This window comes from Actinomycetospora rhizophila (genome assembly GCF_042657905.1).
Taxonomy (GTDB): Bacteria; Actinomycetota; Actinomycetes; order Mycobacteriales; family Pseudonocardiaceae; genus Actinomycetospora; species Actinomycetospora rhizophila.
Map to the genome: position 1 here is coordinate 168918 of NZ_JBHSKG010000001.1, position 227242 is coordinate 396159.

The window sequence follows — 227242 nt, forward strand, 5'->3', positions numbered from 1 at the left end:
GGTGGAGCGTCCTGGCAGTCGGTGGCCCTCGACGGCGAGGTCGACTTCCACGCCCTCGACCAGGGGCGCGGAGCGCTCTATGGCGTGGACTCTGAGGGCGCGCTGCGGACCAGTACGAACGGTGGGACGCGTTGGGAGTCCCTCCCGGCGCCGCCGGCGCTCGACGTGGCCGCGGAGCCGGGTGGTGCCGGGCGGGTGATCCTCGCTGTCTCGGGTGGCGTGGCAACAAGCACGGGTGCCGGCGAGCCCTCGGCCGGTCCGACCTCTTTCATCGTCTCGCCGTCCCCGCAACTCGTGTTCCTGTCTTGGGCACCGGACGGCGAGCTGTACGGCCTCACCCCGGACGCTCAGTTGCTCGCGAGCACCGACGGTGGCTCGACCTGGCTACCTCGCGGGTCTGTTCCGGGCGGTCGCCCGCAAGCGCTCACCGCTGTCGGGCAGGGGCGCGTGCTCGCCGCGACCGTAGGAGGCATCCACGACAGTCGGGACGGCGGACGATCCTTTGCCACCGCTGTCCAAGGACCGCCGTGACAGGGTGTCCCGAGCCGCTCCATTGCGATGCCCGCCCGGTGGAGGAACCGGGCGGGCACCCCGCGAGCTCAGGCCGTGTCTCGGGAGCGAAAGCGGCGCAGCCGCAGACTGTTGACCACGACGAAGACCGACGAGAAGGCCATGGCCGCACCAGCGAGCATCGGGTTGAGCAGGCCGGCCGCGGCCAGGGGCAGTGCCGCGGTGTTGTAGGCGAACGCCCAGAACAGGTTTCCCTTGATCGTCGAGAGCGTGCGGCGGGAGAGCCGGATGGCGTCGACCGCGGCCCGGAGGTCGCCTCGCACCAGGGTGAGGTCGCTCGCCTCGATGGCCACGTCGGTGCCGGTGCCCATGGCCAGCCCCAGATCTGCTCGGGCGAGCGCGGCGGCGTCGTTCACACCGTCGCCAATCATGGCCACAACCTTGCCCTGCTCCTGAAGACGGGCGATGACCTCGTCCTTGTCGGCGGGCATGACCCCGGCGATCACCCGCTCCGGGTCGATCCCCACTTCTGAAGCGACGGCGCGAGCCGCCGGCTCCGCGTCGCCGGTCAGCAGGACCGGAGTCAGGCCGAGCGCTCGGAGGTCGCGCACGGCGTCGGCGCTTCCCTCCTTGACCGTGTCGGCGACCGACAGCAGTCCGCGCGCCACTCCGTCCCACGCCACGGCCACGACGGTGTGGCCACGCGCCTCGGCCTCCGACTTCACCTCGGCGAGGTCGGCAGGCATCGCCACGGACCAGTCCTCGAGCAGGCGCGGTCGGCCGACGAGGACCGCATGGCCGTCGACGGTCCCGTGCACCCCGAGACCTTCGTCGTTGGCGAACTCCTCGATGGCCGGGAGCGGCCGATCCGAGCGGCCGCGGGCCGCCACCGATATGGCGCGAGCGATCGGGTGCTCCGAGGCGTCCTCGAGGGCACCGGCGAGCCGGAGGACCTCGACGGTGTCCTGCCCGGCGGCGGTGTGCACGTCGACCAGGGACATGCGGCCCTCGGTGATGGTGCCGGTCTTGTCCAGGACGACGGTGTCGACGCGGCGCGTCGACTCGAGCACCTCCGGGCCCTTGATGAGGATGCCCATGGCGGCACCTCGACCCGTCCCGACCATCAGCGCCATCGGTGTGGCCAGGCCCAGCGCGCAGGGACAGGCGATGATCAGGACGGCCACCGCCGCGGTGAACGCGCCAGCAGCTCCGACACCGGCGGTGAGCCAGAAGCCGAGCGTGGCGGCTGCGAGAAGGATGACGATCGGGACGAAGACACCGGAGACACGGTCGGCGAGGCGCTGGACGGCGGCCTTGCCGGTCTGGGCGTCCTCGACCAGGCGCGCCATCTGGGCCAGCTGCGTGTCCGCGCCGACCCGCGTCGCGCGGATGACGAGGCGGCCGCCGGCGTTCACGGTGGCACCGATGACGGCGTCACCGGTGCCGACCTCGACGGGCACCGACTCGCCGGTGACCATGGAGGCGTCGACCGCGGAGCTGCCGTCCTCGACCTCGCCGTCGGTGGCGATCTTCTCCCCCGGCCGCACGACGAAGCGGTCCCCGACCTCCAGCTGCTCGACCGGGATCCGATGCTCGACGCCGTCCCGCAGGACCGCGACGTCCTTGGCGCCGAGCTCCAGCAGGGCGCGCAGCGCAGCTCCGGCGCGACGCTTGGCTCTGGCCTCGAACCAGCGGCCGGCCAGGATGAACGTGGTCACCCCGGCCGCGACCTCGAGGTAGATGTTGCCGGCGCCGTCGGTCGGCGCGATGGACAGCTCGAACGGGTGGGTCATCCCGGGCACGCCCGCGGTGCCGAGGAAGAGCGCGTAGAGCGACCAGCCGAAGGCGGCGAGGGTGCCGAGCGAGATGAGCGTGTCCATGGTCGCGGTGCCGTGGCGCAGGTTGGCCCACGCGGCGCGGTGGAACGGCAGCGCACCCCACACGACCACCGGGGCGGCGAGCGCGAGCGAGGCCCACTGCCAGTAGGTGAACTGCACCGCCGACACCATGGCGAGGACCACCACGGGGACCGAGAGGACGAGCGAGACGAGCAGCCGGGTCCGCAGGCTGTCCGCCTCGCTGTCGCGGTTCTCGCCGGTCTCGCGGTCGCTGTCCTCCGTCGCCGGTGGCGTCGGGACGGACGCCGTGTAGCCGGCCGCCTCGACCGCGCCGATCAGGTCCTGTGCGGTCACGTCGGACGTGACGGCGACGCGCGCCTTCTCGGTGGCGAAGTTGACGGTGGCCTCGACCCCGTCGAGCTTGTTGAGCTTGCGCTCGATGCGGTTCGCGCACGACGCGCAGGTCATGCCGCCGAGGACGAGCTCGACCTCGTGCGTCGTCGCCGCGTCCTGCGTCATCGCGCGACCGTTCTCGGTGACGGTGCTCATCCCGCGTGTCCTTCCTGGGCGGCCTCGGAGATGTCGCCCTCGACGCTCGACGGACGGTGATCAGTGGCCATGCGGTGCGCTCGATTCGCTGTGTCCGCTCGTGGCGCTGACCGGCGTCCCCGGGTTGGACGCGGCGACGACGGTGAACTCGGCGGTGCGAACGACGCCCTGGTGGGCGAAGTCGAGGTAGAGCCTGTACGGCCCGGCCGAGGGCACCTCGGCGAGGAAGTCGATCGCCGGTCCTGCTGGGGTGCGCCCGTCGCCGGGGCTGCCGGTGGGGTGCACATGCAGGTAGGCGAGGTCGCCGGTCCGCAGTGCGACGAGGTGGCCGTACGCGGCGAGGTAGGGCTGCAGGTCGGTCACGGGCGCTCCGTTCCGCGAGACCGACAGGGTCACGGGGCTCGCGGTGCCGGGGACGAGGGCGCCCGTGAGGGTCACCGTGTAGCCGTCCGCGGTGGTGGCCGTGGTGGACGGAGGCGGCAGGGGCACCGGGCGGTAGTCGCCGGCGACCGCGATGTCGCGCCCGAGGGTCATCGCCTCGCTGCGCCCATCTGGCGCGAAGTCCGCGAAGACTCGGTGGTCTCCGGCGGCGAGAGCCGTCGTGGTGCGCCAGGTGCCGTCCGGGTCCATGACCGGGTGGAGGTGCTGGAAGCCGCTCTGGTCGCGTCGCACCAGGATCAGGTGCATTGGCTTGTCGTGGGTCGGGGTGAATGCCGTGACCGGCGTACCGCCCGGACTCAGGACGCGGAAGGCCAGCTCGCCGGGGCTCCCGGCCTGCGTCGGCGCGGCGAGGACGTCGAGCGTGTAGCCGTCCTGGGAGACGGCGAGGCCGCTGGCGCCCGTTGCCGCGGTCGGGCCGCTGGCGATGGCTGGCCCCTGTGCAGGTGCAGGGACGGGTGGCGGCGCCGCCGCGGGGACCGGCGTGGGTCCTGCGAACGCGGCGACGGTCGCACCCGCGGCGAGTGCGAGCACGAGCGCGAGCGCGAAGCCGACGAGACGGACAGCGGGGCGATCGAGCCGTGAGCGCCGCGAGGGACGCGCCGAGGTTCGCCTCTCGAGGGGATCGGCGGGGCGGTCCGCCCGGGGCTTCGTCCTCTCCGTCCTCTCCGTGCTCGTGGTGCTCACGACGTCGCTCCCGAGTCCTCGAGCTGGTACCCGGCCTCCTCCACCGCGGCCCGGACCGCGGCGTCGTCGAGGTGGCTCTCGGAGGTGACGACCACGCGACCGCCGGCGAGGTCGACGTCGACGTCCGAGACGCCCGGCACCTCGCCGACCTCCTCGCGCACGGACGCGACGCAGTGGTCGCAGCTCATGCCGGTGACGGTGTAGGTGTTCGTCTGGCTCATGGGTCGTCTCCGTTCTCGTCGGCCGTTGGGTGGCGGCCGGGTGGATCGATGTGCGCCGACGTCCAAGGGAAGCGGCCGGCGGTGCAGGGCAGCCGGGGAGGCGCGAGCAGCGCCGCGTCTCGCTGAGGCGATCAGGACTTCACGAGTCGCGCGATCGCCGCGCTGGCTTCGGAGATCTTGTCGCTCGCCACGTCGCCGCCCTGGGCTGCCGCCTCGGCCACGCAGTGAACGAGGTGGTCGTCGAGCAGGCCGAGCGCGACGTTCTCGAGCGCGCTGGTCACGGCGGAGACCTGGGTCAGGATGTCGATGCAGTACTTGTCCTCGTCGACCATCTTGGCGATCCCGCGCACCTGACCCTCGATGCGACGCAGCCGCTTCAGGTAGGCGTCCTTCTCCGCGGCGTATCCGTTCATCGCCGACTCCTCTCGACGTATCCGACGATACCCCCCGGGGGTAGCCTGTCAAGCGACGGCATCAGGAGCTGCACCTCGGGGGGCGCCTCCCGGCGCGTATCCGCAGCTCAGATGCACCTACCTCCCTTGAGAGCGCGGAGAGCTTCGCCCTCGACGAGCTCGAGACGCTTGCGTCCGATACCCCTACCCCCTATGTTCGCCGCATTGCACGTACCCCCTAGGGGTATGTACGGGACGAGAGGAGGCCGCTGTGGATGAGCTCATGCCGACCCTGGCGCTGCTGGCCGTCGGCGTCCTGCTGGTCGCCGGACTGCGCTCCCTGGCGCGCGCCGTCAGCGTCGCACCGCCGCTCACGGGCGTGATGCCGCACGCCGGTGGCCTGCCGCCGGTCGAGCACCCGCTCTCGCGGTTCCACGTGCGCTGGTACGTCGTGACGATGGTCTTCCTGGCCTTCGACATGGAAATGATCTTCATGTACCCCTGGACGCTGGTCGTCGCCCGCATGGGTCCGGCGTCCGTGGTCGAGATGTTCGGTTTCCTCACGCTCCTCATGGCCGGGGTGCTCTACGCCTGGCGCGAGGGGGCGCTCCGATGGACTTGAGACGAGCGCTCCTCCGGATCGCGGCCGGACGCCCCCACGTCCTCGTCGTCGGCGCCGTCGGCACCGACCACCTCCGAGCGCGCGTGGAGGAGGAGCTGGGCCGACGTGGCTGGCCGATCGCGATCGCACCGGCGGACGCGGACGTCCTCGTCGTCGTCGGGTCGCCCGGCACGGAGCTCGAGTCGGTCATCGACGACGTGTGGCTCGGCGTGCCCGCTCCTCGCGCCCGGGTGCGGATCACGAGGGACGAGGACGTCGTCAGCGCGTTCGACGGCGCGGTCGCGGTGTTGGGCGACCTCGCCGGGCAGCGCTCCCGAGCACCGAGGGACGGCGCGGCCGCGGAGCACTCCGGTGCAGCCCGTGCCGGGCAGGAGGACGAGGCGGGAAGCCACGCCGGACACGACGGCGACGCCGGCTCCGACCCGGGCGAGGACGACACCGGCCACGGTGAGCACGGGGAGCACGGCGGGGGGCATCACCACCACGGCGGCGGCATGGAGCTGCCCGGTGGGCTGACGATGGCCGATCTGGGCGACGACCGCGACGGTCTCGCGCTCGACCGGCTGCACGTCGCGCTGGGTCCCGTGCTGCCGGAGTGGCCGAGCGGGCTGGTTGTCGATGTGACCCTGCAGGGCGACGTCATCCAGGAGGCCGACTCGCGTTTCCTCGACGCCGACGATCACGAGGCCGACGACGTGCCCGACGCAGCTCGGGCCCTGACGTCGACGGCACGGGTCCTCGCCCTCGCCGGCTGGGCCGGCCCCGCCGCACGGGCTCGCGACCTGCGGGACGCGGTGCTCTTCGGCGAGGACGAGGACCCCGCGCAGGTGCTCGGCGAGCTGGACGCCCTGCGCAGGCGCGTCCACCGGTCGCGGCTCCTGCGCTGGATGCTCAGGTCCTCCGGCGTCGGCGAGAGCGAGGTCATGGCCTCGCTCGACGACAAGCTGCTGTCCGCTCGGGCCGCCATGTCCGGGTCCGTCGCCGAGCCGACGGCCGTCGTCGACCTCCGCGCGCTGGACGCCCGGCTCGCCGGCGCGGAGTTCGCCGCGGCCAGGCTGATCGTCGCGAGCGCGGGCCCACGTCCTCGGCCGGCCCTGACGCCACCGGCCGACCGGAAGGGCGCGTCGTGAGCGCCGCGCTGCCGACCGAGTGGGTGGTCCTGCTGCCGGTCGTCCTGCTCGCCGTCACCTACGTCGTGGTCGCGGCCGATGCGGTCGCGGCTGGGAGGGCGGCGGGACGCCCGGTGCCGTGGGCCGTCGCCATCGCGACCCCGGGACGTGAGGCCGTCCGCCTCCTCATCGGACAGCGCCGTCGCGGTGTGGCCGGCGACGAGCTGCTACGCGGCATGGGTGGCGCCGTCCTCCCGATCGCCGCACTGCTTGCTGCCGCGGTCCTCCCGCTCGGTTCCCGCCCCGTCGCCGATCTGTCCATCGGTGTCGTGTGGTTCAACGCGATGGAGGTCCTCGCGTGGGCCGCGGTCTGGCTGGTCGGGTGGGGCGCGAACAGCACCCTGTCGTTGATCGGCGGCTACCGGTTCGTGGCGCAGGGCCTGGCCTACGAGCTCCCGCACATGTTCGCGCTGATCACGGCAGCCGTCGGGGCGCAGAGCCTCCGCGTCGTCGATGTGGTCGACGCCCAGCAGGGGTTGTGGTTCGTCGTGATCATGCCGGTGGCGTTCGTGGCCTTCCTGCTGGGTGCGGCCGCGATGGCCTTCTGGGGCCCCTTTGACTCTCCGGTCGGCCGCGACGTCGCCGGCGGGGCGGCCGGAGAGCTCGCCGGGGTCGACCGCCTCGTGTTCACCGCCGGTCGGTGGCTGCTGCTGGTCGCCTCCTCGGCGATGGCGGTGCCCCTCTTCCTCGGCGGTGGGAACGGTCCCTGGCTGCCGGCCTGGGCCTGGGTGCTGGTCAAGACCCTCGCCGTGCTGGGGGCGGTCGTCGCCCTGCGACACCGGGTCCCGACGATCCGCATGGAGCGGTGGACCGAGTTCTCCTGGGTCGTCCTCGTCCCGGCGACGATCGCCCAGGCCCTCGTCGTCACCCTCATCGTCGTCGCCGAAGGGGGCATCTGACGATGACCACCACGCTGTTCGTGCTGCTCTCGGCCACGGCGGTCGTCGCGGGCGCGCTCGTCTTCCGTGTCGACTCCATGGCGCGCGCGACGTTCCTGCTGCTGGTGTCGTTCCTCGCCGTCGCCGGGCTCGTGCTGATGACCGGCCTGCACTACCTGGGCCTGGTCATCGTGCTCATGATGATCATCGAAATGGTCATCATGGCCGTCTTCATGATCATGTACATGATGAACCCGGCCGGCCTCATGCCCATGTCGATGTTCCACAACACCCGGGGGGCCGCGGCCATCTCGGCGGCCGTGTTCGTCGCCCTCACCTCCGGAGCGCTGCTGGTCGACTGGCCGCCGCGCGGCGGAGCCGCCGCCCCCGACCTGACGTTCGCGCTCGGGGAGGCCCTGATGAGCGGACAGATGCTGACGATGATGACGCTCGGGGTGACCCTGTTCGCCACGATCGTCGCCACCGTCGTGCTGGCCACCGGACGGGGCCGGTACGACCGGCTCGGCGACGACCTCGACGCGCGGGCCTCCGACGACCGCGACCGAGGCGGTGTCGGGCGATGAACCTCCAGGCGTTCCTCGTGGTGGCGTCGGCGCTGCTGGCGGTCGGGCTGTTCGGCGCCCTGACCCAGCAATCGATCGTCATGCTCATGATGGGCCTCGAGCTGATGCTCAACGGCGTCATCCTGGGCGCGGCCGCGTTCTGGTATTTCCTGGCGCCCGGCGGTACCGAGGGCCAGGTCCTCATCGTCGTCGTGGTCACGGCGATGGCCATCGAGATGGCGGCCGGGTTCGCGGTCACGACGGCGATCTACCGCGCGAAGCGCATCGACATGACCGACGACGCCGCGGAGCTGCGAGGCTGACATGAGCGCTCTCCTCTTGGCCCTCCTCGCGGTCCCCCTCGCCGGCGGTCTCGCCCTGCTGGTGGTCCGGCCACGTCGCGGCGCCGTCGCGGCGGGACTCGTCAGCGCCTCGGGGACGGTCGCGCTCGCCGTCGTGTCCGCGGTGCAGCGCCCCACCGCCCGCCTCCCCCTGTTCGACGGCATCGCCGCCGGCTTCGCCGTCGACGAGCTCGCGGCGGTCATGGTCGTGCTCGTCGCGGTCGCCCTGCTGGCGGTGCTGGCGTTCGCCGCGGGCGAGCCGTCGCTGGGGACAGGTCGCTTCGTCGGTCTCATGCTCGTCTTCGCGGGCGCCATGCTCGGCACCGTCACCGCGACGACCCTGCCAGCGCTCCTCGCGGCGTGGGAGGTGATGGGCGCGGTGAGCTGGGCGCTCATCGCGCACCACGTCCGCGACCGGGCCGCGGCCCGCGGCGCGACGACCGCGTTCCTCACCACCCGCACCGCCGATCTCGGTCTGTACCTCGCGGCCGGCGCGATGCTCGCCGGCGGAGCATCGACCCTCGCCCTCGATGCTCTGCCCACAGTGGCCGGCGGTTGGGGGGACCTCGCGGTCGCCGGCATCGTGGTCGCGGCGCTCGGCAAGTCCGCGCAGCTGCCGTTCAGCTTCTGGCTCTCGGGCGCCATGCACGGTCCGAGCCCTGTGTCGGCGCTCCTGCACTCCGCGACGATGGTCGCCGCCGGGGCCTACCTCCTCCTGCGGACGGCCCCGGCCCTCGCCGCGACCGGGTGGGCTACGACGCTGGTGGCCTGGGTCGGCGCGGGTACCGCTCTGATGCTCGGGCTCGTCGCCCTCGCGCAGGACGACCTCAAGCAGCTGCTCGCCGCCTCGACCTCGGCCCAGATCGGATTCATGGTGCTCGCCGCGGGGGTCGGAGCGGTGCCCGGCGGCGTCCTCCAGACCGTCGCCCACGCCGCGACGAAGAGCCTGCTCTTCCTCGTGGCCGGCGCCTGGCTGGTGCGGATCGGCACGCGTCGACTCGACGGTCTCCGTGGGGCGGCGCGGCGCCACCCGGTGCTCGGCGCGGCCTTCACCGTCGGGGCGCTGGCTCTCGCCGGTGTACCGCCGACCGGGCTGTGGGTCAGCAAGGACGCCGTCCTCGCAGGTGCACTCACCGGTGGTCCCGCCCTCTACCTCGTCGGCCTGGCCGCCGGTCTCGTGTCGGCGGGCTACGCGGCCAAGGCCCTGTGGTTCGTCTGGCGCCCCACCCCGCCCGCCACCGAAGACGCTGCGGTCGGTCGCGCCGGCAGCCGGGTGCAAGGCGGGGTGGCGGTCGCGCTCGCCCTCTCCGCCGCAGCTGCCGGCCTGCTCGCTCTGGGTCCGCAGGTGCTCCGGCCCGATCCCCCGCCGACCGGCCCCGAGCTGCTCGTCTCCGGTGCGGTCGCCGTCGTCGGCGTCCTCGTCACCTGGCGCGTGGCGGGCCGGCTACCGGCGCCGGCCCTTCTCCGCTCGTGGCTGTGGCTCGAGCGGGTCGCTGTCGCGATCGTGGTCCGGCCGACCCTCCGGCTCGCCGCCGCGCTCGCTCGGGTGGACGACGCCCTGCACCACCACGTCGTGCTCGGTGCCGGCCGCGCCGGGATGCGGGCCGCCGAGACTGTCGACCGTCGGGTGGAACGTGGCCTAGATCGGGGCGTCGACGACCTCGCCGCCGGCGCTCGGGCGCTCGGACGCGCCGCCCGCCGCCCGCAGACCGGCCAGCTGCACCAGTACTACGCCCAGGCCGCCGTCGGGTTCGGCGTGCTGGCCGCCCTCACCGTATTGCTGATCGGGGTGAGCTGATCGTGCTCTCGATCCTCGTCTTCCTGCCCGTCCTGGTCGCGCTCGCCCTCGCAGCGCTCCCGGCCTCCAGTGATCCACGGCGCTACACGGTTCCGTGGGTGATGACCGGCCTCGCGCAGCTCGCGCTGGTCACGGTCTTGTGGCTCCAGCTGCCCACCGTCGGCTACGGGTTCGTCGAACAGGTCGCCTGGATCCCGAGCGCGGGCATCTCGTACCACCTGGGCGTCGACGGGCTCTCGCTCCCCCTCGTGGCGATGACCGTCGTCGTGTTCACCGCCGCGGCGATCTACTCGCTCCGCGAGGGCCGACGTCCCAAGTCCTACGTGCTGCTGTTCCTCGCGCTCCAGACCGTGAGCGTCGGGGTCTTCGTCGCGCTCGACCTGATCCTGTTCTTCCTCTTCTTCGACCTCTCGATCGTGTTCATGTACTTCGTCATCGCCGGCTGGGGTCACGGCGCACGTGCGCGCTCGGCGGCGCTGACGTTCTTCCTGTACACGTTCCTGGGCTCGCTCGCGCTGCTGCTCGGCTTCATCCTTCTCTACCTCGCCGCGACGCCCCACACCTTCGACATCCCTGCGCTCGCTGCGCAGAACCCGCTGGCCGCCGGAGGCCCCATTGCCGGGGCGGCGCTGCTGGCCATCGGTCTCGGGCTCGCGGTGAAGACCCCGCTCGTGCCGTTCCACACCTGGCTGCCGCCGGCCCACACTGAGGCCCCGGCCGCAGGCTCAGCGGTGCTGGCCGGTGTGCTGCTCAAGATGGGGACCTACGGGTTCGTCCGCATCGCGATGCCCCTGCTGCCGGCCTCGTGGCGACAGTTCGCCGACGTGGTCGTGGTGCTGGGCGTGGTGTCGGTGATCTACGGCGCGGTCGTCGCGCTCGCCCAGACCGACCTCAAGCGGATGATCGCCTACACCTCGGTGAACCACATGGGCTACATCCTGCTCGGCGTCGGCGCCGCCGGTCTGGTGGCCGAGAGCGACACCCAGGCTCGACAGCTCGCCACGACCGGCGCCGTCACCCAGATGGTGTCCCACGGCTTGATCACCGGTGCGCTGTTCCTGCTGGCCGGGAGCCTGCACGACCGTGGCCGCACCTACGACATGGGTGCCTACGGCGGGCTGGCGGCTCGCACGCCGCGGTTTGCCGGACTGTTCGCGGTCGCCGCGTTCGCCTCGCTGGGCCTGCCCGGCTTCTCCGGCTTCATCGCCGAGTTCCAGATCTTCACGGGTGCGCTGGCGGCAACGCCGATCGCGACCGCCATCGCGGTCGTCGGCATCCTCGTCACCGCCGGGCTGTTCCTCCTCGCGCTCTCGCGGATGCTGCTCGGCGAGCTGCGCTACCCGGATGCTCCCGGCACACCACGTCCGTTCCCGGACCTCCGTGCTCGCGAGCTCGCCGCGGTCGTGCCGCTGCTGCTGCTCGCCACGGTGATCGGGCTGGCGCCGCGTCTCCTCCTCGACGTCGTCGAGCCGGCCTCGCGCATCGTCAACGAGCTGGTGGCCCGATGACCCCCGCACCGGCACCGTCACCGCGCCCGCGCCGGGAGCAGCCATGGTGATGATGAACGAGGACCCCACGACCCTGGTCCCCGAGCTGGCGCTGCTCTTCGGTGCCGTACTCGCCCTGCTGGTGGGGGCCTGGACGCCACGACGCCGACAGGGTCGCGTCCGCGTGCTCGCGCTGGTCGCCGTCGGTGTCGGCCTGGTCGGCACGGTCGTCGCCGCCACGAAGCCGCCGAGCAGCACGTTCGACACCTACGTCCTCGACACGACGACCCACGCCGTGCGGGCGACCATCCTCGTCGCGGTCGCCCTGATCCTCTGGTTCTCGCGCGACGCGGTGGCGGCCCACCCGCGCGAGAGCGAGTTCACCGCGCTCGTCCTGCTCGGTGGCCTCGGAGCGGCCCTCATGGCCGGGGCCAGCGATCTGCTGTTGCTGTTCGCGGCGTTCCTGCTGGCCAGCGTCCCGCTCTACGCCCTATCCGGATGGGCCAAGACGGGCGCCACCACCGAGGCCGCCCTGAAGTACTACCTCTCCGGCGCCTTCGCCGGGGTCACCATGATCAGCGGGACGACCCTGCTCTACGGAGCGACCGGCACGACCAGCTACGACATGCTGCCCGAGGGACTCATGACCGGAGCAGCAATACCGGCCGCGGTCGGCCTCGTCGCCCTGCTGGCGGGCCTGGCGTTCAAGGCCGGCGCTGTCCCCGCACACTTCTGGGTCCCCGACGTCACCGACGGCACACCGCCACCGGTCGCCGCGGTCCTGACGACGATCCCCAAGATCGGAGCGCTCGCCGCGATGTGGCGGCTGCTCGCCACGGCGGTACCGGAAGCGGTGGTGCCCTGGCCATTGATTGTCGCGGTCCTGGCCGCCCTCAGCATGACCCTGGGCAACCTCGCCGCGTTCGCCCAGACCTCCGTCCTGCGGCTGCTGGCCTACTCCACGGTCTCCCAGGTCGGGTACCTGCTGGTCATCGTCGCCGTCGGGGCTCGGACGCCGGACGCCCTGCCCGCACTGCTCTTCTACCTCGCCGCCTACGCCGTCACCAACGTCGGAGCTTTCGCCGTGGTCGCGGCACATCCCGCGCGCACCATCGAGGACTTCCGCGGGCTCGGGCGCCGCCGCCCCCTGCTCGCCATCGCGCTCGTCGTCTGCCTGCTCGGCCTGGTCGGGACCCCACCCACCGCCGTGTTCGTCGGCAAGCTCACCGCCTTCACGGCCGCCTTCGACGGTGGAATGGCCTGGCTCGCGGTCCTCGCCGCGGCCAACACCGTCGCCTCGCTCTTCTACTACCTGCGCTGGATCACCCCGCTGTTCCGGGACGAGCAGCCGTCGGAGCCCTCGGACGACAGCGACAAGGCGGGCGAGTCGCGCACCGCAGCTCGGGGTGCTGTCGTCGCCGCGGCCGTCTCGCTCGCCCTCGGGGTCGCCGCCGGCGTCGTCCTGCCGCTCGTCGCCGCGGGATGACAGCTCTCGCCGACGTGGATCAGGCGGAGGGCGGCGCCGCCGCGACCTCGGGGTGGTCGTGACCGACCACCCCGACGCGGGCCGCGCCTCCGGGAGCGCCGAGCTCGTCGAAGAACTCGACATTGATCCTGGTGAAGTGCGACCACGCGTCGGGCACGTCGTCCTCGTAGAAGATGGCCTCGACCGGGCACACCGGCTCGCAGGCACCACAGTCGACGCACTCGTCGGGCTGGATGTAGAGCATGCGGGAGCCCTCGTAGATGCAGTCGACCGGGCATTCCTCGATGCACGAGCGATCCGTGACGTCGATGCAGGGCTCAGCGATCACGTAGGTCACGAGGACCTTCTCCTTCGCGTCCGTCCCTCGACGCCGAGGCCGGCGAGGACGAGCTCGACCAGGTGACGCACCGATTGTTCCGTGGTCGCGCCCGCGGCGGCACCGAGCGCGTGACAGCAATATCTGGCGAGCTCCGAGACCGCGATGTCCGTGCGAACCTCACCGGCATCAGCCGCCGCGGACAGCACGCGACGGAACAGGTCCTGCAGTTGCCGTTGGGGGCCGTCGATCTGCTCGGGTCGGTGCAGCATCGTGGCGAGCTCGGCCTCGTGACGACGGCGCCGGTGGACGATGCTCCCGTAGGCCTCGAGCACGGCCGCGAGTCGGTCGACCGGCGCGCCCGGCCCCTCGCCGAGAGTCGCGAGCTCCTCGAGGTGCGCGGTCACGTGTTGGTCGTGCCAGGCGTTGAGGATCGACTCCACGTCGTGGAAGTACTTGTACAGCGTCGCGCGCCCGATGCCCGCGGTCTCGGCAATGCGCGCCATCGTGACCGACCGCAGCCCGTCTTCGACCGCCAGCGACCACGCCGCATCCATGATCGCCTGACGGACCGCCTGACGATGCGTCTCGATCGTCTCGTCCCACAGCCGCGGCACCGGCCAAACCTACAACTTGTGGCTACCGGTAGACAGGGCGTCGCACCGTAGACACCCTGTATTGATAAGCTTCGGCGTGGAGGTCGACATGGGCGAGGGCACCGGGCAAGGACCACGGGACGATGTTGCGGGCGTCCCTCCTGCGTCCGGGCGGCCCGGCGTACCCCGCTGGGTGAAGGTGTTCGTCGTCGTCGCAGCTGTGGTGGCGCTGCTGGTCATCGCGCTGATGCTCTTGAGCGGTGGCACCCACGGCCCTGGGCGCCACCTGTCGGGTCAGGGAGCGAGTCCCGCGAGCACGTCGATCGAGTCGGCAGTACTCGTGATGCCATGATCTCCGGTCGGGGAGCACGCAGGGCCCTGCTGACGATCCATCTGGTCTTCTCCCTCGGATGGATCGGCGCCGCCCTCGCCTACCTCGCCCTCGCGATCGCCGCGGGCACGAGCGGCGATCCCGGCTCTGTCCGAGGAGCTTGGTCGGCCATGGAGCTGACCGGCTGGGTGGTGATCGTGCCGCTGGCCCTGGGAGCTCTCGCTACTGGCCTGGCCGTCTCCCTCCTCAGCCCGTGGGGCCTTCTACGGCACTACTGGGTCCTGATCAGCCTCGTACTCACCGCGCTCTCCGCCACAGTCACGGTGCTCCACATGCCGGACGTGAGCTCCATGGCCGAGATGGCCCGGGCCGCGGACGACGACGAGCTTCTCCTGCTCGGCGGGGACGCCTTCCACCCCGCGGCCGGACTGGTCGTGCTCGTCGTCATCACGGTGCTGAACGTCTACAAGCCCCGCGGTCGAACCGGGCTCACGTGGTGAGCACGAGGACCTGGCCTCGGCCGCCGGCGACGGGTTCGTGCCGCACCGCCCGCAGCCCGGCTCGAGCGATGTCGGTCTCGAGCGCGCCGTCGAGCAGGTCCGAGACGGTGGGCGAGGGCTCGATGACGGCCAGGACCCGCCGCCACAGGGCCGCCCGTCGACGCCCGGGCGGGAGCGCCCAGTCGAGCACTCCGACCCGACCACCGACCGCGAGCGCGGACGCCGCACGTCGCAGCAGTCGGACCCGCGCCTCCGCGTCGAAGTTGTGCAGCACGAACGACAGCACGACGCGGTCGAAGTCCCCGCCGACGTCCGCATCGAGGACGTCGCCCTCGACCAACGTCGCCGCCGGCGCCCGACGACGCGCGCCCTCCAGCATGGACGGCATCCCGTCAACGGCGACGACCGAGGCCCCGGCCTCGAGGAGGAGAGCCGTCATCTGGCCGGTCCCAGCACCGAGGTCGAGGACATGGTGCCCGTGCTCGACTTCGAGGGTGTCGGGGAGCCGCTGACGCACGCGCCGGCTTCCTCCGGACGACCAGAACAGTGCGGCGTTCAGGGCGTCGTAGCGACGGGCGAGCGACATGGCGGGCATGGCTACAGAATCTGAGGATTGCTCAGATCGGGCAACTCGCCTTCTACTTGATCGGTGGCCAGCCGGCGGAGCCCTGTCCAAGCGCGGTCCAAGCGGACCGTGGAGCGGATACTCGACGCGGCTGCTCACGTCTTCGGGGAGCGCGGCTACGCAGCCACGACCAACCACATCGCCGAGCGGGCTGGCCTCTCGATCGGATCGCTCTACCAGTACTTCCCCGACAAGGACGCGATGATGGCGGCCCTCTACGACCGCCACCTCGACCGCGTGGCCAGTCACCTGGTCGGTCGCGGCCCGGACCAAGATGACGAATCGTGGGTGCGGTGGCTCGTCGCCGAGCTGATCACGGTCAACACTCAGCCCGAGGCAAGCGTCCTGTGGCAGACCTCGCGAACGGTCCCTGCCATGCGCGCCCGACTGGAGGCTCTCGTCGACGCTCTGGTCGCCGACGCCGGCACCGCGCTCGGCATCCGGAGTCCCCTGCGGTCCCGCGCCGTCATCGTCACCGCCCTCGCCACCGTGCACGAGATCGCGCTGCCGACACCCACCCCCGTTCGACGACGCGTGGCCGTGGACGCCGTCCTCGCCGTCGCCACGCATCCGTGAGAGTCGCTGCGTGGTCCGAAGTCGAGCTGCGCTTCCCGGGCGTACTCGAGACGCTGGTGCTTCCGCCTGTCGGGCCCGGATGTCACCGTGTCGAGCATGGAGGTGACCGACGCGGACGTGGCCGCCATGCCGGCGCGGAACGTTCGCGTGCCTCTCAGTGATTTCGTCGCGGTCTGGCGAGCGGCGTCTGACCGGGACCACGACGACGCGTCTCGTGGTGGCGAGGGTTGGTACGCGGCAGCCGTCGCGACGACGTGCCGATGGCTCGCGACAGCACCATCACGGCTCCAGATCGGACTCGCGGACAGCACACCAGCGCCTGCGACACGGCGGACGGCGATGGCCTACGAGGAGCTGATCGAGGCCGAGTTCCTCGCCGCTGAGCGGCTCGAGGAGCTGCGCCCAGACCTCGCGCGATCTCGTCCCGGCTGGTGCGAGGGCGTACGGGCGACGTTGCGTTGGGCGTGGCGGCGACAGGGTCCGCCCCCGCTCGACCTCGAGATCGCGGCCGAGGTGTGACGCAGCGCTTCACGCGTCGACATCGTCCAGGTCGTCGACGGTCTCGCGGCCGAGGCCGCCGAGAGGCTCGATCGCGTCATCGCGGGTCTCGACCTCCGAGTCACGGGCCTGCCAGTGCGTGAGCTGCTCTGCGCGGTGTTCGGCTTCCTCTCTGGCGTCGGCCTCTTCGCGAGCACGGATCTCAGCGAGCGCGCGATTCGCCTTCTCAACGGCTGCCGACGTCTCGTCGGCAGTGGGCACGCGCACATGGTCTTCACCGACGGGGTCCGGCTCCGCGGCCGCCACCTCTCGGATGTCGGGGCTGATCGGCTCGACCTCGACCTGAAAGCTCGCGTCACCACGGTTCTCATCCTCGTGGTCCGCATGGTGACGGCCCTCGTTGCCCGGGTCCGTGTCGTCGCGGTCCACATCCTTCAGCTCGTGCTGGTGAAGGTCGAACGGACGGTCCGTGACATCGTCCTCGGTGACGTCGCGGTGGACCTCCTCGTCAGCGACGGCCGCGCGATGCGCAGCAAGCCATTCTGTGGCGGTGGTGCGTTCCTCGGGTTCATCGTCGGCGTGACGCGCGGCGAGTTCGGCCTTGGCTCGTTCGGCGGCGGCTCGGGTGCCGGCGGTGTGGGCGAGCCAGCGGGAGCGGGCGTCGTCGAGCTCGCCTAGTTCGGCGGCGCGCCCTTCGAGGGTGTGCGCGAGTGTGGCGGTCTGTTCCGCTTCGGCGCGGAGCCGCACCTGGTCGTCGAGGTCGGTGGCGGCGTCCGTCTCGGCCCGGCGTAGCTGTGCGTCCTCTCGGGCGCGAGTCGCGGCCTGGTGGGTGCCGGACAGCTCGTTGGCGACGTAGCGGGGCGCCCAGGTGGCTTCGCGCTCGTGGGCGCGGATACGAACGCGGAGCTGGCCATCGGAGAGCTCGAGCTCCTCGCGGTCAATCTCCGGGCGGCCGAGGGCGCGCCAGGCCGCCCGGTAGGCGGCATGGGCCTCGACCTTGCCGGGCCCGGGAGCGGGGCCGAGGGCGTCCTCGTCCTCGTCGTGGCCGCTGAGCTCCCGCCAGGCGGCAACGGACCTGGCTCGGTCCTGCCACTGGTCGCGCTCGGCGAGCGACTCGGGCACCGGTCCCAGCGCTTCGGTGAGCCAGCGAGGCGGCTCAGCTGCGAGCTGGCCGCCGAGTTCGGCGCTGCGTCGGTCGGCGGCGTCGGCCAGGGAGGACAGGTAGCGGTCCCAGTCGGCACGGCCGGTGGCCGGGGTCCAGTCGGCCCAGGTCCGACCTTCGGGGTCGTAGGTGTGGGCGTCGCGCATGCGGCCGTGGATGACGTTGGTGAGGTTGCGGGCGCCGTCGAGGGGCCGGTCGGTGACCGCGTCACGCAGGACCGTCTCGGCGTCGTGGCCAGCGATCTCGGCGCGGCGCAGGATGCGGGTGAGCGAGACGGCCCCGTCCTCGGCGGCAAGCCGGGCGCGGTCGTGGGCGGAGATCGTGCCGTCCGCGGCGAGCTCGTCGAGCCAGCGCCCAGTGCGCTCGGTGGCCGCGAGGTGGGCGGCATCAGCGAAGAGCTCGCCCGCGGTGCGGCTGCTGTCGTGCTCGGTCGCGGACTCGGTGGCCGTGGCGAGGGCGGAGGCGGACTCTGCGCTGTCGTCCCGGTTGATGATCCCGGCCAGTACAGCCAGCGGGTCGCGGTGCAGGGAGTGGCTCGTGGCTGAGCCGTCGGCGGGGTCGGCCGGCCCGGTCGTGGTGGTGACGTGGAGGGTGTTGGACTCGCGCCCTCGTGTGGATCCGACGTAGGTGGCGGCGCGGCTGGTGCCGGGGGTGACCACGAGGTGTCCGGTGTCGACGTTGAGACCCTGGGTGGCGTGGACGGTGCCGGCGTAGGCGAGCGACACGTCGTTAGCGACATAGTCGCCGGGCAGGACCAGCCGGTCCCCGAGGACCTCGACGCCTTCCTCGTCCCGGCCGTTCACGGGAGCGACGGTCAGCGAGCCGTCCTCGCCGACGGTGGTGACGCGGTAGGTCTCCCGGTTGACCGGGCCGCGACGGTTGCCTTCGTGTCCGGTGAGCTCCCAGCCGTTGCGGCGCGCGGCGACGAGGTCCCCGACGCCGGCGTAATTGCCGTCCCGCCCGAGCGAGACCCCGCCCTCCTTGACGTGGCCGAGGCGTATGAGCTCGGCGCGCAGGGTCGCGGAGAGGCGGTCGGCCTGGTCGTTGGTGTCGACCACGAGCACGGACCGGCGCCCGGCGAGGGTGTCGGCCAGCCATGCCCTACTGGCGGAGGCCTCGGCGTCGTCGAGGGTGCCGGCGTCGATGAGCCGCCCGTGGCGGTGGTAGTCGCGCAGCACGGTCTCGTCACCGTCGCGCAGCCTCAGCGAGGCAGGCCCTTCCCAGTCCTCGTGGAAGCGGCGGGTCTCGGTGAGCTCGTAGCGGGCGCCTGCGTGGGCCAGCAGGTCCATCGCCCCGCCCGCGCCGACGGCAGCGAGCTGGCGGTGGTCGCCGACCAGGAGAAGCTTGGCGTCGGCGGCCTCAACGTGCTCGTAGATGGCGGCCAGTGCCGTGGTGTCTGCCATGGCGGACTCGTCGACCACGACCAGGTCGCCGGATCGCAGCCGCCACGTCGCGGCGTCGTCGATCTGGGCGCCCACGGCGAGGCGGTCCTGGGTGTCGAGCCATCGCTTCACGTTGCGGGCGTCGATGCCCTCGTCGGTGAGGACCCCGGTGGCGATCTGGCTGGTGGCCAACCCGAATACCCGCCCGGCACCGGCGCCTCGCAGCTGCGGGTCGGACCACGCCTTGGCGATGCTGCCGACGACGAAGCTCTTCCCGGTGCCGGCGGGCCCGACGAGGGTCTCGATCCTCGCTCCCGAGGTGAGGACCCCGCGGACGGCGGCGGCCTGGTCGACCCCGAGCTCGACTCCGGAGCCGCCGAGTTGAGCCAGGAATCGATCGGCGAACTGGGTCGGGGCCGCCGTGGCGTCGCCGCGGCGGGCGGCGGCGGTCAGGACGCGTTCGGTGTGGACGTGCTCGGGAGTGGCGTAGAGCTTCGCGCCGGGCGCGTCGTAGGCCGAGCGCCCGTTGGCCAGTCGTAGTTCCTCGGGCAGGGCGTCATCGCCGGGCCGGGCGGCGTCGAGCGGGGTGGCGAGGTCGACGCCTTCGTCGGTGAGCCAGTCCAGCAGGCCGGCGACGTCGTCGCCGTTGGTCAGCCCAAGGGTGTCGGGCAGGGCGTCGTTGATCGCGCGCGTGAGGTCGGCGCGGGTCCAGGCGGCCTTGCGGGTCTGCACATCGGCCAGTGCGGTCTCGAGGACCTCCGTCGGTGACCATTCGCCGGCAGCGGGAGGGTCCTCGTCCCGGGCGGCGAGGGCGTCCTCGGCGACCGAGCGCAGGCCGCCGGCGACCTCGTCGCGCAGCTGGGCGTCGACCCGGTCGAGGAACTGGGTGCGGGTCTCGCCCTCGTGGGACTTCGCCTTGCGAGTGGCCATGGTGGCCTGACGGGAGAGACGGTCCCGCTCGAGGCCGTTGACCTCACGGTCGTGGTGGGCCTCGAACTCGGCGATGAGCTCGGCGGCCTTCTCGGTGACCGCGCGGCGCCGAGACGAGAACAGGTCGGTGACCGTGTCGTCGATGCCGACGACCTCGCGCGCCTTCCCGTCCGGGCGCATCGCCAACCGCAGCCCGAGCGCGCGGGCGAGGTGCTCCTCCGTGGTGCGCTCACCGACGGCGGCCGCGGCAGGCCGGAACTTGTGGATCGCGCGGGAGTCCAGGGTGCGCCACTCGTCGTCCTCGTCGCCCGGGGCGCGGTTGAGGATCGGGTTGTGGATGTGCAGCTGCGGATCGTGGTCACGCGAGTCGTGCTGGAAAAACGACGCCACCACCCAGCCGTGCGCGTCGACCCACCGGCCGGCGGCGCCACCGTGATGCCCGACCCGCGCGTAGCCGGCCTTGTCCTGCAGGTAGGACAGATCAGCGTTGTTGCCCGCCCAGATGGCGTACTCGACGGCTCGGCGGTACTCGCCCCACGCCGCTGCCGTGTCCTCGTCGCCGGCGTCGCGGGCTGTGACTTCCTCGGCCTCGAACGCTGTATGCAGCACGGTCACGCTCTTCTGAACGCTGAACGTGGCATCCAGGAAGGCGACGTTGTGGCGGGCCTGCTTGCCCGCCTCGACCTGTAGCTCAGCACGGCGTTCCGCCGAGGCGTCGGGCTCGCGTTCAAGCGCTGCGGCGTACAACTCGTCCTCGGACGCGTACCGGCGCCCGGTGTGGCCGAGCGTCGGGACCCCGTCCCAGCGCTTCGGGTCTGAGAACCCTTCCTGGCGGGGGTCGAGGAAGCGCTCGTAGATCCCGCGCATGTCCTGGGCGTCGACGAGCCCGCGCAGGCCGAGCTTCTCGGCGCCGGCGCCCCACCAGCGACCTGGCGGTTCGCCGTCGGTGACCGCGCCGGTGTAGTAGGACTCGCGGCCGGTCGCGACCTCGTTGAGGAGGTAGTCGGGCGAGTATCCGGAGGAGACGCTCAGCATTCGGACGACCTCGGCGAGGTCGTCAGCGGTGGCTCTGCGAGCAGGTGGGGCGCGCGCGGTCGTTCCGGCCGGCCGCAGGCCGGCCCGGACCCACGGATCGTGATGCCTAGGTGTGCGTCTTCTGATCTTTCCCTTGATCTTTTCGTTCGGGTGTCTTGTTGGTCGTGTCGTGTCGTCTGTTCGGTGTAGTGATCGGTGTCGGGAAGTGGTCCTGGTTCTTGGTCCTCGTCGTGGCTCTGGTTCGTCCTCGTGGTCGTGGTGATCGGCTGTCGGGTGGTCATGGTTGGGCCTCGTCGTCGGGGTCGGGGTCGGTGGTGGTGATCAGGTGCAGGGGCATCGGTCGGTCGCGGAGGGCTTTGAGCGCGGCGGCAGCGGTGCCGCGGGAGACCTCGGCGGCGGTCTCGAGCTCGGAGACGGTCGGCCAGGCGCCGTGCCGTTGGGCGTGGCGCGACGCGGCCGCTTCGGCCCTGTCGCGGGCCGGCGAGGCGGCCGATCGTGAGCGCGGGGGGTCGGCCGGGCCGTCCTCCGGGGCGTCGTCGCCGGCTGCTCCGGTAGCGCTGTTCGGAGACGGCTCTGTAACCGTCGGCAGGCGCTCGGGCTGAACGCGCGGGGTGGTGAACGGTTCGGTCTGAACGAACGTGGACTGAACGACCGTCGGGTCATCGCGCGCTGGCTGCGGCTGAACGACGAGCCGCCGGTCCCCCGGAGCGGCCGACGCGAGGAGATAGAGCAGGTGCGCGACCACGGCCGCCGCGACGGCCGGCCACGCGCCGACCCCGAAGCGCAACGCAGGTGCGACCTCGACGGTGGGGCCGCCGGCGAGGTAGGCGGCCTGGGCGAGCCCGGAGAGGCCCGCGGCGATCACCACCACGGCCCAGGCGTAGCGAGCTGCGCCCTCCCGCAGCCGCGCGGTGGCGCCGTAGGCGACCAGCGCCAGGCCGTCGGTGATCAGCGGGTAGAGCCACGCGATCCCGGTCGGCACCCGAGCTGCGACGGCGACCTCGAACAGACCGTGGGCAGTGGCGATGGCGGCGCCGAGCGCGACCGCCAGTCCCGGTAGCCAGAGCAGCGCGCCCTTTCCGCTCCCACCTCCTCGGCCTGCTCCGGTCGGTGCGCTCGGTGCGGTCTCGGCCATGGCGCCTCACCCCGCGTCGGCGTCGATCGAGCTGAACTCGGCTCGATCGACACTCCGCGTGGGGGAGGACGGGCGATGCGGGCCCGCGGTCTCGCCGTCGTCCGAGAGACGCCCGGCAGCTCGAGCGACGGCGAGCTTGGCGCTCGTGGTCGGGTCGGCACCGCGCGCTACCGCGCCCTCGCTCGCGCTGTGGCGGGGAGGACAGACACGAGCCTGGCGACGCTCGAGGTCGGCGACAGTCCGCCGGAGGTCGTCGAGGGTGCCGCAGAAGCAGTCGTAGTTGGGCCACAGGATGCCGAGCCGGCTGGTGAGGTAGTCCCATTCGGCCCGTTCGGCGCGCTCACGCTCCTTGCGCTGCGTCCTGGTCTCGCCCGGCTCCACCGTCATCGCGACCACCCGGCTCCGCCGCCTGTGCCGTCGACGGCGGCGCTGATGCCCGACCCGTTGCCCCCGGTGCTCTCGGATGCCGGCTCCGGGGGCGCGTCGTCGCGGGCTGCGGCCCACCACCAGGCGATCGAGGTCGCGGCGTCAGCGCCGGGTACTGGCGTGGCGCCGACGGGAGCGCTGTTCCAGCCGGGGCGGGTCTGGTGGCGTTCCCGAGAGCAGGAGCCGACCGCACCCCACAGCCGGCGCACGACCCCGGGTCGTTGGCGGTCATGCCAGTCACCGGCCAGCTGGACCGACGCGCCGCGGGCTTCGTAGGCGGCGCGCCAGGCGTGCATGAGCCAGAGCAGCTCCTCGACGACGTCCGGGTGCCAGAGCCAGCACTCGGGCAGCACGGCAGCGCCGTCGGGATAGCGCAGGAAGATCGCGTGCAGCCATCGGCACAGTTCGTCGAGCAGGGCGGCGAGGGCTTCGGAGTCGGTCGGGGCGGCCAGCCACGACGGCGCCACAGTGGGGCCGGGCCGCGTGGGTGTCGCGGCGATGGCGTCGGCGAGCTGGGCAACGGTACGGGCAAGGTCGTCGACGCGGGTCGGGGTGCCGACCAGCGCGTCCATGCCGCGGCGGAGGCCGTCGACCTCGCGGGCCAGCCCGGCGAGCGCCTCGACGCGGGCGAACTCCTCGCCGTCGCCCCCAAGCCCGGGCGCTCGGGGTGGGCGCCGGGTCATCGCCCCCACCCGCTCTCGTCGGCTCCGTTGTCGACGATCTCGACGCCCTGAACCTCGGCCGCATCGGGAGTGCGGTGGTCGTTCTCGTGCCAGCGGGCCAGCTGCTCGCGGCGCTGCTCACCCTCGCCCTCGGCATTCGTGTCGCGGGCGGCGAGCGTGGCGCGCAGGTCGTGCATGCGCCGGTTCAGCCGTTGTGGGTCGTCGGGGGCTTCGAGCTGGTCGTCGTCGTGATCTCTGGCCGGGTCGCACGTGCCGGCGGCCCACGCGCCGGTGGACTGCCACCACCGGCCCTGCGTGTCGGTGAACGGCGCATCGCTGTTGTCGGCTCCGCCGTTGCCCGCGGCGTCGTCGTTCCACTCCCGCCTCGCGAGGGTGTCCGGCTGGCCCTGCTCGTCGCGGGGCAGGTCGTCCAGGGCGTCGCGGGCAGGGAGGGGCGCGAGGTCGGTGAGGGCTTCGAGCCGTCGAGCCTCGGCCCAGGCGTAGGGGTCGGAGTCGTGCGCACGGTCGGAGAGCACCGCGCGCTCCTGCGCGTCCTGCCATGCGGTTTCGACCTCGGTGAGCGGCCGCGGCCGCCACCCCGGGGTCGGTGCAGTGTGCTCGTCGAGCCACGCCGTGCGGGCCGCCGCTTCGGCGTCGGAGGCGGGTTCGCGCCAGTCGGGCTCGCCGTAGTCGGCGGCGGGGTTGTAGGCCGTGGTCTCGTCGGGTCGGCTGTCGAGGTAGGCCTCGTGCTGGGCCGCCGCCCAGGTAGCCGGCTGGGTCGCGCTGACCTGGTCGGTCAGCGCTCGACGCTCGTCGGCGGTCAGCGCGCGGAAGCCGCCCGGCTCCGCCGGGTCGAAGGCGACGTGCCCGTCGCGCTCGGCGATCGCGGACGCCGCGTCCCAGTCCCCCGTCGCCTCAACTCCCCGAGCCGCGTCGCCATCGACGAATGCCGGCGGAGCTGCCTCGCTGGCCCGGCCGTCGAGGCGGACCACCTGCCCGGTGTCGGGGTCGGTGTAGACGTCGGTGTTCGGGTCGAAGCCCGCGACGTCCACCCCAGCGCCCTGGGCGAGGCTCTGCGCCCGGTCGGCCCGCTCCTCGAGAGTCAGGTCCCAGCCGCCGGAGCGCTGCCAGGCCCCCTCGGGGTCGGCTGACGCCTCGTTGGCGGTGAGGACGTGCGCGGTCGGGATGTCCTCGCGGGGTCCCAGGTCCTCGATCTCCAGCGGCCGGAGCGCGTGGTCGAGCTCCCGGCGCCACGTCGTGGTCTCGGCGGCGAGGGCGTGGTCGTAGTCCTCGCGGACCAGCCCGATGTAGCCGGCGACCTGCGCCGGGATGCTGACCGCGGGGTGGCCATCGGCGCGGCGTTCCGCCTCGGTCCAGGCGGCGTCGAGGTCGCGCCGCGCGGCGGCCTGATCGGAAGGGCTCCCGGTGTGGGCGATCTCGTCGTAGTGCTCGGCCCGGGCGATGAGCTCCCGGTCCGTGAGCTGGCCGACCGGCAGGGCGAGGTCCGGGGTCGGCAAGCGATAAGCCTCGGTCGAGGCGTTCTCGCCGTGGGTGTTGCTGTCGTCATGGGCACGGTCGGTCATCGGGGGCTCCTCGGTGGAGGCGATGGCTCGGTCGAGTTCGTCATCGGGTTCGTCGGTGAGGGGGCCGCGGTAGCGGTCGTGGTCGAAGGCGATCCCGGCGGCGGTGGCGGCCTGTTCAGCGCACTCGAGGTCCATCGCGTACTCGGTGCGGGCGTGCTCGGCTGTGGCTCCGGTGGCCGCGGCGATGTCACGCCAGGTGGCGCCCTCGGCGCGGGCGGCGGCCACGGTCTGCCAGCGCCATCCGGCCAGCCGGGTAGCGAGCTCGTGCTGCGCAGCGAGCGCCTCGGTCGCGGACGGCCCGGCCGGCTGTCCGTCGGCGTCGAGCAGGAAGTGGAGGGCGGCGGCGCGTTCGGTGTCGCCGGCGGTGTGGGCGCGGTGCGCGGCCTGGGCGAGAACGTCCCGGCTGTTCCAGGCCTGCCAGGTCGCCAGCAGACGCTGCAGGCTCGGCACCGGTGTCGGCAGGTTGTCCGATTCAGGGCTGGTCATCGCCGCCACCCCCGCTCAGCGGCGGGGCCGCGCTCGCCGATCACTGGCTCGACGGTCGGGTCGACGTCGATCACCAGCGGCGCGCCGCCGCTCGGCGTCCTGGTGGAGGACGGGTCTGCTCGATGCACCGTCATCCGTCGCCGCAGCGCCGGCAGGCCAACACGGATCCACGCGCGGGCCTGCCGCCAGTGGCGGTGGGCCGACGTGCGCCACCGGGTGGCCTTGGAGGGCCGACCCTGGTGAGCGCGGACGTCCGGCCGGGTCCAGGCCATGCGGGCCTGCCCGATCACCGGTGCGATCCCGCGCCGGTAGACCACGACCTTGCCGGCGGGAAGGTTCGCGAGCTGTGCCGGCGCCAGCACCGCCACCTTGCGCAAGGTGCGGCTGGCGACGCGCCCGTGCAGATCGGTAGTGGTGATCCGCTCATCGCGCTCCCCGGCCAGGGTCGACCAGAACTGCAGGTCCGCCTGATCCCGGGTGCCACCGAACAGCAGCACCGAGCCGGTGTTGTTCAGGATGGTGGCGGTCTTGTGCTCCCCGTAGCGCGCGAGCAGCTGAGCCCTGGATTGGAACGGGGCGATGATCGTGACCCCGCGCCCGCCCATGTCCGCGGTCCAGTTCTCCAACGGCACCGGACAGATCAGCGCCGCCTCATCCAGCGCCAGCAGCAGCGGCGGATCGAGCCGGCCGGCCGGCCTCGCCGTGGCGAGGCGGCGGGCCTCACGGGCGATGTGCCCGGTCAGCGCGCACACCAGCGGCCCGGTGTCGGCTTCCTCGGCGCCGAGCAGGAACACCGTCGCCCGCGCGGCGAGCAGGGCTTCGACGTCGAAGGGCTGATCCGTGGGCGCCGCGGCCGCGGCGGCGTCGGGATGGTTGAGCCACCCCAGCGCCGGCATGATCGAGTTGGTGATGCTGGTGCGGGTGCGGTCGTTGGTGGTGACGAACTGCTCGGCGGCCTTGTCGAAGGTCTCCACCTGACTGCGGCGCAGCAGGGCGGGGACTTCGCGGGCGGCGCGGTCGTTGTCGGCGACCCAGCCGAGCACGTCGCGCATCGACCCACCGCCGAGCGCGGCGGCGTGCAACAGGGCGGCGAGCACTCGGCGGGCTTGGGCGTCCCACCGCTCCGCGTCCCCGTGCGAGGCGCGGGAGGTGGCGGCGACCATGTCGGTGGCGCGCTCCATCGCGGTGACCGGGTCGGTGCAGCCGGTCAGCGGGTCGAAGCTGATCGTGGAGCGGATACCGCCCAGCCCGACCGGGTTGAACACGAACACCGGCCCCCGGGACTTCTGCCGGATCGGGGCGCACAGCTCCAGCAGGTCGGTCCGGGTGGAGGTGACGACCGCCGCGCCCGGGGCGTCGAGTACCCGGCCGGCGAGCCAGCCGGTCTTGCCGGTACGCGGCCCACCGAACACGAGGGTCACGTCCTCGACCGAGGACCACACCCGCTGCACGCCGACCCTGCACAGCTCCACCCCGACCGCCGAGGTCGGCAGCCCCAGGCGCTCCCGGCGCGACAGCCCCGCCAGCGTGGGGCGCACCGTCCCGGCGCGGCGGCGGGTCGCCGTCGTGCCCGCGTGGCGGGCGATGTCGAGGGTCGACGCGACCCCGGCGCGGCGCCGCGAGCGCGCCGACCAGCGGGTGATCGTGGCCCGCGACCGCGACCAGCGATGCCACCCCACCAGCGCCAACAGCCCGCCGGCGACCAGCAGCCCGGGCCACGACAGGGCCTGCAGCAGCGTCACCGCCGGCAGGAGCGCCAGCAGCCCCGGCACGCACGCCCACAGCCGCGCGCCCCGCGCGACCAGCAGCACCGTCACCCCGGCCAGTAGGACCAAGATCAGCAGCGTGGTCATCACCGCGACCACTCGCCCTCACCCGGATGGCCCGCGGCGGCGGCGAGACCAGTGGTGTCGGCGAGCCAGTAGCCGCCGGCGCGGCGGGCGAGCTGGAAGTGCACCCCGTCACCGGTGATGCGGCGCGCCCATGCCTGCGCGGCGTCGTCGGTCATCGGCTCGTCGGTACGACCGACCAGCGCGCCGTCGATGAACAGCGCCCATGTGATCGGCCCGCCGCACGGGGCCTCGCCGAGCTCCAGACCGAGTGCGCTCCGGGCGAGGTCGGCGCGAATGAGCTCCACCCCGAGCAGGAGGGGCGCCGCACGATCCTGGGTGGAGAACGAGACTCGCGGGTTCGCTGTCGGGCGGCTAGACATCCTCGTCTCCTTCTGTGTCCTCGTCGGTCCCGCGTCGCCACGCCTCGAGCGCCGTATTGCGGCGGGCGCAGTCAGGGACATGGCCGACCTCGCGGTCGTCGGGGTGCGAGGCGAATGGGCCGCTGTCGCGCACCCGGCCCCGGCACGTCGTGCACGTCCACACGGCCGAAGCCGGCAGGGTGCTGGGCGCGGGAGGCGGTCGGTGCTCGATGAGCCACTCCCACGCCGCCTGGTCGCGCGTCGTCAGGTCGGGTTCAGCGGGAAGGCCGAGCGCCTCGCCAACGGCGTCCCAGGTGTGGCCTGCGCCTCGAGCTCGCAGTGCCCACTCCCGCAGCGCGCCCGCCGCGACGTCGGCGACCAGCCGGCCTGCTTTCACCCCGGCGAGCGGGTCGTCGAGGCCGGGGCGGGACAGCCCGTGGATGCCCTCGATGGGCTCCCTCTGCTCGACGGTGCCGAAGGCGACGACGGCCACTCGGCGCACGTGCTCGCGTGTCGACCACGCCGCCTGCTCACGCCGACTCGTCTCGATGGCGCTCACTGGGAACCACCTCGAGGGCAGGACGCCGCGTGCTCGGCGGGCAGGCAGGAAGCCCATCGCGCGATGGTGCGAGCGCTCACGCCGTATTCGGCGGCGACCTCGGGCTGGGACGAGCCGCCCTCGAGGAGACGGACCCATCGCGGCTTCCGCTCGACAGGGCGCTCGCGCTGTGCTCGAGCCCGTCGACGCTCGTGTTCAGTCATCCCACCCGCGACGCCGTGCGGGAGACGCTCGAACGCGTCGGTGAGGCACTGCTCGCGTACCGGGCAGCTGCGACACACCGCCTTCGCGGCCGCGACCTGCTGACGCACCCGAGGCTCGTCCGACGGTTCCGGAAAGAACAGCTCCGGGTCCACACCTCGGCACGCGGCCTGTACCCGCCAGTTCGTGTCAGCCATGGCCGCCCACCAGGTCCTCCGCCTGGTCGTCGACGTCCTGGGCCGTGCCCGCGACGTCCCCTCGTGTGGATGCCGTGCTGCGCTGAGGGCGGGCCGTGGCGTATCGCAGCGACACCCCGAGCTCGTCGACCTCGAGCTCGATCACCTGTCGGCGCTGGCCCTCCGCAGTCTCGAACGACCGCTGCCGCAGCCGGCCGGTCACGACCACTCGGTCGCCCTTGCTCAGCGACTCTGCGGCGTGCTCGGCGAGCGGGCCCCATGCGACAGAGCGCAGGAAGAGCGCATCCCCGTCCACCCACTCACCGCTCGACCGATCGAAGCGACGCGGTGTCGAGGCCACCGTGAGCCCCACACGTGCCGCTCCACTTGGCACGTATCGCAGGTCCGGGGCGTCGGTCAGGTTGCCGACGATGGTCAGCGTCGTCTCGTTCATCTCGATCTCCTCAGGTCTGATCAGCTGCGGCAGCTGCACAGCTGGGTGGTGAGTCCCGCCGGTGGCGGGTGGAGGCGTCCTGGCTGCCTCCACCTCGCGTGCGGGCGCCGCGGGCCGTCGAGGTCTCCCGGGTCAAGGGCCGGACTCGTCCGGCCGCGCAGCGGCGCCGCAGGCGCCCTTGAAGCGGGAGGAACGGCCCGCTCAAGCTCGGCGGGACATATCGGGTGGGCGCCGCTCCAGCGGCTCCGCCAACTCCTCGGCCACGCGGCCTTGAGCGCTCGGCGGGCGCCGGCTACGTCACGCTCTAGCGGTCTGTCGCCGCGCTCGAGGCGCCCGAGAGGGCCGGCGTGGTGGCGTCGTCCACGGCTGACATCAGCCCGCCGATCGCGCCCGGCAGGCCCTGCCCGACCGGGGTGCCGATGAACAGCACCAGCGCGACGAGGGAGAACACGACGGCGCCCGCGGCGGACCGCGTCTTCGCGCAGATGAAAGCACCCAGAATCGCGAAGAGAATCAGCAGACCGACGCTCATGACCGGCCTCCTCGGAGAACGTCGAGCATGGCGGAGTCGCCGTCGGATCGCTCGGCGGTCGCCTCCTCGACGAGTCCATCGATGACCGCGGCGGGGATCAGAAGGCGACCACGAATGCGGATCGCCCGCAGCTCGCCAGAATTGATCGCGCGGTACACCGTCATGCGCGACATCTTGAACATTGCGGCGACCTCGGCCACGTCGTAGAACGTCGGCGCTGTCGCAGTCCTCTCGTTGAGCGTCACATTGTCCTCCGAAGCTCCTCCGTCCTCACCGAGTGGCGGCGAGGCAACGCAAGAGTGCGGAAAAAGCAGGGGACGCCTACACCATCAGACGGGACAACTAGGGACGTCTTCGCTAGACTAAAGTCGTCCCTAGGCACGCCCTGGAGGTCAGAGTGGCCAACGAACGTCTCCGTGACGCGCTGATGCACGCCGGGCACTCGACGGCCACAGCCGCCGACCAGGTCGGGGTCGACGCGAAGACAGTCGAACGCTGGCTCACGCAGGACCGGGTGCCGTACCCCCGTCATCGCGGTGCTCTGGCGGCTCTCGTCGACCGCAGCGAGTCGTACCTGTGGCCGGACGCCGTACCGGCTCAGCGACAGAAGAAGGCCGCTAACTCAGAGATCGTCGAAACGTTTCCGCACCGCAGCGACGTGCCGCTCCGCCTGTGGGACGACCTGCTCCAACGGTCCTCAGCGCGGATCGACGTGCTCGTGCACGCCGGGCAGTTCCTCCACGAGCGCGCAGGCTTCATCTCCACGGTGAAGGCCAAGGCGGAAGCCGGCGTCGACGTCCGGATCGCGTTCGGTGCACCCGAGAGCGCGGCCACCGAGCTCCGCAGCACCGAGGAGAAGCTCGGTCCTGGTGTCCTGGGGGCCCGTATCCGTTACGGCCTCGCGAGCTACCGACCGCTCCTCCACACCGCTGGTGTCGAGTTCCGCTTCCACGAGACGACGCTGTACAACTCCATCTTTCGGTTCGACGATGAGATGATCGTCAACATGCACGTCTTCGGCGTTCCGGGTCCGCACGCTCCCGCCATGCATCTCCGCAGGCTGGCGGCGGGCGATGTCTTCGACACCTACGAGCGCAGCTTCGTCGACGTGTGGGAACAGTCGAAGCCGGCCGAGTGGTAGCGGCGTGGCCAGAACCGACCACTTCGAAGACCCGAACGCGCCGCGCCCGAACAGCATCGTCATCGCAGTCAGTACCTTCGTCCTCGACGACGACGCACGACTGTTGATGATCCGTCGTACGGACAATGGCTTCTACGCATTACCGGGCGGCCGCCACGAGCTCGGAGAGACGATGACTCAGACGGCGATCCGGGAGACCGAGGAAGAGACCGGGATTTCTGTCGAGGTGACGAGCCTCGTGGGCATCTACTCGAACCCGGATCATGTCCTTGCCTACGACGACGGCGAGGTCCGCCAGGAGTTCTCGATCTGCTTCCGGGCCCGGGCGGTCGCCGGCGCGCCCCGAACTAGCGATGAGTCGAGCGAGGTCGTGTGGGTGCCTCGAGGCGAGCTGGCCGGCATCGACGTCCACCCATCGATCCGGCTCAGGATCGAGCACGGCTTCAGATCCGACGCGCCGCCGTACTACACCTGATCCGCGAGCCCGACCGACGTCAGCCACTCACGGGACCGCCGGACGGCGGCCCGCCGCTCATCCATGCCGGCGTCGAGCGCCCGGGTCACGTAGTGCTCCGGGCCGTAGCGCTCCCGCACCTCGGCCATGCGGTCTTCGAACTCGAGGTCCGAGCCGTCCGGTCCGGTTGTCATGTCGCAGTACCAGAGCAAGTCGCGAGTCAGCGTCCGCTCGTCCTGGAACCGGGCGAGCTCATCGACCACTCCGAACTCCTGGGCCTCCGCCCACGCTGACGAGTGGAAGGCAACGAGGTCGACGATGCGCCGGGGCGCGTCGAGACCGTCGAGGTAGCGGGCCCCATCGAGGGGATGGAAGCCGACAACCGCGAGGTCGGGGGCATAGCCCACGTCGTGCACCCAGGCCGTCGCCTCGAGGAGGGCTCCGTCCTCGCCGAGCTCTCGGCCGATGATCTGCGCCTTCTGAGCCACAGCCATGACGTGGGCCCAGCGGCGCGGAAGGTCTTCGGCGAGGAGACGCCGTGCTTGTTCCTCGGCAACGGAAGGCGCAAGCGGCATCCGCGCCACCCTAGGGCGGCGCCGCGTCACCTGCTGGTGCAGAGGGTGCTGCGTCCCTTCAACGCCCGCGTCGTCTGTGGGACTGTCCATCTCTATCCCGCACCCACGTGGGGGTTGGCGTGACCGCATCAACGCACCAGTCCGTAGCCGGTCCGGACAGCCGGACGAGCGAGGACGTCTGGCGGGAGTTCGGCTCCCAGCTGCGCGCTTTCGTGCACCGGCGGGTCGCGGATCCGCAGCGTGCCGAGGACGTTCTCGGCGAGATCGTGCTGCGCATCCATCGCGGACTCGGCCGGGTCGAGGACGACGAGCACCTGACGCGATGGGTGTACCGGATCACGCGCAACGCGATCATCGACGAGTACCGGAGGGCCGAGCGTGAGCAGGCCCGGGAGCGGGCCCTGCCCGACGACGCCGCCAAGCTCGCCGGCGAGACCGGGTCCGAGGACGACCCGTCGGTGCTCCGGGAACTCGCAGCGTGCATGCGGCCGCTGCTCGAGGGACTGCCGCCGGAGCAGCGCCGCGCGTTGGAGCTGACCGACCTGGAAGGGCTGACCCAGGTGGACGCCGCGAGCCGCGAGGGCGTCTCGGTCTCGGGGATGAAGTCGCGGGTGCAGCGTGGACGACGCCGGCTCGCGGAGTTGCTCGGTCAATGCTGCGAGCTGACCCTCGACGCCCAGGGCACACCGATGGACTACGCACGGCCGACCGGTTGCCAGTGTGGCTGAGCCCCAGGTCGGGTCCCGCTCACGCGGGACCCGGACCTGGCGCCGTCAGTTGCAGCACGTCCCGCCGGCAGCAGCGGCCTTCGCCTCGCACGCGACCGCGCAGACCGAGGTCGACTCCCCTTCGGGGTTGACCGCCGAGTCGTCGGTGACGGCGTAATACTCCCACCAGCCGGTGGGCGTGTCCGGGGCGGTGACGAACACCTTGTCCTGTGCCGCGTGGCAGCACACGTCGTGCTCGGCCAGCGTCGCCTCGAGGCCGGCGCCGCGGAAGCGCGTCAGCGCGGCGGTCACCTCCTCGGGGGTGTCGGCCTCGACCCCGAGGTGGTTGAGGTGCTCACCCTCCCCCGGCTTCTCGATCAGCACCAGCTTGAGCGGCGGGTCCTCGACGACGAAGTTCGCGTAGCCATCGCGCTGCTTGTGCGGCGGCACGCCGAACATCGCCTCATAGAAGGTGGTCGCGGCCTCGATGTCGGTGACGTTGAGCGCGAGCTGGACGCGGGTGGTGGGCATGGTCGGTCCTCCTGGCGATCTCGCGGCACCCGGCCGGTCGCCCTCATGGCTCCTGTCGCCGTGGTGTCACCGCTACTGACGGCAGGACCGGGCGAGGGACGCAGCTGCATCCTTCATAGCGGTTCGTCGTCTGTACCGGCGTCACACGACGTTCGGAGGTGCCGCGATGAACGGACAGCTGCAGGTCATGCCGGAGGACTGGAGTCGGGCGATGGCTGTCGTCGCCCATCCCGATGACCTGGAGTACGGCGCGGCCAGCGCGATCGCGCGCTGGACCGGGGCCGGCCGGTCGGTCGCCTACGTGATGGTCACCGATGGCGAGGCGGGGATCGACGGGCTCGACCCGACCGAAGCCGGGCCAGTACGGCAGAAGGAGCAGGTCGCAAGCGCCGCGCTCGTCGGGGTCGACGACGTGGCCTTCCTGGGACACCGCGATGGCGTCGTCGAGGGTGGCTTGGACCTGCGTCGCGACATCGCCCGTGAGATTCGTCGGTTCCGCCCGGACGTGCTGGTCACCGCGACGTTTGAGCTGACCTACGGCATGGGCCCGGGGCAGCAGATCCTGAACCAGGCAGATCATCGGGCCGTCGGCGTCGCGGTACTCGATGCCGCCCGTGACGCGGGCAACCGCTGGATTTTCCGGAGTTGCTCGACGAGGGCTACGCGCCGTGGGACGGGGTGCGCGACGTCTACGTGATGGGCTCCAGCAAGCCCACCCATGGTGTCGACGTCACCGACGCCCTCGAGCCCGGGGTCGCCTCACTCCGGGCGCACGAGGCCTACCTGGGCGGGCTGGGCCGCGACTTCGACCCCGAGACGTTCGTGCATGACATGACGGCGATGGCCGGCCCGGCTCTCGGCGTCCCCCACGCCGTCGCGTTCGGCCAGATACAGCTCCAAGGCGTGTGACGACGGCTCGCGCTCGTCCACGCCTCCACCGAATCGCAGTCCAATCACACCTCTGAGAGGAACGACCATGAGCACTACCGCCCACCAGACCACCGACCAGCAGCTGAAGGCCAAGCACCGGGCTCTCTGGGCTTCCGGCGACTACCCGTCCGTGGCCAACGAACTCATCCCGACACTCGGTGCGACGCTCGTCGAAGCCACCGGCGTCCACGCCGGCCAACGGGTGCTCGACGTCGGCGCGGGAACCGGAAACGCCGCGATCCCGGCCGCCGCCACCGGCGCTTCGGTCGTCGCGTCCGACCTCACCCCCGAGCTGTTCGACGCCGGCCGAGGGATCGCCGCGCAGCGGGGCGTCGAGCTGGAATGGGTCGAGGCCGATGCCGAGGCCCTGCCGTTCCCGGACGCCGGCTTCGACGTGGTGCTGTCCTGTGTCGGGGCGATGTTCGCGCCGCACCACCAGGCCGTCGCCGACGAGCTCATCCGCGTGACGCGCCCGGGCGGCACCATCGGAATGATCAACTGGACACCGCCGGGCTTCATCGGGCAGCTGTTCGCGACGATGAAGCCCTACACGCCACCGCCGCCGCCGGGCGCGAGCCCCGCACCGCTGTGGGGCGACGAGGAGCACGTCCGCGCCTTGTTCGGCGACCGCATCACCGACATCGACGTGCAGCGACGCACCGTCGTCATGGAGCACCCCGGCGATCCGGCCAGCTTCCGGGAGTACTGGAAGCGCACCTACGGCCCGACGATCGCGGTCTACAAGCACAACGCCTCCGACCCCGACCAGGTCGCCGCCCTCGATCGCGACTTCCTCGAGCTGCTGACCACCCGGAACGAGGCGGACACGCCCGGACGCGCCAGCTACCACGCGGAATACCTCCTGGTGACCGCGCGGCACAGCCACACCTAGCCGAGGACGTCTGCAGTCGTCGCTCCCTCCGCCGCACGTGCCTGTTCCTCTTAGCGCTTGGCTTCGCGGAGGGAGCGATCAGCAGCCCCGGCCCCGCCACGTGCGGGTGCCGGTGTGGACCGCGACGGCGGCGAGGATCAGCGCGGCGAGGGGGTCGGCCCACCAGATGCCGAAGGCGACGTTCAGGAACAACCCGATAAGGATGGTGGCGGAGAGCGCAGCGCAGATCAGGTGCTGCGCTCCTTCCCCGGCGGTCGCCGCCGAGCCGGCCAGAATGCCGAGCCGTCGCTTGGCCCGCCCGAACAGCGGCATCAGCACGATCCCGACCACCGCGAGCCCCACGCCGACCCAGCTGCCGTCGGGAGGTGTACCGGAGATCAGCTGGGCGAGCGCGGCGACGACGAGGTAGGGCGCGAGCAGGAAGAAGCTCGTCGCCACGATCGTCTGGGCTCTTTCCTCGGCTGCGGTCGAGCCGATCCGTCGGCCGGTGAAGCGCCAGACGATGACGCCGCTGCCCAGGCTCTGCACGGCACTGTCCAGTCCGTAGCCGAGCAGGGCGACCGAGCCGGTGGACAGGCCCGCGAGGATCGCGACGACGCCCTCGACCGCCAGCCACACGAGGCTCGCCCACGACGCGCGCCGGATGCGGGGCGCCAGTGCCGCCAGGGGCGGGTCCGGCGCTGCGGGGAGGGCCACCCAACGGACAGTAGCGGGCTTCTCCGCTGGCATCCATAAATCCCGTTGCCACTACGCTAGGAGCCATGGTCGAGCTGGACCTCGCCGAAGTCGAGCGGTGCCGCGCCTTGGCGGTGCAGTGGGCACCGGTGCTGCAGGCGCTGGGCAATCCGGACCGCCTGTTGATCGTGTTGTGGCTGACCGACGGACCACAGTCGGTGCGCGAGCTGCAGGCTGTGACAGGCCTGCCGCAGTCGACGGTCTCCTACCACCTCGGACACCTGCGCGACGCGGGCCTGGTGAGCGCGGAGGCCGAGGGGCGCAGCAATCGCTACCGGCTGCGCAGTCCCGATCTCGACCGCGTGGCGACCATGCTCGGATCGCTGGCACCAACCGCCGCGGAGGACTGACCGGCGTTCGATCGTGGGGGGAGCAGGACCGAGATCAGCGCGGGGACCTCCGCTCGAGAGCGGCGAGGACCTGGGCGCGACTGGGTAGGTCGACGCGGCAGGCCTGCACGCCGGACGCCGGTGGCGGCCCGCCGGTGACGTCATCGCCGTCCACGACGACGGTCGGCGATGAGTAGGCACCGACTCGGTCCTCGATCGTGACGTCGAGGCCGGCGCTCGCCAGGCACTCGTTCAGCAACTCGCGCGCCTGCTCGATCTTGGGGCAGCCCACGTGGCTGTACAGCTCTACTCGGGGCTTCGGGGACGCCACGGCCGAGCCCGTCACTTCGAGGACGTGGACGGGACGAGCTCGGCGAGCAGGGACCGCACACGCCGGTCGATGTCGTCGCGGATGGGGCGAACGGCGTCAACGCCCTGGCCTGCGGGGTCGGTGAGCTCCCAGTCGAGGTAGCGCTTGCCGGGAAAGACCGGGCACGCGTCGCCACAGCCCATGGTGATGACGACGTCGGCGGCGTCGACGTCGTCGGTCGTGAGCTTCGTCGGCACCTCACGGGAGAGGTCGATGCCGAGCTCGTCCATCACCCGGCACACCGCCGGGTTGATCTCGTCGGCGGGCGCGGAGCCCGCAGAGCGCACGCGGACGGCGCCGGCCGCGTGGTGGTCGAGCAGGGCGGCGGCCATCTGCGAGCGGCCGGCGTTGTGGACGCAAACGAACAGGACCTCGGGGGCGTCGGACACGAGTGCTCCTCGGGCTGGCGGTGGCGTCGCTCAGGACGAGCGTCAGCAGCCATCTCTAGATGTTCATCTAATCAGGGATTGCCGACTGCTTCGATCACTGTAAAGGTAGATGCATGTCGAAGCACGAGGTGCGAGGTCCGGACGGGCTCGCCGACCAGCTGGGGTGCTACTCGCCGCTGGTCCGCGAGCCGCTGTCGGGCGAGCAGGCGGGGGAACTGTCGCGGCTGTTCAAGGCCATGGGTGATCCGGTACGGCTACGCCTGCTGTCGCTCATCGCCTCCCACGCCGGCGGTGAGGCCTGCGTCTGCGACGTCACCGAGGTGTTCGACCTCTCCGGCCCGACGATCTCCCATCACCTCAAAGTGCTGCGCGAAGCCGGATTGATCACTGGCGAGCGCCGGGGGACGTGGGTGTACTACCGCGTCCAGCCCGCCGTCCTCGAGGCCGTGGCCGCCGTGCTGGTGCCGGCAGCGCCTGACAGCCCCGGGGACCTGGCCGACGACGTGCTTCCGGAGGGGCGACGCGAGCTCCCGGTGGTGGAGGCGTGAGCACCGAGAACGTGACCTCGCGCGATCCGGCCGAGGCCGGGGTCGTCGCGAAGCTCTCCACCCTCGACCGCTTCCTGCCGGTCTGGATTCTCGCGGCGATGATCGTCGGACTGCTGGCCGGCCGGATGATCCCCGGCCTCGGCGAGGCCCTCGGGGCGGTCGCCATCGACGGCGTCTCGCTCCCGATCGCGCTCGGGCTGCTGGTCATGATGTACCCGGTGCTGGCGAAGGTCCGCTACGACCGCCTCGACACCGTCACCGGCGACCGCCGCCTGCTGGTGTCGTCGCTGGTCCTGAACTGGCTGATCGGGCCGGCGCTGATGTTCGCGCTCGCGTGGCTGCTGCTCCCGGACCTGCCCGAGTACCGCACCGGGCTGATCATCGTCGGGCTCGCCCGCTGCATCGCCATGGTCATCATCTGGAACGACCTCGCCTGCGGGGACCGCGAAGCCGCCGCCGTGCTCGTCGCGCTCAACAGCGTGTTCCAGGTGATCGCGTTCGGCGCCCTCGGGTGGTTCTACCTCGCGGTCCTGCCCGGCTGGCTCGGTCTCCCAACTGCCGGGCTGGATGTCTCCGCCTGGGCGATCGTCCGCTCGGTGCTGATCTTCCTGGGCATCCCGCTGCTGGCCGGCTACCTCACCCGCCGGCTCGGGGAACGCGCCCGTGGCCGCGACTGGTACGAGACCCGCTTCCTGCCGAAGATCGGGCCGTTTGCGCTCTACGGGCTGCTGTTCACCATCGTCGTGCTGTTCGCCCTGCAGGGCGACGCCATCACCAGCCGCCCGTTCGACGTCGTCCGGATCGCGCTGCCACTGCTCATCTACTTCGCCCTGATGTGGGCCGGCTCCTACGCCCTCGGTCGTGCGGTCGGGCTCGGGTACGAGCGCACCACCACGCTCGCGTTCACCGCCGCCGGCAACAACTTCGAACTCGCCATCGCCGTCGCCATCGCGACCTTCGGCGCTACCTCCGGACAGGCCCTCGCCGGGGTCGTCGGTCCCCTCATCGAGGTCCCGGTCCTGGTCGCGCTGGTCTACGTGTCGCTCTGGCTGCGCCGCCGGCTCTTCCCCGGGCCCGGCACCCCTCCTTCGGTGGGAGCAACCGGCTCCCACAGCACGTCCACCTGACGGTCCTTCCGCACCGGAGCCGATGATGACCAAGACCCACCACCGCAGCGACCTGTCGATCGACCAGCGCCTGGCGCTCAAGACCGCCGCGACCAACCTGCAGCGCGAGTTCGCCGACACCTTCGGGGTGGAGACGATCGAGCGCTTCCTGCACTCGTCCTACGACGAGTTCGCCGGCCGCGCCACGATCATCAAGTTCCTGCCGTTGCTGGCCGAGCGCTTCGCCCGCCAGCGGCTGCGCGCGCTGGCCAAGGTCGAGGGGCTCTCGCACGACGAGCGACCCACGGTGCTGTTCCTGTGCACCCACAACGCGGGCCGCTCCCAGATGGCCATGGGCTTCTTCACCCACTTCGCGGGCGAGCAGGCGGTGGCCTGGTCGGGCGGCTCCGAGCCGGCCGGCGAGGTCAACCCGGCCGCGGTGGCGGCGATGGCCGAGGTCGGCATCGACATCTCCACCGAGTTCCCCAAGCCCTGGACCGACGAGATCGTCCAGGCCGCCGACGTCGTCATCACCATGGGCTGCGGCGACGCCTGCCCCGTCTTCCCCGGGCGCCGCTACGAGGAATGGGTCCTCGAGGACCCCGCCGGCCTCGACGTCGCGGCCACCCGCCCCATCCGTGACGACATCGAGCGTCGCGTCCGCGAGTTGCTCGGCGACATCGGCGCCACCCCGCTGCGGTCCGTCGCCCACTAGACGCCCCGCCTCGGCGTGGCTCCGTCTCCGCGAACCGACGGAGCCACACCGAGGGCATCCCCCGTCGAGAAGGACCTGTTCTCGTGCACCTCGTCGCCATCGGCGGCAGCGACGCGGGCATCTCCGCCGCGCTGCGCGCCCGCGAGCTCGACCCCACGGCCGACGTCACCGTCGTGGTGGCCGACGCCTACCCGAACTTCTCCATCTGCGGCATCCCGTACTACGTGTCCGGCGAGGTCACGCACTGGCGCAATCTCGCCCACCGCAGCCACGCCGACCTCGAAGCCGCCGGCATGGCTCTGCGTCTGGACACGACGGCCACCGGGATCGACGTCGCCGATCGTCGCCTCGCTCTACGCGATGCGGAGGGTCGTGAGCACTCCCTCTCCTACGACGAGCTGGTGGTGGGCACGGGCGCCATGTCGGCCCGCCCACCGATCGGTGGTCTGTCCGGGCCGGACGCGCTCGGCGAGGGCGACGGGGTGCACCTGCTGCACTCCATGGGCGACACCTTCGCGGTGATGCGCACCCTCGAGGAGCAGCAGCCGGCCTCGGCGCTCATCGTCGGCGCGGGCTACATCGGGCTGGAGATGGCCGAGGGGCTGCGTGCCCGGGGCCTCACGGTCACCCAGGTCGAGGCCCTGCCTGAGGTGCTCCCGACCGTCGATCCCGCGCTCGGCGCCCTCGTGCACACCGAGCTCGAGCAGCACGGCGTCGAGGTGGTCACCTCCACCACCATCGACACCATCAGTCGCGGACAGAACGGCTCAGGTCGTCTGCACGTCGACGGCCACCACGGCGACACCGGTGCCCCGTTCGCTCGCGACGTCGACCTGGTGCTGGTGGTCGTCGGCGTCCGTCCGGACGTCGAGCTCGCCCCTCCGCCGGCGCCAAGACCGGCCACAAGGGCGCGCTGGTCGTCGACGAGCAGATGCGCACGAACCTGCCGCACGTCTTCGCCGCGGGCGACTGCGTCGTCACCCACCACCGCCAGCTCGGCGTGACCTACCTGCCGCTGGGCACTACCGCGCACAAGCAGGGACGCGTCGCCGGCGAGAACGCCCTGGGCGGAAGCCGGATGTTCTCGGGCAGCCTCGGCACCCAGGTGGTCAAGGTCTTCGACCTCGTCGCCGCCCGCACCGGGCTACGTGACCACGAGTCCGTCGCCATCGGCGCCCGCCCGGTGACCACCACGGCCACCCCGGACGACCACAAGGCGTACTACCCGGGCGCCACCCCGATCCACATCGCGGTCACCGGCGATACCGGCACCGGCGCGCTGCTCGGGGCCCAGCTCGTCGGCCGCAAGGGCGCCGAGGTCGCAAAGCGGGTCGACACGTACGCCACGGCGCTGTTCCACGGCATGACCGTGGACGGGGTCAGCGAGCTCGACCTGTCCTACACCCCGCCGCTCGGCTCGCCCTGGGACGCCGTCCAGATGGCGGCCCAAGCCTGGGTCAGGCAGCAGACCTCAAGCCGCGACACGAGTCCGCTCCTGACCGAGCCGGTCCCGACGGGTCGCCAATAGAAGACGCCTCACCACCGTCGCTACCGTTTGTTCCGTCTGAGAAGGTCGACGACCCAAGTCGATAGACCGAAGGAATGACAGGCCTCTCGCATCGACTACGAACTGTGATCTCCGCGACTATCGTCGTCGCGCTGGCTACGGTCCGGCCGATCGAGGGGGAACCATGCGTCCGGAAATCCCAGCTCAGGAACTGAGCGAGGAGCAGCGGTCGAATCTGAGAGGTCTGGACGGCGTTGGCGCCGAGATCAATGCGATCTTGCGGGCTCGCGGTCTGGACCTCCGGGTCTACCAGATGCGACTCGGACCGCTCGACGCTGGCGAGCAGCCAGGCACTTCTGAGTGGATCGGCGAGATCGGCTTCTCCGAACCCATCGAGCCGGAGCCGCCGACGTTGCCTCCGCCGGGCGGCTGCTACTGCACAGACTGCGACGACCAGGGCCGGTGCTGGTCCTACTGCTGCTGACGTCGACTGTCGGACGTCGAGGACGTGGGCACCGACCCGAGCGCCAGACCGGCCGCCAGCAACCCGGCCGCGGCCAACGCGGCGAACACTGGCGGATAGCCGCCGAACACCTCCGCCATCGCACTGCCGGCCCACGGTGAGATCGCGACCGCGATCATCGTGGGCGCGGAGAGCAGGCCATTGAGTCGGCCGTAGAACCGCGGATGCCAGCGATCGGACAACGCGGTCGCCTGAAGCAGGGTGAATACGCCGCGGGCGGCCCCGGCCGCCATCGCCGCGGCCACCAGCAAGCCGGGCGGCCCGGGCAGGATGGCGAGCACGGCGCTGGTCACGGCAAGCAATCCGAGGATGGTCGTCGCGCGAGCGCGGACACCCAGGCGCCGTATCAAGGTCGAGTAGCCGAGGCGGCCCAGGACCTGTCCCACACCCCCGAGCCCGAGCGCCCAGGCGGCGAGGCTCACCGACATGCCTCGCTCGATGAGAAGAGGCACCTGGTTGACAGTGACCGCGAACGAGCAGAACGCGCCGAGGAAGACGGAGGCACCCAGCATCACGAACGCGCGGCTACGCACGATCTTCGCGGGGTCCTCGTCGACGCCGGTCCTCGACGGCTCGTCGGTCGCCACCTCCTCGGTCGCCTCAGGCCACGGTCCGCGCAGGCCGAACAGGTGCGCGGGGATCGTGACGGCGCCGAGCACCACGGCGAGCACGAGGTAGGTCCCGCGCCAGCCGAACGGCTCGAGAAGGGCGGCGGTCAGCGGTGCGAACACGGTGCTGGCCAGCCCGGCGATCAGCGTGAGCCCGGTCAGCGCTCGGACACGATCGCGTCCCCACCACCGCGTCAATGCGGCGAACGCCGGCGGGTAGAACGTGGCGGCCTGGGCGACGCCGGCGAGCAGCCACGCGGCGAAGAACCAAGGCAACGACCCGGCCGCGGCGATGGCCACGGTCGCGGGGACGGCGACGACCGAGCCGGCGGTCATGATCCAGCGCGGACCGTGGCGGTCGAGCAGTCGGCCGACCGGGATACCGACCAGCGCCGAGACGACGAGCCCGCCGGAGAAGGCAGCGGTGACGGTGCTGACGGACCACCCGGTGTCGCGGGCCAGCGTGGGCGCGAGCACCGGGAACGCGTAGTAGAGGACGCCCCAGCTGGTGATCTCGGTGACGCAGAGGACCACCAGGACCCGCCATCGACCAGTTGACGTCAGCTGCCCCGGCCGGTCCGGCCGCTCCTCCCGCTCGTCGGCGAGGGAAGCGGCCGGACCGTGCTCAGGCGCGGGCACCCGCAGCGCCGACCGGCTCCTCGGAGGGAGCGCCGCAGCAGCCGCTGGCGGCACCGGTCTCGGCGACCTCGGCGGCGGGGGTGTCGGCGTCGAACAGTCCTGCGCCGCCGCACACCCCGGTCTCGTTGAGGATCAGCTCGACGCGGGCGGCGGCCTCGTGGTCGCCGGCGAGTTCGGCAGCGATCGAGCGGACCTGCTCGTAGCCGGTGCGCGCGAGGAAGGTCGGCGCGCGTCCGTAGGACTTCATGCCGGCCAGGTACAGCCCGGGCTCGGGCTGGGCGAGCTCCGCGGCGCCGTGCGGGTAGACCGTGCCGCACGAGTGGACGTTGGGGTCGACCAGGGGCGCCAGGCGCGCCGGGGCCTGCAGCGTCGGATCGAGGTCGAGGCGGACCTCCGAGAGCCACGACAGGTCGGGGCGGAAGCCGGTCACGACGACGACCTCGTCGACGTCCTCGACCCGGGCGTCGTCGTCGGAGACCAGCTTGAGCCGGCCGTCGCTGCCCTGCTCGACGTGCTCGGTACGGAACCCGAACACCGCGGACACGACGCCGGCCTGCACTGCTTCCTGAGCACGCAGGCCCAGCGCGCCGCGGGCCGGGAGCTGGTCGGTGTCGCCGCCGCCGAACACCTGCCCGAAGCCTGGGCGCCGCAGCAGCCACGACACCCGCGTGCCCGGCTCGCGGCGCACTAGCTCGGCGAGCCCGGCCAACGCGGTCAGCGCCGAGTGCCCGGAGCCGGCCACCACCACGTGCTTGCCCGCGTAGCGCTTCCGCTGCGCGGGGTCGGTCAGTTCGGGCACCACGGACCTGATGTGCTCGGCCGCGGCGCGCTCCCCGATCGCGGGCAGCCCGTCGCCACCGAGCGGATTGGCCGACGTCCACGTGCCGGACGCGTCGATCACCGCGCGCGCCGGCAGGCGCTGCTCCCCGGACCCGGTGCCGACGTGCACGACCAGCGGCTCGGTGTCACGCCCGGCGTCGACCACGCGGTCGCGACCGCGCCGGGTCACCCCGACCACGCGTGTATCGGTCCGGACCCGCGAGCCCAAGGCGTCCGCGAGCGGCGCGAGGTACCGGTCGACCCACTCGTCGCCCGTGGGGTACTGCTCCGGGTCCGGCGACGTCCAGCCGGTCTGCTCGAGGAGACGCTGGGCGGCCGGGTCGACCACCCACTCCCACGGCGAGAACAGGCGCACGTGGCCCCACTCCCGAACCGACGCGCCCACCTGCTCCCCCGCCTCGAGCACCAGCGGCTCCAGGCCCTGCTCGAAAAGCTCCGCAGCGGCGGCCAGTCCCACCGGGCCCGCGCCGATCACCACGACCGGCAGTGTCGTCCCGTCCATCCCGCGTCCTCCATCGACGTGCTTCGATCGAACGGCGGGAACAGTATCGACGCACATCAATGGATGCAACCATCGATGCGGATCGATAGACTCCACCATGTGAGCGCGAGCCTGCCCCTGATCGCTCCGGCTGCCGGGGAGCCGACGCAGCTGCCGGCTGCCGACGCAGCGACCTATGCGAGCTGGTTCGCCTGCCTCGCCGAGCCGGTCCGGGTCCGGCTCTTGCATGCCGTCGCCACCGCGACCGGCCCGGTCACCGTCGGGCGACTGGCGGAGCTGACCGGTATCAGCCAGGGCACGTGCTCGCACCACCTGCGCAAGCTCGCCGACACCGGCTTCGTGGTCCTGCGCCGGGAGGGCACCGCGACGCACGTCGCGGTCAACGCGGCCTGCTGTGTCGGGCTGCCGCACGCCGCCGACGCGGTCATGGGCCTGCTCGCGCCGCGTCCGTGCTGCCCCGAGGACCTGCCCGAGGAAGTCGACGTCCGCGCACTTGAGGACCGTGACTGGGACGCCGTGCGCCGGATCTACGGCGAGGGCATCGCTACCGGGAACGCCACCTTCGAGATCGAGGTCCCCGACAACGACGCCCTCGACGAGAAGTGGCTGCCGGATCACCGCTGGGTCGCGGAGATCGATGGCCTCGTCGTGGGGTGGGCTGCGGCCAACCCCACCTCGGCCCGCACCGTCTACGCCGGCGTCGCCGAGACCTCGGTGTACGTCGCCGAGGGCTACCGGGGCCGTGGCGTCGGCCGAGCCCTGATTCACCGCCAGGTCACCGCCGCCGACACCGCGGGCCTCTGGACCCTGCAGACCTCGGTCTTCCCCGAGAACCGCGCGAGCATCGCCCTGCACCACTCGGCCGGCTTCCGCACGCTCGGCGTGCGCGAGCGCATTGGTCGCCACCACGGTGTCTGGCGCGACACCGTGTTCCTCGAGCGACGGCGAGCCGACGACGGTCAGAGGTAGGCGCGGCGCTACGCGCGTTCGCGCAGGCGTGATCCGGTCATCGTGGTGAAGGCGCCGACGCACGCCCAAGCGACGAGTGCGACCACGACGAAGCCGAGGTAGACGCCCTCGAAGCCGACGGCAGGAGCCAGCGCGGCGGCACTCACCGGAGCGAGCAGTCCCGCGAGACCCCAGCCGGTGAAGACCAGCCCGAAGGTGGTGCCGAAGCGCTCGGGAGAGACCACGTCGGCGGTGGCGGCCGGGGTGAGGGTGGAGAGGGCGCCGTACTGCAGTCCGAGGACGAGCAGCGCCGCTAGGACGACTGGGCCGCCGGCACCGAAGGCGAGCGGGAGGCAGGCCAACACCAACAGGGCGGCATTTCCGTGGAGTGTCGCCGGTCGCCCGATGCGGTCGGAGAGCGGTCCGGCGATCAGGCGCCCGGCAAAGTTGCCGACGTTGAGGAGCGTCACCGCGAGCGCCACCGCCGCGGCGGCACCGGCGAGCTGCCCGGCCTGCGCGAACGCAGCGAGCGCTGGCGCGCTACCCAGGCCGAAGGCCAACCAGAGCGCGACGACGGGTGCCCGAAGACGGCGGCCTCCGTCGCTTGCTCCGGCCCGTGTCCTGCGCTCCGGAGCATCACCAGGGACGAGGACGGCAGCAACCAGTAGGAGGCCCCCGAGCACGGCCGCTAGCAACGCGAACGTCGCACCGCGACCGACAGACGCCAACAGCGCCGAAGCGACGGGCGCGAGGACCGCCGTACCGACCGCGTAGGCGCTGACCACGAGGCCGAGTGCAAGGCCGCGCCCGGTCGTGACGGTGCCGGCCACCCGGACCGCGGTGGCGTAGCCGAGTCCTGACGAGGCACCGACCAGGACGCCGAAGGCGAGCATCATCAGCACCACGGAGGTCGCCACGGCACTTCCGAGCAGGCCCACGACCGCACCCACGGCAGCAACCGCAGCGAGCCGGCGGGGAGGCACGCGATCGGCGAACCGGCCGCCGATGACGACGGCACCCATGAACGCGACCAGGCCGACCGAGAAGACCCCGGCCAGGGCGGTGTCGCTCGCCCGGAGCTCCTGGCGCAAGGCGCCGGTGAAGATGTCCCATCCGAACAGCGGGCTCACTCCGAGGTCGAGCAGGACCGCGCCGGTCAGCGCACGTCTCTTGCTCACGATCGCTCCGCCCGCGCCGACTACCGGTACACCCGGTCTTAGCGGGGCCCGCACGCGTCGGCAAGACCGATGTCGGGCTCTCCTCTCGGTCTACGTTCTTGCCTTGACGTCCGTCGAAGCAGCGCGCATCGTGGCTGCCTCGACCGGTGTCGAAACAAGAACCGCGACCAGAGGGAGACCACCATGTCCCGTGTGCAACTCGCCCTGCGGGTCTCTGACCTGGAGGGCTCGATCCGCTTCTACTCGCAGCTCTTCGGGGTGGAGCCGAGCAAGCGCCGGGCCGGGTATGCCAACTTCGCGGTCGCCGAGCCTCCGCTGAAGCTGGTGCTGCTCGAGGGCGACGCCGACCGCCCGACGGTGATGGACCACCTCGGGGTCGAGGTCGAGTCCACCGTCGAGGTCGACGAGGCGACCGCGAGACTGTCGACCCTGGGTCTGTTCACGCAGGTCGAGGAGGACACCACCTGCTGCTACGCCCGCCAGGACAAGGTGTGGGTGCAGGGCCCGGGCCACGAGCCGTGGGAGGTCTACACCGTCAAGGAGGACTCCGAGGACTACGGCCACGACGGGATCATCACGACGATGCCCGACGCCCCGTCCTCCAAGACCGCCGACGGTGGTGGGTGCGTCGCATGACGACCGACGAATCGACCGGAGCGCGTGAACGGGTTCGTGCCCGCTACGTCGCCGCGGCGGGTCAAGTCCGAGCCGGACAGGCTCCGCGCTGCTCGGAATCCGACCTCGTCGGGACGTGCGGGCAGGCGTACGACCCGACCGAGCTCGCCGAAGCCGCAGGCGCGGGGGCAGCCAGTCTCGGCTGCGGGAACCCGCTCGCCGTCGCCGAGCTCGTCGCCGGGGAGACGGTCCTGGACCTCGGGTCCGGCGCCGGGCTGGACGTGCTGCTCTCTGCCCGCCGAGTCGGGCCCACCGGCTTCGCCTACGGCCTGGACATGACCGACGAGATGCTCGACCTCGCCCGCGGTCACGCCGCCGAGGTCGGGGCGACCAACGTCGAGTTCCTCCGCGGACACATCGAGGCCATCCCCCTGCCCGACGCCTCGGTCGACGTCGTCATCTCCAACTGCGTGATCAACCTGTCCGCGGACAAGCCGGCGGTGTTCGCCGAGATCGCCCGCGTGCTGCGGTCCGGCGGGCGTATGGGGGTCTCGGACCTGGTCGCCGAGGACGACGTCGATCCTGCCGTGGTCACGGCGGCCGCTGCGTCGGTGGGAGCGATCTCCGGGGTCCTGAGTCGCCGCAACTATCACGCCCAGCTCGAGGACGCAGGACTCTCCGCGGTGTCGGTAACCGCCACCCAGGAGGTCGCGAGCGGAGTCTCGTCGGCCATCGTTCGGGCCTCGCGCCCCTGACCCGGCTCGGCACACACTGCGCGAATGGACCGAGACGCGGTTCACCAGGACCTCGAACGCGCGCGCTCGACGTTCCACGACCTCCATGCGCGCGCGACGCCCGCGGGCTTGAAGCGTCCCTCGTGCGGCACGCGGTGGAACAACCAGCAACTGTTGTTCCACATGCTGCTCGGCTATCTGATCATCCGCGCGCTCGGGAACCTCGTCCGCCTCGTCGGACGGCTTCCTCCTGGCGTGGGCAGAGCCTGGGCGAGGATCCTGAACGCCGGAACTTTTCCGTTCGACGTCGCCAACTTCCTTGGCTCCTGGGCCGGCGGCAGCACTCTGGGTCGGCGCGGACAGACCGTGCTCTTCGACCGGGTTGTCGCCGCGCTACACCGCCGGCTGGACCGCGAGACCGACGACGACCTCGCCCGCGGGATGTTCTACCCCACGCGATGGGACCCGTACTTCAAGCCGTACATGACCCTCGCCGACGTCTACGCCTTCCCCACCCAGCACTTCGACCACCACCGCCGACAACTCACTCTGGAGGGAACCGGACCACGGTGACGCGATGCTCATGGCTCCGGCGTCGACGGACGACTCGAGCTCCGCGTTGATGGGGTCTCGACCGTGACCATGGTCGACTTGATCACCGCGACCGCCAGGTCCCCGACCTTGAGGTCCAGTTCCTCCACCGCCTCGGTGCTCATCAGGGACACGATGCGCGCCGGACCGCACTGCATCTCGACCTGGGCCATCACCTTGTCCGAGACGACCTCGGTCACGAGACCGACGAGGCGGTTGCGCGCCGAGCGACGCACATCCGAAGGATCGTCGATCTGGTGCGCACGCCGCTGAGCGAGCTTGGCCAGGACCTCGCCATCGATGACTCGCCGACCCGACCCGTCGGTGGTCGAAATGCCTTCGGTCTCGACCAGCCGACGCATCGTGTCGTCGCTGCCACCGAGCAGCTTCGCCGCCTCAGAGATCCGGTACGTCGACACGTCGGAGAGGCTAGTCCCGGCCCTCGCCTCCAGGGTCGCGGCAACTCCGGGCGTGGAGAGCCGCTGACATGGAGGTTCCGCAGCTCGCCAGCGTGCGCCCTCGCAGGGCTGTCGCGGTCGTCGCCGCGGTCGCTTGACCTTCGAGTCGACTTCCGGGTTTACCGTCGCCGACGTGGACGGCTTGAAGGTCTCCGAGCTCGCGGGTCGCACTGGCGTGCCGGCCAGCACCGTGCGCTACTACGACACCGAAGGGCTGCTCCCGGCCCGACGGTCGGAGTCGGGCTACCGCCTCTACGACGACACCGCCGTCGAGCGCCTCGCGTTCATCGGCACGGCCAAGAGCCTGGGCCTACCGCTGCCCGAGATCCGCCGCCTGCTCGACCCTTGGGAGCACGGCCTGTGCACCGACGTGCAGGGCGAGCTGGACCCCCTGCTCGAGCGCCACCTCGCCGACACAGAGGAGCGCATCGGTGCGCTCCGCGACTTCGCCGCTCGGCTGCAGCGGGCCCGCCACCAGCTTGCGGCCATCGACCGCGACGGACCGTGCGACCCCTCGTGCGCGTTCCTCGGCCAGGAGCGCCGGACGACCGCGCTGCGGGAGCTGCCGCTCGCCCCGTCCGACGATCAGCCCATCGCGTGCACGCTGACCGGTGCCGACCGCGCCGAGCGCTCGCAGCGGTGGCACTCCGCGCTCGAGTCGGTCACGACGAGGACGGCGATCGACGGCGGCGTGCGGCTGGGCTTCGATCCTGCGCGCGCCCGCCTCGGCGAGCTCGCCGAGCTGGCCGCTGCCGAGTCCGGTTGCTGCGCCTTCTTCGACATCACCCTCCGCTTCGCCGACCCACCCACCATGGAAGTCCGTGCACCCGCGGACGCCCTCGTCCTGGTCCACGAGCTGTTCGGGGAGCCCGACGCGTGACCCTGCGGTCCATCGCCCTGTTCGTCGTCGCCGCAGTGTTCGAGATCGGCGGCGCCTGGCTCGTGTGGCAGGCCGTCCGGGAAGGTCGGGCCTGGTGGTGGGCCGCGCTCGGCATCGTCGCGCTCGGGCTCTACGGCTTCGCCGCCGCGTTCCAGCCCGACGCGCAGTTCGGGCGCATCCTCGCCGCGTACGGCGGTGTCTTCGTTGCGGGATCGCTGGCCTGGGGCATGGCGCTCGACGGCTACCGACCCGACCGGTTCGATCTCCTCGGCGCCGCGGTCTGCCTGGTCGGGGTCGGCGTGATCATGTACGCGCCCCGATGAGGTCACCGAGGACGCGGGCAGTTATTGGCCTGGGCGGAGCAAGCTGTTCGAACGTCGAGGAGCTGACAGGGGAGCCGGTCGAACTTTGTTCGATGGACAGTCACGGGTATGCACGGCACCGTGCCGCTGCATGCGCGCTATCAGAACGTGGCGAGTTCTCCGCCAGCAGGGAAGGGGACTCAGTCTCTGGGCCGTCGCGCGCGGTTGGAGCTGAGATCACCCGCTTACTCGGCCGCGACCGCTCTCACTCTCCGCGAACCCGGCGATCACCTCGGGCCGGCGTCCACGGCTGACCTGCACGAGCCCCCACGCCTGAAGGAGTGTCACCGCGCGTTGAGCGGTCGCGGTTGACACCCCGTTCTCGGAGCCCAGTCGCTTGCCGGTCGGTAGTTGAGCGCCGATGGGCCACTCGCCAGCTCCGATGCGGTCGCGCAAGGCAACGGCCAGACGCTCGAAGGGATAGCTCGGGTCCGTCTTCGCACGCTCGACGTCGTCGACCTCGGCGATCGCTGGCCTCTCGGGCAGCCGGTCGGCCAGTCCCCGTGCAGCGCGCTGGTCGGCCTCGGCGACCCAGGCCGCGTAGACCCGGAGCGTGGTGGTGCCTCCGCCTCCGTGACCGAGACGGCCGGCGACGGTGCGGACGTCGACGCCGCCGGCGATGAGCTCGGTCGCCGAGTAGTGCCGGAGGTTGTGGAGGTGGGTGTCGATGCCGAGCCGGTCGGCCATCTTGCTGTACCGCTGGGTGACCGACGAGGGCGTCAGGTGGTGCGACCCCGTCGGTGAGGGCGAGAAGACGAAGGCGTCCGTCGACAGCTCGAGCTCGAGGGCGGAGCAGCGCTCCTCCCACCGATTGCGGTGCTCGGCGAGGGCCTCGATCGTGCTCGGGTCGATCGTCACGTGGCGGCGCTGGTGGGTCTTGGTGTCCTTCTCTTCGGTCTCGCTTGCGACCTGGGCGATCGCGCGCCGGATGGTGATCACACCTCGCTCGAGGTCGACGTGTTGCCAGCGCAGTCCACACACCTCGCCGCGGCGAGCTCCGGTCACCATCGTCAGCCAGACGAACATCCCCCAGTCGGGGTCGCGGCGCCACGCCTCGGCGACGAGCCGCGCCGCCTCCTCGGGGGTGGGCGGCTGCGGGTCCGGCGCCGGGACCGGAGGCGGCTCGGCTTGGGCCATCGGGCTGAGGGCCACCCAGCGCCAGCGCACCGCGCGCTTGTAGGCGCCGCTAAGGACGTAGTGAATCTTGCGGATGGTGGCGTCGCCGAGGGGCCGGCATCGGTGCGGTCGACATCGCGCGTCGCACTCGTGGGGAAACGAGGTCCGGTGGTCCACGCCGCGGCGTTCGCGGCAGTGCTCGCGGCACCGCCGCATCTCAGCGTAGAGCGAGTCCAGGATCTCGGCGTCGATCGCGCCGACCTTCGACGTGCCGATGAACGGACGGACGTGCTTGTCGACGTACTCCCGGTAGCCCTCGACCGTGCGACGGCCGCCGGTGTGCTGATCGAGGTAGCGGTCGAGCAGCTGGTTGACGGTGGCTGTCGTCCGCGGATTGCGCCTCTTCCGGATGTCGGCGAGGAACCTCTGCCGGACCTCCTCGGCCCGGTCCCACACCTTCGGGCCGGCCGGCACGACCTCGATCAGGTCGTGCCGACGCTTCGTGACCGGGTCCTGCCCGGCGTAGACCCGTACACGAAGTGCTCCGCTGGGGAGCTCGTCGATGGTGCCGCGATCGCGCTTGCGGGGGCTCTTGGCCTTCGCCATGACACGGAAGCTAGGGCGACTCGCGTCACGAACCGTGTCACGTCAGCCGAGGTTCGCTCAGTCGGACTAAAGTTCTAGCAGGTCACAGTGGGTGGAGACGAAGGGAATCGAACCCTCAACCCCCGCCTTGCAAAGGCGGTGCTCTGCCAATTGAGCTACGTCCCCGTGGGGGTCGTTCAGGACGTCGACGGGCTCGTCGCGTCGCGCCAGACCTCCTTGGCCGGGCGGTCCCGCTGGCGCCGCAGCAGGAGGACGGCTCCGGCTGCCGCCGCGAGCGCCACGATCGTCTTCACCGCAATCCTCCCGATCGACGACGTGACCACGGTACCGCAGGGCGAGATCGGCTCCGGCCGTCGCGCACGACCGGCTCCGGACGATAGGACTTCCCCCGGCGGACGACGGCGTCGTGGACGGGAGCTCGGATGGCCGGGGCGGGTCGTGCCTACGTGGTGGGCACGTTCGACACGAAGGGCGAGGAGCTGCGGTACGTCGCCGGGCTCCTGCGGGACGCGGGGCACGCGGTGACCACCGTGGACGTGGGCACCAGCGACCCGGACGGGAGCACCGCCGACGTCGGTCCCCGCGACGTCGCCGGTGCCGAGGCGTTCACCGGGGACCGCGGCAGCTCGGTGGGCGCCATGAGCGCGGCGCTCGAGCGCTGGCTCCCCGCGCGCGACGACCTCGCCGGCGTGCTCGCGCTCGGCGGGTCGGGCGGCACCGCGCTCGTGACGCCCGCGCTGCAGCGCCTGCCGGTGGGGGTGCCGAAGATCGTGGTGTCGACGGTGGCCTCGGGCAACGTCGCGCCGTACGTCGGCTCGGTGGACCTGACGCTCATGTACTCGGTCACCGACGTCGCCGGGCTCAACCGCATCAGCCGCCGCGTGCTCGGCAACGCCGCGCACGCCCTCGGCGGGATGATCGGCACGGCACCGCCGGCAGCGCAGGACAAGCCGGCGCTGGGGCTGACGATGTTCGGGGTCACGACGCCGTGCGTCACCTCGGTCACCGAGGCGCTCGGCGACCGGTGGGACTGCCTGGTCTTCCACGCGACCGGCACGGGCGGGCGCGCGATGGAGAAGCTCGTCGACGACCGGCTCGTCGAGGCCGTCGTCGACGTGAGCACCACCGAGATCGCCGACCTCGTCGTCGGCGGCGTCATGGCGGCCACCGAGGACCGCCTCGGCGCGGTCGCGCGCACCGGCGTCCCGTGGGTCGGATCGGTCGGGGCCCTGGACATGGTCAACTTCGGCGCACCCGACACCGTCCCGGAGCGGTTCCGCGGCCGGACCCTCTACGAGCACAACGCGCAGGTGACGCTCATGCGTACGACGCCCGAGGAGAACCGCGCGGCCGCGGCGTTCCTCGCCGACCGGCTCAACGCCTGCCCGGGCCCGGTGCGCCTCGTGCTCCCGCTCGGCGGCGTCTCGGCCCTCGACGCGCCCGGGATGCCCTTCGCCGACGCCGAGGCGGACGCCGCCCTGTTCGACACCCTGCGCGAGCGCGTGCGCACCGACGACGAGCACCGCATCGTCGAGAGCCCGCACCACGTCAACGACCCCGAGTTCGCCGCGACCCTCGTCGCCGCCCTCGAGGAGATCACCGGAGGACGCCCGTGACCCGCGCCGAGATCCTGGAGCGACTGCGCGCCAAGGTCGACCGTGGCGAGCCGATCGTCGGCGGTGGGGCCGGCACCGGCCTGTCCGCGCGCTGCGAGGAGGAGGGCGGGATCGACCTCATCGTCATCTACAATTCCGGCCGCTATCGCATGGCCGGGCGCGGGTCGCTCGCCGGATTGCTCGCCTACGGCAACGCCAACGACATCGTGGTGGAGATGGCGCGCGAGGTCATCCCGGTGGTGCGCCACACCCCGGTGCTCGCCGGCGTGAACGGCACCGATCCGTTCCTCATCCGTCCCCGCTTCCTGCGCGAGCTGCGCGAGCTCGGCTTCGCGGGCGTGCAGAACTTTCCGACCGTCGGCCTCATCGACGGCACCTTCCGGGTGAATCTCGAGGAGACCGGGATGGGGTTCGACCGTGAGGTCGAACTCATCGCCGCCGCGCACGACGAGGATCTCCTCACCACGCCCTATGTCTTCTCGGTCGACGACGCCCGGGCCATGACCCAGGCCGGCGCCGACATCGTGGTGTGCCACATGGGACTGACCACCGGCGGGACGATCGGCGCGCAGACCGCGAAATCGCTCGACGACTGCGTCGCACTCGTCGACGAATGGGCCGAGGCGGCACGCTCGGTGCGCGACGACGTCCTCGTGCTCGTGCACGGCGGACCGGTGTCGTCCCCGGACGACGCCGCCTACGTGCTCTCGCGCACGCGCGCCTGCCACGGCTTCTACGGCGCCAGCAGCATGGAGCGCCTCCCCACCGAGCAGGCCCTCACCGCCACGACCCGGGCCTTCGTCGAGCTCCGCCCGAACGACCACTGACCAGGAGGATCCCCGTGCCCGACGTTCTCGCCAGCGCCGTCGTCCCCGCCGACCCCGACACCGTGTGGCGGGTGGTCCGCGATTTCGACGGACTCCCCACCTGGCACCCCGCGATCTCGGTCAGCGAGCTCGAGGGTGACCCGCGCACCGACCAGGTGGGCGCGGTGCGCCGACTCACGCTCGGCGACGGCGGGATCGTGCGCGAGAGCCTCGTCGCCCGCGACGACCGGGAACGACGCCTGACCTACGCGATCCTCGAATGTCCGTTCCCCGTCCGCGACTACCGCTCGACCATCCGCGTCCACCCGGTGACCTCGACCGGCGAATCCTTCGTCGCCTGGTCGGTGCTCTTCGACTGCGACCTCGCGGACGCCGAACGGCTCAGCGCGTTGTTCGCCGAGGATGTGTTCGGGAGCGGGTTGAGCGGTCTGATCGCGCATTTGTCCCCCACGGCGTGACGTTCGCAGCACGGAACTCCCTCCCGTCGAACACCCCGTCCATTCTTTGCTAATCTCTCCGCGCAACGAATAGACGGCACCTCATCGGTTCGATGATGTAGTGAGGAGTCACGCCAGCCATGGCACAGAAGACCATCGTCACCCTGGTCGACGACCTGACCGGCGAGGAGGCCGAGGACATCACGACGGTCGAGTTCGCTCTCGACGGCGTGACCTACGAGATCGACCTCGACGACAAGAACAGCGCGCGACTGCGCGACGCGCTCGCCGAGTACGTCGCCGCCGCGCGCCGCACCGGCGGCCGCCGGTCGAACGGCGGCGGGCGTCGCCGCTCCGGTGCCGGCACCGGCACCCCGCGGGCGACGTCCCCCGGCGGCTACGACCGCGAGACCTCGAAGCAGATCCGCGAGTGGGCCAAGGCCCAGGGCTTCGAGGTGTCCGACCGCGGCCGCGTGCCGAACAACGTCGTGGAGGCCTGGGAGGCCCAGCGCAAGGGCTCCGAGCACGCCGCGACCTTCTCCGGCTAGCACCCCCGCACGACGACGGCCCCGGAGCACAGAGCTCCGGGGCCGTTCGTGTCGGTGGGGTTGCACCGTGAGGGTGGGCCCAGCTGGATTTGAACCAGCGACCTCGTCGTTATCAGCGACGCGCTCTAACCAACTGAGCTATGGGCCCCAGCGAGGTGCAGGCGCCACGGTACCCGACGGTCACCGGGCGCCCGACACCGGGATCCCGCGCTAGTCGCGCTCGGAGAGGGTCACCTCGATGCCGCCCGCGACGTCGGCGGAGATGTTGTAGATGAACGCCGAGACGCTCGCGAGCGCCGTGAACAGGATGATGTTCACGACCCCGATGACCGCCGCGACGCCGAACACCCCGCCGGCGGTGATGAGCTCGCCGCCGCCGCCCGCGTCGGACGTCAGGTCCTGGTAGGTGCCGTTGAGCTGCGCCCACACGCCCATGCCGTCGAGCACCGCGTAGAGCACGCCGACCGCGAACATCCACACGAAGAACAGGGCCACGCCCAGCACGAGCGCGAGCTTGAGCACCGACCACGGGTCGAACCGACGGACCTGCAGGCTCGCCCGCCGCGGTGCCTTGCCGCTGCGGGGACGCCCGGCCGAGAGCTCGGCGACGTCGTCGGGCTCGCGACGGGCGTCGTCGTCCCGGTTGCGCAGGCCGAGCTGCTCGGGCGAGAGCTGGTTGGTGGGCGCGTCGATCCCGGACGAGCTGGTGGTCGCGGAGCCCTCGGCCGGCCGCGCCGTGCCCGCCGCGGGCGCGGTGCGCGCGGCGATCGGTATGCCACCCGACGGCGTCCCGGACCCGTCACCGGGCGGGCGGCCGTAGCCGGGCCCCTGCGGACCCTGCCCGCCCGGGCGCGGGAACGGCCCGGACGGCGGGTGCGCACCACCGGGGCCGCCGGGGCCACCCTGGTTGCCCTGACCCGGGCCACCCTGACCCGGAGCACCCTGACCCGGAGCACCCTGGCCGCCGGGACCCGCCGGGCCGCCGGGACCGGGCTGTCCCGGCCGCGGCTGCCCGCCGCCCGGGGTGGGCGGGCCGGAGGGCCGGCCGGTCGGGATCGGGCCCGACGGCGGACCCGTGGCCGCCCCGCCGCGCTGCCACGGCGGCGGCGGGCCGGCCGGTCCGCCGGACGTCTCGCCCTCGGTGGACGGGGACGGCGACGACCCCGAGCCGGCCTCGCCCTTGCCCTCGGCCCCTCCGCCGGCGGCGCCGTCGGCGCCGTCCGTGCCGCCCGACGACCCCGCCGACTCCTCCTCGACGGCGTCCACACGGGTGGTGGACTCCGCGTCGCCGTTGCGCTGGCCGTTCGAGTCGGGGGCGGACTCCTGCGTGCTCGTCCGCGTCCCGCCCGCGCCCGTCTCCGACGTCGCGGGGCCCGGCTCGTCCGGCTTGCTCGGTGTGCTCACGGAAGGACTCGTCTCGTCGGTCGGTGACGGGAGATCAGGGCTGGCTCGTCACGGCTGGCTCACGGCTGGGGCGGTGTGGTGGTCCCACCGGCGTCCGGGTCGCCCGCGTTCTCGGCGTTGCGGGCGATGGCCAGCAGCGTGCCACCCTCGCCGAGGTTCATCAGACGCACACCCTTGGTCTGGCGGCCCGCCTTGCGGACCTCCTTGGCCGTCGTCCGGATCACCCCGCCGCTCGCCGTGATCGCGTACAGCTCGTCGTCGAGCTCGACGATGAGCGCGCCCACGAGGGTCCCGCGACGACGGTCGTACTGCAGCGTCAGGACGCCCTTGCCGCCCCGGTTCTGCACCGGGTACTCCTCGATCGGCGTGCGCTTGGCGTAGCCGCCGCCGGTCGCGACCAGCAGGAACGTGCCGTCGCGGACGACGCCGAGCGAGAGCAGCTCGTCGCCGGAGTTGAACCGCATCCCGGTGACGCCGGACGTCGCCCGGCCCATCGGGCGCAGCGCGTCGTCGGTGGCCGAGAACCGGATCGACTGGCCCTCCGCCGAGACGAGCAGCAGGTCGTCGTCGCCCGAGCACAGCACGGCGCCGACGAGCTCGTCGCCCTCGCGCAGGTTGATGCCGATGAGCCCGCCGGCGCGGTTGGAGTCGAAGTCGGTGAGGCGCGACTTCTTCACCAGGCCGGTGCGCGTCGCCAGGACCAGGTACGGCGCGGCGTCGTAGTCCTTGATGTGCATGACCTGCGCGATCTGCTCCTCGGGCTGGAAGGCGAGGAGGTTCGCGACGTGCTGGCCGCGCGCGTTGCGGTTGGCCTCGGGCAGCTCGTAGGCCTTCGCGCGGTAGACGCGGCCCTTGTTGGTGAAGAAGAGCAGCCAGTCGTGCGTGGAGCAGACGAAGAAGTGCGCGACGAGGTCGTCCTGCTTGAGCGTCGCGCCCTGGACGCCGCGCCCGCCGCGCTTCTGCGCGCGGTAGAGGTCGGTCTTGGTGCGCTTCGCGTAGCCGGTCCGCGTGATCGTGACGACGACGTCCTCGACGGCGATGAGGTCGGAGTCGGCGACCTCGCCGTCGTAGCCGACGAGCCGGGTCAGGCGGTCGTCGCCGTGCTTCTCGACGATCTCGGCGAGCTCGGTGCGGACGATCTCCCGCTGACGCTCCGGCCGGTCGAGGATGTCCTGGAGGTCGCGGATCGTCTCCTCGAGCTCGGCGAGCTCGTCGACGATCTTCTGGCGCTCGAGGGCGGCCAGGCGACGCAGCTGCATGTCCAGGATGGCCTGGGCCTGGATGTCGTCGATGTCGAGCAGGTCGATCAGGCCGGCCCGGGCCACGTCGACGGTCTCCGAGGCGCGGATCAGCGCGATGACCTCGTCGAGTGCGTCGAGCGCCTTGACCAGGCCGCGCAGGATGTGGGCCCGCTCCTCGGCCTTGCGCAGGCGGTAGCGGGTGCGCCGGACGATGACGTCGATCTGGTGGCGGATCCAGTGCCGGATCATCTGGTCGAGCCGCAGGGTGCGCGGCACGCCGTCGACGATCGAGAGCATGTTGACGCCGAAGCTGTACTGCAGCTGGGTGTGCTTGTAGAGGTTGTTCAGTACGACCTTCGCGACGGCGTCGCGGCGCAGCGTGATGACGATGCGGCGGCCCACGCGGTCCGACGACTCGTCGTTGATCTCGGCGATGCCCTGGATGCGCCCGTCGCGCACCAGCGTCGCGATCGACTCGATGAGCGAGTCCGGGTTGACCTGGTAGGGCAGCTCGGTGACGACGAGGATCGTGCGGCCCTTGGCGTCCTCCTCGGCCTCGACCACGGCGCGCATGCGGATCGACCCGCGCCCGGTGCGGTAGGCCGACTCGATGCCGTCGGTGCCGACGACGAGGCCCGCGGTGGGGAAGTCCGGGCCCTTGATGCGCTCCATGAGCGCCGCGAGGGTCTCCTCCTCGGAGGCCTCCGGGTTGTCGAGGGCCCAGGTGGCGCCGTCCGCGACCTCGCGCAGGTTGTGCGGCGGGATGTTGGTCGCCATGCCGACCGCGATGCCCGCCGAGCCGTTGACGAGCAGGTTCGGGATGCGGCTGGGCAGGACGGCCGGCTCCTGGGTGCGGCCGTCGTAGTTGTCGACGAAGTCGACGGTCTCCTCGTCGATGTCGGCGAGCATCGACATCGCCAGCGGGGAGAGGCGGCACTCGGTGTACCGCATGGCCGCGGCCGGGTCGTTGCCCGGCGAGCCGAAGTTGCCCTGCCCGTCGATCAGCGGGTAGCGCATCGACCACGGCTGGGCCAGGCGCACGAGCGCGTCGTAGATCGCGGAGTCGCCGTGGGGGTGGTAGTTGCCCATGACGTCGCCGACGACGCGCGCGCACTTGACGTAGCTGCGGTCGGGCCGGAAGCCCGAGTCGTACATCGAGTACAGGACGCGGCGGTGCACCGGCTTGAGGCCGTCCTCCACCAGCGGCAGCGCGCGACCCACGATGACCGACATCGCGTAGTCGATGTAGGAGCGCTGCATCTCCTGCTGGATGTCGACCGGCTCGATGCGGTCGCCGGACCCACCGGGAGGCAGGGTCGTCTCGGTCACGCGGTTCTCACCCTCCTGGCTCCCCACCCACGAGGCGCCGGACGCTGTCGATCCTATCGGGGCCGGGGGTGCTCCCCCGGCTCCCCCGGACGGCCCGTCGCGGCGTGTTCGCGCCGGTCAACGGGCCTGTCCGGGTTCGGGACGGGATGCGTGGTTCCACGGGAAACGTCCGCCACCCCCGTCCCTCGACCTCGACTAGACGTCGAGGAACCGCACGTCCTTGGCGTTGCGGGTGATGAACGAGCGGCGGGACTCGACGTCTTCGCCCATCAGCACGCTGAAGAGCTCGTCGGCGGTGGCCGCGTCGTCCAGGGTGACCTGCAGCAGCATCCGGGTCGTGGGGTCCATCGTGGTCTCCCACAGCTCCTTGGCGTTCATCTCGCCGAGGCCCTTGTAGCGCTGGATCCCCTCGTCCTTGTTGATCTTCTTGCCGGCCGCCCGGCCGGCCTCGAGCAGGCCGTCGCGCTCCCGGTCGGAGTAGGCGAAGTCCGGCTCCGCGTTCCGCCCGCTCCACTTGATCTTGTAGAGCGGCGGCTGCGCGAGGAAGACGTGCCCGTTCTCCACCAGCGGCCGCATGAACCGGAACAGCAGGGTGAGCAGCAGCGTGCGGATGTGCTGGCCGTCGACATCGGCGTCGGCCATCAGCACGATCTTGTGATAGCGCAGCTTGGTGAGGTCGAACTCGTCGTGGATGCCCGTGCCGAGCGCCGTGATGATCGACTGGACCTCGTTGTTCTTGAGGACGCGGTCGATGCGGGCCTTCTCGACGTTGATGATCTTGCCGCGGATCGGCAGGATCGCCTGGAACATCGAGTCGCGCCCCGACTTCGCCGAGCCGCCCGCCGAGTCGCCCTCGACGATGTAGACCTCGCTGCGCTCGGGGTCGTTGCTGCGGCAGTCGGCCAGCTTGCCGGGCAGGCCGCCGAGGTCGCCCGCCGTCTTGCGGCGGACGAGCTCGCGGGCCTTGCGCGCGGCCATGCGGGCCTGCGCCGAGCCGACCGCCTTGTTGATGATGGTCTTGGCCTCGGCGGGGTTGGCCTCGAACCAGTCGGCGAGATACTCGTTGCAGACCTTCTGGACGAACGAGCGGACCTCGGTGTTGCCCAGCTTCGTCTTGGTCTGGCCCTCGAACTGGGGCTCGGCCACCTTCACCGAGACGATCGCGGCGAGCCCCTCGCGGATGTCGTCGCCGGTGAGCGCCGGGTCCTTGTCCTTGATGAGCTTCTTGTCGCGCGCGTAGCGGTTGACCGTCGCGGTCAGCGCCGAGCGGAAGCCCTCCTCGTGGGTGCCGCCCTCGGTGGTGTTGATCGTGTTGCAGAACGTGTAGACGGACTCGGAGTAGCCCGAGTTCCACTGCATCGCGATCTCGACCTGGTGGCCGGTGCCCTCGGCCTGGAACCCCACCGGCTTGCGGTGGATCGGCTCCTTGGCGTGGTTGATGTGGGCGACGAAGTCCTCGAGGCCGCCCGGGTAGTGGAACGTGCGCTCCTTGACCTTCGAGACGTAGCCCTCGGCGTCCGGCGCGTCGTCGACCTCGGCGGCGTCCTCGCCGTCCGCGCCCTCGGGCTTGCGCTCGTCGCGCAGCACGATGGTGAGGCCCTTGTTGAGGAAGGCCATCTCCTGCAGGCGGCGGGAGATCGTCTCGAGGTTGTAGGTCGTGGTCTCGAAGATCGTCGGGTCGGCCCAGAACGTGATCGACGTGCCGGTCTTCTTCGTCTTGCCGGCCTGCTGCAGCGGCCCCGGCACGGAGCGCTCGTAGTGCTGCGTCCAGATCTGGCCGTCGCGGTGGATCTCGACGTCGAGCGCGGTGGAGAGCGCGTTCACGACGCTGACGCCGACGCCGTGCAGACCGCCCGACACCGCGTACGACTTGTCGTCGAACTTGCCGCCGGCGTGGAGCATGGTCAGCACCATCTCGACGGCGGGCTTCTTCTCGACCGGGTGCTCGTCCACGGGGATGCCGCGGCCGTCGTCGACCACGGCGATGCCGCCGTCGGCCTGGAGGGTGACCTCGACGCGCGAGGCGTAGCCCGCCATCGCCTCGTCGACCGAGTTGTCCACGACCTCCTGGATCAGGTGGTGCAGACCGCGCTCGCCGGTGGAGCCGATGTACATGCCGGGCCGCTTGCGGACGGCCTCGAGGCCCTCGAGGACGGTGATCGACGAGGCGCTGTAGTCCCCGTTGTTCTTCTTCTGGGCCGAGTTCTGTGCGGCTGCCACGGGCTCCGGTGTCTCCCTCGCGTGGGCGCGTGCCCGTGCGCTGGACGCGCGGGCCGGTGTTACGCACTCCAGTCTACCGGGTCGCCTCTCCAGAAACGGCCCGGGCACGCGGCTCAGCGCGTCACACGGCGCCCGAAACGGCGTCGGGAGGGTCCGACCGGCCGCGAACGGCGCTCCGAGGCTCTGACGCGCCTACGTCGGCCCCTGAGGGCGAGCGTGCGGGGCGCGGTCGGGGTCGGGCTCGTGGTCCCCCCGGGTCAGCCGTACGTGTCGCGGGGTCCGCGCCCGGACACGTGCCGGGGACCGCGCCGCCAGCTCGGGGCCGCGGGCCCGTGGATGCGCATGCTCGTCACCACGCCGTCGCCGAGGCCCGCCGCGATGCGCCCGATCAGCTGGCGCTGGAGCAGGCGCAGCTGCGTCGCCCAGGCCGTGGAGTCGGCCTGCACGGTGAGGACGCCGTCGCGCAGCGACTCGGGCCGGGCGTGCGCGGCGACCTCGTCGCCGACCAGCTCGGCCCACCGCCCGAACACCGACCCGTTCGCCAGGCGCGGCGCCCACCCGCGGTCGCCCGAGAGGCGGGAGGCCAGCCGCCCGAGGGTCTGCGGGTCGCGGTCGTCGGCGCCCGCGCCCGACCAGCCCCGCCGGCGCGGCCGCCCGAGGCCCGTCCCGGAGCGCCGGACGGGCTTGCGGACCCCGTTGCCGCCCCCGGTCGCGGCGCGGCGCTCGGCGGCGGCCGCACGGGCCGCCGCGAGGGCGTCGCGGGCCAGGTCGGCACCGCGTCGTGAGGCCTGTCGTGAGGTCTGCTGACCGTCCGTCGCGGACCCGCTCGGCGTGCCCGAATCATCACGATCAGGGGTGTGGACACCTGGGGCCCGGGACCCGCCCTGCTCGCGCCCCGGATCCGGGTCCGGACGACCGCCCGCCGCGGAGCCGTCGGCCGAGTTGTCCACAGCATCCACAGGTCTGTCCCCAGGACACCGACCGAAATCACGCGTCCGGTCCACCAGATCCACCCCCTGTCGTCCTGCTGACGGCAGTCATCTCACTGACCGTGCCCGATTCGACCACGTAGCGTGCTCCCTGCAGGTCGTCGGGCACATCGTCGTCCACCGCGGCCGTCACGAGCACCTGCTCGGCGCGGGCGGCGGTGCGGGCGAGCGCCCGGCGGCGCCGGACGTCGAGCTCGGCGAAGACGTCGTCGAGCACCAGCACCGGCTCCGAGCCCTCCCCGCGGAGCAGCTCGAACCCGCCCAGGCGCAGCGCGAGGGCGAGCGACCACGACTCCCCGTGGCTCGCGTACCCCTTGGCGGGCCCCTCGCCGAGGGTGAGCTCGAGGTCGTCGCGGTGGGGGCCGACGAGGCACACGCCGCGCTCGATCTCCTGGCCCCGCCGCCGGCGCATCTCCTCGAGCAGCATCGCCTCGACGTCCTCGGCGGCCGGGAGCACGGCCTCGGGTGCGCCCAGCGCGTCCACGCTCTCCGCGCGCGAGCGGTAGCGCGCCCCCACCGGCGCGGACTCCGGGGCGACCTCCGCGTAGGAGGCGGTGACGTGGGGCGCGAGCGCGGCGGTGAGCTCGAGGCGCCCGGTGACGAGCGCGGCGCCGGCGCGGGCGAGGTGGGCGTCCCAGACGTCGAGCGTGCTCGTGTCGCCGCGGGCGTGCCGGGCGGTCTTGAGCAGGGCGGAGCGCTGGCGCAGCACCTTGTCGTACTCGGCGCGCACGCCGGCCCACCGCGGCGCGCGGGACACCAGCAGCTCGTCGAGGAAGCGGCGGCGCTCGCCCGGATCCCCCCGGACCAGCGCGAGGTCCTCGGGGGCGAACACCACGGTGCGCACGATCCCCAGCACCTCGCGGGGGCTGCGCACCGGCGAGCGGTTGACGCGCGCCCGGTTGGCCTTCCCGCTCGCGATCTCGACCTGGACGGTCAGCTCGCGGCCCTCGTTGACCGCCACCGCGCGCACGAGCGCCGACGACGCGCCCCGCCGGATGAGCGGGGCGTCGCCCGCGACCCGGTGCGACGACAGCGTCGCCAGGTACCCGACGGCCTCGACCAGGTTGGTCTTGCCCTGGCCGTTGGCGCCCACGAGCACCGAGACCCCGGGCGCGAACTCGAGGTCGGCCTGTTCCCACGAGCGGAAGTCGGTGACCGAGAGCGCGCGCACATACACGGGAGGAGCTCAGCCCCCCGTGGGCGGCTCGTTCGCGGCCTCGCCCGCCTTGTGGGTGGCGTGCCCTCCGAACTGGGCGCGCAGCGCCGCGACGGCCTTCATCGCCGGCGAGTCGACCTGGCGGGAGGCGAACCGGGCGAACAGCGCCGCCGAGATCACCGGGGCGGGCACGGCGTGCACGATCGCCTCGTCGACCGTCCAGCGCCCCTCGCCGGAGTCCTCGGCGTAGCCGGTGATCTGGTCGAGGTGCGGGTCGGCCTCGAGGGCCCGGACCATGAGGTCGAGCAGCCAGCTGCGCACCACGGTGCCGCGGCTCCACGCCTTCATCACCGCGCCGACGTTGTCGACCGGCCCGCCGGCGGACAGCAGCTCGTAGCCCTCCGCGTAGGCCTGCATGAGGCCGTACTCGACGCCGTTGTGGACCATCTTCGCGTAGTGGCCCGCGCCGACCGGGCCGGCGTGCACGAAGCCCTCCTCGCGAGGGCCCTCGGGCCGCAGGGCGTCGAACACCGGCAGCAGCCGCTCGATGTCGGCCGCGTCGCCGCCGGCCATGAGGCCGTAGCCCTCGGTACGGCCCCAGACCCCGCCCGAGACGCCGCAGTCGACGTAGCGGACGCCCTTGCCGTCCAGGAGCTCGGCGTGCACGGCGTCGTCGGTGAACTTGCTGTTGCCGCCGTCGACGACCAGGTCACCGGCCTCGAGGAGGTCGGCCAGCGCGTTCACCGTCGAGTTCGTGGCCTCACCGGCCGGGACCATGAGCCAGACGGTGCGCGGCGCCGCGAGCGCCTTGACGAGGTCGTCGAGCGACGCCACGTCGCCGGACCCGTCGTTGGCGTAGCCGACCACCTCGTGACCGGCGGCGCGGAGCCGTTCGGCCATGTTGCCGCCCATGCGTCCGAGACCGACCATCCCCAGCTGCACGTCGCGTTCCTCTCGTCGGCCGCCCGCCGCGGGGCGTGTCCTGCGCTCGGGTCGGGATGGGGGCGGGCGGGCGTCAGCCCGGGAGCCGCACCGGCATCAGGAGGTAGAGGTACCCGGGACGGGGGTCCGGGAGATCGTCGGCGTGGTCGCCCGGACCGGGCTCGACGGCGGTGGCGCCGCCCTCGGCCGGGTCGGTCTCGGCGGCGCCGCCGTCGTCGCCGGCCGGGCTCGCCGGACGCAGCAGCGCGGGACGGCTCGGCGTGGTGAACGACAGGTGCGCGTGGTCGGCCCCGAGGGCGCCCAGGCCGTCGAGCAGGTAGCCGGGGTTGAACGCGATGGTCAGCGGCTCGCCTACGAAGCGGCAGGAGAGCTCCTCCTCGGCGCTGCCCTCGTCGTCGCCGCCCGCGGTGAGGCGCAGCGTGTCGTCGCCGAACTCGAGGCGCACCTGCGTGCCGCGCTCGGCCACCAGCGACACGCGCTTGATCGCCTCGACCAGCGGCGCGATCTCGATGACCGCGGCCGAGGTGTGCTCCTTGGGCAGCAGCTGGCGGTAGCGCGGGAACTCGGCGTCGAGCAGCCGCGTGGTGGACCGGCGCCCGCCGCCGGCGAGGCCCAGCAGGCCGTCGCCGCGGGCCAGCGCGAGCTCGATGCGCGAGCCCGACGACGTGAGCGTCTTGGCCGCCTCGGCGAGCGTCTTGGCGGGGGCGAGCAGCGCCACCTCGCCCGACTCGCCGGCGCCCGCGCTCTCGCCGGGCTCCCAGGAGAACTCGCGGACGGCGAGACGGAAGCGGTCGGTGGCGGCGAGCGTCAGCGTCGAGCCGTCGATCTCGATGCGGATGCCGGTGAGCATCGGCAGCGTGTCGTCGCGCCCGGCGGCCACCGCGACCTGGGAGACCGCCTGGGCGAACACCTCGGGCGCGAGCGCGCCGGCGACCGGCGGCATGTCGGGCAGCTGCGGGTAGTCCTCGGCCGACATGGTCGGGAGGCTGAACCGGGCGTTGCCGCACGCGATGGCGGCGCGCGGGCCGTCGACCGTGACGTCGACCGGGTGCGGCGGCAGGGCCCGGGTGATGTCGGCGAGCAGCCGTCCGGAGACCAGCGCGCGCCCGGCGTCGCCGATCATGGCCGGGACCTCGACGCGGGCGGAGACCTCGTAGTCGAACCCCGAGACCGTCAGCGTGCCGTCGCCCTCGGTGTCGAGCAGGACGCCACCGAGGACCGGGACGGGCGCGCGACTCGGCAGGCTGCGGGCGACGAAGGCGACGGCGTCGGCGAGGGCGTCTCGTTCGACGCGGAACTTCATCGCGGGTCCTCCCCCTGCTCGGCCGTGCTGTGGCGTGATCCCTGGACGCGGGGCACCCCGGCGCGGGTGCATCACGGTAGAGCGTGCAGGAGGGGTCCGACACTCCGGGCCCGATCTCGATCCCAACCGATCGGGTAGCCCTCGCCCGACGGCGGCGAGGCTCCGTCCACCCGTCCACACCACCTGTTCTTCCGTAGTTCCCTGAAGAGAGAAGAACAGTAGAAGCAGTAAGTCCTGTGCGTGGTGTGGATCGAGCCCGTCGGCGCTGGTGGGGCGCCGGATCCGGTGTGGACACCTCGGCGCGGGCGGTGCCCGGATCCGGGGACAGACCGGCGTGTCCGGTGGACGGACGGCGCCCCGTGCTGCTCGTCCCTGCCGTTTCCACCGGCGCGCGGCGGATGTCCACAGACTTGTCCCCAGCTGTGGGTCGATCGGGAGTCGAACGATCGCGGTGTGCTACCGGGCCCGATACTCGGCGACGGCCGCCGTCGTTTCGTCGCCGGCGGATGCCTCCGTTGGTCACGCTGTGTCGCTCGACATGACGCCGGTCGTCGACGGAGCGTGGTGATCATGGCGGTTCCGGGCGCTGCGGGCTGCGCGTCGCCCGGGGCGGCGGCCGGCGGGTGGGGCCGGGCGCGCGGGGTGCAGCGAACGGCGCGTTCGCTGCGCGGGACGGAGCGAACGGCGCGTTCGGTGCGGTGACGCGCGGTCCGGCGGGGTTCTCCGGGCGTGCGCGGAGATCAGGAGCGTGTGGTGTGCGCCGGGCGTGGGGCGCGGGTGGACCAGGTGCTGGTGATCTCGGGACGACGGGCAGGCCAGCTCGACGAGCGGGGCGCTCCGTTGGCGAAGGGCGCCCCTCGCCGATCTATCCGACCGAAGGTGCCCTTCGGTCGACACAGGCGGAGCGCTCGACGAGCGGGCGCTCCGTTGGCGGAGGGCGCCCCTCGCCCGTCGTTTCGACCGACGGTGCCCCTCGCTCGAAATCAGGCGCGGCAGCGCGACGCGTCAGCCGCGGGCGCGCTGCTTGATCCGCGCGGTGAGCTCCTGGACCTGCTCGTAGGTCCGGCGCCGTTCGGCCATCTCCTTGCGGATCTTCTTGTCCGCGTGCATGACCGTCGTGTGGTCGCGGTTGCCGAACGTCTGCCCGATGCGGGGCAGGGAGAGGTCGGTGAGCTCGCGGCAGAGGTACATCGCGATCTGGCGGGCCAGGGCGAGCGCCTTGGTCTTGCCCGGGCCGCAGAGGTCGTCGATCGACACCGAGTAGAACTCGGCGGTCACGGCCATGATCGTCGGCGCCGTGATCTCCGACTGCCGGGAGTCGGGGATGAGGTCGCGCAGGACGATCTCGGCGAGCTGCAGGTCGATCGGCTGCCGGTTGAGCGAGGCGAACGCCGTGACGCGGATCAGCGCGCCCTCGAGCTCGCGGATGTTGCGCTCGATGCGGTCGGCGATGAACTCGAGCACCTCGGGCGGCGCGGCCATCCGCTCGCCCGCGGCCTTCTTGCGCAGGATCGCGATGCGCGTCTCGAGCTCGGGCGGCTGGATGTCGGTGATCAGGCCCCACTCGAAGCGCGTGCGCAGGCGGTCCTCGAGCGTCTCCAGCCGCTTGGGCGGGCGGTCCGAGGACACGACGATCTGCTTGTTCGCGTTGTGGAGGGTGTTGAAGGTGTGGAAGAACTCCTCCTGCGTCCCCTCCTTGCCCTCGAGGAACTGGATGTCGTCCACGAGGAGCACGTCGACGTCGCGGTAGCGGCGCTGGAAGGCCACCTTGCGGTCGTCGCGCAGGGAGTTGATGAAGTCGTTCGTGAACTCCTCGGTCGACACGTACCGCACCCGCATCCCCGAGAACAGCCGCTGGGCGTAGTGCCCGACGGCGTGGAGCAGGTGGGTCTTGCCGAGCCCGGAGTCGCCCCAGACGAACAGCGGGTTGTAGGCGCGGGCCGGTGCCTCGGCGACGGCGACCGCGGCGGCGTGCGCGAACCGGTTCGACGCCCCGATGACGAAGGTGTCGAAGGTGTACTTCTCGTTGAGGCGGGTCTGCGAGCGCGGGGCGCCGCGCGCCGGGTCGGGCCCGGTGTCGCGCAGCTCGGCCATCGGCTCGCCGGGCGTGCGCGGCGGCCAGATCTCGTGGACGGCGGCGAGGCCGTCACGGACCTCGTCGACCTCCTCCTCGGGGTGCGCCCGGTCCGGGTTGTGGGTGACCCGCCCGACGCCGGCCGCCGCGGCGATCGCCTCGGCGCGGTGCGACGAGGTCGGCTCCGAGGGCGAGGACGTCGCCGCGAGGTAGCCGGTGTCGGGACCGGAGTGGTGCCCGTCGCCGGACGGGTCGCCGTTCGCGACGGGCAGCGTCACCCGCGGCAGCGGCGAGGTGCTGGGGCCGACCTCCGGGGTGGGGCGCGCGCTGTGGTCGACGCGGACGGCCAGCGAGACGGGGCGGCCGATGTGGCGGGAGAGCGCGGCGACGATCGGGTCGCGCAGCGCCCGCTCGATGGCCTCCTTGGCGAACTCGCTCGGGGCGGCCAGCAGTGCGGTGTCGTCGAGCAGCCCGAGCGGGCGCGTCACCCGCACCCAGGCCCGCTGCTGGGGGGAGAGCATGGCGCCGTCGCCGGAACCGGCGGTGAGCTCGGCGACGACCTGGCCCCAGGTCTCGTCGAGGTCGAAGAGCTGGTCCGACACCGCGCACCCCCTCCGTCCCTGACCCGCCGTGAGGACCGTCCGACCCGCCCGTGGGCATGCGCGTCCACAGTCTTGTCCACAACTGTGCACGACGGCTCGTTGGCGGTGACGAGCGGGTGCGACGGGCGCCCCCCAGCGCCCGGGTCCTGTTCTGTCCCCCGCTCGGGCGGCACGCGTGCCGGACCCGGGAGCCGAGGTCCGCGTCCTCGGCGAGTGGTGGACGCTAACAAGGTCCCGGCAGCGGCCACAACCTCCCCGCCCCGGGTGGCCGGACCCGGGGTGCGGCCGCCCCGGGCGGCACCGGCTACCCTGGTCGGGACCGGAGCCGACGTCCGACGGGGCGTTCGGCACCCACCGTGGCGCTGCGCTCACGCGGCGCGTTGGAGCAGGAGAACCCGAAAGTGGCCAAGGGCAAGCGCACGTTCCAGCCGAACAACCGTCGGCGCTCGAAGACCCACGGTTTCCGGCTGCGCATGCGGACGCGCGCCGGCCGTGCGGTGCTCGCCGCGCGTCGCCGCAAGGGCCGCGACACGCTCAGCGCCTGATCGGTGTGCGGGCACGGCCCGCCGGCACCACAGCTCGGACGGGACCGCTCCCTCGGGGACGCGGTCCCGTCGTCGTGTGTACCGGTCCGTGCGACCGCGCCGCCGGCGCCTCGGCATGCTCCCCCGCCCCCTCCGGATCACCCGGCCCCAGGACTTCCGTCTCGTGCTGCGCCGTGGACGGCGCGCCGGGAGGAAGCGGCTGGTGGTGCACGCGCTGGCGCCCTCGGTGGTGCCGCCGACCCCGGACCGTCCGGCCCGCGCCGGCCTCGTCGTGGGGCGCGCGGTCGGCCCCGCGGTCGTCCGGCACCGCGTCAGCCGGCGCCTGCGTCACCTGCTGCGCCCGCGGCTGGAGGCGCTGCCGCCGGGCACCGACCTCGTCGTGCGCGCGCAGCCCGCGGCCGCCGACGCGACCTCGGCGGAGCTCGGTGACGACCTCGACGCCGCGCTCGCCCGCCTGCGGCTCAGGGACTGAAGAGGTAGTTGCGCTCGGTGTCGACGATCCCCGCGACGGGCCGCCAGCCCGCCGACCACGTGTGCGCCCGGTACCCCAGCTCGCCGGTGAGCCGGGCGAAGAGGTCCGCGGCGTCCACGCCGTACTTGCGCGTGTGCCGGTCCTCGATCTCGAGCAGGAGGTGGGGCCGGTGACCGGCCAGGGTGCCGACGGCCCCGTCGAGCAGCGCGCCCTCGGCCCCCTCGACGTCGGCCTTCACGAACGACACCCGCGTCGGCACGAGGTCCGCGACGACGGCGTCCAGGGTCTCGACGGCCACCGACTCGAGGCGGTGCCCGGCGAACTCGCGGTTCGGGCCGGCGTCCCGCGCGCCCGCGGTGACATAGGCCCGTCCGTGGACGGGCAGCCCACGCCGGCGGGGGACGGACAGCTCGGCGGTGCCGGGCGCACCCCCGAGGGCGAGGCGGTGCAGGTGCACCCACGACAGGCCGGCGGCGCGGACGCCGAGCTCCAGCGCCCGGTGCGCGCCCTGCTGGGGCTCGAAGGCGTGGACGACGCCGCGCGGCCCGACCAGGTCGGCGAGGACGTGGGTGTAGAGCCCGAACTCGGCGCCGATGTCGAGGCAGACGTCGCCCGGGCCGACGAGGTCGGCGAGCCCGACGATCTCCTTCTCGACGACCGTGCCGCGGCGGGCGGCCGCGACGAGCGCCGCGGCGACCGCGCGGGACCGGCGCGTGCCGCCGATCCCGGACCCGCTGGGTCGTTCGGTGGGTGGCCCTCCGGCGATCGACACGGCGCGGATGCTCCCACGGGAGCGCGACGGGCCTGCCCGGGCGGTCGCTTCCCGGCGCGCGGACGGGCACCATGGGAACGACGACCGGGACCGGCGCGAGCACATCCGCGGCGCGCGACCGCGGCCCCGACGAGGAGGACGGCATCGGTGGGTGAGGTGGCCGCGTCCCCCGACGCCGGCGCGCGCCGCCCCTCGATCGCGGTCCGCGCGCTGGTCGCCGTGCTGCGCTTCTACCAGCGGTGGATCTCGCCGATGTTCCCGCCCTCGTGCCGCTTCCACCCCAGCTGCAGCGCCTACGCCGTCGGCGCGCTGCGCACCCACGGGGTCGTGATCGGCACGGGGTTGACCCTGGTCAGGGTGGCCAAGTGCGCACCCTGGCACCCTGGAGGCCTGGATCCGGTGCCGCCCCGCGAGCACCGGACGCGGTGCGGGTGGCCCCGCCGCGCCGCCGACACGGGGGCCGACACCCCTGACACCGAGGAGCGAGAGCAGTGCTGAACTTCATCTACTACCCGGTGTCGGGAATCATGTGGTTCTGGCACGAGGTGTTCAGTTTCGTCCTCGGGCCCGCCAGCGGCCTCGGCTGGGCGCTGTCGGTGATCTTCCTGGTCTTCACCCTGCGCGCGCTGCTGATCAAGCCCTTCATCAGCCAGGTCCGCTCGATGCGGAAGATGCAGGAGTTCCAGCCGCAGATCAAGAAGCTGCAGGAGAAGTACAAGAACGACCGCACCAAGCTCGCCGAGGAGATGCAGAAGCTCCAGAAGGAGCACGGGGTCAATCCCCTCGGCGGCTGTCTGCCCCTGCTGGTCCAGCTGCCGGTCTTCATCGGTCTGTTCCACGTGCTGCGCGGGTTCCAGCCGAACTACCCGTACAACTACGTCTTCGACCGGGCCGACATCGAGTCGTTCACCAACGCCGACATCTTCGGCGTCAAGCTGAACGAGGCCATCGCCGGCGGCATGCAGTCGCTGGGCACCTTCAGCTTCAACTTCGGCGAGTTCCAGGCGCACGTCCTGCCCGTGGCGCTCCCCCTCATGATCCTCGCGGCGGTCGCCACGCACTTCACCGCGCGCGTCTCGCAGCAGCACCAGAGCCCGGCGGCCGCGGCGAACCCGCAGGCCGCGATCATGGGCAAGATCACGATGTGGCTGTTCCCGGCCGGTCTGCTGGTCTTCGGTGCCTTCTTCCCGATCGCGATCCTCATCTACTTCCTGAGCCAGAACACGTGGACGCTCGGCCAGCAGTTCCTCATCTACCGCAAGATCGCCCGCGAGGAGGAGGAGAAGCGCGAGCAGGCGCGCGAGCAGCGTGACGCCCTCGCTCCCAAGCCGGGCCAGAAGCCCCAGGTGGGTCAGAAGCCGCAGGTCGGCCAGAAGCCCCAGGTGGGCCAGAAGCCCCAGCGCCAGGGTGCCGAGACGGTCGCCGACGACGACGTGCTCGACACGACGGGCGACGACGACGCGGGTGACGCGGACAGCGCGGCGCCGGCGACCCCGCAGCCCGCCGCGAAGAACGGCGCGGCCAAGGGCGGCGGCAAGAACGGGTCCGGGCGCCGGGCCCCCGGCAAGGTCGGGCCGGCCCGGTCCGGCGCCGCCCGCCAGAGCTCCGGCAACGCGAGCCCGGGCAAGGTCAACCGCGGCGGCGGGTCGGGCAACGGGTCCGCGAACGGCGCCGGCAACGGCAACGGGGCCGGGAACGCAGGCAAGGGCGGCGGCAAGGGCGGGCAGCTCGCGTCGTCGGGCCAGGGCAACAAGCGCGGCAAGAAGAAGAAGTAGCTCGCCGGCGGCGAGCGGTGACGGCCCGGCGCCGTCCCCTCGCCGCCGCGGGCTCCCGGCCACCGCGCGCCAGCGCGAGCCGGACCCATCGACCCGCACGCGCGCGGAGAGCGGCGCGGCGCGTGCCAGGAGAGGCCCCGGCGGGGCCCGGCGGAAGGAGACGGCGTGTCGGAGACGGTGGCGTCGCAGGAGAAGGACGAGTCCGTGGCGGAGTCCGGGCCGGACTCCGGTCCGGCGAGGTCCGGGCCGGCCGAGGACGCGACGCGCGCGGAGCGCAGTTCCGAGGACCAGCTCGTCCGTGAGGGCGACATCGCGGGCGACTACCTCGAGCGCCTGCTCGACATCCTCGACTTCGACGGGGACATCGACCTCGACGTGGAGGCCGGCCGCGCGGTGGTCAGCGTCGACGGCGGCAAGGACCTCGAGAAGCTCGTGGGGGCCCGGGGTGACGTCCTCGAGGCCCTCCAGGAGCTGACGCGTCTTGCGGTGCAGCAGTCGACGGGCTCCCGCAACCGCCTCATGCTCGACGTCGCCGGCTGGCGCTCGCAGCGTCGGTCGGAGCTGACCGACCTCGGTCGGACGGCGGCCCAGGAGGCCAAGGACACCGGGCGCGCCCAGCGGCTGCGGCCGATGACGCCGTTCGAGCGCAAGATCGTGCACGACGCCGTCGCCGCGGCCGGTGGGGTGCGCAGCGAGAGCGAGGGCGAGGAGCCCCGCCGTCGCGTCGTGGTCCACCCGGCGGGCTGAGCACGGTGCCCGGTACCTCTGTTCCACGTGGAACACGGCCGTGAGCACGACCCGCGACGGGTCACCGGACGGCACGGGGCCGATCGACACCCCGGCCGTGCCGGCCACCCCGGCCGCGGCCGCCGAGGTCTTCGGTGACCGGCTGGCGGCCGCGGAGCGCTACGTCGCCCTGCTGGCCGGCCCCGGTCACGAGCAGGGCGTGATCGGTCCCCGCGAGCTGCCGCGGCTGTGGGACCGGCACGTCCTCAACAGCGCGGCGGTCGGCGAGGTCCTGCCCGCCGACGCGTCCGTGGTCGACGTGGGGTCGGGCGCGGGTCTCCCCGGCGTCCCCCTCGCGCTGGCGCGACCCGACCTCGCCATCACGCTCCTCGAGCCGATGGCCCGCCGCGTGGCGTGGCTGGAGCGGGTGGTCGACGAGCTCGGGCTGGCGGTCACCGTCGTCCGCGGGCGCGCCGAGGAGCGGGAGGCGCGCCGGCGCTGCGGGGAGAGCGACGTGGTCACGGCACGCGCCGTGGCGCCGATCGGGCGACTCGCGACCTGGACGCTCCCGCTCGTGCGGCCGGGTGGGATCCTGGCGGCGATGAAGGGTGCGAGTGCCGCGAACGAGATCGAGCGGGACCTCAAGGAGATCCGCGCGGCGGGTGGGGACGACCCCCGGGTGGTGCGGTGCGGCGTGGGAGACGCGGCGACGACCGTCGTGCTGGTAAGCCGGAGCGAGCGCGGCCCCTCCCCCGGTTCCGGACGCCGCGCCCGCGGCAGGAAGGATCGTGCCCGTGACTGAGCGACCGACCTCCCCGTCCGGCCGCACCGTTCCACGTGAAACGCGCGGTGACCGACCGTCCGCCGAGAAGGTGCGCGAGGCCGTCAGCGACGCCGCGGCGAGTGTCGGCGCGGGCGTGGTCGGTGCCGGTGAGGTCCTCTACCCGCACGGCGAGGAAGGCCTCACGCCGATCGCGGAGGAGGCGGCGCGCGCCGCGCGGGTGCTGCACCCCGAGGACCACCGGCTGCCCCGCCCCGCGGAGCGCCGCATCATCACCGTCGCCAACCAGAAGGGCGGCGTCGGCAAGACGACCAGCACGGTAAACCTCGCCGCGGCGCTGTCGCTGCACGGGGCGCGCGTGCTCGTCGTCGACCTCGACCCGCAGGGCAACGCCAGCACCGCCCTGGGCGTCGACCACCGCAGCGGCACGCCCTCGATCTACGAGGTGCTCCTCGGGGAGATGACGATCGACGAGGCCGCCGCGGTGTGCGGCCGCGCCGACGGCCTGTTCTGCGTCCCGGCGACCATCGACCTGGCCGGCTCGGAGATCGAGCTCGTGTCGATGCTCAACCGCGAGTCGCGGCTCAAGAACGCGCTCACCGCCGACGCGCTCGACCGGCTGGACGTCGACTACGTGCTCATCGACTGCCCGCCGTCGCTGGGCCTGCTCACACTGAACGCGATGGTCGCCGCGCCCGAGGTGCTCATCCCGATCCAGTGCGAGTACTACGCGCTGGAGGGGCTCTCCCAGCTCCTCAACAACATCGCCCTCGTGCAGTCGCACCTCAACCCGGGGCTGCACGTGTCGACGATCCTGCTGACCATGTACGACGGCCGCACCAAGCTCGCCGACCAGGTGACCTCCGAGGTGCGCAACCACTTCGGCGAGGTCGTGCTCCGCACGGTCATCCCGCGCAGCGTCAAGGTCTCGGAGGCGCCCGGCTTCGGCCAGACCGTCCTCACCTACGACCCGGGTTCCCGTGGGGCGATGAGCTACCTCGACGCCGCCCGGGAGTTCGCCGCCCGCGCGATCGTGCGGCGCCAGCCCGAGGGCGAGGGAGCACGATGAGCGAAAGGGCGGACACGGAGCGGTCAAGGGAGCACGCCGATAGGGGAGCTGGACCATCGAGGGTGGAGCGTCGGGGCGGCCTGGGACGCGGGCTCGCCGCCCTCATCCCCACCGGGCCGCCCGAGACCGAGGGCACCCCCGCGCCGTCGCGCCACGGGCTGGGCAACCAGGCCGCCGACGTCGTGTTCGGGTCGCGCCGCACCGACACCGCGGCACCGGCGGCCGACGAGCCGGCGTCCACGTCGAACGGTGCCGCGTCCGCCCCGGAGGCGTCGGGCGAGGTCGCCGGTGCGGTGTACCGCGAGGTGCGCCTGTCGGGCATCCGCCCGAACCCGCGGCAGCCGCGCACGGTGTTCGACGAGGAGGCCCTCGCCGAGCTCGAGCACTCCATCCGCGAGTTCGGGCTGCTGCAGCCGATCGTCGTCCGCGAGCTGACCGAGCCGGAGCCGGGTTTCGACGGCGGCCCCGTGCTCACCCACGAGCTCGTCATGGGCGAGCGCCGCTGGCGCGCCGCCCAGAAGGTCGGCCTCGAGCACATCCCGGCGATCGTCCGGCGGACGCCCGACGACACGCTGCTGCGCGACGCGCTGCTGGAGAACATCCACCGCGTCCAGCTCAACCCGCTCGAGGAGGCGGCCGCCTACCAGCAGCTGCTCACCGAGTTCGACGTGACGCACGAGCAGCTCGCCGACCGCATCGGCCGCAGCCGGCCGGCGATCACCAACACGATCCGGCTGCTCCGGCTGCCCGTCGCGGTGCAGCGCCGCGTCGCCGCCGGGGTGCTCTCGGCCGGCCACGCCCGCGCCCTGCTGGGCCTCGACGACGCGGGCGCCCAGGAGGAGCTCGCGGCGCGCATCGTCGCCGAAGGTCTGTCGGTGCGCGCGGCGGAGGAGGCGGTGACGCTGGCGCGCGGAGGGCAGCCGCCCGCCAAGCGCGCGCCGGCCCGGCGGCCGATGCACGCGCCGGGGCTCCAGGACCTCGCGGAGCGGCTCTCGGACACGTTCGACACCCGGGTCAAGGTCGAGCTGGGCCAGCGCAAGGGCCGGATCGTCGTGGAGTTCGGCTCGGTGGACGATCTGGAGCGCATCGCGCGTCTGATGGGTCCGGACCCCTCCTCGGGCCCCCCACCCCGGGACTGATAGTCCAGGGTCTCAGCGTCGATCTGGGGGCGCCCTGAGATCGACGCAGAGCCGCGACAGGCGCCCGAGTCCGACCGCGGTGGGTGGTTCCGGAGGGCGATTGGTCCACCCGGGGGACCCGCGACCGGCACCGTCCGGAGGCGGGACCGTATCCTCACGGCGGCAACGGTCGGGCGGACGCAGCGAAGCGGCACCCGGCTCTCATGGCCGGGTCGGTCGGGGAAGGCGGAACGCGTGTCGCGCACCTGTGTCGGGGTCACCCTCGACAACATCGAGGAGCTGCCGAAGCAGTGCCGCCGCTGTGTCTACTGGGAGATCCCCCCGCACCTGAGCGACCAGGCCGAGGAGTTCGGGACCCTCGAGCTAGAGAAGGAGGCCTGGGTCTCCGGCGTGCTGCTCGAGTGGGGCAGCTGCGGGCGGGTCGCCCACGTCGACGGCGTGCCGGCCGGGTTCGCGTTCTACGCCCCGCCGACGGTGGTCCCCCGCGCGGCGGCGTTCCCGACGGCCCCCGTGTCGCCGGACGCCGTGCTGCTCTGCGGCCTCCACGTCCTGCCCGACTTCGCCGGTGAGGGCATCGGGCGCCTGCTGATCCAGGACGTCGTCCGCGACCTCACGCGCCGCGGCGTCAAGGCCGTCGAGGCGTTCGCCGACGACACCGAGCGTCCGCGCGCCGAGGGCCACGGGCGGACCGACCTGGACACCCCGACCTGCGTGCTCCCGGCAGCGTTCCTGCGCGCGGTCGGTTTCAAGACCGTCGCGCCGCACCCCCGCTGGCCCCGGATGCGCTACGAGCTGCGCACCGGCTTCAACTGGAAGGAGGACGTCGAGGCCGCCATCGCCCAGCTGCTGGGCTCGGTGACGATCTCGACGGCCCCGGCCGCCGCGCCGGCGCGCGCGAACTAGCACCCGAGGCGCGGGAACGGCAGGACAGCGCGAGGAAGGAGCGCTGTCCTGCCGTCTCCTCGTCGTCGAGGAGGGCGTGAGCTCAGACGCCGGCGGGCCGATTGCTCTCGCGCTGCAGGACCTCGGCCCAGGTGAACGTGCCGGTGGGCTTGTCGTCCTGGCCGAGCAGGTAGAGCCGCTTGACCGCGACGAGGATGCCCTCGGCGACGACGTCGCGGAACCCGGGGTCGAGCAGGGCGGCGCGGTCGCGGTCGTTGGTCAGGTAGCCGATCTCGACGCGCACCGCGGGCATGCGGGTGAGCCGCAACAGCTCCCAGGGCCGCGGGTGCACCCCGCAGTCGAGCATCCGGGTGCGGGCCAGGAGCTCGCGGTGGATGAAGCCCGCGAGGGCCTCGCCGACGGTCGAGGTGGCGCCGTTGCCGGTGCCGAAGTGGAACGCGGCCAGGCCGTTGGCGGCGGGGCTCGCGTTGGCGTCGACGTGCAGCGAGAGCACGACGTCGGCCCCCGCCGAGTTGGCGAAGCCGGCGCGCTCGGCGTCGGTGGGGCAGTCGTGCGGGCCGTGGGAGAGCAGCGCCTCCATGCCGGCCGCGGCCATCCGGCCCTCGAGGCGGCGGGCGACGTCGCCGACGATCCCGGCCTCGGTGACCGCCTCGGCGCCCTGGCCCACCGAGACACCGCGGTCGGCGCCGCCGTGGCCCGGGTCGATGACGATCCGCTTGCCCGACAGCCGGGGCCCGGCGCGGTGCAGGCGCTCCTGCTCACGCAGCAGGCCGGGACGGCCGCCGGTGACCTTGCGGCCGAGGTAGCCCAGGTGGCGCAGGGTGCGGGGCCCGCACATGCCGTCGGGGCTCATGCCGTAGTCGCGCTGGAAGCTGCGCAGGGCCTGCTCGGTCTGGCGGCCGAAGACACCGTCCGCGCGTCCCGAGTCGTACCCGAGCTCCAGGAGGCGCTCCTGCAGCGAGAACACGTCGTCGCCCGTGAGCGGCTGCTGGGTGTTGAGCAGCAGCATGCGGTCGCCGAGGGCCCACCGGGCGTCGCGCAGGGCGCGGTAGGTGGCGGGCCCGACGATGCCGTCGGTGATCAGCCCGCGGTGCTGCTGGAAGATGCGCACGGCCTGCTCGAGCTGGTCGTCGAACAGGGCCGGCCCGGGGCCGGCCGGCTCGAGGATGCCCATCTCCTCGAGTGCTGCCCGGACCTCGGCGACCGGCGGGCCGGCGTCACCGCGGCTCAGCAGCTGCATGCACTTCGCTCCCGATCGTCTGCGTCCGGGATCCGGACTCCACGTGTCGTCGCGCCTTCACTGGCGTCTCATTGTGCCCTGTCCCGGGCGTCCCACCGTGAAGCGGGGCAATGTCGTTCGGCGGCCGCAGGTCACGGTTCGGGCTCGCCGGGCGGACATGCGACGGCGCCGGGCGGCCGTCCGTGAGGACGGTCACCCGGCGCCGGGTGCGACGGACGGTCGCCGATCCTCCGTGGCGAGGAGATCAGGCGAGCACGTCGGAGAGGTCGTCGAGCAGGACCGACTTCGGCTTGGCGCCGACGATCTGCTTGACCGGCTTGCCGCCCTGGAAGACCAGGAGGGTCGGGATCGACATGACCTGGTAGTCCCGGGCGGTGGCCGGGTTCTGGTCGATGTCGAGCTTGGCCACGGTCAGCTTGTCGCCGTGCTCGGCGGCGATCTCCTCGAGGACCGGCGCGACCATCTTGCAGGGGCCGCACCAGGTCGCCCAGAAGTCGACGACGACGGGCTTGTCGCTCTGCAGGACCTCGTCGGCGAAGGTGGCATCGGTGACGTTCACGGGCGCGCTCATCGCGGCTTTCCTCTCCCAGGGGATGGTGACGGCATGTCGGGACGGATCAGGACGGGGCGGGGACGGCTGCGTCGATCGGGCCGGCGGGCTCGGGCGAGCCTTCGTCGACCGAGCCGTGGGTGCCCCCACGGGCCACCGGACCACCGTCGCGGGCGTGGATCGAGTCGAGCTCGTCCACCTCGGCACCGTCGACGCCCGGGGTGGGCGGCGGCGCGGTGTCGCGGGTGTTGTCGGGCTGCTCGGCGAGCCAGCGCTCGGCGTCGATCGAGGCCTGGCACCCGCTGCCGGCGGCCGTGATGGCCTGGCGGTAGGTGTGGTCGACGAGGTCGCCGCAGGCGAACACGCCGGGGACGTTGGTGCCGGTGCCGGGCAGCGCCACGCGGACGTAGCCCTCGTCGTCGGTGTCGACGACGTCGCGCACGAGACCCGAGCGCGGGTCGTGACCGACGGCGACGAAGAAGCCCGTCACGGGCAGCGTCTCCTCCTCGCCGCTGATCGTGTTGCGCACCCGCACGCCCTCGACGGTGGTGTCGCCGAGGACCTCCTCGACCACCGTGTCCGTCCGGATGGTGATCTTCGGGTCCTGGCGGGCGCGCTCCAGCATGATCCCGGATGCCCGGAATTCGCTGCGACGGTGCAGGATCGTCACCGACCGGGCGAAACGGGTGAGGAAGGTAGCCTCCTCCATCGCGGAGTCGCCGCCGCCGACCACGACGATGTCGTGGTCGCGGAAGAAGAAGCCGTCGCAGGTGGCGCAGGCGCTGACGCCGCGGCCGAGCAGCTTCTCCTCGCCGGGGACGCCGAGGTAGCGGGCCTGCGCGCCCATCGCGAGGATGACGGCGCGGGCGCGGTGCTCGGTGCCGTGCGCGCGGACCGACTTGACCTCGCCGTGGAGGTCGAGGGCGTCGACGTCCTCCGGGCGCAGCACCGCCCCGAACCGCTCGGCCTGGCGGCGCATGCGGTCCATCAGCTCGGGGCCCTGGATCTCGTCGGCGAACCCGGGGTAGTTCTCGACGCCCGTGGTGGTCATGAGGGCGCCGCCGAACTGGCTGCCCTCGAACACCACCACGTCGAGCTGGGCGCGCGAGGCGTAGACCGCCGCCGTGTACCCGGCCGGGCCCGAGCCCACGATGATGACGTCGTGGATGGTCTGGTCGCTCACGTGGGCGTCAACGTCCCGGGGCCCCTCAGGATTCCCCGCGCGGTGCCGCTCACCGGCCGACGAGCGTGTCGGACACGGTGAGCGGTGCCCCGGCGGCGCATCCCGGCTCGACGACGAGCAGCCGGAAGCGCGCGGCCACCCCCGTCGGCAGGACGAGCAGCACGCCGGGACGCCCGTCGACGACGACCTGGCGTGCGCCGGCCGGTCGGGTGCCCGCCGGCACCCCGTGTGCGGCGAGGCAGCCGGCGAGGCGTCCCGGGTCGGCGAGCGGTCCGTAGTCGGTGCGGCCCAGTCCGGCACGCAGGGCCGACACGCCGTCGCCACTGCTCAGCATCGGCGTGTCGGGGACGGGCGCCGCGGTCGGTGCGGGCGCCGGGGCCGCCGGCCCGGTGACGGACGCGACGACCGCCGCGATCGCGGCCGCCGCCGCGACGACGGCCAGCGCGGCGCCGGCGAGGACGCGGCGGGGCCGTCCTCGCCCGGTGCTGCTCGCGGGCGGGGTGGCCCGCTCCGCCGCGAGCGCCCGGTCGATGTCGCCCAGCAGACCGGCCGGCATCGCCGGGGCCTGCGCGCCGTGGGCCGCGAGGTCGGCCCGGGTGCGTGCCAGGGCGGCGGCCACCACGGGGTCGTCGGGATCGGGGAGGTCGTCACGGTCGGGGTCACGCTCGTCGCTCACGGTCCTCCTCCCCTCCGGGCTCGTCCGCGCGGTCCGCTCGTGGATTGGACGCCGCCGGCGCCCCCGGCGTTCCCGCCGGTCTCGTGCTCGCCCGGACCGTCCGTGGCCTCCGCGCGGGGCCGCAGGTGCCCGAGCAGCCCGGCCAGTCGGCCCCGTGCCCGCGCGCAGCGGCTCTTGATGGTGCCCTCCCGGACCCCGAGGACCGCGGCGGTCTCGGTGATCGAGAAGCCGTGCACGTCGACGAGCACCACGGCGAGGCGCTGGCCGTCCGGCAGCGTGGCGAGCGCGTCGGCGACCGTGAGCCGGGTGAGGTGGTCGTCGATCCCGTCGCGCGGCGTGGGCAGGTCGTGACCGGCGAGCGGCTCGACGGCGCGGGTGCGGCGCCGCCGGATGCGGTCGAGGCAGGCGTTGACGGTGATGCGGTGCAGCCACGTCGACACCTCGGACTCCCCGCGGTAGCGGTGTGCGCTGCGCAGGGCGGACACGAAGGTCTCCTGGACGGCGTCGGCAGCGTCCTCGCGGTGGTCGAGGGTGCGGAAGGCGAGCAGCCACAGGCGCTCGGCGTAGCGGCGCACGAGTTCGTCGAACGCCCCGGCCTGCCCCGCCACGTGCGCCGCGAGCAGCTCGCGGTCGCTGCGCGGATCGGACGGCGGGTCGGGCACGGAGCTGGACGCTAGCCAGCGGGGCCCTGCTCACGGGGCCGTTTCGGGAAAGCCGGTCAGGGGCCGGCGCGCTCGATCGTCACGTCGGCGAGCTCGCTGACGTACCGGTCGTCGTCGTCCTGGCCCAGCGCCGTGATCCAGATCAGCAGGTTGCCCGTGGGCGGCGCCGCCTGCAGGGGGATCCGCAGCTGGTCGCCCTCGACCGTCCCGGTGCCGAGGAGCTGGGTCTGGGCGACCGGCACGTCGGCGGCGGGCGCCGACCGGATCTCGATGCGCGTGCCCGGGCTGGGCGAGCGCACCGTGACCGCGGACACCGCGGACGGTGCCGTGAAGGTGGTCATCATGCCGATCCCGGGCTTGAGCGCCGGGAGCTGCTGGCGGTACTGCGAGGTCGACCAGGTGGTCGACGGGTCGTTGTCCGCGGCGCGGTTGATGCGCGTCGGGTTGTCGGGGCTGCCGGCCGGGCTGTACACGGCGACGCTCGAGAGCTGCACCGGTGTGCCCGGCGCCGGCGCCGGGGCGGGTGCCGGCGCGGGCGCCGGGGCCGGGGAGGCGGGCGGGGCCGCCGCCGTGGGCTCGGGCGGGATCACGACCACCGGCGGGGCCGACGAGCCGCCGCCCGCGACCACCGAGACGACCTGGTAGGTGACGAACCCGAGGATCGCCAGGGTGGCGATCACCAGCGCGGTGACGCCGACGCGCAGCTTGCGCTTGCGCGAGGGGTCGGGCACCGGCTCCGGGACGGCGTCGTCGTGCCAGACCTCGGTGGGGTCGTCGGCGTCGATCGTCTGGCCGTTCTCGAGCACCGGCAGCAGCACGCCGTCGTCCTCGAGGCCCTCGCGCATCTGCGTGACGAGGCGGTGCACGGCGGCCGCGGTGCGGATACCGCCGTCCTCGTCGAGGGTGCGGTCGACCAGCGCCGCGAGCTCGGTGGGCAGGTCGGGGCGCAGCTGGCGCGCCGACACCGGCGCGCCGTCGGGGCCGTGCGGCGCGGGCCGCAGGCCGGCCGGGGTCCGCGCGCCCTCGCCGCCGGGCCACCGGGCGGTGAGCAGCAGGTACAGCAGGGCACCGAGGCCGTGGACGTCGTCGGCGTTGGAGGCGTCGCCGCGCGGCATCGGGAACGCGAGCCGGGTGGCCGCCCGGGCGCTGACCCGCACGCGCTGCGGGTGGTCGAGGCCGAGGACGAGCCCCGACCGGTGCGCGGCGGCGACCGCGTCGGCGAGGGGCTCGATGACGCGCAGCGCGGCGCTGGGGCGCAGCGGCCCGTCGGCGACGAGCTCGGCGAGGTCGCGGCCCGGCGTCCACTCGGCGACCGCGGCACCCAGCACCCCGGGCGGGAGCGGGCTGCCGCCGGGCCGGACGACGTCGAGGATGCGGGCGGCGTGCGGGTGCTCGAAGTGCGCCGAGCGGGTGGCCCGCGACAGCATCGCGGAGGCGCGCGCGTCGCCCTGCCAGGAGCCGACGAGCAGCGTGATCGCCACGTCGCGCTCGAGCATCACGTCGCGCGCCTTCCACAGGGTGGCGTCGGCGCTGCGGTCGCGGCCCACCTCGGCGACCAGGCGGTAGCGCTCGGCCAGCAGCGTGCCGGGCATGAGCGCCCCGGCGTGGGGCATCGGGCCGGACGACGGGCCGGGGCGCAGCGGACCGCGTCCCGGGCGGCGGGGCGGCGCGGGGAAGGGCGCCGACGGCGGGCCCGGGGGGCGGCCGGGACCGGGACCCTGCGCGGCGGGACCGCTCGGTGCGCGCCCGGCGCCACCGGCACCGTTCGGCGTTCCGGCACCGTTCGGGGTGCCGGAGCCGTTGGGGGTGGCGGCGCCGTTCTCGGGGGCGGCGGAGGGCGCGACGTGCATCGTCGGCCCGTCGAGGCCGACACCGGTGCGGCGTGGCACGCGCGATTCGTGTCCGTTCGCGCCCTGCGCCGCGGCCTCGGTCTCCTCGGACGAGGGGCCCGCGGGCGAGCGCTCTCCCGACGGTTCGCCGGCCACCCTCCTCACCTCCCCCTCGACGTCGTGAGCCTACGGGACCGACGGTCCGCCTCGGGGGACGCCGGGCCCGCCCCGGGGGTTGCCCATCACCACCCCGGTGCCACCCGCGTGGACCAACGTCAGCTCGTGGACGCCCGCCCGCGGCCCAGCAGCCGGCGCAGCCGCGAGACCACGGGCTCCAGCTCGGGCACCCGCAGCAGCCGCATGGCCACCGCGACGACCACCAGGAAGACCGCCGACCCGCTGACGAGCACGAGCCACGACCGCAGCACCAGCGAGGTGCTCCCGCCGAGGACCCGCTCGAGCAGCGTCACGCAGAGCACGGCCACGAGCACGGCGACGATCGACGCGAGCAGCGTGAGCACGAACGTGCGCAGCACCCGGCGGGTGTCGAGGTTCCCGAGCCGGATGCGCAGCCAGATGTTGCCGACCACCAGGCCGACGACGAACCCGAACGCGTTCACCCCGGCCAGCCCCAGCACGACCTGCTCGGGCGGCAGCAGCACCGGGCACAGGTAGGCCATCGGCACCTTGATCGCCGTGATCACGACCATGATCAGTGTCGGCGTGCGGGCGTCGTTCATCGCGTAGAAGACGCGCATCTGGAGCATCACGACCGCCATCGGGAGCAGGCCGAACGCGGACGCGGCCATGGCGCCGCCCAGCGCCGCGGCGCCCTCCGGGCCCGAGCGCCCGACGCTGAACAGCGCGACGCCGAGCTGCGAGCCGAAGACGGTGAGCAGGGCGCTCATCGGCAGCAGCGTCACGGTGGACAGGCGGGTGCCCAGCGAGAGGTCGGCGACGACCTGGTCGGTGCGCCCGTTCGCGGCGGCGGCGCTCATCCGGGGCATCAGGGCGGTCAGCAGCGACACGCCGAGCACCCCGTAGGGCACCTGGATGAGCAGCCAGGCGTAGCTGTAGATGGCCGGCCCGCCCTCGTCGGAGCCGGAGGCGACCCGCAGGATCGCGGCGAGGCCGACCTGGCTGACCAGCACGTACCCCACGACCCACGCCGCGAGCCCGCCGAACGCCGAGAGGCGGCGGTCCCACCCGAAGCGCCACTTCCAGTGGAAGCCGACGCGGCGCATCGCCGGGAGCATCACGGCGGCCTGCACGACGATGCCCAGCGTGCTGCCCACGCCCAGCACCAGCAGCTGGGTGTCCGAGATGCCCTCCGGGGGCGACGGGAGCACCGCGTAGATGCCGAGCGCGACGAGCGCCACGAGGTTGTTGAGCACCGGCGCCCACGCGGCGGGACCGAAGTTGGCCCGCGAGTTGAGGATCGCGCCGAACAGGGCGCCCATGCCGTAGAAGAAGATCTGCGGCAGGAGCAGGTAGGCGAAGTCGACCGCGAGCTCGACGTCGACGCTCGGGTCCAGGTACGGCCGGATGAGCAGGGGCGCCGCGACCACCGCGAGGGTGGTCGCGATCAGCAGGCCCACGGTCGCGCCGGAGAGCAGCTTCTGGGCGAACGCGTCGCCGCGGTCGCCGTCCTCCTTCGCTGCCTGGACGAGGACGGGGATGACGACGCTGGTCAGCACCCCGCCGAGCAGGAGCTCGAAGATGATGTTCGGCAGGGTGTTCGCGACGTTGAACGAGCTGCCGACGAGGTTGAGGCCGACGATCGCGGTGAGCCCGAGGGTGCGCAGGAAGCCCGTGAGACGGCTCACGAGGGTCGCGACGGCCATGCCGCCCGACGCCTTCACGAGCGCCTTGTCGTCGCGCCCCGACTCGTCCGCCGGATCGCGGGGCTTCGGGACGGCGGGCGCGCCGTCCTCGAGGGGCGCCCGCGGGAGCAGCACGGTCTCGTCGGCGGACCCCGCGTAGCTCCACGACGCGAGCGGGGCCGGGCGGGCGGTGCGCACGGTGCGCTCGTCGCGCGGGCCGGTGCGCAGGACCTCGGTGCGGTGCGGGTCGACCGCCGGGCGCCCGGGCACCGTCGCGGTGAGGTCGCCGGCGTCGGCCGGGTCGGCGGCCGCCGTGGTGTCGACGGCCTCGACCGCGGCAGTGGGCGCGGTCAGGCCGGTGGTGGACGGCTCGTCCGCGGCGGCGCCGGGCGGCGAGCCCGGCGGGCGGACCGGGGGCACGGGAGAACCGCCGGCGGGACCGCCCGGTGCCGGGCGGCCCGGGCGGTGCACCGGTCCGGGACGTCCGGCCGGGGGTGGTCCGGCCGGCGGTGGTCCGGCCGGCGGTGGTCCGGCCGGGGGTCGGGGCGGGCCCGGAGGCGCTCCGTGGGGCGGTGCCGGCGCACCCCGGGGCGGCGCGGGCGGGGGCCGGGGCGGCGCGGCGGGCGGGCCCGGCGGGGAGCCCGGGGGCGGTCCCGGCACGGGTCCGCCCGGCGGCGGGCCGTGCGGGGCGCCCTGCGGGGGCCGGGCCTCCGGCGCCCCGGACGGCGGGGCCGGGCACGGCCCGTGCGGCCCGTGCGGCCCGGACTGTCCGGACTGTCCGGACGGCCCGGCTGTCGGCCGGCCCGGCCGGTCGGGCGGGACGTCGCCGTGGGCGGGCGGCGGAGGGACGACCTCGGGAGCCGCGTCGGCCTCGCGCCCGGCCCCGACCTCGTCGGCGGGCGCGTCGTCCGGCCGGTGGCCCGGGTCACGGGCGGTCACCGTCTCTGCAGCTCGCGTGTCGGCAGGTCCGGTCCCTCCGGGCTGGTCGGGTCGCCGCGCCGGCGCCTGCGGCGGGACCTGCGGTCGCGCCGGGCCGCCAGCACCCGGCGAGCGATCCGGACGCTCGCCAGGATCACCAGCACGACGGCTGCGGACGCGGTCAACCACACCGTGATCGTGCCGTAGGCCGTCGATCGCAGCAGCAGACGAGCCGTGGGTCCGAGAGGTTCACCCCCCGGTGTCCGGGCCTGCGCGTCCACCTGGAACTGCCCGGCCCGGGTGACCTCGACCTCCACCTGGACCTGCCTGCTCCCGAACGCGGGCACGGTGACGACGGGCAGCGGCCCGGTGCGCAGGCCGTTCGTGGGCTCGAGCACGACCTGGACCCGGACGGCCACCGGCAGCCGGTTCTCCACGGTCAGCAGCAGCGGGGCGTCGTTGGTCCCCAGCGAGTACGACCCGGAGGGCTGGACGACCCGCACCGCGGCGCGCAGCTCGGCGGCCTGCCGCTCGACGGCCCCGATCTGCGCCTCCTGGGCGACCGGATCGCCGCGCCACGCCGCGGAGAGGCTGCGCAGGATGTTGTCGGTGAGCGGTTCGACGAAGTCGGACGGCGAGGGCGCGCCGACGCCGTCGCGCTCGGTGGCGGCGAGCAGCGCGCGCTGTCCGTCCCGGACCTCGACGGCGCGGGCCACCACCGGCGCGGCCACGGCGTCGACGTCCCCGGCGCGGGGTCCCGGGGTGGCCGCGGGCAGCGGGGTGCCGGCACCGACCGGTCCGACGAGGCCGGCGAGGTCGACGGGGCGCGCGAGACCGAGGCGCGTGAGGTCCTCGATGCCCGCGAACAGGGCGCTCGCCTCGGCGCCGCTCGCGGCCCAGTCGGCGGGCGGCGCGAGCACGGTGACGGGCGGCGGCCCGCTCGTGGGCGTCTCCTGCAGGGCCCGCAGCCCCAGCACACCGAGGGCGTCCTGGGCGGCGAGCGGCGCGGCGGTGCCGGCGGGGCTGGTGGAGTCGCCGGGGTCGTCGTCGCCGGTGCGCGGGGCGAGCGCCTCGAGGGCGACCGGGTCGAGGGCGACGGCGGCCGGCCCCGGCGCGCCCGGCAACCGGGCGAGCGCGCCGGTGGGGAGGGTGCCCGCGAGGACGTCGCCGTCGAGCAGCACGGTGCGGGTGCCGCCGGCGGCGAGGTCGGCGAGGGCCCGGTCGTCGAGGACGCCGCCGGCGGGCCACACGGTGCCGGGGACCGGCGTGGTCCCCAGGATGTCGCCGACGCGCCGGGTGCCGGTGCTGATCGCCGCGGCGGACAGGTCGGTGGCCCCGCGGGCGGTGGCGACGAGGTCGGTGCCGGCGTAGGGCAGGGCGGTCACGCAGCGGCCGCGGGCCTGGGTGCGGACCGCGTCGAGCCACCGGCCCGCGGCCACGGCCCCCGCGCCGGGCACGGTGCCCCCCGCGGTGCGGACCTCGTAGCCCCCGGCCATCGCCTGCGCGGTCTCCAGCAGGTCGGCGTCGACCGCCAGGCAGGTCGACCGCGCGGCCGCCGAGCCGGGCGGCGCCGCGCGGCCGAGGGCGTCGACGAGCCCGGCGAGCCGCCCGCCGGGGGCGAACGACGTGGCCAGGTCGTCGTCGGTGAGCAGCGTGGGCGCGCCGGGCAGGACGGGGACGCGCCGGGGGCGGTCGGCGAGCGGGTAGAGCAGCGAGACCGCGGCGGCCCGGCCGACCGGGGGTGCCGCCGGCGGGCCCCCGCCCGGCACGCCGACGACCGGGAGCAGGACGCGGACCGCGCCGAGACGGGTCGCGCCCGCACCGCCGAGGGCACCGTCGACGCCGACCAGCAGGGGGTGCACGCCCGGCGCCGCGATCGCCAGCGACGCCGGCCCGGTGAGCGGCACCCGGACGAGGAACGGCGCCTCGGTGCCCGGCGCGATCGCCGCGGCGACCGCGACCGGCGGCGTCCGCACCGCGGCGCCCGCCCCGCCCCCGTCGAGCGCGCCGAGCGCGGCGCGGCTGCCCGACACGGCCGCGCCCCGCTCGAGGCGCACCGTCACGTCGCGGCCGGTGACCGCGGACCGGTTGACGACCCGCCCGCTGACGACCAGCTCCGGCGGCCCGTCGGCGGTGACCACGCGGGGCGTCATCGTGTCGAGCACGACGTCCACCGTGCGCTCCGGCGGCGCCGCCACCGCGGCGGGCGGCGCGACCAGCACCAGCAGCAGGCCCGCCAGGGCGGCCACGAGGCCCGGCGCGAGGGCCCGCAGCGGACGACGAAGGGCTCCCCGCGGGCGGCGGGGAGGGCTCACGCCGACTCCTCCAGGATCTGGGCGGCGCGGCGCACCAGGCGGCGCTCGTCGGCGTAGGCCAGGCGGGAGTCGAGCTCGCCGAGCGGCACCCAGGCCACCTCGGTGACCTCGACGTCGGCGTCGGAGAGCTCGCCGCCGTGGGCCCGCAGCAGGTAGTGGTGCACCGTCTTGTGGATGCGGCGGTCCTCGGCGACGAACCAGTAGTCGATGCTGCCGAGGAACGCCCGCACGGACGCGATGATGCCGGTCTCCTCCTCGACCTCCCGCACGGCGGCCTGCTCCGCGGTCTCGCCCTCCTCGAGGTGACCCTTCGGCAGCGACCACAGCAGGCGCCCGCGACGGTCGAGGCGGCCGATGAGGGCCGCACTCGTGCCGGCGGCGTCGACGACGAGGCCTCCCGCCGAGGTCTCGTCGACCGTGCGCATCCGCCGCCGGGAGCCACGCCGTCGCCGGTCGCCGGACCGGCGGGACGGGCTGGACACGACCGCGATCGTACGGCGCCCCCGCCGTGACGGGGATCTGTCCGCGGATCGACGCGCGGGTGTCGTGCTCGCGGATCCGCCCTCCCGGCCGCTCCGCCTGCTCGCGGTAGCCTGTCCTGTCGTGCCCGGACCCGCGCCAGCCCCTACGTCCACGACCGGCGCCGATCACGCGGCGGTGGTCGAGATGCTGAGCTACGCCCCCGTGGCCGACGAGCTCGCCCGGCGGTTCGCCGACGCCGGCCACCGCCTGTACCTCGTCGGCGGGAGCGTGCGCGACGCGCTGCTCGGTCGGTCCTCCAGCGACCTGGACTTCACCACCGACGCGCGCCCCGACGTGATCCAGCGCCTGGTGTCCGGGTGGGCCGAGGCCGTCTGGGACACGGGGATCGCCTTCGGCACCGTCGGCGCGGCCCGCCACGGCGTCACCCTCGAGATCACCACGTTCCGCGCCGACGCCTACGACGGCGTGACCCGCAACCCCGTCGTCGCGTTCGGCGACACCGTCGAGGGCGACCTCGTGCGGCGCGACTTCACCGCCAACGCGATGGCGCTCTCGCTGCCCGACCGCACGTTCGTCGACCCCTACGGCGGGCTCGCGGCGCTGGCCCGGGGCGTCCTCGACACCCCGACCGACCCGCGGACCTCCTTCGGCGACGACCCGCTGCGCCTGCTGCGCGCGGCCCGCTTCGTCTCGCAGCTGGGCTTCGAGGTCGCGCCGCGGGTCCGGCAGGCGATGACGGACATGGCGCCCGAGCTCGGCCGCATCACCGCCGAGCGCGTGCAGGCGGAGCTCTCGAAGCTGCTGCTCGGCGCCCACCCGCGGCGCGGGATCGAGCTGATGGTCGACACCGGGCTCGCCGACGTCGTGCTGCCCGAGGTGCCCGCGATGCGCCTCGAGATCGACGAGCACGCCCAGCACAAGGACGTCTACGAGCACTCGCTGACGGTCATGGAGCAGGCGATCGGGCGCGAGACCGACGGCCCCGACCTCGTGCTGCGCCTGGCCGCGCTGCTGCACGACATCGGCAAGCCGGCCACCCGCAAGGTCGAGCCGGGGAAGCGGGTGAGCTTCCACCACCACGAGGTGGTCGGCGCGAAGATGACGCGCCGGCGGCTGCGCGAGCTGCGCTACCCGAAGCAGGTCGTCGAGGACGTCGCGCAGCTCGTGTTCCTGCACCTGCGCTTCCACGGCTACGGCAAGGGCGAGTGGACCGACTCCGCCGTGCGCCGCTACGTCACCGACGCCGGGCCGCTGCTCGACCGGCTGCACAAGCTCGTCCGGTCGGACTCGACGACGCGCAACAAGCGCCGGGCCGCCGCTCTGCAGCGCTCCTACGACGACCTCGAGGAGCGGATCGGCCGGATCGCGCAGGAGGAGGACCTGGCGCGCGTGCGCCCGGACCTCGACGGCAACGCGATCATGGAGCTGCTGGGTCTCCCGCCCGGTCCGCTGGTGGGGAAGGCCTGGCGCCACCTCAAGGACGTGCGCCTCGAGCGCGGGCCGCTCGACCACGACGAGGCCCGCGAGGAGCTGCTGCGGTGGGCGGCCGATCAAGGGATCGCGGAACCGGACGGCTGACGGCTGCGTCGAACCGGGTGTGACCTCACTGGCCTATGTCTTCGGCACCGGGGAGGGCCCGGTGCACCGTCACGTCTCGCGCGCCGACCTCGACCTGGGCCCGCCCGGCGACCCCGACCGCGACCTGGACGCGGTCGCCCTCGACTTCGACGGCGACGGGCGGGTCGACGACGCGCTGTGGGACGCCGACGGCGACGGCGTCGCCGACCGCTCGGTGCTCGACCTCGACGACGACGGCCGCCCGGACCACGCCTACACCGACCCGTCCGGGCGCGGGCTGTGGGACGCGCGGGTCCCCCTCGACACCGCGCCCGCGGCGGGCGCGGTGCTGTCCTGGACCGATGTGCGCGGCCGGTCGGCGCAGGGCACGCCGGGGCTCGACACCGACGGCGACGGGGTGCTCGACGGCGTCGCGGTGGACGCCGACCACGAGCCGGGCGCGGAGGTGGTGTGCGACCTCGACGGCGACGGGCGCGCCGAGCAGCTGCTGGTCGACGCGGACGGCGACGGCCGCCACGAGCTCGCCTACCTGTCGTCGGAGCCCGGCTCGCCCTCGGCGCGCTGGGACGTGCTGCTGCTCGACACCGACGGCGACGGGGCGGTGGACGCGCTGGTCGGCGAGGGCGCGGCGGGCTGGGTGCCGCCCTGACGCTGCTGCCAGCGCAGCGCCAGCTCGTGCACCACGAGCCCGAGCAGGTAGATCGCGGCGGCCAGCACCAGCAGCAGCGGCGAGCGCCCGCTGGGTGGGCAGAGGAACGCCGCGCCGGCCACGGCCACCACGTAGGTGACGTTGAACGTGGTGTCCGAGAGCGAGAACACCCGCCCGCGCACGTCGTCGCCGACCTCGCGCTGCACCGCGGCGTCCGAGCAGAGCTTGATCGCCTGGCCCACCAGCCCGAGCACGAACGACCCGGCGAGGATCGTGGGCAGCGTCATCGGCAGCCCCAGGCCGAGCAGGGCGATCGCGGCCACCACGAGCATGATGCGCACGGTGCCGGGGCGCCCGACCCGGGCGGTGAGCCACGGCGTGAGGAACGCGGCGACGCCGAGGCCGGCGGCGACGGCGGCCACCACCTCGCCCAGCCCGGCGATCCCGGCCTTGAGCGGCCCGACGTCGGTCAGCGAGTTCCGCATCAGCAGCATCACCACGAGCGTGGTGATGCCGAACGCCAGCCGGTGCGCGGCGACGGCGCCGAACGCGGCGAGCACGCCGGGGGCGTCGCGGGCGGCCCGGGCGCCGTCGACGAGCCCGTGCGCCACGGCCTTCAGCGCGCGGGCGGCCTCGGTGCGCTCGTCGGGCCCGAGCGAGCCGCGGGCGATGGTGGCGGCCACCATCACGATGACCAGCGAGCCGACGGCGGCCACGGCCGTCGTCCACGCCGCGTCGGCGTCCGCGGGACCGATGATCCCGCGCAGTCCGATCGCGCAGCCGGCGCCGATCGCCGCGGCCACGGCGCCCGACGTCGTGACCAGCGAGTTCGCGCCGACCAGGTGCTCGTCGGCGACCACGTGGGGCAACGCCGCGGAGAGGCCGGCCTGGATGAAGCGGCTCACGCCGATCGTGGCCAGCGCGCCGAGGTAGAGCGCGGGCCCGGTGACCCCGGCGAGGACCACCCCCGCGGTGAGCAGCGTCAGCACGCCGCGCAGGGCCCCCGCGACGACCATGACGCGGCGGCGGTCCCAGCGGTCGAGCAGGGCGCCCGCGAACGGGCCGATGAGCGAGTAGGGCAGCAGGACCGTCGCCAGCCCCAGGGCGACCATGAGGGGGTCGGCCTCGCGCTCGGGGCTGAAGAGCACCAGCCCGCCGAGCGCGGCCTGGAAGACGCCGTCGCCCCACTGCGCGGCGAGCCGGACCGTCAGGAGCTTCCCGAAGCCAGGGTGGACGAGCAGCTCGCGCAGCCGCCGCACCGGGTTGCGTGCCGGGGTCGCGGCGGCCACTGGGGCGGGCGGGCCGGGAGCGACGGACACGGGCGCCCACGCTACGCGGTCGACCACGACCGCGGTCCCGCGAGCGCTCCCGGGAATCCCGCCGACCGATCGGCGCACGGCCCTCGCCCGTCTCGCCCCGCCGCCCGCGGCGGAGCGGCCCATCCGTGCCCGGACGTGTCCGCGGCCACCCCGTGATCGACCCGTGACCATGCGGACGTGCCTGCCGCCCCGCGGTCCGCCGGTGCGACGATGGGGTGCGTGGCCAGTGGTGTGGGTGAACATCAGCAGGCCGAGGTCGAGGCGGGGACGCTCCTCGTGGCCTCCCCGACCCTGACCGACCCCAACTTCGCGCGCTCGGTCGTGTTCGTCATCGACCACCGGCCCGCCGGCACCCTCGGCGTCGTGCTCAACCGGCCCAGCGAGGTCTCGGTCGCCGACGTCCTGCCCGGCTGGGACCCGCACACGACCCGCCCCAACGCGGTGTTCGTCGGCGGACCGGTCGAGCAGCGCACCGCGCTGTGCCTCGCCGCCCTGCGCACCGGCGAGGACCCGGCGAGCACCGGCGGCGTCGTCGGGGTCCGCGGGCCGCTCGCGCTCGTCGACCTCGACGGCGACCCCGACGACCTCGCCCCCCGCGTCCGGGGCCTGCGCGTGTTCGCCGGCTACTCGGGCTGGGACCGCGGCCAGCTCCAGGGTGAGATCGGGCGGGGCGACTGGTACGTCGTGCCCGCCCTGCCCGACGACGTCCTCGCCCCCGCCGGCTACGACCTCTGGGGCGGGGTGCTGCGCCGCCAGGGCGTCCCGCTGGCCCTCCTCGCCACCCACGTCGCCGAGCCGCGCCGGAACTGAGCGCCGCCTCTTCCGCAGCGAACGGGTATCTCGCTGCTTCTATGCGCGCGAAGTCCCCGTTCGCTCGCCGCGCCGGGCCGGGTGCGAGCACCTAGCGTCGGGCCCGTGCGACGTGTCGAACCCGGGCCCGGCCAGGAATCGGTGTGGGACTACCCCCGTCCGCCGCGGGCCGAGCCCTCCCGGCGGCGCGCGGTCGTGACCCACGGCGGCACGGTCGTCGCCGACTCCGACGACCTCGTCCGCGTGCTCGAGACCAGCCACCCGCCGACCTGGTACCTGCCGCGCACCGCGTTCGCCGACGGCGTCCTGCGCCCCGCGCAGCGGCGCACGGTGTGCGAGTGGAAGGGGACGGCGCGCTACGTCGACATCGTCGTGCCCGGCGCGGCCCCGCTGACCGACGTCGGCTGGTGGTACCCGGAGGGGGACACGCAGCGCAGCGGAGCTGGACCACGGGAGGGGGCCGTCTACCCCGAGCTCGCCGACCGCGTCGCGCTCTACCCCGCGCCGTTCGACGAGATCACCCTCGACGGCGAGCGCGTCGAGCCCCAGCCCGGCGGGTTCTACGGGGGCTGGATCACCGCGGACGTCGTCGGCCCGTTCAAGGGCGCCCCGGGCACCTGGGGCTGGTGACTCAGGCCTCGGCCTGGGCCCGCGGGCAGATCGCGCACGAGCCCCCGCAGAGCCCCGGCGACTCCGGCGCGCACTCCGGCTCCTCGGGCGTCACGGCCGTGCACGGCGTCGCCGGCAGCGCCATGAGGGCCTCGTGCTCGGCCTCCTCCGCATCGGCGAACCGCGACCCGACGACCCCGCCGGCGCCGAGCAGCCCGACCAGGGCCAGGGCACCGAGCACGAGCATCGTCACGCCCGCCGCGGTCGTGGCGGCGGCGAGCGCGGCCCCCGCCCCGACGAGCCCGGCCACCCCGGCGCCGACGAAGGCCGGGGCGGCGGCCCTGTTCGCGCGGCGGAACCGGTCGACGGCGCTCATGGTCCACACCGTGCGCACGCCGAGGACGCGGTTGCGGGGCAGGCGGTGGGACAACGCGAGGACGCCGGCGCCGCCCACCAGCAGGGCGGCCGCCGCCAGGACCAGGGCCGGGACGATCACACCCCCAGAGTAGGCTCGATGCGTCCTCGCAGGGATCCGCGGTGCCCCGTCGTGCGGCGCCGGACCCGACCGCGGGCTCCCCGCGAGAGGACCCCAGGTCGATGTGCAGGAGGAACCCGTGACCGCCGAGCCCGAGGTGGCGAGCCGCGCCGACGATCCCGGCAGCGGCAACGGCAGCGGTGGCGCACCGCCGTACCGCTACACCGCCGCGCTCGCGAACGAGATCGAGCGGCGCTGGCAGGACCACTGGGAGTCCGCCGACACCTTCGCCGTCGCGAACCCGTCCCCGGACGGCCCGGCGCCCGCGGGCGAGAAGTTCTACCTGATGGACATGTTCCCGTACCCCTCCGGCGCGGGGCTGCACGTCGGGCACCCGCTGGGGTTCATCGGCACCGACGTCCTGGGCCGCTTCCTGCGCATGACCGGGCGCACGGTGCTGCACACCATGGGGTTCGACGCGTTCGGGCTGCCCGCCGAGCAGTACGCGGTGCAGACCGGCACGCACCCGCGGACCACCACCGAGGCGAACATCGCGCGCTACCGCGCCCAGATCCGCCAGCTCGGCCTGGCCCACGACCAGCACCGCTCGGTGTCCACCACCGACATCGACTTCTACCGCTGGACGCAGTGGATCTTCCTGCAGATCCACGGCTCCTGGTACGACCGCGAGGCCGACCGCGCCCGCCCGATCAGCGAGCTCGAGGACGAGTTCGAGAAGGGCATCCGCGCCCTGCCCGACGGCCGCGACTGGACCGCGCTCTCGCGCCCCGAGCAGGACCGCGTCCTCGACGACCACCGCCTGGCCTACCTGGCCGACGCGCCGGTGAACTGGTGTCCCGCGCTGGGCACGGTGCTCTCCAACGAGGAGGTCACCGCCGACGGGCGCTCCGAGCGCGGCAACTTCCCGGTGTTCCGGCGCAACCTGCGCCAGTGGATGATGCGGATCACCGCCTACGCCGACCGCCTGGCCGACGACCTCGACGGCGTCGACTGGCCGGACTCGGTCAAGACGATGCAGCGCAACTGGATCGGGCGCTCGCAGGGCGCGCAGGTCCGGTTCGACTCCCCGGCCGGTCCGATCGAGGTCTTCACCACCCGCCCGGACACGCTCTTCGGCGCCACCTACCTGGTCCTGGCCCCCGAGCACCCGCTGGTCGACGCGCTGACGCCCGCCGCGTGGCCGTCGCCGCCGACCGGCGAGGAGCTCGACGGGCGCTGGACGGGCGGGGCCGACACGCCCGCGCAGGCGGTCGCGCAGTACCGCAGCGTCGTGGCGTCGCGCTCGGACCTGGAGCGCCAGGAGGCGCGCGACAAGACCGGCGTGTTCACCGGCGCGTGGGCGACCAACCCCGTCAACGGCGAGCCCCTGCCCGTCTTCGTCGCCGACTACGTCCTCATGGGCTACGGCACCGGCGCGATCATGGCGGTGCCCGGCCAGGACCAGCGCGACTGGGACTTCGCGACCGTCTTCGGGCTGCCGATCCGCCGGACGGTGCAGCCGCCCGCAGGCTTTGACGGCGAGGCGTACGTCGGCGCCGGCGCGGCGATCAACTCGGCGAACGACGAGGTCTCGCTGAACGGCCTGGGTGTCGACGAGGCGAAGGCCGCGATCATCGCGTGGCTCGCCGGGCGCGGCGACGGCGAGGCGGTCGTGCAGTACAAGCTGCGCGACTGGCTGTTCTCCCGCCAGCGCTACTGGGGCGAGCCGTTCCCCGTGGCCTACGCCGCCGGCGGCGAGAGCGACGGCGGGTCGTCGGTCCCGCGCGCGCTGCCCGACGGCGACCTGCCGGTGCTGCTGCCCGACGTCGAGGACTACTCGCCGAAGTCGTTCGCGCCCGACGACCGCGACTCCTCGCCCGAGTCGCCGCTGGCCCGCGCGACCGACTGGGTGGCGTTCTCCGAGGACCTGCCCTCGGACCCGGAGCGCGGCTTCGCCGAGTACCTGCGCGAGACCAACACGATGCCGCAGTGGGCGGGCTCGTGCTGGTACTACCTGCGCTACCTCGACCCGCACAACGAGCAGCGCTTCGTCGACCCCGACGTCGAGCGCTACTGGCTGGGCCCGCGCTCGCCCGGCGACCCCGGCGGCGTCGACCTCTACGTCGGCGGCGTCGAGCACGCCGTGCTGCACCTGCTGTACTCGCGGTTCTGGCACAAGGTGCTCTTCGACCTCGGGCACGTGTCGTCGTCGGAGCCCTTCCGCAGGCTGTTCAACCAGGGCTACGTGCAGGCCTGGGCCTACACCGACGCGCGCGGGGTCTACGTGCCGGCCGAGGAGGTCGTCGAGGACCCGTCGTCGGCCACCGGATTCACGTGGAACGGTGAGCCGGTCCGCCAGGAGTACGGGAAGATGGGCAAGTCGCTGCGCAACGTGGTGACGCCCGACGAGATGTGCGACGCCTACGGGGCCGACACCTTCCGGCTCTACGAGATGTCGACGGGGCCGATGGAGGCCTCGCGGCCGTGGTCGACGCGCGACGTCGTCGGCTCGCACCGCTTCCTGCAGCGCGTGTGGCGGCTGGTGATCGACGAGCAGACCGGCGCGCTGCGCGTCTCCGACGCCGAGCCCGACCGCGACACCCTGACCGCCCTGCACAAGGCGATCGACGGCGTGCGCACCGACCTGCCGGCGATGCACTACAACACCGCCGTCGCCAAGCTCATCGAGCTGGCCAACCACCTGACCAAGACGTACCCGAACGGCGGCGCCCCGCGCTCGGTGATCGAGCCGCTGGTGCTCCTGCTCGCGCCGCTGTGCCCGCACCTCGGCGAGGAGCTGTGGTCGCGGCTGGGCCACGCGGAGACGCTCGCCTACGCCCCGTTCCCCGAGGCCGACCCGGCCCTGCTCGTCGAGGACTCCGTCGAGTACCCGATCCAGGTCAACGGGAAGGTCCGCTCGCGCATCACGGTGCCCGCGGTCGCCGGGGAGGACGACGTCCGGACGGCGGCGCTCGGCGACGCCAAGGTCGTGGAGCTCCTCGCGGGCGCCGAACCGCGCAAGGTCATCGTCGTCCCGGGCCGCCTGGTCAACATCGTCCGCTGAGGCCGGCCGCGTCGTTCTGAGCGAAGGGCACCTTTGGTCGAATAGACGGGCGAGGGGCGCCCCTCGCCGGAACGCCGGCCGCGACCGCGAGCCCCCGCCGACTGAGCGAAGGGCACCTTCGGTCGGATAGATCGGCGAGGGCGCCCCCTCGCCAAGACGCCGGCCCAGCGCCGACCGGCATCGCGCCGAGCGCGGTTCTGAGCGAACGGTCCCTTCGCTCAGAACGGGATCCGGCGGGACCGCCGCTGCGTCGAACCCGGTATGCCTCGTCGTGCACGGGTCGACTGGGACGCGGTCAGCGCCGCGGCCCCGGACGGCCTCATCCTCGTCCGTGATCTCCGCGCGCTCGGCGTCCCGTCGAGCACCATCGTCTTCCGCTGTCGCAAGGTCGGTGGCTCGTGGTGGCGCCCGCTCCTCGGGCTCGTGGCCCTGGCCAGGGGCACGCTCACCGTCCACCAACGCCTCGTCGCCGCGCTGCTCGTGACCGGGGAGGACGCGCTCGTCACCGGGCTCGCCGCGTGCCGCCTCCACGGCCTGAAGAACGTGCCCGACCACGAGGTCGTCCACGTCCTGATCCGTCACGGGAGCCGTCACCGCTCCGAGGGCTTCCTCGTCGTCGAGCGCACGAAGCGGATGCCGGCGTCCCGCACGCTCGACGACATCCGCTGCGCGACGCTGGCCCGGACCCTGCTCGACGGTGCCCGCCGTCTCCTGCGGATCGACGAGGTGCGCGCCCTCCTGTGCGAGGCGGTACAGCGGCACATGGTGACCGTCGCCGCCCTCCGCGAGGAGATCGAGGCCGGCTCCTGCCGCGGGGCCGCCCTCGTGCGTGCCGTGATCGTCGAGCTCGAGGACGGCATCCGGTCCGCGGCCGAGGCGTGGCTGCGCGAACTGGTGCTCGGCATGGACGACTTCCCCGTCGTCCACTGGAACGCCGACCTCCGGTCCCCCGACGGCTCTCGTCTCGCGTGCGTGGACGGCCTGGTCGACGGGGTGCCCTTGGTGATCGAGCTCCACTCGTTCGAGCACCACGCCGACCTCGACACCTTCGACGCCACCATGCGCCGGCAGGGCGAGCTCGCCGCGGCCGGGTACATCGTCGTCCCGATCACGCCGCGGGAGTTGCGGGAGGACCCGGACGGCGTCCGGCGCAAGCTGCGGGCCGCCCTCGAGGAGGCCCGGGCCCTGACCGCGCCCGCCACCTGACGCCTCGCCGACCCCGTGATGAGCGAAGGGCCCCTTCGGTCGGATAGATCGACCGAAGGGGCCCCTCGCTCAGAACCAGGTCGCACCGAGCATTCCGGCGAAGGGCGCCCCTCGCCGATCTAGCCGACCGAAGGTGCCCTTCGCTCAGGACCCGAGGACCGTCAGGCCGGGCCCCGCTCGCCGCGGATGAACTCCTCGACGCGGTCGTAGGCCACCGAGTCGCGGTACTGCTCGGGCGGCGACTTCATGAAGTACGACGACGGCGCGAGCAACGGGCCGCCGATGCCGCGGTCCATCGCGATCTTCGCGGCGCGCACGGCGTCGATGATGATGCCCGCCGAGTTCGGCGAGTCCCAGACCTCGAGCTTGTACTCCAGCGAGAGCGGCACGTCGCCGAAGGCGCGGCCCTCGAGACGCACGTAGGCCCACTTGCGGTCGTCGAGCCACGGCACGTGGTCCGACGGGCCGATGTGGACGTTGCCCTTGCCCATGTCGCGGTCGATCTGCGACGTCACCGAGTTGGTCTTCGAGGTCTTCTTCGACTCGAGGCGCTCGCGCTCGAGCATGTTGCGGAAGTCCATGTTGCCGCCGACGTTGAGCTGCATCGTGCGGTCGAGGTGCACGCCGCGGTCCTCGAAGAGCTTCGCCAGCACGCGGTGGGTGATGGTGGCGCCGACCTGCGACTTGATGTCGTCGCCGACGATCGGGACGCCGGCGTCGGTGAACTTCTGCGCCCACTCGGGGTCGGACGCGATGAACACGGGCAGCGCGTTGACGAAGGCCACGCCGGCGTCGATGGCGCACTGCGCGTAGAACTTGTCGGCGTCCTCGCTGCCCACGGGCAGGTAGGACACGAGGACGTCGGCGCGCGCCTCGCGCAGCGCGGCGACCACGTCGACGGGGTCGCCGTCGGCCTCGGTGATGGTCTCGCGGTAGTAGCGGCCGAGGCCGTCGTAGGTGTGCCCGCGCTGGACGATCACGCCGGTCGGCGGCACGTCGGCGATCTTGATCGTGTTGTTCTCGGACGCGACGACGGCGTCCGCGAGGTCCTGGCCGACCTTCTTGGCGTCGACGTCGAACGCCGCCACGAACTCCAGGTCGCGGACGTGGTAACCGCCGAAGTCGACGTGCATCAGACCCGGCACCCGCGCGGCCGGGTCGGCGTCGGCGTAGTAGTGCACGCCCTGAACGAGCGACGCGGCGCAGTTGCCCACGCCCACGATCGCCACTCGGACCGAACCCATGGCTGTTCTCCTCTTTGTCTCTTTCTCGGGGTGACGGGTGACGGGACCTGCGGGAGTCAGGCGCCGTGCGGGGTCGGACGGGCTCCGGTGCCCGGCTCGTCGTCAGGACCTGTCGGTGTCTCCGGAGCGGTCTCCCCGCGCTCGGCCGCGATCAGCTCGTTGAGCCAGCGGACCTCGCGCTCGGTGGACTCCAGACCGATGCGGTGCAGCTCGCGTGTGTAGTGGTCGATCTGCTCGCCCGCGCGGGACAGCGTCGAGCGCAGCCCCTCGCGGCGCTCCTCCACCTGGCGGCGCCGTCCCTCGAGGATGCGCATCCGCACCTCGACGGGCGTGCGGGAGAAGAACGCCAGGTGGATGCCGAAGCTCTCGTCGTCCCACGCCTGGGGCCCGACCTCGGCGAGGAGCTCGTCGAAGCGGTCCTTGCCCTCGGCGGTGAGCTCGAAGACACGCCGGCCCCGACGCGTCTTCGAGCCCCAGGAGCTCCGGGACGACGACCGCGCGCGGGAGGACGCGGCGGTCTCGGCGCCCTCCTCGGGTCCGTCGCCCGGTGCGTCGGTGGTCTCCGCGATCAGGCCCGCACGTTGGAGCCTGCGCAGGGTCGGGTAGAGCGATCCCCACGAGAACGCCCGGAACGTGCCGAGCCGGGCGTGCAGCTGCTTGCGGAGCTGGTAGCCGTGCATGGGGGCCTCGTGGAGCAGGCCGAGCACGGCGAGCTCGAGCACGGCCACCTCCCCCACGATCACGACGTCGTCCTCGCCGACCATATCGGACCGATACATCAGGCGTCGCCGATGCGCGATCACGTCACAGTCCGGCGGGTCGTCTGGCGGGCCCGCGATCAGGGGACGCGGGGCGGCGCGCATGGCTAGGCTGGCGTCGTGCCGGGAGTCCGTCAGGTGGTCGACTACGCGCTGCAGCGCCGCGCGGCGCTCGCCGACGTTGCGGCGGGCCGCGTCGCCACCGCGGACGCCTGCGACGCGGGCACCTACCTGCTCCAGGCCGCCTCGTACCACGGTCGCCCGACCACCCGGACCTGCCCGCTCTGCCAGCGGGAACCCCTCGTCGAGGTTATGTGGATCTTCGGTGAACGGCTCGGTGCGGCCGCCGGATCCGCTCGTTCCGCCGACGAGATCAACCGGTTGGCGGATGCGATCAGCGAGTTCACCGTGCACGTCGTGGAGGTCTGCCGGTCGTGCCGGTGGAACCACCTCGTACAGTCATACGTCCTGGGGACCGACGATGCGTCGGGAGGGGGCCGCCGGCGGCGCCGGACCGCCTCCCCCTGACGCGGGTCGGACCCCCGGGTCCGACGGGGAACGCCCACGGGACTGACGAGGGAACCACCCGGCATCGGGAGGCGATCGGTGGACGACGAGCGGCGCACGGACCGCGGGGGCGGTCGACCCCCCGGGTCCGACCGCGGCACACCGCCCGCACCCCCGGCCCGGTCCGGCCCGCGCGGTGACCGCCCCGGCGCCCCGCAGGGACGTCCGCCCGGTCCGCCGCCCGGTCCGCCCCCCGGTCCGGCGGGACCGCCGCCGGGGCCAGGAGGCCCGCCCCGGGGACAGCGCCCGCCGGGACCCGGTGGCCCGCCGCACCCCGAGAACGGGCTCCCGCCCGGCTGGCGGGCGGTGCCGCCGTCGCAGAACCCCACCCACCACGCGCCCGTCGACGCGCCGACGGTCGCCCACGGAGCCGCGGTCGATGCGCCGGCACGCCGCAGCGCCGTGGGCACGGTGACCCCGCCCGAGGGCCGGGAGTCGGCGCGCGAGCCGCGCCTCCTCACCCACGACAGCGGCCCGCCGCGCAACGGCACCGCGACGCGCGCGATGGCCCCGACCGCCGCCGCGACCTCGCGGATGGGCGCCGGCGGGCTGTCCGGCACCGCCGTGGCCCCGGCCCGCACCCGCCCCGGCGGGGACGACGGCGGCGACGAGCCCCCGCGCGGCCGGTCGCGACCGACCGATCGGGGCCCCGACCCGCGCAAGCGACGCAACCGTCGCCTCCGGCGCATCGCCTACGTCCTGCTCGGGCTGATCCTGCTCGGGCCGGTGCTGGCCTTCGCGGTCGGCTGGATCTTCTTCCGGGTGCCGACGCCCGACGACGCGACCAACAACCAGCTCGCGACGATCTCGTACGCGAACGGCTCGTCGCTGGCCTCGCTGGTGCCCGAGCAGGGCAACCGCATCAAGGTGCCGATCACCCAGGTGCCCCTGCACGTCCAGCAGTCGGTGCTCTCGGCCGAGGACCGCTCCTTCTACTCCAACCTCGGCTTCGACCCGGTCGGCATCCTGCGCGCGGTGTGGCTCCAGGCCACCGGCGGCAGCGGCGGCGGATCGACGATCACCCAGCAGTACGTCAAGAACACGCTGGTCGGCGACGAGTACTCGATCTGGCGCAAGTACCGCGAGGTGGTGATCGCGGCGAAGATCTCCCAGGAGCAGAGCAAGGAGGAGATCCTCGGCAACTACCTCAACACGATCTACTTCGGGCGCGGCGCCTACGGCATCCAGGCCGCCTCGCAGGCCTACTTCGGCAAGGACGTCTCGCAGCTCTCGGTCTCCGAGGGCGCGATGCTCGCCGGTCTCATCCAGTCGCCGTCGCGCTGGGACCCCGCCGTCGACCGCGGGATGTCCGAGCAGCGCTGGAACTTCGTGCTCGACGGCATGGTCAGCCAGAACTGGCTGCCGGCCGCCGAACGCGCCGGGCAGGTCTTCCCGGCCGCGATCCCGCCGCAGCCACGGCGCAGCGGCATCCCGGACAACGACCGCGGACACATCGTCTCGGCGGTCCGCTCCGAGCTGAACTCCTACGGCATCACCGAGCAGCAGGTGAACCAGGAGGGCCTGCAGGTCACGACGACGATCGACCCCGACCTGCAGGACGACGCGGTGCGGTCCGTCGAGCGCCGGCTGCGCGGCCAGCCGCAGAACCTGCGCACGTCGCTCGTGTCGGTCGACCCGCGCACCGGCGCGATCGTCGCCTACTACGGCGGGGAGGACGGCTCCGGCTTCGACTACGCCCAGGCCCAGCGCCAGCCGGGCTCGTCGTTCAAGCCCTTCGTGCTGCTCGCCGGGCTGCAGCGCAGCCCCTCGCCGATCGGCCTCGGCACGACCTTCGACGGGTCGAGCCCGCAGACCATCGCGGGCACCGAGGTCGAGAACAACGAGGGCGAGAACTGCGCCAACTGCGACCTGCGCACGGCGATGACGCAGTCGATCAACACGGTCTTCTACCAGCTGGGCGTGCAGGTCGGCCCCCAGCGCGTCGCCGACGCCGCGCACCAGGCGGGCATCTCGGCCGACCTGCCCAACCCCAGCGGCGGCATCTCGCTGGGCGACCGCGAGGTCCGTCCCGGCGACATGGCCGCGGCGTACGCGACGTTCGCCGCGGACGGCGTCTACCACCGGCCGCACCTCGTCAGCCGCGTCACCACCGCCGACGGCCGGGTGCTCTTCGACGCCGGCGCGCCCGCGGGCGAGCAGCGGATGAGCCAGCAGCTCGCCCGCAACGTCACCGAGTCGATGCTGCAGGTGGCCGACCACTCCGGCATCGCGCTCGGCGGCGGGCGCCCGGTCGGCGCGAAGACCGGCACCGTGCAGTCGTCGGTCGACGGGCAGAACAACGACGCCTGGACGGTCGGGTTCACGCCGTCCATCTCGACGGCGGTGTGGGTCGGCACCGACGACAACACCCCGATCAAGACCCGCGACGGGCGTCCGATCTACGGGCGCGGCGTGCCCGGCCAGATCTGGCAGGGCTACATGAACGACGCCCTGCAGGGCGACCCCGTCGAGCAGTTCTCGGACTTCCGTCCGATCGGCGCCCCGCCGCAGACCACCCCGACCGCGCCCCCGGACCAGGCGCCGTGCGTCGAGGGTCAGCCGTGCCCGCCGGAGGACCAGCAGGGCGGCGACCAGGGCCAGGGCGGCGGTGACCAGGGCGGCGGCGACCAGGGTCAGGGTGGCGGTGGCGACCAGGGCCAGGGTGGTGGCGGCGACCAGGGCGGCGGTGGCGGCGGCGACCAGGGCCAGGGTGGCGGCGGCGACGGCGGTGCCGGTGGCGGCGGCGGTGGCGGCGGTGACGGCGGCGGTGGTGACGGCGGTGCCGGTGGCGGCGGCGGCGGTGGCGGCGGTGGAGACGGCGGTGGCGGCGGCGGTCTGTTCGGTGGTTGACCGGCCTGACCGACACGCCACCGGCGGGACCCCGTGACCGGCTCGCCGACGCGGGCCCGCACCCACGACCCGGACTCGCTCGGCCCGGACCAGCGGGTGCGTCCCACCCAGGAGGACCCGTTCGTCGCGTCGCTGTCGACCGTGGTCGGCGGCCCGCTGGGCGAGCACGCGGTCGCCGGGCGGGCGCGGTTCCTCACGCCGCTGCGGGTGGTGCTGCTGCTCGCGGTGACGGTGCTGGCGATCGCGTGGTTCGCCAAGGCGCCGTGCCTGCAGCAGTACCCGGGGGAGAACGGGCTCGAGCTCGACTGGCGTGACGGGCGCCAGTACGTGGCGATGTGCTACTCGGACACCGTCCCGCTCTACACCGCCGAGCGCCTCGACGTCGGCGGCATCCCGTACGTGACGTCGTGGGTCGACCGGCGCGAGGACGGCAGCGAGCAGGTCCGGTACATGGAGTACCCGGTGCTCACCGGGTTCTTCCAGTGGGCCAACGCCCGCCTCACCGACCTGTGGCTGGCCGGCGCCGACGCCGGGCTGCTCCCGGGCGGGCTCGCGGTGGTCGTGTACTTCGACCTCTCGGCGTTCTGGCTCGCGCTCGCGTGGCTGGTGACGATCTGGGCGGTGGTGCGGCTGCGCCCCGGCCGTCCGTGGGACGCCGCGCTCGCCGCGGTGTCACCGCTGGTCGCGGTGCACGCCTTCACCAACTTCGACACGCTCGCCGTCGCCGCGGCGACCCTCGGGATGCTCGCGTGGGCCCGTCGACGACCCGTGCTCGCGGGGCTGGTCCTGGGCGTGGGCGCCGCCGCGAAGCTCTACCCGCTGTTCCTGCTCTTCCCGCTGCTGCTGCTGTGCCTGCGCGCGGGGCGGATGCGGGCCTGGGCGCAGGCCACCTGCGCCGGGATGCTGGCGTGGTCGGCGCTGAACCTGCCGGTGGCCCTCGCCGCGCCCACGGGGTGGTGGGAGTTCTTCCGGCTCAACGGCGAGCGCGGGGCCGACCCCGACTCGCTCTACAACGTCGTCTCCGGCTTCACCGGCTGGAGCGGGTTCGACGGCCCGCTCGCCCCCGGACAGCCGCCCTCGGTGCTCAACGCGGTCAGCGCCGTCCTGTTCGGGGTGTGCTGCCTCGCGATCGCGGTGCTCGTGGTGAAGGCCCCGCGCCGGCCACGCTTCGCGTCGATCGCGTTCCTCGTGATCGTGGCCTTCCTGCTGACCAACAAGGTGTGGAGCCCGCAGTACTCGCTGTGGCTGGTGCCGCTGGCGGTCCTCGCCTACCCGCGGTGGCGCCCGCTGCTCGCGTGGATGCTGGTGGACGCGCTGGTCTGGGCGCCGCGCATGTACTACTACCTCGGCACCGACGCCAAGGGCCTGCCCGCGCCGTGGTTCCTCGGGGCGGTCGTCCTGCGGGACATCGCGGTCCTGGTCGTCGCCGGGCTCGTCGTGCGCACGGTCCTGCGTCCCGAGCACGACCCGGTCCGCACGCCGCGGGACCCGTCGTTCTCCCGGGGGCTCGACGACCCCGACGGCGGCGTGCTCGACGGGGCGCCGGACGAGACGCGGCGCCTGTCCCGCGCCGACGCCGTGATCGAGGCCGTGGCGGGTCCGCTGCGGCGGCGGGGACCTTCAGTCCCTCGATGAGGTCGACTCCCCCGGACGGGGCGTGTCGCTGGGCGACGACTCCGGCGGGCGGGTGAGGCTGGGCGTCACCACCGGGCGACCTACTCGTTGGTCACCACGTGCCGCCGGTCGGCCCGCTCCCCCGCGGGGCCCACCGGCACTCCCCGGGCAGTTGGAGAGAGGTCCCCTTCATGGCGCTGCGTGCTCCCCGCCGTCTGCTGACCGCCGCCCTCGCCGGCGGACTGGTGACGGGCTCGCTGCTGCTCGGTGCCGGCGCCGCGGTGGCGGCCCCGAGCTCCGACGACGTCGTCGAGGCGCGCTGCGGCGAGACGGTGCGCGCCGAGGAGGGCCAGACCCTCAAGGTCATCCCGAGGCTGGGTCTCCCGCTCGAGCGCGAGGTCACCCAGGGCATGAAGCCGATCCGTGAGCTCCTCGGCGGACTGCTCTGCACCGTGCAGGTGATCGTCGTCGAGCCGGTGTCCGCGGGCGTCGCGCAGGCCGCGCCGCCGCTGCGCCCGGCCGCCGAGCAGCTCAGCCGCGGCACCGGCGCCGTGCTCGACCCGACCCCGCAGCCGCGGGCGACCACCCCGCGCTCGCAGGCCGCCACGCCCGCGCCGGCCGCCGCGGCCGTCCCGACGCTCACCCCGCAGCAGGCGGCGGCCGCCGCGCCGGCGTTCGCGCCCGCCTTCGGGGCGCTCCCCTCGTCCTTCCTGCGCTCGGCGAGCGGCCCGGCGCCGGGCCTCGCGACCTACGACCCGAACATGCTGCTCGGCTCGGCGTTCCCCGGCCTGCGCGCGGGCGCGCCCGCCTACCTCGGCTACGACGTCGCGAGCGCGGTGACCACCGCCAGCCAGGTGCAGGCCCTGCCCGTCGACGGGCTGACCGACGGCGGCGTGGGCGTGCCCGCGCTCCTCGCGGTGCTCGCGCTCTCGGGTGTCGCGGCGTTCACCGTCCGGCGGATCGTGCTGGGCAAGGCCCCGGTGGCCGCGGCGGGGGCGGGCGAGACGGCGGCCGACGAGACCGCCGAGACCGCCGAGGCCGACGGTGCCGATGCCGACGCCGAGCTCGACGACGAGGCCGAGCGCGACGAGGACGTCACCACCGCGAGCCCGCGCACGCCGGTCCCCGCCTGAGCGGGAACCGGCGGGAACCGGGGGCCGCGCTGCTGCGTCGGACCTGGTAGGGCCTCGGCGGGACGTCGGTCGCCGGTTGGTAACCTGACCGGACCGAGACCCTCCTGCCACGGATCGTCCGTGGCCGCTGAGCCCACAGGAGGTGTGGTCCTCGTGCGCCATTATGAACTGGTCGTGATCCTCGACCCGAGTCTGGACGAGCGGACCGTCGCCCCGTCCCTCGAGACGTTCCTCAACGTCGTCCGCAACGACGGCGGCACCGTGGAGAACGTCGAGGTCTGGGGACGTCGCCGGCTGTCCTACGAGATCGAGAAGAACGCCGAGGGCATCTACGCCGTCCTCGACATCAACTGCGAGCCCGCGACCGTCAAGGAGATGGACCGCCAGCTCGCGCTGAACGAGTCCGTGCTCCGCACCAAGGTCATGCGCCGCGACCCCGCCTTCGCCGGGCGCCGGGGCAAGGCGAACTGATGGCCGGCGACACGGTCATCACCGTGGTCGGCAACCTCACCGCCGACCCGGAGCTGCGGTTCACGCCGTCCGGTGCCGCCGTCGCCAACTTCACGGTCGCGTCGACGCCGCGCACCTTCGACCGCCAGAGCGGCGAGTGGAAGGACGGCGAGGCCCTCTTCCTGCGCTGCAACATCTGGCGCCAGGCCGCGGAGAACGTCGCCGAGACGCTCACCCGCGGCGCGCGCGTCATCGTGCAGGGCCGGCTCAAGCAGCGCTCGTTCGAGACCCGTGAGGGCGAGAAGCGCACCGTCATCGAGCTCGAGGTCGACGAGATCGGCCCCTCGCTGCGCTACGCCACGGCGTCCGTCACCAAGGCCTCGCGAGGCGGCGGTGGGGGCGGCGGCTACGGCGGTGGCGGCGGCAACGGTGGCGGCGGCTACGGCGGCGGCCAAGGAGGCTCCGGTGGCGGTGGCTGGTCCGGCGGGTCGGACGACCCGTGGGCCTCGGCCCCGGCCGCGGGCTCCTCGGGCGGCGGCGGCGGATACGACGACGAGCCCCCGTTCTAGATCTCACTCATCCCAGTTCTGCTCAGGAGAAGAAACACCATGGCGAAGCCGCCGGTGCGCAAGCCCAAGAAGAAGGTCTGCACCTTCTGCAAGGACAAGAACCAGCTGATCGACTACAAGGACACCAACCTCCTGCGGAAGTACATCTCCGACCGCGGGAAGATCCGCGCGCGCCGGGTGTCGGGCAACTGCTCGCAGCACCAGCGCGACGTGGCCGTCGCGGTGAAGAACTCCCGCGAGATGGCGCTCCTGCCCTACACCTCGACGGCGCGCTGAGGGAGGCCGACGTGAAGCTCATCCTCACCGCCGACGTCCCCAACCTGGGCGGCCCCGGCGACACCGTCGAGGTCAAGGACGGCTACGGCCGCAACTTCCTGCTGCCCCGCGGCCTGGCCATCGTCGCCACCCGCGGCGCGCAGAAGCAGGTCGAGACGATCCGCCGCACCCAGGAGGGCAAGCGGATCCGCGACCTCGACCACGCCAAGGAGGTCGCCGGGCAGATCCAGGGCCTCGGCACCGTCACGGTCACCGGCAAGGCCGGCCAGGGCGGGCGCCTCTTCGGCTCGGTCACCCCGGCCGACGTCGTGTCCGCGGTCCGCTCGCAGGGCGGCCCGAACCTCGACAAGCGCTTCATCGACATCGCGGGGCACATCAAGTCCACGGGCGACCACGAGGTCACCGTGCGGCTGCACCCGGACGTCGCGGTCGCGCTGCCCCTGGACGTCCAGGGCGCCTAGCACCGACCTCGTCGACGGGTCGAGCTCCCGCTCCGCTCCGTCTCCCGCGCACGACCCACCTCGGGCCCGGACCGCCGCCGCGCGGTCCGGGCCCGACGTGTGTCCGGACCCCCGCGGACCGGTCCCGCCCGGCGGTCCCCGGTGATCGCCCGCGATCATCCGCCGGCCCGCCCGGCGAGCCCCGCCCGCCGCTCGGCTCGCCACGCCCCGCCACCGGACGAACACGCCGACGACACGCCCCGAGCGACGCGCCGAGGTGTTGGTCATCCACTTGTTGTCCACAGTGCGCACAGGACCGTGACCTGCGACGACGCACCCACAAGGGTGGTTGCCAACAGGTTGTCCCCAGGTGTGTGCCCACCGCGGGGGTGTGCTCGGTGGACCGATCCCGGTGTTGTCCCCAGGGCATCCCCAGGGGCCCCTGGAGCGGTGCTCGGCGGGGACCTACCGTGCCGTCCACGCGGTCGCGACGGCTGCGGTCGGGGTCCCGCCCCGGTCCGGTGCCGCCGGGCTGTCGGTGGGCGCTGCTAGAACGGGTGTTCGACGGGCACGGGTCTGCCGTGCCGGTCTCCGGGCGAGCGTGAGGGAGTGACCGCGTGGCGGTGCTGGACGATCGGGGGACGTCCGGACGAGGTCCGGAGCGTCCCGGTGCGGCGCCCCCGGAGTTCGACCGGCAGCCGCCCCAGGACCTGCCGGCCGAGCAGTCGGTGCTCGGCGCGATCCTGCTGTCCAAGGACGCCATCGCCGACGTCGTCGAGATGCTCAAGCCCGACGACTTCTACCGCCCGGCCCACCAGACGGTCTACGAGTGCGTGCTCGACCTCTACGGCCGCGGTGAGCCCGCCGACCCGGTCACGGTCTCCGCCGAGCTCGAGAAGCGCGGCGAGCTGCTGCGCATCGGCGGCGCCCCGTACCTGCACACGCTGATCGCGACGGTGCCCACGGCCGCCAACGCCGGCTACTACGCCGAGATCGTGGCCGACCGGGCGATCCTGCGGCGCCTGGTCGAGGCGGGCACGCGCATCGTGCAGCTCGGCTACCACGGCGCGGAGGGCTCCGACACCGACGACATCGTCGACCGCGCCCAGGCCGCGGTCTACGAGGTGACCGACCGCCGCGTCACCGAGGACTACGTGGCGCTCGAGGACGTCCTGCAGCCGACGATGGACGAGATCGACGCCATCGCCTCGCGCGGCGGGGTCTCGTTCGGCGTGCCCACCGGCTTCACCGACCTCGACGACGTCACCAACGGCCTGCACGCCGGCCAGATGATCATCGTCGCCGCCCGTCCCGGCATCGGGAAAAGCACCCTGGGAATGGATTTTGCCAGGTCAGCAAGCGTCAAGCACGGCCTGACCTCGGCGTTCTTCTCGCTGGAGATGAGCCGCACCGAGATCGTCATGCGCCTGCTGTCGGCCGAGGCGAAGATCCGTCTGGCCGACATGCGCGCCGGCACCATGACCGACGACGACTGGACGCGGCTGGCCAGGCGGATGAGCGAGATCAGCGAGGCGCCGCTGTTCATCGACGACTCGCCCAACATGACGATCATGGAGATCCGGGCGAAGGCGCGGCGGCTCAAGCAGCGCCACGACCTCAAGCTGATCATCCTCGACTACATGCAGCTGATGACCTCGGGCAAGAAGGTCGAGTCCCGCCAGCAGGAGGTCTCGGAGTTCTCCCGCCAGCTCAAGCTGCTGGCCAAGGAGCTCGAGGTCCCGCTGGTCGCGATCAGCCAGCTGAACCGCGGTCCCGAGCAGCGCACCGACAAGAAGCCGATGCTCTCCGACCTCCGCGAGTCGGGGTCGCTGGAGCAGGACGCCGACATGGTCATGCTCATCAGCCGGCCCGACGCGTTCGAGCGCGACGACCCCCGCGCCGGCGAGGCCGACCTCATCCTGGCCAAGCACCGCAACGGCCCCACGGCCACCATCACCGTGGCCCACCAGCTGCACTACAGCCGGTTCAGCGACATCGCGCGGGGGTGAGCGGCGCGCTCAGCCCGGGAGGACCTCGGGGAGGCCGGACATCGCGACCAGCGCGGGATCGCGGAACTCGACCACGCGGGAGATCCCGGCGGCGGTGGCGGTCAGCCCGGGCCGCGGCACCGGCACGTCGCGGACCGGCTCCAGGTCCCGGGGGCCGTGCGAGGACGCCTGTCGGAGGGCGCGCATGGTCGGCGGGATGGTCGGCGGGACGGTCACGGTGGGCTCCTCGGATCAGGGTCGACCGCCGATCCGGGCAGCGGGAGGTCAGCGGGAGGTCAGCGGGAGCGCAGCGGCCAGATCACGGCGACGGTGAGGGCCAGGAGCACGCCCATGAAGGCGACGGTGGCGGGCCAGCCGGCCAGGCCGTAGGCCACGCCGCCGAGCGTGCCGCCCACCGAGGAGCCGACGTAGAACGCGGCGAGGTAGAGCCCGGAGGCCACGGCCCGGCCCTGCTCGGCGCGCCGGCCCACCCACGCGCTCGCGACGGGGTGCGCGGCGAAGAAGCCGACGGTCAGCAGCACGAGGCCGGCGATGACCACGGCGACCCAGGACGTCAGCATCGCCAGCGCGCCGAGGGCCGCGAGCCCGGCGGCGCCGATGAGCACGGGCCGGGCGCCGACGCGGTCGGCGAGGCGGCCGGCGCGGGCGGAGGTGGCGGTGCCGACCGCGTAGAGCACGAAGACGAACCCGACGACCAGCGGCGGCAGCGCGAAGGGCGGGGCGAGCAGCAGGAACGTCACGTAGTTGTAGGCGCAGACGAACACGCCCATCACCAGCAGGCCGACCGCGAAGAGCCGGCGCATCACCGGGTCGCGCAGGTGGGCCCGCACCTCGCCCAGGAGGGCCCGGGCGCCGACCGCTCCCGGACGGAAGCGCCGCGAGGCGGGCAGCACCAGCACGAACGCCACGAGACAGGCGGCGGAGAGCAGCGCGATCCCGGCGAGCGCCCACCGCCACGAGCCGGTGAGGTCGGCCAGCGCGCTGACCACGATCCGCCCGCCGAAGCCGCCGACCGAGTTGCCGGCGACGTAGAGGCCCATGGCGCCGCCGAGGTGACGCCCGTCGATCTCGTCGGCGAGGTAGGCCATGCCGACCGCGGGCAGCCCGGCCAGCGCGAGACCCTCGAGGCCGCGCAGCACGAGCAGCAGCCCGAAACCGGGCGCGCCCGCCGCGGCGAGGCCGAGCACGACCGCGGCGACCAGCGAGCCGATCATCACCGGGCGTCGGCCCCAGCGCTCGGAGAGCGCGCTGGCCGGGATGATGCCGATCGCCACCGCGGCGGTGCTGACCGAGACCGCCAGCGATGCCGTCCCCGGCGTGATCCCGTAGGCGTCGACGAGCGCCGGGAGCAGCGGCTGCGTGGCGTAGAGCAGGGCGAACGTCGTGAAGCCCGCGAAGAACAGCCCGATCGCGATCGGCCGGAACCCTGGCTCCCCGCGACGCAGGGCCGCCGGCAGCGCGGGATCCACCGTCGTCGACATCATTGCCGAGGCTAACGGTCGGGGGCGTCTCCCCGCTCCGTCTCCTCCATCACTGGTCGAGCTCCCCTATCGGCGTGCTCCCCTCATCGCTCCGTCTCCTCCGCCACCCAGTCCAGGTACGGCCCGTGCCCCCCGACCACGGGCACGACGAGCACCTCGGGGACGTCGTAGCCGTGCTCGGCGACGAGGCGGGCGGTGAGGTCGTCGACGCGCCCGGCGTCGGTCTTGAGCCAGAGCTGCCACTCCGGTTCCACCGACACCGCGCCCTCCCAGCGGAACACGCTGCGCACCGGGCCGCTGATCTGCACGCAGGCCGCGAGGTGCGCGTCGACGAGCACGCGGGCCAGGCGCTCGGCCTCGTCGGCGGAGTCGGTGGTGGTGAGCACGACGCGGGCGGTCGGGTCGGAGGTCATCAGCTCATCTCCCGGGACGTCGGTCCGTGCCACGATGCGCCGATGCTCCTCGTCACGGGTGCCACCGGGTTCGTCGGGTCGGCGGTCGTCGCACATCTGCACGAGCAGGGGTACGCGGTGCGCGCCATGGTCCGCGACCCGTCCCGCGCCGACGTCCTGCCCGACGGCGTGGAGCGGGTGGCCGCCGACCTCGCCGACGCCGACTCGCTGGCCCGCGCGATGGACGGCTGCGAGGGCGTCTTCCACCTCGCGGCGGCGGTCGGCATGCCGGGGCCGGAGGCGCGCGAGCTCAACGTCGGCGGCACGCGCCGGGTCGTCGAGGCGGTCCGCCGGGCCGGGGTCCGGCGCCTCGTCCACACCTCGACCAGCGCGGCGATCTGCGTGCCCGATCCCGACGGGCCCGGCTGCCTCGTCGCCGAGGACGCCGCCGGCGGCACCGCGCTCACCGACACCTACTCCGCCACGAAGGCCGAGGCCGAGACCGTCGTGCTCGACGCCGTCGCCGCCGGCGGCCTGGATGCGGTCGTCGCGACCGTCGTCAACGTCTACGGACCCTCGCCGCGGGGCCCGCTGAGCTACAACCAGCTGTTCGCGGCCGCCGCGCGCGGCGAGGTCGAGGGCATCGTCGACACCCGCGTCGGCTGGACGCTGGCGCAGGACGTGGCGGCCGGCGAGCTCCTGGCGTTCACCGACGGGGAGGTCGGGCGGCGCTACGTGCTGTGCGGGCAGATCGCGTCGTTCCCGGAGGTCCTCGACACCTACTGCGAGCTCGCCGGCAGCCCCCACCGGGTGCGGGCCCTCCCGCAGGGCAGCGAGCTCCCGCCGGGCGCGCCGCCGTTCGCCGACCGGTCGGTCGTCTACGGCCACCTCGGGGGCTACCGGGTCCGCGACGACGGCGCCCGCGCGCTCGGCGCCGCACCCCGCGGGATCGCGGAGGGACTCGCCCTCACCGCGGACTTCATGCGCGCCTGACCTACCCGGACGTCAGCCGTCCGGGGCCGTGCGGGAGGGTCCGGTGGGAGATCGGACACGCCCGCCGTCGCTGGTCGGCCGGGGATGCCAGTCTGGATCCCACGGCTGCACCTGACACGGCCGGGAGAGGGTGAGCACATGACCGACGACAACGTGGTCGGAGCGGGCGTCGTGGCCGCCTCGGGACAGTTCACGCTGGGCGGGGCCCTGAAGGTCCACCGCCTGGGATACGGCGCGATGCGCCTGACCGGCGAGGGGATCTGGGGTCCGCCGAAGGACCCGGACAACGCCCTCGCCGTGCTGCGCCGCGCGGTCGAGCTCGGCGTGGACTTCATCGACACGGCCGACTCGTACGGCCCGTACGTCAGCGAGGAGCTCGTCCGCGAGGCGCTGTACCCCTACCGCGGGGTGACGGTCGCGACGAAGGCCGGGCTGCTGCGCACCGGGCCGAACAAGTGGATCCCCTGCGGGCGCCCGGACTACCTGCGCCAGGAGGCCGAGATGAGCCTGCGCCGTCTCGGCGTGGAGACGCTCGACCTCTTCCAGCTCCACCGCATCGACCCGCACGTCGCGGCCGACGAGCAGTTCGGTCTGCTCGCCGACCTGCAGCGCGAGGGCAAGGTGCGCGAGGTCGGGCTGAGCCAGGTGTCCGTGGCCGAGATCGAGGCCGCCGGGAAGATCGTCGACGTCGCCTCGGTGCAGAACCGCTACAACCTGGTGGACCGGTCGTCCGACGACGTCCTGCGCCACTGCACCGAGCACGGCATCGGGTTCATCCCCTGGGCGCCCGCCGACGCGGGCAAGCTCGCCGAGCCCGGCAACGCCGCCGAGCGCGCCGCCGAGAAGTTCGGCGCGACGCCCGCCCAGGTCGCCCTCGCCTGGCTGCTGCAGCGCAGCTCGGTGATGCTCCCGATCCCGGGCACCAGCTCGCTCGAGCACCTCGACGAGAACTGCGGCGCCGCCTCGCTCGAGCTCGACCGCGAGACCGTCGCCACCCTGGACGCCGCCGCCTGACCCCCGTGAGCGAACTTCGGGGCCATCGCCCCGGAGTTCGCTCACGTGCTCAGGACCCGGTGCGCACCGCCGGCCGCGCCCGCTCCGCGTCACGACGCGCGCGGCGGTCCTTGAGGCGCGCCACCAGGCCGGTCGGCGGGTCCGGGTCCTCGCCGCGCTCGGCCCGCTCGGCGGCCGCCACGATCCGCCGCTCCATGCCGCCGAAGACCAGGACGTGGAACGGGGCGATGACGCGCCAGTAGGCGTGCCCCGCGAGCCCGTGCGGGAAGAAGATCGCCCGCTGCCGGTACAGCGAGCCCTCCGCGGTCGGCGCGACGCGCAGCTCGAGCCACGCGAGCCCCGGCGCCTTCATCTCCGCGCGCAGGCGCAGCAGGCGCTCGCCCGGGAGCATCGCGGGCCCGTTGACCGCCTCGCGGTGCTCCGAGTGCTCGTCGAAGCACTCCTCGACGCGCCACCAGTCGAGGGCGTCGCCGACCTTGAGCGAGTCGGCGTCGCGCCGCCCGCGCCGCAGGCCGACGCCCCCGAAGAGGCGGTCGAGCACCCCGCGCGCCCACCAGCCGAGCGGGAACGAGTACCAGCCGCGCTCGCCGCCGATGCCGGTGACGATGTGCCACACGTTCTCCACCGACGCCGTCGACGGGCGCTCGCGGACGTCGGTGTAGACCGTGCCGCCCGCCCACTCGGGGTCCGAGGGCAGCGGGTCCGACGGCGCGTAGGTGGCGTTCGCGCCGCTCCAGCGCGTCTCCACCTGCCCGGAGCCGATGCGGGCCAGCGCGAGCGACACGGCGCGCCGGAAACCCGTCAGCCCGCCCTCGGGCCGCGCGATGAACGTGTCGATGTCGTGCTCGCCGGCGACGACCTCGTGCACCAGCGAGTCGATGAGCGGCACCGCGGTCGAGCGCGGCACGGGCGTCACGAGGTTGACCCAGTGCGAGGACAGCCGCGGCGTCAGCACCGGGACCGGCAGCATCGTGCGCTTCGGCAGCTCCGCGACCTCGGCGAAGCCCTCCATCATCTGCAGGTAGGTCAGCACGTCCGGGCCGCCGATGTCGAACGTGCGGTTCACCTCGGGCGGGACGTCCACGACGCGCACGAGGTAGTGCAGGACGTCGCGGATCGCGATGGGCTGGACCCGGTGGTGCACCCAGGACGGCGTGAGCATCACCGGGAGCCGCTCGGTGAGGTAGCGCAGCATCTCGAAGCTCGCCGACCCCGACCCGAGGATCACCGCGGCCTGCAGGACGACGGTGGGCACGCCGGAGCGCAGGAAGATCTCGCCGACCTCGGCGCGCGACGCGAGGTGCTCGGAGAGCTCGACACCGTCGGGGTGCATGCCGCCGAGGTAGACGATCCGGGACACGCCGGCCTCGCGGGCGGCCTGCGCGCTGATCATGGCGGCCTGCCGGTCGACGGCGGCGAAACCGCGCTCGGACAGCGAGTGCACCAGGTAGTAGAGGACGTCGGCGCCCTCGCAGGCGCGCCGCATCGACTCCTCGTCGAGCACGTCGCCGCGCACGATCTCGACCTGCTCGGCCCACGGGACGTCGCGCATCTTGTCGGGATCGCGCACGACGCACCGCACGTGGTGGCCCTCCGCCGCCAGCCGCGGGGCCAGTCGCCCGCCGATGTATCCGGTCGCCCCGGTGACCACGCATCGCACGAGGCGATCGTCGTGCCTGGCGCGCCGCGGCGCAGGTCGACGGTCGCTGCGGCCCGATGTGGCCCGCCCCGAAACGTCGATGCCGCTATCGGGGTGACACACAGACGAGGGATCCGTCGGCGTGTCGCGGGCGAAAGGCCGTGTCGCGGAAAACGAGACCGGATCCGCCCCTCAGTCCCACCGCCCCGGCTGCCGTTGGTGGGGCCAGACGCTCGATGTCGTTGCGCCGTTCGGCGGTGTGGCGAGAACGGGCTGAACGATCAGCAGTCGGGGAGGTCGAGAGATCGTGTGGGTGTGGCGAGACGAACTGGCGTCCGGGGAAGCGCGTTCCGGGGCCGGCGGGTGGCGACTGGATGCGTACGGCACGTGGGTGTGGGACGAGCCCTCGCCGCTGGAGCGCCCGGGCGCCGGCATCGGGGCGCTGCGGCGCGCCGAGCCGACGGCGCCGCGGGCGGTGCGCGGTGACCGGGCCCTGGCGACCCTCGGGGACCCCGGGGCCGAGCCGACCCCGATCTTCCACGAGCTGACCGAGGACCGGACGCGCCCCCGGCGCGCCTACCGCGACCGCGACGCGCTCGCGGTGCCCGAGCCGCACCCCGGCTCCGGCCCGCTGCCGGTGCAGGACCCCTCGGGACGTCGCCGCGGCCTCGCGGAGGTCCCGACGGTCCCCCCGCCCGCGGTGGACGGGTCGAGCGCCGCCGGCCTCGACGAGTCCCCCGAGGACGAGCTGCGCCGCCGCGCCGAGCGCCGCCGCCGTCCCCGGGCCGACGAGGCGCGCGGCGAGGGCGGGCGGCACGCCTGGCGCGAGGAGCTCCGCGGCGGACGGCACGCGCTGCGTCGCTGACGCCGCCGACGGGTACCGACTGTCGAGTCGCCCCACCGGGGCGACCGGCGCTGCGGGCGGACCGGCTCGGGCGAGGCGGTGCGGGACTATGCTGCGGCCTCTCATCGGCCCTGGGCGGCCCCGCCGGCCCCGCCGAGCCCGTCCCGGCGCCGCGCCCGAGCTGTCCGTCGCGCCCCGTGGAGGTCGCTTCCCGTGATCGTCCGTCGTCTCGCCCGGCCCATGCTGGCCGCCATCTTCATCAAGGGCGGGGTCGACACCCTGCTCAACCCCGAGCCACGCATCCAGAAGGCCACGCCGCTGCTGGAGAAGGCCGCGCCGAGCCTGCCCGATCAGGTCCCGTCGGAGCCCCACCAGCTGGTCAAGATCGACGCCGGGGTGAAGATCGCGGCCGGGTCGCTGCTGGCGATCAACAGGTTCCCCCGGCTCGCGTCGCTGGCGCTCGCCGCGACCCTCGTCCCGACCACGGTCGCCGGCCACCCGTTCTGGGAGAAGTCGGACCCGGCGGAGAAGCAGGCCGACCAGCAGCAGTTCCTCAAGAACGTCAGCATCCTCGGCGGGCTCGTCCTCGCCGCCGTGGACACCGGCGGGAAGCCGTCGCTGGGCTGGCGCGGCCGCCGGGCCGCCCGCAAGCTCGCCGAGCGCACGAGCGACCTCACCGGCTCGTCCGACGACGTCGGCGACAAGCTCCGCGAGACCGGGGACAAGGTGCGCCGGAACGTCGTCGACGGCGTCGACGTCGCGATCGGCGCGATCGCGTCCTGACCCCGCAGGGGGCCGTCGCCGCGGTGGCGGCCCCTGCACCGGTCCGGCCCGCCGCACCGCGCTCGTGCGGTGGCGTGAGCCCCTAGGGTGGCGCCCGTGTGGACGAACTGGTCCGGCGGCCAGGAGTGCCGGCCGACGGCGACGGTGCGCCCGCTCGACGACAGCGGGGTCTCCGCGGTCGTGCGCCGGGCCGCCGAGCGGGGCCAGGCCGTCCGCCCGGTCGGCGCCGGGCACTCCTTCAGCGCGCTCGCCGTCACCGACGGCGTGCACGTCGACCTCTCCGCCTTCAGCGGCGTCACCGGCATCGGCCACCGGGGCGACCGGCCCACGGTGCGCGTCCGCGCCGGCACCACGCTCGCCCGGCTGCACGACGAGCTCGCCGACCGTGGCCTCGCGCTCGCGGCGCCGCTCGAGCTCGCCGCGCCCACCGTCGGCGGGGCGCTGGCCGTCGGCATGCACGGCAGCGGGTCGGCCGTCGGGTCGCTGTCCGCCGCGGTCGTGGCCCTGCGCCTCGTGGACGGCCGGGGGCGCCTGCGTGACGTCACCGCCGCCGACCTCGACGCCGCCCGCACCTCGCTCGGCGCCCTGGGCGTGGTGCTGGAGGCCGAGCTCGCGGTGGTGCCCGCCGGCCGCGTCCGGGTCACGCGCGAGCCCCGCCCCGTCGACGAGGTGCTCGAGCCCGACTTCTGGACCGCGCACCCCGTGGTCGAGGCGGCGGTGTTCCCGTCGGCGGGCACGGCGCTGACCCGCTGGCTCGAGCCCCGTCCCGAGCACGCCGAGGACGACGAGGACGACGACGACGCCGACGGGCCCGAGCGCACCGTCGGGGTCACGGTCGCCGGGGCCACCGGACGCACCGCCCTGGGCGGCGCCACCCTCGTCGAGCGCGCCCTCCCGCGCCTCGTGCCGAGCTTCAACCGCGCGGTGTCCCGCCTCGCCCGCACCGTCACCGCGACCGGCCCCATGCACCGGGTGCTCTCCAGCCCGCCCGCGGTCCGCTTCGAGCAGACCGAGTGGGCGCTGCCCCGCGCCGCGTTGGCCGCGGGGGCGCGGGAGCTCTTCGCCGCGCTCGCCGACGACGGCCTCGAGGTCGGGCTCCCCGTGCGCCTGCGCGTCGGGCCGCCCGAGACCGGATGGCTGCACCCCGCCCACGACCGGGCCACCGGCTGGGTGGCCGTGCGCGTCCCCCGCGGCACCGACCACGGTCCCGTCCTCGAACGCGCCTGGCGCGTGCTGCGCGACCACGGCGGCCGCCCGCACTGGGCGTCGCGCTCCGACTGGACCGCCGAGGACACCGCCGCGGCCTACCCGCGCCTGCCCGACTTCCGTCGGGTCCGCGACGACTACGACCCCGACCGGGTGTTCGCCACTCCCGCGCTCGACGCGGTGCTCGGCGCCTGAGCGTCCCGGCCCGGCTCGTCGTCCGGGTCCTCCGCGGCCCCCAGGTCGACGGCGAGCCCGACCACCGCCTGGTCGATGCGGCGCAGCAGGCGGGCGGCGGTGAGCATCGCCGTGCGGCGGTGCGGGTCGTCGGTGCGCGCGGCGTGCTCCTCGGCGGCGTCGACGAGCCGCTCGGCGGAGCGCGCCCGCACCCGCCCGCCGTCGGAGGCCCGCCGGCCGCTTACGAGGACGTCGCGCAGCCCGTCGAGGTTGGCCCGCACCCGCTCGGCCGCCGGGTCGAGCGTCGCCGCCCACGAGGGGTCGGCGACCTGGTCGGCGGTGCGGGCCAGCGAGCGCGCGTAGACGTCGCAGACGACGAGCACCCGCAGCCCGCGCTGGTAGCTCGACCGCGCGCGGCGGCGGGCGAACGGGGCGGCGAGGGTCTGGGCGCGCAGGCGCAGGGTGGCCAGGGCGTCGTCCATCGCCCGCACGCCCTCCCGGGGCGGCGTGCCCGGCCGGCGGCCGACCAGCCGGTCGGTCGCCTCGGCCAGCACCCGGTCCATGGCGTCGACGACGTCGCCCACGGCCTCCCCGAACGCCGCCCGGGTGCCGCGCGGCAGGACGAGGAAGGCGGCCACCACGGCCGCGGCCGCCCCGATGGCGGTCTCCTCGATGCGCAGCACGAGGGTCTGCACGCTGAACTGCCCGATCAGCCCGTAGACCAGCGCCAGCACCGCGGTGATCCAGAACGCGAGCATCGAGGGCGACACCCGCACCAGGTAGAGCGCGAGGAAGACGCAGACGCCCAGCAGCAGCAGCGAGAGCAGCGTGTTGCCGCCGACCAGCGCGGCGAGCCCCATCCCGGCGACGACGCCGCCGACCGTGCCGAGCACCCGCCCCAGCCGCGGGAGAGCAGGTCACCGCGGCTGTTGGTGCCCGCGAAGACGACGAATGCTGTGATCACCGCCCAGTACCAGCGCGACGGCGCGATCATCTCGCCGACGACGATCGCCAGCGTCGCCGCGACCCCGACCTGCACGGCCTGCCGGGTCGACAGCGCGATCCCCCCGGTGGACGCGGCGGGGGCGGGGTCGGTCCCGGGAGCCGTGGGTCGACTCCCGCTCCGCTCCGTCTCGCGGCGGACGTCGTCGTCCTCGGGACGGTCGGACGCCGGGCCCGGGCGCTCGTCGGGGGGCAGGTCGGGGGACGCGTCGGCGGACACCGACCGGTGGGCGAGCGCGTCGGGGGCCGGCGCGCCCCCGGCCGGCGGGGGCGGGGGCCCGGGCCGTCCGGCCGCCGCGCGGGGCGCGCCGCCGTCGGGGCGCCGCGACGGGGCGTCGACCTGCGCGTGGTGGATCGCGTCGGCGACGCGGCGCACGGCGAAGGCGGTGCGCTGGACCCGCTCGCGGCCGGGCCGCGTGTCGGCGACGAGCCCGGCGACCGCGGCGCGGGCGTCGTTCGCGGCCTCGAGGATCGCGAGGTGCTCCTGCCCGGCCGTCAGCGCGGTCCGGAGGTGCCGCAGCCCGGTGCGCAGCGCCGCGATCACGACCGGGTCGATCGGTTCCTCGGGCTCGTCGCGCTGCGGCAGGGCCAGCCGCCGGGTGACGACGGAGAGCCGCTCGAGCGCGAGCTCCGCGTCGGCGACGCGCAGGGCCAGCGTGTCGTCCTCGAGGCCGGGCCACACGCGTCCGGCGGTGGTCTGCTCGAGGGTGTCCTCGACGAGCAGCGACACCTCCTGGAGACGGGCGCGGGTGCGGCGCAGGGCCTCGAGGTCACGCTCGTCCGGGCCGCCCTGCCCGATGTCCGCGAGCACCACGTCGGTGGCCCCGACCAGCGCGTGCGCCCGGGCGCGGAACGCGGTGACCATCCGGCGCAGCGTGCGCGCCGGGCGCTCGGCGAACACCAGGCCGCGCAGCAGCAGGGTCGAGGAGATCCCGATCACCACGGCGACGAGCAGCCACGGCACCTGCGCCGGCGCGACCCGGAGGAACTGGGTGAAGAAGAACGGCATGAAGCCCGCCATGCCGAGTGCGAACCCGCGGGGGCCGTACCGGCGCACCCAGACCGCGGCCACCATCACCGCGACGAACGCCGCCGCGGCGGGGACGCGGTAGGGCGCGACGAACGCGCCCGCGACCGTGCTGGCGGCCGCGGGCAGGAGCATCAGCGCGGTGGTGACCCGCCGTCGGGGCAGGTCGGGCTCGTTGACGGCGAGGTTGGAGACCATCGCCAGCACGCCCGCGAACAGCAGGACGGTGACGGGCTCGGCGGGGGCCAGTAGCGCGCGGACGGCCGCCACGACGCCGACCGCGAGGACCATCGCGGCGACCGCGATCGAGGCGAGGCGCAGGCGCGTGAGACCCGGGTCGACACCGGCGAGCCACGTGCGGACGTCGGGGGACCCCCGTGATCGCCGCCCCCTCACCGGCTCCTCCCTCGACTGCGGTCGGTGTTCGCGGAGTCTCGCACGGTCGACGGTGCCCGGAGCGTCCTCGACAGCGGTTACCTGCGGGTAATAGTGTGCGGTTACCGGTCGGTAGAACCGCTGGCCGACCACCACGGGGTGAGGAGCGAGGCGGGATGGGCCACTACCGGGCGAACGTCCGCGACATCGAGTTCAACCTCTTCGAGGTCTTCCGCGTCCAGGACCGGTTCGGGTCCGGTCCGTTCGCCGACGCCGACGAGGAGACCGCCCGCGCCCTGCTGGGCGAGGTCGCGTCGATGGCCGAGGGACCGCTGGCCGACTCGTACGAGTCCGGCGACCGCAACCCCGTGCGCTTCGACCCGGCCACCAACACCGCCCACCTCGACGAGGGCATCAAGAAGTCCTACCGGGCGCTGTGGGACGGCGAGTGGTGGCGGCTGTCGGCCGACAACGCCATCGGCGGCATGGGCGTCCCGCCCTCGGTGCAGTGGTCGGCCGGCGAGATGATCCTCGGGGCCAACGCGCCGGTGTTCATGTACATGGCGGGCCCGAACTTCGCCTCGGTGGTCTACCGCAACGGCACCGAGCAGCAGAAGCGCTGGGCGCAGCTCATGGTCGACCGCGGCTGGGGCGCCACGATGGTGCTCACCGAGCCCGACGCGGGCTCCGACGTGGGCGCCGGGCGCACCAAGGCCCGCGACAACGGCGACGGCTCCTGGTCGATCGAGGGCGTCAAGCGCTTCATCACCTCAGGTGACTCGGGCGACCTCCACGAGAACATCATGCACCTGGTGCTCGCCCGCCCCGAGGGCGCGAAGGCGGGCACCAAGGGCCTCTCGCTGTTCCTCGTCCCGAAGTTCCACTTCGACGACCGGACCGGTGAGCTGGGCGAGCGCAACGGCGCCTACGTCACGAACGTCGAGCACAAGATGGGCCTCAACGCGTCGGCCACCTGCGAGCTGACGCTCGGCGCGACGAGCACCCCCGCGGTCGGCTGGCTGCTCGGCGAGGTGCACGACGGCATCGCGCAGATGTTCCAGGTCATCGAGTACGCGCGGATGATGGTCGGCACCAAGGCCATCGGCACCCTGTCGACGGGCTACCTGCGTGCGCTCGAGTACGCCAAGGAGCGCATCCAGGGCGCCGACCTCACCAAGCAGACCGACAAGACCGCCCCGCGCGTCCCCATCACCAACCACCCCGACGTGCGCCGCAGCCTCATGACGCAGAAGGCGTACGCCGAGGGCCTGCGCGCCGTGTACGGGTTCACGGCGACCTACCAGGACGTCATCCGGTTCGGCGAGGCGCCCGAGGCCGAGCGCGGTGCGGTCTCCCCGGAGGAGATCCGGCTCGCCGAGAAGGTCAACGACCTGCTGCTGCCGATCGTCAAGGGCGTCGGGTCGGAGCGGGCGTCGGAGCAGCTCATCCAGGCGCTGCAGACCCTCGGCGGCTCGGGCTACCTGCAGGACTACCCGCTCGAGCAGTACATCCGCGACGCCAAGATCGACTCGCTGTACGAGGGCACGACGGCGATCCAGGCGCAGGACTTCTTCTTCCGCAAGATCGTCCGGGACAACGGCCAGGCGCTCATGCACGTCGCCGGCCAGGTCCAGGCGTTCCTCGACGCCGAGGGCGGCAACGGGCGGCTGAAGGAGGAGCGGGCGCTGCTCGCCACCGCGCTGGGCGACGTGCAGGCGTCGCTGGGGGCGATGGTCGGTTTCCTGACCTCGTCGCAGGAGGAGGTCACCAACCTCTACAAGGTCGGCCAGCACGCCGTCCGCTTCCTGCTCAGCGTCGGCGACATGCTCATCGGCTGGCTGCTGCTGCGCCAGGCCGAGGTGGCCGGGCAGGCGCTCGACGCCGGCACGGCGGGCCGCGACCGGGCGTTCTACGAGGGCAAGATCGCGGTCGCGCGCTTCTTCGCCCGCACCGTGCTGCCCGAGCTCACCGCGCGCCGGGCGATCATCGAGGGCGCCGAGAACTCGATCATGGAGCTGGACGTGGCAGCCTTCTGATGGCTCCGCCACGTGAGTGGTACGGGTCGTCATGACGACCCATACCACTCACGTACGCGTGCGCATCGGGACCTCCGGGTGGATCTACCCGCCCTGGCGGCGGGTGTTCTACCCGGAGGGCCTGGTCCAGCGTCGTGAGCTGACCTACCTCGCCGAACGCCTCGACACCGTCGAGATCAACGGCTCGTTCTACTCGCTCCAGCGCGCCTCGAGCTACCGGACGTGGGCCGAGCGCACGCCCGACGACTTCGTGTTCGCGGTCAAGGGCGGGCGGTTCGTCACGCACATGAAGAAGCTGCGCGGCGTCGAGGAGGGTCTGGCGAACTTCTTCGCCTCCGGCCCGCTGGCCCTGGGCCCCAAGCTGGGACCGATCCTGTGGCAGCTCCCGCCGCAGCTCGGGTACGACGCGCAGCGCATCGAGGACTTCCTGGCGTTGCTGCCGCACACCACCGGCGAGGCCGCCGCGATGGCCGCCGGCCACACCGACAAGGTGCCCGAGCCCTGGACCGCGACCGACGCCGACCGCCCGCTGCGGCACGCGATGGAGGTCCGGCACGCGACCTTCCGCGACCCCGGCTTCGTCGCCCAGCTGCGCCGCCACGGGGTGGCGAACGTCGTCTCGGACACCGCGGGCACGTTCCCGCGCCTCGACGACGTGACCGCCGACCTGGTCTACGTCCGCCTGCACGGCGACACCGAGCTCTACGCCAGCGGCTACGGCGCCGCCGCCCTGGACCGCTGGGCCGGACGCATCCGCGCCTGGGCGGCCGACGCCGCGTCGCCGTCGGAGGACACCGTGGCGCCCGACGACCCGCCGCCGCAGGCCCCGGGGGGTCGCGACGTCGTCGTCTACTTCGACAACGACGTCAAGGTGCACGCCCCGTTCGACGCCATCGCGCTGCGGGAGCGGATCAGATCCGGCGCGCCCGCGCCTCGGCGATCGTGAACACCCCGAACGCCGCGAAGCCCAGCGCGACCAGGATCAGCAGCACCACGCCGTAGGGCTGGCCGGCGAGCGTCTTCAGCGCGCCGTCGAGCCCGCTGGCCTGGGCCGGGTCGGCGTGCAGCGCCGCGATCCCGAACAGCACGCCGACCACCGCGAACGCCACGGCCCGCGCCACGTGCCCGACGACGCCGAGGATCTCGACGGGGCGGCGCAGCCGGCGGGGCAGGCGCGAGTAGTCGAGGTCGTCGGAGAAGTTGCGGGCGATCCCGGTGTAGCCGGTGGCGCACGCGATGACGATGACGACGAGGCCGATCAGGCCGACGATCACCTGGCCCCCCGGCAGCGCGAGCAGCCCGGCCGTCGTCTCCTGCGACCCCCCGGCGCTCGAGCCCGACGAGCCGGTGACGAGCAGGCGCACGCCGACCACGGCGAGGGCGAGGACCGCGATGGCCTTGGCGCCCGCGCCGACACGCTTCTGGAGCCGCTCGCGGCCCGAGGTCCAGCGGAAACCGGTGGCCGCGGCCAGGCCCTGCCAGATCGCGAAGGCGACGAGGCCGACGACGACCACGACGATCGCGGCGAACCCGAACGGCTCGCCGGCGATCGTGGCCAGCGCGCCCTGCTGGTCGGCCTGCCCGTTGCCCTGGATCGCGACCTGGACGGCGAGCACCCCGATCAGCACGTGCACGAGCCCGTAGCCGACGATGCCGACGCGCCCGAGCAGCTCGACGGCGCGGTGCGGGGCCTCGCCCTCCCCGGAGCGGCGGCCGAGCCCGGAGAGCTCGGTGCGGGCCCGGTCGGCGACCCGGGACGCGGCCTCGCCGGCCGAGGAGCCGCCGTCGGAGCGGCCGGAGCCGCGGTCGGGGTACTCCGAGGAGGCGCTCACGGGCCGTTGCAGGTGACGGTGGGCTGGGGTTCGTAGCGCACGGTACGTGGTTCCCGACGGACCTCGCCGGTACGCACGTCACGCAGCACCCGCGTGTCGGTGATCGTGAAGCCCTCGGACCCCTGGGAGGCGTTGCACTCGGGGTTGCCCCCGAGGTCGCGCACGCCGGGCGGGGTCTGGTTGGTGCGAGGGCCCGGCTCCGAGGTGACGTCGTAGCGCTTGATGCCGTAGAGCTGCACCGTGATCGACGACGGGGTCCACTGCGTGCGGATGTAGATCGGGGTGGGCCCGTCGTTGCCGAGGCGCAGGTCGATCGACCCCTCGAAGACCGTCGCCTCGCGGCCCGCCGGGTAGCGGCTGATGTAGTAGCTGTGCTCCTTGTGCTCGACGTTCCGCAGGCCGGCGAAGTAGCCGGCGTTGTAGAGCGTCGTGGCGAACTGCGAGACGCCGCCGCCGACGCCGCGCCCCGGGGCGCCGTCGTCGATGATCCCGGCCGGGACGAAGCCGTTGGCCTCGTTGCGGGGGCTGGAGGCCTCGTTGAGGCTGAACACCGAGTTCGGGGCGATGACCTGGCCGTTGACGATCTCGGCGACGCGCCGGATGTTCTGGCCCGAGTCGGGCTTGAAGCCCCGGGTGGTGAACTCGCCGATCATCTCGGCGGGGCCCAGCGCCGCGAGCGACTCCGTGGTCACCTCGGGCTGGGTGGTCGTGTAGACGGCGTTGATCGCGCGCCCGGTGGCCGGCGGCGGCGACGCGGGCTCGGCGCCGGGCGCCGTGGGCGGCGGGGTGAACACCGGCGGCGCCTCGCCGTCGGGGCGGCCCAGCGCCTCGACGACCCCGGAGAACGTCCGCGGCCAGTCGATCTCGCGCCCGACCACCGCGGGCACGACGGTCGCCGCCGCGCCGTTGAAGGCGAGCGTGGCGTCACGCGGCTCGGCCTCGGTCGTCCGGAGCTGCGGCTCGATCGCGGCGATCGCGGCCGGCTCGTCGATGCCGGGGGTCAGCCCGCCGCGCCCGTCGGGGGTGAACCGGACGAACGAGGTGATCGCGCGGGTGGTGACGGTGGCGTTCTTGGCGTCGCCGACGACGGTCAGCGGCCCGGCCACGGCCGGGCGGGCGAAGCCGTCGATGGCGCGCTGGATGCCCTCGGGGGTCACGGTCACCGGCGTCTCGGTGACCGGCAGCGCCACCGGCGCCGGGTCGAGCCAGTGGTCGACGACGGCCTGGCCCGCGGTGGCGCCGTCGACGACCGAGCCCGGCACCGACGGGACCGCGACGGGGTCGACGCCCTCGTAGCGCACGGTGCCCTCGGCGACGGGGCGGTCGAGCTGAGGGCGGACCCCGTCGAGCGCCTGGCCGAGCGCGAAGGCGTTGACGCGGGTCACCGGGGCGACGTCGCGGGTGCCGAACAGCGAGGTCAGCCGCGTCCACGGGTTGAAGGGCTGCTCGCCGGCGCGGGCGATCGTGCCCTCGACGTCGAGCTCGAGGCCCGCGGCGCGGGGGTCGACGGTGGCCGAGGCCGTGCCGGCCTGCAGGGCCACCGGCTCCGTGGTGCGGCCGGAGAGCTGCGCGCGCAGCGCGTCCTCGGCCTCGGGCTTGCTCATGCCGCCGATCTCGACGCCGGCGACGGCGACGCCGCGCGGCACGTCGGTGGACGAGAGCAGCAGGTCGCCGACGTAGAGCACCGCGAGCAGCCCGACGACGGCCGCGCCGATCAGCACGGGGCGCCGGCGCCGGCCGCCCGACGGGGAGGCCTCGTGGGCGCCGGGGGGCGGCCCGTCCCCGGGGACCGTCGGGATCCAGGCGGTGCGGTCGGGGTCGGTCGTCGCCGCGGCGTGCGCCGGCTCGGACGAGGTCTCGACCTCCCCGGTCCCGGGCGTCGACCCGACGGGCTCGCCGGACATGGCCCGGGTCGGCTCGTCGAGGGCGTCGGACGCGCCGGGCGCCTCCGGATCGACGGCCGTGTCCTCGGGCGTGCGCCCCCCTGGTGACGTCACAGGTACAACCCCGTCCCGCTCGAGCTCCTGGTCGGTTCGCTGGTCTCGCTCGCGACGGCGTGCAGGTCGCGCTCGCGGAGCACGACGTAGGTGCGCCCGGTGACGTCGACCTCGAAGTGGTCGTCCTGCGCGTACAGCACGCGGTCGCCCACCGACACGCTGCGCACGTGCTGTCCGGTGCCGAAGACCTCGCCCCACACCAGTCGCTTGGCGGGCTGGGCGGTCGCCGGGATCACGATGCCTCCGCTGCTGCGACGTTCGCCCTCGCCCTGGACGGGGGCGACCATCACACGGTCGTGGAGCATCTGGATCTCCAGCCTGGGATCCGACACGCCGGGATCGTACGGGGCGCCCGAATCCGCCCGGAGCGCAGGGCCCGCGGCCGAAAAGGTGCTCACGGGCCACCGAACGGGCCGGAGAGAGCCCCGGAACGTGGCACGCCCCGTGGCCCTGCCAGGTCGGGGGTCCGGCAGCGCCACGGGGCTCGCCGGGGAGTTCGTCCCCGGACGGGGCGGCGTTACCGAGCCTGCCTCGAGTTCACGCGTTCGGAGTAGTACGGGGTGGGGTGCCGTCAGTCGCGGCCGAGCAGGAAGCGCCCGAAGTGGGGCACGGTGAACGCGATCCAGCCGCGCTCGGCGGAGAACACGAGGCCCTTGCGCAGCAGGCTGTCGCGCGCCGGTGAGAGCGACGAGGGCTTGCGGCCGAGGTGCTGGGCCAGCGCCGACGTCGTCACCGGCTCGTCGCGACCCTCGGCGAGCTCGGCCATGCCCTGCAGGTACTCGCGCTCGGCGGGCGTGGCGCGCTCGTAGCGCGAGCCGAAGAACCCGACGGCCAGTTCCGTGCCCGCTTCCGGGGCGGCCACCCGCACGTCGTCGGCGTCGATCGGGCTCCGCACAGCCGCGTCCCAGGCGGCCTTGCCGTAGGCCTGCACGAAGTACGGGTAGCCGCCCGAGACCTCGTAGAGCGCGTCGAGCGCGGCCTCGGTGAGCTCCGCGTCCTCGCGCTCGGCGGGCACGGTCAGGGCGAGGTCGGCGTCCTTGCGGTCGAGCTGGCCGATCATCGCGTAGCGGAAGAGCCGCTCGGAGTAGGACTTCGACGCGCTGAGCACAGCGGGCAGGTGCGGCAGGCCGGCGCCGACCACCACCAGCGGCGCGCCCGACTGCGAGAGCTCGTGGCAGGCGGCGCAGAGCGCGGAGACGTCGTCGTCGCGCAGGTCCTGCATCTCGTCGATGAGCAGCGCGATGCCCACACCGACATCGGCGGCGAGCTCGGCGCACACCCCGAAGAGCTCGACCAGGTCGATCTCGATGTCGCCCGAGTCGGCCCGGCCGTGGCGGACCGCGACGTCGATGCCCGGCTGCCAGCGGTCCTTGATCTTCGCGTCGGACGGCGTCGCCTTGAGCGCGAACGCCTTGAGCACCCCGAGGGTCTCCTCGACGCGGTCGGGCGCGCGGTGGTGCACCGCGAGGTCGCGGACCGCCCGGTGCAGGGCGGCGGACAGCGGCCGGCGCAGGTCGGCGTCCGGGCGGGCCTCGAGCTTGCCCGCGCCCCAGCCCGCGCGGACGGCCATCGAGCGCAGCTCGCCGAGCAGCACCGTCTTGCCCACCCCGCGCAGGCCGGTGAGCACGAGGCTGCGCTCGGGGCGGCCCCGCGCGACCCGCTCGAGCACGACGTCGAACGCGTCGATCTCGCGGTCGCGGCCGGCGAGCTCTGGCGGCCGCTGCCCCGCGCCGGGGGCGTAGGGGTTCCGCACGGGGTCCATGGCTCTCACACACTATGGGCCCGTCTAGCGCCCGTCCGATATCTCCCGAGAATCCGCGATCGGCGTGTCGGGGTAGGGACAGCTCCCGGTGGGCGGGGGCGGACACGATGGGCCGGGGTCCGCTGGCGCCCTACCAAGAGGACATGCACCCGGACACCGCGGCGCGCCCGACCCCGCGCCCGCCCACCAGCCCACCTCCCACGAAGGCGCGCCTGCTCGGCGTCGACGCCGCCCGCGGCGTCGCCCTGCTCGGCATGATGGCCGTCCACTCGTTCTCCGAGACGACGGAGACGGGCGACCCGTCGGTCACCCAGCTCGTCGCCGGCGGCCGCTCGGCCGCGCTGTTCGCGGTGCTGGCCGGCGTCGCGATCGCGTTCATGACCCGCCGCCGTCAGGTGACCCGCGGGCCGTCCGGGCGCGCCGCCGTCGCGACCCTGCTGACCCGCGCGGGCGTCATCGGCGCCATCGGCGTGGTCGGCCTCGGGTGGATCGACTCCGAGACCGCGATCGCGGTGATCCTCCCCGCGTACGCCGTGATGTTCCTGCTCGCGATCCCGCTGGTGTTCCTCTCGACCCGCGCCGTCCTCGTGACCGGCGCGGCGGTGGCGCTCGTCGTGCCGTTCGTCAGCCAGTTGGTGCGGGCGGGGCTGCCGGAGCCGTCCGGGGACAACATCGGCTTCGTGTCCCTGGTCGACGACCCGGTCGGCGTGGTCCTCGAGCTGCTCCTGACCGGCAGCTACCCGGCGCTGACGTGGATGGCCTACATCGCCGTCGGCCTCGGGGTCGGCCGGCTGACGCTGTCGTCGGCGCGGGTCGCCGGGATCCTGATCGGGCTCGGCGCCGCTCTGGCCGCGGCCGGGTCGGCGCTGTCCTGGGCGCTGCTCGGCCCCCTCGGCGGCGCCGCGCGCCTGACCGCGCAGAGCGGTCTCGACCCGGCGACCGTCACCGAGGTCCTCACCCTCGGCCCGGACGGCGCCGTGCCCCCGGGCGACGTGTGGTGGCTCGCCACCGCGACGCCGCACTCCGGCACGCCCCTGGACCTCGCGGCCACCATCGGCTCCTCGCTGGCCGTCCTCGGCGCGTTCCTGCTCCTGGGCCACCTGCCGGGCGGGGTGCGCCGGGTGAGCGACGCGCTGCAGGCGCCGCTGGTCGCCGCCGGGTCGATGACGCTGACCCTGTACGTGGTGCACGCCGCGTTCATGGGGTCGGACTTCTCCCAGGGAGACTCGGTGCCCGAGTACGTCGGGCAGGCCCTGCTGCTGTTCGCCGCCGCGTTCCTGTGGCGCCGGCGGTTCTCGCGCGGCCCGCTGGAGGCGCTCGCGGGCACGCTCGCGACCCGCGCGGCGGTGGCGGCCGGGCGCGAGGACGGGGTGCCGGAGCCGACCCGTCCCCCCGTCCGTCCACCGTCCCGGCCTGCCCCGCCGCCGGCCCGCACCGACGACGCGCCCACCGGCCCGATCCGCGGGCTCCCCGTGCCGCCCGGCCCGCCGCTGCCGCGGCACCTCGACCCGTTCGCCGCCGCGCCGCGCCGGACCGTCCCCGGCGCCGCCCCGGGGTGGCCACCCCCGGTCAGCGGCCGCCGGTGAAGGCGCCGGCCTCGGTGAGCGCGTCGATCACGGCGGGCTGGCCGGCGAAGGCCTCCCGCACCGCGGCGGGGGTGACGACCCGGTGCGCGTTGGTCGCCACGTAGCCGCGCAGGGCCGCGTCGAAGCCCTCGGGGTCGGCGGCGCGGCCGGCCAGCAGCGCGGCGGCGCCCTGCTCGTAGACGCCGTCGACGTAGGCGCGGAACCCGCCGTCGGCCGCCCACGCCGTCATGGGGTCGCCGAGGCGGCCGACGAGCGCGGGGTCCACGTCGTCGGCGGAGTAGTCGCCGTCGGCGGTGAGGGCCTCGACGGCCGTCGCGAACGACTCGTCCAGCCACGGGTCGCGGGCCTGGTCGTTGCCGACCAGCCCGTAGAACCACTGGTGGGCGACCTCGTGGGCGACCAGCGCGCGGAGCTGGCGGGCGCCCACGTCGCCGAACTGCAGGGCGCCGGGGAACTCGGTGCCGTCGCTCTGGCCGGGCGTGATCGCCACCGCGAGCTCGGCGTACGGGAAGGGGCCGAGCAGGCGGCTCTGCGCGGTGATCGCCGCGGCCAGCGCGTCGGCCCACTGCGCGGGCGGCACCCGGGTGCCGGTCTGCGGGGTCGCCAGGCGCAGCCGCACCCCGTCGACGTCGCGCTCCTGCACCGCGTAGCGCCCGACGGCGATCGCGACGTCGCGCACCGCGGGCGCGCGGAACCCGTGCACGGCGCGGCCGGGCGGACCCTCGGTGACCGGCTCGGCGACGCCGGGGCCGAGCACCACGAGCCCGGCCGGGGCGGTGACGGTGACCGTGGTGTCGGCGTCCTCGCTGGTCGCCGACTCCCCGAAGATCGGTACCGCGGGCTCGCGCGCCCACCCCCGGCCGCGCTCCCAGGCGAGCAGCGGGTAGCCCGAGCCGAACCAGGCGGTGCCCGTGGACGGGGAGCTCGCCACCCGCTCGTCGGCGTCGACGCCCAGGACGAGGCGGAACCCGAGCCGGGCGGTCACCGTCGTGCCCGGCGCCACGCACCCGGGCAGCGGGAGCGTGATCATCGTGCCCGGCGCGCCGGCCGGCGCCCCCGCCGCGGTGACCTCCGGCGCGACCGGGGCCTCGCCGACGGTCGCGTCGGTGACCGTGAGGGACGAGCCGGCGGTCGCCATCGTCGGCGTGTTCGGCCAGGCGCGGAACACGAGCTCGCAGACCTCGAGGTCGGGGGTGAACCGGACCGTCTCGGTGCCGGTGACCGAGCGCAGGTCGGGCGCGACGTCGAACGCCAGCTCGACGACGGGACGCTCCGGTGGCACGGCGTCGCCGTAGGCCTCGCCGGGCTCGCCCGAGGCCCCGCCGCCGCCGCCGCAGCCCACGGCGAGCGCGGCGAGCACGAGCACGACCGCGGTGGCCCGCGCGCGGGGGGAGAACCCCACCCCGACCCGGGGGGCGGCCCGTGCCGGTGACGGGCGCTCCCCCTCGTCGCGGGCGCGTGCCGGGGACAGGCTCGGAGCCACTCGCCACACCTCCGTCCCGAGGAGCCACCCGCCATGATCGCGCACACCGGCCAGGAAGCGAACGGCGCACACGCCGCCGTCGGCAGGGCGGTCGACAGCGCCGTCGGGAACGTGCTCATCGACCCCCGCTACCCGCAGGCCCGGCGCGGGCGCGCGGGCGAGCGCCTCCACGAGGTCTGGGAGGAGCAGGTCGCGTGGATGATGCGCTTCGCCCGCCCCGACCACCTGGCGGTGGACACCGGCGAGGAGCGGCTGACGTACGCGCAGCTCGACGGGCGCGCCAACCAGCTCGCCCGCCACCTGCTCGCCCAGGGCGTCCGGGCCGGCGACCGTCTCGCGCTGCTGTTCGACCGGCCGGTGCACTCCTACGTCGCGATGCTCGCGGTGCTGAAGATCCACGCCGCGTACATCCCGCTCGACGTGGGCTTCCCCGAGGACCGCATCGCCTACATCGTCGGCGACGCCGAGGCCACCCGCGTGCTCTCGCTGTCCCACGTCCGCGACGGCTGGGAGCTCGACGGGGGCCCGGGCGCGCCGTGGCTGTGCGTCGACGACGACCTGCCCCGCATCGCCGCGCTGGACACCCGTCCGGTGCGCGACGAGGAGCGCGGCGCCCCCACCGACGACCTCGCCTACATCATCTACACGTCCGGCTCGACGGGCCGGCCCAAGGGCGTCGCGATCGAGCACGCCAGCATCTGCAACTTCGTCCGCGTGGCGGCCGAGGTCTACGGCATCCGCCAGCAGGACCGCGTCTACCAGGGCCTGACCATCGCCTTCGACTTCTCCATCGAGGAGATCTGGGTGCCGTGGGCCGTCGGCGCCACGCTCGTCCCCAAGCCGCCGGGGGCGAGCCTGCTGGGCGTCGACCTGCACGAGTTCCTGGTCGAGCGCGGGGTCACCGCGATGTGCTGCGTCCCCACGCTGCTCGCGACCCTCGACGAGGACGTCCCGGCGCTGCGCTTCCTGCTGGTCTCCGGCGAGGCGTGCCCCCAGGACCTCATCGCGCGCTGGTACCGGCCCGACCGCCGCTTCCTCAACGTCTACGGCCCCACCGAGGCCACCGTCACCGCGACCTGGACCGAGGTGCACCCCGACCGCGACGTCACCATCGGGGTGCCGCTGCCGACCTACTCCACGGTCATCCTGAGCACCGAGGGCGAGCCGGTCGCGCTGCCCCACGGCGAGGTCGGCGAGATCGGCATCGCCGGCATCGGGCTGGCCCGCGACTACGTCAACAACCCCGAGAAGACCGCGAAGGTCTTCATCCCCGACTTCCTCGGCATCCCCGGCAACCCGTCGCAGCGCATCTACCGCACCGGCGACCTCGGCCGGGTCAACGCCGACGGCGAGATCGAGTACCACGGCCGGATCGACCTGCAGGTCAAGATCCGCGGCTACCGCATCGAGCTGACCGAGATCGAGTCGGTGCTGCTGCAGGTGCCCGGCATCGCGCAGGCCGTCGTCGACACCCACGAGCCCGAGCCCGGCGTGGTCGAGCTGGTCGGCTACTACACGCTGCGGACCGACACCCCGTCGCTCGACCAGGAGCAGATCGCCGAGATGCTCCGCGAGCGGCTGCCCAAGTACATGGTCCCGGCCTACCTCGAGCACCTCGACGTCATGCCGATGACCACCTCGGACAAGGCCGACCGCAAGAACCTGCCGGCGCCCCGTGCGCGCCGCGGCGGCGGGGCGGCCCAGGAGCACGTCGCCGCGACCAACCCGACCGAGGAGGGCCTCGCCGCGGTGCTGGCCGAGGTCCTCGGCGTCGAGAAGGTGTCGGTCGACGCCCACTTCTTCGACGACCTGGGCGCCACGTCGCTGCTCATGTCCCAGTTCACCGGGAAGCTACGCAAGCGCGACGACCTGCCCACGGTGTCCATGCGCGACATCTACGAGCACCGCACGATCCGGGGCCTGGCGACCGCCTTCGGCGCCGCGTCGGTCGACGGCGGCGGGCGCGCCACGCCGCCGGCGGCGGTCGTGACCGCGCCGCCCGTCGGCCCCGCGAGCTCCCGCGCGTACGCCTGGACCGGCGTCGCCCAGCTCGGGGTGTTCGTCGCCCTGCTGGCCCTCTCGGCGTTCCTGCTCGACCGCGCCTACCGCTGGATCGTCGCCGCCGACGGCTACGCCGAGACCTACCAGCGCGCGATCGTCTTCGCGGTCGGCGCCTTCGTCGGCTACTGCCTGCTGCCGATCGCCGCCAAGTGGCTGCTCATCGGCCGGTGGACCACACGGTCGATCAGGCTCTGGAGCCTCGACCACCTGCGCTTCTGGACGGTGAAGCTGCTGATCCGCACCAGCCCGCTGGTGTTCTTCGTCGGCTCGCCGCTCTACAACGTCTTCCTGCGCGCCCTCGGCGCGAAGATCGGGCACAGCGTCCTGATCCTGTCCCGGATCGTCCCGGTCGCCACCGACCTGCTGTCCATCGGTGACGGCACGGTCATCCGCAAGGACACCTCGTTCACCGCGTACCGCGTGGTGGCCGGCGCCGTGCAGACCGGCCCGGTGAGCATCGGGCGCTACGCGGTCGTCGGCGAGGGCAGCGTGCTCGAGGTCGGCACCACGATGGGCGACGGCGCCCAGCTCGGCAACGCGTCCGCCCTGCACACCGGCGAGGCCGTCCCCGGCGGCCAGCGCTGGCACGGCTCGCCGGCACGCCCCACGTCCACCGACTACCGGGCCGTCGGCCCCACCCCCTGCGGCCCGCTGCGCAAGGTCGTCTACAGCGCGCTGCAGCTGCTGGCGATGCTGGCGCTCCCGGTGGCCTTCGGGGTCGGCGTCGTCGCGCTGACCATCGTCCCGGCTGTCGACCAGGTGCTCGCCCCCGGCCACGACGCGATCGGTTCGGCCGGCTTCTACCTCGTCCTGCTGATCGCCTCGGTGGTGCTGTTCGGCGCCCTGGTCGTCGGGTCGCTGCTGGTGATGGTCACCGTGCCGCGTCTGCTGTCCCGCGTGGTCACGCCCGGCAAGGTCTACGCGCTCTACGGCGTCCACCACGTCGTGCAGAACGTGATCACGTCGCTGAGCAACTCGCGGTTCTTCATGCTGCTGTTCGGCGACAGCTCGTTCGCGGTGACGTTCGTGCGGGCGCTGGGCTACGACCTCGGCCGCGTCGAGCAGACCGGCTCGAACTTCGGCACCGAGATGAAGCACGACGCGCCGCACCTGGTGCGCATCGGCACCGGCACCATGATCTCCGACGGTCTGTCGCTGGCCAACGCGGACTTCTCGAGCTCCTCGTTCCGGGTGTCGCCGCTGGTGATCGGCGAGCGCAACTTCGTCGGCAACGACGTCGTGTTCCCCAGCCGCGCACGCGTCGGTGACAACGTCCTGCTGGCGACGAAGGCGCTGGTCCCGATCGACGGCCCGGTGCGCTCCGACGTGGGCCTCCTGGGCTCGCCGGCCATCGAGATCCCGCGCGGCGGCCCGTCGGGGGCGTCCTCGGCGGTGCCGACCGACCCCGCGGAGCTGCGGCGCCTGCTGAAGGCCAAGAACCGCCACAACGCGCGGGGCATCCTGGGGGTCCTGGCCTTCCGCTGGGCCCAGTTCGCGGTCTCGCTGGTGGCGCTGGCCGTCGCCGCCGACCTCTACGGCGACCTCGGCACCCCCGTCGTCGCCGCCGGGATGGCGGTCGTGGGCCTGGTGCTGGTGCTGTCCTCGGTGCTCGCCGAGCGCGCCGTGCTCGGCTTCCGGTCGCTGGAGCCGCGCGAGGGCGGCATCTACGAGAAGGAGTTCTGGCGCCACGAGCGGCTGTGGAAGCTCTTCGTGACGCCGCCGTTCACCGGCACCCCGTTCAACCCGATGCTGTGGCGCCTGGCCGGCGTCCGGATGGGCCGCCGGGTGCTCGACGACGGCGCGATCATGCCGGAGAAGAGCCTGACCACCGTCGGCGACGACGTGGTGCTCGGCGCCCTCGCGGTCCTGCAGGGCCACTCGCTGGAGGACGGCGTCTTCAAGTCCGACCGCATCCACGTCGGCCACGGCGTCACCCTCGGCCTCAAGTCGTTCGTGCACTACGGGACGACGATCGGCGACGGCGCGGTGCTCGAGGCCGACGCGTTCCTCATGAAGGGCGAGGAGATGGGCGCCCGAGCGGTGTGGCGGGGCAACCCGGCCACCGAGGCCCGCCACGTCTTCCCCGTCGCCGCGCTGGCCGCGGGCACCACCGTCGTGCGCGCCGTCCCCGCCCCCCGCGTGCCGCTCGGCGCGCCGGTGCCGCCCCGCCCCGTCGTCCCCGGCCGCGAGCGGGCCGGTCGCCCGATGCCGCAGCCCGTCGCGCCGCGGCCCGCGCCCCGGCCTGCTCCGCGTCCTGCTCCTCACCCGGCTCCGCGTCCGGCTCCGGGCCCGGCCCCGCGTCCGGCTCCGCGTCCGGTCGGCGTGCGCCCCGGCGGCCGCCCGCCGGCGCGGCGCGGTGCCCGGGTGCCCCGCCCGCGCCCGCCGATGCGCGGCCCCGTGGGTCCGGCGCCCGCGCCGGTGCCGGCCCGGCCCGGAGCTGCGGTCCCGCCCCCGGCGCGCCACGGCGGCCCACCGCCGGCGCCCGACCCGGGCCCGGGCCCGGTGGCCCCGCCCGCCCCGCCGGTGCCGCACCGCCCGGCGCCGCGGCCCTGAGGACGCAGCGAGGGTCACCCCGGCTGCCCGGCACGCAGCGGGGGTGACCCTCGCTCCCACGGCTCCGCCCCCACCCCGGGGGCGGAGCCGTCGTGCGTCGCGGGGTCGGCGCCGCGAGGTGGGGATGCCCCCCGGTGATCGGGGGGCGTGCTCCGCCGGCGCGGGGGTCGGCACGCTGCTGCCCGCGCGCCCGCCCGGCGAAGCTCGTCACCAGGAGAACGAGACCGGGGCACGCGCGACGCGGCGGCCTCGACGAACCGGAGGACGTCATGACCGCCGAGCACCCCACCCCCCAGCAGCCCACGCACCAGCAGCCCACCCACCGGCCGGCCCCGCCGCTGGTCTGGAAGTTCGGCGGCACGTCCGTCGGCGACCACGACCGCATCCGCGCCGTGGCCCGCCGCATGGTCGCCGCCCACCAGGCCGGCCACCGCGTCGTCGCCGTCCTCTCCGCGATGGGCAAGACCACCGACCACCTCGTCGCGCAGGCCCACGAGCTGAGCGCGTCCCCCGACCCGCGGGAGATGGACGCCCTGCTCGCGGTCGGGGAGCGCATCTCGTGCGCGCTCACCGCGATGGCCATCACCGAGCTCGGCGTCCCGGCGGTCTCGCTGGACGGGGCCCAGGCCGGCGTCGCCACCGACGCGGGGCACGGCCACGCCCGCCTCGCCGACATCGACCCGCGCCGCATCCACGCCGAGCTCGACCGCGGCGCGATCGTGCTCGTCACCGGGTTCCAGGGCGTGACCGCCGCCGGCGACGTCAGCACCCTGGGTCGCGGCGGCTCGGACGCCTCGGCGGTCGCGCTGGCCGCCGCGCTGGGCACCGCGCGCTGCGACATCTTCACCGACGTCCCCGCGGTGTTCACCGCGGACCCGCGCGTCGTCCCCGACGCCCGCCCGCTGTCGTCGGTGCGCACCGACGAGATGCTGGAGATGGCCGAGGCCGGCGCCGGGGTGCTGCAGCCCCGCGCCGTCGAGCTCGCCGCGGTCCACGGGGTGGAGATCCACCTGCGGTCGAGCTTCGACTCCGGCAACGGCACCGTCGTCGGCTCGCGCCCCGACCCCAGCGCGGAACTGGAGCGCGTCGCCGTCGCCGGCGTCGGGCACCGCCGCGCCGAGCCGCTCTACGCCGCCCCCGGCGCGTCGGCGGGCGCCGTCGCGGCGGCGTTGGCCCGCCGCGGCCTCGCGGTCGGCGCGACGCTGGTCGAGTCCGCCGAGGTGCGGTTCACCGTCCAGGACGCCGCCCCGGCCGCGGTCACCGCGGCGCTGGAGGCCGCCGGCCTCGAGGTCGCGGTCCGCGAGGAGCTCGGGACGGTCGGCGTCGTGTGCTCCGGGCTCACCCGCCGGCCCGAGGTCGCGGCCACCGTCCTCGACGTGCTCACCGCCGCGGGCATCGCGCCGCGCCTCGTCACCACCAGCCCCGCGCGGATCACCGTGCACGTCGCGTCCGCGCAGGTCGACGACGTCCTGCGGCTCCTGCACGCGGCCCTGGTGACGGACGCGGCCGCGACGCCCGCCGTCCCCGAGGCGCCCGCCGCCCCCGCCGCCACGACGACCCTCGACACGGGCACGCGCCCGGACCTGCGGGTGGTCGCCTGACCCACCCGCTCGCCCGACCCCCGCGACCCCCGCCGCCCCGCGCGGCGGGGGTCGTCGGCGTCTCCGGGGACGCCGGGGTCCGGGGGCTTGCCCCACCCCGAAGAGGCGGGCTCACCCCGGCCGGGGCGGGGGCCGGCGCGATGGTCCGGGGCCCGCCCGCGCAGCAGGCTCGTCAGCAACACCGCGACACCCGCGGACCACCGCGACAGACCCCCAGGAGCCCGCCGTGAGCGCCACCGTCACCCCCCTCGTCCCCACCCCGCTGCGCGACACCGCGGCGCCGCGGGTCGACGGCCCCTTGCCCGGGCCCCGCTCCGAGGAGCTGCTCGCCCGGCAACGCGAGCGGGAGTCGAACGCGCGGGCCTACCCGCGCCACTTCCCGTTCGCCATCGCCGAGGGCGCCGGCAGCTGGGTGCGTGACGTCGACGGCAACGTGTTCCTCGACTTCCTCGCCGGCGCCGGCGTGCTCTCCCTCGGGCACAACCACCCCGAGCTGGTGGCCGCGGCCGTCGAACAGATGGGCACCTTCACCCACGGCCTCGACATGGCCACCCCGACCAAGGACGCCTTCACCGAGGCCCAGCTCGCGATGCTGCCCGAGGGCATGCGGGACCGGATGCGGATCCAGTTCTGCGGGCCCACCGGCGCCAACGCCGTCGACGCCGCGATCAAGCTCTGCAAGACCGCCACCGGCCGCGGCGACGTCGTGTCCTTCCAGGGCGGCTTCCACGGCAGCACGCACGCGGCGATGGCGATGACCGGCCTGGTCGCCCAGAAGCGCCCGATCCAGAACGGGATGCCCGGGGTGCAGTTCTTCCCGTTCAGCTCGTGCAGCCGCTGCCCGCTGGCGCTGAACCCCGAGACCTGCCAGACCAACTGCGTGGCCCTGCTCGAGCGGGCGCTCCACGACGCCAACGGCGGCGTCGCGCTCCCCGCCGCGGTGATCATGGAGCTGGTCCAGGGCGAGGGCGGCGTCATCCCGGCCCGCAAGGAGTTCGTGCAGCGCGTCCGGGCGCTGACCCGCGAGCTGGGCGTGCCGCTGATCGTGGACGAGGTCCAGACCGGGTGCGGCCGCACCGGCACCTGGTGGGCGTTCGAGCAGTACGGCATCGAGCCCGACGTCGTCGTCGCCTCCAAGGCGCTGTCCGGCATGGGCCAGCCCGTCGCGATCATCATGTACGACGAGTCCCTCGACGTCTGGGCGCCCGGCGCCCACAGCGGCACGTTCCGCGGCAACCAGCTCGCCTTCGCCACCGGCGTCGAGACGATCCGGATCGTCGAGCGCGACGACGTCCTGGCGAACGTCCGCGCGCGCAGCGCCCAGGTGTTCGCGAACCTGGCCGAGCTCGCGCAGGACCCGGGCGTGGTCGAGGTGCGCGGGCTGGGGCTCATGCTCGGCATCGAGCTCGCCGCGCCGGCCGACGGGCGCTCGGTGACTGCGCTGGCCCAGGACGTGCAGGCCCGCGCGCTGCGCGCCGGCCTCATCGTCGAGCTCGGCGGCCGCGACGACTGCGTGGTGCGGATGCTCCCGCCGCTCACCGTCACCGCGGAGCAGATCGACCTGGCCTGCGCGATCCTCGTCGACGCCGTCCGGGCGAGCCTGGGCCGGGAGGTGCCGGCCGCCGCCTGACCCGCACGCGACCCGACGAAGGGCACCACCGCCACCACGGCGGTGGTGCCCTTCGGCGTGGGTGGGGACAACCCCACCGGCGAGAGGCGGGTCGTCCCCGCCGGTCGTAGGGCACACGTCCTGCTGCCGGCGTCCGGCGCGGGGCAGGCTTCGAGGTGACAGAGAGACCCCGATCACAGCACTGGAGCACCGGGAGCCCCGCGATGAGCAGCACCGCCACCCTCGAGATCACCGTCCCGACGACCGGTCGCGACCGCGCGATCCTCGCCGCGATCGCCGCCGGCCGCGTGGCCGTCGCGTCGGGCACCGGGTTCGCGCTGACGGTGGACGGCTGCTGCTGCGCCGACCAGTTCGCCGGGACCCGGCTCAAGGCGGCGGGGCTCATCCGCGGGGCGTCGTCCGGCACGCCGGAGCTGACCCCCGCCGGGCGCGCGCTGCTGACCGCCGCGTGAGCCCGCCGGGTCGGGCTCAGGACAGGTTGAGCACCGCCAGCACGCCGCCCTTGATCGTGGAGACGTAGCCCGTGCGGCCGTCCGGGGTGACGGCCACGCTGCTCGGGCCCGGCGGGGTCGGCAGGGTCGCCGTGACCGCCAGGGTCTGCGCGTCGATCACCGAGACCGTGTTGCTCGAGTTGTTCGCGACGTAGGCGAACCGCCCGTCCGGCGCCCAGGTGATCTCCTGCGGGTTGTCGCCCACCGGGATGGTCGCGATCAGCGTGTTGGTGTCCGTGTCGATCATCGTCACGTTGTCGCTGTCGAAGTTCACGTTCGCGAGCAGGGGGCGGGCGGGGTTCACCGCCACGCTGTGGGGGCTGGTGCCGACCGGGACCTCCGCGATCACCCCGTAGGTCGCGGTGTCCAGCACGGTGATCAGGTTCGACTCGTGGTTCGGCGTGTAGGCGCGCGTGCCGTCGCGGGAGAACTCGACCCAGTGCGGGTTCTTGGCCACCGGCACGTCGCGGACGATGGTGTTCGACGTGGTGTCGATGACCGAGATCGAGCCCGAGTCGTGGTTGGGCACCCAGAGCCGAGTGCCGTCGGGCGACACCGCCGCGGCGAACGGCCGCGTCTGGACGGGGATGGTCGCGACGACCTGGTTGGTCGTGGTGTCGAGCACCGACACCGCGGCGATCGTGCGGGCGTCGTCGAAGACGCTGACGTAGACCCGCTTCCCGTCCGGGGCGAACGTGACGTACTGCGGCGGGCCCGAGGTGATCGGGATCGTGGCGGTCACCGCGTTCACCGAGGTGTCGACGACGGTGACGACGCCGGCGGTCCGGTTGGCGACGTAGACCAGCCGGCCGTTCGGGGAGACCTGCGCGTACCCCGGGGTCTGGCCCACGGGGACCGAGGCGCCGAGGGTCGGGATCGGGACGCTCGCGGCGACCGTGGTCGGCGGCGGCGCGTCGGCCGCCTCCTCCTGCGGCGTGCTCGTCCCGCCCAGCACGAGGTACCCGGCGAGGCCGATCGCGGCCACCAGCGCGACGACCGCGACGGCGGCGACGATCACGATGGTGCGTCGTCGCCCGCCCGCCGCGGCGGGCGCCGCCGTGGGCGCCGCCGTGGGCGGGGTCCGCACGGCGCCGGACGAGCCGGTCGCCGGGCCCAGCGCGATCGGGCCGGTCGGGGCGTCGTCCTCGGCGGGGGCCCGGGCCGGGCCACCGGGCGGGCGGCCACCGGGAGGGCGACCACTGCCCCCGGCGTCGCGCCGGCCGCCCTCGCGCGTCCCGATCGTCGTCGTGGTGTCGCCCGCGGGCGGTGCTCCGGGAGCACCGGGCGTGAACGCGGTGGTCAGGCCCTCGTCGGAGGAGGCCGGGGTCTGCTGCGGGGTCTGCTGGGGGGCCTGCTGCGGGGCCTGCGGGTACGGGGGTGCGGCCGCGGCGGCCTGCGACCCGAAGGCCCGCTGCCCGTGGGGCGCGCCGGCGGGGAAGCCGCCCGACGGCGGCCCGACCGCGGGCATCGGCCCGGAGGACGGCGCCGTGCGCGAGGGCGCGGCGGGGGGCGCCGCGGGGGGTGCGGCGGGGGTTGCGGCGGGGCGCCCCGAGGAGTCGGGCAGCGCCGAGGCCAGGATCGCGGCGCCGAGCGCCACGGCGTACTTCGGGTGGGTGTCGACGACGGTCGGGCGGCCGATCTCCGCGGCCACCATCTCGGCGACGAGCGGGATCCGCGACGAGCCGCCGACGAGCAGGACGGCGCTGAGCTCGGAGGGGTCGACGTGCGCGGAGCGCAGCGTGCGCGACAGCGCGGACACCGTGGTCTCGAGTGGCGCCCGGACCATGTCCTCGAGCTCGCCGCGGGTGATGGTGACGTCGAAGTGCCGCCCGGGCAGGAACACCGGGACCACGGTCTCGGTGTCGACCGACAGCGCCTCCTTGGCGAGCACGCAGTCCTGGCGCAGCCGCGCGAGGGCGACGCTGGTGGTCGGGTCGCGCAGGTCGAGGTCGTCGAGCACGCCGCCGGAGGCGTGGTTGACGTGGGCGAGGACGGCCTCGTCGAAGTCGACGCCCCCGAGGCGCTCGATGCCCTCGGGCGAGCCGAGGATCTCGACACCGCCGTCGCGGGCGCGCAGCACGGTGGCGTCGAACGTGCCGCCGCCGAGGTCGTAGACGGCGATGACCTCGCCGTCGCGCAGCGCGTGGGAGGACGCGTAGTGGGCGGCAGCGGCGACGGGCTCGGTGACGGTCGGCGGGTTGTCCAGCCCGGCGAGGGCCGGCACCTCCTCGAACAGGCCGCGGCGGAACGGGCCCCAGTTCGCCGGGTGGGTCAGCACCACGCGGTCGGGCTTGCCGCCCTCCGTCTCGGTGACGATGGTCAGGACGTCGCGCAGCAGGGCCGCGAGCAGGGCGGTGACCGGCTGCGACGTGCCGCCGAGCAGGACCGGGGTGGGGTCGCCCAGGCGCCGCTTGAACTCGCGGCCCAGGCGGTCGGGGTTGCTGACGGCGCGGCGCGCGGCGGCGTCGCCGGTGAGCAGGGAGCCGTCCTCGCGCAGGTAGACCACCGACGGCGTCGCGACCGAGCGATCACCGAGGCTGACCATCTCGACCTGGTCGTCGCGGACGATCGCCGCGGCGACGAAGGTCGTCCCGATGTCGACACCCAGGCTGTACATCTGGCCGCCTCCCCGATATTGCTACGCATCGTAACGGTCGTGGCCGGGAAAGCCGAGTGATTAGCCTGATGGATCGAGTGGACGTTCGACGCCGTGGCGGACAGTCGTCGCGGACCGTGCGCAAGGGGGGTAAACCCCACCTCGCACTCGGGTGGGCACCCTTCCCGCCCTACACGCCGTGGCCGCACCATGACGTCATGGCACCGGACTCGCTCCCCGCGGTCCTCTCCGGCGGCGCCGACGACCCCTGGCACCAGCGCATGCGCCTCGAGCGCGAGCTGCACGACGGGCCCGCCCTGCGGCTCTCCGCGCTCGCCCTGCGGCTGGGCCTGATGGGTCACCGCTGCCAGGACCCCGCACTCGCCGAGAGCATCGCCGGCGTCCAGGACGAGCTGCACGCCGTCCTGGAGGAGCTGCGCAACCTCGCCGGCAAGCTCTACCCCCCGCTCCTGGACGAGGCCGGCCTCGGGCCCGCGCTGCGCCAGGTCGCCGAGCACACCGACGCCCCGATCGCGATCGTCGACACCTCCGAGCGCTTCGGGCCCGCGCTCGAGGGGGCGACGTACTTCGCGGTCGCCGAGTGCCTCGCGGCGCTGCCCGTCGGGGCGCCCGCGGTGGAGGTGGCGATCAACCGCGAGGGCGACGAGCTGGTCATCGCGGTGACCGGGCTGGAACCGGGCGCCACGGGGCGTCTGCAGGAGACCGCGCGCTCGCTGGGCGGGCGCACCGACGTGGGGCCCTCGGGGTCCGTGACAGCGAGGATCCCGTGCGCGTAGCCCTGGCCGAGGACGGCGCCCTCTTCCGTGAGGGCCTCCAGATGCTGCTCGAGGCCGCCGGCCACGAGATCGTCGGCTCGGTGGCCGACGGCGACGCGATCGTCCGGCTGCTCGCCACCGAGCCGGTGGACGTGGCGATCCTCGACATCCGGATGCCCCCCGAGCCCGACGGCGGGCTCACCGCCGCCGAGCGCCTCCGCGCGCTGCACCCCGACATGGGGCTGCTCTTCCTCTCGCACTACGCCGAATCGCACTACCTCATGCGGATCCTCGGGATCGGCACCGAGCGCGTCGGCTACCGGCTCAAGGAGAAGGTCGGCAGCGTCGACGTCCTGTCCGACACCCTCGAGCGCATCGACGGCGGCGAGATCGTCATCGAGCCCGTGCTCGCGAAGCGGCTGGTGGAGAAGCCGCAGGGTGACAAGAAGGGCCTGATCTCGGCGCTGTCCGAGCGCGAGATCGACGTGCTGCGCCTGATGGCCGAGGGCCGGTCGAACAACGGGATCGCGGGCCAGCTCTACGTCACGCCGAAGGCGGTCGAGAAGCACATCGCGAACATCTTCGACAAGCTCGGGCTCCAGGCGGACACGGCCGCGCACCACCGGCGGGTCCTCGCGGTCCTCACCTACCTGCGCTCGCAGCGCGAGGACGGCTGACGCGAGCCTGGTTCCGAGCCTGTTCTGGGGCCCCCGCGCGCCCTAGCCTCGCGCCGGAGGGGAGGCCGGGTGAGCACGGACAGCACGACGGGGACGACGGGGACCGTGGGCACGGTCGGCACCGCGCCCCTGCGCGTCCACCTGGTGCGCCCGCTCATCACCGCGGGCGTGGTCGTCGTCGCGCTCGGCGCGGTCATGGCCGTCGCCTCGGTGCTGACGCCGCCCGACACCGCCGCGGTGTGGGCGCCCTTCCTCGGCGCGGCGCTGGCCGTGGTCGTCCTGCGCCTCGCCGGGCCGGCGCTCGAGCGTGTCGCCACCCGCCTCGACCCGCGCCCGACGTCGCCCTACGCGGCGCTCGCGGCGGCCGGCGCCCGCACCGGGGCCGAGTCGCTCGAGGCTGCGCTGGCCGGGCTCGCGCAGGTGCTCGCCGACGGCACCCGCGCGCGGCGGGCCTCGATCTGGCTCGCGCTCGACCACGGCCTGGTGCCCGCCGACGCGGACCCCGCCCGTCCCGAGGTGCTCGTGCCCGACCTCGCCGCGCTGCTCGCGCGCCCGGAGGTCGACCACGCCGTGCCGGTGCGCACCGGGGACGAGCTGCGGGCCGTCCTGGTGCTGGAGAAGCCCGGGCAGGCCGTGACGCCCGCCGACCGCCGTCTCGTGCGCGACGTCGCCGCCGGCGCGGGGCTGCTCGTGCGCGGCGCGCGCCTCAACGCCCGGCTCGCCGCGCGGGTGCAGCGGGCCGACGACCTGGGTCGCGAGCTCACCGAGTCGCGCCGGCGCCTGACCCGCGCCCGTGACGCCGAGCGCCGCCGCCTGGTCACCGAGCTCGCGCACGTCACCACCGACCGGCTCGAGGCGCTGCGCGCCGCGCTGGACGAGGCGGGCGCCGCGCTGGACAGCGACGACCCGGCCCCCGCGGGCCCGGCGCTCACCCGCGCCCTCGAGGGCCTCGAGGACCTCATCGACCGCTTCCGCGTGATCGTGCGCGGCGTCTACCCGACGGTGCTCACCGCGCAGGGCCCCGTCGGTGCGCTCGAGGAGATGGCCGCCGACCTGCCGCGGGCGACCACCGTCGTCGGGCGGCTCCCGCGGCGCCTGGCGTGGGAGGTGGAGTCCGGCCTCTACTACGTGGCCGCGGCGGCGCTGACGCACCTGGCGGGGTGCGAGGGGGAGGGCCCGGTGGAGGCGGTGCTGACCCACGAGGGCGGGCAGCTCGCGGTCCAGGTGGGCGCGGTCGTGGCGGGCGGTCCGGAGGTGCTCGACGAGCTGCGGGCGGCGGTGTCCGAGGACGCCGACCGGCTCGCCGCGCTCGGGGGACGGCTCCACGTGGAACACGACCTCGGGCGGGTGCGCGCGGTCGCCTCGGTGCCCGACGACCTCGAGCCCGTGGTGGAGTCCGGTCCGGGAGAGCGCGGATGACCGCGACGGCCGCGCGGGCGGAGCCGGTCCCCGCCGTCACGCGCTCCCGGGGCCCGAGCCCCGCCACGCTCGGGTGGGGGCTGCTGCTCGGGCTCACCTCGCTGTTCTCGTTCGTCTGGCTGGGCCTCGGCGCGGTCATCGCCCTGGCCGCCTCCGTCCCCGGCCTCGCCGACCCCGCCGCCGCGGGCACCTGGTCGCGCGCCATCGCCGACGCCGCCGCGCGCAGCGAGCCCGCCGGGCAGGCGGTCGTCGACTACGTCCTGTCCGTCGCGGCGATCGTGCTGGCCGTGGCCCTGATGCGCCGGGCGCCGCGCTGGTGGGTCGCGCGGTGGCTGGTCATCGCGCTGGTCGGGTCGGCGGGGGCGTTCAACCTGCAGGCGCACGCGGCGGCGGCCGCGGCGCGCGACGCGGTCGGGATCGAGATCGGCGGGGTGCACCAGGTCGTCCTGCACGCCGTCGCCTGCCTGGCGTACGTGGTCGCGCTGCTCCTGCACCCCACCGGGCGGCCCGGGGTCGACGCGCGGACCCCGACCGGGCGTCTCGTGATCGCCGCCGGTTCGGTCGGGCTGCTCGTGGTCGGGTTCGGCACCGCGCTGCTGCCCCACACCGTGAGCTGCGTGCTGTTCTTCGGCGCCGTCGTGCCCGGGGCGGGGCTGTTCGCGCTGACCCACCGGCAGCGCTCGGGGCGGCTGGGCTCCGAGCAGCGCACGCAGGTCCGGCTCGTGGTCAGCGTGCTCATCGCGGCGGTGGTCACCACGGCGGTCCTCGGGATCATGACCGTGGTCCTGCTGGTGTTCGGCCGCCCGGGGCTCGAGCTGGTGGACCCCACGGCGCACGGCACGTACGCGCCGACCGGACCGCTGTTCTGGAGCTCGCGCCTGGCCTCGGTCGCGATCGCGCTGGCGGTGCTCATCGCCGCCGACCGCCCGCGCCTGTGGTCCGCCGAGCGCCGCTTCGGGCGGGGCCTGGCCCTCGCGCTCCTCGTCGTGCTCGCCGGCGGCACCGTCGTCATCACCGAGGCCGCGCTCACGGGGTTCCTCGGCAGCGTCCCCGCCCTGGTCGTCGCGATCCTCGTCGGCGCCGCGCTCTACCCCGTGCTCTCCGAGCGCATCGAGCGCACGGTCGACCAGCTGCTCTACGGCCGGCGCCCCACCCCGTACAGCGCGCTGGCCGGGATCGTGGCGCTCTCCGGCCCGGGCGACGAGGAGGGGCCCGACGTCGCCGCGATCGCGGAGGCCGTCGGCGTCGGGCTCGGTGCGCGCTGGTGCCGCCTGACCGTCACCCGCCCCGGGCTGCGCGACCGCACCTACCGCTGGGCCGCCGCCGGCGCGGAGGGCGAGGCCGACGACGGCGTCGAGGTCACGGTGCGCCGCGGCGACGAGCGCATCGGCACCCTGGCGGTCGACCGCGGGGCCGGCGCGGGACTCGACGCCGAACGCCGCCGGCTGCTCGGCGACATCGCCGACAGCCTCACCCCGGTCCTGGAGGCCAGCAGGCTCGGCATCGACCTCGAACGCCAGCTGCGCGCCGCCCGCGCCCACGCCGAGCACATCGCGGCCTCGCGGCGCCAGGTGGTCGCCGAGATGGACCACGAGCGCCGCACCATCGAGCGCGACCTGCACGACGGCGCCCAGCACCACCTCGTCTCGCTGCGGCTGGGCCTCGGCCTGGTCGAGCACCACGTGCGGGCCGGCCGCGTCGAGAAGGCGCGCGAGCGCCTCGCCGACGCGCTCGAGCGGATCGCGACCGCCGAGTCGAAGCTCGCCGAGACCGCCACCGGCGTGTCCTCGCTGGTGCTCTCCGAGCGCGGCATCGTGCCGGCGCTGGCCGCGGACCTCCACGGCGTGCACCCGCCGGTCACCCTGACCTCCGAGCTCGCCGAGGGTCGCCGCTTCGACGCCGACGTCGAGGCGGCCGTGTACTTCTGCTGCCTGGAGGCGGTGAACAACGCCCGCAAGCACGCGCCGGGCGCGACGGTGACGGTGCGCTTCAGCGAGTCGTCGTCCGCCGCGGGCGCGCAGCTGCGCTTCGTGGTGCGTGACGACGGCCCCGGCTTCGACCCGGCCGCCCTCGGTGGCGCGGCGGGCAAGGGGATGCGCAACCTCAGCTCGCGGATCGTGCGCCACGGCGGCGGCATCACCGTCGACTCCGCGCCCGGCCGGGGCACCACCGTCGAGGGCCACGTCCCGGTCACGCCCGCGGCCGACGAGCCGGCCGGCGCGGGCCCGGTCGAGCCGCTCTCGGAGGCCGACGCCACCCAGGTCGGCCCGTCGCTCCTCGACCACCGGACGCTCACCCTCGCCGCCCTGACCGAACGGCCCCCGTCGACCACCGCGCCCGTCGCCCGCCCGACGTCCCCGGTCCGGACGGAGCCGGCGCCCGCCGAGACGGAGGTCGTCGTGATCGCCGGCGCCGTGGGGCCGCCGGACGGCGACGCGCCGACGGCGACGGTCACGACGTCCGGCGCGAGCGCCGAGCCCGCGGTCGATTCCGTGCCGGACGTCGAACCGGATGCCGAGCCGGACGCCGACCCGGCGGCGGACGAGCCCGCTGCGGAGGACGCCGCTGAGGACGCCGCTGAGGACGCCGCTGAGGACGCCGCCGAGGACGGGCCGCCGGCGCCCGACGACGCGCCGGAGCCTGCCGCGGGGGACGAGCCCGAGGCCGCCGCGGACGAGCCCGAGGCCGCCGCGGACGAGCCCGTCGCCGACGACGAGCCCGCCGCGACCGAGGACCCCGCCGGGCCCGACGAGGACCGCGGTCCCCCGCCCGCCCCCGCGTCGCAGGAGCCCGGGTCCGACGGCGCGCCCAGCCCGATCCCGCGGGGCGCCCCGGAGGCGCGGCGGCAGCCGGTCACCGCGCTGACGCCGCTCGCCGTGGTCCCCGGTCCCCGCACGCCGACCCGGCGGGTCCCGGTGACCGGTCCCCCGCCCGCCGGTCGGATGCTGCTCGACCGGGTGCGCGAGATCCTCGACGAGGCCCGCACCGCGTGGCCCGGGGGCCCGCAGGCCGCGCGGATCGCCGAGATGCGCACCCGGCTCGAGGGCGGGCTGCGCCTGGCCGTGCGCTCCGGCGTCGGCCCCGCGCCGGCGCCGACGCTGCGCGCGATGCTGGGCGAGCACCTCGCACGCGGCACGGTCGTGGTCGACGACGCGCGCCCGGACGGCGTCGTGATGCTCACCGACGTGGGTGGGCCGAGCCCCCGTCCTCCGCTGCCCCACGCCCTCGTGGCCGCGGGGACGCCGCAGTGGTCGGCGGCCGCGGTCGACCGTCGTCTCGTCGCGCGCTCCGACGTGCTGCGCGCCCGCACGGCGGTCGAGGCCCTGGACCTGTTCCTGCGCGCCGCGCCGCGCGACCCGCGCAGCGACCGGCTGCGCTACCGGCTCGAGGGCCTGCGGATCGGGAACCACGCGCTCGTCGAGGTCGAGCTGCTCGCCCGACCGCCGAATCTGTCCTCCACCGACCAGGAACGCGCCGAGCGCCTGTGGGGCGGCGACGGCGATGCGCCCCACCACCGCCTGGGCCTCCCGCCGGACGCCGACCTCTCCGCCCTCGCCGACGCGCTCGAGGCCGAGCGGCGCCACTGGCAGGTCCGGCTCGCCCACCCCGCGTCGACGCGCGGGCTGCGGATCGCCTCCGAGGCCGCGCTGCGGACCTGCGACGAGCTCCGGGGCCGCCTCGGGCGCTGAGGCGGCGGGGGTTGTCCCCCCCGAGGGTCCGGGTGCCGACCCCTGCCGTGCGGGGGCGCACTCCATCGTGACGTGGCTCACCGCAGCGCAGGCTCCTGAGCAGCGAGAACACGCCGACCAGGCGGGTCCGCCGAGCGTCGGGAGGCCACCATGTCGATCATCGCAACCGCCGTGCCCCGGCCGTGGTCGCACGGTCGCCGCCGGGCCCGGGACTGGGCCGGGATCCGGTTCGCGGAGCACGAGGTCCGCAACCTCTGGCGCCACGCGGCCGTCCGCGGCGGGCTGGGCGAGAAGATCTTCTCGCCGAGCGGGGCCGTGCTGGCCGTCCCCGACATCACCGCGATCCACCTCGGCCCGCCCCTGCGCTTCACGATCCGCCTCCGGCCCGCCCAGATCTGGGAGGACGCCACGGAGGCCGGCCGGCACATGGCGAACGCGCTCGGCGTGCCGAACGTCCGGTTCACCGAGCTCGCGCCCGGCTGGATCGAGATCCAGGCCCCGACCGACCCCGCCGAGCTCGACGAGCCCACGCGGGACGCGGCGGACGAGACCCCCGAGCTGCCCCCGCGCCCGACGCGCCCGCTCTCGCCGGTGGTCGCGCGCGCCCTCGCCCGCGGCCACCGCGCACCGACCGCGCGCTGACCCCGCGCCCACCCGGCGCCACGCTCTGCTCCGATCGCCGTTGATCGGGCCGTATCGCGGCGTCTAGCGTTCGTCCGATACCGGCGTAGACCACGGGATCGGCCCGCCCGTGAGTGCCGCGATGCCCGGACCGACGACGGCCAGGAGCATGTCGGCGAGGACGTCGGCCGGCTCGGCGTCGCCCACCCCGTCGGCCTCGGGGTCGCCGAGCCACCAGTCCGCGAGCCCCTCGGCCGCGCCGACCAGCGTGTGCGCGTAGGGCAGCGCCACGGGCCGGGGCACGCCGAGCCCGCCCGCCATCAGGTCGGCCGCCTGCCCGACGATCCGCCGGCGCAGGGCGTCGACCTCGCCGGCGAACGGCCCCGTCGACGCCTGCCGGTAGAGCACCGTCCAGCCCGCCCGCCGGGTGGTCAGCGCGTGGAAGAAGGCGCGCAGGGCCCGGCGCAGGCGCACGAGCGGGGCCTCGCCGGTGTCGCCGGCCGCGGCCTGCACCGCGTGCAGGAGCCGCTCGGCCTCGCGGTGCAGGCAGGCGGCGAACAGCTCGTCCTTGCTGCCCCCGTGCGCGTAGACGAGCGGCTTGCTGACCCCGGCCCGCGCGGCGACCGCGTCCATCGAGGCGCCGTGGAAGCCCTCCTCGGAGAACACCGCGACCGCGGCGTCGAGGACCTGGCGACGGCGGACCTCGGGCGCCAGGCGCTGGCGGCCCGTGCGCGACGTCTCCGCGGTCACGCTTGCACCGTATCTACCGACGCGTAAAGTACGGCGCGTTGCCGGGACCGCCAGTACCGGACACCTCGACGTCCCCGACGCAGCCGGAGTGAAGCCGTGCCCGAGAAGATCGACGTCAACGAGCTGGGCCGCACCGTCGACCCCAAGTCGTTGTCCGACGAGCAGCTGGTCGCCGCCCTGCGCGACGGCCTGGCCGAGGGCGGGGGCAAGGACATCGATCCCTCCCTGTTCGCGCGGCTGGTCAAGAGCACCGGCAAGGGGCAGCTCGAGGCGGTCATGTCGTCCGACGTCCGCCGCCCCGTCCTGGACGCCATCTTCGGGCGGATGGCGGAGTTCTACTCCTCGAAGGGTTCCAGTGCGAAGCGCCAGGTCGTGCACTGGCACGTCACCGGCGCGTCGGGTGGCGGCAGCGACGACTTCCAGACCGCGATGCAGCACGGCGCCTGCGAGGTCTCCGAGGCGCTGACCGAGGAGCCGCGCACCGAGCTGACGATGGACGGCGTGCAGTTCCTCAAGGTCGTCACCAACAACGCCTCGCCGGTCACGCTGTTCATGACCCGCAAGCTGAAGGTGTCCGGCGACGTCGGCTTCGCGACGGCGCTGCAGAAGATGTTCACGATCCCCACGGCCTGAGGAGACGCCCGCCATGACCTTCTCGATGGAGCTCTCCGAGGAGCACACCGACCTGCGTGAGTGGGCCCACGGGTTCGCCGCCGACGTCATCCGCCCGGCCGCCGCCGAGTGGGACGAGCGCGAGGAGACGCCGTGGCCGGTCCTGCAGGAGGCCGCGAAGATCGAGCTGTACAATTTCGAGACCCTCGCCAGCTTCTGGGGCGACGAGACGGGCCTGTCCCTGCCGATCGTCAACGAGGAGCTCTTCTGGGGTGACGGCGGCATCGGCATGGCGATCTTCGGGACCACCCTCGCCGTCGCCGGCATCTTCGCCTCGGGCACGCCCGAGCAGATGGTCGAGTTCATCCCGCAGTGCTACGGCGACGCCGCCGACGTGAAAGTCGCGGCGTTCTGCTCGTCGGAGCCCGAGTCGGGCTCGGACGTCTCGGCGATGCGCACCCGCGCGACCTACGACGAGGCCAAGGACGAGTGGACCCTCAACGGCGCGAAGGCGTGGGCCACCAACGGCGGCATCGCCAACATCCACGTCGTGCAGGCCGTCGTCGACTCCTCGCTCGGCTCGCGCGGCCAGGCGGCGTTCGTGGTGCCACCGAACACGCCGGGGCTCGAGACGGCCAAGAAGATCAAGAAGATGGGCCTGCGGGCCTCGCACACCGCCGACGTCTTCCTCGACGACGTCACCGTGCCCGGCTCCTGCCTGCTCGGTGGCAAGGAGAAGCTCGACGAGCGGCTCGCGCGCGCCCGGGAGGGGCAGCGGTCGAAGGGCTCGTCGGCCATGCAGACCTTCGAGCTCTCGCGCCCGACGGTCGGCTCGCAGGCCATCGGCATCGCGCGCGCGGCGTACGAGTACGCGCTGGACTACGCCAAGGAGCGCGTGACCTTCGGCCGCCCGATCATCGACAACCAGTCGATCGCGTTCACGCTCGCGGACATGAAGACCGAGATCGACGCGGCCCGCATGCTCGTCTGGCGCGCCGCGTGGATGGGCCGCAACGGCGTGGCGTTCGAGGCCGGCGAGGGCTCGATGTCCAAGCTCAAGGCCGGCCGCGTGGCGGTGTGGGCCACCGAGCGCGCCATCCAGATCCTCGGCGGCGCCGGCTACTCCCGCGAGCACCCCGTCGAGCGGATGCACCGCGATTCGAAGATCTACGACATCTTCGAGGGCACTGAGCAGATCCAGCAGCTCGTCATCGCCCGCGCCATCAGCGGGCGCCACATCGCCTGACCCGCGCCGTCGGCGGACGCCCCCCGGGTCCGCTCAGCCGGCGTTCTCCCGGATGTGCTCGAGCAGGGTGCTCGCGGCGAGCCGACCGAGCCCGTTCGCGGCCAGGGGGCTGTCGCCCGTCAGCAGCCCCCGGTCGCGCAGGACGTGGCCGGCCATGTCGTCGTTGGTGACCACGACACCCTGCTCGCGCAGGCAACTCGCCAGGAGCCACGGCATGGGGCCGGGGATGTAACCGATGTCGAGGTTGGCGCCGGTGTCGAGGGCGTCGGGGAACACGCACGTCCGGTAGCCCTCGAAGGGGGAACGCTCGCGGTGGCGGGCGGCGGCGACGAGGGCGGCGGGCCCGTGGCACAGGGTGATGACGAAGCGGCCGTCGGCCAGGGCCCAGTCGAGGACGGACTGCACCTCGTCGCTCTCGGCGAGACCGATCATCGCGCCGTGGCCGCCCGGGATGAAGACCGCGAGGTAGTCGGAGCCCGGCCCGAGTCCGCTCTCGACGACGTCGGCGAGCGCGAGCGGGTCGCGGAACTGCGGCTCGAAGCGGTCGTAGGCCTCGTGCACGGCCTCGTCGTCGGCGGGCATCGCCCAGTGCTCGAACTTCACCGGGTTGCCCGAGACCGTGGCGACGTCGATCCCGAACCCGGTCTCGTGCAGGTGCATCATCGGCAGCAGGGTCTCCACGGGGTGGTTGCCGGTGGAGAACAGCCGGCCGTTCTGCATGGGCAGGTAGCGCTCGTCGACGCCGATGACGAGCACCTTCCAGCGCCCTTCGGTGTAGGCGCCGCGGGCCTCCGCGCCGTCGAAGTCGGTGCGCGGCGGCACGTACTGGCCCAGCGAGTACGGGGACGGGAAGAACGCGTTGCGCTCCGCGGCGTCCGGGGTCGGCTCCGTGGAGTCGGACTTCTCGGTACTGGTCATGGCGGTGCTCCTGTGGTGAAGGTCCTCGGCGGACCGTGGGGGTCGAGGTCGGCGGCGCCCGGCGACCGGGGCTTCGTGAAGCGCGCGGCGAGCTCGGCGACGCGGCGGGCGCGGTGTTCCGGGCGCACGCGGCCGGCGCGCTCCAGCAGGCACGCGCCGTGCAGGGCGCTCCAGAACACCTCCGTCGCCGTGCCCCCGTCGTCACCGTCGTCGCCGATCGCCTCGGCCAGGGTGTCGAACCCCGCGCGCAGCTCGGCGCGGGTGTCGTCCTGCGCGAACGCCGTGTCGATGGGCTCCTGGAACATCGCCTCGTACACGGCGGGGTGCTCGCCGGCGAAGTCCAGGTAGGCGACGGACACGGCCTCGACCGCCGGCCGCCCGCGCTCGCCGTCGAGCGCGGCGCGGCACCGCCGCGTGAGCTCGACGAACCCCTCCAGCGCGACGGCCAGCATGATCTCCGACTTCCCGCCGGGGAAGTGGCTGTAGAGCACCGGCTGGGTGTAGCCGATGGCCTCGGAGAGCCGGCGGGTCGTCACGGCCGGCCAGCCGTCGGCGTCGGCGCGCTCCCGGGCGGCGGCCAGGATGTGGCGATGGCGCTCGTCGTGGCGCTGCTGCCGCGCCGTCCGCTCCGCCATCGATCCTCCTCGCTTGCCGCTCGTGCCGTGACGAGCTTAATCCAGCGCTGCTAGATTCCTAGCACTGCTAGATTCCGGAGGAGTCGCCATGACCACCACTCTCGCCGTCGTCACCGCGACCGTCGTCGGCCTCATGGTCGGCGTCGAGCTGGCGGTCGCCGCCGTCGTCAACCCGATCCTGCTGCGCCTGCCGGCCGGTGCCTCGCTGGCGGCGCGGGCCGACGGTGGCCGCATGCTCGGACGCGCGATGCCGCCCTGGTACGTCGGTTCACTGGTCCTCACCGCGGCCCTCGCCGCCCTCACGTGGGGCACGCCGACGGCGACGACGGCCCTGGTCGTCGCGGGCGTGCTGCTCGCGCTCAGCGTCGTCCTGTCCGTCGCCCTGCTGGTCCCGATCAACAACCGCTCACGGACGTGGACCGCCGAGAGCCACCCCGACGACTGGCGGGAGCAGCATCGGCGCTGGGACCGGCTCCACCACGGTCGGGTCGCGATCATCGTGGTGGCGTTCGTGCTCGTCGTCCTCGCGGCGACGGCGCTCTGAGCGTGACGGCGTCACGGCCTCACGGCGTGGGGCGCCAGGAGCCGCGCGGCCGCGGGATCGCGACCGGGTGGTGGCGTGCGATCCGGACGTCGGCGGCGTGCTCGCCGGCCTCGGTCAGGGCCCGGCGGTGCCGGTCGGCCTCGCGGTGCGCCGCCGCCAGGGCGTAGGGCCCGTAGGCGTCGCGGAAGCGACCCACCGGATCGATCACCACCACCAGGTACTCGGAGCCGCCGTCGCGGAAATCGCCGTACATCGGGTGTTGCTGTCCGTCCATCCACTCCCCCCGGAGGACCCGCCACGGTGGTGTGGACGACGCCCATCGGGTGTCCACCGTGGTCCGCGGGGGCGCACGGTCGGTGCGGCCACACGGGTGACGCGGGACAGTGGATATACCCCGGCGGTGGGGTGAACGGAACAGGGGGAGCCGTCGATTTTGCGTTGTGGAGCCACAGCCGTCGCTGAACGGCCAGGGAAGCTCGACCGAACGGGCGACACGGGGAGGTCAGCAGGCCCGGTCGGAGCGCGCACCGCGGCGGTCCGAGCGGGCCTGCCGAGCACCCGGTGGGCTCAGACGGTCTCCTCGATGGGCGCGCCGCTGGCGGCCTTCTGGACCGACTCGCAGCCCTTGCGGGCGGCGGCCTTGGTCTCGTAGGCCTCGCCGGACGCGACGATCTGGCCGTTGCTGGCCTTCAGCCGGAACCGGAACTTGCCGGCCTTGTCCTCGTACACCTCGAACTTGCCCGCCATGCTTCCTCCGCTCGTGGTCTGAACGTGCTGGGCACCGGCGGACGTTAGTACGGATGGACGCACGTTCGGCGCATCCGCGGACCTGCGCGCCGGGACGATCTCCGTCGGGTGGCGTGGTGACACACGCCACGGGGAAGGTGGACGCCATGACGGTCGACAGCGAGGGTCCGCTCACCGAGGCACTCGGCACCGACTTCTTCTCGGTGCGCCGGCGGTTCACCGAGGCGCAGTGGGACACCTTCATGGCCGTCCGGCGCTACGTCGACCGCGTCGTGAGCCCGGCCGCCCCCGCCGCCTGGGACGCCGCGGAGATGCCGTGGGAGGTCATCAACGGCCTGCCCGAACTGGGTGTCGTCGGCGACGACATCGAGGGCTACGGCTGCCCGGGGCACGACCCGCTGACGAGCGGGCTGGTCGCCATGGAGCTCGCCCGCGGGGACGGCAGCCTCGCGACGTTCCACGCCGTGCAGTCGGGACTCGCCATGAAGTCGATCGCCATGCTCGGCTCCGAGGAGCAGAAGCAGGAGTTCCTGCCGGCGATGGCCAGGCTCGACCTCATCGGCGCCTTCGGGCTCACCGAGCCCGAGCACGGGTCGGACTCGGTCTCGCTCGAGACGAGCGCGCGCCGTGACGGGGACGACTGGGTGATCGACGGCCGCAAGCGCTGGATCGGCAACGGCAGCATCGCCGGGCGCACCGTCGTCTGGGCCCGCGACGTCGAGACCCGCGCCGTGCTGGGCTTCCTCGTCGACACCACGACGCCCGGCTACGAGGCCGAGATCATCCCGCGCAAGGGGTCCATGCGGTCGGTGTGGCAGGCCGACATCCGCCTCGACGGTGTGCGGGTGCCCGAGCGCGACCGGCTGCCCGGCGCGGAGAGCTTCAAGGACACCGGGCGGGTGCTCGCGACCACGCGCGGCACCTGCGCCTGGATGGCGCTCGGCCACGCGACCGCCGGGTACGACGCCGCGCTGCGCTACGCGCTCGAGCGCAAGCAGTTCGGCAAGCCGCTCGCCGGCATGCAGATCGTCCAGGAGCGCCTGGTGCAGATGCTCGCCGAGCTCACCGGCATGCAGCTCTACTGCATGCAGATCGCCCAGCTCGCCGAGGACGACGACCTGGCGCCGACGATCGCCGGCCTGGCCAAGATGAACAACACCCGCAAGGCCCGCTGGGTGCTCTCGCACGCCCGCGACCTGCTCGGCGGCAACGGCATCCTGCTCGACAACCACGTCGTGCGGCACATGGCCGACATCGAGTCGATCCACACCTTCGAGGGCACCGAGACCATCCAGACCCTCATCGTGGGCCGCGAGATCACGGGCCACAGCGCGTTCACGTGATCAGCTGACGGGCACGTGATCAGCTGACGGGCGCGTGATCAGCTGACGGGCGTCACGGCCGGCTCGAGGCGCACCGGCAGCTCGGCGTACCCGCGCAGGATGCGGGTCGGGCGCCGCCGGGACGGGCCGGCGGGCGCGAGGCGCGGGTGGCGCTCGAACAGGGCCCGCAGTGCGACCTCGCCCTCCATGCGGGCCAGCTGGGCGCCGAGGCAGAAGTGCGCGCCGCTGGAGAACGCCAGGTGCTCCTTCGCGTTCGCGCGCCCGACGTCGAACGTGCCGGGGTCGGTGAACACCCGCGGGTCGCGGTTGGCGCCCGCGAGCACGGTGACGACGAGGTCGCCCGCGGCCAGGGGCTTGCCCGCGATCTCGGTGTCGCACTTCGCCCGGCGCGCGGTGCGCTCCACCGGCGGGTCGAAGCGCAGGATCTCGTCGACGGCGGTCGGCCACAGGTCCGGCTCGGCGGCCAGGCGCTCGCGCTGCTCGGGGTGGGCGAAGAGCTGGCTGGTGCCGTTGCCGATGAGGTTGACCGTGGTCTCGAAGCCGGCGGCGAGCACCAGCAGCGCGGTGGAGACGAGCTCCTGCTCGGACAGGCCGGCGCCGTCGTCGTCGACCTGCCCGACGATGTTCGAGAGCAGGTCGTCGCCGGGCTCGCGGCGCAGCCGGCGCAGGTGCTCGCGCATCCAGTCGTTGAGCGCGGCGAGGTTGCGCTCCATCGACGCGTGCGCCCGGCGGGTGAGCCCCATGTCGAGCGACGTGGCCGCACCGTCGCCCCACGCGAGGAACTGGTCGCGCATCGAGGTGGGCACCCCGAGCATCTCGCTGATCACGGTGACGGGCAGCAGGCTGGCGTAGCGCTCGACGAGGTCGACGGTCAGGTCGCCGGAGGCGTGGGCGGCGCGGTCCATGTCGTCGAGCAGCTCCTGGGCCACCGCGCCGGTGCGCTCGCGCAGGGCGGCGACCCGCTTCGCCGTGAACGCGCGGCTGACGAGCTTGCGGTAGCGCAGGTGGTCCGGCGCGTCGACCGCGAGCATCGAGGGCGGCTCGATCGGGCCGGGGTTGCGCGGCGGGCCGGCGAGCGCGAGGGCCGCCTTGGCGGGCGCGGGCACGACTTCAGTGGGGTGCGTGACGCCGAAGTCGTCGCTGCGCAGCACGGCGGTGGCGACGTCGTGGTGGACGGTCAGCCGGGCGAACGCGCCGGGCGCGAACGGGTAGGAGGCGCGCAGGGTCTCGTAGTGCGGGAACGGGTCGGCCTGCATCGTCGGGTCGAGCAGCAGGCGGGCGTCCGGGTTGCCTGCGCGCACCTGGCGGCGGATCGCCGCGCGCATCAGGCCGTGGGTGGCGCCCCAGCGCAGCGTGGTGCCGAGCGAGGTCAGGGGGTTCACGGACACGGCGGCCTCCCGCGGTCGGTTGGTACGGCTCCGTACCGGCAGCTGGCCGAAACCATACTCGGAGTATGTGTTCGTCGTCCAGGGTCGCCGCGGGTACGTCCCCGCCGTGCAGACGACCCTCCGCGCCACCGGCCCGCTGCCCGCCGACGCGGCGTGGGAGCGCTACGCCGACCTCGACCTCTGGAGCCGGTGGGCCCCGCAGATCTCCGGGGTCGCGGTGGCCGGCGGGCACGCCCGGCGGCTGCACCCCGGCCTGCGCGGCACGGTGCGGGCGGCCGGGCTGGTGCACGTGCCGTTCGAGGTCCTCGCCGTCGACGAGGTGGCGCGGACCTGGTCGTGGCGGGTGCGCATCGGCCCGGTCCGGCTGCACCTCGACCACGGCGTCGACGACCCGCGCCCCGACGACGGCCCGCACGTGGGCGCGCGCACGTGGTTGCGCACCACCGGTCCGGCGGCCGTCGTGCTGCCCTACGCCCCGCTGGCGCTGATCGCGCTGCACTCGCTGCTGCTGGAGCGCTGACGCGTGCGCCTCCTCCTGACCACCGACACCCACCTCACGCCGCGCTACCCGCACCGCGGGCTCCCCGACGAGCTCTGGGACGCCGTCGACGCCGCCGACGTGGTGGTGCACGCCGGCGACTGGATGGACCCCGGGCTGCTCGACGCGTTCGAGGCCCGGGCCGCGCGGCTGGTCGCGTGCTGGGGCAACAACGACGGCGAGGCCCTGCGCGCCCGCCTGCCCGAGACCGCCGTCGCCGACCTCGACGGCCTGCGCCTGGCCGTCACCCACGAGACCGGCGCGGCCGACGGGCGCGAGCGCCGCTGCGACGCGCGGTTCGGGCCCGGGAGCGAGACCCCGGTCGACGTCCTCGTCTTCGGGCACAGCCACATCCCCTGGGACTCGACGACCCCGGGCGGCGTGCGGCTGCTCAACCCCGGCTCGCCCACCGAGCGGCGGCGCCAGCCGGCCTGCACCTACATGACCGCCGAGGTGCGCGACGGCGCGCTGACCGCCGTGCGGCGCCACGACCTGCCACCCGCGGCCGCCCGCCGTTCCTGACGTACTACTGTGCGTCATCGTGACCGGACGGGTGATCGTGGGCGTGGTGTCCGTGTCAGGTCCCCCGGTCGGGCGAGTATTCAGCGATGCTGCTGGTCGTGGACAACGGGACGGACGAACAACCGTCCCCCTCCATGAGCACGGTGGGTGATGCCCTTACCGTTTCCGTGGCCGGTGGAACACCAGCGGTCCTCGGACGACCGATGACCGGACAGGAGGACGGGGCGTCGGCGGTACCGCCTCCTCGCGGGTCCGCGAGGGGCAGGACGACGACGGGAGGCTCGTGACGATCGCCGGTGCGGTGTGGTCGGTGCAGTCGCGAGGATCGAGACGAAACGGCCGATGACCCTTCTTGCCGAGCGACCCCCGGACGAGGTCGACGAGTCAGAACTCGTCGTCGGCCGTCGTATCCAGGAGTTCTCCCAGCTGGCGGGGCCGATCCGTGAACCGGATCCCGCCGATGGCCCCTACCGCGTCGCCTACCGGGGCGTCGACGCGGTGCACGGTCGTGGCCGCGTGGCCCGGTCCCTGCTCGTCGCCGGCCTGAACTTCGCCTTCGAGGCGCTCTTCTTCCTCTGGCTGCTGCACCCCTCGCACCGCCCGCCGGTGATCGGGTCCGACTTCGCGATCTACGCCAACTGGGTCGTCATCGGGTCGATCGGGCTCATGGAGCTCCTGCGGCTGATCAACGTGCTGTCGCTGTCGCTGGCCTCGGTCATCGCGCGCGACCCCGTGCCCGTGCCGCCCGAGCCCGACCGGCGCATCGCGTTCCTCACCACGATCGTCCCCAGCAAGGAACCGATCGACGTCGTGCGCGGGACGCTGCAGGCCGCGCTGCGCATCCAGTACGACGGCATCCTCGACGTCTGGATCCTCGACGAGGGCGACGACGACGAGGTCAAGGCCATGTGCCGCGAGCTCGGGGTCAACCACTTCACCCGCAAGGGCATCGGCAAGTACAACCAGCGCAAGGGCGCCTTCAAGGCGAAGACCAAGCACGGCAACTACAACGCCTGGGTCGCCGAGCACGGTGACTCGTACGAGGTCTTCCTCTCGGTCGACCCCGACCACGTGCCGCTGCCGAACTACGCCGAGCGCATCCTCGGGTACTTCCGCGACCCCGACGTCGCCTACGTCGTCGGCCCGCAGTGCTACGCGAACGACGAGACGTTCGTGACCCGCGCCGCGGAGTCCCAGCAGTTCCCGTTCCACTCCCTGATCCAGCGCGCGGCCAACCGCTACAACGCCGCGATGCTGGTCGGCACCAACAACGCGATCCGCATCAGCGCCCTGCAGGGCATCGGCGGCCTGTCCGACTCGATCACCGAGGACATGGCCACCGGCCTGAAGTTCCACACGCGCCGCAACCCGGCGTCGCGGCGGCGCTGGAAGTCGGTCTACACGCCCGACGTGCTCGCCGTCGGCGAGGGCCCGTCGTCGTGGGGCGACTTCTTCAGCCAGCAGATGCGCTGGTCGCGCGGCACCTTCGAGGTGCTGCTCAAGGAGATGTGGCTGCGCCTGCCGCGCCTGTCGCCGGGCCGCGCCCTGCACTACATCCTGATCACGACCTTCTACCCGTCGATGGCGATCGGCTGGGTGCTCGGGGCGGTCAACGCCTGCCTCTTCCTCGCCCTGGGCGTCCAGGGCGTGGTCGTGCCGGTGCAGCTGTGGCTCGCGCTGTACATCGACGCGACGGCGTTCCAGCTCTGGGTCTACCTGCGCAACCGCCGCTACAACGTCAGCCCCTACGAGGCCGAGGGCAGCTCGGGCGTCAAGGGCATGCTCATGTCGATCTTCGCGGCGCCGATCTTCGCAGCGTCGCTGATCGCCACGATGCTGCGCCTGCCCGCGCGGTTCGTCGTCACGCCGAAGGGCCTGTCCTCGAGCGCGGACCACATCCTGACGTTCCGGCGCCACCTGCAGTGGGCGGCGCTGCTCATCGGCGCGATCGTGCTGGCGATCATCCAGGGCTACGCCACCCCGGCGGTGCTGCTCTGGCCCGCCGTGGCGCTCGCCTCCTGCCTCGCGCCGCCGATCCTGTGCCTCGTCGAGCGCATCGTCGGGCGTCAGCCCGCGATCGAGTCGGCGCCCGTGCTCGCCGACGGCCGCTCGGGGGTCACCACCGAGTCCCTCGAGCGCGCGGCCCTCGACGCGCTGCTCGCCGCGGGCAGCGCGACGCGCCGCTCGCCGCGCGCGGACAGCGAGCCCGCCGCCGTCCCCGCGGGCGCCGCCGCCCTCGAGGGCGACCTGCCCCCGGGCTGGGTGCGGACCTCCTCGCTCGCGAGCCGCCAGCGCGACGCCGCCCCCTCGCCGGCACCGCGCCCGGCGCGCCACGAGGAGCGGCCCACGCCGGGACGCCGGCGCGCGCCGGAGGACGGCCGGGGCGTCGACCCGGCGCCGTCGCCGGGGCCGCGTGACCGGCGCCGCCCCGCCGCCCCCGCCGCCGGGCAGCAGCCGGGCCAGCCCGGGCCGTCGCCCGCCCCCCGGCCGACCCCGCACCCGGGCGCCGCGCCCCAGCCGGGTCAGCCGGGCCAGCACCAGCCGGGCCAGCACCAGCCGGGTCAGCCGGGCCAGCACCAGCCGGGCCAGCCCGGTCCGCGCCCCACCGGGCGGCCGCCGGTGCCGGGCGCGGTCCCGCCGCCCCCGGCTCCGACCCCGCCCGGGTCGCGGCCCCGTCCGACGCCCACGCCGCGTCCCGCGCCGAGCCCGTTCGCGGCGCCGGGTCAGCGTCCCGGCGAGCGGCCCGGGGACCGGCCCGCCGACCGTCCCGCGGCCGCCGAGCAGGGGGGCCGGTACGTGGCGCCCGCGGCGGAGCACCAGGGCCCGCCGCGCCCCGGCGCCCCGCGCCCGGAGGCGCGCCCCGACGGGGCGACCGGTCGCCCGACCCCGCCGTCGCCGACCCCCACGCCCTCGCCGACGCCCCGTCCGGACGAGACGCGCACCCGCGGTCCGCGTCCCGGTCCGCGCCGCGAGCACCCCCCGATGCTGCTGTCCTCGGCGGCCGAGCTCGACGCCGACGGCGGCCAGCCGGTGATCCCGGTCTCGGCGGGGTCTAGCATCAGTAACGAATCGGCAAAGCGACACGACGGACGAGACGGTGGGACCCGCGCGTCCGACGCTGTCTCGGTGAACGCCCCGACGGTCGCGGTCCGCGTGGTGGCGCTGGCCGCGGTGGCCGGACCCGCCGAGCGCTCCGGTGCCGGGGTGCCGCCGGACCTCGAAGGGCGACGAACGGAGGCGAGTTGATCGGGCAGGGACTGACCAGACGGGTCAAGCGATTCCTGCTCCTCGTCATCGTCCCGGCCGTGATGCTCGGTGTGAACGTCCCGCCCGCGTGGGCGTGGTTCTCCGAGCTCCGGCACCAGCGGCTGATCAACAGCCAGGAGTACAAGGAACAGTTCGGCAAGTGGGACGTCCTGGAGCTGCCGGACGACCAGAAGGTCAACGCGATCCACGCCGCGGTGCTGCCGACCGGGCGCATCCTCCTCATCGCCGGCTCCGGCAACAAGGAGGACATGTTCAACGCGGGGACGTTCAAGAGCCTCGTGTACGACCCGGCGACCGGCCGTAGCCGCGTGGTCCCCACCCCGGACGACATGTTCTGCTCCGGGCACACGTTCCTCGCGTCGGGCAACCTGCTCGTCGCTGGCGGCACCCAGCGCTACGAGCGCCTCGACGGCGCGGTCACCAACGCGGGCGGCGGTGTGATCGTCAAGAACGAGGACCCGGACTCGGCGCCGATCCCGTTCCCCGCCGGCACGGAGTTCCGCTCGCCCGAGGGCCTGGTCTACCGCGCCACGCACCCGTTCACCGTCGAGCCGGCCACCAAGGTCGCCACGCGCCGCGGCGCGACGGTCACCGCCAGCGAGACCACCGTGTTCGCCGAGGCCGTCGAGCCGGGGCCCGGGTACGTGTTCGAGGGCCCGCGCCAGTACTCGGTCAGCGGCGTGCCCGCCGCGGACGCGCAGAACGTCTACGCGCTGGGCCAGGCGATGACCCTGAAGAAGCAGAACTACCAGGGCATCGAGCAGAGCTTCGAGTTCAACCCGTACACCGAGACCTACGAGCGCGTGGGCGACATGGAGTTCAAGCGCTGGTACCCGACGCTGACCGGGCTCGCCAACGGCACCGTCCTGGCGATGTCGGGTCTCGACGGCACCGGCGAGATCCTCAACGGGCAGAACGAGATCTACGACCCGGCGACGCGGACCTGGCGCGAGCGCAAGGACCTCACCCAGTACTTCCCGAGCTACCCCGCGGTCTTCCAGACCGCGCGCGAGGACGTGCTGTTCTACTCCGGCGCGAACTCCGGGTACGGGCCGGCCGAGGCGGGCCGCGTCCCCGGGTTCTGGAACCTGGAGAACAACATCCTCACGCCGATCCCGGGCATGCGTGACCCGGACCTGCTGGAGACGGCGGGCTCGGCGTGGGCGGGCCCGGTGCAGGACCAGCGGATCGCGGTGGTCGGCGGCGGCGGTGTCGGCGAGAGCCCGCGCTCGACCGCGCGGATCGACACCATCGACCTCGACAGCCCGAACCCGACCTGGCAGCCGGGCCCGATGCTGCCCGAGGGCACCCGCTACCCGAACCTCACGACGCTGCCCGACGACACGATGCTGATCAGCAACGGGTCGCGGGACTACCGCGGCAAGGGCGACACCAACAACCACAACGCCCGCATCTACCGGCCGCAGACCAACACCCTCGACTACGCCGCCGACCCCGCGGTGGGCCGGAACTACCACTCGGCGAGCATGCTGCTGCCCGACGGCCGCGTGATGACCGTGGGTTCGGACCCGCTGTTCAACGACCTCGCGAACACCATCCCGGGCACGTTCGAGCAGCGGATCGAGATCTACACGCCGCCGTACCTGTTCCGGGGCCCGCAGCCGCAGGTCTCCGACGCGCCGCCCCGGGCCGCCCTCGGCGACACCGTCTCGGTGGCGAGCCCCGACGCGGCACGCATCCAGAGCGCGCGGCTCATGGCGCCGATGGCGTCCACGCACGTCACCGACACCCACCAGCGCTCGATCGCGCTGGACATGACCAAGCAGGACGGCGGCGTGTCGGTCACGCTGCCGCGGGACCGGGCGATCGCCCCGCCGGGGCGCTACATGCTCTTCCTGCTCGACGACCGCGGGGTGCCCTCGGTGGGCCGCTGGATCGAGGTGCCCGAGCCGGGACGCGCGGAGGCCGCGTGACGTCGGTCGCGTCCGCGACCGCCGGCCGGGCCGTCGGGCGGCACGGCGTCGAGGGCGAGCCGCCGAGCGGACGCCGGAGGGCGGCGGGCGGTCGCGACCCCCACACGGGCTCCACGGGGTGGCCTGGCAGCCTGACTCCGTACGGACGAGTGCCGGGGCGTGACACGGCACGGGACAGGGCCGCACCAGACACGGCCGCACGAGACACCGGAGCAGGACGGGATCGATGAAGCAGGACACGCACCGCGGGGCCGGACGGTTGACGAGGACACGGCTCGCGGCGGGCGCACTGGTCGCGATCGCCGCGCTGGGGCTCTCGGCGTGCTCCGGCGGCGACTCGGGCGGCGGGTCCGAGGGCGGCGCGCCGGTCCCCCCGGCCGCGTCCGAGTTCTGGGTCGACCCCGCCTCGTCGGCGGCCCGCCAGGTCGAGCAGTGGCGCTCCGAGGGACGCACAGAGGACGCGGCCGCGCTCGAGAAGATCGCGCGCCAGCCCGTCGCGATCTGGCCGACCGGCGAGACCGGCGGCGTCGAGGGCGAGGTGGCCGGCGTCGTGTCGCAGGCCCGCGCGGCCGGCCGCACGCCCGTGCTCACCGCGTACAACATCCCCAACCGCGACTGCGGCCTGTACTCCAGCGGCGGCGCGGAGAACGAGGACCAGTACCGCGAGTGGCTCGACGCCTTCGCCCGCGGCATGGGCGGTCAGCGCGCGGTCGTGGTGCTCGAGCCCGACGCCCTGCCCCAGACGCTCACCAACTGCGAGGGCGAGGGCGAGCAGGAGGGCCGCGAGGAGCTGCTCTCCGAGGCGGTCCGGACCCTGTCCCGCGCCGGCGGCGAGGTCTACATCGACGCCGGCAACCCCGGCTTCGTCACCGACACCGGCAAGCTCGTCGACGGGCTGCGCAAGTCCGGGGTCGACCAGGCGGCGGGCTTCGCGCTCAACGTCTCGAACTTCATGAACACCCAGCAGGTGCAGGCCTACGGCGACCGCGTCTCCGACCAGCTCGGCGGCGCCCGCTACGTCGTCGACACCAGCCGCAACGGCAACGGCAGCTACGACGGGCCCGAGCAGCCGTCGTGGTGCAACCCGCCGGGCCGCGCGCTGGGCACCCCGCCCACCCGCGACACCGGCTCGCCCCAGGTGGCCGCCTACCTGTGGGTCAAGGAGCCGGGCGACTCCGACGGCGAGTGCCGCGGCGCCCCGGCGGCCGGTGACTTCTGGCCCCAGTACGCCCTCGACCTCGCCAACAACACGCCCGGCGCCTGACGGCATGTGAGCGAACTTCGGGGCTATAGCCCCGAAGTTCGCTCACATCAGCCGGTCAGTAGGCGTGGACGACGGCGGCCATGTCCTCGCTGCCGTGGCCGTCGGAGGACGCGGCGGCGAGGCGGTCGCGGACCGCGGTGGCGAGCGTGGTGTCCACCCCGGCCTCGCGCAGGGCCGCGGTGATGAGGTCGGTGTCCTTGATGACGCCGTCGAGCTCGAACGAGGGCGAGTAGTCGCCGTCGATCATTGCCTTGCCCTTGAGCTGCACGTACGGCGCGTTCACCGCGCCGCCGTCGACCGCGTCGAGGAACTGCTGGGGGTCCAGGCCCAGCCCGCGGGCGAGCGCGACCGACTGCGCGATGCCGTTGACCATGACGCCGATCCAGGCGTTGATGGCGAGCTTGAGCCGGCTGGCGTCGCCGACGGTCTCGCTCACCCACTGCGTGCGCGTGCCGATCGCGTCGAACACCGGCTGGACCTTCTCCCGCAGCGCCGACGGGCCGGACGCGAGCACCACGAGCTGCCCGTTCTCCGCCGGCGCCTTCGTGCCGAGCATCGGGACGTCGAGGAAGGCGACGCCGGCGTCGCGCGCCAGGGAGGCGAGCCGGTCGGTGCCCTCGATGCCCACCGTGCTGGCCTGCACCCACACCGCGCCGTCGGGGAACCGCGCGAGCACCGGCTCCATCGTCTGCGCCACCGCGTCGGTGTCGAACAGCATGGTGATGACGACGTCGGCGCCGGCGACCGCGTCGGCGGCGGTCCCGGCCACGCGCGCACCGTCGTCGGCGAGGGGCTTCGCCTTGTCGGTGCTGCGGTTCCAGACGGTGACCTCGTGGCCCTCCCGCAGCAGGCTGCGGGTCATGCCCGCGCCCATGATGCCGGTGCCGAGGACTGCGACGGACGTCATGGCCGCGGCCTACCCCCGGGCCTCGCGGCCCATGCCGAAGAACTCGGGATTCGGGCGCAGCGCGGTCAGGTGGGCGAGCCGGTTCGACATGGCGAACAGCGCGGTGATCGCGCCGACGTCCCAGATCTCCTCGTCGGAGAGCCCGGCGTCGCGGGCGGCCTCGAGGTCGTCGTCGGACAGCGACGCCGAGTCCAGCGCGAGGGCGAGCGCGAGGTCGACGATCGCGCGGCGGCGCGGGTCGAGCGCGGCGCCGTAGGGGTTGATGCCGACCTGGTCGGCGATCTCGGGGTCCTTGCTCCGGATGCGCAGGATCGCGCCGTGGGCGACGACGCAGTAGGTGCAGTGGTTGGCGCCCGACGTCGCGACGATCACCAGCTCGCGCTCGGCCTTCGACAGCGGCGAGTCCCGCTCCATGAGCGCGTCGTGGTAGTCGAGGAACGCCCGCAGCTCGGCCGGCCGGTGCCCGAGCGCCCGGAAGATGTTCGGGACGAAGCCGGAGCGCTCGGCGATCGCGCCGACGCGCTCGCGCAGGTCGTCGGGGAGGTCGTCGAGCTCGACGACGGGGAAGCGGCTCACGGTCACTCGCGGACCGTAATCCACGCGGAGCTCGGAGCGCGGCGCCGCACGTCGATATGTCACGCGACGCAGGAGCGTGAGGTGTCGAACCGGCTTGCCGCGACACCTAGCCGGGCGGGCGGAAGCTGATGCCGCAGCGCTGCTGGGTGACCTCCTGGATGCGGGTCACCGCGGGCTGGGCCTCGCGCTGCAGGCGCTCGAGCTCCGGGCGGTCGATCCGGGTGGGGTCGCCGCCGGTCTCCGCGAGCGACGAGAGCGCCTGCTCGGTGAGGTCCTGCACGGTGCGCCACTCGGCGGCGATCTCGGGCGGGGCGGTGCGGACGAGGTCCGCGACCTGGCGCCGCGCCTCGTCGGACGAGGGCAGCACGCCGCGGCCGCCGGCCCCGGGCGCGGCCTGCTCGGTCTGCACGCGGGTGATCGCGTCGCAGTAGGGCTTCACGGCCGGGTCCGGGGTCGCCGGCGCGGCCGAGGCGGCCGGCGCGGTGGCTCCCGCCGGGGCGGGCGTCCCGGCCCCGCCGCCGCACGCCGCGACCCCGAGCACGAGCCCGATGCCGGCCACGGTCCCGGCCACGGCTCGTCCCGCTGTTCCCGCGATCACTGACCGCCCCCTCCGCCGTTCCGGCCCCGACCTCGTCAGCATGCTGGCAGGGTCCGGGCGGCGTTCCCGGACCGGGTGGTGGTCGGACGCCATCGGACTTCCGTGGCGCGGGGCACTCCCGGCCCCCGGGGCGCGCGTGTCAGAGTTGGGGACGTGGAGGTCGCCGACGAACACCGCGCGCTCGTGCGCCAGTGGTGCGCGCGCCGCGTGCCCGATGGGCAGCGCGACCAGGTCCGCATCTCCTACACCGAGCGGGCCGGGCGCATCACCATCTCGGCGCGCCGCGCCCCGGTGTTCCCCGAGCTCGGGACCGGGTGGACCACCGAGCCGCTCGCGCAGCTGCGCCTCGTGCCGGACGAGGAGCGCTGGATCCTGCTCTGGCCCGACTCGAGCGGACGGTGGCACCGCTACCCCGACGAGACGAAGGCGAGCTCGCCCGCCCCGCTGCTCGACATCGTCGACGCCGACCCGACCGGCATCTTCTGGGGATGACCGCCCGCTCATGACCACCGCCACCGCGGCCGACGTGGCCGCGCGCGTCCGGACCCACGACCGCGACGAGCGCCGCGCCGCCGAGCGCCCCGACCTGCGGGCCGCCGCCGTCGCCGTCGTCGTGCTCGACGACCCCGGGCGCGGCCCGGGCGTCCTGCTCACCCGGCGGACGTCGCGGCTGCGCGACCACCCCGGCCAGTTCGCCCTGCCCGGCGGCTCGGTCGACCCCGGCGAGGACGTCGTCACCGCGGCGCGCCGCGAGCTCGACGAGGAGCTCGGGCTGCGCCTCGGCGACGAGGCCGTGCTGGGGCTGCTCGACGACTACCCCACCCGCTCCGGCTTCGTGATCACGCCGGTGGTGATGGCGGCGCGCGGCGCGGTCGCCGACCTGGTGCCCTCGCCCGACGAGGTGTCGGAGCTCTTCCACGTCACGTTCGACGAGCTCGACGTCGACCCGCGATACCTGACGATCGAGGAGTCACCGCGGCCCGTCGTGCAGATGCCGCTCGTCGGTCACTTCGTCCACGCGCCGACCGGCGCGGTCCTGCTGCAGTTCCGCGAGGTCGCCCTCCACGGCCGCTCGACGCGGGTCGACGGGCTCGAGCAGCCCGTCTTCGCCTGGCGGTGACGGATCGAACACGTGGCGTGGAGATCGGGTTGCTTGACCGTTAAGGCCGCGTGACGCAGACCCCGTTGCGGTGCGTGTTCGTCATCGGTCGTGGTTATGTGGAGAGCGACCCCGATACGAGGAACGTGAACACACGTGTGCGGAATCGTCGCCGCCTATGGCGTCATCGACCCCGAGAAGTGTGAGCGGATGCTCGCCCGGATCCACCACCGCGGACCGGACGACACGGGACGGGTGCAGCTGGAGAACGCGTGGCTCGGCCACCAGCGCCTGTCGATCATGGATGTCAGCGGTGGCAAGCAGCCGATCGCCGACGACACCGACTCGGCCTACGTGGTCGGCAACGGTGAGATCTACAACCACGAGGACATCCGCGACGTCCTCTCCGAGGTCCGGTTCGCGACGGACTCGGACACCGAGTCGGCCTTCCGTCTCGTGCTGCGCGACGGCGCCGCGGCGCTGCACGAGGTGCGCGGCATGTTCGCCCTCGCGATGGCCCACACCGACGGGCGCGGCGCCGTCGCGCGCGACCCGATCGGCATCAAGCCGCTGTACTGGGCGCGCCTCGACGGCGTGACGATCTTCGCCAGCGAGCTGCGCGCCTTCGACGTCGAGGACCAGCCGTTCGTCGAGGCCTTCCCGCCCGGGCACGTGTGGACGCCGGACACCACGGGCGACCTCACCGCCGAGGGTGCCCTCGTCCGCTTCGCCGACGCCGTTCCGGTCGAGGTGCGCCCCGTGCGCAACGCCCCGGACAAGCAGTGGACCGAGGAGGACCTCGGCCAGATCCGCGACGTCCTCTCCGACTCGATCCGCCGGCACATGATGAGCGACGTGCCGGTCGGCGTGTTCCTCTCCGGCGGGCTCGACTCCGCGATCGTCGCGGCCGTCGCCGCCAAGGTGGCCGACGAGAAGGGTGAGCGCCTGCCGACCTTCGCGGTCGGCACCGAGGGGTCGGCCGACCTGCTCGCCGCGCGCGCCGTCGCCGAGTTCCTCGGCACCGACCACCACGAGATCGTCCCGACCCCGGACGACCTCGAGGAGGCGCTCGACGAGGCCGTGACGGTCATCGAGCACTTCGACCCGGCGCTCGTGCGCTCGGCGGTGCCCAACCTGCTGCTCGCCCGCGAGGCGGTGAAGCACGTCAAGGTGGTGCTCACCGGCGAGGGCGCCGACGAGCTCTTCGCCGGCTACGAGTACGTCCACGTCGACGAGTTCTCGACGCCGGAGGCCCTGCAGGCCGAGCTCGTCCGGTCGATCGAGTCGCTGCACGAGCTCAACCTGCAGCGCTGCGACCGCACCACGATGAACTACGGCCTCGAGGCCCGCGTGCCGTTCCTCGACGCCACGGTGATGCGCGAGCTGCTCACGCTGCCCGCCGAGTGGAAGCTCAAGATCCACGACCGCGTGGAGAAGCAGCTGCTGCGCGAGGCGTTCGACGGGACGGTGCCCTACGACATCATCTGGCGCGGCAAGGAGCAGTTCGGCGACGGCTCCGGCGCGAAGGACGTGCTCTCCGCGCTCGTCGAGAAGGAGAAGGCCAAGGAGGGCGCGCAGGACGCGGAGCCCCCGACGGTCGAGCACGGCTGGGCCCTGCGCAGCGACGAGGAGATCGCGTACTACCGCACCTGGCACCGCTCGTTCTCCGGCGTGCGCCCCGACCGCACGCTGGGCGCCTTCGCGACGGCCTGACCTGCGGACGTGACCGCCGTGGGGGCGCCGGTGTTCCGGCGCCCACACGGCGGCGCGCCAGAGGTTGAGCGCGGGACGACCGGGGAAACCGCAGCCCATGAGCGATGTCCCCGGAATCGAGCTGAACAACGGCACGGTGATCCCGCAGCTGGGATTCGGTGTGTTCCAGATCGACCCGTCGGACACGGCGGACACGGTCCTGACGGCCTTCGAGGCCGGCTACCGGCACATCGACACCGCGCAGATGTACGGCAACGAGGCCGAGGTCGGCGAGGCCATCGCCAAGTCCGGCCTGAAGCGTGACGAGCTGTGGATCACGACGAAGTGCAACAACTCGAACCACGGCTTCGACGACGCGCAGACCGCGCTGGACGAGAGCCTGCAGAAGCTCGGCCTCGACGCCGTCGACCTCTACCTCATCCACTGGCCGCTGCCCGGCAAGGACCTCTACGTCGAGACGTGGAAGGGCCTCGAGAAGGCGCACCAGGACGGCAAGACGCGCACCATCGGCGTCTCGAACTTCCAGCCGCACCACCTCGACCGCCTGCTCGCGGAGACCGAGACGGTGCCGGCGATCAACCAGATCGAGCTGCACCCGCACATGCAGCAGGCGGCCCTGCGCTCGTACCACGAGCGTCACGGCATCCGTACCGAGGCGTGGAGCCCGATCGGCCAGGGCAAGGGCCTGCTCGACGCCCCGGAGCTGGGCGAGATCGCGCAGGCGCACGGCAAGAGCGCCGCGCAGGTGGTGCTGCGCTGGCACATCCAGATCGGCAACATCATCTTCCCGAAGTCGGTCACGCCCGACCGCATCCGGGAGAACAAGGACATCTTCGACTTCGAGCTGTCCGACGAGGACATGCAGAAGATCGACGGCATGGAGAAGGCCGAGCGCCTCGGGCCCGACCCCGACACGTTCGCCCGCTAGTCGACGTCTCCCGGTCGCGCCACCTCGCGCGGCCGGGATGCCTGAACGCGGCCCGGTCATCGGCGGAAGCCCCCGCCCGCCGATGACCGGGCCGCGCCATGTCCGGGGTCTGCGTGTTGTGTCAGCCTGGCGTCCACGCTGGCGTTGAACGTCAGGAAATCCACCGGCTCGATGGCGAGGAGGTCCCGTGAGCTTCGCCGAGCACCTGCGCGCCGCCACCGCGTCGACGTGGGACGCCGCCGTCGGCCACCGGTTCGTCGCCGAGCTCTGGGCCGGCACGGTCGACGACGCCGTCCTCGCGCGCTACCTCGCCCAGGACGCCCTGTTCCTCGACCGCTTCGTCGCCCTGCTCGGCCAGGCCGTCGCGTCCGCCGACCGCACCGGGCCGCGCCTCGCGATCGCCCGCCAGCTCGGCACGGTGGCGGGCGAGGAGGACGACTACTTCGGCCGCGCCCTCGCGCGGCTCGGGACCCCGCCGACGGTGGAACCGCTGGCGCCCACGCAGGGCTTCCTCGACCTCATGGACGAGGCGCGACGCTCCGGCGCGTACGCCGACGTGCTCACCGTGCTGCTGGTCGCCGAGTGGCTCTACCTCGACTGGGCGTCGCGCCCGCAGCCCTCGCCGCGCGACTGGCTGCACCGCGAGTGGATCGACCTGCACCGCGGCTCGGCGTTCGCCGCGTGGGTCGAGCTGCTGCGCACCGAGACCGACCGGGTCGCCGCGCACGCCGATGCCGCGACCCGCGACCGCATGGCCGAGCTCTTCACCCGCGCCGTCGACCTCGAGCTCGCCTTCTTCGACGCCGCCTACCCGTAGCTACGCCGCGGCCGGCAGGCGCTTGCGCAGGCGCCGCAGCTGGGCGTCCAGGTGGGGCCGCGCCCGCCGCTGCCCCCCGCGCTCGGCGATCGCCGCGACGAGCGAGGTCAGCACCCGCTCGAGGCGCGCCGCGTCGGGCGACCACCCGCGCCGCTCGCACTCCTCGAGCCAGTCGACGGCACCGCGGTGGCCCCGCTCGCCGTTGCAGCGACGGCACGCGGCGACCTCGTTCTCCAGCCACGACGGCCCGCCCTTGACCTTGGGCACGACGTGGTCGGTGGTCGCCGCGACGGCACCGGCGAGCGGGCGCGCGCACCACAGGCAGGTGTCGCCGTCGCGGTCGCGTGCGGCGTCGAGGCGCTCACGGCGTCCGGGCTGTCGCATCCCCTCCAGGATGCCACCGGATGCGCGTCCGGCTCCGGCATGTGCTCGGCGGGTGGGTGCCGACGGCGGAGTGTCCCGGCGCTGATCCACGCCTAGCGTCGGGTGTGATGACCACCAACGGTTCCGCACCCCGTCCCGGCCCGATGAGCAACCAGATCCTGGGCGAGGCGGCCCGGCGCATGCTCCCCGTCCTCGCCGGTCGCGTGCTGGCCGCCGTCACCGACCGGGCCGTCGAGAAGGTCGACGAGCTCGCCGACCGTCTCAGCGAGCGCAGCGGCTCGGAGCCGCGCACGCCGGCGCCCGCCGAGGGCGAGAGCCGCGCGGGCGCGGCGTTCGCGTTCCTCCTGGAGCAGGCGCGCCTGTTCCTCGCCTTCGTCGTGCGCCTCGCCTCCCAGGCCCTGGAGATGCTGCGCCGTGCCACCGAGCGCCTGCGCGAGCGGCGCGCCCCCGAGGGCATCGACGAGGCGCCCGCGCCCGAGGAGATCCCGGCGCCGGAGGACCTCGAGGACGACGAGTTCGAGGACGAGTACGACGACGAGTACGAGGACGACTACGAGGACGACGAGCTCGAGAGCGAGGGCCGCGCCACGGCGGGCGTCTGAGCCGCGCACCATCGGGCATCGTGGAGGGCGTGACCACTACGCCCGAGAACGCCGTTGCCTGGTGGCGCGAGGCCGTGATCTACCAGGTCTACATCCGCAGCTTCGCCGACGCCGACGGCGACGGGATCGGGGACATCGCCGGGATCCGCGAGAAGCTCCCCTACCTCGCCGACCTCGGCGTCGACGCGCTGTGGATCAACCCCTGGTACGCGTCCCCGCAGGCCGACGCGGGCTACGACGTCGCCGACTACCGGACGATCGAGCCCGCGTACGGCACGGTCAGCGATGCCGAGAAGCTGATCGTCGACGCCCACGAGCACGGGCTGCGGCTGATCCCCGACATCGTCCCCAACCACACCTCCGACCGGCACGCGTGGTTCGTCGCCGCGCTGGCCGACGAGCCGGGCGCGCGCGACCGGTACGTCTTCCGCCCCGGGCGCGGCCCCGACGGCGCGCTGCCGCCCACCAACTGGCGCTCCCACTTCGGCGGGCCGGCGTGGACGCGGGTCGAGGACGGGCCAGGAGAAGAAGCACAGTGGTACCTGCACCTGTTCGACCCCGGGCAGCCGGACCTGAACTGGGCGAACCCGGAGGTGGCGGCCGAGTTCGAGGCGGTGCTGCGCTTCTGGTTCGACCGCGGCGTCGACGGGTTCCGCATCGACGTGGCGCACGGGCTGGTCAAGGACCCGGCGCTGCCCGACCTCGCCGACGACCGCGACCTCATCGGCCGCACCTACGCGCCGGGCACGCACCCGTTCGTCGACCGCGACGGCGTCCTCGAGATCTACGAGGCGTGGCGGCGCGTGGCCGACCAGTACCCCGGCGACCGGATGTTCGTCGCCGAGGCCTGGACGCCGGCGCCCGAGCGCCTCGCCCGCTACGTGTCGGCGGGGCGCCTGCACACGGCGTTCAACTTCGACTACCTCGTCGCGCCGTGGGACCCGGCCGCCCTGCGCGAGACGATCGACGTCACCAGCGGGCTGCTGCGGGCCGCGGGCGCGCCGGCGACGTGGGTGCTGTCCAACCACGACGTCGTGCGCCACCCGAGCCGCTACGGCCGCCCCGTGCGCGAGCGCGAGGAGGTCCCGACGTCCGCGGTGCCGGCGAGCTCGGACGCGGCGCCGGACCTCGCGCTCGGCACCCGCCGCGCGCGGGCCGCGCTGCTGCTCGAGGCCGCGCTGCCCGGGGGCATGTACGTCTACCAGGGCGAGGAGCTGGGCCTGCCCGAGGTGGAGGACATCCCCGAGGACGCGCTGCAGGACCCGACCTGGGAGCGCTCGGGGCACACCGTGCGCGGCCGCGACGGGTGCCGGGTGCCGCTGCCGTGGTCGGCGACCGAGGGCGCGTCGACCGGCTTCAGCCCCGAGGGCGCCGACGCGCCGTGGCTGCCGCAGCCGTCGTGGTGGGCCTCGTACGCCGCCGACCGGCAGCAGGGCGACCCGGACGCGGTGCTCGAGCTCTACCGGTCGGTGCTGCACCGCCGGCGCGCCCATCCGGCGCTGGGCGACGGCGAGATGACGTGGGTGTCCGCGCCCGGCGACACGCTGCTCCACCTGCGTCGCGAGCCCGGGTTCGCGTGCCTGGTCAACCTCGGCGCCGAGCCCGTCGAGCTGCCGCCGCACGACGAGGTCCTGCAGACGAGCGTGCCGCTCGAGGACGGCCGGCTGGGCTCCGACGCGGCGGTGTGGCTCGCGGTGAGCTGATCACCACGCCGCCTCACCATTCCGGCGGGACGTCCGGCACCGCCGGGTCGGCCTCGACCACCGGGATGTCCGAGGCGGTGTCGACCACCACCGAGCGCGCCGCGGAGTCGGTCGGGGCCCGCTCGGCGAGGGCCTCCAGCGCGCGCTCGGTGCCCACGTCGGCCCCGTTCTGCTCGGAGAGCAGCCAGCGGACCTCGAGCAGGTCGCAGTACGCCTGCACGGCCGTGCCGACGTGGCGCACCGCGGCGTGGGCCCGGCGCATGCCCGGGATGAGGACGTCGTGGAGCCAGCTCGCGATCGCCTGCTCCTCGGTGATCCGGCGCTCCGGGTGCTCCTGGGCGATCGCGCGCTGGTGGGCGCGCAGGTCGCCCAGCAGGATGCGGGCCTGGCCCTCGCCGACCTCCAGGCCGGTGAGCTCGCGCAGGTAGCGGGCGTGGTGGTTGCGCTCGCCGACGGCCACGCGCAGGCGCACTTCCCCGCCCGCCGTGTCGTCGGCCGGCGCGAGGCTCACCTCGTCGACGACGTAACCGAGGTCGTTGAGCTCGCGCACGATGGCCTCGACGCGGTACCGGTCGCCGAACGCGAACTGGGCCTCCCCGTGCAGCACGTTCCACAGCGCCTCGTAGCGCTCGGGGAGCTCCATCGCCTCCGCGATCAGCTGCGGCTCGATCTCGCGCGGGCGCCCGAGGCTCGCGGCGAGGTCGGTCATGCCCGCGGCCACGTTCTCGACGAGGATGTCGAGGTCCATCTGCCGCTGGCCGTCGGACAGCGACGGGTGCACCTCGCTGGTCTCGGCGTCGACGAGCCAGGCCTGGAAGAGCTGGCCGTCGCGGGAGAACAGGGTGTTGGCCAGCGAGCAGTCACCCCAGTAGACGCCGTGGCGGTGCAGCTCGACGAGCAGGCCGACCATCGCGTCGAACAGCCGCGCGCGCTGGGCGGGCCGGTTCGGGGGCAGCCGCGCGATCAGCCGGCGGTACTGCCACGAGCCGGTGAGGTAGCGGGTCAGCAGGATCGAGCAGTCGTGGCCGGGCTGGGTGACGAGCCCGGCCGGGCGCACGGCGGGCAGGCCGGCCGACTCGAGGTGGCGCAGGTTGTCGAACTCCTTGCGCGCGATCCGCGGCGGCAGCTCCTTGAGCGCCCAGAGCGTCCCGTCGACCTCGACGAAGCGCACCAGGTGGCGGCTCGGGCCGACGGGCAGCTCGCGCAGCGGCACGTCGGCGGGGTCCCAGGCGGCGAGCGGCCGGTCCCAGGGCAGGGCGACCAGGCCGGGCGAGGGGACGCGCAGGCGCAGGTCCGGTGCGGTCATCGTGGTGCTCCCGGGGGTGAGGTCGTGCCGCGCAGCACGAGCCGGGTGGGCAGGAGCTCCGCGGGCGGCACCCGCTCCGGCAGCTCCCCGCGCAGGGCGGCCACCACCAGCTCGCCGGCGCGGCGGCCCTGGTCGCGCACGGGCTGGGCGACGGTCGTGAGGTCGGTGAGCGCGGCCAGGGGGTGGTCGTCGATGCCGATCACGGAGAGGTCCTCGGGCACGCGCAGCCCGGCGCGGCGCAGGGTGCGCACCGCCCCGAGCGCGGTCTCGTCGTCGTGGGCGAAGACGGCGGTCGGGGGCGTGCGCAGCCCGAGCAGGCGCGCCATGCCGTCGGCGCCGCCCTCGCCGCCCCAGGGCACGGTGACCAGGAGGTCGTCGGCCGGCTCCACCCCGGCGTCGCCCAGCGCCGCGCGCCACGCCGACCGGCGTCCGTCGGGGTCCGGCGCGAGCTGCCCGTCGTCCTGCACCGCGATCATCCCGATCCGCCGGTGCCCGAGGTGGATGAGGTGGTCCACGGCCTGCCGGCCGGCGCCGTGGTCGTCGATCCCGACCGACGGGTACGACGCCACCCGCCCGCCGGCGACCACGACGTCGACGCCCAGCGACGCGAGGCGGGCGTGCTCGGCCTCGTCGACGGCGAACGCGAGCACCACGACGGCGTCCACCTTGCGGCGGGCCGGCAGGCGGTCGAAGAAGGCGGCGCGCTCCTCGGGGCCGCCGACGCGGAAGAGCACGAGGTCGAGGTCGGCGGCGCGCAGGGCGGACTCGAGGCCCTCGATGAGCTCGCCGAAGAACCAGCGCGACGGGTGCGGCACGAGCACGGCGACGCGCCCCGTCGGTCCGCCGGCGAGCCGCGTCGCCTCGGGGGAGGCGACGTAGTCGAGCTCCCCGGCCGCCTCGCGGACCCGCGCGCGCGTGGCCGCGGCGACGTGCGGGTGGTCGCCGAGGGCCCGCGACGCGGTGGCGAGGGAGACGCCGGCGCGGCGCGCGACGTCGTCGAGGGTGACCCGCGACGCGGGCGTGGCGCGTCGCCCACTCTGCGTGTCCCCGGTCACAGCGGCAGCATGACACCGCGCCGCAAGCGCTTCCAGCGCTCGGCCGGCGGGCTGCTCCGGAGGTCGCACACAATGGCCCCTAACGTCCCAGTGCGATCAGTCGGTCGCTCTCGGTGCTTGACTTGTGAGACCTCCATCACCACGCTCCCACCGCAAGCGCTTCCATTTCTCGTGTGGGTGTCCGGAAGGAGAGCGATGCGCCACCACCGTCGGCGGCTCACCGCGGCGGCCCTCGCGGTCGCGGTGATCGCGGCACTGGCCGCTGCGTGCAGTTCGGCGCCGCCCGGCCCGCCGGTGCTCACCTGGTACATCAACCCGGACGACGGCGGCCAGGCCGAGATCGCGGCCCGCTGCACCGCCGCCGCGGGCGGCCGGTACTCGATCGCGACCTCGACGCTGCCCCGTCAGGCCTCCGAGCAGCGTCAGCAGCTCGTGCGGCGCCTCGCGGCGAACGACTCGTCGATCGACATCATGAGCATCGACCCGCCGTACGTGCCCGAGTTCGCGCAGGCGGGCTTCCTGGCCCCGATGCCGCCGGACGTCGAGGCCGCCGCGCGCGAGGACCGCGTCCCCAGCTCGATCGAGGCCTCCACCTGGCAGGGCCGCCTTGTCGTCGTCCCGTTCTGGGCCAACACCCAGCTGCTCTGGTACCGCAAGTCCGCGGTCGCGGCGATGGGGCTGGACATGAACCAGCCGGTGACCTGGGACCAGATCATCGGGGCCGCGGCGCAGAACCGCACCCAGATCGCCGCGCAGGGCGTGCGGGGCGAGTCGCTGACGGTGTGGGTCAACGCGCTCGTCGAGTCCGCCGGCGGCTCGATCATCACCAACGTCGGCGAGGAGAACCCGGAGCTCGTCCAGCTCGGGCTGAACGCGCCCCCCGGCATCGAGGCGTCCCGCGTGCTGCAGACGTACGGCGAGGCGGGCGTCGCCCCGCCCGGGTTCCCGACCGCGGACGAGGACACGAACGCCGAGTCCTTCCAGTCGGGGTCGGCCGCGTTCATGGTCAACTACCCGTTCATCTGGGGGAAGGCCAAGTCCGCGGTGGAGGAGGGCACGCTGCCGCAGTCGGTGCCCGACGACTACGGCTGGGCGCTCTACCCGCGCGTGACCCCGGACCGGCCGAGCGCGCCGCCGCTGGGCGGCATCAACCTCGGGGTGGGCGCGTTCAGCAACCACCCGGACCTCGCCTACGAGGCCACGACCTGCATCAGCAACCCGCAGAACTCGGCGTACTACTTCGTCTCGAACGGCAACCCGTCGTCGCGCATCTCGGTGTTCAGCGACCCGGAGGTGCTGGCCGAGTTCCCGATGGCCCCGGTCATCCGTGACTCGCTGACCCTCGCCGCGCCCCGGCCCCAGACCGCGTACTACGCGGAGGTCTCCGGCGGCATCCAGCGCACCTTCCACCCGCCGGACGCGGTCGTGCCCGGCCCCACCAACGAGGCCGCCACGGCCCTCATCACCGCGGTGCTGAGGAAGGAGGCGCTGCTGTGAGCGCCACTCTCGATCGACCGACCAGCGCGGTCGACCCCACCCGCGGCGCCCGCCTGAACGAGAAGATGCGGGCCGAGCGTCGCCTCGGCTGGTACCTCGCCGGTCCCGCGTTCGTCGTGATGCTGCTGGTCACGGCCTACCCGATCGTCCAGGCGGTCTTCGACTCGCTGTTCGACTACCGCCTCACCGACCCCGAGAACTCCTCGTTCGTCGGGCTCGGCAACTACGGCGTGATCCTCACCGACTCGGTGTGGTGGACGTCGTTCGGCGTCACCGCGTTCATCACCGTCGTGACGGTGGCGGTCGAGCTGGTCCTCGGGTTCGGGCTCGCCCTGGTGATGCTCAACGCGCTCAAGGCGCTGCGGCCGGTGCTGCGCACGGTGATCCTCATCCCGTACGCGGTGATCACCGTGGTCTCCGCGTTCGCGTGGCAGTTCGCGTTCAGCGTCGACTCGGGCTTCGTGAACTCCTGGTTCTCGTTCCTGGGCGCCACCCCCGAGACCGACTGGTTCGGCACGCAGGGCCTCTCGCTGTTCGTCATCTGCCTCGCCGAGATCTGGAAGACCACGCCGTTCATCTCGCTGCTGCTGCTCGCGGGCCTCGCCCAGGTGCCCGACGTCCTGCAGGAGGCCGCGAAGGTCGACGGCGCGACGTGGTGGCAGCGGCTGCGGCGGGTGACGCTGCCCAACATGAAGGCGGCGATCATGGTCGCCGTCCTGTTCCGCACCCTGGACGCCTTCCGCGTCTTCGACTCCGTGTTCGTCATGACGGCCGGCGCGAACAACACCGAGACGGTGTCGTTCCTCGCCTACCGCCAGACGATCGAGCGCGTCGAGATCGGGCTGGGATCGGCGGTGTCGGTGCTGCTGTTCCTGTCGGTGGTGCTGATCAGCGCCCTGTTCATCAAGGGCTTCAAGGTCGACCTGTCCCAGGCGCGAGGGGAGTAGCCGGTGTCCACCCGCGAAAAGGTCGGCTGGGGTATCGGCGGCCTGCTGATCGTCGTCTACTGCCTGTTCCCGGTGGCGTGGATCATCTCGCTGTCGTTCAAGTCGTCGGACGACATCTCGAACGGCCAGTTCCTGCCCACCGTGTTCTCCGGCGCCAACTACGAGCAGATCCTCGTCGGCGACGCGGCCGGGCTCTTCCTGCCCGCGCTGGTCAACTCGTTCGGCATCTGCATCATCGCGACGTTCATCTCCTGCCTGCTCTCGATGTTCGCCGCGTACGCGATCGCCCGCCTGGACTTCCCGGGCAAGAAGCTCATCCTGTCCACCGCGCTCGCGGTGGCGATCTTCCCGGTGATCTCCATCGTCACGCCGCTGTTCAACCTGTGGCGGCAGATCGGGCTCTACAACACCTGGCCCGGTCTGATCATCCCGTACCTGTCGCTGACGCTGCCCATCTCGATCTGGACCCTGTCGGCCTTCTTCCGCGAGATCCCGTGGGAGATGGAGCAGGCCGCCCAGGTCGACGGGGCGACGCCGTGGCAGGCGTTCCGCAAGGTGATCGTGCCGCTGGCCGCGCCGGGCGTGTTCACCACGGCGATCATCGCGTTCTTCCTCGCCTGGAACGACTTCGTCTACGGCATCTCGCTGACGTCGACCGAAGCGGCCCGTCCGGTGCCCGCGGCGCTCGGTCTGTTCTCGGGCGCGTCGCAGTTCGAGTCACCGAACGGCCCGATCGCGGCCGCCGCGGTGATCGTCACGATCCCGGTCGTGATCCTCGTCCTGCTCTTCCAGCGGCGCATCGTCGCCGGTCTCACCAACGGCGCCGTGAAGGGATAACCAATGGCCTCGATCGAGATGAGCCACATCGTCAAGCAGTACGGCGACGGCTACCCCGCCGTGAACGACGTGAGCCTCGACATCGCCGACGGCGAGTTCATGATCCTGGTCGGGCCGTCGGGCTGCGGGAAGTCGACGCTGCTGCGGATGATCGTCGGGCTCGAGGACATCACGTCGGGCGACATGGTCATCGCCGGCAACCGCGTCAACGACAAGGCGCCGCGCGACCGCAACCTGTCGATGGTGTTCCAGAACTACGCGCTCTACCCGCACCTGAGCGTGTTCGAGAACATCGCCTTCCCGCTGCGCCTGGCCAAGGTGTCCGACAGCGAGGTCCGGCAGCGGGTCGAGGAGGCGGCGAGCGTCCTCGAGCTCAAGGAGCACCTGGAGCGCAAGCCGGCCAACCTGTCCGGTGGTCAGCGCCAGCGTGTCGCCATGGGCCGGGCGATCGTCCGCTCCGCCGACGCGTTCCTTTTCGACGAGCCGCTGTCCAACCTCGACGCCAAGCTGCGCGGCCAGATGCGCACCGAGATCGCGCGCCTGCAGCGCCGCCTCGGCATCACCACGGTCTACGTCACCCACGACCAGACCGAGGCCATGACCCTGGGCGACCGCGTCTGCGTGCTGCGCAAGGGCGTCATCCAGCAGGTCGCGTCGCCGCGCGAGCTCTACGAGCAGCCGGTCAACCTCTTCGTCGCGGGGTTCATCGGCTCGCCGCCGATGAACTTCCTGCCCGCGAGCGTCGAGGGCACCAGCCTGTCGACGCCGTTCGGCCAGGTGGAGCTGGGCGCGGAGCGCGCCGAGAAGGTCAAGGGCCACGACCTGCTGCTCGTCGGCATCCGGCCCGAGTACTTCGAGGACGCGAGCCTCGTCGACGAGGCCAAGAAGCCCCACGGCTCGACGTTCACCGCCCGGGTCGACGTCACCGAGTGGCTCGGCGACGCCCAGTACGCCTACATCCCGTACGAGGCGCCGGCCGAGATCTCCGAGCAGCTCAAGGAGCTCTCCCGCGAGCTCGACTCCGACCAGCTGCGGACCCAGGCCGTGGTGTCGATCGACTCCACGAGCCGCATCCGCGAGGGTCGCGAGGCGGAGTTCTGGCTGGACACCCGCAAGGTGCACGTCTTCGACCCCAAGACCGGCGAGAACCTCACTCGCGACGCCGAGGCCGGCCGCAAGCTGACCGAGATGGCCGCCGAGGACCGCATCGAGCAGGTGGAGCGGGCGAAGGTCTGAGCGAGCTCGCCAGTTCGATCTCTCCGGGGAGCCGTGGGTGTCGTCGACACCGGTGGCACTCCGGAGAGATCGTGCTGGAGAGGACCACGATGGGGTGACGGCGGTCGCCCCGCCCCCTGCTCAGAGCCGGTGCCAGGCCTGGGCGAGCTGCGAGGCGATCGGGGTGACGACGCGGCGGTCGTTCCAGTAGTACGGGTGCGCGAGCGGGGTCCAGCCCAGCCACCACGGCCCGACACCGACGCGGCGGTCCTCGTGGACGGCGTCGGCCCAGGCGTCGCTGAGGGGGCGCAGGGGTGAGGCGATGACGTCGTCGGGGTCGTAGACGTTGACCCACTCGCCGCGCTGGCGCGGGTGCCGGTCGGCGAGCCCCGGGTGGGGCACGGTCAGGGGCTTGCCGAAGTCGGGGTGGCGCTGCGCCCACAGGGCCAGCGGGCTGCCGAGCGTGTAGTACCACCCGAACGTCTCGCCGCGCTCGAGCGGTGTGTCGCCCAGGGCCCGGGTCGCGGCCGGACCCAGGGGAGCGCCGCCCTGGAGGTCGTAGAGGAAGTCGCTGGAGACGACGCTGCCGAGGCTGTGGCCGAGCACGGCCAGCGGCGCGTCGCCGCCCGCCTCGGTCGCGAGCTCGTGCAGCGTGCGCGCGAGCACCGCCTGGACCTCCGCGTAGTGGCCGGTGCCGTCCAAGCCCGACTGGTAGGCCACGACGTCGCCGAGGTAGTGGACGATCAGCCAGCGCAGCGTGGGGAAGTGGGCGTTCTCGAGGCCGGGCAGCCAGCGCAGGCCGGCCGTCGAGGCCGCCGCGAGCAGCGCGAGCGTGGAGCCCTGGCTCGCCCGCGCGGCGAGGCCGTCGAGGATGTCCAGCAGCCAGCGCGAGCCGGAGCCGGTGATCCGGTCGCTGAGCTCCTCCTGCCCCTGCTCGAACACCGGCGCCCAGAACGCCGGCTTGATCACCAGGGCGTCCTGTGCGGGCACCCCGGCGATGCGCTCGAACTCCTCGCGCAGCAGCGACATGGCGCGGGCGGCGTACTGCTCGCCGGCGCTCTCGACGCCGTGCACGAGCATGACGGCGAGGCGGCCGCTCACTTCGCCTCGGTGAGCTCGTCGTAGGGCGTGCGGAGGCCGTCGCGCAGCAGCCGCACGAGCTCGTGGCGCTTGCGGATGAAGATCACGATCGCGGCGACGATGTAGACACCGGAGAGGATCAGCAGCTCGAGCTCCTGCAGCGGCGCGGGCAGGGTGGCGGCGAGGGCGAACTGGGCGACGAAGAGCCCGAGCAGGCTCAGCGCCCCGACCACGTTGATCGACAGCGTGACCAGCAGCGCGACCGCGAACAGCGACTGCGCCGCGGTGATCAGCAGCTCCTCGCGCTGCATGGCGTCGACCGGCAGCCCGTTGAGCGAGCCCGCGGACAGCGCGAACACGATCGGCAGCGTCCCGACGAGCAGCGACCACTGGTTGACCTTCGACGACACCAGGGTGGCGAGGGCGTCGGTCGTCTTGAGCCGCCAGGCGTAGAGGCCGGCGACGAGCAGTTCGGGCGCCTCGGAGGCGAGCGGGGCGAGCCACTGGACGAGGAAGAACTGGCTGATACCGAGTTCGGTGCCGGTCTCGACCAGCGACTCGGCGAACGGCTCGGCGCAGAGCACGATGATCAGTGCGGCCACGACGAAGAGGCCGATGTAACCGGTGCGGCGCTTCGGGGGGTCCATGCGCCCGACCCACGCCGACGGGCCGATGAGGTCGGGGTCCTCGGCCGGGGCCTTGGCGACGCGGATGCTGTAGGCGACGAAGATGCCGACGAGGACGACGGTGTCGACGAGCGTGATGCTGACGCGCAGCGGGAGCGTCAGCGAGTAGAGCGTCGCGAGCAGCAGGAAGACCAGCGGCACCGAGTCGGTCCGCAGCAGCGTCACCCGCGTGGGGTGGCCGGGCCGGTGCGAGGTGCCGGCCCCGCCGTCCTGGCCCGCGTCGGCGCCCCCGCGGCGCAGCCGGAAGGCGGCGAGCAGCACGACGAGCGCCCACCCGACGCCGACGAGGATCCGGTTGGCGCCGGTCATGTTGGCCAGCGCGAGCCCGCAGGGTGATTGCTCGGTGGAGCCCGGTGGCAGACACGTCGGCCCGTACTGGGCGTAGGCGTTGCCGCCCTGGATCGTGAAGACGAAGTCCACGGCGTACTCCGGGAGCACCGCGACCAGCGCGAGCAGCGCGATCGCGAGCCCCGCCGAGATGTCGACCTGCGCGGCCTCCGCGGCCCACGAGAGCAGGAACGCCGCCCCGATGATCGCGAGCCCGAACAGCAGCGCGTCGACCGGCGGCGAGAGGTGCAGCCCACCGACGCGCAGGACGAGGCCCGGCACCGCCACGGCCACGGCCAGCCCGACGATCAAGGGAGAACGGTCGCCGCGCCGGGTCGTGCCAGCGCTGGAGGTCGCCATGCCCGGTTGTCTACCCCTCATCCGGGTTTCACACCCGCCCGGCCTCCTCGTCCGCGCCGGGCGGGCGTGTGCCCAGGTGGTTTGCGAGGCCTCCGGACGATCGGGCACGGTGGCGCGCCGGTCACCCGCTCACCGCTCCCCGCTCCCCGAGGTGGTTGCCGTGCCGTTCGCCCCTGCCCTGACCCTCGACGCGCTGATGCACACGGGCATCGCCGTGGCCGTGATCGTGGTCGTCGCCGTGCTCCTGCGCTTCGTGATCAACCGCGTCATCGGCCACGTGGCCAACGGCGCGGGCGTCCCGGGCCTGCTCTCGCTCCTGCGCCGCAAGCGCGGGGTCACCGACGCCGACCGCATCCAGGCGTTCGGCTCCGCCCGCCGCGCCCAGCGGGCGCGCACGGTGAGCTCGGTGATCCGCAACGCGGCCAGCATCCTGATCTTCGGGACCGCGTTCATGATGGTTCTGGGCCAGTTCGGCGTGAACCTCGCGCCCGTGCTCGCCTCGGCCGGCGTCGTCGGGCTGGCCATCGGGTTCGGCGCCCAGAACCTCGTCAAGGACTTCCTGTCCGGGATCTTCATGCTCCTCGAGGACCAGTACGGCGTCGGCGACCACGTCGACCTCGGCGACGCCGTCGGCACCATCGAGCGCGTCGGGCTGCGCACCACGACGGTCCGCGACGTCACCGGCATGGTCTGGTACGTCCGCAACGGCACCATCGAGCGCGTCGGCAACGGGTCGCAGGACCACGCCGTCGCCGTCCTCGACATCCCGCTGGCGCTCGACACCGACGTCACCCACGCCGCCGCGCTCGCCGAGGACGCGGCGGTCGCGGCGATCCACGAGAACGGCCACGGCGGCGACGTCCTCGACAAGCCGCAGGTCCTCGGGGTCGAGTCGCTGTCCGCGTCCGGTATGACCCTCCGACTGACGGCTCGTACGAAGCCCGGTCGGCAGTGGGCCGTCCAGCGCGCCATGACCGAGCGTGTCGTGGCCGCGCTGCGCGCCGACGAGGTGATGCTGGCGGCGTGACCGCCGCTGTGACGTCGCCCGGAGAAGGGCGTTCCGTCGCGCAGACCTCACCTCCCCGGGCGGAGGATCACCGCGTGATCCCCCGCCGTGGCCGCCTCGCCGGTGCGCTCGTCGCGGCGGCACTCGTGGCCGGGTGCGCGACGGGCGGGTCCGCGCCCGCTCCGGCGCCTGCCCCCGCGCCACCGCCCGTCGCCGCGGCACCGTCGACCACGACACCTGCGGAGCCCCCGCCGGAGCCCTCCCGCGCCCAGGCCGCCGTGGACGCCACCGCCCCGGCCGCGCAGGAGCGCAGCGGCGTCACGCTCGGGGTGGCCGTCCTCGACCGCACCACCGGCCAGACCGTCGCCAACGACGAGGGCGGCACCCCGCTGCGGGCGGCGTCGGTGGCCAAGCTCTTCACGATCGTCGACATCCTCACCCGGCGCGAGGCGGGGCAGGTCGAGACGACCGAGGCCGACGAGCAGCGCTTCCGCCGCGCGCTGAGCCTGTCCGACGACGACGCGATGAACGCGCTCTGGTCGAGCTACGGCGGTCCGGAGGGCATCCGCCGGGTGGCCGCGGCGCTCGGGCTGGGGCAGACCAGCCCGCCGGCGGACACGTCGCAGTGGGGCGAGGTGCGGACGTCGGCGCAGGACGTGGCGGCGCTGTACTCCTACGTCATCACCCGCCTCGCGCCCGCCGACCGGGACCTCGTCCTGCAGGCGCTCGCGGCGGCGCCGGCCACCGCGGCCGACGGGTTCGACCAGGGTTTCGGCCTGCTGGACCCGTCGCGACGCGGGACGGCGGCGGCGAAGCAGGGGTGGCTGTGCTGCTTCGGGTCGAGCATCGACCTGCACTCGGCGGGCTTCCCGGACGCGGACGGGCGCTACGTCGTCGTGCTGCTCTCGAACCAGCCGCGGGGGTACGATGCGGCACGCACGCTGCTCGACGACGCGGCGTCGGCGGCCCGCGATGCGCTCGCCGGCTGACCCCTAGGGTCGCGGGGGTGCAGAGCCTCGCGCAGATCGACGACTGGCCCGTCGACCACACCGCGGCCGGGGTGGTCACCGCCGACGGCACCGTGCGCGGCGTCCACGGGCCGGGCGATCGCCGGTTCCCGCTCGCCTCGGTGACCAAGCCGCTGGTGGCGACCGCGGCGCTCGTGGCGGTCGAGGAGGAGGCGGTCACCCTCGACCAGCCCGCCGGGCCCGAGGGGTCGACGGTGCGCCACCTGCTCGCCCACACCTCGGGGCTGGCGTTCGGCGAGCACCGCGTCGTCGCCGAGCCCGGGACGCGGCGGCTGTACTCGTCGGCGGGGTTCGAGGTGCTCGCGGCGACGATCGAGGAGGCCACCGGCATCGGGTTCGCCGACTACCTGCACGAGGCGGTCCTGGCGCCGCTCGGGATGACGGCGACGACGCTCGACGGCTCGCCGGGGCACGGCGCGACCTCGACCGTCGACGACCTCCTGCGCCTGGCCGCCGAGCTGCAGGCCCCGCGGCTGCTGCACCGCTCGACCCTGGACGAGGCGACGTCGGTGGCCTTCCCGGGGCTCAACGGCACGATCCCGGGCTTCGGGCACCAGAAGCCCAACGACTGGGGCCTGGGCTTCGAGCTGCGCGACGGCAAGTCGCCGCACTGGACGGGCGCGACGAACTCGGCGCGCACCTTCGGCCACTTCGGCCAGTCGGGCACGTTCCTGTGGGTCGACCCGGACGCCGGCGTCGCGTGCGTCGCCCTCGCCGACCGCGACTTCGGCGACTGGGCCAAGGCCGCCTGGCCCCCGCTCGCCGACGCCGTGCTCGCGGAGCTCGCCTGAGGGGTGTTGTCAGCGTGGCGGCCACGCTGACGCTGAACGTCAGGAAAGCCACCACGATCTTGGGTGGGTCCAGCTGGGGGAAATACTGACGTTGAACGTCAGCATGGCCCCCACGCTGGGACACCCCGTGCCTCGGGGAGCACTCAGCGGGGGACGACGAGCACGAGCGCGTTCTCCGCGGCCTGCTCGACACGCAGGCCGGCGTCGTGCAGGAGAGCCAAGACCCCGCCCGCGTCCTTCGGGCGCCGCCGGGACGACGCGAGCAGGCGCGCCGCGTGGCCCTTGTGCGACTTGTTGGCGTGGCTGACCACCGTCCGCGAGCCGTCGGCGGCCTCGCTGTGCACGTCGAGGGTGACCGCGCCGCGCGCCGGGCCGAGCGCCATGTAGGGGCCCGAGCGCAGGTCGACGACCAGGTCGTCCGCCCCGTCCAGCAGCGGCGAGATCTCCGGGCGCCACGTCACCCGCAGCCCGTCCCGCCCGGGCGGCGCGCTCGTGCCCGACAGCCGATACGCCGGGATCGGGTCGGTGCCCCCGACCAGCCCGAACAGCGCCGAGCACACGACGAGGCGCTGCTTCGCGGCCGTCGTCAGCGAGGCCGGGTCGAGCGCGTCGTAGAGCACGCCGGTGTAGCGGCGCAGGGCCGGCGCGGTCCTCGAGGTCCACAGCGCCGCGTTGCGCGCGATCTCGTCGTCCTGGCGCTCGGAGATGTCCAGCGCCGCCCGCGAGGCCGGCAGGTCGGCGGCGAGCGCCACGACCTCGTCGACCAGCACCTTGCGCGTCGGGTTCAGCGAGGGGAACGACAGCGCGTCCAGGTCGAGCGGGCGCCCGCGACCACCGGGCGCCTTCGTCTCGGACGGCGGCAGGACGACGAGCACGCCCGGCACGGTAGTCGGCGACGATGAGCGGGTGAGCGAGCGTGGCACCGACGCCTGGCGCGACGAGGTGCTCGCGTGGATCGCCGCCGTCACCGGCCGGCACCCGACCGGCGAGGTCACCCAGCGCCACCGCGCCTGGTCGACGGTGCTGCGCGTCCCGACCGCCGACGGGACGGTGTGGCTCAAGGAGCCCGCGCCCGGGATGGCGCCCGAGGTGGGGCTGCACGCGCTGCTCGCCCGCGTCGCGCCCGACGCCGTCGCGACCCCGCTCGCCGTCGACGTCGAGCACCACCGCCTGCTGCTGCCCGACACCGGCCCGAGCGTGCGCGACGACGACGGCGACCCGTCCGCCGCGATGACCGCCGCGCTGCCCCGCTACGCCGACCTACAGCGCCGCGTCGCACCCCACCTCGACGCGATGCGGGACCTCGGCGTGCCCGACGCCACGCCGGCGGCACTGCCCACCCGGTACGACGAGGCCCTGGCGACGATCGGCGGGCGCGGCCACCGGGACCTCGTCCGGCGCTGGTGCGACGAGCTCGCCGGCACCGTGCCGGGCACCGTCGACCACCAGGACCTGCACGTCGGCAACGTCCTGCGCGACGGGCGCTTCGCCGACTGGGGCGACGCCGTCCTCGCCCACCCCTTCGCGAGCCTGCTCGTCGCGCTGGGCTCGCTCCGACGCACGCTGGGGGTCACCGAAGACGACCCCACCATCACCCGGCCCCGCGACGCCTACCTCGAGGTCTTCGATGACGTCGCACCCCACGACGAGCTGATCCGCTGGACGAGGACCGCCTGCCGCGCCGGCGTCGTCGCCCGCGCCCTGACCTGGCAGCGCGGCGCCGCCGGCGACCCGCGCTTCGTCGACACGCCCCGGGAGGTGCTGGACCTCGTCGGCGACCCCGACTGGTTGGCGGGCACCTGACACCGGCTCCGTACCCTCCTCCGGGTGCCCGCAGACGATCAGCTGCGCTGGAGGCCCTCCCGCGCCGGCATCCTGAACGTCTACCAGTACCAGGACGAGGTGCTGGACTTCGCCGACGGACGCCTGCTCCTGCGCGGGGTCAACGGGTCGGGCAAGTCGACGGCGATGAACATGCTCCTGCCGTTCCTGCTCGAGGCGGACGTGCGCAAGATCGACGCCGCGGGGGAGCAGCGCGGCGTGCTGCGCAGCTGGATGCTGTCCGACCACGACGACACCCAGCGCACGGGCTACCTGTGGATCGAGTTCGAGCGCTCGGGTGAGTACCGGACGGTCGGGTGCGGCATCCGCGCCAACCGCAGCACCGACCGCGTCGCGACCTGGTGGTTCTCCACCGACCGCCGCGTCCGGATCGACCTGCGCCTCACCGAGGCCGACGTCCCGTTCTCGGTCGACGTGCTGCGCTCCGAGCTCGGCGCGCGCGGCCAGGTGTTCACCTCCACCGCCGAGTACCGCGCCGAGATCGCCCGCCGCTTCTTCGGCGGCGTCGACCCGACGGCGTACTTCCGGCTGCTGCACCAGGTCCGCAACCCCCGCGTCGGCGACCGCATCGACACCGACCTGCCCCGCACGCTGCGCGAGGCGCTGCCGCCGGTGCCCGAGGACGCGGTGCACGACGCCGCGCAGCCGCTCGAGGACCTCGAGGACCACCGCCGCAACGTCACCGACCTCGCCCGCACCGCGGAGGCGCTCGACGGGGCGGTCGAGGTCTACACCGACTACGCCCGCCGCGTGCTCGCCGCCGCCGTCGACGACACGGCCGGCGCCGTCGACGCTGCCCGGACCGCGGCCCGGCGCGTCGACCGCGACCGCGGCGGGGTCGGCAAGGCCGCCGCCGCGCGGGAGACGGCCGTCGGGGCGGTCGGCGACCTCGCCGACGAGCACGCCGCGGCCACCGCCGAACGCGCCGGCCTCGCGGCGCTGCCCGAGTACACCGCGCACGCCGACCTGGTGCGACGCCGTGACGAGGTCGCCCGCGCCGACGCCCACGTCGCCACCCTCGACGGTCACCGCGCCCGGGCGCGCGAGCGCGTCGTCGCGGCCGCCGCCACGGTCGCCGCGACGCGCGGGCAGCTCGACTCCGACCTGGCCGGGGTCGCCGAGCACCTCCGCGCGGTCGCCGACGCCGCCCGCGCCGCGTCGGCGCCCGGGGTGGTCGCGCAGCTTCCCGACCCGCCGGTCCCGGCCACCGAGCCCCGCTGTGACGAGGCCGGTGAGACCACGGTCGAGGTGCCGACCGAGGACCACGATCTCGCCGGTGACCTGGACCTGACGGCGGTCGGCGACGCCCTGCGCAGCCACCGCACGACCGTCCGCGAGGTCGCCGAGCACGCCCGCGGCGCCCGCCGTGCGACCGAGGCGACCGACGCCGCCGAGACGGCCGCGGGCGAGGCGCAGGCCGCCCACGAGGCCGCCGACGAGCAGGCCGGCGCCGCGCGCCGGGCCGCGCGGGCCGCCGCCGACGAGCACGCCGAGGCGGTCGCCGGCTGGTCCCGGCGCCTGGTCGCGCACGCCGCCGACGCGCCGGCCGCCGAGCCGTCCGGCGCGACGGGCTGGCTCACGGTGTCCCCGATCGAGGAGCCCGGGAGCGACGACGACCTGCGCCGTGCCGCCGAGCAGCGTCGTTCTGCTGCCCGCCGCGCCGCCGACGACCTCACGGGCGCCCTCGACCGGGCCCGCACCCGGGCGGCCGCGCTCGTCGAGGAGATCGACGAGGAGCTCGCCGGCCTGCGCGCCGAGCACGCGCGGGTCGAGGCCGCCGGCGAGCTGCCGCTGCCCCGTCCGCCGTGGCGCGCCGACGACGACGTCGCCGACGGCGTCCTGCTGGCCTCGCTCGTGGACTTCCGCGAGCACCTCGACGCCGCCGAGCGCGCCGGTCTGGAGGCGGCGCTGGAGGCGTCGGGCCTGCTCGGCGCGCACGTCGACGGGGACGGGACCCTGCGTGCCGGCGACCTCGTCGTGGCCGCGTCCACGCCCGTCGACGGCCCCGCGCTCGACACCCTGCTCGCGCCCGTCGACACCGGGGCGGTGCCTGTGGAGGCGGTCGCCGGGGTGCTGTCCTCCCTCGGCACGACGGCCGGGCCCGTCCGGGTGGCGACGGACGGCTCCTTCGCCGCCGGCCCGCTGCGGGGACGCCACGCGAAGGCGGCGGCCGAGCACGTGGGCGCGGGCGCGCGGGCGCAGGCCCGGGAGCGCCGGCTCACGGAGCTGGGGGCGGCGATCGCGGACGCGCAGCGCCGGCGGGACGCGGCGGCCGACGTCGCCGCCGCGTTGGACGCGCACGCCGAGGCCCTGCGCCGGCTGGTCGCCGAGCTGCCCGGGACGCGCGGGGTCGACGACGCGGTGGCCGCGGCGACCGGCGCCGTGCGCTACGCCGAGGGCGCGCAGGCCCGCCACCGCGAGCTCACGACCGCGGCGGCCGACACCCGCCGCCGCGCCGACGAGGCGTGGGCGGCGTTGTCGCGCCGTGCGGGCGAGGCCGGCGTGCCGACCGACCCCGACCGGCTCGACGGCCTGCTCGAGGCGGTCGTCGACGCCGAGCGCGCGCTCGCCGCCGTCGACTCGGCGCGCGACCGCGTGACACGCACGGCCCGGTCGTGGCGCGAGGCGGTCACCGCCTGGGAGCGCGACGCCGCCGACCACACGACGGCCGTCGGCGAGCACCGCGAGGCGAGCGGCCGGGCGGCCTCGGTGCGCACCGAGCTGACGACGATCGAGGAGTCCCTCGGCGAGGAGCCCGCGAAGGTCGCCGCGCGGGTCGGCGAGCTCGACGAGCGCCTGCGCACGATCGCCGGGCGCCTCGAGGAGGCCCGCGAGGCGCAGACCGCGGCGGCCGTGGCGCTGTCGAAGGCGGAGATGACGCTCGAGGAGACCCGCCGGACCCTCGACGAGAGGCAGCACGCGGCGCGGTCGGCGCGGGGCCGGCTCGCGGAGGCCGCCGCCGTGCCGGGGCTGTTGTCGGCGGCGGAACCGGCGGGCGATCCCGAGGACGAGGACGCCGCCCCCGAACCCCTGCCGTCGGTGGCCGACACCGTCGAGGGCGCCGAGGAGCTCGTCGCCGCGCTGCGCGAGCGGATCCCCGCGCCGCGGAAGCCGGTGAGCGAGGACGCGCTGGAGAAGGCGCTGCGGGCGGCGCGCGACGAGCTCGCCAGCGGCTGGGACATCGAGAGCCGCCGCAGCGCCGACGGGATGCCGCTCGCGGTGCACGTCAGCGGGCCGTCGCGGGCGGTGCTCGCGCAGATGGTGCACCGGGTCGCGGTGCAGCGCCGCCGCGCCACGAGCCTGCTCTCGGCGCAGCAGGACCAGGCGCTGCGCAACCTGCTGCACGGCCGGATCGCCCGCGAGGTCGCCGACGCCCTGTTCGCCGCGCGCGAGCTCGTCGACCGGATGAACCGGATCCTGAAGGGCGTGACGTCGAGCCAGGGCATCGGCGTGCGGCTCGACTGGCGACCCCGCGGCGACCTCGACCCCGAGACGGCGACGGCGCTGGAGCTGCTCGGCAAGCACCCGGACCTGCGCTCGCCCGAGGAGGACGACCAGGTCCGGGAGGCGGTGAAGTCGCTGGTCGAGGCGGCGCGCGTCCGCGACCCCGAGGCGTCGTACCGGTCGGTCATCGGCGAGGTCCTCGACTACCGCACCTGGCACGAGATGCGCCTCTACCTGCGCCGGCCGGGACGCAGCGACGAGCTGCTCACGCGGCGGACCACGCTGTCCGAGGGCGAGAAGAAGCTGGTCACCGTGCTGCCGATGGCCGCCGCGGCCGCCGCGAGCGCCGCCGCGCACGACCCGCACCACGTCGGCGCGCCGCGGCTCGTGCTGCTCGACGACGCGTTCGCCAAGGTCTCCGAGGACAACCACGCCAAGCTCTTCGGGCTGCTCGTCGACCTCGACGTCGACTTCGTCGTCACCTCGGAGCGGCTGTGGGGCACGCACCCGACGGTCCCGGCGCTGGCGATCACCGAGGTGCTGCGCGACCCCGAGCTGCGCGCGATCGCGCTCGTGCACTACCGGTGGGACGGGGCTGCCCTCGAGGTGCGCGCATGACGTCGCCGGGGATCCGCACGAGCGTCTTCGCCTACGTCACCGAGTCGCCGGAGTACCGGGAGATCCTCGCGGTGTTCGCCGGGACGTTCTTCGCGGAGCTCACGCCGGCGGAGGTGACGGCGCGGCTGGACACGGACCTCGACGAGGCCACCGTGACCGCCCGGCTCGAGGCGCTGCGGGGCTGGGGCAACCTCGAGGTGTCGGCGTCGGTGGGCCAGGTCGGCACGGTGGAGGACTACTACCGACGCCGCAACCGGTACCTGATCACGCGGGTCGGTCAGGAGGTGCACGACCTCGTCGAGGGCGTGCTCGCGCAGGTCGACGACGTGCGCGACGTGTCGCTGGGGCGTCTGGACCAGGTGCGGGCGGGGCTGAATCTCCTCGTCGGGCTGGACCCCGCGTCGGCGCCTCCGAACAAGCTCGCCGAGGCCGTGCGCGCCGTGTTCGACCCGCATGTCGCGTTCTCCGCGGAGATCACCCAGTTCTTCGCGGCGATCAACCAGTGGCAGTCGCGCTTCGACCTCGACGAGGACGAGTTCGCGTTCTTCTCCGAGGTGCTCGTGGGCTACGTCGGCGAGCGGCTCGAGGCGCTGCGCCGTCGCGCGCGCCCGCTCGCGGCGCTGCTGGAGACGGTGCTGCCGCGGGTGCCGGTGATCGTCGAGCGGGCGGCGGACGGGCTGGCGGCGCGGGTCGCGGCGGCCGGACTGTCGTCGGTGCGCGTGCGGCGGGAGCCGGGTGCCGCGGTCGCCGACTGGGAGAACCTCGCGTCGTGGTTCGTCGGCGGGGTCGGCCGGCCCAGCCGCATCCAGGTGCTCGAGCGCGACGCCGTCGACGCCGTCCGCACCCTGACCCAGAACCTCACGCGCCTCTCGCGCACCGGCACCGCGGGTGCCTCGCGACGCGCGGACTACCTGCGGCTCGCGCTGTTCTTCGACCGGGGCGACCCCTCTTCGGTGCACGAGCTGGCCGCGGCAGCGTTCGGGCTGGCCGGCGCCCGGCACCTCGGCGGCGCGGGCGGCGACGACACCGACCCCGTCGACGCGTCGGTGTCGTGGTGGGAGGCGCCGACCGCCCAGGTGCCGATCAGCCTGCGCGAACGCGGCGACGCCACCAGCCGTGGGCGCACCAGCCGCGTGCAGGACCGCAGCCAGGAGCGTCGTCACCTTCTGGCCCGGCGCGCGGAGGCGGAGAAGCGTGCGGCCGCCGCCCGCGCCGAACTGCTGGAGGCCGGCGCCGAGGGCTTCACCGCGCGCCTGTCCGAACCCGCCCTGCGCGAGCTGCAGCGCGTGCTCGCCCGCGCGGTCGCCGACCTGGGCCCGTCCGCGGGGTCCGGCGCCGTGGTCCTGGACGGCGTGCGCTGCGCCGTGGCCCGCGCGCCGGGGACGTCGACGACCGTGCCCACCCACGCCGGCGCCCTGCGCGTCCGCGACCTCACCCTCACCGTGGAGCCGGCGCCGTGAGGGCGGGCGTGGTCGCAGCGAACGCGCTGTTCGCTGCTTCTAGGCGCGCGAAGTCCCCGTTGATCACGCGAGCGGGGCTCCGGTGACGGCCGCCCGGAGCGACCCGCAGCGCGACGGCGAGCTCGTCACCGCGACGCGGGCCCTGCTGACGCGGCCGTGGCGCACCGCGGAGGCGGACCCCGACGTCGTCGCGCTGGTCCGCCGGCACGCCGACGCGCTCGACGCGTGGTTCACGCAGGAGCTGAACTACCGGCTCGTCGTCACGGCCGACACGGCGCGCCTGGTCAAGGTCGGGCACGTGCCCGCCGACCGGCCGCTGCGCACGATCTCGACGACGCCGCGGGCGTTCACGCCCGCCGAGTACACGGCGCTCGCGCTGGTCCTCGCGGCGACCACGTCGGGCCCCGACCGCACCAGCCTGCGCGACCTCGTCAACGCCGTGCACTCCGCGGCCGCCGAGGCGGGGATCGTCATGGACACCGACACGGCGTCGCGGCGTGCCCTGGTCACAGCGCTGCGCTGGCTGATCGCGCACGGGATGGTCCGGGAGCTCGACCGCGGGGTCGGCCTCTACGAGCACGACGCGGACGCCGACGCGCTGCTCGAGGTCCGCAACGACCGGATGGCGCTGCTGCCGACCGGCGCGGTCGTCGGGGCGGAGTCGGCCGACGACCTGCTGGTCCGCGCGCGCGAGCGGGGCTCGTCGTCGACGGCGGCGCGCCGGCGCCTGGTCGAGGACCCCGTCGTGCTCGCGGGCGACCTCGAGCCCGCGCGGTTCGCCGAGCTCCGCCGCCACGCCGGCGACGAGGCGCGCCGGATCGAGGCGCGCACGGGGCTCGTGGTGGAGGCGCGCGAGGAGGGATTCGCCGCGCTCGACGTCGACGGCGGCTGCTCGGACGTCGCTTTCCCCGGCAGCGGCACCGTGGCGCATGCGGCGTTGTTGCTGGTCAGCGAGCTGATCTACCAGTTCCGCCCGGCCGAGGACCCGGACCCGATCCCGTGGCCGTCGGTGCGCGAGGTGCTCGCGGAGCTGGTCGGCGAGTACGGGCGGTACTGGTCGAAGGCCGCGATCGCCGACGCCGAGCGCTTCGCCGCCGACGTGGTCGGGGTGCTCGAGGCGATGCGCCTGGTGGCCCGCGAGGCCGAGGGCTCCCTGCGCGTCCTGCCTGCCGCCGCGCGCTACGCCCCGGCGGTCACCGTCACCGACAGCGACGACGAGGACGAGCAGCCGACGCTGCTCTGATGTCAGCGGAGTGCCACCGCAGACACTCAACGTCCGTAACGCCACACGCTCGCCGATCACGGGTAACTTGACGGTTAATGAAAGAAGCGGTTACATATCAAACCGTGTTCCCCGCCGAAGCGCTCGCCGACCCGGTCCGCCGGGCCATCGTCGAACGCCTCGCGGACGGCGAGGTCGGGGCCGGCGAGATCGCCGCCGACTTCCCCGTCAGCCGCCCCGCGATCAGTCGCCACCTGCGGGTGCTGCGCGAGGCCGGGCTCGTGACGTCCCGGGTCGCGGGTCAGCACCGCATCTACGCCCTCGACCGCCGCCCGCTGGCCGAGCTCGACGCCTGGCTGGAGCGGTTCCGCCCCCTGACGTCCGCGCCGATCGCCGGTCCCGGAAGCCGGCTCGACGCCCTCGACACCGAGATGCACCGCGGCCGGCGCGCCCGCCGCGCCGCCGAGAACGGAGACAGCGATGAGCACGCCGCCGGCTGAGATCCGCACCGAGCCCGACGGCGCCACGACCGCCGTCTGGCGCCGCGAGTACCCCGACCCCGTCGAGGACGTGTGGGCCGCGATCACCAAGTCCGAGCGGCTCGGGCGCTGGATCGGCACCTGGACCGGCGAGCCGCGCGTCGGCGGCACGGTCTCGTTCACGCTCACCGGGGAGGTCGACGCGGGCGGCGAGGTCGACGAGCCGGCCGACGTGCGCATCCACGCCTGCGCGCCGCCCCGCCACCTGGCCGTCGAGTTCCCCGCGCCCGAGAACCGGTCCTGGCTCATCGACCTCACCGTCGAACCGCACGGCGCCGGCGCGGTCCTCGTCTTCGCCCAGCGGCTCGTCGACGGCATCAGGGCAGAGGACGTCGACGCCGGCTGGCGCTGGTACCTCGACCGCCTCGGCGCGAGCCTCGCCGGCACCCCGATGCCCGATTGGTCGGCCTACGAGTCCGCGGGGTGAGTCAGCGTGGGGGCCACGCTGACACCCAACGTCAGGAAAGCCCCCACGATCACGCCACGGTCGGTGCGCGCCGCTCCGTCGGCTCCCCGCGCAGTTCGCGGGCCAAGAGCGTCGCGGCGGCCGAGGCCGCCGGGATGGCGAGGACGGCGACGAACGGGATGGCCGCGAGCAGGTAGGTCGGGATGCCGACGCCCCAGGTCGCGAGGCGCCGCGTGCGCAGGAGCCGGCGGCGGGCGCCGAAGTCGAGGCCGCGGCGCTGCAGGGCCGGCGCCGTCAGCTCGATCATCAGCAGCCGTCCGCCGACGAGCGCCGCGGCCACGGGCGCGAGCACCGGCCCGACGACGGGAACGAACCCCAGCACGAACAGCGGGACCGCCGCGAGCACGGAGAGCGCGATGAGCAGCAGCCCGTCCCGTGCCCCGCGCGCCAGCGACCGCAGCCACGACGGCTCGACCGTGCCCGGCACCGGACCAATGCCCTCGTCGACGGTCTCGGCGAGCTTCTCGTAGAACGGGCCGCCCACGGCGAGCGTCACGGCGACGAAGGTGACGACGGCGATCGCGGCGGCGGCGGCCACCACCGCCGCGCCCGCGGCGATCCGCGCGCCGCTGCGCAGCGTCTCGGACCACCCGTCGGCGAACGGGGTCAGCGCGGCCGCGAGGTCGGGCAGGTAGGCGACCAGCGTGCCGAGCGCGCCGACGTAGACCACGGAGACGATCAGCGCGGGGATCGCCCCGAGCAGCAGCAGGCGCGGGGAGCGCAGCACCGTGACCGCGCCGCGCACGAACAGCCGGACGCCCAGCACCAGGTCCACGGTCGCGATTGTCCCGGGTCGCGGAGTCAGGCGATCCAGGCCCGGGCCCGGTCGAGCAGGGCCCGCGCGGCCGGGCCGAGCGGCGCGTCGCGGCGGCGGGCGAGGTCGATCTGGGCCCGTACCTCCGGGACGATCGGCACGGACCGCAGCCCGTCGCGACCGGAGAGAGCCGGCGAGGGGACGACGGCGATCCCGAGTCCCTGTAGCGCGAGGTCCACGAGCACCGACGGCGAGCCCGCCTCCAGCGCCGGGCGCAACGTCACCCCGGCGTCGGCCGCCGCCCGGTCCAGCGCCGCGCGCACCCCGGCGCCGACGGGCAGGGCGATCACCGGGTGCTCGGCGAGCTCGGCCACCGTGACCGTGGCGCCCAGCGGCCCGTCGGGCGGCAGCGCGGCGACGAGGGGGACGTCGAGGACCACGTCGACGTCCAGGTCGGCGGGCGGGTCGCCGTCGCGGCCGACCCATGCGAGGTCGAGATCGTGGCGGCGCAGGCCGTCGAGCAGGGCGTCGGTCGCGGCCTCGACGAGCCGGATCTCGACGCCAGGGTGGTCGCGGTGGAACGCGCCGAGCAGGCCGGGGAGGTCGACGACCCCGCCGCCGCGCACCATCCCCACCGACACCCGCCCGCGGACGAGGCCGGCGAGCTCGTCGGCGGTGTCGCGGACCCCGCTGACGGCGGCGAGCGCCGCCCGCGCGTGCGGCAGCACCGCCTCGCCGGCCGGGGTCAGCCGCACCCCGCGCGCCGACCGGTCGAACAGCACCTGTCCGAGCTCGCGCTCCAGGCGGGCGATCTGCGCGCTGATGCCGGGCTGGGCGACGTGCTCGCGCGCCGCGGCCCGCGTGAACCCGCCCTCCTCGGCGACCGCGACGAGGTAGCGCAGCTGGTGCAGCTCCATAAGCATCAGTTGTATCAGTGAGGCCTACAAGCTCTTCGACTTCTGGTTCAGTGCGCCCGACAGTGGACCCATGCGCACCCCCGCCGAGACCATGACCGCCTACTTCGAGGGCTGGCGGCGCCGCGACGCCGAGTCGCTGCGCGACGTCCTCGCCGACGACGTCGTCTTCGACGGCCCGATGGGCCACGTCGAGGGCGTCGACGACAACGTCGCGAGCCTGCACGGGCTGCTGGGCATCGTCACCGACGTGCAGGTCAAGCACGTCTTCGTCGACGGCCCCGACGTCTGCACCGTCTACGACCTGCACACCACCGCGACCGGCGCCCCCGTGCTCACGGTCAACTGGGCGCACGTCGTCGACGGCCGCGCGCGGACCATCCGCGCGATCTTCGACCCCCGCCCGCTCCTCGCCACGTGAGTACTTTCCGGGCCTATAGCCCCGGAAAGTGCTCACATAGGGGCATGCGGATCGCGTCGCTGCTGCCCGCGGCCACGGAGATCGTCGGTGCGCTGGGGCTCGCCGACGACCTCGTGGCCGTCACCTTCGAGTGCGACCGGCCCGAGGGCATCCGCGCGACGCGGCCGGTGGTCGTCGACACCGCGCTGTCGGCCGGCCTCACGCCCGGTGAGATCGACGCCGTCGTGCGCGAGCGCGCGGCGCGGGGCCTGCCCCAGTACGAGCTCGACCGCGACGCCCTGCGCGACGCCGCCCCCGACCTCGTGCTCACCCAGGACCTGTGCCGGGTGTGCGCGCTGCCGGAGTCGACGGTCACCGAGGCGCTGGCCGACCTGCACCTCGACGCCGCGGTCCTCACCATCGACCCCCACACCCTCGACGAGGTCCTCGACGCCGTCGCGGCCGTCGCCCGGGCCGCGGGGGCGCCGGACGCGGGGACGGACCTGGTCGCCGGCCTGCAGGATCGGCTGACAGCGATCGATCAGGCGGTCCGGCAACGACCGAGACCCCGCGTCCTCGCGCTCGAGTGGGTGGACCCGCCGTTCCTGCCCGGGCACTGGGTGCCGGCGATGGTCCGGCGCGCCGGTGGGGAGCCGCTCGCCGGGATCGACGGCGGGCGCAGCGTCGCGACGACGTGGGACCGGATCGCCGACGAGGCGCCCGACGTGGTGCTCGTCGCCCCCTGCGGCTTCGGGCTCGACGACGCCGTGGCCCAGGCGGGCGCGGTCCGGGAGCACCTGCAGGACACCCCGATCGTCGCGATCGACTCGGCGTCCTACGTGGTGCGCGCCGGCCCGCGGCTGGTCGACGGCATCGAGGCGATCGCCCACGCCCTGCACCCCGAGGTGGTCCCGGCGCCCCCGCCCGGGCGGATCCGCGCGCTCAGCTGACCAGCTTGCGCGGCCCCGGCCCGTCGGCGGCGAGGCGGTCGTGCGGGTTGGCGAGGCCGCAGCGGTCGAGCGAGAGGCACCCGCAGCCGATGCAGCCGGTGAAGTCGTCGCGCAGCTGCTGGAGCCGGCGGATGCGGTCGTCGAGCTCCTCGCGCCACTGCGCGGAGAGCCGCTCCCAGTCCTTGCGGTTCGGCGTCCGGCCGTCGGGCAGGCCGTCGAGCGCCGCGCGGATCTCCGCGAGGGGGATCCCGACGCGCTGGGCGATGCGGATGAACGACAGCCGCCGGAGCACCTCGCGGCGGAACCGGCGCTGGTTGCCGGGGGTACGTCGGGCCTGGATGAGGCCCTCGCGCTCGTAGAAGTGCAGGGCGGAGACCGGGACGCCGCTGCGCTCGGCGACCTCGCCGACCGACAGCTCCTGCCCGGGGTAGGGGCGCGGGTGGTCGTGGCCGGTCACGTCGGGCTCCCCGCGGCGTGCTCGAGGCGGGCGCGGCGCAGGGTCCGCGCCCACCACGCGAGGGCGTCGAGCAGGACGGTCGCGGCGGCGTCGGCGACCTCCTCGCGCGGGCGCCCCGTGGCGTCGAAGGCCCCGGCGGCGCCGTGGAAGCTCACGGTGTCGCGCAGCCCGACGGCGTGCAGCTCGGCGAGCACCGGGCGCAGGTGCTCGACCGCGCGCAGCCCACCGGAGAGCCCGCCGTAGGCGACGAAGCCGACCGGCTTGTCGCGCCACTCGCCGCCGGTCGCGTCGAGCGCGGTCTTCAGCGGTCCGGGGAAGCTGTGGTTGTACTCGGGGGTGACGATCACGACGGCGTCGGCGGCGCCGATCCGCTCGGCGAAGCCGGCGTCCGGGCCGGTCTCGAGCAGGTCGACGACGTCCACGGCGACGTCGGGTCGCCGGCGCGCGCGGTCGGCGAACCAGGCGGCGACGACGGGACCGAAGCGGCCCTCGCGGACGCTGCCGATCACCACCGCGAGCGGGATGGGGTCCTCGGTCATGACGACGACGCTAGGACCTCGACCATTGTTCAGGTCAAGGACGCGAGCAGGCGGACCGTCGCGACCGCCGCCTCCTCGGTGCGGGCACCGGTGCGCTCCGCCCAGGCCGACACCGTCTCCCCGGCGGTCAGGGCAGCACCGAGGTCGCCGCCCAGGGGGCCGCCCACCTCCGCGGTCACCGCGTCGCACGCGGCCAGCACCCGCTCGCGGCGCCGGGCGAGGTGCTCCGCGAGCACGCGGCGCAGCTCGGTGAGCGCGCCCTCGTCACCCGCGGCGACGTCGGCTGCGGCGCGGCGGAGCAGGGCCTGCAGGGTCTCGGGCGGCAGGCCGGGGTCCTCGGAGCGCGCACCAGCTGGCGTCCGACCCCGCTTGGCGTCGCGGCGGCGCTGCTTCTCGGCACGTCGCTCGCGGGGGCCGGCCATCCCGCCATCCTCGCCCCTAGCGTTCGGCGAGCGCGTCGCGCCCCGGCGTCAGGCTGGCGGCGTCGGCCGCGGCGCGCCCGGCGGCCCAGCCCTCGCCGTTGCCGACGCTGAAGCGCCGTCGGGTCAGCCGCGGGAAGAGCTCGCCGACCGTGCGCTCGACGACCTCGGCCCGCGCGGCCAGCACCGGCAGCAGGCCCTCGCCGAGCTCGGCGCGCGCGTGGGCCTGGGCCTCGTGCGCGGCCGCGGTGAGCCGCTCGCCGATGCGCGTCGCGTACGCGAGCAGGAAGGCGTGGCGGAAGGAGCGGGTCCGCGACCGGGGCACCGACCCGTCGTCGGCGGCCAGCATCGCCCGGTCGGCCTGGACCAGCAGGGACGTGACGAGCAGCTCCACCGTCGCGAGGTCGGCGGCGTGCCCGATCACCGTGACCATGTCGAGGGCGGCGAGGCTGACCGCCCGGCAGCGGTTGGCGCTCGCCACCTGGTGCACGAGGCTGGACTTGGCGCTCGCGTAGGGCGGGTCGAGCCACAGCCGCCGCGCGGCGGCCCGCGGCTCCGTGTCCGCGGGCCCGGCCACCAGCGCCTGCTCCAGCGCGTGGCGCCCCATCAGCTCCTGGGCCTTGGCCGAGAGCGCCTCGGCCTCCTCGGGGAACTCGGTCGACTCGGCCTTGGCCAGGAGCCCGCGCACCCGGGCGAGCACCCGGGCGTCGACCCCCTCGGGCGCCCGTTGCTCGGCGCCGAGCCACGGCAGGGTCGGCAGCGAGCGCAGCAGGCCCACGAGGGCGACGCTCGCGGCGAGCGCGTCGTCGGGATCGAGGCCGCGCACCGAGCTCCACTGCGCCACCAGCGGCACGTCGCGGGCCGGCGGGGTCGCGCCGAGGTCGGCGAGGTCGACGTCCAGCGCCGTGTCGCCGCGCGGGCGCCGGGCCGCGGCCGCGCCCAGGACGTCGAGCGCCAGCACCACCCGTCCCACCGACAGCCGCCGGCGCACCACCTCGCCCACGTCGCGCGGACCCCAGCCCCGCGCGTGCAGCGCGTCCGCGGCGTCGAGCAGCGCCAGCTCGGCGCCCGCCACCAGCACCCGCGACGTGCCGTAGCGCGCCCGCAGGACGGCCGTGACCTGCTCGCCGCGCCCGCCCGCCGCCGCGAGACCGGCGAGGAAGCGCGCCGCCTCCTGCGGGTCGTCCGACCGTGCGTTCGTCACCATCCACCCTCCCTGCCCCGAAGCGTCACAGGGTTCGACGGCCGCGGGGCCCGGACGGTTCCGTCCGTTTTCCGGCGGAGGTTCCCCCGGACGGATCCTCCTCGGGCCCGGGCGCGCGTGGTCGGCCCGGGGACGGGATGCGATCGTGGTCCGTCGCAGCGGGGGCTGATGCAGGGCCAGGAAGGGAGCGTGCCCGTGGGCGTGCCGCAGGAGCCGGTCGAGGCACCGGCCGTGCGCCCGCACGACGCGGCCCGCACGAACGGCGCCGGCGAGCGGGCCGCCGGCCCCGAGCACGATCCCGCCCTGCGCGACCGCGTCCAGCGCTTCGTCGGCGTCCTGCGGCGCGTCGCGCTCGCCCGGGCCCGCCCGGTGCGCCACACCCGCCACCACGTCGGCGAGCTCCCGCTGGTCGAGGTCGCCGACCAGTCCGCGATCCGCCGCCCCCGCGAGGCCGGCGACGAGATCCTCCGCGCGTCCGCCGAGGGCCCGATGCGCGCGACGTTCGACGCGCTCTTCGACCTCATGCGAGCCGCCGCCGACCAGCCCGAGGCCGTCGAGCTGGTCCTCGCCGGCGGCCTGCTGCACGCCCCCGACCAGGACGTCCGCGTGCACCTGCTGTCCCGCCCGGTGCGCATCGAGCACGACGCGGACCACATGGTGGTCACCCTCGCCGGCGACGCCACCGTCTGGGAGGACGAGGAGCTCCTCGCGGGCACGGGACTCGTCGACGACTCCGTCCGGGCCGACGGGAGCGCCCCCGCCTCCCCGCTCGACCCCGACCTCGTCGACCGCCTCGCGCGGTGGGCCGAGCGCCACCTGCGGGTCGAGCACACCCGCGGCGACGACTGGATCGGCCCGACCGGTCCGGGCACCGCCCTCGTGCCCGCGCCGACGCTCGTCGCCCGCCGCCGCGGGGCCGCCGCCCTGCGCACCTACTACGACGCGATGGTCGCCGACCTCGCCGACGGGTCCCGGCCGCTGCCCGTCGGGCTCGCCCAGCTCGTCGCGGCGATCGAGCCCGCCGACCGCGCGGCGTGGCTCGCGCGCACCGGCCACGACGAGCCGCCCGTCACCGACCCGCTGTTCCCGCTGCCCGTCGGTGCCGCGCAGGGCCGCATCCTCGGGCGGCTGGGGCGCGACTCGGGCGTCGTCGTCGAGGGCCCGCCGGGCACCGGCAAGACCCACACGATCGCCAACCTGCTCTGCGCGCTGCTCGCGGAGGGCCGCCGCGTGCTCGTGACCAGCGAGAAGGCCCAGGCGCTGCGGGTGCTGCGCGACAAGCTGCCCCCCGAGATGCGCGACCTGTGCCTCTCGCTGGCCGACGGCGACGACGACCCGGGCATCGCCGGGCTCGCCGCGCGCAGCACCGAGTTCGATCCCGACGAGGCCGACCGCGTGATCGCGGAGCTCGTCGCCCGCCGCGACGGGCTGCTCGCCGAGCGCGAGGCGGCCCTCGACGCGGTGGTCGCCGAGCGCGCCGCCGAGACCGCCGTCCAGCGCGACCTGGGCCCGGGGATGACCGGGACGCGCGCCGAGATCGCTCGCCGCCTGCACCTCGTCGGCGAGCGCGACGGGTGGCTCGCCGACGTCGTCGACCCCGACGTCGACCTCCCACCCGCGCCGCCGCTGTCGACCACCGAGTTCCGCACCCTGCGCGACCTGCTCGCGAGCGAGACCCCGCAGCGCCGCGAGCGGGCCCGTCTCGTGCTGCCGCCGCCGGTCGAGCTGCCGCCCGAGGACCACGTCGCCGAGCTCGCCGCCGCCGTCGTGCGCGGCCTCGACGCCACCTCCGGCGACGTCGGCGACATCGTCTCCGCCCTGGGCGGGCTGCCCCCCGACGCGGCCGCGCACCTGCCCGAGGTCAGCCGCCGGGTGGCCGACGCGCTCGCCGAGCTGGACGAGACCGGCAGCACGACCGACGGGGACGCCGCCTGGGCGCACGGGGTCACCGACGCCGTCCTCTCCGGGCGCGCCGGGCACCTGTGGGCCCGCGCGACCGACGGGCTGCGCGCCGTCGACACCGTGCTCGAGCACGACCGCCGCGCCGGCCCGGCGCAGGTCCGGGTGGAGGACGGCGTCGATGTCGCCACCGCCGCGCCGGTCTTCGAGCGCTTCGCGGCGTTCCTCGCCGACGGCGGCACGACCCGGCGGCTGTTCAAGCCCGACGAGCAGAAGGCCGTCGAGCCCTACCTCGCCGACATCCACCTGCACGGCGCCGACCCCGCGACCGTCTCCGGGGCGTCCGCGATCGCCCACCACCTGCGCATCCTCGAGATCACCGACCGGCTCTCCGAGGGCTTCGGCCCGCTCGGGCACCCGCTGCGCCGCGCCGAGCACCGTGCGCTGCTCGTCGAGCAGGTCCTCGCGCTGCGGGCGACCTGCCGGGCGGTGGGCCGGGTGCTGACGGCGGCGATGGGGGTGCGCCGACTGCTGGCCGCGCTGCCGCCCGACGACCGCCCGCGCGTCGACTCGCTCGCCCGCCTGCGCGTGCTCACCACGCTGACCCTCGACGTCGACGACACCCGCGCCGCCGAGCTGGCCCGCGGCGAGCTGGACGAGGTGATCGAGCGCGTCCAGGCCGGGGTGCCGCCGGCCCGCCAGGCCCCGGAGCTCGTCGCGGTGCTCGACGCGCTGCGCCGCCGTGACCCCGACGCGTACACCGACGCCGTGCTCGCCGTCGAGACCGCGCACGCCGAGGCCCGCGACCAGCGCCGCGCCGACACCCTCGCCGGCCGTCTCGACGCCGCCGCGCCCGGGCTGACCGAGCTGCTGCGGGCCCACGCGGGCGAACCCTGGCCCGACCGCGAGGAGCGCCTCGAGCAGGCGTGGGCGTACGCGCGCGCCGCGGCGCGGGTGCGGCAGTGGGCGGCCGCCGAGGACGCGCCGGACCGGCTCGCCGACCTCGACGTCGAGCTCGCCGGCGCGACGGCCCGGCTGGCGGCGGCGAAGGCGTGGCGGGCGTCGCTGACCCGGATCACCGCCGAGCAGATGCGCGCGCTGCAGAGCCACCGCGCCTCGGTCGCCGCGGTCGGCAAGGGCACCGGGCGCTACGCCGACCGCTACCGGGCCGCCGCCCGCGAGGCCGTCGAGGTCGCCCGCGACGCCGTCCCGGCCTGGGTGATGCCGATCCGCGAGGTGCTCGCCACCGTCGAGCCCCGCCCCGACGCGTTCGACGTGGTGATCGTCGACGAGGCCAGCCAGGCCGACCTGACCAGCCTGTTCCTGCTCTGGCTGGCCCCGCGGGTGATCGTCGTCGGCGACGACCGCCAGTGCACCCCGGCCGACGTCGGCGTCGGCTCGCTCGAGCCGGCGTTCGCGCGCCTGGAGACCGACCTGCCCGAGGTGCCGTTCTACCTGCGCAGCCAGTTCACGCCGCGGGCCAGCGTGTTCTCGGTGTTCCGCGCCACGTTCGGGCCGCCGATCCGGCTGCGCGAGCACTTCCGGTCGATGCCAGAGATCGTGGGGTGGTCGTCGCGGGAGTTCTACAGCGGGCCGGGGGAGGGTGACGCCCCGCTCGTGCCGCTGCGCCAGTTCGGCGCCGACCGGCTGCCGCCGCTGCGCGCGACGTTCGTGCCGGGCGCGACCGTCCGCGGACAGGGGTCGTCGCTGGCCAACGACGCCGAGGCGGCCGCGCTCGTCGACGCCGTCGCGCGCTGCGCCGACGACCCCGCCTACGCGGGTGCGACGTTCGGGGTGGTCGTGCTGCAGGGCCACGGACAGGTCGAGCTGATCGAGGATCTGCTCCGGAGCCGGCTGTCGGTGGAGGACTGGGAGCGCCGCCGCCTGCGCGTCGGCGTCGCCGCGGACTTCCAGGGCGACGAGCGCGACGTCGTGTGGCTGTCGATGGTCGTGGCGCCGGGACACCGGCTCGTGGCGCTGACCGCCGAGCGCTACCGCCAGGCGTTCAACGTGGCCGCCTCGCGCGCCCGCGACCAGATGTGGCTCTTCCACTCCGTCGGCGTCGACGACCTCACCCCCGCCGACCTGCGCCGCAAGCTCCTCGAGCACGTCACGGCGGTGGAGCCGGTGGGGTCCGCGGGCGCGCCGGAGAACCGGCCGGCGCCCGCCGAGGTCGACCGCGAGCACCGCCACCCCGCGTTCGGGAGCCTGTTCGCGCAGCGGGTCTTCGCCGGCCTGTCCGAGCGGGGTTTCGCGGTGGTCCCGCAGGTGGAGGTGCACGGGCGCGTGCTCGACCTCGTCGTCACCGGCGCGACGGGCCGGCTCGCGGTGCTCTGCGACGGCGACGAGCAGCGCCGCACCGTGACCCGCGCCGACGTCGAGGCCGAGCACGACCTGCGCCGCTGCGGGTGGCCGGTCGTGCGGATCGCCGAGTCGCGGTGGGTCGCCGACCCCGAGAGCGCGCTCACCCCGGTGCTCGACGCCGCCGCGGCCGCCGGGATCACGCCGCAGGCGCCGACCGGGCCGCTGGCGGTCGTGGAGTCAGCGCCCGGGGACCGCACCGAGTACCGGCCGCGGCGCGGACGCTCGGGACGCGCGATCCTCGGCGGCGCGGTGCCCGAGACCCTCGACGACCTCGTGGCCGACCTCGCCGCCCAGGGCTTCCCGCCCCCGCGGCGCGACGCGCGCGTGCACGACCCCCGCGGCGGCGGCGTGCTCGCCGACGCCACCGCGCTGTGGCCGACGGGGATCAGCCGGCGGGCCCTCGCGCCGCCGGTGGTGCTCGACCCCGACGTCACCGACCCGACCCGCGACCGCCTCCGCGAGCTGGGCTACCAGGTGTTCACGTCCGTCGCCGACGTCCGCGCCCACGTCGCGGCGTCGTCCGAGGGGCGGGGCGAGGCCCGGGGGTGAGTCAGCGTGGGGGCCACGCTGACACTCAACGTAAGAAAAGCCACCACGATCTCGGTCCTCAGGCGCCGGCGAAGATCTCGTCGCCCTCGTCGTCCATGTCGTCGCCGCCGTCGTCGGGCTCACCGTCGACGTAGGGCGCGTAGTGCGCCGGGTCGAACGGCAGCTCCACGCCGAAGGGCAGTTCGTACTTGTCGTGCAGGAAGCGCTCGCGGTACAGGTGCTCGGCGGTGTCGACGACCTTCGCCAGCAGCCGCGCCGACAGCACGGCACCCACGCCGATCCCGAGCACCGGCACGAGCTGCGCGAGCTCCCGCTGGCCGATCTGCCCCAGCAGCCGCTGGTACACGGCCTGCCCGAGGCGCCGGATCTGCGCCTGCTGCTGCTTGCGCTTCTGGTTCTCCTCGGTCTTCGCGGTGATCAGCTCGGAGAGGTCCTGGTACGCCTGCGGCGCGTCCTCGTCCGACGACAGCCCGACGGCCAGGACCGCCAGAGCGATGATCTGCTCGGAGCGCTTGGTGACGTCGTACCCGTGATACGCCGCGACGTGCGCGATCGCCCGCGTGCACGACGCGACGGTGAGCAGCGTGTCGCCGGTGAGCGCCCCGACCATCACCGCGATCCCGGGCAGGCTGCCGAGCCCGGCGCCGCCCGTCCCGCCGGCGGCCGCCGTGACGCCCGTCGTGGTCAGGATGCCGGTGACGCCGCCCTGGACCCCGGCGAACACGGTGTAACCGAGGTCGAGGCGCGGCATCGCCGCCTCGATGTCGGTGATGTCGAGGTCGCGGATGTCCTTGAAGTCGGTGACGTCGTGGCCCTGGGCGCGGAAGTCGGCGAACACCGCGTCGCGCCGCAGCGTCGCCGCGCCCGCCCCGGCGCCGGCCGCCGCGATCTGGTGGAGGACCGTCTGCACGCCGTCGTCCACCTGCGAGACACCGGGAACGCGGCGCAGGAACGAGGTGACCTCCTCGCGGACCCCGGCGAGTCCGTTGAGGACGGGGCTGAGCATCCCGGAGGAGCTCTGCAGCTCCCGGTCCTTCCACTGCACGACCTCGTGCCAGCGCTCGGCGTCGCTGGGGGAGACGTCCGGCGTCGTCGGTGCAGGATCGTCCCTCGTCGTGCTCACAGTCGGACGGTACCCACCGTGAGCACACACAGTCTCATCCGCGAAGCCTTTCCACGGACCCGTTCGCGCCGCGTCGGACGACGACGTCGGCAGCCCCGGGCAGCCCCTCGCGCTCGGCGAGCCCGTGCTCGGCCCGCCACCAGGCGTCCCGGTGCGGCGCGTAGAGCGGCCAGTCCTCGCGGTCCCGCAGCCGACCCTCCCGCTCGTCGGGGTCCGCGTCGATCCACACCGTCAGCGCCTCGTGCCCCCGCAGCACCCGCGCCCCGGCCCCGCAGCCCTCGAGGACGACGACCCGCGTGCGGATCGGCCGTTCCCGCTCGGGGCCCTCCGTCCCGTGCTCCCAGTCCCACGCCCGCCACCGCGGGTGCTCGCCGCGACGCAGCGGCTCGACGAGCCCCGCGACCGCCCGCGCCGGCCCCTCCGCCAGGCCCGCCCACCCGAGGTAGAACTCCTCGATGGAGATGACGGTGATGTCGCTGTGGACCGCGAGGTCCTCGGCCAGCGCGGTCTTCCCGGCGCCGGAGAAGCCGTCGACCCCGACCAGCACCGTGTCGCCGACCGACGCGGGTAGCGAGGTCAGGGTAGACGTGAACGCGTCGAGAGCCGTCACTTCTGGAGTGGCGGGAGCGCCGCGACGATGCGTTCGACGATGCGTTGGCCTCGACCGCAGGGGTCGTCGGGCTGCTCGCCGGCCGGGACCTCGAGCTGCGTGTACGTCGAGACGAAGCCCTGGTCCTCTGCGGTGCCGACGGTGATGGTGCAGGTGATCGAGTCTCGAGCCGACTGCTCGAGAGTCGCAGGAAGGCCATCGATGTTGGTCGGCACGAAGATCGGGAAGAGTCGGCTGCGGTAGGTGTCGACAAGGATGTCGCGATCGGGGTACACGACGGTGCCGAATTCGATGCGCGTTGTTCGGTCCGTCCACTCGCAACCCTGTGCTCCGCTCGGCACCGCACGTTGCTCGCCCGGCACGGTGATGCCGAACGGTCGCAGATCCTGGCGTGAGAGCGGGCCGTCGCACGGACGTGCAGCGAACGTCGCGAGGTCACGCGGCGACGACACTGCCGGGGCTCCATGGCGCGGGTCCTGCACTACCGGCTCCGTCGGCGGTCTGCTCGTGGCGCAGGCGGCGACGCTCGCGGCGCAGATGGCGATGAGAACCGCGCGTCGGTGCTTCAACTCAGGTCCGACGAAGCCTGCTCGTCCACGCCCCGATATGCATCCATGGCCACCCTGACGTTACTGATCAGTGCCTCGACCTGAGCGATACCAGCATCGAGTGCGCTGACGAACGAGCCTGGACCTCCGGTTGCCGTCACCCCGAGGAGGTTCGCGGCGTCCAGGGTCACGAGGTCGTTCGTCGGAGGAGTGACGCGACCGAGGTCGAGAGCATCACGTCGAATGCTGTTGAGTTCCTCCCGTGCCGCCTCCAGCTCCCGGATCGCCTCCGGCGCTCGGGCCAGATCGACGGTGAACGACCCGCCCCCGACCTCCGGCGGTCGGTACCGCGGGACCGAGGTGCCGTCCGGCAGCATCACCGGCGAGTCCGCCTGCAGCGGCGGGGGCAGGGGCTCGGTCATCGCGCCGTCCTTCCGCTCGCCGGACCGTCTCGCGCCGAGACGCTAGCGAGATCTGCACCGCCGTAGGGGCAGGACGGGAGAACCGGTCGAGATGCTCCAGAGCGACGCCCCTCAGAACGGGCGCCGCCGACCGGCCGGACCGCCCGCCGCCGGCCGCACCTTCTCCCCGCGGGCGCGCTGACCGGCCAGGCGCATCGCCTCGACGATCATGTCGCTGTTGCCGCGGCCGGTCGCGGGGTCGACGCGCGGGAACACCAGCGGGCTCGGGTGGGGAGCCTGCGCCACCGTCGCGCCGCGCAACCCCTCCGGCAGCCCGGCCCGCACCAGCCGCGTCCACGCCCGCGCGGCTGGTTTGCCGAGCAGCACCACCTCCGAGGGCGGCGGGTCCAGCATCTCGAGCAGCGCGACGAGGTACGGCTGCGCCCGCACGGCCTCCTTCTCCAGGGACCGCACCGGTTTCGCGGGGTTCGCGACCCACCACGGCACGACGTTCCAGTGCAGGGAGACGTCGTAGCCGAGCTTGGCGCGCTCGGCGGCGATGTAGGTGTTGTGCGCGGTGGGGTCGTTGTTGTGCTTGCTGATGAACCCGGAGCCCTCCTCCGCCTCGCCCGACGGGTCCTGGAGCAGCACGAGCACGCGCGCGCCGGCGCCCGCACTCGCCGGATCGAAGTAGGGGAGGTTCTCGTAGGTCGTGTCCCGGACGTGGTCGACCCAGCGGTTGAGCTCCCCGACCCGGCCGTCGTAGCGCTGCGCCCAGCGCTCGGCGTGCACGTCGGGGGCGAGGTCGCGGCTGAGCAGCTCGCCCCGCTTGTGGGCGAGCTTGTTCCACACCGGGCGGGTCATCAGCGCCGTTCGAGCAGGACGACGGGGATGGTCCGGTCGGTCTTGCTCTCGTAGTCCGCGAAGCCCGGGTAGTCCTTCTTCTGCTTCTCCCAGACGGGGTCGCGCTCGTCGGCCGGCAGGTCGCGGGCGCGCAGCGCCACGGTCTCGGTGCCGATCTCGGCGCTGACGTCGGGGTTCGCCAGCATGTTGTGGTACCAGGCGGGGTGGATGTCGGCGCCGGCGTACGACGCGAAGACCGCATAGCCGTCACCCACGGCCTGGTACATCATCGGGGTCACGCGCTCGGTGCCCGACTTCCGGCCGGTGTGGTGCAGCAACAGCAACGGAGCACCCTCGAACGGGCCGCCGACGTGCCCCTCGTTGGCGCGGAACTCCTCGATGATCTGCTGATTCCAGTCGCTCACACCGACCATCCTGCCCCCGATCACGCGGGCGGTCAGAACCCGAGCTCCCACCCGAGATCGACCGACGGCGACCCGTCGCAGGCGAGCACGGTCCACGCGCTGCTGCTCCACCGGAACACGGCGTCCTGGCCCCACGCCGCACCCAGCGCGCACGCGGCGGTGTCGTCGAGCCCGACGACGAGCGCGCCCTCCTCGGCGTGCGACCCGTCCTCGGCGCCCGCGACCGTCCGCCGCCACCGCACGCCCTGCGCGTCGAGGTCCTCCTCGAGACGGGCCTGTCGTGCCGCGTTCTCCGCCGCGCCCGGGCGCTCGGCGCCGGGGTTGTGGGCGGTGACGACGTGGACCGGCGCCTCGAAGGGGAACGCGCCGACGACCTGCCCGGCCGGCCGCGGCCGCAGGGTCACCCCGAGGTCGGGGACGCGCAGGACCGCGCGGGTGTAGTCCTCGGTCCGCGCCGTTCTGCTCATCGGGAGGGGATTCTGCGCGGAACCGCACGTCCACAGGAGTCGAACTGCCTACCGTCGCGCTCGTGGCCGATGTCCGGGTGGTGCTCCAGGCGCTGCTGGACGCCGCCCACGGGGTCGACGCGGTCATGGAGGAGCTCGCCGCGCACGACGCGGACGAGCTGGTGACGACCCCGTCGTCCTTCGGCCACGAGGCGCTCGGGGCGGTCGCGGCCGACTTCGGCGCGCGGTGGTCGCACGGGCTGGCCAACCTCACCGATGACGGCAACGCCCTGGCCCAGGGGCTCGGCGAGGCGGCGCGCGCGTATGCGGAGGCCGAGGGCCTGGTCGCCGGCGAGTTCCGGTGGGGGCGGTGAGTCGTGCCGGAGCTCGGGGAGTCCGCTGATCCGACGGCGCTGGTACCCGGCGACCCGCACGGCGTGCGGGCGGCGCAGTCGGCGATGGCGCGGCTCGGCGCGGCGTTGATCGGGGCGGGTGACGGGCTGCGTCGCGTCGACACGGGAGAGTGGCAGGGCGAGGCGGCCGAGTCGTTCCGCCGTGTCTTCGAGCCGGTGCCGACGCACTGGTCCGGGAGCGGCGAGGCGTTCCTCCGGGCTGCCGAGGCGATCGGCGACTACGTCGAGGTCCTCGAGTGGGCGCGGGCCGAGGCCGAGGCCGCGGTGAGGGAGTGGGCCGGTGCGCAGGCGCTGAGCGCGCAACCACGCGCTCCTGACCAGCCCGACCCGGGTGAGCCCGGACGGGCAGCCGCGGCCGAACGGCTGCGCGCAGCCCGGACGGCGGTGGCCGAGGCCGGAGATCGGGCCGCACCGATCGTCGGCCGGGCCCGTGACCTCGCGCCGCCCGCGCCGTCGGTGGCGCAGCAGGTCGGCGGCTTCCTCGGCGACTTCGTCGGCGGCGTGTGGTCGGAGCTCTCCTCGACCGGCCAGTTCCTGTGGCAGATCAACCCCACCCGCTTCCTCGTCGAGCCGGCGGCGGCCGTGGAGGGTTGGGAGGACCTGGCCACCGGCGCCGCGCACGCCGTCACCCACCCCGGCGAAACGATCGAGCAGGCGCTGAACCCGCGCGAGGCCGCCACCAACCCGACGCGCTGGGCGGGCGAGGTCCTGACCGGCGCCGGCCTCTCCGCGGTGGGTGGTGCCGGTGTGGCCGGGCGCCTGGAGCGCACGGTCCACGCGGCCGACGCGCTGGGATCGGGCTCGGCAGGCGCGGGCAGCGCTGGGCCCGCGGAGGGGCGGTACGAAGGGCGGACCGCCGCGGAGCACGCCGCGACCGGCGGCGTGCACATCGGCAGGCCAGGAGTCTCTCCAGGACGGCGCATCGTGCCCCGTGAGGTGGACACGCCGGAGGAGGTGCGCCGCGTCTTCGACGAGCTCTCGGTCGGAGGTCAGCGCATCGAGAACACGTCGCTGCCCGGTGAGATGGTGCTCCTCCCGGACGGGACGCGGGTCATGTACCGACCCGTAGCCGGCTCGACCCACTTGCCCGTCACCGAGGTCCACAGTCCCGACCACGGATCCTTCAAGGTCCACCTACCGAAGAGGTGAGCGTCCTGCCCGGGATGTCGATCGAGTCGGAGATCCTCGACGAGGGTCAGGACGACTGGGTGAGCTTCGCCTTCATCATCCAGTGCGTCGGCGTGTACGAGGGTTTCGACCAGGGGGAGCCCGCCCGCTCGCGGCGCGCGGTGGAGATCGCCGCCGGTCTGGTCGCCGACCGCCGGCTCGTGGCCGGTGACCTCACCGCCGCTGGGTTCCAGCGGTGGCCGGGAGAGCCGGGAGACGTGGTGGCCCGCCTCCGCGTCGCGGCGGACGAGGTGATCGGCGAGAACGGGTATGTCCCGCTCGGCGACGTGTGTTGGTTCGCGACCCCCGAGCTGCTCGACCGACTCGGCGTATGACGGCACGAATGGCCGCTGACGGAGAGCTCGAGATGATGGACGACATCGTCGAGGAGGCTCGGGTCGACTGGATCGACATGGGTCACGCGATCGGGATCGTCAGCCTCGCCGAGGGCGGCGAGGACGATCTGGCCCTGCTGCGACGTGCCGGAACACTCGTCGCGCGGCTCGTCCGCGAGGGTCGATTGGTGCCGGGCGACATCGGCACGAGGCCCGGTGAGTTCCTCTCGTGGCCCTCCTCGCCGGACGAGTCGGCCCGCCATCTCGAGTACGTGGACGCGGTCGTCTCCGGCACGAAGCCCTACGAGCCCTGGCAGCCGTGCATGTTCGCTGCGGTGGATGGCCCGACACCTTCCTGACCCCGAGTTGTCCACAGCCCTCGACCCGAGGGAACCGATCGGCACTCCCCGCTCTCCAACACACAGAGAGCAGAGGAGGCAGACATGGCGAAACCCGCACGGGCGCGGCGGAGCAAGGAACGGACGGTGGCCGGGCGCCACCACGAGGACAGCGGCGACTTCGTGCGTCGCACGCTCGGACGGCGGGCGCTGAGCGAGGAGCGCTGGGACGGCGAGGTGACGGTCCAGCTCCTCCCGCACCTCCTCGCCACCGGCGAGCTGTCGACGATCGTCGTCGGACGTGAGGTGGAGGTCGCGCCCGCGATCTACGTCGCCGGGTACCTACCGGCGTTGTCGGAGAGCGAGACCTGGAAGGTCGACGAGTTCGGGTGCTTCGACGGCCGCGGCGCGCTGATCACAGCCCCGCTCGACACGGGCGCACGCAGCTGCCGGGTGGACGTCCTCGACGTCGACGGCCGGCTCTTCCCCGTCAACTGGGCCGGCACGGAACCCGGCGACGGACGGCTGTGGATCGAGGGCGCGCTCTACCTCGACCCGGAGCTGGCGGCCGGGACCGACCACGGTGAGGCGGTGGCGCTGTGCCGGCGTCGGTACCGGGTCCGCGAGATCCGCCGGTACCGGCGCACCACGTACCGCCCCGCCGACCCGGTGCGCCTCGACGCGGTGCCCGGGCCGGACGAGGTCACCGACGAGGCGATCTACGTCGCCGACCTCCGCCTCGTCGACGCCGTCGCACCGCCGTCCCTCGCCTCGGAGAGGAGGTGATCGACCGGCGCCCGGGATAGCGGCTCAGCGACCGCCGCCGCGCTCGCCACCACGGTCACCGCGCTCGCCACCGCGGCCGCGGTCGCGACCCGCCTCGTCGCGGTCGCCGCGATCACCACCACGACCCCCGCTCGAGGCGTGGGCGCGCGGGGGCGGGTCGTTGCGGGTCGATTCCGCGGACGATGAGCTCGGTGCCGGGTCCGCGCTTGACGACGGCGCACTCGGGGAGGTCGGGGCCGGGGAGTCCGGGGACGACGAGCTCGGGGACGACGTCGACGACGAGTGCGACGTGGACGCCGGCGAGGTACCGCCACCACCGACCGGCGCACCACCAGCACCGGGCCCGACCCCGACCGGCCCACTCCCACCCGGGACGACGCCGAGCGCGCCCACCGGCGCCGGCGCGCTGGCGGCGGCGAGCGAGGGAGGCACCGAGCCGTCCGGCGCGGCCGAGGCGTTGCCGGGCAGCCCGAGGTCACCGGTCCCGCCCACGACCGGGGCCGGTGCGGCCGGGCCCCCGCCGAGGGCGCCCGGTCCCGGGATCACGGCGCCGAGCCCCGGCGCCGGTCCAGGGCCCGGACCGGTCGACGCGCCGGACCCCGTCGCGTCGACGTTCGCCGTCGCGGCGGCGACCCCGAGAGCCGCCGCGGAGGCGGCGGCGAGGCAGGCGGCGGCGATGGGCAGGCGCCGGTCGCGCGGCTCGTCGAGGGGCGGGGTCGTGGCCGGTCGGGGCCCGACCACCGGGCCCGACGCGGAGATCGGTATCCGCACGGGAGCACGGCCGCCCGCCGGCGACAGCTCCGCGCGCGGACCCAGCGCGGCGATCTCGCGGGCCGCGACGACGCCGGGGCTGGTAACACCGGACGGCAGGCCGAGGAGGTGGGCGAAGGCGAGCGCGCCGTGGACGAGGCGGCGTTCCACGACGTCCACCGGCACCGCGTCGAGCGCGGCGATCTCGTGGACCGCCATGCCGTGCGACCAGCGCAGGACCAGCATCCGGCGCTGCACGGACGGCAGTCCGTCGAGCGCCTGCCGGGCGGGAGCGGCCGGCGCGTCGACGGCCGGCGCGATCACCACGGTCTGGTCGGTCGCCCGCGCGACGCCGCGCGTGCCGATCACCGCGCCGTAGCGCGAGGGCGCCGTCCGCCCGGCGGTCACGACGGTCCGGTCTCGTCGATCCGCGCGCCGTGGTCGGCGTGCACCGGGTGGACCGCGGTGTCGGCGGAGGCGGCGGCCACGGCCAGGTGGCGCTGACCGTCGCGGTTCGGGAGCTGGCCCGAGAGCGACTCGAGGAGCCGACCGAGGTCCGTGCGCACGCCGTCGTGCAGGCCCTTGAGCCGCTGGAGCTCGTTCTCGGCCTCGGTGTGGCGCCGGCGGATGATCGACTCGGTGTCGTCGCGGCGGCGCTGGGCCTCGGCCTCGGCCTCGCGGGTGATCTGCTCGGCGCCCATCCGCGCCTCCGCGAGCGTCTGCTCGGCCTCCTCGCGGGAGGCGGAGGCCTGCTCGTCGAGCTCGCGCTCGCGCTCGTCGAGGTCGGCGCGCCGGCGCAGCGCCTCCTCGTCGAGGGCGGCCCGGCGAGCGGCCAGGTTCTGCTCGATGTCCTGACGGTGCGAGTCCGCCTCCTTGCGCGTGCGCTCCATCAGCGCCGACGCCTCGCGCGCCGCGGTGGCGCGGGCGTTCGCGGCCTCCTGCTCGGCGACGCGCAACACCCGCTCGATGCGGTGGCCGAAGCCGTTCTGCACGGCCTCGCCCTCGCCGTCGGACGGCCGCTCCGCGCGACTCCGGACCCGGGTCAGCTCCGCCTCGGCCTCGTCGGCGCGCTGCTGCTCCTGCCGGTGGGCGTGCTCGAGCACCTCGACCCGGGAGAGCAGTGCCTGGACGTGTCCGTCGACCTGGTTCGGGTTGTAACCCCGCTTCGTCAGGTCGAACACGTTGGTCTGACCGGCGTCACCCGACTGGCTCATGCGGCGGACCATAGCTCACCCGTTCGCGTGGCATCACCCCGGTCCGAAACTGTTCGGTGACCCGATCGTGACCCACCACGAACGACACACGTGGCATTCGTGCGCTCGCTACGCCCAGACCAGCTCCGCGGTCCGCACCACCGTCTCGAGCTTGCGCCGCTGGTCGTCCGCGGAGAGCTCGTTGCCCTCCCAGGTGCTGGCGAAGCCGCACTGCGGGCTCAGGGCGAGCCGTTCCAGGGGCAGGACGGACGCGGCCTCGTCGATCCGCCGGCGCAGGTCGTCGACCGACTCGAGCTCGGGGTGCTTGGTGGTGACCAGGCCGAGGACCGCGGTGCTCTCGGGGCGCACGTGACGCAGCGCGGCGAAGCCGCCCGCGCGGGCGTCGTCGTACTCGAGCAGCAGCCGGTCGTAGCGCGCCTCCGAGAACAGGACCTCGCCCATCTCGTCGTAGGGCACGGTGCTCTCGTACATGCTGCGGTAGTTGCCGCGGCAGATGTGGATGCCGGTGACGACGTCGTCTCCCAGCCCGTCGAACACGCGCCGGTCGGTGCGCACGTACTCGGCGAGCTGCTCCTGCCACCGCTCGGGCTCGGGGAAGAGCCGCCGGTTGTCGAGGAACGTGTACTTCGGCGCGTCCAGCTGCAGGTACCGCACGCCGGCGTCGGCCAGCGCCCGCGCCTGCCGGTTCATGATCGCGACGAGGTCGTCGAGGAACTCCTGCGGGTCCGGGTACGCCCGGTCGGAGACGCCGGCGGTCCAGTAGCTCAGGAAGTTCGTCGGGACGGGCAGCGTCACCTTCACCGGGCGGTCGGCGTGGGCGAGGACGAAGCCCGCCTCGACGTCGACGAGGCTGCCGCGCTCGGTGAGCCGCGAGGCCACCACGGGCGAGGTGTGCGACGCGGTGCGCCCGTCGGGGGCCGTCCACGTGCGCGTGAACCCCTCCGGGTCGAAGCCGTCGGTGACGTCGAGGACCGGGCCGTGCCAGATGCGCCGGCGCATCTCCCCGTCGCCGACCACGGGCAGGCCCACCGATCGCTGCAGCTCCAGGACCTCGAGCACGGCGCCGTCCTGCACCTCGCGCAGGTGGGTCATCCCGATGCTCATCGCGTCGCGCAGGGCCGGCGGCCGCAGGAAGCTGCCGACCGTCTCGGCCCTGATGGTCATGTCAGCCATCTCGACGCACCCTCTCCGCGGCCTGCGCGGCGGCCGTCATCTTGGCGATGGCCAGGTTGCGCGGCACGCGTCGCAGCCCGCAGTCGGTCGAGATCTCCAGCGCGTCGGGGTTCCGGTACTTCAGGCAGGTCCTCAGCCTTTCGACCAGGTCGTCGGGGGTCTCGGCGTAGTGCGTCTTGATGTCGACGAGGCCCGCCGACAGGATCCGGGCCGGGTCCCACTGCCCGACGAGGTCGATCTCGGCCATCTCCCGCCCGCCGAACTCCAGGCTGAAGCCGTGGACGTTCGCGTCCAGCAGCGTCGGGAAGAGCCAGCGGTAGGTCCGCTTGGCGTAGGGCAGGCGGCGGAACGAGCCGAAGCAGATGTGCACGGTGAAGGTGCAGCCGGAGAACCCGTCGACCACCTTGTTGATGACGTCGACCATCGCCTGGGGCGTCCGGTCGTCGTCGGCGACCGCGGGCGTGATCGGCTCCTCGAGCTGGATGTAGTCGCAGCCCGCGTCGAGCAGCTCCTGGATGTGCCCGCGCAGGGCCGGCACCAGCGCCTCCGCGCACGCCTTGCGCGAGGGGTAGACGTCGCGGAAGTCGAGCTCCGTCGTCATCCCGTACGGCCCCGGCATGCCGACCCGCGGGCGGCGGTCGGTCGCGGCGCGCAGGAAGCGGTACTCGCCGACGAAGTCCCACATCCACGTGAGCCCGTCGAGCGGCTCGGTGACCTTCCAGACGTCGAGCATGTCGTAGCCCAGCGCGCCGAGACGCCGCGGCGCCGGCTGCAGCTCGAGGCCGGGCAGCGCGGCGGTGATGTTCTCGATCCAGCCGCGCCGGCGGTGCTCGCCGTCGGTGACGATGTCGAGCCCGCACCGCTCCTGGTCGTCGATCGCCAGGCGGCAGTAGTCGTCGTAGAGCTCGCGCTCGTCGTCGGGTCCGAAGCGGCCCGCGGCCTCGGCCGGTTCGACGACGTCCCACCAGCCCGGACGCGCCCAGCCGCCGGTGGTCGTCACGGCGATCTCGGTGTTGACGGTCATCAGCCCTCCTCGAAGCGCATGCCGGTGGCGGCGACGAGCTCGTCGTGCACGCCGCCGCCGCTGCTGGCCACGACGTCGTAGCGGGTGGAGGCGTCGCGGGTCCGCCCGTCGAAGTCGGTGACGCGCCCGCCGGCCTCCTCGACGAGCAGCCGGCCGCCGGCGACGTCCCACGGCGGCATGTCGCGCTCGACGTAGCCGCCGAGGTGGCCCGCCGCGATGTGCGCCATGACCAGCGCCGGGGCACCCGGGAAGCGCACGCCGCCCGACACCGTGAGCATCGCGCGCATCAGCCGGGCGAACTCGGCGATGACGACCGGGTGGGACGACTGCGCCTGCACCACCACGACGACCTCGGCGGCGCGTTCCGCCGGCGACACCTGCAGCGGACGCCCGTTGCACGTCGCGCCGCCCCCGCGGACGGCGGCGAACAGCTCGTCGCGCAGCGGGTCGTAGATCGCGGCGACGACCGGGTCGCCGTCGAGCGTCACCGACACCGCGGTCGCGAACCACGGGAACCCGTCGATGAACGCGCGCGTGCCGTCGAGGGGGTCGACCCACCAGCGCAGGCCCACGGCCGGGGCGCTCGTGTCCGGCGCGTCCTCCTCGCCGAGCACGACGTCCTCGGGCCGCTCGGCGAGGATCGCCGCGATCACGGCCTCCTGCGCGGCGAGGTCGGCCGAGGAGCTGACGTCGACGCGGGCGTCCTTGAGCGTGACCTCGAGGATCTTGTCCTGGTACTCGAGGAGCACGGCCCCGCCGGCGCGGGCGGCGCGCTCGGCGACGCCGGCCAGTTCGTGCAGATTCACCCCAGCACCTCCACCACGCCGCGATCGCCGTCGATGCGCACCCGGTCGCCGGTCGTGATCGTCGAGGTGGCGACGCCGGTGCCGACGACGCAGGGCAGGCCGTACTCGCGGGCGATGATCGCGGTGTGTGACAGGGTGCCGCCGGTGTCGGTGACGCACCCGCTGACCAGCCCGAACACCGGCGTCCACTCGGTGGTCGTGCCGCCGCACACGAGGATGTCGCCGTCGCGGACCTGGTCGATGTCCTGCGCGGCGCGGATCACGCGCGCCGTGCCGACGACCGTGCCGCGCGAGGCCGCGAACCCCGAGAGTGTCGCCGTGGCGCGCTGCCCCTTGATCGTCGCGAAGTAGTCGGGGGTGAGGCCGAACAGCTCGGTCATGATCGGGTCGTTGACCGCGTCGGGCACGGTGCCGACGACGGGCGGCAGCTCGCCCCCGCGCGCCGACCAGTGGTCGTAGTAGTCGCGGCGCGCGGTGACCAGCGCGCGGCAGTCGGCCGGCCCGCCGCCGCTGAGCAGGTCGAGCAGCTCGTGGCGGAACAGGAAGAACACGTCCTCGCGCGCGTCGAGCACGCCGTCGGCGACGAGGCGGTCGGCGGCCGCGAGCGTGAGGCGCCGGATCGGCAGGTGGATGCGGCGGTCGATGAGGAAGTTGTGCTCCTCGTTCCACCACACGAAGTTGGCGGAGCGGTTGGACGCGAGCGCCTCGTCGAAGCGGGCGCGGTCCTCGTCGGAGATCGCCGCGCGGGCCTCGGCCACGAGACGGTCGCGCTCGGCGAGCACCTCGCGCCGCGCGGCCGCGAAGTCGTGGCCCTCGGGGCGGGTGAGGAACTCGCGGATGGTGCCCAGCGGCGTCGCCGGGTGCTCGGCCCACGACGGCCGGTCCATCGTCGCGGTCTCGTCGGTGCGCTGGCCCCAGACGGCGAGGAACGCCTCGAGCTCGGACCACCACTGCGCGCCGCCTGACGTCCCCTCCAGCGCCGCCCGGACGCCCTCGACGGTCGGTGCCGCGAGCGCGTCGGCGACCCCGAGCTCGCGGGCACGTCCGGCGAGGCGCCAGAGCCCCTCGTCGGTCTGCAGGTAGGCGGTCTCCTCGCCGGCGAGCCACTTCGGGATCTGCCCGGTCTCCAGGCCCAGGTCGCTGACCAGCTGGAACAGGGCGACGTAGTTGGCCGCGAGCAGGTACATGACCTCGAAGTGCACGCCCCAGCCGCGCCGGTGGAAGGCGATCGCGTCGACCAGCGCGGCGTGCAGCTCGTCGCGGCCGAGGGCGTCGACGTCGAGGCCGTCGAAGTGCGCGTAGGCGGCCTCGAGCTCGGCGCGGTAGCCCGCCCAGTAGGTCGCGAAGTCGGCCAGACGCGGCCCGGCGAACGCCCCGAACCGCTCGGCGCGGGCGCCCATCTGCCACAGCGAGGTGATCGGGCACTGACCGAGGTAGACGTGGACGCCGGCGATCCGGTTGACCATGCCCGCCGTCGGCGGGATCCCGACGATCTCGGCGCCGTACTGCGTGCCCCAGGTCTGGGCGTCCTCCAGCAGCGCCATGCTCGCCGGCGTGATGCCCTCGGCGAAGTGCTGCGAGTCGCGCATCCAGAAGCGGCCCTCGTCGGCGCGGGTGAAGGGCGCGAGCGGCTCGGCGAGGAACGGCCGCGACTCCAGCCGCGGCTCGTAGCCGGGGTAGAAGTCGCCGTCGGCGTACTCGCCGAGCGGGACCACCGTGGTCGACTCCTGCGTGGTCGTCACCGGGATCACGTCCTCGTGCCGGGGCTGGTGCCGCCGGACGCTAGGAGCGGGTGGCGTCGGCCCGGTAGCCACTTCCGGCGAGGACGTCCGGTTCCGGCGGCAGGACTGTGGGCCTTGACACCCCCGATCGGCCCGGCCAGCGTCGAGCGCGGCCCGAGGAGGTGACGGCGTGCTGCGTGGTGGCTTCCGCACGAGCGACCCCGAGGACGCCCACGAGCGCACCGAGGCGCTCATGACCGGCCACCGCATGACCGTGAGCCGCGACGGCGCCGCCTTCGGGGCCGACGTCAGGTGGGTCGCCGGCGAGGGCCTGGGGCTGCTGCGGTTCTCCTACGGCGCCGCGGTCGAGATCCGCTCGCACCCCCTCGACGCCTTCGCCACCGTGCACCTGCCCGTCCGCGGCGGCTTCCGCGCCGAGCACCGCGGCATGCGCGTGCGCGCCGACACCGCCTACGGCGCGGTGTTCTCGTCGTCCGGACCGCTGACGATGCGGTGGGACGCGGGCCTCGACCTGCTCGTCCTCAAGATCGACCGGTCGGACCTGGAACGCGAGCTCGCCGCCCTGCTCGGCCGCGCGCCGGACGCCCCGCTGGCCTTCGACCTCGAGATGCCGCGCGCCGGCGGCACCGTCAGCGGGGCCGCGGAGCTGGTGCGCAGCACGTGCGCGGCGGCCGGTCCGGAGGGTCCGCCGCCGCGGGTGTGGGCGGCGCTGAAGAACGCGGCAGCGACGGCGCTGCTGCTCGGGCACCCGCACTCGTTCACCGACGCCCTGCGCGCGCCCGCCCCGCCGGCGTCGTCGACGGTCGTGCGCCGGGTGCTCGACCGCGCGGCCGCCGACCCCGCCCGCCCCCCGACCGCGCCCGAGCTGGCCCGCGTCACCGGGGTCAGCGAGCGGACCCTGCGCACGATCTTCCACGCGGAGTTCGGCGTCGGACCGGTGACCTACCTGCGCCGGCAGCGCCTCGACGCCGTCCACCGCGAGCTCGCCGACCTCGACCCCGCGGGCGCCACCACCGTCGCCGACGTGGCGCATCGGCACGGTTTCGCGCACGCCGGACGCTTCGCCGCGGAGTACCGGGCCCGCTTCGGCGAGGCGCCGAGCACGACGTTGGGTCGCTGACCCGTGTCCTGAGGACACGGGTCGACACCTGGACCCGATGCCCTCGCCGGAGCAACATCCGAGCCATGGGGGACGCGGTTCCGGTGGGGGAGGACGACGTCGCGGGAGCCGCGGCCGCCGCGGCGCGGGCGTTCGCCGACGACGGCATGTTCACGTTCGTCTTCCCCGATCCGGCGCGGCGCCCGGCGAAGCTCGACCGCTTCTTCCGCGGCGCCGTGCGCTACGGCCGGCTCGCCGGGCGCGCGCTGACGACGCCCGAGCACGCCGGTGTCGCCATCTGGCTCCCGCCGGGCTCGACGAGCATGTCGCTGGTCGGCATGGCCCGCGCCGGCATGCTCGCCTTCCCCGTGACGCTCGGGCCGGGCGCGTTCCGGCGGTTCACCGCCTACACCTCCTGGCTCGACGGGCAGCGCCGAGCGCTCGTCCCCGACCCGCACTGGTTCCTGCTCGCCCTCGGCGTCGACCCCGTGTGGCAGCGCCGCGGGGTGGGCACCACGCTGCTGATCTCGACGCTCGCCGACGCCGACCGTCGCGGGCTCCCGGCGTATCTCGAGACCACCAGCGAGGCGAACGTCGCCTGGTACGAGCGGGTCGGCTTCACCGCGGTGCGCGAGGCCGTCCCCGACACCGCCGGGCCCCGGACCTGGCTGATGCTGCGCGAGCCGGCCTGACAGGATCTCCGGGGAGGGGGGACCGACCGTGACGCTGATGCCCGAGGCGCTCGGCCGCCTGCGCCGCCCGACGCTCCTCGCGCTGGCACTCGCGGCGCCCGTCGTGCTGATCGTCGGCGCGCTCGTCGCGGAGGCCGTGCAGCCGGCCGGCACCTACGACCCGATCGGGCAGACGATCAGCACGCTCGCGGGCCGGGGCGCCACCGACCGCTGGATCATGGGCGCCGCGCTGACCCTGCTCGGCGTGCTCTACGTGCTCATCGCCGCCGGCCTGCGGGGTGTCCCGACGGCGGCGCGAGCGATCCTCGGCGGCGGCGGGATCGCGGTCATCGTCGCGGCGCTCGCCGTCCAGCCCGCGCACGGCAGCTCGACGATCCACATGGCCGGCACGGTGACCGCGGCGATCGCCTTCGTGCTCTGGCCCGTCCCGCTGATCGCCGACCGCACCCTCGACCCCGCGCTGCGCCGGGGCTCGGCGGTGGCCGTCGCCGGGATGCTCGGGCTGCTCGCGTGGCTGTGCGCGCAGGCCTGGACCGACGGCACCTGGCTGGGGATGGCCGAGCGCGCGCTGATCCTCGGCGAGACCGTGTGGCCGATCGTCGTCGTGGGGTGGCCCGTGCGCCGTTTCCGCCCGTCGCCCGTCGTCCTCGCGATGTTGGGGCCGGCCGTGTTCGTGGTCGGCCTCCTCGCCGCGCAGTCGGCCCAGCCGCTGCCGGACCCGTGGAACCAGTCGGCGAGCGCGCTCTCCGGGCTCGGCGCCACCAGCCGCTGGATCATGGCCGGCACGCTCGTGCTCGTCGGCGCCCTCACGGTGCTCACCGCGCTCGGGCTGCGCCCGCGCGTGCCCGCCTCCGCGTGGCGCCTGCTCGCCGCGGGCGGCGCGTTCCTCGTGGTGGCCGGGCTGAGCCCGCAGCCGGTGGGCGGCTACTCGCTGGTCCACATGGTCACCGGGGGCCTGGCGTGGGCCGCCTACACGCTCTGGACGTTGGCCCTCGCGGCCTCGCCGACGGTGGACCGGAGACTCCGCGTCGCCTCGGCGGTCGCGTTCGTCGTCCTGTCCGTGCTCGTCGTCTGGTTCACGGTCCAGCTCGTCACCACCGGCACCTGGTACGGCCTCTCGCAGCGGATCCTGATCCTGGCGCAGGCGGTGTGGCCGGTGGTCGTCGCGGTGATGGTGTCAGCGCGAGTCGGATCAAGCCAGCGTCCCGGTCGCAGCCGGGACGGGTCAGGTTGAGGGCGTACGCACTACTCGACCTCAATGAGTTCAGCGGCAGGATGTGTTCCAGGGGTGAGTACACGATGAGGGTCGAGTCAAGGAAACTCTGAGTAAGTTGGGCGTGCACCCTTTGTCGCCCGGTCGCCCGGTCGCCCGGTCGCGCGAAGTTCGCATGAGTTCTACCTCAGGTCATCCCGAGAGAGTCGCATCGACTTGAGTAACAGCTGAGCGGCCTCGCGCCTTATCTTGCGGAGGCCTTGCCTCTCCCACGACAATTGCATGGGAATGTCGACACTTTCCCGCAAGAGCTTGTCGTCGATGCCTGCTAATACTGCGACGCTACGTCCCTTGAACGCGCGCCGAAGAGGCTTCATGTCAGGGTCTTCGCGAAGGAGATTGAAGTCAAGTTGGCAGTAAGGATTCCGTACGACGCTTCCGATTTGGCCAACGGCCCTCTCCTGACAGTAAGTCTCCCAAGAGTTCGGCTCGCCATCGCCTCCGATCCCTAGGCCAGTCTCGGCCATCCGCATCATATTCTTGCGATCGTCCCTCCACTCGCCTTCGAGTCGCAACTCTTTGGGGAGGAGGGACGCGCGTGAGAAGTAGCATGCGGCCGTCCAATGCGTAAGCCACCCGACGCGACTGCGCTTGACGGCTCGACGAACCTTGATCCATGAATTGCGCACGGAGTCTCGTGCGGCCAGGGTCTTGTCAACGTCGTCAGGGTCGTGACGGATAGAGTGGAGATAGAGTTCGTTGGCCTCTACGGCAACCTCGAGGGCCCTGCGAAGTTCAAAGCCCTTGCTTCGGCGGAATAGCGACCGATGACTAGAATCCGCGATCAGCCAAGACAGCCAGTAGCGCCTCTCCCCGAGGTCGCGCCGAAACGGCCAGAAAGTGATGACATATGACCAGATAACAAATGGCTTCCGAAGTCTTCGTCTCGCGTACCTCAAGCTCTTGTTGGCGTCTTCCATCAGTCGTACCCGCTGCTGGACTCTGAGCCGCCGGTTCGTCATTGCGAAGTTAGCCTTTGCCGCAGCGAGTCGATAGATCAGGTCGATGTTGTTGGTCCAAAGGCAGGCTGCAGCATCGTAGACCTCGGCAGCCTTCTTGTACTGACCCATCTTCTCGTGAACGTTGCCGTGATAAAGAGCTACTTGGACGTTTCCAGGGCAACGCTTTGCCGCCTCGGTCAGACGGTCGTGTGCCTCAGAAAGATCGTGGCGCTGAAAGTACAGGCCGATCCTAAAGAGTGTGTAAGCTTGTGGCGTCCAGTGCTCCCAGCGGGGCGCTCGTCTAGAGAACTCGGGCTGTTCGAGCACAATCTCCGCGCAAAAACCCCCGACCTTGTAGGTGAGTTCCTTCAGGTCACCTGCCTGGACACTTCTCGCGCCGATAAGGATGTCTCCTGGGGTCCTAACAATCTGAACTCCGACGGCGAATCCAGACGCAGGCACCTCCGGGACAAGAATTAGATTGATCTTTGGCTGATGTCGAGGTCGAAATAGCTGTGCAACTTGGGCCGCGATTGACGTCGCTGGTGCCTCGGCGTCGGGGAACGCGGCGGGGATTTGCGGGGTGATCGGACCGACTGGGCCGGGGGCGAGCGCTACATCCGTGGTCGAATCCCAGGCGAGATAGTCCCGAATTTTCGAAGGGAGCTCCAAGAGCTGGACGCCCTGGCCGTCCACGAACTCCCTCAACGAATGCTCGAAGTTCAACGGATGTACCACGACGGGCGCAGCCCGTCGCCTCGGCAGAGCCCGTCGAACTCGTCCAAACACTCTGACTATCGAATACGATATCAGCAGTCCTATAGGAAGGAGTATGGCGGCAACAATCGTGTTGCGCGCCGCGTCCCAGTAATGTGGTTCCATAGCGGCCCCCCGTCGACCGAGCGGCCCGAGGGCGAGCTGCGTCGGTATCTACCGCTGAGCTATCGGCAGGGGCGTGCTGGGTCTTACGCCAAGCGCCAAGTTCATCCTTACAGAGCAACGTGCTCTCGCTGTTCGACGTACCGGCGGACGGGACGGCCTCAGAACAGCCGTTGACGGAAGGCTCAGACGGACGTTCAGCGCGCGAAGATCGCTGACAGCGCCGGCGCCACGTCGCGGTGGTCGCGGACGAGGCGGCAGCGCCCCCGCCCGGCGCTGGCGAGGTCGCGGCCCAGCTCGTCGTCGCGCTCGCCGGACACGTCGAGCAGCACGTCGAGACGCGGCAGCCGGCCGGCGATGCCGCGCGGGTCGGGGCCCGCGTTGTGCACGGCGTCCGAGAGCAACAGCACCCGCGCGTCGCCCGACCCGGCGCGGCTGATCAGCCGCGCGGCCGTGGTCAGCGCGAACGCGACGTTGGTGAGCCCGCGGGTGGGCACGCGCAGGAGCAGGTCGAGCACCGCGAGCGGGGCCACGCGCTCGCCGGGCCGCACGAGCACCGCCGCGTCCGACCAGAACGCCACCACCGCCAGCCGGTCACGGCCCAGCTCGCCGGCCAGCGCGCCGACGGTCGCGGCCGCGGTGAGCGCGCGCTCCCCGGTCATCGAGCCGGACACGTCGACGACCAGCACCACCGTGCGGGCGGTGCGCAGGCGCTCGCGCACGACCAGGTCCTCGTCCTCGGGCAGCGGGTTGGTGGCGAGCACCTCGATGGTCGGATCGAGATCCAGGTCGTCGCCCGCCCCGTGCCAGCGCGTGCTGACGAGCTCCCCCGCCACCCCGGTGTGCCGGTCCTGCGCGGTCGGCGGCCGCAGGCTCAGGCGCCGGGCGATCCGCCGCGAGCGGGCGCGGGCGACGTCGTCGACGCTCGACGGGCCCAGGTCCTCGAGCGCCACCACCTCGGCCGGCTCGTCGGAAGCCCCCGGTGCCGTCGGGCCGCCGACCGACCGGTCTCCGCGCCGGCGCCGCCGCGTGCCCTCCGAGAGCACCAGCCCGCCGCCCGCCCCGGCGCGCTCGTACAGCGCCGGCTCGTCGGTGAGCGTCTTGGGTTTGCGGCGCAGCGGCCGCGTCGACCGCCGGGACACGGGGCTCTCCGCCGCGACCTGCTTTCAACCCGGCTCGGCGCGCGCCGGGTCGAGCACGAAGTACGACTCCCAGATCGACCGCAGCACGGCCTCGGGTGTCGCCTCCACGACCTCGTCGAGGTGGATCCGCCCCGAGAGCGCGAGCAGCATCCCGTCGAGGACGAGGTCGGTGTAGGACGAGGGCAGGTCCCGCAGCGACCCGTGGTCCGGGATGTCGACCCCCCGCAGCCGGGCCAACCGGTCGACCACCAGCGCCAGGTCGATCGCCCCGCGCACACTGCTGCCCTGCCGGATCGCCTCGTGCCCGCGGGTCGCGCGCGTCAGCGCGACGGCGTCGGCCACCAGGCGCGCGGAGTCGACGTCGGTGCGCGCCGCGACGATCGACTGCTCGGCGTCGGCATCCTGGTAGTCGACGGCGAGGCGGCAGAGCCGGTCGCTCACCGACGTCGACAGGCGCGTCGTGCCGATCGTGTCGTACGGGTTCATCGTCGCGACCACGCGGAACGACGGCGCCGCGTCCACCGTCCCGACCCGCGGTACCGCGAGGCGGCGCTCGGCCATGGCCGTGAGCAGCGTGTTCAGCGTGTCCTCGGGCGCCCGGTTGAACTCCTCGACGTAGAGGAAGCCGCCCGAGCGCATCGCCTCCACCAGCGGACCGGGCACGAACGTCTCGGCCGAGTAGTCCTCGCGCAGCACCCGCGCCGGGCTGTGGTGGCCCACCAGCCGCGTCGGGGTCAGGTCGGCGTTCCCCTCGACGAACACCATCGGCACGCCCCACTCCGCGGTGATCGCGCCGAGGATCGTCGACTTCGACGTCCCCGGCGGGCCCTCGAGCAGGACGTCGCGCCCGGCGGCGACGGCGGCCAGGAGCAGGTCGAGCTCCCGCTCCCGGCCGACCACTCGCGCGGCGACCTTCTCCCGCACGTCGGCGAGATCGTCGATCACTTGACGTTGAACCCCGCGTCGACCGGCAGCGTCACGCCGCTGACGTAGCGGCCCGCGTCGCTGACCAGGTAGAGGATCGCGTTGGAGATGTCGACGGCCTCCACCATCTCGACCGGCAGGAGGTTCGCGAGCGCGTCGCCCTTC

The 227242-nt window shown here is 73.9% G+C and carries 215 protein-coding genes, 2 tRNA genes and 1 pseudogene (2 of these 218 only partly in view); 115 read left to right on the top strand and 103 right to left on the bottom strand.

What is annotated here, in order from left to right; all coding sequences use genetic code 11:
- Positions 1–531: the 3' portion of a F510_1955 family glycosylhydrolase gene (locus tag ACFPK1_RS00830; RefSeq protein WP_378018999.1), read on the top strand. 378 nt of this gene lie to the left of the window's left edge; the window shows 531 of its 909 coding nt (coding positions 379–909); its start codon lies off the left edge, out of view; its stop codon occupies positions 529–531.
- Positions 532–599: 68 nt separating this feature from the next.
- Here ACFPK1_RS00830 and ACFPK1_RS00835 read toward each other — a convergent pair whose 3' ends face one another.
- The 4 genes from ACFPK1_RS00835 to ACFPK1_RS00850 all read right to left on the bottom strand — a co-directional run bounded on the left by ACFPK1_RS00835 (position 600) and on the right by ACFPK1_RS00850 (position 4656).
- The gene (locus ACFPK1_RS00835) at positions 600–2897 is read right to left on the bottom strand and encodes a heavy metal translocating P-type ATPase (protein WP_378019000.1); all 2298 of its coding nucleotides are present in this window, start codon (positions 2895–2897) and stop codon (positions 600–602) included.
- Positions 2898–2957: 60 nt separating this feature from the next.
- Positions 2958–3869 (bottom strand): hypothetical protein, encoded by a 912-nt coding sequence (locus ACFPK1_RS00840; RefSeq protein WP_378019001.1) that lies wholly within the window; start codon positions 3867–3869, stop codon positions 2958–2960.
- A gap of 149 nt (positions 3870–4018) precedes the next feature.
- Positions 4019–4243, bottom strand: coding sequence for a heavy-metal-associated domain-containing protein (locus tag ACFPK1_RS00845; protein WP_378019002.1), 225 nt, complete (start codon positions 4241–4243; stop codon positions 4019–4021).
- 131 nt (positions 4244–4374) lie between these two features.
- A complete protein-coding gene (locus tag ACFPK1_RS00850; protein WP_378019003.1) occupies positions 4375–4656 on the bottom strand; it encodes a metal-sensitive transcriptional regulator in 282 nt (93 codons plus the stop codon).
- Between the two features lie 250 nt (positions 4657–4906).
- On the opposite strand from ACFPK1_RS00850, the gene ACFPK1_RS00855 reads away from it, so the two are divergent.
- From ACFPK1_RS00855 to ACFPK1_RS00890, 8 genes are read left to right on the top strand one after another with little or no spacing between them, the layout of a single operon-like run.
- Positions 4907–5257 (top strand): NADH-quinone oxidoreductase subunit A, encoded by a 351-nt coding sequence (locus ACFPK1_RS00855; protein WP_378019004.1) that lies wholly within the window; start codon positions 4907–4909, stop codon positions 5255–5257.
- Entirely contained in the window at positions 5248–6387 is a 1140-nt protein-coding gene (locus ACFPK1_RS00860; RefSeq protein ID WP_378019005.1) for a hypothetical protein, read from the top strand. The genes ACFPK1_RS00855 and ACFPK1_RS00860 overlap by 10 nt, the downstream gene beginning before the upstream one ends.
- A complete protein-coding gene (locus ACFPK1_RS00865; protein ID WP_378019006.1) occupies positions 6384–7325 on the top strand; it encodes an NADH-quinone oxidoreductase subunit H in 942 nt (313 codons plus the stop codon). The genes ACFPK1_RS00860 and ACFPK1_RS00865 overlap by 4 nt, the downstream gene beginning before the upstream one ends.
- Positions 7326–7327: 2 nt before the next feature.
- Complete coding sequence (locus ACFPK1_RS00870) at positions 7328–7888, top strand: NADH-quinone oxidoreductase subunit J (RefSeq protein WP_378019007.1); 561 nt, start codon at positions 7328–7330, stop codon at positions 7886–7888.
- Positions 7885–8190 carry an NADH-quinone oxidoreductase subunit NuoK gene (locus ACFPK1_RS00875; RefSeq protein ID WP_378019008.1) on the top strand — a complete coding sequence of 102 codons (306 nt, stop codon included), beginning with the start codon at positions 7885–7887 and terminating at the stop codon, positions 8188–8190. The genes ACFPK1_RS00870 and ACFPK1_RS00875 overlap by 4 nt, the downstream gene beginning before the upstream one ends.
- Position 8191: 1 nt before the next feature.
- Positions 8192–10006, top strand: a complete 1815-nt coding sequence (locus ACFPK1_RS00880; RefSeq protein WP_378019009.1) for an NADH-quinone oxidoreductase subunit 5 family protein — start codon at positions 8192–8194, stop codon at positions 10004–10006.
- Between the two features lie 2 nt (positions 10007–10008).
- Positions 10009–11514, top strand: coding sequence for a complex I subunit 4 family protein (locus ACFPK1_RS00885; protein ID WP_378019010.1), 1506 nt, complete (start codon positions 10009–10011; stop codon positions 11512–11514).
- Positions 11515–11557: 43 nt separating this feature from the next.
- The gene (locus ACFPK1_RS00890) at positions 11558–12979 is read left to right on the top strand and encodes an NADH-quinone oxidoreductase subunit N (RefSeq protein ID WP_378019011.1); all 1422 of its coding nucleotides are present in this window, start codon (positions 11558–11560) and stop codon (positions 12977–12979) included.
- Between the two features lie 19 nt (positions 12980–12998).
- Here the strand turns inward: ACFPK1_RS00890 and fdxA are convergent, their stop codons facing one another.
- On the bottom strand, positions 12999–13316 hold the full coding sequence (gene fdxA, locus ACFPK1_RS00895; RefSeq protein ID WP_378019012.1) for a ferredoxin: 318 nt from the start codon (positions 13314–13316) through the stop codon (positions 12999–13001).
- A complete protein-coding gene (locus tag ACFPK1_RS00900) occupies positions 13313–13912 on the bottom strand; it encodes a TetR/AcrR family transcriptional regulator (RefSeq protein ID WP_378019013.1) in 600 nt (199 codons plus the stop codon). Before ACFPK1_RS00900 ends, fdxA begins: the two co-directional genes overlap by 4 nt.
- 327 nt (positions 13913–14239) lie before the next feature.
- Between ACFPK1_RS00900 and ACFPK1_RS00905 the strand changes: the two genes are divergently transcribed.
- Positions 14240–14722, top strand: a complete 483-nt coding sequence (locus tag ACFPK1_RS00905) for a DUF2269 domain-containing protein (RefSeq protein WP_378019014.1) — start codon at positions 14240–14242, stop codon at positions 14720–14722.
- On the opposite strand, the gene ACFPK1_RS00910 is transcribed toward ACFPK1_RS00905, so the two are convergent.
- Complete coding sequence (locus tag ACFPK1_RS00910; RefSeq protein WP_378019015.1) at positions 14712–15317, bottom strand: class I SAM-dependent methyltransferase; 606 nt, start codon at positions 15315–15317, stop codon at positions 14712–14714. The two genes, ACFPK1_RS00905 and ACFPK1_RS00910, sit on opposite strands and share 11 nt — an antisense overlap.
- 54 nt (positions 15318–15371) lie before the next feature.
- Here ACFPK1_RS00910 and ACFPK1_RS00915 point away from each other — a divergent pair, with 54 nt between their 5' ends.
- Both ACFPK1_RS00915 and ACFPK1_RS00920 read left to right on the top strand, forming a co-directional pair.
- On the top strand, positions 15372–15923 hold the full coding sequence (locus ACFPK1_RS00915; RefSeq protein ID WP_378019016.1) for a TetR/AcrR family transcriptional regulator: 552 nt from the start codon (positions 15372–15374) through the stop codon (positions 15921–15923).
- Between the two features lie 96 nt (positions 15924–16019).
- Complete coding sequence (locus ACFPK1_RS00920; protein ID WP_378019017.1) at positions 16020–16442, top strand: hypothetical protein; 423 nt, start codon at positions 16020–16022, stop codon at positions 16440–16442.
- Positions 16443–16451: 9 nt separating this feature from the next.
- On the opposite strand, the gene mobF is transcribed toward ACFPK1_RS00920, so the two are convergent.
- The 12 genes from mobF to ACFPK1_RS00980 all read right to left on the bottom strand — a co-directional run bounded on the left by mobF (position 16452) and on the right by ACFPK1_RS00980 (position 29580).
- Entirely contained in the window at positions 16452–20930 is a 4479-nt protein-coding gene (gene mobF / locus ACFPK1_RS00925; RefSeq protein ID WP_378019018.1) for a MobF family relaxase, read from the bottom strand.
- A gap of 277 nt (positions 20931–21207) precedes the next feature.
- On the bottom strand, positions 21208–22065 hold the full coding sequence (locus ACFPK1_RS00930; RefSeq protein WP_378019019.1) for a hypothetical protein: 858 nt from the start codon (positions 22063–22065) through the stop codon (positions 21208–21210).
- Positions 22066–22071: 6 nt separating this feature from the next.
- Complete coding sequence (locus ACFPK1_RS00935) at positions 22072–22452, bottom strand: hypothetical protein (RefSeq protein ID WP_378019020.1); 381 nt, start codon at positions 22450–22452, stop codon at positions 22072–22074.
- On the bottom strand, positions 22449–23174 hold the full coding sequence (locus ACFPK1_RS00940; RefSeq protein ID WP_378019021.1) for a hypothetical protein: 726 nt from the start codon (positions 23172–23174) through the stop codon (positions 22449–22451). Before ACFPK1_RS00940 ends, ACFPK1_RS00935 begins: the two co-directional genes overlap by 4 nt.
- Positions 23171–25222: a hypothetical protein gene (locus ACFPK1_RS00945; RefSeq protein WP_378019022.1), complete on the bottom strand. Its 2052-nt coding sequence runs from the start codon at positions 25220–25222 to the stop codon at positions 23171–23173. The genes ACFPK1_RS00940 and ACFPK1_RS00945 overlap by 4 nt, the downstream gene beginning before the upstream one ends.
- On the bottom strand, positions 25219–27075 hold the full coding sequence (locus ACFPK1_RS00950) for a type IV secretory system conjugative DNA transfer family protein (protein WP_378019023.1): 1857 nt from the start codon (positions 27073–27075) through the stop codon (positions 25219–25221). The genes ACFPK1_RS00945 and ACFPK1_RS00950 overlap by 4 nt, the downstream gene beginning before the upstream one ends.
- Positions 27075–27359, bottom strand: a complete 285-nt coding sequence (locus ACFPK1_RS00955; protein ID WP_378019024.1) for a hypothetical protein — start codon at positions 27357–27359, stop codon at positions 27075–27077. Before ACFPK1_RS00955 ends, ACFPK1_RS00950 begins: the two co-directional genes overlap by 1 nt.
- Before the next feature lie 67 nt (positions 27360–27426).
- Positions 27427–27972 (bottom strand): hypothetical protein, encoded by a 546-nt coding sequence (locus ACFPK1_RS00960; protein WP_378019025.1) that lies wholly within the window; start codon positions 27970–27972, stop codon positions 27427–27429.
- The gene (locus ACFPK1_RS00965) at positions 27969–28370 is read right to left on the bottom strand and encodes a WhiB family transcriptional regulator (RefSeq protein WP_378019026.1); all 402 of its coding nucleotides are present in this window, start codon (positions 28368–28370) and stop codon (positions 27969–27971) included. Before ACFPK1_RS00965 ends, ACFPK1_RS00960 begins: the two co-directional genes overlap by 4 nt.
- On the bottom strand, positions 28363–28842 hold the full coding sequence (gene ssb, locus ACFPK1_RS00970; RefSeq protein ID WP_378019027.1) for a single-stranded DNA-binding protein: 480 nt from the start codon (positions 28840–28842) through the stop codon (positions 28363–28365). The genes ACFPK1_RS00965 and ssb overlap by 8 nt, the downstream gene beginning before the upstream one ends.
- 265 nt (positions 28843–29107) lie before the next feature.
- The gene (locus ACFPK1_RS00975; protein WP_378019028.1) at positions 29108–29335 is read right to left on the bottom strand and encodes a hypothetical protein; all 228 of its coding nucleotides are present in this window, start codon (positions 29333–29335) and stop codon (positions 29108–29110) included.
- Positions 29332–29580: a helix-turn-helix domain-containing protein gene (locus tag ACFPK1_RS00980; protein WP_378019029.1), complete on the bottom strand. Its 249-nt coding sequence runs from the start codon at positions 29578–29580 to the stop codon at positions 29332–29334. The genes ACFPK1_RS00975 and ACFPK1_RS00980 overlap by 4 nt, the downstream gene beginning before the upstream one ends.
- Positions 29581–29732: 152 nt before the next feature.
- On the opposite strand from ACFPK1_RS00980, the gene ACFPK1_RS00985 reads away from it, so the two are divergent.
- Both ACFPK1_RS00985 and ACFPK1_RS00990 read left to right on the top strand, forming a co-directional pair.
- Positions 29733–30476, top strand: a complete 744-nt coding sequence (locus ACFPK1_RS00985) for an XRE family transcriptional regulator (RefSeq protein WP_378019030.1) — start codon at positions 29733–29735, stop codon at positions 30474–30476.
- A gap of 4 nt (positions 30477–30480) precedes the next feature.
- Positions 30481–30951, top strand: a complete 471-nt coding sequence (locus tag ACFPK1_RS00990) for an NUDIX hydrolase (RefSeq protein WP_378019031.1) — start codon at positions 30481–30483, stop codon at positions 30949–30951.
- Here the strand turns inward: ACFPK1_RS00990 and ACFPK1_RS00995 are convergent.
- A complete protein-coding gene (locus ACFPK1_RS00995) occupies positions 30942–31505 on the bottom strand; it encodes an HD domain-containing protein (RefSeq protein ID WP_378019032.1) in 564 nt (187 codons plus the stop codon). The two genes, ACFPK1_RS00990 and ACFPK1_RS00995, sit on opposite strands and share 10 nt — an antisense overlap.
- 107 nt (positions 31506–31612) lie before the next feature.
- On the opposite strand from ACFPK1_RS00995, the gene ACFPK1_RS01000 reads away from it, so the two are divergent.
- A complete protein-coding gene (locus ACFPK1_RS01000; RefSeq protein ID WP_378019033.1) occupies positions 31613–32233 on the top strand; it encodes a sigma-70 family RNA polymerase sigma factor in 621 nt (206 codons plus the stop codon).
- A 45-nt stretch (positions 32234–32278) separates the two neighbouring features.
- Here ACFPK1_RS01000 and ACFPK1_RS01005 read toward each other — a convergent pair whose 3' ends face one another.
- Positions 32279–32743, bottom strand: coding sequence for an ArsI/CadI family heavy metal resistance metalloenzyme (locus tag ACFPK1_RS01005; RefSeq protein WP_378019034.1), 465 nt, complete (start codon positions 32741–32743; stop codon positions 32279–32281).
- A gap of 166 nt (positions 32744–32909) precedes the next feature.
- Here ACFPK1_RS01005 and ACFPK1_RS01010 point away from each other — a divergent pair, with 166 nt between their 5' ends.
- The 3 genes from ACFPK1_RS01010 to ACFPK1_RS01020 all read left to right on the top strand — a co-directional run bounded on the left by ACFPK1_RS01010 (position 32910) and on the right by ACFPK1_RS01020 (position 34565).
- Positions 32910–33440, top strand: a complete 531-nt coding sequence (locus tag ACFPK1_RS01010) for a PIG-L deacetylase family protein (RefSeq protein ID WP_378019035.1) — start codon at positions 32910–32912, stop codon at positions 33438–33440.
- Entirely contained in the window at positions 33422–33652 is a 231-nt protein-coding gene (locus ACFPK1_RS01015; protein ID WP_378019036.1) for a hypothetical protein, read from the top strand. Before ACFPK1_RS01010 ends, ACFPK1_RS01015 begins: the two co-directional genes overlap by 19 nt.
- A gap of 67 nt (positions 33653–33719) precedes the next feature.
- A complete protein-coding gene (locus ACFPK1_RS01020) occupies positions 33720–34565 on the top strand; it encodes a class I SAM-dependent methyltransferase (protein WP_378019037.1) in 846 nt (281 codons plus the stop codon).
- A 78-nt stretch (positions 34566–34643) separates the two neighbouring features.
- Here the strand turns inward: ACFPK1_RS01020 and ACFPK1_RS01025 are convergent, their stop codons facing one another.
- Positions 34644–35261 carry a cation efflux transmembrane domain-containing protein gene (locus ACFPK1_RS01025; protein WP_378019038.1) on the bottom strand — a complete coding sequence of 206 codons (618 nt, stop codon included), beginning with the start codon at positions 35259–35261 and terminating at the stop codon, positions 34644–34646.
- A 65-nt stretch (positions 35262–35326) separates the two neighbouring features.
- On the opposite strand from ACFPK1_RS01025, the gene ACFPK1_RS01030 reads away from it, so the two are divergent.
- Entirely contained in the window at positions 35327–35650 is a 324-nt protein-coding gene (locus ACFPK1_RS01030) for an ArsR/SmtB family transcription factor (RefSeq protein ID WP_378019039.1), read from the top strand.
- A gap of 34 nt (positions 35651–35684) precedes the next feature.
- Here the strand turns inward: ACFPK1_RS01030 and ACFPK1_RS01035 are convergent, their stop codons facing one another.
- Both ACFPK1_RS01035 and ACFPK1_RS01040 read right to left on the bottom strand, forming a co-directional pair.
- Positions 35685–35960 carry a thioredoxin domain-containing protein gene (locus tag ACFPK1_RS01035; protein WP_378019040.1) on the bottom strand — a complete coding sequence of 92 codons (276 nt, stop codon included), beginning with the start codon at positions 35958–35960 and terminating at the stop codon, positions 35685–35687.
- A gap of 11 nt (positions 35961–35971) precedes the next feature.
- Complete coding sequence (locus ACFPK1_RS01040; RefSeq protein ID WP_378019041.1) at positions 35972–36388, bottom strand: arsenate-mycothiol transferase ArsC; 417 nt, start codon at positions 36386–36388, stop codon at positions 35972–35974.
- Positions 36389–36501: 113 nt separating this feature from the next.
- On the opposite strand from ACFPK1_RS01040, the gene ACFPK1_RS01045 reads away from it, so the two are divergent.
- From ACFPK1_RS01045 to ACFPK1_RS01070, 6 genes and pseudogenes are all read left to right on the top strand, one after another.
- A complete protein-coding gene (locus tag ACFPK1_RS01045; RefSeq protein ID WP_378019042.1) occupies positions 36502–36936 on the top strand; it encodes an ArsR/SmtB family transcription factor in 435 nt (144 codons plus the stop codon).
- Positions 36933–38063, top strand: a complete 1131-nt coding sequence (gene arsB, locus ACFPK1_RS01050) for an ACR3 family arsenite efflux transporter (protein WP_378019043.1) — start codon at positions 36933–36935, stop codon at positions 38061–38063. Before ACFPK1_RS01045 ends, arsB begins: the two co-directional genes overlap by 4 nt.
- Positions 38064–38088: 25 nt before the next feature.
- Positions 38089–38757 carry an arsenate reductase ArsC gene (locus ACFPK1_RS01055; protein WP_378019044.1) on the top strand — a complete coding sequence of 223 codons (669 nt, stop codon included), beginning with the start codon at positions 38089–38091 and terminating at the stop codon, positions 38755–38757.
- An 83-nt stretch (positions 38758–38840) separates the two neighbouring features.
- A pseudogene (locus tag ACFPK1_RS01060) lies at positions 38841–39739 on the top strand (NAD(P)/FAD-dependent oxidoreductase); the annotation flags it as partial.
- 96 nt (positions 39740–39835) lie between these two features.
- Positions 39836–40285, top strand: coding sequence for an NAD(P)/FAD-dependent oxidoreductase (locus tag ACFPK1_RS01065; protein WP_378019540.1), 450 nt, complete (start codon positions 39836–39838; stop codon positions 40283–40285).
- A gap of 163 nt (positions 40286–40448) precedes the next feature.
- Positions 40449–40748, top strand: a complete 300-nt coding sequence (locus tag ACFPK1_RS01070) for a hypothetical protein (RefSeq protein ID WP_378019045.1) — start codon at positions 40449–40451, stop codon at positions 40746–40748.
- On the opposite strand, the gene ACFPK1_RS01075 is transcribed toward ACFPK1_RS01070, so the two are convergent.
- Positions 40736–41929: an MFS transporter gene (locus ACFPK1_RS01075; protein WP_378019046.1), complete on the bottom strand. Its 1194-nt coding sequence runs from the start codon at positions 41927–41929 to the stop codon at positions 40736–40738. The genes ACFPK1_RS01070 and ACFPK1_RS01075 overlap by 13 nt on opposite strands.
- 91 nt (positions 41930–42020) lie before the next feature.
- Complete coding sequence (locus tag ACFPK1_RS01080; protein WP_378019047.1) at positions 42021–43376, bottom strand: FAD-dependent oxidoreductase; 1356 nt, start codon at positions 43374–43376, stop codon at positions 42021–42023.
- Between the two features lie 99 nt (positions 43377–43475).
- Between ACFPK1_RS01080 and ACFPK1_RS01085 the strand changes: the two genes are divergently transcribed.
- The gene (locus tag ACFPK1_RS01085) at positions 43476–44345 is read left to right on the top strand and encodes a helix-turn-helix domain-containing GNAT family N-acetyltransferase (protein WP_378019048.1); all 870 of its coding nucleotides are present in this window, start codon (positions 43476–43478) and stop codon (positions 44343–44345) included.
- A gap of 8 nt (positions 44346–44353) precedes the next feature.
- Here the strand turns inward: ACFPK1_RS01085 and ACFPK1_RS01090 are convergent, their stop codons facing one another.
- Positions 44354–45502, bottom strand: a complete 1149-nt coding sequence (locus tag ACFPK1_RS01090) for an MFS transporter (RefSeq protein ID WP_378019049.1) — start codon at positions 45500–45502, stop codon at positions 44354–44356.
- 183 nt (positions 45503–45685) lie between these two features.
- On the opposite strand from ACFPK1_RS01090, the gene ACFPK1_RS01095 reads away from it, so the two are divergent.
- The 3 genes from ACFPK1_RS01095 to ACFPK1_RS01105 are packed head-to-tail and all read left to right on the top strand — an operon-like array spanning position 45686 to position 47424.
- Positions 45686–46138, top strand: a complete 453-nt coding sequence (locus ACFPK1_RS01095) for an ArsI/CadI family heavy metal resistance metalloenzyme (protein WP_378019050.1) — start codon at positions 45686–45688, stop codon at positions 46136–46138.
- Positions 46135–46872, top strand: coding sequence for a methyltransferase domain-containing protein (locus ACFPK1_RS01100; RefSeq protein ID WP_378019051.1), 738 nt, complete (start codon positions 46135–46137; stop codon positions 46870–46872). Before ACFPK1_RS01095 ends, ACFPK1_RS01100 begins: the two co-directional genes overlap by 4 nt.
- A gap of 24 nt (positions 46873–46896) precedes the next feature.
- Positions 46897–47424: a DinB family protein gene (locus tag ACFPK1_RS01105; RefSeq protein WP_378019052.1), complete on the top strand. Its 528-nt coding sequence runs from the start codon at positions 46897–46899 to the stop codon at positions 47422–47424.
- A gap of 8 nt (positions 47425–47432) precedes the next feature.
- On the opposite strand, the gene ACFPK1_RS01110 is transcribed toward ACFPK1_RS01105, so the two are convergent.
- Positions 47433–47804, bottom strand: coding sequence for a TOBE domain-containing protein (locus ACFPK1_RS01110; RefSeq protein WP_378019541.1), 372 nt, complete (start codon positions 47802–47804; stop codon positions 47433–47435).
- A gap of 229 nt (positions 47805–48033) precedes the next feature.
- On the opposite strand from ACFPK1_RS01110, the gene ACFPK1_RS01115 reads away from it, so the two are divergent.
- Together ACFPK1_RS01115 and ACFPK1_RS01120 are read left to right on the top strand one after the other, a co-directional pair.
- Complete coding sequence (locus ACFPK1_RS01115) at positions 48034–48780, top strand: MerR family transcriptional regulator (RefSeq protein ID WP_378019053.1); 747 nt, start codon at positions 48034–48036, stop codon at positions 48778–48780.
- A complete protein-coding gene (locus tag ACFPK1_RS01120) occupies positions 48777–49103 on the top strand; it encodes a YnfA family protein (protein ID WP_378019054.1) in 327 nt (108 codons plus the stop codon). The genes ACFPK1_RS01115 and ACFPK1_RS01120 overlap by 4 nt, the downstream gene beginning before the upstream one ends.
- A gap of 216 nt (positions 49104–49319) precedes the next feature.
- Here the strand turns inward: ACFPK1_RS01120 and ACFPK1_RS01125 are convergent, their stop codons facing one another.
- The 3 genes from ACFPK1_RS01125 to ACFPK1_RS01135 form a co-directional block, all read right to left on the bottom strand.
- Entirely contained in the window at positions 49320–50864 is a 1545-nt protein-coding gene (locus ACFPK1_RS01125) for a tyrosine-type recombinase/integrase (protein WP_378019055.1), read from the bottom strand.
- Between the two features lie 92 nt (positions 50865–50956).
- Positions 50957–51029 (bottom strand) — tRNA-Ala (locus ACFPK1_RS01130).
- Between the two features lie 11 nt (positions 51030–51040).
- The gene (locus ACFPK1_RS01135; RefSeq protein ID WP_378019056.1) at positions 51041–51157 is read right to left on the bottom strand and encodes a DLW-39 family protein; all 117 of its coding nucleotides are present in this window, start codon (positions 51155–51157) and stop codon (positions 51041–51043) included.
- 129 nt (positions 51158–51286) lie between these two features.
- Between ACFPK1_RS01135 and ACFPK1_RS01140 the strand changes: the two genes are divergently transcribed.
- The 4 genes from ACFPK1_RS01140 to ACFPK1_RS01155 all read left to right on the top strand — a co-directional run bounded on the left by ACFPK1_RS01140 (position 51287) and on the right by ACFPK1_RS01155 (position 54292).
- A complete protein-coding gene (locus ACFPK1_RS01140; protein WP_378019057.1) occupies positions 51287–52480 on the top strand; it encodes a Tm-1-like ATP-binding domain-containing protein in 1194 nt (397 codons plus the stop codon).
- Complete coding sequence (locus tag ACFPK1_RS01145) at positions 52477–53307, top strand: phosphoenolpyruvate hydrolase family protein (RefSeq protein WP_378019058.1); 831 nt, start codon at positions 52477–52479, stop codon at positions 53305–53307. Before ACFPK1_RS01140 ends, ACFPK1_RS01145 begins: the two co-directional genes overlap by 4 nt.
- 14 nt (positions 53308–53321) lie before the next feature.
- Positions 53322–53765 carry an SRPBCC family protein gene (locus ACFPK1_RS01150; RefSeq protein ID WP_378019059.1) on the top strand — a complete coding sequence of 148 codons (444 nt, stop codon included), beginning with the start codon at positions 53322–53324 and terminating at the stop codon, positions 53763–53765.
- A gap of 119 nt (positions 53766–53884) precedes the next feature.
- Entirely contained in the window at positions 53885–54292 is a 408-nt protein-coding gene (locus ACFPK1_RS01155) for a histone-like nucleoid-structuring protein Lsr2 (RefSeq protein WP_274283136.1), read from the top strand.
- Between the two features lie 74 nt (positions 54293–54366).
- Here ACFPK1_RS01155 and ACFPK1_RS01160 read toward each other — a convergent pair.
- The 9 genes from ACFPK1_RS01160 to dnaA form a co-directional block, all read right to left on the bottom strand.
- Positions 54367–54440 (bottom strand) — tRNA-Ile (locus ACFPK1_RS01160).
- Positions 54441–54502: 62 nt separating this feature from the next.
- A complete protein-coding gene (locus ACFPK1_RS01165) occupies positions 54503–55696 on the bottom strand; it encodes a DUF3566 domain-containing protein (RefSeq protein ID WP_378019060.1) in 1194 nt (397 codons plus the stop codon).
- A 59-nt stretch (positions 55697–55755) separates the two neighbouring features.
- On the bottom strand, positions 55756–58266 hold the full coding sequence (gene gyrA / locus ACFPK1_RS01170) for a DNA gyrase subunit A (RefSeq protein WP_378019061.1): 2511 nt from the start codon (positions 58264–58266) through the stop codon (positions 55756–55758).
- A 195-nt stretch (positions 58267–58461) separates the two neighbouring features.
- Positions 58462–60486 carry a DNA topoisomerase (ATP-hydrolyzing) subunit B gene (gene gyrB / locus ACFPK1_RS01175; protein ID WP_378019062.1) on the bottom strand — a complete coding sequence of 675 codons (2025 nt, stop codon included), beginning with the start codon at positions 60484–60486 and terminating at the stop codon, positions 58462–58464.
- Positions 60487–60743: 257 nt separating this feature from the next.
- Positions 60744–61445: a DciA family protein gene (locus ACFPK1_RS01180; RefSeq protein WP_378019063.1), complete on the bottom strand. Its 702-nt coding sequence runs from the start codon at positions 61443–61445 to the stop codon at positions 60744–60746.
- A 28-nt stretch (positions 61446–61473) separates the two neighbouring features.
- Complete coding sequence (gene recF, locus ACFPK1_RS01185; protein WP_378019064.1) at positions 61474–62652, bottom strand: DNA replication/repair protein RecF; 1179 nt, start codon at positions 62650–62652, stop codon at positions 61474–61476.
- A 9-nt stretch (positions 62653–62661) separates the two neighbouring features.
- A complete protein-coding gene (gnd, locus tag ACFPK1_RS01190; protein WP_378019065.1) occupies positions 62662–63573 on the bottom strand; it encodes a phosphogluconate dehydrogenase (NAD(+)-dependent, decarboxylating) in 912 nt (303 codons plus the stop codon).
- Positions 63574–63646: 73 nt separating this feature from the next.
- Entirely contained in the window at positions 63647–64876 is a 1230-nt protein-coding gene (gene dnaN, locus ACFPK1_RS01195; RefSeq protein ID WP_378019066.1) for a DNA polymerase III subunit beta, read from the bottom strand.
- Positions 64877–65881: 1005 nt separating this feature from the next.
- Positions 65882–67552: a chromosomal replication initiator protein DnaA gene (dnaA, locus tag ACFPK1_RS01200; protein WP_378019067.1), complete on the bottom strand. Its 1671-nt coding sequence runs from the start codon at positions 67550–67552 to the stop codon at positions 65882–65884.
- 401 nt (positions 67553–67953) lie between these two features.
- Between dnaA and rpmH the strand changes: the two genes are divergently transcribed.
- Together rpmH and rnpA are read left to right on the top strand one after the other, a co-directional pair.
- Complete coding sequence (gene rpmH / locus ACFPK1_RS01205) at positions 67954–68097, top strand: 50S ribosomal protein L34 (RefSeq protein WP_274283187.1); 144 nt, start codon at positions 67954–67956, stop codon at positions 68095–68097.
- Between the two features lie 115 nt (positions 68098–68212).
- Positions 68213–68569, top strand: a complete 357-nt coding sequence (gene rnpA, locus ACFPK1_RS01210) for a ribonuclease P protein component (RefSeq protein WP_378019542.1) — start codon at positions 68213–68215, stop codon at positions 68567–68569.
- Here rnpA and ACFPK1_RS01215 read toward each other — a convergent pair.
- Entirely contained in the window at positions 68559–69341 is a 783-nt protein-coding gene (locus ACFPK1_RS01215; protein WP_378019068.1) for an FkbM family methyltransferase, read from the bottom strand. The two genes, rnpA and ACFPK1_RS01215, sit on opposite strands and share 11 nt — an antisense overlap.
- Before the next feature lie 147 nt (positions 69342–69488).
- Between ACFPK1_RS01215 and yidD the strand changes: the two genes are divergently transcribed.
- From yidD to ACFPK1_RS01250, 7 genes are all read left to right on the top strand, one after another.
- Positions 69489–69839, top strand: a complete 351-nt coding sequence (gene yidD / locus ACFPK1_RS01220; RefSeq protein WP_378019069.1) for a membrane protein insertion efficiency factor YidD — start codon at positions 69489–69491, stop codon at positions 69837–69839.
- Positions 69833–71116 carry a membrane protein insertase YidC gene (gene yidC, locus ACFPK1_RS01225; protein WP_378019070.1) on the top strand — a complete coding sequence of 428 codons (1284 nt, stop codon included), beginning with the start codon at positions 69833–69835 and terminating at the stop codon, positions 71114–71116. Before yidD ends, yidC begins: the two co-directional genes overlap by 7 nt.
- Before the next feature lie 165 nt (positions 71117–71281).
- Positions 71282–71863 (top strand): Jag family protein, encoded by a 582-nt coding sequence (locus ACFPK1_RS01230; RefSeq protein WP_378019071.1) that lies wholly within the window; start codon positions 71282–71284, stop codon positions 71861–71863.
- A gap of 82 nt (positions 71864–71945) precedes the next feature.
- The gene (gene rsmG, locus ACFPK1_RS01235) at positions 71946–72644 is read left to right on the top strand and encodes a 16S rRNA (guanine(527)-N(7))-methyltransferase RsmG (RefSeq protein ID WP_378019543.1); all 699 of its coding nucleotides are present in this window, start codon (positions 71946–71948) and stop codon (positions 72642–72644) included.
- Between the two features lie 115 nt (positions 72645–72759).
- Complete coding sequence (locus tag ACFPK1_RS01240; RefSeq protein ID WP_378019544.1) at positions 72760–73692, top strand: ParA family protein; 933 nt, start codon at positions 72760–72762, stop codon at positions 73690–73692.
- 62 nt (positions 73693–73754) lie between these two features.
- Positions 73755–74831 carry a ParB/RepB/Spo0J family partition protein gene (locus ACFPK1_RS01245; protein ID WP_378019072.1) on the top strand — a complete coding sequence of 359 codons (1077 nt, stop codon included), beginning with the start codon at positions 73755–73757 and terminating at the stop codon, positions 74829–74831.
- A 234-nt stretch (positions 74832–75065) separates the two neighbouring features.
- Complete coding sequence (locus ACFPK1_RS01250; protein WP_378019073.1) at positions 75066–75734, top strand: GNAT family N-acetyltransferase; 669 nt, start codon at positions 75066–75068, stop codon at positions 75732–75734.
- A gap of 82 nt (positions 75735–75816) precedes the next feature.
- On the opposite strand, the gene ACFPK1_RS01255 is transcribed toward ACFPK1_RS01250, so the two are convergent.
- The 9 genes from ACFPK1_RS01255 to ACFPK1_RS01295 form a co-directional block, all read right to left on the bottom strand.
- Positions 75817–76974, bottom strand: coding sequence for an N-acetylmuramoyl-L-alanine amidase (locus ACFPK1_RS01255; protein WP_378019074.1), 1158 nt, complete (start codon positions 76972–76974; stop codon positions 75817–75819).
- Positions 76975–77218: 244 nt separating this feature from the next.
- Positions 77219–77545 (bottom strand): thioredoxin, encoded by a 327-nt coding sequence (gene trxA / locus ACFPK1_RS01260; protein ID WP_337705867.1) that lies wholly within the window; start codon positions 77543–77545, stop codon positions 77219–77221.
- Positions 77546–77591: 46 nt separating this feature from the next.
- Positions 77592–78707, bottom strand: coding sequence for a thioredoxin-disulfide reductase (trxB, locus tag ACFPK1_RS01265; RefSeq protein ID WP_378019075.1), 1116 nt, complete (start codon positions 78705–78707; stop codon positions 77592–77594).
- Positions 78708–78756: 49 nt separating this feature from the next.
- On the bottom strand, positions 78757–79383 hold the full coding sequence (locus ACFPK1_RS01270; protein ID WP_378019076.1) for a hypothetical protein: 627 nt from the start codon (positions 79381–79383) through the stop codon (positions 78757–78759).
- Positions 79380–80045 (bottom strand): RNA polymerase sigma factor SigM, encoded by a 666-nt coding sequence (sigM, locus tag ACFPK1_RS01275; protein WP_378019077.1) that lies wholly within the window; start codon positions 80043–80045, stop codon positions 79380–79382. The genes ACFPK1_RS01270 and sigM overlap by 4 nt, the downstream gene beginning before the upstream one ends.
- 56 nt (positions 80046–80101) lie before the next feature.
- A complete protein-coding gene (locus ACFPK1_RS01280; protein WP_378019078.1) occupies positions 80102–82030 on the bottom strand; it encodes a protein kinase family protein in 1929 nt (642 codons plus the stop codon).
- 119 nt (positions 82031–82149) lie between these two features.
- On the bottom strand, positions 82150–84117 hold the full coding sequence (gene murJ / locus ACFPK1_RS01285) for a murein biosynthesis integral membrane protein MurJ (protein WP_378019079.1): 1968 nt from the start codon (positions 84115–84117) through the stop codon (positions 82150–82152).
- Between the two features lie 515 nt (positions 84118–84632).
- Positions 84633–86930 carry a DUF6049 family protein gene (locus ACFPK1_RS01290; protein ID WP_378019080.1) on the bottom strand — a complete coding sequence of 766 codons (2298 nt, stop codon included), beginning with the start codon at positions 86928–86930 and terminating at the stop codon, positions 84633–84635.
- Positions 86927–87355 carry an NUDIX hydrolase gene (locus ACFPK1_RS01295; RefSeq protein ID WP_243741718.1) on the bottom strand — a complete coding sequence of 143 codons (429 nt, stop codon included), beginning with the start codon at positions 87353–87355 and terminating at the stop codon, positions 86927–86929. The genes ACFPK1_RS01290 and ACFPK1_RS01295 overlap by 4 nt, the downstream gene beginning before the upstream one ends.
- Before the next feature lie 178 nt (positions 87356–87533).
- On the opposite strand from ACFPK1_RS01295, the gene ACFPK1_RS01300 reads away from it, so the two are divergent.
- Positions 87534–88991: a CCA tRNA nucleotidyltransferase gene (locus tag ACFPK1_RS01300; RefSeq protein WP_378019081.1), complete on the top strand. Its 1458-nt coding sequence runs from the start codon at positions 87534–87536 to the stop codon at positions 88989–88991.
- Between the two features lie 525 nt (positions 88992–89516).
- Here the strand turns inward: ACFPK1_RS01300 and ACFPK1_RS01305 are convergent.
- Complete coding sequence (locus ACFPK1_RS01305) at positions 89517–90959, bottom strand: MFS transporter (RefSeq protein ID WP_378019082.1); 1443 nt, start codon at positions 90957–90959, stop codon at positions 89517–89519.
- A gap of 219 nt (positions 90960–91178) precedes the next feature.
- Between ACFPK1_RS01305 and ACFPK1_RS01310 the strand changes: the two genes are divergently transcribed.
- The gene (locus tag ACFPK1_RS01310; RefSeq protein WP_378019083.1) at positions 91179–91769 is read left to right on the top strand and encodes a YqgE/AlgH family protein; all 591 of its coding nucleotides are present in this window, start codon (positions 91179–91181) and stop codon (positions 91767–91769) included.
- Between the two features lie 105 nt (positions 91770–91874).
- The gene (locus tag ACFPK1_RS01315; RefSeq protein WP_378019084.1) at positions 91875–92399 is read left to right on the top strand and encodes a DUF427 domain-containing protein; all 525 of its coding nucleotides are present in this window, start codon (positions 91875–91877) and stop codon (positions 92397–92399) included.
- A 1-nt stretch (position 92400) separates the two neighbouring features.
- Here ACFPK1_RS01315 and ACFPK1_RS01320 read toward each other — a convergent pair whose 3' ends face one another.
- On the bottom strand, positions 92401–92874 hold the full coding sequence (locus ACFPK1_RS01320) for an SdpI family protein (RefSeq protein ID WP_378019085.1): 474 nt from the start codon (positions 92872–92874) through the stop codon (positions 92401–92403).
- 136 nt (positions 92875–93010) lie between these two features.
- On the opposite strand from ACFPK1_RS01320, the gene ACFPK1_RS01325 reads away from it, so the two are divergent.
- Together ACFPK1_RS01325 and ACFPK1_RS01330 are read left to right on the top strand one after the other, a co-directional pair.
- Positions 93011–95917: a leucine--tRNA ligase gene (locus tag ACFPK1_RS01325; protein ID WP_378019545.1), complete on the top strand. Its 2907-nt coding sequence runs from the start codon at positions 93011–93013 to the stop codon at positions 95915–95917.
- Between the two features lie 261 nt (positions 95918–96178).
- Positions 96179–97123 carry a hypothetical protein gene (locus ACFPK1_RS01330; RefSeq protein ID WP_378019086.1) on the top strand — a complete coding sequence of 315 codons (945 nt, stop codon included), beginning with the start codon at positions 96179–96181 and terminating at the stop codon, positions 97121–97123.
- Between the two features lie 161 nt (positions 97124–97284).
- On the opposite strand, the gene ACFPK1_RS01335 is transcribed toward ACFPK1_RS01330, so the two are convergent.
- Both ACFPK1_RS01335 and ACFPK1_RS01340 read right to left on the bottom strand, forming a co-directional pair.
- Complete coding sequence (locus tag ACFPK1_RS01335; RefSeq protein WP_378019087.1) at positions 97285–98367, bottom strand: inositol-3-phosphate synthase; 1083 nt, start codon at positions 98365–98367, stop codon at positions 97285–97287.
- A 56-nt stretch (positions 98368–98423) separates the two neighbouring features.
- Positions 98424–99089, bottom strand: coding sequence for a PadR family transcriptional regulator (locus tag ACFPK1_RS01340; RefSeq protein ID WP_378019546.1), 666 nt, complete (start codon positions 99087–99089; stop codon positions 98424–98426).
- Between the two features lie 156 nt (positions 99090–99245).
- On the opposite strand from ACFPK1_RS01340, the gene ACFPK1_RS01345 reads away from it, so the two are divergent.
- The 9 genes from ACFPK1_RS01345 (at position 99246) to dnaB (ending at position 109033) form a co-directional block, all read left to right on the top strand.
- Complete coding sequence (locus ACFPK1_RS01345; protein ID WP_378019088.1) at positions 99246–99653, top strand: DUF5318 family protein; 408 nt, start codon at positions 99246–99248, stop codon at positions 99651–99653.
- A 345-nt stretch (positions 99654–99998) separates the two neighbouring features.
- Positions 99999–102542, top strand: coding sequence for a transglycosylase domain-containing protein (locus ACFPK1_RS01350; RefSeq protein WP_378019089.1), 2544 nt, complete (start codon positions 99999–100001; stop codon positions 102540–102542).
- A 33-nt stretch (positions 102543–102575) separates the two neighbouring features.
- Complete coding sequence (locus ACFPK1_RS01355; RefSeq protein WP_378019090.1) at positions 102576–104177, top strand: glycosyltransferase family 87 protein; 1602 nt, start codon at positions 102576–102578, stop codon at positions 104175–104177.
- A 170-nt stretch (positions 104178–104347) separates the two neighbouring features.
- A complete protein-coding gene (locus ACFPK1_RS01360) occupies positions 104348–105289 on the top strand; it encodes a hypothetical protein (protein ID WP_378019091.1) in 942 nt (313 codons plus the stop codon).
- Positions 105290–105433: 144 nt separating this feature from the next.
- Positions 105434–105760: a 30S ribosomal protein S6 gene (gene rpsF, locus ACFPK1_RS01365; RefSeq protein ID WP_274283169.1), complete on the top strand. Its 327-nt coding sequence runs from the start codon at positions 105434–105436 to the stop codon at positions 105758–105760.
- Positions 105760–106308, top strand: coding sequence for a single-stranded DNA-binding protein (locus tag ACFPK1_RS01370; protein WP_378019092.1), 549 nt, complete (start codon positions 105760–105762; stop codon positions 106306–106308). The genes rpsF and ACFPK1_RS01370 overlap by 1 nt, the downstream gene beginning before the upstream one ends.
- A 39-nt stretch (positions 106309–106347) precedes the next feature.
- Entirely contained in the window at positions 106348–106584 is a 237-nt protein-coding gene (rpsR, locus tag ACFPK1_RS01375) for a 30S ribosomal protein S18 (protein WP_133826840.1), read from the top strand.
- 11 nt (positions 106585–106595) lie between these two features.
- Entirely contained in the window at positions 106596–107045 is a 450-nt protein-coding gene (gene rplI / locus ACFPK1_RS01380; RefSeq protein ID WP_378019093.1) for a 50S ribosomal protein L9, read from the top strand.
- A 596-nt stretch (positions 107046–107641) separates the two neighbouring features.
- On the top strand, positions 107642–109033 hold the full coding sequence (gene dnaB / locus ACFPK1_RS01385) for a replicative DNA helicase (protein WP_378019094.1): 1392 nt from the start codon (positions 107642–107644) through the stop codon (positions 109031–109033).
- 9 nt (positions 109034–109042) lie between these two features.
- Here the strand turns inward: dnaB and ACFPK1_RS01390 are convergent, their stop codons facing one another.
- The 3 genes from ACFPK1_RS01390 to cutA all read right to left on the bottom strand — a co-directional run bounded on the left by ACFPK1_RS01390 (position 109043) and on the right by cutA (position 110927).
- Positions 109043–109249, bottom strand: a complete 207-nt coding sequence (locus tag ACFPK1_RS01390) for a hypothetical protein (RefSeq protein WP_378019095.1) — start codon at positions 109247–109249, stop codon at positions 109043–109045.
- A 59-nt stretch (positions 109250–109308) separates the two neighbouring features.
- A complete protein-coding gene (locus tag ACFPK1_RS01395; protein ID WP_378019096.1) occupies positions 109309–110514 on the bottom strand; it encodes an MFS transporter in 1206 nt (401 codons plus the stop codon).
- An 83-nt stretch (positions 110515–110597) separates the two neighbouring features.
- Entirely contained in the window at positions 110598–110927 is a 330-nt protein-coding gene (cutA, locus tag ACFPK1_RS01400) for a divalent-cation tolerance protein CutA (RefSeq protein ID WP_378019097.1), read from the bottom strand.
- 42 nt (positions 110928–110969) lie between these two features.
- Here cutA and ACFPK1_RS01405 point away from each other — a divergent pair, with 42 nt between their 5' ends.
- Entirely contained in the window at positions 110970–111899 is a 930-nt protein-coding gene (locus ACFPK1_RS01405; protein ID WP_378019098.1) for an NAD-dependent epimerase/dehydratase family protein, read from the top strand.
- A 138-nt stretch (positions 111900–112037) separates the two neighbouring features.
- Positions 112038–112913 (top strand): aldo/keto reductase, encoded by an 876-nt coding sequence (locus tag ACFPK1_RS01410; RefSeq protein ID WP_378019099.1) that lies wholly within the window; start codon positions 112038–112040, stop codon positions 112911–112913.
- A gap of 49 nt (positions 112914–112962) precedes the next feature.
- Here the strand turns inward: ACFPK1_RS01410 and ACFPK1_RS01415 are convergent, their stop codons facing one another.
- A complete protein-coding gene (locus ACFPK1_RS01415; protein WP_378019100.1) occupies positions 112963–114573 on the bottom strand; it encodes an SDR family oxidoreductase in 1611 nt (536 codons plus the stop codon).
- 370 nt (positions 114574–114943) lie between these two features.
- Between ACFPK1_RS01415 and ACFPK1_RS01420 the strand changes: the two genes are divergently transcribed.
- The 3 genes from ACFPK1_RS01420 (at position 114944) to ACFPK1_RS01430 (ending at position 117580) form a co-directional block, all read left to right on the top strand.
- Entirely contained in the window at positions 114944–115417 is a 474-nt protein-coding gene (locus ACFPK1_RS01420; RefSeq protein ID WP_378019101.1) for a hypothetical protein, read from the top strand.
- Positions 115418–115609: 192 nt separating this feature from the next.
- Positions 115610–116179: a DoxX family protein gene (locus ACFPK1_RS01425; RefSeq protein ID WP_378019102.1), complete on the top strand. Its 570-nt coding sequence runs from the start codon at positions 115610–115612 to the stop codon at positions 116177–116179.
- Between the two features lie 96 nt (positions 116180–116275).
- On the top strand, positions 116276–117580 hold the full coding sequence (locus ACFPK1_RS01430) for a D-arabinono-1,4-lactone oxidase (protein ID WP_378019103.1): 1305 nt from the start codon (positions 116276–116278) through the stop codon (positions 117578–117580).
- Here ACFPK1_RS01430 and ACFPK1_RS01435 read toward each other — a convergent pair.
- Positions 117523–118452 (bottom strand): FUSC family protein, encoded by a 930-nt coding sequence (locus tag ACFPK1_RS01435; protein ID WP_378019104.1) that lies wholly within the window; start codon positions 118450–118452, stop codon positions 117523–117525. The two genes, ACFPK1_RS01430 and ACFPK1_RS01435, sit on opposite strands and share 58 nt — an antisense overlap.
- A gap of 1687 nt (positions 118453–120139) precedes the next feature.
- Between ACFPK1_RS01435 and ACFPK1_RS01440 the strand changes: the two genes are divergently transcribed.
- Together ACFPK1_RS01440 and ACFPK1_RS01445 are read left to right on the top strand one after the other, a co-directional pair.
- Positions 120140–121999 (top strand): acyl-CoA dehydrogenase, encoded by a 1860-nt coding sequence (locus tag ACFPK1_RS01440; protein ID WP_378019105.1) that lies wholly within the window; start codon positions 120140–120142, stop codon positions 121997–121999.
- 31 nt (positions 122000–122030) lie between these two features.
- Positions 122031–122945: a DUF72 domain-containing protein gene (locus ACFPK1_RS01445; protein ID WP_378019106.1), complete on the top strand. Its 915-nt coding sequence runs from the start codon at positions 122031–122033 to the stop codon at positions 122943–122945.
- Here the strand turns inward: ACFPK1_RS01445 and ACFPK1_RS01450 are convergent.
- The 4 genes from ACFPK1_RS01450 to ACFPK1_RS01465 all read right to left on the bottom strand — a co-directional run bounded on the left by ACFPK1_RS01450 (position 122911) and on the right by ACFPK1_RS01465 (position 127590).
- The gene (locus tag ACFPK1_RS01450; RefSeq protein WP_378019107.1) at positions 122911–123831 is read right to left on the bottom strand and encodes a DUF1206 domain-containing protein; all 921 of its coding nucleotides are present in this window, start codon (positions 123829–123831) and stop codon (positions 122911–122913) included. The genes ACFPK1_RS01445 and ACFPK1_RS01450 overlap by 35 nt on opposite strands.
- Positions 123828–125828, bottom strand: a complete 2001-nt coding sequence (locus ACFPK1_RS01455) for a VanW family protein (protein WP_378019108.1) — start codon at positions 125826–125828, stop codon at positions 123828–123830. The genes ACFPK1_RS01450 and ACFPK1_RS01455 overlap by 4 nt, the downstream gene beginning before the upstream one ends.
- Positions 125825–126160, bottom strand: coding sequence for a GroES family chaperonin (locus tag ACFPK1_RS01460; protein WP_378019109.1), 336 nt, complete (start codon positions 126158–126160; stop codon positions 125825–125827). Before ACFPK1_RS01460 ends, ACFPK1_RS01455 begins: the two co-directional genes overlap by 4 nt.
- 239 nt (positions 126161–126399) lie before the next feature.
- A complete protein-coding gene (locus ACFPK1_RS01465) occupies positions 126400–127590 on the bottom strand; it encodes an AAA family ATPase (RefSeq protein ID WP_378019110.1) in 1191 nt (396 codons plus the stop codon).
- A gap of 107 nt (positions 127591–127697) precedes the next feature.
- On the opposite strand from ACFPK1_RS01465, the gene ACFPK1_RS01470 reads away from it, so the two are divergent.
- Positions 127698–129176, top strand: coding sequence for a heparan-alpha-glucosaminide N-acetyltransferase domain-containing protein (locus ACFPK1_RS01470; protein WP_378019111.1), 1479 nt, complete (start codon positions 127698–127700; stop codon positions 129174–129176).
- Here ACFPK1_RS01470 and ACFPK1_RS01475 read toward each other — a convergent pair.
- A complete protein-coding gene (locus ACFPK1_RS01475) occupies positions 129160–130659 on the bottom strand; it encodes a M1 family aminopeptidase (RefSeq protein WP_378019112.1) in 1500 nt (499 codons plus the stop codon). The two genes, ACFPK1_RS01470 and ACFPK1_RS01475, sit on opposite strands and share 17 nt — an antisense overlap.
- Before the next feature lie 33 nt (positions 130660–130692).
- On the opposite strand from ACFPK1_RS01475, the gene ACFPK1_RS01480 reads away from it, so the two are divergent.
- The 4 genes from ACFPK1_RS01480 to ACFPK1_RS01495 all read left to right on the top strand — a co-directional run bounded on the left by ACFPK1_RS01480 (position 130693) and on the right by ACFPK1_RS01495 (position 138956).
- Positions 130693–135273 (top strand): Pls/PosA family non-ribosomal peptide synthetase, encoded by a 4581-nt coding sequence (locus tag ACFPK1_RS01480; RefSeq protein ID WP_378019113.1) that lies wholly within the window; start codon positions 130693–130695, stop codon positions 135271–135273.
- 269 nt (positions 135274–135542) lie between these two features.
- Positions 135543–136874 carry an aspartate kinase gene (locus tag ACFPK1_RS01485; protein ID WP_378019114.1) on the top strand — a complete coding sequence of 444 codons (1332 nt, stop codon included), beginning with the start codon at positions 135543–135545 and terminating at the stop codon, positions 136872–136874.
- A 226-nt stretch (positions 136875–137100) separates the two neighbouring features.
- Positions 137101–138504, top strand: coding sequence for an aspartate aminotransferase family protein (locus tag ACFPK1_RS01490; RefSeq protein ID WP_378019115.1), 1404 nt, complete (start codon positions 137101–137103; stop codon positions 138502–138504).
- A 203-nt stretch (positions 138505–138707) separates the two neighbouring features.
- Positions 138708–138956, top strand: a complete 249-nt coding sequence (locus ACFPK1_RS01495) for a hypothetical protein (RefSeq protein ID WP_378019116.1) — start codon at positions 138708–138710, stop codon at positions 138954–138956.
- Between the two features lie 16 nt (positions 138957–138972).
- Here ACFPK1_RS01495 and ACFPK1_RS01500 read toward each other — a convergent pair whose 3' ends face one another.
- A complete protein-coding gene (locus ACFPK1_RS01500) occupies positions 138973–141612 on the bottom strand; it encodes an Hsp70 family protein (RefSeq protein WP_378019117.1) in 2640 nt (879 codons plus the stop codon).
- A 197-nt stretch (positions 141613–141809) separates the two neighbouring features.
- Here ACFPK1_RS01500 and ACFPK1_RS01505 point away from each other — a divergent pair, with 197 nt between their 5' ends.
- The 5 genes from ACFPK1_RS01505 to ACFPK1_RS01525 all read left to right on the top strand — a co-directional run bounded on the left by ACFPK1_RS01505 (position 141810) and on the right by ACFPK1_RS01525 (position 148794).
- Complete coding sequence (locus tag ACFPK1_RS01505; RefSeq protein ID WP_378019118.1) at positions 141810–142388, top strand: sensor histidine kinase; 579 nt, start codon at positions 141810–141812, stop codon at positions 142386–142388.
- A complete protein-coding gene (locus ACFPK1_RS01510) occupies positions 142379–143044 on the top strand; it encodes a response regulator transcription factor (RefSeq protein WP_378019119.1) in 666 nt (221 codons plus the stop codon). The genes ACFPK1_RS01505 and ACFPK1_RS01510 overlap by 10 nt, the downstream gene beginning before the upstream one ends.
- Positions 143045–143113: 69 nt before the next feature.
- A complete protein-coding gene (locus ACFPK1_RS01515; RefSeq protein ID WP_378019120.1) occupies positions 143114–144463 on the top strand; it encodes a hypothetical protein in 1350 nt (449 codons plus the stop codon).
- Positions 144460–148152: a sensor histidine kinase gene (locus ACFPK1_RS01520; RefSeq protein WP_378019121.1), complete on the top strand. Its 3693-nt coding sequence runs from the start codon at positions 144460–144462 to the stop codon at positions 148150–148152. The genes ACFPK1_RS01515 and ACFPK1_RS01520 overlap by 4 nt, the downstream gene beginning before the upstream one ends.
- A gap of 150 nt (positions 148153–148302) precedes the next feature.
- Positions 148303–148794: a hypothetical protein gene (locus ACFPK1_RS01525; protein ID WP_378019122.1), complete on the top strand. Its 492-nt coding sequence runs from the start codon at positions 148303–148305 to the stop codon at positions 148792–148794.
- Positions 148795–148857: 63 nt separating this feature from the next.
- Here ACFPK1_RS01525 and ACFPK1_RS01530 read toward each other — a convergent pair whose 3' ends face one another.
- Complete coding sequence (locus tag ACFPK1_RS01530; protein ID WP_378019123.1) at positions 148858–149523, bottom strand: TetR/AcrR family transcriptional regulator; 666 nt, start codon at positions 149521–149523, stop codon at positions 148858–148860.
- Positions 149524–149619: 96 nt separating this feature from the next.
- Here ACFPK1_RS01530 and ACFPK1_RS01535 point away from each other — a divergent pair, with 96 nt between their 5' ends.
- Both ACFPK1_RS01535 and ACFPK1_RS01540 read left to right on the top strand, forming a co-directional pair.
- Positions 149620–150156: an SCP2 sterol-binding domain-containing protein gene (locus ACFPK1_RS01535; RefSeq protein ID WP_378019124.1), complete on the top strand. Its 537-nt coding sequence runs from the start codon at positions 149620–149622 to the stop codon at positions 150154–150156.
- 13 nt (positions 150157–150169) lie between these two features.
- Complete coding sequence (locus tag ACFPK1_RS01540; protein WP_378019125.1) at positions 150170–151381, top strand: acyl-CoA dehydrogenase family protein; 1212 nt, start codon at positions 150170–150172, stop codon at positions 151379–151381.
- A 33-nt stretch (positions 151382–151414) separates the two neighbouring features.
- Here the strand turns inward: ACFPK1_RS01540 and hchA are convergent, their stop codons facing one another.
- Positions 151415–152299 (bottom strand): glyoxalase III HchA, encoded by an 885-nt coding sequence (hchA, locus tag ACFPK1_RS01545; protein ID WP_378019126.1) that lies wholly within the window; start codon positions 152297–152299, stop codon positions 151415–151417.
- A complete protein-coding gene (locus ACFPK1_RS01550) occupies positions 152296–152934 on the bottom strand; it encodes a TetR/AcrR family transcriptional regulator (RefSeq protein ID WP_378019127.1) in 639 nt (212 codons plus the stop codon). Before ACFPK1_RS01550 ends, hchA begins: the two co-directional genes overlap by 4 nt.
- An 88-nt stretch (positions 152935–153022) precedes the next feature.
- Between ACFPK1_RS01550 and ACFPK1_RS01555 the strand changes: the two genes are divergently transcribed.
- Positions 153023–153478 (top strand): anthrone oxygenase family protein, encoded by a 456-nt coding sequence (locus ACFPK1_RS01555; protein WP_378019128.1) that lies wholly within the window; start codon positions 153023–153025, stop codon positions 153476–153478.
- Positions 153479–153497: 19 nt separating this feature from the next.
- Here the strand turns inward: ACFPK1_RS01555 and ACFPK1_RS01560 are convergent, their stop codons facing one another.
- Entirely contained in the window at positions 153498–153752 is a 255-nt protein-coding gene (locus ACFPK1_RS01560; RefSeq protein WP_378019129.1) for a hypothetical protein, read from the bottom strand.
- A 293-nt stretch (positions 153753–154045) separates the two neighbouring features.
- A complete protein-coding gene (locus ACFPK1_RS01565) occupies positions 154046–154225 on the bottom strand; it encodes a YegP family protein (protein WP_378019130.1) in 180 nt (59 codons plus the stop codon).
- A gap of 146 nt (positions 154226–154371) precedes the next feature.
- On the opposite strand from ACFPK1_RS01565, the gene ACFPK1_RS01570 reads away from it, so the two are divergent.
- Complete coding sequence (locus ACFPK1_RS01570) at positions 154372–155568, top strand: acyl-CoA dehydrogenase family protein (protein ID WP_378019131.1); 1197 nt, start codon at positions 154372–154374, stop codon at positions 155566–155568.
- A 38-nt stretch (positions 155569–155606) separates the two neighbouring features.
- Here the strand turns inward: ACFPK1_RS01570 and ACFPK1_RS01575 are convergent, their stop codons facing one another.
- Positions 155607–156956 carry a cytochrome P450 gene (locus tag ACFPK1_RS01575; RefSeq protein WP_378019132.1) on the bottom strand — a complete coding sequence of 450 codons (1350 nt, stop codon included), beginning with the start codon at positions 156954–156956 and terminating at the stop codon, positions 155607–155609.
- Between the two features lie 67 nt (positions 156957–157023).
- On the opposite strand from ACFPK1_RS01575, the gene ACFPK1_RS01580 reads away from it, so the two are divergent.
- The 5 genes from ACFPK1_RS01580 to ACFPK1_RS01600 all read left to right on the top strand — a co-directional run bounded on the left by ACFPK1_RS01580 (position 157024) and on the right by ACFPK1_RS01600 (position 164481).
- A complete protein-coding gene (locus tag ACFPK1_RS01580; protein ID WP_378019133.1) occupies positions 157024–157476 on the top strand; it encodes an SRPBCC family protein in 453 nt (150 codons plus the stop codon).
- A gap of 3 nt (positions 157477–157479) precedes the next feature.
- A complete protein-coding gene (locus ACFPK1_RS01585) occupies positions 157480–158016 on the top strand; it encodes a metallophosphoesterase family protein (protein WP_378019134.1) in 537 nt (178 codons plus the stop codon).
- Between the two features lie 342 nt (positions 158017–158358).
- Positions 158359–161262, top strand: coding sequence for a glycosyltransferase family 2 protein (locus ACFPK1_RS01590; RefSeq protein WP_378019135.1), 2904 nt, complete (start codon positions 158359–158361; stop codon positions 161260–161262).
- On the top strand, positions 161259–163217 hold the full coding sequence (glxA, locus tag ACFPK1_RS01595) for a radical copper oxidase GlxA (protein ID WP_465252213.1): 1959 nt from the start codon (positions 161259–161261) through the stop codon (positions 163215–163217). Before ACFPK1_RS01590 ends, glxA begins: the two co-directional genes overlap by 4 nt.
- Before the next feature lie 226 nt (positions 163218–163443).
- Positions 163444–164481, top strand: a complete 1038-nt coding sequence (locus ACFPK1_RS01600) for a glycoside hydrolase family 6 protein (RefSeq protein ID WP_378019136.1) — start codon at positions 163444–163446, stop codon at positions 164479–164481.
- Positions 164482–164536: 55 nt separating this feature from the next.
- Here ACFPK1_RS01600 and ACFPK1_RS01605 read toward each other — a convergent pair whose 3' ends face one another.
- The 3 genes from ACFPK1_RS01605 to ACFPK1_RS01615 form a co-directional block, all read right to left on the bottom strand.
- Positions 164537–165388 (bottom strand): NAD(P)-dependent oxidoreductase, encoded by an 852-nt coding sequence (locus ACFPK1_RS01605; protein ID WP_378019137.1) that lies wholly within the window; start codon positions 165386–165388, stop codon positions 164537–164539.
- 9 nt (positions 165389–165397) lie between these two features.
- A complete protein-coding gene (locus ACFPK1_RS01610) occupies positions 165398–165970 on the bottom strand; it encodes a peroxidase-related enzyme (protein WP_378019138.1) in 573 nt (190 codons plus the stop codon).
- A gap of 100 nt (positions 165971–166070) precedes the next feature.
- Complete coding sequence (locus ACFPK1_RS01615) at positions 166071–166535, bottom strand: hypothetical protein (RefSeq protein ID WP_378019139.1); 465 nt, start codon at positions 166533–166535, stop codon at positions 166071–166073.
- A 180-nt stretch (positions 166536–166715) separates the two neighbouring features.
- On the opposite strand from ACFPK1_RS01615, the gene ACFPK1_RS01620 reads away from it, so the two are divergent.
- The 5 genes from ACFPK1_RS01620 (at position 166716) to ACFPK1_RS01640 (ending at position 171119) form a co-directional block, all read left to right on the top strand.
- Positions 166716–167054 carry a DUF3024 domain-containing protein gene (locus ACFPK1_RS01620; protein ID WP_378019140.1) on the top strand — a complete coding sequence of 113 codons (339 nt, stop codon included), beginning with the start codon at positions 166716–166718 and terminating at the stop codon, positions 167052–167054.
- Positions 167055–167064: 10 nt separating this feature from the next.
- Entirely contained in the window at positions 167065–167682 is a 618-nt protein-coding gene (locus tag ACFPK1_RS01625) for an NUDIX hydrolase (protein WP_378019141.1), read from the top strand.
- 135 nt (positions 167683–167817) lie between these two features.
- On the top strand, positions 167818–169374 hold the full coding sequence (asnB, locus tag ACFPK1_RS01630; RefSeq protein WP_378019142.1) for an asparagine synthase (glutamine-hydrolyzing): 1557 nt from the start codon (positions 167818–167820) through the stop codon (positions 169372–169374).
- A 97-nt stretch (positions 169375–169471) separates the two neighbouring features.
- The gene (locus ACFPK1_RS01635; RefSeq protein WP_378019143.1) at positions 169472–170302 is read left to right on the top strand and encodes an aldo/keto reductase; all 831 of its coding nucleotides are present in this window, start codon (positions 169472–169474) and stop codon (positions 170300–170302) included.
- A 187-nt stretch (positions 170303–170489) separates the two neighbouring features.
- Positions 170490–171119, top strand: a complete 630-nt coding sequence (locus tag ACFPK1_RS01640) for a TenA family protein (RefSeq protein ID WP_378019144.1) — start codon at positions 170490–170492, stop codon at positions 171117–171119.
- Here the strand turns inward: ACFPK1_RS01640 and ACFPK1_RS01645 are convergent, their stop codons facing one another.
- Positions 171120–171503 (bottom strand): HNH endonuclease, encoded by a 384-nt coding sequence (locus ACFPK1_RS01645; protein ID WP_378019145.1) that lies wholly within the window; start codon positions 171501–171503, stop codon positions 171120–171122.
- A gap of 107 nt (positions 171504–171610) precedes the next feature.
- Between ACFPK1_RS01645 and ACFPK1_RS01650 the strand changes: the two genes are divergently transcribed.
- Positions 171611–172105, top strand: a complete 495-nt coding sequence (locus ACFPK1_RS01650; RefSeq protein ID WP_378019146.1) for a hypothetical protein — start codon at positions 171611–171613, stop codon at positions 172103–172105.
- 29 nt (positions 172106–172134) lie between these two features.
- Positions 172135–173808 carry a glycoside hydrolase family 13 protein gene (locus tag ACFPK1_RS01655; protein WP_378019147.1) on the top strand — a complete coding sequence of 558 codons (1674 nt, stop codon included), beginning with the start codon at positions 172135–172137 and terminating at the stop codon, positions 173806–173808.
- A 13-nt stretch (positions 173809–173821) separates the two neighbouring features.
- Here the strand turns inward: ACFPK1_RS01655 and ACFPK1_RS01660 are convergent, their stop codons facing one another.
- Both ACFPK1_RS01660 and ACFPK1_RS01665 read right to left on the bottom strand, forming a co-directional pair.
- Positions 173822–175114: a DUF4032 domain-containing protein gene (locus ACFPK1_RS01660; protein WP_378019148.1), complete on the bottom strand. Its 1293-nt coding sequence runs from the start codon at positions 175112–175114 to the stop codon at positions 173822–173824.
- Positions 175111–176169, bottom strand: coding sequence for a LacI family DNA-binding transcriptional regulator (locus ACFPK1_RS01665; RefSeq protein ID WP_378019149.1), 1059 nt, complete (start codon positions 176167–176169; stop codon positions 175111–175113). Before ACFPK1_RS01665 ends, ACFPK1_RS01660 begins: the two co-directional genes overlap by 4 nt.
- A 195-nt stretch (positions 176170–176364) precedes the next feature.
- Here ACFPK1_RS01665 and ACFPK1_RS01670 point away from each other — a divergent pair, with 195 nt between their 5' ends.
- Genes ACFPK1_RS01670 through ACFPK1_RS01685 form a run of 4 tightly spaced genes read left to right on the top strand, consistent with a single transcriptional unit; the run spans position 176365 to position 180686 of the window.
- On the top strand, positions 176365–177666 hold the full coding sequence (locus tag ACFPK1_RS01670) for an extracellular solute-binding protein (RefSeq protein WP_378019150.1): 1302 nt from the start codon (positions 176365–176367) through the stop codon (positions 177664–177666).
- Positions 177663–178613: a carbohydrate ABC transporter permease gene (locus tag ACFPK1_RS01675; protein ID WP_378019151.1), complete on the top strand. Its 951-nt coding sequence runs from the start codon at positions 177663–177665 to the stop codon at positions 178611–178613. Before ACFPK1_RS01670 ends, ACFPK1_RS01675 begins: the two co-directional genes overlap by 4 nt.
- A 3-nt stretch (positions 178614–178616) precedes the next feature.
- Positions 178617–179450, top strand: a complete 834-nt coding sequence (locus tag ACFPK1_RS01680) for a carbohydrate ABC transporter permease (RefSeq protein ID WP_378019152.1) — start codon at positions 178617–178619, stop codon at positions 179448–179450.
- Positions 179451–179453: 3 nt separating this feature from the next.
- Positions 179454–180686, top strand: coding sequence for an ABC transporter ATP-binding protein (locus ACFPK1_RS01685; RefSeq protein ID WP_378019153.1), 1233 nt, complete (start codon positions 179454–179456; stop codon positions 180684–180686).
- A gap of 120 nt (positions 180687–180806) precedes the next feature.
- Here the strand turns inward: ACFPK1_RS01685 and ACFPK1_RS01690 are convergent, their stop codons facing one another.
- A complete protein-coding gene (locus ACFPK1_RS01690) occupies positions 180807–181766 on the bottom strand; it encodes a hypothetical protein (RefSeq protein ID WP_378019154.1) in 960 nt (319 codons plus the stop codon).
- The gene (locus ACFPK1_RS01695) at positions 181763–183118 is read right to left on the bottom strand and encodes a sodium:proton exchanger (protein ID WP_378019155.1); all 1356 of its coding nucleotides are present in this window, start codon (positions 183116–183118) and stop codon (positions 181763–181765) included. Before ACFPK1_RS01695 ends, ACFPK1_RS01690 begins: the two co-directional genes overlap by 4 nt.
- 160 nt (positions 183119–183278) lie before the next feature.
- On the opposite strand from ACFPK1_RS01695, the gene ACFPK1_RS01700 reads away from it, so the two are divergent.
- From ACFPK1_RS01700 to ACFPK1_RS01710, 3 genes are all read left to right on the top strand, one after another.
- Positions 183279–184145, top strand: a complete 867-nt coding sequence (locus ACFPK1_RS01700; protein ID WP_378019156.1) for a mechanosensitive ion channel family protein — start codon at positions 183279–183281, stop codon at positions 184143–184145.
- Between the two features lie 74 nt (positions 184146–184219).
- Complete coding sequence (locus ACFPK1_RS01705) at positions 184220–185113, top strand: serine hydrolase (protein ID WP_378019157.1); 894 nt, start codon at positions 184220–184222, stop codon at positions 185111–185113.
- 17 nt (positions 185114–185130) lie between these two features.
- Positions 185131–185943: a serine hydrolase domain-containing protein gene (locus tag ACFPK1_RS01710; RefSeq protein WP_378019158.1), complete on the top strand. Its 813-nt coding sequence runs from the start codon at positions 185131–185133 to the stop codon at positions 185941–185943.
- A 143-nt stretch (positions 185944–186086) separates the two neighbouring features.
- Here ACFPK1_RS01710 and ACFPK1_RS01715 read toward each other — a convergent pair whose 3' ends face one another.
- Positions 186087–186818, bottom strand: a complete 732-nt coding sequence (locus tag ACFPK1_RS01715) for a YaaA family protein (protein WP_378019159.1) — start codon at positions 186816–186818, stop codon at positions 186087–186089.
- Positions 186819–186849: 31 nt separating this feature from the next.
- Between ACFPK1_RS01715 and ACFPK1_RS01720 the strand changes: the two genes are divergently transcribed.
- From ACFPK1_RS01720 to ACFPK1_RS01745, 6 genes are all read left to right on the top strand, one after another.
- A complete protein-coding gene (locus ACFPK1_RS01720) occupies positions 186850–187746 on the top strand; it encodes an aminoglycoside phosphotransferase family protein (RefSeq protein ID WP_378019160.1) in 897 nt (298 codons plus the stop codon).
- A gap of 24 nt (positions 187747–187770) precedes the next feature.
- Entirely contained in the window at positions 187771–191847 is a 4077-nt protein-coding gene (locus tag ACFPK1_RS01725) for a TIGR02680 family protein (protein WP_378019161.1), read from the top strand.
- Positions 191844–193307: a TIGR02677 family protein gene (locus ACFPK1_RS01730; RefSeq protein ID WP_378019162.1), complete on the top strand. Its 1464-nt coding sequence runs from the start codon at positions 191844–191846 to the stop codon at positions 193305–193307. Before ACFPK1_RS01725 ends, ACFPK1_RS01730 begins: the two co-directional genes overlap by 4 nt.
- Positions 193308–193389: 82 nt before the next feature.
- The gene (locus ACFPK1_RS01735; RefSeq protein ID WP_378019163.1) at positions 193390–194550 is read left to right on the top strand and encodes a TIGR02678 family protein; all 1161 of its coding nucleotides are present in this window, start codon (positions 193390–193392) and stop codon (positions 194548–194550) included.
- Between the two features lie 104 nt (positions 194551–194654).
- Positions 194655–195029 (top strand): ArsR/SmtB family transcription factor, encoded by a 375-nt coding sequence (locus ACFPK1_RS01740; RefSeq protein ID WP_378019164.1) that lies wholly within the window; start codon positions 194655–194657, stop codon positions 195027–195029.
- The gene (locus tag ACFPK1_RS01745) at positions 195010–195495 is read left to right on the top strand and encodes an SRPBCC domain-containing protein (RefSeq protein WP_378019165.1); all 486 of its coding nucleotides are present in this window, start codon (positions 195010–195012) and stop codon (positions 195493–195495) included. The genes ACFPK1_RS01740 and ACFPK1_RS01745 overlap by 20 nt, the downstream gene beginning before the upstream one ends.
- Positions 195496–195544: 49 nt before the next feature.
- Here the strand turns inward: ACFPK1_RS01745 and ACFPK1_RS01750 are convergent, their stop codons facing one another.
- Both ACFPK1_RS01750 and ACFPK1_RS01755 read right to left on the bottom strand, forming a co-directional pair.
- Complete coding sequence (locus ACFPK1_RS01750) at positions 195545–196309, bottom strand: EI24 domain-containing protein (protein WP_378019166.1); 765 nt, start codon at positions 196307–196309, stop codon at positions 195545–195547.
- A 26-nt stretch (positions 196310–196335) separates the two neighbouring features.
- Positions 196336–197205 (bottom strand): LysR family transcriptional regulator, encoded by an 870-nt coding sequence (locus ACFPK1_RS01755; protein WP_378019167.1) that lies wholly within the window; start codon positions 197203–197205, stop codon positions 196336–196338.
- A gap of 70 nt (positions 197206–197275) precedes the next feature.
- Between ACFPK1_RS01755 and ACFPK1_RS01760 the strand changes: the two genes are divergently transcribed.
- Both ACFPK1_RS01760 and ACFPK1_RS01765 read left to right on the top strand, forming a co-directional pair.
- Positions 197276–197623 carry a nuclear transport factor 2 family protein gene (locus ACFPK1_RS01760; RefSeq protein ID WP_378019168.1) on the top strand — a complete coding sequence of 116 codons (348 nt, stop codon included), beginning with the start codon at positions 197276–197278 and terminating at the stop codon, positions 197621–197623.
- 44 nt (positions 197624–197667) lie between these two features.
- Complete coding sequence (locus ACFPK1_RS01765; protein ID WP_378019169.1) at positions 197668–198552, top strand: ABC transporter substrate-binding protein; 885 nt, start codon at positions 197668–197670, stop codon at positions 198550–198552.
- Here ACFPK1_RS01765 and soxR read toward each other — a convergent pair.
- The 4 genes from soxR to ACFPK1_RS01785 are packed head-to-tail and all read right to left on the bottom strand — an operon-like array spanning position 198545 to position 201174.
- On the bottom strand, positions 198545–199009 hold the full coding sequence (gene soxR, locus ACFPK1_RS01770; protein ID WP_378019170.1) for a redox-sensitive transcriptional activator SoxR: 465 nt from the start codon (positions 199007–199009) through the stop codon (positions 198545–198547). The two genes, ACFPK1_RS01765 and soxR, sit on opposite strands and share 8 nt — an antisense overlap.
- The gene (locus ACFPK1_RS01775; protein WP_378019171.1) at positions 199006–199548 is read right to left on the bottom strand and encodes an NADPH-dependent FMN reductase; all 543 of its coding nucleotides are present in this window, start codon (positions 199546–199548) and stop codon (positions 199006–199008) included. Before ACFPK1_RS01775 ends, soxR begins: the two co-directional genes overlap by 4 nt.
- A 29-nt stretch (positions 199549–199577) precedes the next feature.
- Positions 199578–199970 (bottom strand): hypothetical protein, encoded by a 393-nt coding sequence (locus tag ACFPK1_RS01780; RefSeq protein ID WP_378019172.1) that lies wholly within the window; start codon positions 199968–199970, stop codon positions 199578–199580.
- A gap of 16 nt (positions 199971–199986) precedes the next feature.
- Entirely contained in the window at positions 199987–201174 is a 1188-nt protein-coding gene (locus ACFPK1_RS01785) for a DUF2786 domain-containing protein (RefSeq protein WP_378019173.1), read from the bottom strand.
- A 192-nt stretch (positions 201175–201366) separates the two neighbouring features.
- Between ACFPK1_RS01785 and ACFPK1_RS01790 the strand changes: the two genes are divergently transcribed.
- Positions 201367–205983, top strand: coding sequence for an AAA domain-containing protein (locus ACFPK1_RS01790; protein WP_378019174.1), 4617 nt, complete (start codon positions 201367–201369; stop codon positions 205981–205983).
- 58 nt (positions 205984–206041) lie between these two features.
- Here the strand turns inward: ACFPK1_RS01790 and ACFPK1_RS01795 are convergent, their stop codons facing one another.
- From ACFPK1_RS01795 to ACFPK1_RS01825, 7 genes are all read right to left on the bottom strand, one after another.
- Positions 206042–207106, bottom strand: a complete 1065-nt coding sequence (locus ACFPK1_RS01795) for an EcsC family protein (RefSeq protein ID WP_378019175.1) — start codon at positions 207104–207106, stop codon at positions 206042–206044.
- A gap of 34 nt (positions 207107–207140) precedes the next feature.
- On the bottom strand, positions 207141–207716 hold the full coding sequence (locus ACFPK1_RS01800) for a nucleoside/nucleotide kinase family protein (RefSeq protein WP_378019176.1): 576 nt from the start codon (positions 207714–207716) through the stop codon (positions 207141–207143).
- Positions 207713–208285, bottom strand: a complete 573-nt coding sequence (locus ACFPK1_RS01805) for a DUF3558 domain-containing protein (protein WP_378019177.1) — start codon at positions 208283–208285, stop codon at positions 207713–207715. Before ACFPK1_RS01805 ends, ACFPK1_RS01800 begins: the two co-directional genes overlap by 4 nt.
- Positions 208282–208686, bottom strand: a complete 405-nt coding sequence (locus ACFPK1_RS01810; protein ID WP_378019178.1) for a hypothetical protein — start codon at positions 208684–208686, stop codon at positions 208282–208284. Before ACFPK1_RS01810 ends, ACFPK1_RS01805 begins: the two co-directional genes overlap by 4 nt.
- A gap of 111 nt (positions 208687–208797) precedes the next feature.
- Entirely contained in the window at positions 208798–209529 is a 732-nt protein-coding gene (locus ACFPK1_RS01815; RefSeq protein ID WP_378019179.1) for a uracil-DNA glycosylase, read from the bottom strand.
- Entirely contained in the window at positions 209529–209942 is a 414-nt protein-coding gene (locus ACFPK1_RS01820; protein ID WP_465252214.1) for a nitroreductase family deazaflavin-dependent oxidoreductase, read from the bottom strand. Before ACFPK1_RS01820 ends, ACFPK1_RS01815 begins: the two co-directional genes overlap by 1 nt.
- 23 nt (positions 209943–209965) lie before the next feature.
- Complete coding sequence (locus ACFPK1_RS01825; protein ID WP_378019181.1) at positions 209966–210400, bottom strand: DUF3293 domain-containing protein; 435 nt, start codon at positions 210398–210400, stop codon at positions 209966–209968.
- Between the two features lie 62 nt (positions 210401–210462).
- On the opposite strand from ACFPK1_RS01825, the gene ACFPK1_RS01830 reads away from it, so the two are divergent.
- The 5 genes from ACFPK1_RS01830 (at position 210463) to ACFPK1_RS01850 (ending at position 213418) form a co-directional block, all read left to right on the top strand.
- The gene (locus ACFPK1_RS01830; protein WP_378019182.1) at positions 210463–210753 is read left to right on the top strand and encodes a hypothetical protein; all 291 of its coding nucleotides are present in this window, start codon (positions 210463–210465) and stop codon (positions 210751–210753) included.
- A 3-nt stretch (positions 210754–210756) separates the two neighbouring features.
- Complete coding sequence (locus ACFPK1_RS01835; protein ID WP_378019183.1) at positions 210757–211941, top strand: WXG100 family type VII secretion target; 1185 nt, start codon at positions 210757–210759, stop codon at positions 211939–211941.
- Positions 211938–212294 (top strand): hypothetical protein, encoded by a 357-nt coding sequence (locus ACFPK1_RS01840; RefSeq protein ID WP_378019184.1) that lies wholly within the window; start codon positions 211938–211940, stop codon positions 212292–212294. Before ACFPK1_RS01835 ends, ACFPK1_RS01840 begins: the two co-directional genes overlap by 4 nt.
- 35 nt (positions 212295–212329) lie before the next feature.
- Positions 212330–212653 carry a hypothetical protein gene (locus ACFPK1_RS01845; protein ID WP_378019185.1) on the top strand — a complete coding sequence of 108 codons (324 nt, stop codon included), beginning with the start codon at positions 212330–212332 and terminating at the stop codon, positions 212651–212653.
- An 84-nt stretch (positions 212654–212737) separates the two neighbouring features.
- Positions 212738–213418, top strand: coding sequence for a hypothetical protein (locus ACFPK1_RS01850; protein WP_378019186.1), 681 nt, complete (start codon positions 212738–212740; stop codon positions 213416–213418).
- A gap of 24 nt (positions 213419–213442) precedes the next feature.
- On the opposite strand, the gene ACFPK1_RS01855 is transcribed toward ACFPK1_RS01850, so the two are convergent.
- The 6 genes from ACFPK1_RS01855 to ACFPK1_RS01880 all read right to left on the bottom strand — a co-directional run bounded on the left by ACFPK1_RS01855 (position 213443) and on the right by ACFPK1_RS01880 (position 220127).
- Positions 213443–214576, bottom strand: a complete 1134-nt coding sequence (locus ACFPK1_RS01855; protein WP_378019187.1) for a sigma-70 RNA polymerase sigma factor region 4 domain-containing protein — start codon at positions 214574–214576, stop codon at positions 213443–213445.
- Positions 214573–215382, bottom strand: a complete 810-nt coding sequence (locus ACFPK1_RS01860; protein ID WP_378019188.1) for a coiled-coil domain-containing protein — start codon at positions 215380–215382, stop codon at positions 214573–214575. Before ACFPK1_RS01860 ends, ACFPK1_RS01855 begins: the two co-directional genes overlap by 4 nt.
- Before the next feature lie 108 nt (positions 215383–215490).
- Complete coding sequence (locus ACFPK1_RS01865; RefSeq protein WP_378019189.1) at positions 215491–216546, bottom strand: cobalamin-independent methionine synthase II family protein; 1056 nt, start codon at positions 216544–216546, stop codon at positions 215491–215493.
- A gap of 1 nt (position 216547) precedes the next feature.
- Positions 216548–217579 (bottom strand): hypothetical protein, encoded by a 1032-nt coding sequence (locus tag ACFPK1_RS01870; RefSeq protein WP_378019190.1) that lies wholly within the window; start codon positions 217577–217579, stop codon positions 216548–216550.
- Positions 217579–218385 carry an inositol monophosphatase family protein gene (locus ACFPK1_RS01875; RefSeq protein WP_378019191.1) on the bottom strand — a complete coding sequence of 269 codons (807 nt, stop codon included), beginning with the start codon at positions 218383–218385 and terminating at the stop codon, positions 217579–217581. Before ACFPK1_RS01875 ends, ACFPK1_RS01870 begins: the two co-directional genes overlap by 1 nt.
- Positions 218382–220127 carry a PEP-utilizing enzyme gene (locus ACFPK1_RS01880; RefSeq protein ID WP_378019192.1) on the bottom strand — a complete coding sequence of 582 codons (1746 nt, stop codon included), beginning with the start codon at positions 220125–220127 and terminating at the stop codon, positions 218382–218384. Before ACFPK1_RS01880 ends, ACFPK1_RS01875 begins: the two co-directional genes overlap by 4 nt.
- Before the next feature lie 169 nt (positions 220128–220296).
- On the opposite strand from ACFPK1_RS01880, the gene ACFPK1_RS01885 reads away from it, so the two are divergent.
- The 3 genes from ACFPK1_RS01885 (at position 220297) to ACFPK1_RS01895 (ending at position 223152) form a co-directional block, all read left to right on the top strand.
- Positions 220297–221247 (top strand): AraC family transcriptional regulator, encoded by a 951-nt coding sequence (locus tag ACFPK1_RS01885; RefSeq protein ID WP_378019193.1) that lies wholly within the window; start codon positions 220297–220299, stop codon positions 221245–221247.
- A gap of 65 nt (positions 221248–221312) precedes the next feature.
- Positions 221313–221918, top strand: coding sequence for a GNAT family N-acetyltransferase (locus tag ACFPK1_RS01890; RefSeq protein ID WP_378019194.1), 606 nt, complete (start codon positions 221313–221315; stop codon positions 221916–221918).
- Positions 221919–221955: 37 nt separating this feature from the next.
- Complete coding sequence (locus ACFPK1_RS01895) at positions 221956–223152, top strand: DUF998 domain-containing protein (protein ID WP_378019548.1); 1197 nt, start codon at positions 221956–221958, stop codon at positions 223150–223152.
- 161 nt (positions 223153–223313) lie between these two features.
- Here ACFPK1_RS01895 and ACFPK1_RS01900 read toward each other — a convergent pair whose 3' ends face one another.
- The 4 genes from ACFPK1_RS01900 to ACFPK1_RS01915 form a co-directional block, all read right to left on the bottom strand.
- Entirely contained in the window at positions 223314–224828 is a 1515-nt protein-coding gene (locus ACFPK1_RS01900; protein WP_378019195.1) for a tetratricopeptide repeat protein, read from the bottom strand.
- Between the two features lie 380 nt (positions 224829–225208).
- Positions 225209–226153, bottom strand: a complete 945-nt coding sequence (locus ACFPK1_RS01905) for a vWA domain-containing protein (RefSeq protein ID WP_378019196.1) — start codon at positions 226151–226153, stop codon at positions 225209–225211.
- Between the two features lie 24 nt (positions 226154–226177).
- Entirely contained in the window at positions 226178–227098 is a 921-nt protein-coding gene (locus tag ACFPK1_RS01910) for an AAA family ATPase (RefSeq protein ID WP_378019197.1), read from the bottom strand.
- A protein-coding gene (locus tag ACFPK1_RS01915; protein WP_378019198.1) for a mycofactocin-coupled SDR family oxidoreductase crosses the window boundary here: on the bottom strand, positions 227095–227242 show its final stretch. 677 nt of this gene lie beyond the right edge of the window; the window shows 148 of its 825 coding nt (coding positions 678–825); its start codon lies beyond the right edge, outside the window; the stop codon is at positions 227095–227097. The genes ACFPK1_RS01910 and ACFPK1_RS01915 overlap by 4 nt, the downstream gene beginning before the upstream one ends.

What these genes read in the sequence shown, in the direction of transcription:
- ACFPK1_RS00995 (WP_378019032.1), bottom strand. Translation starts at nt 31,505, where the DNA reads ATGCCGCTTGCGCCTTCCGTTGCCGAGGAACAAGCACGGCGTCTCCTC.
- ACFPK1_RS01405 (WP_378019098.1), top strand. Translation starts at nt 110,970, where the DNA reads ATGCTCCTCGTCACGGGTGCCACCGGGTTCGTCGGGTCGGCGGTCGTC.
- ACFPK1_RS01410 (WP_378019099.1), top strand. Translation starts at nt 112,038, where the DNA reads ATGACCGACGACAACGTGGTCGGAGCGGGCGTCGTGGCCGCCTCGGGA.
- ACFPK1_RS01745 (WP_378019165.1), top strand. Translation starts at nt 195,010, where the DNA reads ATGAGCACGCCGCCGGCTGAGATCCGCACCGAGCCCGACGGCGCCACG.
- ACFPK1_RS01020 (WP_378019037.1), top strand. Translation starts at nt 33,720, where the DNA reads ATGAGCACTACCGCCCACCAGACCACCGACCAGCAGCTGAAGGCCAAG.
- ACFPK1_RS00920 (WP_378019017.1), top strand. Translation starts at nt 16,020, where the DNA reads ATGGAGGTGACCGACGCGGACGTGGCCGCCATGCCGGCGCGGAACGTT.
- ACFPK1_RS00845 (WP_378019002.1), bottom strand. Translation starts at nt 4,243, where the DNA reads ATGAGCCAGACGAACACCTACACCGTCACCGGCATGAGCTGCGACCAC.
- ACFPK1_RS01445 (WP_378019106.1), top strand. Translation starts at nt 122,031, where the DNA reads ATGACGACCCATACCACTCACGTACGCGTGCGCATCGGGACCTCCGGG.
- ACFPK1_RS00850 (WP_378019003.1), bottom strand. Translation starts at nt 4,656, where the DNA reads ATGAACGGATACGCCGCGGAGAAGGACGCCTACCTGAAGCGGCTGCGT.
- ACFPK1_RS01670 (WP_378019150.1), top strand. Translation starts at nt 176,365, where the DNA reads ATGCGCCACCACCGTCGGCGGCTCACCGCGGCGGCCCTCGCGGTCGCG.
- ACFPK1_RS01330 (WP_378019086.1), top strand. Translation starts at nt 96,179, where the DNA reads ATGCCTCGTCGTGCACGGGTCGACTGGGACGCGGTCAGCGCCGCGGCC.
- ACFPK1_RS01605 (WP_378019137.1), bottom strand. Translation starts at nt 165,388, where the DNA reads ATGACGTCCGTCGCAGTCCTCGGCACCGGCATCATGGGCGCGGGCATG.
- ACFPK1_RS01850 (WP_378019186.1), top strand. Translation starts at nt 212,738, where the DNA reads ATGGCGAAACCCGCACGGGCGCGGCGGAGCAAGGAACGGACGGTGGCC.
- mobF (WP_378019018.1), bottom strand. Translation starts at nt 20,930, where the DNA reads ATGCTGAGCGTCTCCTCCGGATACTCGCCCGACTACCTCCTCAACGAG.
- trxA (WP_337705867.1), bottom strand. Translation starts at nt 77,545, where the DNA reads ATGAGCGCGCCCGTGAACGTCACCGATGCCACCTTCGCCGACGAGGTC.
- ACFPK1_RS01550 (WP_378019127.1), bottom strand. Translation starts at nt 152,934, where the DNA reads ATGGCGGAGCGGACGGCGCGGCAGCAGCGCCACGACGAGCGCCATCGC.
- ACFPK1_RS01760 (WP_378019168.1), top strand. Translation starts at nt 197,276, where the DNA reads ATGCGCACCCCCGCCGAGACCATGACCGCCTACTTCGAGGGCTGGCGG.
- ACFPK1_RS01140 (WP_378019057.1), top strand. Translation starts at nt 51,287, where the DNA reads ATGGCCGGGGCGGGTCGTGCCTACGTGGTGGGCACGTTCGACACGAAG.
- ACFPK1_RS01755 (WP_378019167.1), bottom strand. Translation starts at nt 197,205, where the DNA reads ATGGAGCTGCACCAGCTGCGCTACCTCGTCGCGGTCGCCGAGGAGGGC.
- ACFPK1_RS01600 (WP_378019136.1), top strand. Translation starts at nt 163,444, where the DNA reads ATGAAGCAGGACACGCACCGCGGGGCCGGACGGTTGACGAGGACACGG.
- ACFPK1_RS01815 (WP_378019179.1), bottom strand. Translation starts at nt 209,529, where the DNA reads ATGACCCGCCCGGTGTGGAACAAGCTCGCCCACAAGCGGGGCGAGCTG.
- ACFPK1_RS01055 (WP_378019044.1), top strand. Translation starts at nt 38,089, where the DNA reads ATGACCAAGACCCACCACCGCAGCGACCTGTCGATCGACCAGCGCCTG.
- ACFPK1_RS01480 (WP_378019113.1), top strand. Translation starts at nt 130,693, where the DNA reads ATGATCGCGCACACCGGCCAGGAAGCGAACGGCGCACACGCCGCCGTC.
- ACFPK1_RS01070 (WP_378019045.1), top strand. Translation starts at nt 40,449, where the DNA reads ATGCGTCCGGAAATCCCAGCTCAGGAACTGAGCGAGGAGCAGCGGTCG.
- ACFPK1_RS00835 (WP_378019000.1), bottom strand. Translation starts at nt 2,897, where the DNA reads ATGAGCACCGTCACCGAGAACGGTCGCGCGATGACGCAGGACGCGGCG.
- ACFPK1_RS01685 (WP_378019153.1), top strand. Translation starts at nt 179,454, where the DNA reads ATGGCCTCGATCGAGATGAGCCACATCGTCAAGCAGTACGGCGACGGC.
- ACFPK1_RS01540 (WP_378019125.1), top strand. Translation starts at nt 150,170, where the DNA reads ATGACCTTCTCGATGGAGCTCTCCGAGGAGCACACCGACCTGCGTGAG.
- ACFPK1_RS00945 (WP_378019022.1), bottom strand. Translation starts at nt 25,222, where the DNA reads ATGACCAGCCCTGAATCGGACAACCTGCCGACACCGGTGCCGAGCCTG.
- ACFPK1_RS01570 (WP_378019131.1), top strand. Translation starts at nt 154,372, where the DNA reads ATGACGGTCGACAGCGAGGGTCCGCTCACCGAGGCACTCGGCACCGAC.
- ACFPK1_RS01495 (WP_378019116.1), top strand. Translation starts at nt 138,708, where the DNA reads ATGAGCAGCACCGCCACCCTCGAGATCACCGTCCCGACGACCGGTCGC.
- ACFPK1_RS01785 (WP_378019173.1), bottom strand. Translation starts at nt 201,174, where the DNA reads ATGGTGACGAACGCACGGTCGGACGACCCGCAGGAGGCGGCGCGCTTC.
- ACFPK1_RS00860 (WP_378019005.1), top strand. Translation starts at nt 5,248, where the DNA reads ATGGACTTGAGACGAGCGCTCCTCCGGATCGCGGCCGGACGCCCCCAC.
- ACFPK1_RS01820 (WP_465252214.1), bottom strand. Translation starts at nt 209,942, where the DNA reads ATGGTCGGTGTGAGCGACTGGAATCAGCAGATCATCGAGGAGTTCCGC.
- ACFPK1_RS01590 (WP_378019135.1), top strand. Translation starts at nt 158,359, where the DNA reads ATGACCCTTCTTGCCGAGCGACCCCCGGACGAGGTCGACGAGTCAGAA.
- ACFPK1_RS00870 (WP_378019007.1), top strand. Translation starts at nt 7,328, where the DNA reads ATGACCACCACGCTGTTCGTGCTGCTCTCGGCCACGGCGGTCGTCGCG.
- ACFPK1_RS01895 (WP_378019548.1), top strand. Translation starts at nt 221,956, where the DNA reads ATGCCCGAGGCGCTCGGCCGCCTGCGCCGCCCGACGCTCCTCGCGCTG.
- ACFPK1_RS01155 (WP_274283136.1), top strand. Translation starts at nt 53,885, where the DNA reads ATGGCACAGAAGACCATCGTCACCCTGGTCGACGACCTGACCGGCGAG.
- ACFPK1_RS01080 (WP_378019047.1), bottom strand. Translation starts at nt 43,376, where the DNA reads ATGGACGGGACGACACTGCCGGTCGTGGTGATCGGCGCGGGCCCGGTG.
- ACFPK1_RS01870 (WP_378019190.1), bottom strand. Translation starts at nt 217,579, where the DNA reads ATGACCGTCAACACCGAGATCGCCGTGACGACCACCGGCGGCTGGGCG.
- ACFPK1_RS00910 (WP_378019015.1), bottom strand. Translation starts at nt 15,317, where the DNA reads ATGCCCGCCATGTCGCTCGCCCGTCGCTACGACGCCCTGAACGCCGCA.
- rnpA (WP_378019542.1), top strand. Translation starts at nt 68,213, where the DNA reads ATGCTCCCCCGCCCCCTCCGGATCACCCGGCCCCAGGACTTCCGTCTC.
- hchA (WP_378019126.1), bottom strand. Translation starts at nt 152,299, where the DNA reads ATGACCAGTACCGAGAAGTCCGACTCCACGGAGCCGACCCCGGACGCC.
- ACFPK1_RS01440 (WP_378019105.1), top strand. Translation starts at nt 120,140, where the DNA reads ATGGGCCACTACCGGGCGAACGTCCGCGACATCGAGTTCAACCTCTTC.
- cutA (WP_378019097.1), bottom strand. Translation starts at nt 110,927, where the DNA reads ATGACCTCCGACCCGACCGCCCGCGTCGTGCTCACCACCACCGACTCC.
- ACFPK1_RS01635 (WP_378019143.1), top strand. Translation starts at nt 169,472, where the DNA reads ATGAGCGATGTCCCCGGAATCGAGCTGAACAACGGCACGGTGATCCCG.
- ACFPK1_RS01625 (WP_378019141.1), top strand. Translation starts at nt 167,065, where the DNA reads ATGACCACCGCCACCGCGGCCGACGTGGCCGCGCGCGTCCGGACCCAC.
- ACFPK1_RS01485 (WP_378019114.1), top strand. Translation starts at nt 135,543, where the DNA reads ATGACCGCCGAGCACCCCACCCCCCAGCAGCCCACGCACCAGCAGCCC.
- ACFPK1_RS00950 (WP_378019023.1), bottom strand. Translation starts at nt 27,075, where the DNA reads ATGACCACGCTGCTGATCTTGGTCCTACTGGCCGGGGTGACGGTGCTG.
- ACFPK1_RS01695 (WP_378019155.1), bottom strand. Translation starts at nt 183,118, where the DNA reads ATGGCGACCTCCAGCGCTGGCACGACCCGGCGCGGCGACCGTTCTCCC.
- ACFPK1_RS01505 (WP_378019118.1), top strand. Translation starts at nt 141,810, where the DNA reads ATGGCACCGGACTCGCTCCCCGCGGTCCTCTCCGGCGGCGCCGACGAC.
- ACFPK1_RS00930 (WP_378019019.1), bottom strand. Translation starts at nt 22,065, where the DNA reads ATGGCCGAGACCGCACCGAGCGCACCGACCGGAGCAGGCCGAGGAGGT.
- ACFPK1_RS00905 (WP_378019014.1), top strand. Translation starts at nt 14,240, where the DNA reads ATGATCTCCGGTCGGGGAGCACGCAGGGCCCTGCTGACGATCCATCTG.
- ACFPK1_RS01500 (WP_378019117.1), bottom strand. Translation starts at nt 141,612, where the DNA reads ATGTACAGCCTGGGTGTCGACATCGGGACGACCTTCGTCGCCGCGGCG.
- ACFPK1_RS01030 (WP_378019039.1), top strand. Translation starts at nt 35,327, where the DNA reads ATGGTCGAGCTGGACCTCGCCGAAGTCGAGCGGTGCCGCGCCTTGGCG.
- ACFPK1_RS01105 (WP_378019052.1), top strand. Translation starts at nt 46,897, where the DNA reads ATGGACCGAGACGCGGTTCACCAGGACCTCGAACGCGCGCGCTCGACG.
- ACFPK1_RS01765 (WP_378019169.1), top strand. Translation starts at nt 197,668, where the DNA reads ATGCGGATCGCGTCGCTGCTGCCCGCGGCCACGGAGATCGTCGGTGCG.
- ACFPK1_RS01065 (WP_378019540.1), top strand. Translation starts at nt 39,836, where the DNA reads ATGTTCTCGGGCAGCCTCGGCACCCAGGTGGTCAAGGTCTTCGACCTC.
- ACFPK1_RS01525 (WP_378019122.1), top strand. Translation starts at nt 148,303, where the DNA reads ATGTCGATCATCGCAACCGCCGTGCCCCGGCCGTGGTCGCACGGTCGC.
- ACFPK1_RS01780 (WP_378019172.1), bottom strand. Translation starts at nt 199,970, where the DNA reads ATGGCCGGCCCCCGCGAGCGACGTGCCGAGAAGCAGCGCCGCCGCGAC.
- ACFPK1_RS01650 (WP_378019146.1), top strand. Translation starts at nt 171,611, where the DNA reads ATGACCACCAACGGTTCCGCACCCCGTCCCGGCCCGATGAGCAACCAG.
- ACFPK1_RS00875 (WP_378019008.1), top strand. Translation starts at nt 7,885, where the DNA reads ATGAACCTCCAGGCGTTCCTCGTGGTGGCGTCGGCGCTGCTGGCGGTC.
- ACFPK1_RS01005 (WP_378019034.1), bottom strand. Translation starts at nt 32,743, where the DNA reads ATGCCCACCACCCGCGTCCAGCTCGCGCTCAACGTCACCGACATCGAG.
- ACFPK1_RS01565 (WP_378019130.1), bottom strand. Translation starts at nt 154,225, where the DNA reads ATGGCGGGCAAGTTCGAGGTGTACGAGGACAAGGCCGGCAAGTTCCGG.
- ACFPK1_RS01470 (WP_378019111.1), top strand. Translation starts at nt 127,698, where the DNA reads ATGGGCCGGGGTCCGCTGGCGCCCTACCAAGAGGACATGCACCCGGAC.
- ACFPK1_RS00890 (WP_378019011.1), top strand. Translation starts at nt 11,558, where the DNA reads ATGGTGATGATGAACGAGGACCCCACGACCCTGGTCCCCGAGCTGGCG.
- ACFPK1_RS00940 (WP_378019021.1), bottom strand. Translation starts at nt 23,174, where the DNA reads ATGACCCGGCGCCCACCCCGAGCGCCCGGGCTTGGGGGCGACGGCGAG.
- ACFPK1_RS01045 (WP_378019042.1), top strand. Translation starts at nt 36,502, where the DNA reads ATGTCGAAGCACGAGGTGCGAGGTCCGGACGGGCTCGCCGACCAGCTG.
- ACFPK1_RS01095 (WP_378019050.1), top strand. Translation starts at nt 45,686, where the DNA reads ATGTCCCGTGTGCAACTCGCCCTGCGGGTCTCTGACCTGGAGGGCTCG.
- ACFPK1_RS01360 (WP_378019091.1), top strand. Translation starts at nt 104,348, where the DNA reads ATGGCGCTGCGTGCTCCCCGCCGTCTGCTGACCGCCGCCCTCGCCGGC.
- ACFPK1_RS01100 (WP_378019051.1), top strand. Translation starts at nt 46,135, where the DNA reads ATGACGACCGACGAATCGACCGGAGCGCGTGAACGGGTTCGTGCCCGC.
- ACFPK1_RS01810 (WP_378019178.1), bottom strand. Translation starts at nt 208,686, where the DNA reads ATGACCGAGCCCCTGCCCCCGCCGCTGCAGGCGGACTCGCCGGTGATG.
- ACFPK1_RS01730 (WP_378019162.1), top strand. Translation starts at nt 191,844, where the DNA reads ATGACGTCGCCGGGGATCCGCACGAGCGTCTTCGCCTACGTCACCGAG.
- ACFPK1_RS00975 (WP_378019028.1), bottom strand. Translation starts at nt 29,335, where the DNA reads ATGAGCGTCGGTCTGCTGATTCTCTTCGCGATTCTGGGTGCTTTCATC.
- ACFPK1_RS00935 (WP_378019020.1), bottom strand. Translation starts at nt 22,452, where the DNA reads ATGACGGTGGAGCCGGGCGAGACCAGGACGCAGCGCAAGGAGCGTGAG.
- ACFPK1_RS01890 (WP_378019194.1), top strand. Translation starts at nt 221,313, where the DNA reads ATGGGGGACGCGGTTCCGGTGGGGGAGGACGACGTCGCGGGAGCCGCG.
- ACFPK1_RS01395 (WP_378019096.1), bottom strand. Translation starts at nt 110,514, where the DNA reads ATGTCGACGACGGTGGATCCCGCGCTGCCGGCGGCCCTGCGTCGCGGG.
- ACFPK1_RS01845 (WP_378019185.1), top strand. Translation starts at nt 212,330, where the DNA reads ATGGACGACATCGTCGAGGAGGCTCGGGTCGACTGGATCGACATGGGT.
- ACFPK1_RS01860 (WP_378019188.1), bottom strand. Translation starts at nt 215,382, where the DNA reads ATGAGCCAGTCGGGTGACGCCGGTCAGACCAACGTGTTCGACCTGACG.
- ACFPK1_RS01555 (WP_378019128.1), top strand. Translation starts at nt 153,023, where the DNA reads ATGACCACCACTCTCGCCGTCGTCACCGCGACCGTCGTCGGCCTCATG.
- ACFPK1_RS00965 (WP_378019026.1), bottom strand. Translation starts at nt 28,370, where the DNA reads ATGGCTGACACGAACTGGCGGGTACAGGCCGCGTGCCGAGGTGTGGAC.
- ACFPK1_RS01560 (WP_378019129.1), bottom strand. Translation starts at nt 153,752, where the DNA reads ATGGACGGACAGCAACACCCGATGTACGGCGATTTCCGCGACGGCGGC.
- ACFPK1_RS01295 (WP_243741718.1), bottom strand. Translation starts at nt 87,355, where the DNA reads ATGCGCACGGTCGACGAGACCTCGGCGGGAGGCCTCGTCGTCGACGCC.
- ACFPK1_RS01825 (WP_378019181.1), bottom strand. Translation starts at nt 210,400, where the DNA reads ATGAGCAGAACGGCGCGGACCGAGGACTACACCCGCGCGGTCCTGCGC.
- ACFPK1_RS01645 (WP_378019145.1), bottom strand. Translation starts at nt 171,503, where the DNA reads ATGCGACAGCCCGGACGCCGTGAGCGCCTCGACGCCGCACGCGACCGC.
- ACFPK1_RS01865 (WP_378019189.1), bottom strand. Translation starts at nt 216,546, where the DNA reads ATGACCATCAGGGCCGAGACGGTCGGCAGCTTCCTGCGGCCGCCGGCC.
- ACFPK1_RS01010 (WP_378019035.1), top strand. Translation starts at nt 32,910, where the DNA reads ATGAACGGACAGCTGCAGGTCATGCCGGAGGACTGGAGTCGGGCGATG.
- ACFPK1_RS01660 (WP_378019148.1), bottom strand. Translation starts at nt 175,114, where the DNA reads ATGACCGCACCGGACCTGCGCCTGCGCGTCCCCTCGCCCGGCCTGGTC.
- ACFPK1_RS01335 (WP_378019087.1), bottom strand. Translation starts at nt 98,367, where the DNA reads ATGGGTTCGGTCCGAGTGGCGATCGTGGGCGTGGGCAACTGCGCCGCG.
- ACFPK1_RS01125 (WP_378019055.1), bottom strand. Translation starts at nt 50,864, where the DNA reads ATGGCGAAGGCCAAGAGCCCCCGCAAGCGCGATCGCGGCACCATCGAC.
- ACFPK1_RS01775 (WP_378019171.1), bottom strand. Translation starts at nt 199,548, where the DNA reads ATGACCGAGGACCCCATCCCGCTCGCGGTGGTGATCGGCAGCGTCCGC.
- ACFPK1_RS01110 (WP_378019541.1), bottom strand. Translation starts at nt 47,804, where the DNA reads ATGCGTCGGCTGGTCGAGACCGAAGGCATTTCGACCACCGACGGGTCG.
- ACFPK1_RS01255 (WP_378019074.1), bottom strand. Translation starts at nt 76,974, where the DNA reads ATGCAGCTGCTGAGCCGCGGTGACGCCGGCCCGCCGGTCGCCGAGGTC.
- ACFPK1_RS01465 (WP_378019110.1), bottom strand. Translation starts at nt 127,590, where the DNA reads ATGGACCCCGTGCGGAACCCCTACGCCCCCGGCGCGGGGCAGCGGCCG.
- rpsR (WP_133826840.1), top strand. Translation starts at nt 106,348, where the DNA reads ATGGCGAAGCCGCCGGTGCGCAAGCCCAAGAAGAAGGTCTGCACCTTC.
- dnaN (WP_378019066.1), bottom strand. Translation starts at nt 64,876, where the DNA reads ATGAAGTTCCGCGTCGAACGAGACGCCCTCGCCGACGCCGTCGCCTTC.
- ACFPK1_RS00880 (WP_378019009.1), top strand. Translation starts at nt 8,192, where the DNA reads ATGAGCGCTCTCCTCTTGGCCCTCCTCGCGGTCCCCCTCGCCGGCGGT.
- ACFPK1_RS01520 (WP_378019121.1), top strand. Translation starts at nt 144,460, where the DNA reads ATGACCGCGACGGCCGCGCGGGCGGAGCCGGTCCCCGCCGTCACGCGC.
- ACFPK1_RS01370 (WP_378019092.1), top strand. Translation starts at nt 105,760, where the DNA reads ATGGCCGGCGACACGGTCATCACCGTGGTCGGCAACCTCACCGCCGAC.